Source organism: Kutzneria sp. CA-103260 (assembly GCF_018263855.1).
Taxonomy (GTDB): domain Bacteria; phylum Actinomycetota; class Actinomycetes; order Mycobacteriales; family Pseudonocardiaceae; genus Kutzneria.
The window spans coordinates 6,186,703-6,415,527 of sequence record NZ_CP073318.1 but is presented as its reverse complement, the minus strand read 5'-3'; the positions used below and the strand labels follow the sequence as shown (position 1 = coordinate 6,415,527).

Below are 228,825 nucleotides of genomic sequence, written 5' to 3'. Positions count from 1 at the left end.
GGAGCGCTTCGCCGAGCCGGAGCGGCTGGACATCGACCGGGCCACCAGCGGCCACATCGGCTTCGGCCACGGCCCGCACCAGTGCGCCGGCCAGCAGATCGCCCGACTGGAGCTGACCACCGCGCTGGCCACCCTGCCGCGCCGGGTGCCGACCCTGCGGCTGGCCACCTCGCTGGCCGAGATCCAGTTCAAGGCCGACACCACTGTCTACGGCCCCGCGGCGCTGCCCGTGGCCTGGGACGAGATCCGCCCGGCCTGACGTCCCGAACAAGCCCGGAAGGGGGCATTCCTGGCGTTCAACGCCAGGAATGCCCCCTTCTGAGCACCAAGAAAAGCTGGGAAGGGGGCTTTACCTGCATCCAACGCAGGAAAGCCCCCCTCCCGGCGCAAACGTCAGACCTTGGCGAAGGCGAGGGCCACGTTGTGGCCGCCGAAGCCGAACGAGTCGTTGATCGCGGCCTTGAGCTCCACCCGACGCGGCTCGCCGGCCACCACCTCGTGCAGCAGCGCCGGATCCGGCGTCTGCAGGTTCGCGGTCGGCGGGATGACGCCGTCGCGGATGGACAGCACGGTCGCGATGGCCTCCACCGCGCCGGACGCCCCCAGCAGGTGGCCCAACGACCCCTTCGGCGCGGTCAGCAGCGGATGGTCGCCGATCGCCCGGTGGATGGCGATCGACTCGATCGTGTCGCCGACCGGCGTCGAGGTGGCGTGGCAGTTCACGTGCCCGATGTCCTCGGCCGCCAGCTCCCCGCTGCGCATGGCCGCCTTGATGGCGCGCAGCTGGCCGTTGCCCTCCGGGTCGGGCCCGGTGATGTGGTACGCGTCGGAGCTGGTGCCGATGCCGGCCAGCCGGCCGTACACCTTGGCCCCGCGGGCCTTGGCGTGGTCGGCCCGCTCCAGCACCATGATGCCGGCGCCCTCGCCGAGCACGAACCCGTCCCGCTCCACGTCGAACGGCCGGGAGGCCTGCTCCGGCGCGCTGTTGCGGGTGGACATGGTCCGGGCCTGCGCGAAGCCGGCCATCGTGATGCCGGTGATGCACGCCTCGGCGCCGCCGGCCACCACCACGTCGGCCTCGCCGCTGCGGATCATCCGGTAGGCCCAGGCGATCGCCTCCGCGCCGGACGCGCAGGCCGACACCGGGGCGTGCACCCCGGCCCGGGCCTTGAGCGTCAGGCCGACGTGCGCGGCCGGGCCGTTGGGCATCAGCATCGGCACGGTCAGCGGCGACACCTTGCGCAGGCCCGCCGTCTCCAGCAGGTCGTCCTGCGCGAGCAGGGTCAGCGCGCCGCCGATGCCGGTGCCGATGATCACCGCGAGCCGCTCCGGGTCGACGGCGTCCTCGTCGAGGCCGGCGTCGGAGTAAGCCTGCCGGGACGCCACCATGGCGACCTGCTCGCTGCGGTCCAGCCGCCGGGCCTCAACCCTGGGCAGGATCTCGGTGGGCTGAACCTTGAGCTGCGCGGCGATCTGCACCGGCAGCTCGTACTTGTGCACCCAGTCCGCGTCCAGGGTCGATACCCCGCTGCGGCCGGCGAGCAGGCCGTCCCAGGTGGACGCGACGTCCCCGCCCAGTGGGGTCGTCGCGCCGACACCGGTGACGACGACGTCGACAGAGCTCACTTCGCCTCCGCTCTACTGCAGTTCGTTCCCGACAAGCTCAGGCGTTGCTGGCGATGTAGTTCACCGCGTCGCCGACCGTCTTCAGGTTGGCCAGCTCGTCGTCCGGGATCTTCACGCCGAACTTGTCCTCGGCCTGCACCGCGATCTCCACCATGGACAGCGAGTCGATGTCCAGGTCGTCGACGAAGGACTTCTCGACCGTCACGTCGTCGACGGCCACACCCGCGACCTCCTCGACGATCTCGGCCAGCCCGGTGCGGATCTCCTCGTTGTCCACCTTGTGGTTCCTTTCATCGTGATTCCCCGGCGGGGCGGGTCGCCGCACCGGAAAGCTGTGCCCGTCAGGGGCAGATGGCGACCTGGCCCGAGTAGGACAGGCCGGCGCCGAAGCCGACCAGCAGCATCACGTCGCCGCTGGAGATCCGGCCGTCGGCCCGCATGTGGTCGATGGCCATCGGGATCGAGGCGGACGAGGTGTTGCCGGAGTGCACGATGTCGTCGGCCACCACCATGTCGTCGCGGGCGCCCTTGGCCCGCAGCTTCTTGGCGATGTGCTCGACGATGCGCAGGTTGGCCTGGTGCGGCACCAGCACGTCGATGTCGGACAGCTTCACGCCGGCCGCCTCCACCGCGCGCTCGGCGATCGGCGCGATCTGGGTGGTGGCCCAGCGGAACACCGACTGGCCCTCCTGGAAGATGTGGCCGGCCGGGGTCAGGCCGATCATGTCCACCAGGTCGCCGGAGCTGCCCAGCACGGCCGGCGCGATCAGCGGCTCGTCGGCCGGCCCGACCACACAGGCTCCCGCGCCGTCGGCGAAGATGATGCAGTTGCCGCGGTCGGACCAGTCCACCCAGTCGGTGAACCGCTCGGCCCCGATCACCAAGACCTTGTTCGCGCTGCCGCCCCGGATCATGTCGCTGGCCACGGTCAGCGAGTACGGGAAGCCGGCGCACGCGGCGTTCAGGTCGAAGGCGGCCGGCGAGCTGACGCCGATCCGGTCCGCGGTCTGCGCGGCCGCGTTGGGGATGTTGCCCGGCATGGTGCAGGTCGCCACCAGCACGGTGTCGATCTCGCCGGCCGCCACGCCCGAGTCGGCCAGCGCGTTGGCGCCGGCGGCCACGGCCAGGTCGACCAGCGTCTGGTCCGGGTCGCACAACCGCCGCTCGACGATGCCGACCCGCTGCCGGATCCACTCGTCGTTGGTGTCCACGCCCATCGCCGCGATGTCGTCGTTGGTGACGACCCGGTTGCCCTGGGCGCTGCCGAAGCCCAACAGCCGGGTGCCGGCCGGGCCGGTGCGGCCGATCAGACTGGGACGCTCGCTCACTGCTGCACCGCCTCCACTGCCTTGTCCAGGTCCGCCGGGGTCTTGATCGCGATCGGCTTGGTCACGACGTCCTTGAGCTGCCGCTTGACCAGGCCGGTCAGCGCGCCGCCCGGGGCCAGTTCGATGGTGGTCGTCACGCCGGAGCGGGCCAGCGTGTCCATGCACAGGTCCCAGCGCACCGGCAGGGTCACCTGGGCGACCAGGCGGCCGAGCATCTCGGAGCCGCTGGTGACCACGGAGCCGTCCGCGTTGGACAGCAGCGGCCGGTTCGGGTCGGCGGTGGCCACGCCGGCCACCTTCTCCCGCAGCGTCTCCCGGGCCGGGTCCATGTAGTGGGTGTGGAAGGCGCCCGCCACCTTCAACATCACCACCTTGGTGCCGGCCGGCCGCTCGTCGGCCAGCTTCTGCAGCGCGGTCAACGAGCCGGCGGCGATGGTCTGGCCGGCGCCGTTGCGGTTGGCCGGGACCAGGCCGTACTCGTCCAGCCGGGCCAGCAGCTCGTCGGCCTCGCCGCCCATCACCGCGGCCATGCCGGTCGGCTCCAGGGCGCAGGCCTCGGCCATCGCGCGGCCGCGCACCGCGGCCAGCGCCACGGCGTCGTCCATGGACAGCACGCCGGCGATCGCCGACGCGGCCAGCTCGCCGATGGAGTGACCGGCCACCGGCGCGGCCGCCGGCACCGGCACCCGCCGCTGGAGCTCGCGGAAGGCCACCAGGGTCAGCGCCACGATCAGCGGCTGCGTGATGGCGGTGTCCTTGATCTCCTCGGCGTCCGCCGTGCTGCCCAGCCGGGCCAGGTCGAGGCCGGTGGTCTCGGACCAACCGGCCACGAGCTCCGCGACGCCGTCCAGTTCGAGCCATGGGGCGAGCATGCCGGGGGCCTGAGATCCCTGTCCGGGAGCGAGCAGCGCGATCACCAGATCACTGAACACGGTCGCGGCGGCGTCCCGGGATGTCGCCACCGACGAAGTCCGATGGTCAGCGTTGTAGGAACCCTCCAAAGGTTGCTAGAAAATGTCCAGTGAGCGGCCTGGAGGGTTGTCGAAGGCGTCGCATCCCAGCCCCTGAGGCGTCGCTCACTGTCACCACAGGCCGCGGGCCTTGGCCAGCCGGCCCACGGTCAGCGCCACCCGCAGCACCAGGGCGTCGCGCGGGTCGTTGGCGTTGCGGCCGGTGAGCTCCGTGACCCGCTTGAGCCGGTACCGGACCGTGTTCGGGTGCACGAACAGGTTGCGGGCGCACGCCTCCAGCACGCCGCCGGTCTCCAGGAACGCGTCCACTGTGGCCATCAGCCCGCCGGTGGCCTCCTCCAGCGGCCGGGCGATGCGCTCGATCAGCTGCCACTCCGCCTCCGGGTCGCCGGCCAGCGCCCGCTCCGGCAGCAGGTCCAGCGACCGCACCGGCCGCGGCGCGGTCGGCCAGCCGACCACCGCCCGCAGGCCGGACAGGGCGTCGGAGGCGCTGCGGTGCGCCTCGGCGATGCTGTCCACCGTCGGCCCGACGACCACCGGGCCGGGGCCGAACGCCTCGGCCATCTTGGCCAGCACCTCCTGGCCCCGGGCCTCGTCCTCGGAGCCGCCCAGCACCACCACCAGCCGTGATCCCTGCACGCTGAGCAGCACCGGCCGGTGGATCCGGGCGGCCCGGCTGCGCACGTCGAACACCACCCGGGTCGGCTCGGCCGACATCGGGTTGCCGACCAGGACCGTGGCCTCGGCCGCCTGCTGCCAGCCCAGCGCCGACGCCCGGGACAGCAGGGACTCCTCGGCGTCGCCACGGACGATGCCGTCCACGATCAACGCCTCCAGCCGGGCGTCCCACGCGCCACGGGCCTCGGCGGCCGCCGCATAGGAAGTGGCGGCGGCGAAGGCGATCTCCCGGCCGTAGCGCAGCACCGCCTCGGTCAGCTGGCCGCGCTCCTTCTCGTCGGCGGCGATGTCCGGCAGCATCTGCTCGAAGACCTCCAGCGCCACCCGGACCAGTTCCACGGTCTGGCGCAGGCTCACCCAGCGCGACATGTCCTTGGGGGCGGAGCGGAACGCCTCGGCGGTCAGCCGGATCGCCTGCTTGTTGTCGCGCAGCCACGACACGAAGCCGGCGACCCCGGACTGGGTGACCATCAGCACGCTGGCCCGCTGGTCGGCCGGCAGTCGCCGGAACCACGGCAGCCGCCGCTCCATCTCGCCGATCGTGCCGGTGGCCAGCCGGCCCGAGGCGTGCTCGAGCCGGCGCAACGTCTCCGTCGACAACGAGTCCCACGCCAGATCACCCATTGCCACAGCTTTGCACGCCACCCACCCGGTCGACTGAACAACCAGCTCGCGGACCGAAATCGCCCCTATGTTCGGGGTTGAAAGCCATGGAGGAGGTTGACTTGCGAAGACTGCTGCCCGTCGCGCTGAGCCTGCTCGCTGTCGTGTCGCTGGTGACTCCGGCGCAGGCGCAGCGGGTGGTCTGGGGCCCGTGCTCCGGCGCGCTCGCCGCACTCGAATGCGCCACGCTGTCCGTGCCGCTGGACTACGTGCACCCCGACCAGGGCACCATAGCCGTCATGGTGAGCCGGCGCCCGGCCGCCGATCCCGCGCACCGCAAGGGAGTGCTGCTGATCAACCCCGGCGGGCCCGGCGGCAGCGGGCTGTCCATGCCGCGCTACATCGCCGACCACACGCCGCTCGGCCAGTACTACGACCTCGTCGGCTTCGACCCCCGCGGTGTCGGCTCGTCCACCGCCCTGCGCTGCCTGACCCCGCGTGGTCTCGCCGGCCTGGAGTCCCGGCCCGCCGACGACCAGTTCGCGGCGTGGGCCGCCGACGCCCGCTCGACCGAGGACGCCTGCAAGCGCTCCGGCGGCGGCATCCGGCCGTTCATCGACACCCGGGACACCGCCCGGGACATGGACCAGATCCGCGACGCGCTGGGAGTCGCCAAGATCAACTACCTCGGCTACTCGTACGGCACCTATCTCGGGGCCGTCTACGGGAGTCTGTTCCCCGATCGGCTGAACCTGTCCGTGCTGGACTCGTCCGTGCACCCCGAGTGGATCTGGCGTCGGCAGTTCATGGAGCAGGCCGCCGCCTATCGGTCCGATGTGGACTCTTGGGCCGCGTGGGTCGGGGACCGCAACGGGGCCTTCGGCCTCGGCGTCGGGCGGGCCGCCGTGCTGGTCTCCGTCGAACAGTTGGCCAGCACCCTGGCCAAGTCCCCGGTCGGCAAGTTCACCCGCAGCACCCTCGACGGGGCCGTCGGCGAGGGCGCCCGCTACCGTCCACTGTGGTCGGACCTGGCCCAGGTGCTGGTGTCCCTGCGCAAGGGCGACCATGTCGCCGTCGGCGACGCCGTCGGCGCCGGCACCGCACTGGCCCAGCGGGGCCTGGACGCCTTGCAGTCCGGTGTTTTCGACACCGTCACCTGCGAGGCCGACTGGCCAACTGACGTGACCACCTACTACCAGGACATGCGCATCTATCGGGACGCCTTCCCGTACGGCTACGGTGTGCTGCGGGCGGCTCCGACCACCTGCACCTACCGCTCCTTCACTCCCGCCGAGCCGCCGGTTTCCCTGGCCCGCAGGGGCTATCCCGTCGGGGTTGTCGTGCAGGGAGAGGGCGACACCCAGACCGAGTACGCCGGCGGACCCGCCATGGCGCAACGCCTTCGGGACAATCTCATCACCGTCTCCGACGAGGGCGCCCACGGCCAGTACGGCACCAACCCCTGCGCCACCGAGAAGATCAACCGCTACTTCGTCGACGGCGTCCTGCCCGACAGCTCGTCGGTCTGCCCCGGCTCGCCCCGCCCCGACGTCCCCGCCGACACCCTGCCCGCCCGCTCCGCCACCCTCGGCCAGTCCGTGCACAACTACCTCTCCGCCCTAGCCCCGTTCTGATCGCGAGTCCCGCTCTCGGGCAACTGAACTACCGGTTCTGGGGGCGGGGTCTCGTCGTGGTGGGGTGGTTGCCGATAGCGCGAGTCCTGCTCACGTGTTACAGCGAGTCCCGCCCTCGGGCCATTTCCAGCGTGGTTGTGTGAAGTGGTGGGGCCCGAGGACGGGACTCGCCTGCCCGAGAGCGGGACTCGCGTTTCCAACTGGCGCCGGCGGGCCTGTGTCTTGTGTCGGCGGCGCTGGTCTTTCCTGGTGGTGGGCTCGGGGCGTTGACATGCCGGAGGCCGCCGGGCGCTTGGCGCCGGGCGGCCTCCGTCTCCCCGGTCCCCACCGGTGTGTCCACTGTGGATCAAAGTGGGGCCAGGCGCCACGCGGTTCCCCCTTTCGTGCCAACCGTGTCGAGTTGCTCCACGGTGGACGCTGCGAAACCATTCGGCAATGGGCGATCAACTCAGTCAGGGGCTGGGCGACGCGTGGGCGCTGATCACCACGTTCGTGCCCAAGCTGCTGGGCTTTCTCATCGTGCTGCTGGTCGGATGGCTGGTGGCCAAGGCGCTGTCCAAGGCGGTCGAGCTGCTGCTCGGCAAGGTCGGCTTCGGCCGGCTGGTCGAGCGGTCGGGGCTGGGCGGGCCGAAATCACCGGTGGACGCGGGCAAGCTGATCGTCCAACTGGTCTTCTACTTCGTCATGCTGATCGCGCTGAACTACGCGTTCGGCGTGTTCGGCACCGGCAACCCGGTCAGCGACCTGCTCAACCAGGTCATCGCGTACCTGCCACGGGTGGTGGTGGCGATCATCCTGGTGCTGATCGCCTCGGCGATCGCCCGGGTGGTGCGCACCCTGATCACGGGTGCGCTGGCCGGCCGGCAGTACGGACAGCTGCTCGGCACCGTCAGCTACGCCTTCCTGCTGGCGCTGGGTGTCATCGCGGCGCTGAACCAGTTGGGCATCGCGACCACGGTCACCGAGCCGGTGCTGATCTTCGCGTTGGCCACGGTCGGCGGCATCCTGGTGGTGGGTGTGGGTGGCGGCATGGTCCGCCCGATGCAGTCCCGCTGGGAGCAGTGGCTGACCCGGGCCCAGGCCGAGGCGGCCAGCCGTCCGGCCGACGGGTCGGCCCAGGACGCGCCGTGGGAACGCAACCAGCCGCCGGGGTCCGACACTCCCACGCCGGCGCAGGGCTTCCCCCGGCCCGACCCGGACCAGCAGTCGCGGCCCGAGTGACCTAAATCCCTCCGGAATAACCGGCCCCGGGGCTTATGTTCTCCAGTCAGGAGACGTGCGCTCCGGGGCTTGGTGAAATTCCAAACCGGCGGTACAGCCCGCGAACCGCAAGGCAGCGATGCCGAGCGGCCGACCTGGTGCGACTCCAGGGCCGACGGTGACAGTCCGGATGAGAGGCGCGCACACGTCCGCCATCGGCGTGCGCGCGAAACAGCCCCGGAACCGAGCCGGAGAAGGGGGCTGACCAGGGTGAACTGGTTGCTGGAGCACGGGCTGACGCTGCTGGGCGAGCACATCTCGTTCGCGGAGCTGTTGGGTCAGATCGGCGCGGTGGCCGTGGTGTTCCTGGCCCAGCGCCGCACCCTGTGGACATGGCCGGTGCAGATCGCCGCCGCGGTCCTGCTGTTCTCCGTCTACACCTCGGCCCACCTGGGCGGACTCGCGCTGCGGCAGGTCATCGTGTTCGCCATCTCGCTGTACGGCTGGTGGGCGTGGACCCGCCGCCGTGACGCCGAGTACGGCGTGCTGGTCCGCCGCTCCACCTGGCCCGAGCTGGGCGCCCTCGCCGCGGCGCTGGTCCTCGGCACCATCGGCATGGCGCTGCTGCTGCAGGCCACCAACGGGTCCTGGGCCCCGTGGCCGGACGCGGCGATCTTCATCGGCACCGCCGTCGCCTACGCCGCCCAGGGCCTGCGCCTGGTCGAGTTCTGGCTGGTCTGGCTGCTGGTGGACGCGATCGGCGTGCCGCTGCAGATCGCGTCCGGCCTGTACTTCAGCGCCAGCGTCTACATCGTGTTCACGGCCCTGGTGATCAAGGGCTGGCGGGACTGGACCCGCAGCGCCAAGGCCGCCGCGGCCTCACTCGCGCAGGCACCAGCCGGCAACGTCAGCGTGTGACGCGAACCACACGTTGTGCCCGGCGATGTACTCGACCAGCTGGCGCAGCGCCACGAACCGGGACCGGTGCCCGATCACGTGCGGGTGCATCGTGAGCTGGAACAGCCCGCCGTCGGCGTAGGCGGCGTCGAACTCGTCCCGCCAGGTGGTCAGCACCTGGCGGGGCGGCACGCTCGGCCGGGTCGGATCACGCGGGAAGAACGGCGCGTCGTCCCGGATCCACTCCACCGGGATCTCCACCAGCCCGGTCGGCTCGCCGTCGGCCACCACCTCGTACGGGTCGTCGTCGGCCATCAGTGACGAGTCGTAGCGCAGGCCCAGCTCCCGGATCACGGCCAGGGTGTCGGCGCTGAAGTCCCACGACGGGGTCCGCAGCCCGACCGGCCGCGTGCCGGCAAGTCGCTCCAACGTGTCGGCGGCCCGCAAAGCCAAGTCCCGTTCCACACCGGGCGGCAGGGCCGTGTTGCGCTCGTGGATCCAGCCGTGCAGGGCCACTTCGTGCCCCGCTCGAACGTACGCGTCGATGTCGGCCGGATGCAGCAGCGCGGACACCGCCGGCACGAAAAACGTCGCCGGGATCCCGTGCCGCGCCAGCAGGTTCAGGATTTTCGGCACGCCGACGCGGCTGCCGTACTCGCCCTGCGACAGCTGGCACGGGCTGAACTCCGCGTCCCGCAGGGGAATCGTCTCGTGGTCGGAGTCGAAGGACAGCGCCACGGCCGCCTGCCGCCCGTCCGGCCAGCTCGACGGCCGCAGGCTGCGGCCCGCGCGCACCCGGCCCGTTTCCCGCCGCCAGACCGTTTCCGGCCACTCCCAAGGTTGTCCGGTAACCATGTGCGACAGGTTAGCGCCGTTCACACCTTCGACTGACCACCCGTGGACAACCCGCCAACTTCGCCTAACGTCGAAGGGGAAGCGACCCGGGCGGAGGTGGAAACCGTGCTGTCACAGCAAGAACGTCTCACCTTCCTGTCCGGCGGCCTGGCCGCGCTGCGCGACGGGGCCGCGCCGACGTGGACGCAGCTGGGCCTGTCCCGGCCGAAACCGGGAATCTACGGGGAACTGGCGGCGGCGGTGCGAGAGATGCTCGCGGCCGACCGGATCACCGACTTCTTCTTCATGCACAAGGCGCCCGGCCTGCGGGTCCGGTTCGCCGCCGCGCCCGGCCTGGAGCCGTGGGTGCGGGCCGAGGCCAACCGGCTGGCCCGGCGCTGGCGCGAGCAGGGTCTGATCGACGGGATCGTGCCCGGCGTCTACGAACCCGAGGCGGTCCTGTTCGGCGGGCCGGCGGCGATGCCGCACGTGCACCGCCTGTTCACAGCTGATTCCGTGGCCTGGCTCGATCATCACGCGCGGCCGGAGCTGCCGGCGTGGCTGGTGTCGATGCGACAGCTGCGCTCGGTGTTCGGCGGGCTCGGCCTGTGCTGCCAGGCCTGGCCGCACGTGCGGGACACCTGCGGGCGGCGGGTGTCGCTCCGGGACGACTCGGTCGCCATTGCCTGCACCGAGCTGCGCGGTGTCTGGGAGACGACCCGGTCGACGGCCGCGCCGGCGGCGCGCAGCTGGCGGGTGGCGGTCGAGCGGGCCGGCGTCGACCCGGCCGAGGTTGCGGCGTACTACGTGGTCTTCCACTGGAACCGGGCCCGGCTGAGCTCGGCCCGGCAGGCCCTGATCACGGAAGCGCTGGCATGAGCGAGCTTGCGAGCGAATCATTCAACGCAGAGCGTCCGCGAACGCGAACACCGAGTGCGCTGCTGCGGGTGGCCGGGCTGCCGATACGCCTGTGGACCGCCGCCGGCAACCCGGATCTGGTCACCGACCTGCGGGAACTGCTGGCCGAGGAGGAGGCCTACGCCGCCTACGCCCGGTCGCTGGCCGACTGGGTCGGCGCGCTGATCCCGGCCGCCGAGGATCGGGCCGAGCTGCTGGTGCTGCGCCGCGACCTGCACAACGGTCGCCCGGTGTGCAGCGCGCTGCCGGAGCTGGCCCGGGCCACCGCCTGGTCGACGGCGCTCGGGCTGCGGCGGGCGGCGTTGGACGAGGACATCGAACGGGAGCGTGAGCGGCTACGAGGGCTGCCTTGGCGGCTGGTCGACGAGACCGTCGCGCGGGCCGTGCCGGAGCTGGTCGCCGACGTGGGCCGCCGGCTCGACGCCGGCGAGGACTGGGGTGGCAAGCGTTTGCGGCAACGGTCGGAGTACCTGCTGCGGATGATCGCCCGCGGCACGGCGAAGCCCACCCCGCGCGGCTGGCTGGCCCACGTCGGCCGGGTCGAGGTTGCCGAGACGGCGTCATGGCCGGTGGTCGGGGAGTGCTCGGCGCAGTGGGTCAGCAACGTCAACGCCGACCGAAGACAGGCGACCCTGGCCGACGGCACTATCACCATGAACGGGCTGACCTGGGTCGACGGCGACCGGCTGCGCTGCTGGTCCACGACCCGCGTGGTGGAGGTGCGGCGGACCCCGCTGCTGGACGCCATCCGCAACGTCCTGGCCGACGGCGTGCACGATGTCGACGAGCTCGTGCGCCGCCTGGCCCCCGATGCCGGGGACGTGCTGCGTGGCTTCCTCCAGCATCTGGTCGGGCTGGGCATCGTGCAGCTGTCCCGGCCGCCCCGGACGAGCTGGAACGTTCCCCTGGACGGCTTCGTCGATGTGTACCGGCGAGTTCAGGGCGCCCTGCCGGTCGACTTCGTGGCCCGGACCAGTGAGCTGGCGTTGCAGGCCCTGCGCCTGGCCGACGTCCTGCCCCGGCCGGTTGAGCACCCGATCTTGGCCACCGTCGGCTCCGCGCCGCGGCCGGTGACCGATCTGGTCGCCGAGTACCTGGCCGGCGAGCCGATGCCGGAGACCAACCGTCGAAGATCGCCGGACCTGCCGGAAGTCCTTACCCCGCAAGCGCTTGACCAGCTGGGCCTGCTGCCGGCCGCGCTGCCCGAGTGGCCGCTGGACTGCCTGGTCCGGCCCATGGCCAGGGGTGCCGTGTTGGAGGCGATCATGCCGGCCGGCGTGGTGGACGCCCGCTTCGCCGCCGCCTTGACCGAACTCGGCGGCGAACCGCCGCAAGTGAGTTCCTACCGGGACTTCTTGGCCCGTAGCGCGGCCGAAGAGGGGGCCAAGCCGGTCGAAATCCTCGTGCCACCACTGGACGACCGTGCCGCCAACGCCGTGCGAAGACCCTTCTATTGTCCATTGTGGACGGGCGATGCCGACGCGGCCGCCTATCTCCCGGCGGCCGGGCGTTATCTGTCGCTGGGACGGATCACCTTGCGGCGTGAGGGAAACCGGGTCATCGCTGAGGACGTGGGTGGCAATCTGCTGTGGCCCATGCACCACGCCACACGAACGCCCATCGGTCCGTGGGGTCTGGTCGTCACCCTGCTCACTGCCGCCGCTCCGCGCGGCCGGTCGATCTCTTTCGGCAACCGGATGGCCGCCTTCCCGGAGCGGGATCACTTGCCACGACTGGAGATCGCCGGCGGGCTGGTGCTGTCCGGGCGGCACTGGCGGATTCGACCGCCCTCGACTTTCCGGGAGCTGGCCGGGCTGGACCTGCCGCGCTTCGTGTTCGCCCGGGCCGGGGGCAGCAAGCCGCGACCGGTGGACCTGCACAGCCTGGCCGCGTCGCGGGAGCTGGCCCGGCTGGGCGATCCCGTTGTCCTGGAGGAGATGCTGCCGGACCCGGACCACCTGCCGTTGCGGGATCACCACGGCGAGCCGATCGCCGGGCAGCTGCTGCTGCGGCTGCCGCACCGCCGAGCCACCACCGCGGTCGCGGTGGGGAATCAGGAAGGGGACAGTGGATGGAATCCGTCTTGGCCGTCGACGAACTGGACCGTCTCATCGCGGAACTGGACTCCCGGATGACCGAGGTCGCCCCGGCGGGCCGCGCGCCGGACTCGGCGATCTGCTCGCTGGTCGGCTGTCAGATGAGTCGCTGGGACTGCTGACCCGGGCCGCGGGCTCGCCGGAACTGGGTCCGTGCGTGCTCGCGACACTGCTGGCCGGCTCGTCGGACCGCGCGGCGCAGGCCGCCGTGCGGTCCGCGGTGCCGGCCTGGCTGGATGCCGCCGTGCGGCCGATGCAGTGCGTCGGCCTGCACGGCGGCATGGCCGGCACCCTGTTCGGCCTCAGCCTGATCGCCGAGCTCCACCCGCCGGTTTCCCAGCTGTCGCACCGGGTTTCCGGCTGGCTGGGGGAGCGGCGGTTCGAGGAGTTCGACCTGATCTCCGGTGCGGCCGGCGCCTGCCTGGCCGGCTACCCGCAGCCGGTGTGGTTCGACGGCGAGGACACCGGCATGGCCCACGGTGCCGCCGGCGTGCTGGTCGTCTCGCCCCAGCCGGAACTGGTCGACTGGCTGCTGGAACAGTCCTTTGTGGACCAGCGCCGGCAGGGCTGGTGCTACGGGATGCCCGGCATCGCCTGGGCCCTGTGGACCGCCGGCGCGCGGGCCGAAGCCATGCGCTACCTGCGGATCCTGAGCCAGACCTTCGATCCCGAGGTGAACCTCTACGGCCGCGACGCCGACCGCCTCGGCATCTGCCACGGGGCCGCCGGCGTGATGCTCATCGCCGACGCCTTCGTGCACGCCGGTGTTGGCGCCGCCCGCGGCCTGCGCGACCAGATGTGGGCGTACCTGGTGGAACGCCTCGACGTGGTGCCGACGCTGGACGAGACCCTGCTCATGGGGGCCAGCGGCGTGCTGGCCGCGCTGCTCACTGTCGACGGGGCCGGCCGCCGCTGGCTGCGGTGCCTCGGCCTGCGCTAAGCCACGGTGGCGATCAGCTGCAGGGCGACCAAGCCGACCAACACGGCGGGGCCGCGCACCAGCTGGCGGATCAGGTTGACCGGCATGCTGCCGAACGGGCTGTCGAACGCCGGGCCGACGTAGGTCATGGGCGGCCGGGTGGCCATGGCGTAGACGACGACCACGGCCCCGGCGGCCGAGATGACGGTGGTTGTGGTCGGGGCGATGGGCAGCGCGAAAGTCGTTAGCGCGCACCACAACACGGCCCCGGCGGCCGGCAGCACGAGGTGGATGATCTTCAACGACGCGTCGGTGCCGCCGAGGGCCCGGCGCAGCGCGGCGGAGCCGCAGATGGTGCGCAGACCACCGGCGAACCGGTCGGCGGCGATGTACGCGGCGAGCAGTTGCACGGGGCCGACGGCGATGGGCGGCAGCGAGATCGCGGCGAAGAACGGCACCGGCAGCAGCGCCACCCACATGGCGACGGTGGCCGGATAGCGGCGTAGCCGGGCGAGGTCGGCGAGCACGAAGGCGACGGCGCGGCTGCCGCGCAGACGTACCGAGCGAACCCGACCGATCCGGCGGGCCCGGCGCAGCGCCAGCGCCGAGGTGAGCAGCGAGAAGTCCAGCCACGTCGAGGAAACGCTGGCAGCCAGCACAAGATCGGCACCGGCGCTCAGCGAGCCGCGATGCAGCTGCGACAGCGCCCGGTAGCCGATCACGAGGGCGATCACCACCAGCACGATCACCGCCCACGGCAGGCGGTCCAGCGGCACGGGCAGGTCCGGCACGTCCAGCTGCAACGCCACGACGCCGCCCATGAGCACCGCGACGCCCAGCAGCACGACCAGGGCGGCCTGGAATCGGCGCACCTCACGTGGGCTGGTCTGCGCGCCGGCGGTGAAGCAGACCAGGGCCAGCCCCAGTTCGAAGCCGATGATCCCGGTCGTCGGCAGGTTCACCAGCCACGGCGGGTAGACCGCCGTCAGCCCGCCGGCCAGCAGCGCCCCGGCCACGCTGGCGATGAGCAGCGTCCGCGCGAAGGTCGGCAGCAGCGCCGAGCGGCGGTCCACCGGACTGGCCAGGATCCACGCCTGCGTCGCCGAACCAGCCCAGATGGGTCCCACCGCCAGCAGCCCATGCCCGAACGCCGCCACGGCCGCCAGAGCGACCGCCACGGCCATCCACGACACCGACGCGGCAGTGTGCGGCGCCGGCGCGAGGGACAGCGCCGACGCGGACTGGGTCTTGATCACGGCCTCGGTCACCAGGCCGCCGGCCATGCCGATGTAGAGCGCGGTGTCGGACAGGTCGTAGATCCGACGGAAGATCGAGCGCGGATTGCGCCGCCGCCGCATGGCCCGCAGCTCGGCCCGGACCGCCCGGGCAGTGACGACAGTCACAGCCCGACCTCGATGTACAGGTCGGCGACCGCCTCGATCAGCTCCGGATCGTGCGACGCCATCAGCACCGACGATCCGGCGGCCTTCTCGGCGTTCAGCTTCGCCGCCAGCCAGGCCCGGCCCTCCACGTCCAGCCGCTGCTCCGGCTCGTCCAGCACCAGCAGGCTCCGCGGCCGCACGAAGCAGCTCGCCAGGGCGAGCCGCCGCCGTTGCCCGCTGGACAACGTCGCCGGCAGCTGGTCCCGCTGGTCGGTGATGCCCAGTTCGTCCAGCACCGCTTCGACCGCCGCTTCGGCGTCCGGCTGCCCGTGGGCCAGCGCGCACAGCGCCAGGTGCTCGCCGACCGAGAGGTCCGGGAAGAAGTCCACGTCGTCCAACACGCAGGCCATCGCCGCCCGGGTGTCCGGCGACGTCTCCAGCACCGGGAACCCGTTCAGCGTGATGCGGCCGGCGTCGGGCAGGTCCGTGCCGGCCACACAGCGCAGCAGCGTGGTCTTGCCCGAGCCGTTCGGCCCGATCACCGCGGCGCCCTCCCCAGGCGCCAGTTCGAAGCTCAGCTCGTGCAGCACCAGCAGCCCGCTGAAGCCCCGCGTCAGCCCGTCCACCCGCAACACCGCTCGGACCCCCCTAACACGAAAACGCCGAGGGAACCGTTACCGGTTCCCTCGGCGTTGGTCGCGCACCAGGTTAAGCGGCGCCGGAGTCCGTGGTCTGGGGACCCGCGGCCTGCGGGTCGTCCAGCTTGTACCGGCGGGTCGCCTCGACCACCTTGGCGTGGTCGATCTCGCCGCGGCGGGCCAGCGCGGTCAGCGCGGCCACCACGATCGACTGCGCGTCCACCAGGAAGTGGCGGCGAGCCGCCGGCCTGGTGTCGGAGAAGCCGAAGCCGTCCGTGCCCAGCGACACCATGTCGGACGGTACCCACGGGCGGATCAGGTCCGGCACCGCGCGCATGTAGTCCGACACCGCCACCACCGGGCCGGCTGCCTCGGACAGCACCTGCGTCACGTACGGCACGCGGGGCTCGGCCTCCGGGTGCAGCATGTTGTGCCGGTCCACCTCCACCGCGTCGCGGCGCAGCTCCGCCCATGACGTCGCCGACCACACGTCGGCCTGCACGCCCCACTCCTCGGCCAGCAGGGCCTGGGCCCGCATGGCGTCGGGCATGGTGACACCGGATACCAGGATCTGCGCCCGCGGGCCGGTGGCCCCGGGGGCCGTGGCGTAGCGGTACAGACCGCGCAGCAGGCCCTCGACGTCCAGGTTCTCCGGCTCGGCCGGCTGCTGCACCGGCTCGTTGTAGATCGTCAGGTAGTAGAAGACGTTCTCGGCGTTGTCGCCGTACATCCGCCGCAGGCCGTCCTTGACGATGTGGGAGATCTCGAACGCCCAGGCCGGGTCGTAGGACACCACCGCCGGGTTGGTCGCCGCCAGCAGCAGCGAGTGGCCGTCGGCGTGCTGCAGGCCCTCGCCGGTCAGCGTGGTGCGGCCCGCGGTGGCGCCCAGCACGAAGCCCCGGGCCATCTGGTCGGCGGCCGCCCACAGGCCGTCGCCGGTGCGCTGGAAGCCGAACATCGAGTAGAAGATGTAGACCGGGATCATCGGCTCGCCGTGGGTGGCGTACGAGGTGCCGACCGCGGTGAACGACGCCGTCGAGCCGGCCTCGTTGATGCCCTCGTGCAGGATCTGCCCGTGCTCGCTCTCCTTGTAGGCCAGCATCAGCTTGGCGTCCACGGAGGTGTAGAGCTGCCCGTGCGGGTTGTAGATCTTCTGCGACGGGAACATGGCGTCCATGCCGAAGGTCCGCGCCTCGTCCGGGATGATCGGCACGATCCGGCCGCCGATCTCCGGGTCCTTGATCAGGTCCTTGATCAGCCGGACGATGGCCATCGTGGTGGCCACCTCCTGCTTGCCCGAGCCCTTGCGGATCGTCTCGTAGACCTTGTCGCCCGGCAGCACCAGCGCGGTGGACTTGCCCCGCCGCTCCGGCACGAAGCCGCCCAGCTGGCGGCGGCGCTCGACGACGTACTGGATCTCCGGCGAGTCCGGCCCCGGGTGGTAGTACGGGGGCAGGTACGGGTCGCGCTCGAGGTCCGCGTCGCTGATCGGGATGCGCAGCTCGTCCCGGAAGAGCTTGAGGTCCTCCAGGGTCATCTTCTTCATCTGGTGCGTGGCGTTGCGGCCGGCGAAGTGCGGGCCCAGGCCGTAGCCCTTGATGGTCTTGGCCAGGATGACCGTCGGCTGGCCGTTGTGCTCGGTGGCCGCCTTGTACGCCGCGTACACCTTGCGGTAGTCGTGGCCGCCGCGCTTGAGGTTCCAGATGTCCTGGTCGCTCATCGGCGCGACCAGCTCCTTGGTGCGCGGGTCGCGGCCGAAGAAGTGCTCACGCACGTAGGCGCCGTCGTTGGCCTTGTACGTCTGGTAGTCGCCGTCCGGCGTGGTGTTCATCAGGTTGATCAGCGCGCCGTCGCGGTCGGCGTGCAGCAGCGAGTCCCACTCGCGGCCCCAGACCACCTTGATGACGTTCCAGCCGGCGCCCCGGAAGAACGCCTCCAGCTCCTGGATGATCTTGCCGTTGCCGCGGACCGGGCCGTCCAGCCGCTGCAGGTTGCAGTTGATCACGAAGGTGAGGTTGTCCAGGCCCTCGTTCGCGGCCACGTGGATCAGGCCGCGCGACTCCGCCTCGTCCATCTCGCCGTCGCCCAGGAACGCCCACACGTGCTGCTGGGACGTGTCCTTGATGCCGCGGTCGCGCAGGTAGCGGTTGAACCGCGCCTGGTAGATCGCGTTCATCGGGCCCAGGCCCATCGAGACCGTCGGGAACTCCCAGAAGTCCGGCATCAGCCGCGGGTGCGGGTACGACGGCAGACCGCCGCCCGGGCCGGCGTGCGAATACTCCTGGCGGAAGCCGTCCAGGTGCTCGGCCGACAGCCGGCCCTCCAGGAACGCGCGAGCGTACATGCCCGGCGAGGCGTGGCCCTGGAAGTACACCTGGTCGCCGCCGCCCGGGTGGTCCTTGCCGCGGAAGAACCAGTTGAAGCCGACCTCGTACAGCGTCGCCGAGGACGCGTACGTGGAGATGTGCCCGCCCACGCCGACGCCCGGACGCTGCGCGCGGTGCACCGTCATGGCCGCGTTCCAGCGGATCCACGCCCGGTAGCGGCGCTCCGTCTCCTCATCGCCGGGGAACCAGGGCTCCTGCTCGGTCGGGATGGTGTTCACGTAGTCCGTGCTGGTCAGCGACGGCACGCCCACCCGGCTCTCGCGGGCCCGCTCCAGCAGCCGCAGCATCAGGTACCGGGCGCGCTGCTGCCCGGCGCCCTTCAGCACGCCGTCGAAGGACTCAAGCCACTCCGCGGTCTCATCGGGGTCGATGTCCGGGAGGTGGGCGGCGAGGCCGTCGCGGATGACCCGGACCCGCTCCGGGGGGCTCGCACTGCCAGCGCCGTTGCTCTGCGGGGCCAAGGGGTCTCCTCGCCTGGTGTTGTCGACAGGTTCACGTCCATCCTCCCTCATTCGGCGCTCGCAGATCCCTACGACTCCGTGCTACCGGTCGGTAGCTCCCTCGCGCGCGCGTATAGGAGGTATGTAGAGCCTGCCTGATGCCCCGAACGGGTGGCAAAGCGGGGTCGAATCCCGAGCCCGTCTTCGGTGTGTCACGGTGTGGGTGGTTGCGCAGGTGGCCACCCTCAGTGTTCGCTGTGCGCGACCGGTGTTGAATACAGGTGTGGCGGCTGACCCCAGTCGCCCTACTGGCATAGCTTGGAGGAGTGGAAGCCGTGGTGGCCGCGGGAGACGCTGGCAAGGTCGGCGTCGCCGACAGGCTCGGGATCGAGCCGGACATGGTGGTCCAGGAGATCGGTTGGGACGAGGACGTCGACGACGACGTGCGCGCCGCGATCGAGGAACGGATCGGCAGTGACCTGCTCGACGAGGAGTCCGACGAGGTCGTCGACGTCGTGCTGCTGTGGTGGCGGGAGAGCGACGGCGACCTGGTCGACACGCTGATGGACGTGACCGGGCCGCTCGCCGAGGACGGCGTCATCTGGGTGCTCACCCCCAAGACGGGACGCCCCGGCTACGTCGAGCCCAGCGACATCGCCGAAGCGGTGCCCACCGCCGGCCTCGCCCAGACCCTCAACGCGAGCGTCGGCGAGGACTGGGCGGGCATCAAGCTCGTGTCGCCCAAGTCGGCCAAGACCAAGCGCTGAGACCTCCCACCCGGTGGCATAGGCTTGGCGGGTAACTGCCGAGCCCACCGGGAGGTAGCGCGAGCATGGCGCTGGAAGTCGGTACCCAGGCCCCTGACTTCACGCTCAAGGACGCCAACAGGGAAGACGTGACCCTGTCGTCGTTCCGCGGCGAGAAGAACGTGCTGCTGGTGTTCTACCCGTTCGCCTTCAGCGGCATCTGCACCGGCGAACTCTGCCAGGTGCGGGACGAACTGGCCGAGTACCAGAACGACGAGGTGCAGGTCATCGGAGTGTCCGTGGACACCCCGTTCAGCCTGAAGGCGTGGGCCGAGAAGGAGGGCTACTCCTTCCCGCTGCTCTCCGACTTCTGGCCGCACGGGGCCACCGCCCAGGCCTACGACGTGTTCAACGACAAGGCCGGCATGGCCCTGCGCGGCACGTACCTCATCGACAAGCAGGGCGTCATCCGCTTCGCCGAAGCCAACCAGCCCGGCGAAGCCCGCGACCAGGACCAGTGGAAGCGGGCCCTCAAGTCGCTCTGACGTGAGACCATGACACCCGGGCCGGCCAGAACCGGCCCGGGTGCCAGGGCGCATAGCTCAGCGGGAGAGCATCCGCCTTGTCGAGCGGGTGGTCACTAGACCGAAAGGTGACTTCCGCGCACGTCAGCCGCGCGTCCGGGCGTATGCAGTCGCAGCCGTGGCGCGAGTCGTGGCACAAGCACACGTGTCCCGCGTGGATCAGAGAGTGTGGGCACAGCAGGTTTCGAACCTGCGACCCCCGCTTTGTAAGAGCGGTGCTCTACCCCTGAGCTATGCGCCCCTGAACACGAGAGTGAACGATACACGAGGCCGCAGTCGAGGTTCGCGGCATCGCCCGCCATGAGCGATTCGCCACGCATGACGGTGTAGTCGATGCTGCGAAACGACTACGGGACAACGCGCTGGTCCCTGAAGCCAGCCGAATTTGTCAGTGGGGGTGGGGCCTGAGACTTGGACCCACCCCCACTGACGTCTACTCAGCTGATCTGCTGGTTCAGGGCAAGGACCTGGGCTGGGGCCAGGGAGTACGACCACGTCTGAACGTTGCTGAGCTTGCCGGAGAAGAAGCCGGTGTTGGTGGCGTTGCTGAGTCCCCGGCCGATGGCGAGCGGGCCGCTGGCGGTGAAGGGGGTGGTGTTATGGGCGGTGCCTTGGGCGGCGCCGTTGACGAACAGGGACAGGGTTCCGGTTGTGGCGTTGTAGGTGCCGACCAGATGCGTCCATGCGCCGGTGGTCGGGGCGAACTGGGAGACGGCCTTGATCTGCGTGGCGCCTGCCGTGTCCGTCGCGGACATGGTGAATGCCCACCGCTGTGCGGCGGCGTCGTACTTCAGTGTGAACGCGGAGTTCTGGCTGCCGTCCTGGCTGGCGATGACCGCGTCGTTGCTCGTGTTGGCGAGGTTGGCCCACGCCGACACGCTGAAGCTCTTGGTCGTGTTCAGCACCGGTCCGCCGGTTTCGACATAACCGGTCGAGCCGTCGAGTTGGAGCGTATTGCCGCGCGCTGGGTCGTCGGTCCAGGACGTCGATCCGTGCAGTGTGCCCGGGGACTGTCCAACGCCACTGTCCTGTTGGAACCAGGGCGTCTTGGTTGTCGGGGCGGTGTCACGTGCTGTCGTCGAGGCGGTCTCCGGTGCGCTGGCGCCGTCATTGAGCTGCCAGGTGTCGTGTGGTCCCAGGTATGCCGACGTTAGAGCGGCGTAGCCGGTGGCGAAGAGGTTGACGTGATCACTCATCGACGCGTTCGGGTCCAGCACCGTGCTGCCGGTGGCCGAGTCGGATTGGCCGATCACCGGATCGGGCGTGATGTAGAAGTACTGCGGATTTTTGCTGGGGAGTCCGGCGCCATTGCTGAGGAAGGCGTTCATGATCCCACGCTGCGTGTCCACGTCGGTGGTACAGGGGTCGTTGGTCGATCCCCCTCTGCCCGCGTAGCCGACGCAAGGAGTCAGCCCGATGGCGATGGTTGTGATCCCAGCGCTGTACAGGTAGCTCTCGAGTTGCGCGTACGCCGCGTCCACCTCGCTGGCGGTCTTGTGGTTGAGAATGTCTTGGAGTCCTTCGTACAGCACGACGGTCGTGACTCCTGGTTGGGCGAGAAGATCTCGATCGACCCGGGAGAGCGCGGAGGGGCCGCCGACCCTGCTGTCGGCTGAGGGCTGGGCGTAGTCGGTCGTCACCTCATTGGACTCGATGCCGGCGCTGACCGCGCCGTAGGGCGCGGGTGTGGTCGGTTCGGCGGCGGACAGGACGGCCGCGAGGTCGCTTTCGAGGTAGGGGTGAGTGCTGGGCGCGTCGATCAGGCCGTCGCCGAGGACCACGGTGGTGCCGACGTGATTGGTCGTGACGTCCAGCCCGGTGAGCAAGTTGGTGAAGGCGCCGTTGGTTCCATCGAACACCGCGCCGCTCGTCACCCCGGACTTGTCCCCAGCGCCGGGCGATGTCGTGTACTCCCATGCGTTGTTCGACCATGTGTGCTCGACGAGGTAGGGCACCGACACCGAGCTGGACAGGCTGAAGGACACGAGCACGTACTGGTTGGGACTGACAGCGAACTGTTTGGCATCGCTGTAGGCCATGCCACCCGCTGGGATCGTGAGCGACGGCGATGTGCCGAAGGCCAGGGGCACCAGATCCGCAGCGGCTGTGGCCGAACGTGTGCTGCCGGTGGAGCTCGTCGCGATCGTCGCGCTATTGATGGTCAACGGGCTCGTGCCGAGGGAGTTGTCGAGCTTGATGCGCACGGTGTTGCCCGCGAGCGAAGGCTTGAGCGCGATGCGGAACGTCTGGTTGGTGAAGTTCCCTCCCTGCTGGGTGTGCTGGCCTTCATTGGGGCTCCCCCAGGCCCCGGTCCACGAGGTGTCCTTGTCGATCGAGGTGGTGTTGCGGGTGGCCATCGCGAAGATGTGCATGGCCTGTCCGAAGGCGTCGTTGCTGACATCCGGCAGGGTCACGCTGGTGATCTGTCGGCCGGCTTCGCTGGGTGGCAGCGGAACAGCGAAGGCGTAGATCTTGGGGCTGTTCGTGGTGTTCTGGCCCGAGCGTGTGTTCTCACGCGGCAGCTTGACCGCGGCGAGCGCGTCGGGGCCGGTGATCCAGTCCGGCACGGGAAGCGAGTAAGCCGAGTTGCGTTGCGAGCCGCCGGATGTGTTCGCCGTGGTGATGACGCCTTGGGCGGCACATGTGCCCGGTGACTTGGGTCCCGTGAAGCAGTAGGAGCCGGCCACACTGATGTCGGACGGCACCCCCGGTGCTGCCAATGTCCCAGTGGCGGCGACTTGAACATCGTTGGCGGTCATCTTCGCGTTTGTCGCGGTGGCCAGAAACACCAGCGATGTCGTGCCGTAGGAAGGTATGCCGCTGGAGTACGTGACAGTTTGGTTGGCAGCAAGCAGGTTGTCCGGCTTGTCGCCGCCGAATTGCGGCAAGGTGAACGTGGCGCCGTCGACAGTGACCTTGCCCCCTGGCTGCCAGCCCGCGGCCTTCAGGTCATCGGCGGAGAAGCTGTTGGTGCCGTCCGCCTTGCCCAGGTTGGGGGCGGAGTTGGACGTGATCGCGATGTTCTGTGCGGGGTCGTTCGCCACGCACTGGTCGAACGTGCCGCACGACACGTTCGGGTTGCCAGCGGCCAGGAATTCGTACGACTGCGACTCGGAGACGTTGCCGGCGGCATCGGCCGCGTACGCGTACAGGTAGTGCGTGCCGGGTGCCATCGGGTTGACCGAGACGGTCGCGGTCGCATGGATCGAGGCGACCTCGGAAGGCGCTAGCGCCCTGGCGTAGGTCTGGATGTCGCTGACCGAGCCGTTGACGTAGTCGCCGGTGCTGTTGGCGGTCTTGGCGGCGCCGATGGTGAAGGGGCCGGTGCTGGCCCATGGTGTGGGATTGGTGGTTTTCCCGGCCTGTTGTCCGTCGACGTAGAGGGTCATGGAGTGGTCGTCAGCGTTGTAGACGCCGACGAGGTTGGTCCACGTGAGTGCGGGTGGGCTGCTGCTCTGTGCGGTGGCGTAGCTGGCCGGGTTGCCGGAGTCGCCGCTGGGGCTGATGAAGGCCCAGGCGTTGAGTTGCTTGTTGTATTGGAGGTAGAAGCTGGCGGCGTTGGTGCCGCCTTGGCTGGCGATGGTGGAGTAGTTGTCGGTGTTGTTGAGCTTGACCCAGGCCGACACCGAATACGAGCTCGTCGTGTTCAACGCGGGACGGCCTGTCGTGCCATAGCCGCCAGAGCCGTCTAGACCGAGGACCTTGCCGTGTACTGGATCTGTGCCCCAGGTCGTCCCGGCGGTCAAGGTGATTGGGCGCGCGGCTGTGGTGTCTGCGGCGGTGGTGCCGCTGCCCTCGGTCAACGTCCAGCGATCGGCGGGGCTGGCGGACGCGCCGCCGCTGAACGCCGACACGACGTTGCCTGACTGCGGTGCGGTGGTGTCGATGGTCTTGTCCAGTGTGTACACCAGCTTGGTTGCCGTTGAACTCGGGGTGCTCAGCGTGAACTGGCCGGTGTCACTTGCCTTACCGCCGCCGGCGAAACTGGTCTGGACATTGGCGATCGCCTTCACGTCGGCCTGCTGCAGCGCGTAGTTGTAGACCTGGACGTCGCTGATGGAGCCGTTGAGGTAGTTGCTGGTGCTGGTGGCGGTCTTGGCGGCGCCGATGGTGAAGGGGCCGGTGGCGTTCCACGGCGTGGGGTTGGTGGTCTTGCCGGCCTGTTGCCCGTTGACGTAGAGGGTCATGGAGTTGTTGTCGCCGGTGTTGAAGACGCCGACGAGGTTGGTCCATGTGTTGAGTGTGGGGGAGGTGGTGCTCTGGGCGGCGGGGTAGCTGGTGGGGTTGGTGGAGTCGCTGCTGGGGCTGATGAAGGCCCAGGTGTTGAGCGACTTGTTGTATTGGAGGTAGAAGCTGGCGGCGTTGGTGCCGCCTTGGCTGGCGATGGTGTAGAAGTCGTTGGTGCTGTTGAGCCTGACCCAGGCCGACACCGAATACGACCCCGCGGTGTTCACTGTCGCAGTGCTCGTTGATGCGCAGCCGCTGACGTTGTCCAACGAGAGCGTCGTCCCGCGCGTGGGGTCGACGGCCCAGCTTGCGCCACCGCTCAGCGTCGCGCCATGTGGTCCGGTTGAGCCGGCCGTGGTGCCGTTGCCGTCACTGAGGCGCCAGCGGTCGACCGGCGCGGTTGTGGCGACACCGCCGGCCTGCGTCACCAGGAATTTGCCGTCAGCAGAGGAAATCGTCGGCGCTATCGGCGCGACCGGCTCGGCGATGAAGTGGCAGGTCTGAGACCAGCCGCTCGTCGCCTCGCCGTCGGTCACCTGCGCCCGCCAGTCAACGACCTGCCCGTTGGACAGTCCGGAAAGGAATGATCCTGGCAGGGAGAACTGCGCGTTGGTGCCAGATCCGATGCCGTCTGCACCGGGACTGGGGTCGCCGGGAGATCCGCCGTCCAGCCAGTACTGGTAGAAGACCTGGAGCGGGTTGTTGTCCTTGTCCGTGGCCAGCACGTTGAGCGTGGGCGTGTTCTGGGGGAGGGACTTGCCCAGGTAGGAGTACGGGCCGTCGGTGGCGCAGGGGATGGTGGTCGACCCGGCCGCCAGGTACATGCTCGATGGGTTGGGAGTGTCGGGCGGGTTGTTGTACTTGATCTCCAGTGCCGCGTCCTTGTAGAACCGGCTGAAGGCGTTCTTGTTTCCGCTCGGCTCGTAGCTGTCCTCCTGCAGGGACACAGTCAGTTGGGGGTCGTGCGCGGCGGTGCTCGCTCGGAGTCGGCCGGTGGCGTCGAATGCGGCCATTACATCTTGGCTGCCGTTGGGATTGCAGGTGGGATTGTAGGCGGCGCCCGTGGTGGCCGATGAGATGCGGCCGTAGTCAGGTATGCGGGAGTTCCAGTTGGTGGACTGGCCGATGCCGCCGGTCCAGTGCATGTCCACGGTGTAGTGGGCTTGAGTGTTGCAGTCCGAGGAGAACATCTTTTTCGCGTACACCGTGGCGCTGTTGATGATCGCGCCCCAGGTGACGTCAGGCAGGCGCCACTGGTAGTACGCACGTTCGATGCCGATACAGCCCCACCAACCGTTGTAGCCGACGCCCAGCGCGCCCGAGTCGGCGCCGGCCTCCGGGTCAGTGGAGTCGAACAGAGACACACCGTTGCATGGATTGCCCGCCTTGGTCTCCTCGAAGTCGGGGGCGAACTCCGGTGCGGTACTCCAGTTGAACGTGGGGTCGATGTAGACCGGGAATGCCGTCGACTTTCCTTTGAGCATCCCATGGTCGGGCTCGAGGATCAGGCTGGACGGCGACGCCGTTGCCTTGACAGCGCTGATGTGCGCGCCCGCGCCGGCATGACCAGCGTCGGATGAGTCCTGCGCTCCATTGGGTTTGGGAGTTGCCGTCGCTGTTGACTTGGTCGAGTCCCACATGAGTGGCGTCGTTGCGGTCAGCGTGGCCGCGCCCTCGTCGCTGACCACCTGGACACCGCCGGCCATCGGGGTGATGTGTCCACCAGTGAGAGCGGTGGGCAACTGGATGTGTGCGAGAGCGGGATTCTTGGCGGCGTCAGCGGTTTTGACCACCAGCACGTCGGTGAAGCCGCCTGTGGCGGTCGCCGTGACCCGAAGGTCGACTCCGGGCAGGACATCGGGATAGGTCGCCGACGAGCCCGAGACAGCAGGCGTCGGCAGCGAGGTGGGCCACTTCACGGTGTAGGTGGTTGAGCCCGACGTTGTGGTGGCCAGCGGGCTGTTGCCGCCACCCGACAGGACCAGACTCCCGTATGCCGTTGCGGCGGGAGCCCATTCGCCCTGGGGAGTTCGGTGCAGTGCGGTGTCGATCGGTACCCACTTGCCGTGCTGCCGGGCCCGCTGGGGCTCGGTTGTCTCGGTGAGCTTGAGGGAACCGTCCGGCTGGGCTGTCACCTGTTGTGTCTCGGTGGTCAGGCTGTCCACCGGTACCGGCTTGTGGCTGGACCGCGCCTGGGCGACTTCGGACCGTGTGTCGGCCTTCGCTGGTGTGGATGCGCTGGGGGACTTGGAACTTGACTTCGAGGGCTTGCCGGGAGACGGAGGTGGCGCTGGTTTCCCGGTCGCGCCGACCACGTTCGGGGATGCCGTGTGTGGTTGCGGCGCCGAGACCGCGCTCGGCGCGCTGACCGTGCCGATGATCAGAAGGCCTGCTGTAGCAAGTGCCGCACCGATGCCTAGGCGCGTGGATCTGCCACCGAACATGGCGACGTACCTTCCCCCTGCGGCTGGGCCAAGGGCTCAGCCGTCCGAAGCCGCTCTCGGCTCTTCCGAGGCGACAGTCGAACGCTAAGGTGCGCACCCGGTCGCACGCAGCGACTGTTCGGGCGCTAGCTGCCGCCCCCGTTTGCTCCATAAAGCGCTGTTGATTGCGCTGATCGGGCGTATTCATCGCGGCAAAAACAACTAATCGCCCAAACAAGACTTTGTTGAACTTGGTGCATGGTGGCGGACAAACCTGGTTCACTGCGCCTGCTGGACGCGGGCCCGGAACGCCCTGGTCGCGCCTTCCTCAACAGTCCCTCGTGAATGTCCACAAAGGATGGTGATCTCGCATGGGTGAGTCCAGACCGACGCGATGGCGGCTACTGATCTCCGTTGGCGTTATGCTCGCTGCTGTGGCTGTCGCCGTGCCTGGGCGGTGGGAAGCGCCGGCCCATGCGGCATCCTCATCCGGCAGTACCTACGTGCCGGCACTCGCACCCACGCGGGTGCTCGACACGCGAGATCCGGGGCTGACACGACTTCCAGCGGATGGAACGCTAACCCTGCACGTCCCTAACGTGCCAACTGGTGCAACGGCTGTCGTGCTCAACGTGACGGCCGTAGACCCCGCTGTGGGTGGCTTCCTGACCGTCTATCCCGACGGCGCCTCTCGGCCGGCCACGTCCAACGTGGACTTCTCCCCGAACCAGACGACCGCGAACCTGGTGATGGTTCCGGCCACCAACGGCACGGTCGACATCTTCAGCGCACACAGCTCAGCTGACGTGGTGGTCGACTTCGAGGGATACTACGAGCCGGCCTCCGGCACCAGCGACACGTTCACGCCGCTGCAGATGCCCGATCGGATTCTGGACACCCGTGTCGCGATTGGCACTCAGGGGGTGAAGGCTCCATTGGGGCCGAACTCCCAACTGGTGCTCCAGGTCAGCAGTCCGTCGGCGGGGATTCCCGACGATGCTGCCGCGGTCGTGCTCAACCTCACCGCGACCGGCCCCACGGACGCCGGCTTCTTGACGGCCTACGCGACAGGAAGCTCGCGGCCGGGCACGTCGAACGTCAACTTCGGTGCCGGGCAGAGCGTTGCCAACCTGACCGTGGTACCGGTCAGCAGGGGCCAGATCACGATTTGGAACAAGGTAGGCAACACCGACGTCGTGGCTGACGTCTTCGGCTACTACACCGCGGGCACCGGCAGCACGTTCACCACGGTGAACCCGAAGCGTGTCCTCAATACCTTGGACGGCACCGGAGCCAACGGCGTCGTGGCTCCCGTGGGTGAGCAGCCCGTCGGCGTCCAGGTCGTCGATGGCGCTGGCATGCCGCCCAATGTCACCGCGGTGCTGCTGCACGTCGCTGTGACGAATCCGACGGTGGACAGCTTCCTGACGGCCTATGCCGATGGCGCCGCGCAGCCGAACACCTCGAACCTCAACTTCTCACCAGGGCAGACCATCTCCAACTCGGCGATCGTCCCGGTCGGTAGCGACGGGAAGATCGCCTTCTGGAATCACCATGGAACCGTCGACATCGTTGCCGACATCTCCGGGTACTTCACCGGGCCGCCATCCCCGTAACCGGGTCCGTTTTGTGTCGAAGTGCGCTGTTGGTGAGCATCGTGGGGTCGTTCGGTCGAGCGCCACTCGTCCTTTCAGTGTAAGTCGTCGGGTTTATCAGCGCCCGAACAGTCGCTGTGTGCGACCAGTCGTGTGAGGTTAGCGTTCAGTTTGCCGTCTCGGGTTGGCCGGGAGCGGGGGGAGGGGCTGTCCTGTGTGGACGGCCTCGGCATAGGGGGGTCGTGCAGTGCACGGGTTTCGTGCTGCTGTCAGACGTAGACCGATGCGTCACCTGCTGGTCGCAATCGCATCTGTGGCAGGGCTGGTCGCCGGCACCCTCACGGACGTGCCGCCGCCCGCGCTGGCCGCGACCCCGTCGTTCTCGGCACCACCGGCACCCAAGGACCAGTCGGTCCCGGTCCACCAAGTTGCCAGCCACTACACGCAGCCGAAGGCGATGCCGGCCTGGCAGCCCAGCAAGGTCACCTGGCCATCGGGCAGCTCCGACATGGCACTCGGTGCCGCCACCACAGCCAAATCCTCAGCCGTAGCCGGGGACTCACTGCCGGTGTCCTTCGGGCCGGCGAAGGCTGGCGGCGCATCGGCTAAAGCCGCCACGGCACCCGCCACCGCGCACGTCGCCGTGAAGCCCGCTCCGGCGGGGACCGCCGGTCTCGTGGTGTCGGTGCAGCGCACGGACCATTCACCTGGGGCCGTGACCACCAATGTCGCTGTGAACTACAACCAGTTCCGGGACGCGGGCGGCGCTGACTGGGCGGCGCGTCTGATGCTCGTGCAGCTACCCGAGTGCGCACTCACCACCCCCGACCTGCCCCAGTGCCGCACGCAGACACCGCTTGCGTCGACCAACAACGTGAAGACGACAACGGTGTCGGCCGACGTCGCCGTGCCGGCCGCCGACAAGTCCATGGTCCTAGAGGCCATGGCCGCGACCGGCGGTGGTGGTGGCGACTTCTCCGCGACGTCGCTGAAGCCCTCGGGCTCGTGGGAGGCCGGCGGCGCCTCGGACGCGTTCTCCTGGTCGTACCAGATGCAGACCCCCGCCGTTCCTGGCGGCCTGACGCCGAAGCTGGGCCTGAGCTACAACTCCCAGGCGGTGGACGGACTCTCCTCCTCGACCAACAACCAGGCGTCCTGGATCGGCGACGGCTGGTCGTACGAGCCAGGTTTCATCGAGCGGTCCTACCAGTCGTGCCACCAGAACCCCAAGGGCACCACGCAGACCTGGGACGAGTGCTGGTCGCCGAACAACACGCTGACGCTCTCACTGGGAGGTCAGACCACGACGCTCGTCCCCGACAACACCCAGAAGGACGTCTACCACTCGCAGGGTGACTCGAACGAGCGGGTCACGCATGTCCCGGCGCAGGGAGATGCGGGCGAGCGGTGGATCGTCGCCACCGCGGACGGCACTGTCTACTACTTCGGTCTCAACAAGCTCCCCGGCTGGACGGCGGGGGATGCGACCAAGTACCCGACCACCAACTCGGTGCTGAGCGTGCCCGTCTACGCGACTGCCGCGGATCAGCCCTGCTACAACGCGACGTTCGCCAACTCCTACTGCTCGCAGCCCTACCGGTGGAACCTGGACTACGTCGTCGACGCCCACTCCGACGCGCTGTCCTACTTCTACAGCGTCGAGCCGGGTTACTACGCACGTAACCTGGGGACCAAGGCCGACACCGTCTACGACCGCGCGAGCCGACTCACCAAGATCCTCTACGGCCAGCGCGACGGCCAGGTCTACTCTAGCCAGCCCGCGGCCGAGGTTGCGTTCAACTCGTCCGGTCGGTGCAAGTTGGCGCAGTGCGCCGATCCGTCCAATTCGGACAACATCACCACCCAGGACTGGCCCGACGTCCCCAAGGACCTGGACTGCAAGGCCAGCGTGGACTGCTCGGCTCAGGCGCCGACCTTCTACTCCACGTACATGCTGTCCTCGATCCAGACCCTCGCCCTGGTCGGCTCGACCGAGCAGCCGGTCGACCAGTGGTCGCTGTCGCACAGCTTCCCGGCGACGAACTCCGACACGACCCCGTCGCTCTGGCTCGACTCGATCAAACGCACCGGGCAGGACACCTCGAGCAGCGGCTCCACTTCGGCCATCGACCTGCCGCCTATCACCTTCGTGGGCACTGGGCTCCCGAACCGCGTCAACGCCAATAAGGATCGCCCGTCGATCACTCGGCAACGCCTGCAGAACATCGTGACCGAGACCGGCGAGAAGATCACGGTCAACTACAACACCGCCTGCGGCACACCGCCTGCCGACCCGGCGCACAACACGACCACGTGCTATCCGGCGTTCTGGACGCCGCCGGGTGCGACGGACCCGATCATTGACTGGTTCGCCAAGTACACCGTGCACTCGGTCGACTCGGACGACCCGACCGGCGGTGGCACCAACCATCAGTCCACGACCACCTACATTCCGGTGGGGGACGCGGCCTGGCACTACGACGACAACCCGCTCACCCCGACCACACCGGTTAACCAGAGGACCTGGAACCAGTGGCGTGGCTACCAGGGGATGATCGTCCAAACCGGCGGCGTCGTCGAGTCCGACCCGGTGATGAAGACGCAGTACACCTACTTCCAGGGCATGGACGGCGACACCCTGCCCGGCAACGCAACCCGTCCCAGTCACGTCTCGGACTCCCGCGGCGACCCGCCGGTCACGGACTCCGACCAGTTCTCCGGCATGACCTACGAGACCCAGGTCTTCAACGGCTCCGCGGTGGTCTCTGACACCGTCGCCGATCCATGGTCGTCCGCGCCAACGGCAACCCACGCCCTCACCGGACTTCCGCCACTACAGGCCTTCCAGACGGGGACCGCGGACACCAGGGTCTACACGCCTTTGGCCGACGGCACCGTCCGCAAGACGGAAACCGACTACACCCACGACCAGTACGGCCGGGTCACACAGTCCAACGACCACGGCGACCTGTCTACGACCAGCGACGACCTGTGCAGCACGACGACCTACGACGACAACACCTCGTCGAAGACGTTCATTCTCGACAAGGTGTCGGAGGTCAAGGTCCTCGCGATGAGCTGTGGGGCGCGGGACGCCACCCCCGACGACACCGTTACTGACACCCGCACGTTCTATGACGGCGCAACCGATCTCACCACACCGCCCTCTATTGGCGATGTGACACAGGCCCAGCAGCAAGTCACCTACAGCGGCGGCGTGCCGCAGTACAACACGACCACGACCACTGTGGACCAGTACGGGCGCACGCTGACGGTGACCGACGCCAACAACCACACGTCGAAGACGGACTACACCCCGGCGGCCGGTGCGGAGCCGACGTCGATCGTGGTGACCGACCCGAAGGCGCACAAGACGAAGACGACGCTCGACCCGCTGCGCGATCTGACGCTGAGCGCAACCGATCCCGCCGGCTACGTCACCAGCGCGACCTACGACGCGCTCGGCCGCCGGCTCGTCGTGAACAAGCCGGGAATTACCGCCGCCGTCAAGTACTCGTACACGGTGGCCAACAACGCGCCATCGGTCGTCACCACGCAGACGCTCAACGACGACGGCAGCTACCGCACGTCGGAGACCCTCTACGACTCGAAGTTGCGGGCCCGCGAAACGCAGACACAGACGCCGGACAATGGCCGCGTCATCAGCGACACCGTGTACAACACCAACGGGCTGGTGTCGGAAACCACCGACCCGTACTTCAACTCGGACCCGATTTCCCAGACCTACATGCAGGCGCAGGCGGACAAGGTCCCATCCGCGACGGGAATCTCCTATGACGGCGCCGGCAGGAAGATCGCCAGCGTCGCGAACCACCTTGCCGTCCAGACCTGGCAGACCACGTACGCCTACGGCGGAAACACGGTGACCACCACACCGCCCACCGGCGACGCCGCGACGACGGCGTTCACGGATGCGCGGGGCAACACCACCGACGTGTACCGATACCACGCCGGCGTCACCCCGGACCCGCTCACGGCCGCGCCGTCGGACTACGACCACACCCACTACACCTTCTACCCCAGTGGGAAAAACGCGAGCATCGTCGACCCGGCCGGCAACACCTGGTCCTACAAATACGACCTGGCCGGGCACCAGATCGTCATCCAGGACCCGGACGCCGGCACCACGGTCAACACCTACGACGGTGTCGGCCAGTTGAAGACCGTGACCGACGCCCGGGGCAAGCAGAGCACCATCGTCTACGACGAGGACGGCCGTAAGACGGCCACGTACGACACCACCAGCACGTCGACGCTGTCACAGACCAATAAGACTGCCGGGTGGACGTACGACTCGCCGAAGGTCGGCTACCCGACGTCGTCGACCTCGTACTCCGGCGGTGACGTCTACAGCACCACCGTCAGTGACTACGACAACCTCGGCAAGCCAGAGAGCGTGACAGCCACACTCGTCGGCGAGGGAACCACGCTGATTCCCTCGGACGGGCTGGAGACCGATTGGGGTTACACGCCGACCGGGAGCCTGAGCTCCACCATCGAGCCGAAGACGGCTGACATGCCGTCCGAGTTGGTGCGCAACCACTACGACACGTTCGGTGAAGCGATCGGGCTGGACTCCATCGGAGGCCTGTCGGCCATCTATGTCGGCGCAATCGGGTACTCCGAGCTGGGCCAGCCCAAGCAGTACACCTTGCCCACCAACGGCGGGCAGATCCAGGTCAACCTGGGCTACGACCCGCAGACCCAGGCTCTCAACGAGGTACAGACTTTCGCGTCGAAGACCTCGTCCGCACCGGTCGACGATCTCACCTACAGCTTCTCCAACAGCTCCGTGTCCCAGGGCGCCGGTCTCGTCGTTGGCACCACCGACAAGCAGAACGGTGGCGTGGTCACCGACCAGCAGTGCTTCGCCTACGACTACGCGAGCCGGCTGTCCGCCGCGTGGACGTCGCTGGATAGTTGTGCGTCGACTCCGAAGCCCGGTGCTTCTTCGACGGTTGGTGGTCCTAGTCCGTATTGGCAGTCGTGGACCTACGACGCGGCCGGCAACCGGGCGACGCAGGTTGACCATGACACGTCCGGCAACACCTCAGCGGACACCAGTACGACGTACAACTACCCAACGGCTGGCAGCGCCCAGTCGCACACGTTGACCAACACCACCGCGACGGGGCCGAAGGCCTCGACTCAGACTGCGTCTTACACCTATGACGAGGCTGGCAACACCAAGCAGATCACGGGCGGGGCGACGGGGGATCAGTCGCTGACGTGGACCGATCAGGGCAAGCTCGCGACCGACACCACCAGCAGTGGTGGCAGTTCGTACGTGTATGACGCCGACGGCAACCTGGTGGTGCGTCGTGATCCCGGCCAGACCACGTTGTTCGTCGGTGATCAGCAGATCGTGCTGAACAAGGCCACCAACACTGTCACCACGACGCGGTACTACACCATCAACGGCCAGACCATCGCATGCCGCGTCGGTGACGGGAACCAGCAGTACCTCGTTCCCGACCGGCAGGGCACCGACCAGCTCACCCTCGACGAGGATTCGCAGGCTCTCACTCGGCGTCAGTTCCTGCCCTTCGGGCAGACCCGCGGCACCGCGCCCAGTCTGTGGCCCAGCGGCCTGGGCTATGTCGGCGGCCTGCCCGATCCCGCTACGCAGTTGGAGAACCTGGGCGCTCGCGAGTACAACCCGGCCAACGGCCGCTTCCTCTCCGTCGACCCCGTGTTGGAGGCCGGGGACCCGAATCAGCTGAACGGCTACGACTACGCCGGCAACGATCCGGTCACCGGAAGCGACCCGTCTGGGTTGATGGGGTGCGATGGCGATGCCGAGAACTTTGGCAATGGCCATCACTGCAATGGTCCTGCCGGAGGTGATGGCGCGCCGTCTGCGGGCTCCGGTGGCGGTGGTGATGACGACACCTCTGTCTCGTCTTGTCCTGGCAGGCGAGCCTGCGGTGAGTTCCCCGAGAAGGTTCAGGCTGCTAAGGGGCGCGTCTACATAGCCGAGTCAAAGAAGCCTATCTGGACCCAGCTCAAGGATTACTTGTATGTTCCGGCACTTGTTCTCGGTGCTGTTGACTTAAAGCATTGCGTCGCCGATGGTGATGGTGCCGGCTGTGCCTGGACCTTAGTTAATGCTATACCTTTGCTGAAGCCTTTAAAGTTCTTGGAAGCCGCGATAGATGCTGCTCGGATTGCCGCTAATGCGGAGAGAGCGGCTCAAGCAGCTGCTGCGGCTGCTAAGGCTGCCCAAGCTGCTGCTGACGCCGCGAAGGCTGCTCAAGCCGCCGCCGATGCCGCAAAAGCTGCGGCTATGGCTGGCAATGCCGGAAAAGCGGGTGTGGTGGCTGATGATTCTGGCAAGGCCGCCCAAAGCGTGGCAGCTGAGAGTAAGGCGGCTTCTGGTGGGTCAGGTATCGACGCTACCGAGCTCACCTTGAGTAAGACCGTAGCTGACCACAGTTTCGAACTCAAGAAGAGTGGTGACTTTGCCAGGCCGTATAATGATTCGAGGTCGACAATCCAGGCTATTATGGATGCTGTGAAGCCTGTGGCCGATCCTGGAGGTGTTCCAGGTGCCCTGAGATGGGACGTTCCCGGCGGTCTCAATGGGCGTGCGGGCGTTTGGGAGCTCGTTGTCGATGTAGTAAACAAGAAAGTTCTTCACTTTCAGTTTAAGAACCCGAATAGATAAAAGGTGTGCTATGTCGATTAAAGTCTCAGTTCGAGACGGCGAAGCCCTTTCTGGCACACTGTACTATTCGCGTAGTGAGTACTCGTTTCGCTTTGAGGTGGACGATGTGTCGGGTCTGGCTGAAAAAGTGGGGCATCATGGTGTGGCCAGCTTGGCTGTTGGGACGCTTCAGATAGAGGTTGACATCGAGTCTATGTCCGCTCTCTATGTGTGGGGGCTGCATCCTGATGTGAAATGGCGGGAGGGGTCGGTAGCTCTTCGGGTTCCTGTTCGTGAAGGTAAGGTCGTTATTGATGTGGGCTCGATAATGTCTGCCGGGGTTGCGTTGGAAATTGCCGCCGTGAATGAGTGGGGTACCACGTTCGATTCCTTGACGGGGTGGGCTCGCGTTGCGCCTCACGGATTGGTTGAGGATGAGATTGTGCTGATTGCAACCGGTGTTGGCTTGGGGATTGTCAATCTTGAAATTGGCTCGGTTTGGTTGAATCCCTTGGTTGGAGATTAGTTGTGAGTACTTTTTGGTTTTTTGATGGGCGGATAGAGTATCTTGGGAAGTGTTAGACTTCTTGGATGGGGAACTTTCGATTCGAGAGGATGGCGATCGGTAGCGGTTCGGTCTACGGTTCCAAGCCGGGTTGAGGCTATGTAGATGGTGATCGCGACCGGGAAACTGGTCGCGAAAGTGGCCTGTGACTTGGAATATACGACGGTACTGTGGACAACTGGATCAACGTGTTCCAATGTGCTCGCCCTAACCGGGGTTGGAATATTACGATCTTGTCGCTTGTGTATTTTGTGGTGACGCTCTGCTTAAATTGCAATTTCTGGATTGTATTGAGCTTGAGGGAGATTGGTTGTGGCAATTCTGTGTGTGGTGGAATCGCCCTTGTCGAGATCGGCAGATCTAGGCTGTGTCAGAGCCGTCGGTGTGGCACGAGTCGTGGGGCGAGGCAGGGTGTATCGGTGTTGTTCTAGTTGCTCCTGAGGCGGGGCGTGTTGTTATAGTTGCAGGTAGAGGACGTGGATAGCGGAGAAATTCCGCCTTACAAGCGGAAGGTCGCAGGTTCGAAACCTGCTGCGCCCACCCACTCTGGGACACGTGTGCCCGCGGAGAGCGCGGGCCTTGTCGTGGGTCCTTCGTATCTGGGGGGCGACCCCCAGACCCCCGATGTGGGGGCTCCGCCCCCACGCCCCCGGGCGGGCTCGGCTGCGCCATCGCGTTAGGGCTCGGCTGCGCCATCGCGGTTGGGGGCTCGGCTGCGCCATTGCGGGCCGGGGTGCTTCCCTTGGCCCTTTGTTTTTCCTATGCCGAAGCGGTCAGCTCTGCTTGTTGTGCCAGGTCCAGGTGGTGCGGGTGTAGAGGGGGCGGAAGGAGGGGAGGGTGGCGCCGCCGAACATGTCTGCGTAGGGGCCGTGAATGAAGAGGCTGCCGGTGGCGACGAGGTGGTCGGAGGACCAGGCGGCGTAGGAGCGCCAGGCAGGGCGGCCGACGGTGGAGGCGGCCATGGGGATCAAGGTCTCGTCCATGCCGAAGGCGCTGATCATGGTGGTGGCCCAAGCGGTGGACCGGGCGGCGTCGACAGGGCCGATGCGCAGGGAACTGTCGGCTGGCGAGACGAGGACGTCGGAGACGGGACAGCCGAGTTTCACGTAGCGGGAGCCCTCGGTGAGGTTGAGCTCGGCGGCGATGGAGGGCCACGAGGAGGGCAGCTCGGACGGGGCGATCATGATGGAGCCGGCGGAGACGCCGGAGGAGCGGAAGAAGTCGCAGACGGCGGCGACGAGGTCGAGGGTGACGGGAGTGTCGCCGCCGAAGCCGCCGGCCCTGTTCAAGAAGCACGAAGAATCGGCGCGGACGGCCAGGGCCTGCACGGAGCCGGCGTTCAGGGTGCGGATTCCCAGGTGGGACAGCACGTCGGCGGGGGCGCCGCCGGCGAAGTCGGCGTAGGCGCCGATCTCGGCGCGTTCGGCCAGAACGGGGGACAGCTCCATGGGGACTGTCTAAACCGACGTCGGGCGGCCGGCAAGCGGAGCGACCTGAGGGGCGGGAATCTGGGGCCCGTTGGGACATGAGATGTCACAACTCGTGGGCTTGTCCGGTCTTGGCTGGCATGGACACATTGGACGATCTTCGCCGACATCTGCAGTGGGCGATCGAACTTGAGCACTCGACGATCCCGCCGTACCTGTGCGCGCTGTACTCGCTGGACGGGGACCGGAACCCGGAGGCGGCGCGGGTGATCGGGAGCGTGTTCGTCGAGGAGATGCTGCACCTGGCGCTGGCCGCGAACCTGCTGAACGCGGTGGGCGGCCGGCCGCGGCTGGACGCGAAGGAAATGCTGCCGGAGTACCCGTACCCGCTGCCGCACAGTGACGGATCGGTGCTGGTGCAGCTGGTGCCGTTCGGCCCGGAGGCGCTGGACCTGTTCCTGCACATCGAAAAGCCGGCGTCGGCGGAGGCGCCGCTGCAGGCGGACGGGTACCGGACGATCGGACAGTTCTACGCGGCCATCGAGGCGGGGATCCGCGGGCTGTGCGAGAAACTGGGGGAGGAACAGGTGTTCCGGGGCGACCCGGGGCGGCAGGTGGGCGAGATGCACTTCCACGGCGGCGGCGGGAAAGTCATGCCGGTCAACGATCTCAAGTCGGCGCTGGCGGCGTTGGCGGAGATCGTCGAGCAGGGAGAAGGGGCGGCCCGGACGGACGTGTGGGACGGCGACCGGGACGTCTTCCACCCGGAGCGCGCGGAAGTGGCGCACTACTACCGTTTCCAGGAACTCAAGCACGGCCGCCGCTACCAGGCCGGGGACACGCCGCAGTCGGGGCCGACGGGCGAGGTCATCGGCGTCGACTTCGACGGGGTGCTGCCGATGGGACGCAACCCGCGCGCCGAGGATCATCCAGTGGGCAGTCAGATCCGCTTGGCGCAGCACGAGTTCAACACGACCTACTGCGTGCTGCTGGCGATGCTGGAGGAGACCTTCAACGGCAACCCGGCGCAGATGGGACCGGCGGTGCGCCAGATGTACAAGCTCAAGGGGCAGGCCCAGGCCCTGATGAAGATGCCGACGGGGCAAGGGAGAACCACCGCCGGCCCGAGCTTCGAGTACGTGCCGCCGGAGCATCGGGCCTAGCTAGCCCAGCCGCGCCGGCAGTTCCTCGTGCCCGTTGGAGAGGAACGAACGCATGTGGGTCAGCTCCCCAGCCGGCACGGCCAGCGACAGATCGGGGAAGCGGGTGAACAGGGCCTCCAGGGCGATGGTGGCCTCCATACGGGCCAGCGGCGCGCCGAGGCAGTGGTGGATGCCGTGCCCGAACGAGATGTGCTGCTTGAGCTCACGGCCCAGATCGAAGTCGTCGGCGGTGCCGCCGAACACGGCGGGGTCGCGGCCGGCGGCGGCGTAGGCGGCGAGAATGGCGTCACCTTCGGGAATGACCACGTCGCCGAGGTCGATGTCCTCGACGGCGTAGCGCAGCGGCAGATAGGGCACAGGAGCTTGCCAGCGCAGGGTTTCCTCGACCACCTCGGACCAGGTGCGCTCACCGGAGCGGACCTGGGCCAGCTGTGCCGGATGCGTGAGCAGCGCGGTGATGGCCTGGTCGAGCAGGTTGACGGTGGTCTCGTGGCCGGCGGTCAGCAGCAGGATGAGGGTGTCGACGACCTCCGCGTCGGTCAGCCGCTCGTGACGATCCGAGGAAGCCTCGATTATGGCGGTGGTCAGGTCGTCGGCCGGATGGGCCCGCTTGTCGGCGGCCAGATCGGTGAAGATGCGGTACATCTGCTCGGCGCTGGCCTGCGCCTCCGCCGGACTCCGGGTGGTGTCGAACACGGAGTCGACGACGCGGCGCAGGTCGTCCCGGCGTTCCGTGGCCACGCCGAACAGTTGGCAGATCACGGCGACCGGCAGCGGATAGGCGAACCGGGCCCGCAGGTCTGCCACGGGACCGTGCGCGGCGAGATCGTCCAGCAACGAGGCGGTGATCTGCTCGATCCACGGCCGGAGCGCGGCGGTCCGCCGGGCGGTGAAGCCGCTGGCCACCAGCGACCGCAGCCGCTGGTGGTCCCGGCCGTAGGCGGTGAACATGTTCCGCACCGACACCCAGATCCGCAGCGGCCAGTCGGCGGCGATCTCGCCGGCCCGCCACGCGGCCCAGTGCAGCTCGGGATCCTTCGACACCCGACGGTCCAGCAGCAGCGACTTCAGCGTCTCCAGGTGCGGCACGGCCCAGACCCGCACGCCGCCGGGAAGTTCCACCGGCACGGCGGAACCGGCGTCCCGCAGCCGGGCGCCCTCGCCGGGGATGTCGGCGCCGTCGATGTCGAGGGAGTACATGCGGCCATGCTGCCCCGGAAAAACGCCGCCGTCATCGTCCGTGCGAATACGGTTTATCGTCCGAACGATCCGAGTCGGCGTCGCACGCGGTCACTGTCGGCGTCGCGGAACTGGGCCTGGTACAAGGCCAACGCCTCCCGCCACCGTGCTGAGGCCCGTGCGCGGTCGCCGAGGCCCAGGTGCCGTTCGGCCAATCGGTCGAGTGTGTCGGCCTCGTCGTGGGTGTTGCCGAGCTCCCGGTACAGCGCCAACGCCTGCTCATAGTGCCGCACCGCCGCCACGTCGGAGCCGAGGCGGCCGAGGTTGTCGAGTGTGTTGGCCTCTCCGTCCCGATTGCCCTGTTCACGGTGCAGTAGCAGCGCGGCCTCGCAGGCGAGACGGGCGTCGTCGAGCTTGCCGACCCGGGCGCTGATCAGGCCGATCTCGTTGAGGGCAGTGGCTTCCCACGCCGGCGCGGCTAGTTCCCGGTACAGCGCAAGGGCGTCGGTGGCGTGGCTGAGGGCCTGCTCGTCGTCGCCGGCCCGTGCCAAGGCGCGCGCCAGCGCGATGTGGGAATGGGCCCGCTCCGGCACGTCCTCGGCGAGTTCCAGTGATTGCCGGAGATGGAACAGCGCCCGGGCGTTCGAGCCGACCCGGGCGAAGGCCCGCCCGAGCAGCCGGTGGGTGCGCTGCCGCAGCCCGGGATCGCCGACCTGGTCGGCGGCGTCCAGCGCGAGCAGCCAGCAGTCCAGATTCACCGACAGATGCCCCTGTCGGCGATGGAAGGTCGTCAACGCCCAGGCCAGCCGCCACACCTCCAGATGCCAGCCGCGGCGGACCGCCAATTGCAGAGCGGCGAGCAGACAGGCGTGCTCGGCGGTGAACCATGCCAGTGCGGAGTCCTTGTCCGGCAACAGAAGAGGCTCAACCTCGATCGGCTGCCGATGCGGGTCGAGCAGGTGGTCGCCGCCGCAGGCGGTGCGGACACAGGAGTCGACCAGACGGCGCAGCGCCACGTCATCGGAGCCGGCCTGGTCGGCGGCGTACAGGGCGATCAGGTCGTGCAGCCGCCAGCGATCCGGCACGTCCTGGTGCAGCAGCGAAACCCGTTGCAGGGCGCGGAGAACGGATCGGGTCCGGGCCGGCGGCAGGCCGGTGAGGGCGGCCGCGGCGGCCAGGCCGATATCGGGGCCGGGGGCCAAACCCAGCAGCCCGAACACCTTCGCCTGCTCCGGTGGCAGCGCGACGTACGAGCGGGCCAGCACCGCGGGCAGGCTGGCGGCCGGGTCGGCGTCGTCGAGGGCGTCCAAACCGGACTCCCGCAACTCGTCGGCCAGCACCGCCAGCGGGAAGTCGGGCTGCGCCTCGGCCCGCCCGGCGACAATGCTCAGCGCCAGCGGGAAACCGCCACAGCGGGACAACAAGTCCTGCACCGCAACGGGTTCGGCCGAGCCGACCCGACCGGTCAGCAGTTCCCGGGACTCCTCCGCAGTGAGCACGTCCACGGCCAGCGCACGGGCCCCGTGCGCGGTGACCAGGCCGGGCAGCCGATCCCGGCTGGTGACCAGCACAGTGCACGTCGGCGTGCCGGGTAGCAGGGGCGCCACCTGCGCGGTGTCGACCGCGTTGTCCAGCACGATGAGCAAGCGTCGACCGGCGACCAGGCTCCGGTACAGCCCGACCTGCGCGTCGAAGCCGACCGGGATCCGCGCCGGCGCGACGCCGAAGGCGTCCAGGAAGCCCCGCACGGCCACCTGGGCGGCCATCGGCTCGCCGGCGGCGGCGAATCCCCTGAGGTCGACGAACAGCTGCCCGTCGGGATGGCGCTCGGCGTTGCGGTGGGCCCATTCCAGCGCCAGCTGGGTCTTGCCGATGCCGCCCGGCCCGTGCAGCACAGTCACCATTGTGGACGGTCGGTCCAGCGCCGCCAGCAGGGCCGACCGCCCGACGAAGCGGCCGACACCGGGCAGTTGGTGCGGTACCGGGAACTGGTCGGGCAGGGCGATCTCGCCGGCGAGCACCTGCCGGTGCAGCTGTTGCAACGCCGGACCGGGATCCGTGCCCAGCTCCTCGGCCAGCAGCCGGCGGATCCGGTCGTACTCCCGCAACGCCTCGGCCTGGCGGCCGTTGCGGCCCAGGGCGAGCATGAGTAGTCCGCTCAACCGTTCGTCCAGGGGATGCTCCGCAGCCAATGCCGCCAGCGCGGCCAGCACGCCAGCGTGTTCGCCACGTCGAAGCCGCACCTCGGCGAAGTCCAGCCGGGCCGCAAGGTGCTCGGTGGTCAGCAGGGTGCGCTGCTCGTCGAGCCAGTCGCTGGTCGTGCCGGCGAACGGTTCCCCGTCCCACTCGGCCAGCGCCCGGCTCAGCCGGTCGGCCATCGTGGCGTCGTCGCCGGCCGCCGTGGCCTCGGCCCGAAGCCGGCGAAAACGGTGCAAATCAACCGAATCGGCATCGGCGGTCAGCACGTAGCCGCCGGAACGCTGGGCCAGGCCGACGTTCTCGATGCCGGCCAGCACGGTCCGCAGCCGGGACATGTAGGTGTACAGCGTGTCGCGCGGACGGCCGGGGGCCTGCTCGCGCCACATCCGGTCCACCAGGGTGTCCAGCGGCACCACCCGGCCGACGTCCACCAGCAGCGCCGCGAGCAGGCAGCGTAGCCGCCGGTGCCCGATATCCACGGGCTGGTCGTCGCGCAGCACCCGGATCTCACCGAGCAGCCGGAACCGAACCGTCACCACCGGCAAGGTACGTGAAGGGTCCTTGCAAGCTCGATCCGGCACGCTCGTCGCGGACGGGAGGCGGCCCGTCCCGCTGCCCCAGGGAGTCGGGGCCCTGGGGCAGCGGCAGTCAACGCGCGCGCGATTCCCGTTATCCGGCCGCGGCAAACCACCGTCCACAACGGACGATGTGACCACCGTCGCAGTGCGAATTCGTTTCCGGTCGGCCCCAACGAATGTATGAAATAAACCCGCAACATTTGTGATCCGAATCACAAGCCACTGTGTTCTCCTTTCGAATTCGCTGCTACGTTCGGTCGAATGCTCGACAGCGATCAGGTGGCAATCGAACGGCCGTCCCCGGTGGACGGTCGTGAGCTGTGGCGTCTCGCCCGCGATTCGGCGGTGCTCGATCTCAACTCGTCGTACGCCTATCTGTTGTGGACGCGGGATTTCGCGGACACCTCGGCGGTGGCCCGCGGCGCGGCCGGCGCCGTCGGGTTCGTGTCGGGGTACCGGCGCCCGGATGGCCTGGACACGCTGATGGTGTGGCAGGTCGCGGTGGCCGAGTCGCACCGGGGGCGTGGCCTGGCCCGGGCGATGCTCGACGAACTCGTCGGTCGGGTGCGGCCCCGGTTCCTGGAAACGACCATCGCCCCGGCCAACGACGCCTCTATTCGCCTGTTCACCTCGCTGGCCCGGGCCCACGACGTCGAACTGGCGCGCTCCGCGCTGTTCACTCCCGAGCTTTTTCCGGACGAGCACGAGGCCGAGCAGCTGTACCGCATCGGACCGTGGCCGAACAATCCAAGGGACTCATCGTGAGCATCTTCGACACCCTCGAATCCGAGGTGCGCAGCTACTGCCGGTCCTGGCCGGTGGTGTTCGACCAGGCCGTCGGCAGCACGCTGAGCGACGAGCAGGGCCGGCAGTACCTCGACTTCTTCGCCGGCGCGGGAGCGCTCAACTACGGCCACAACAACCCGCTGCTCAAGCAGCCGCTGTTGGAGTACCTGGCGGCCGACCGGGTCGTGCACTCGCTGGACATGAACACCGTGGCCAAGCGCGAGTTCCTGGAGACCTTCGAGGAACTGGTGCTGCGGCCCCGGGACCTGGACTACCGGGTTCAGTTCCCCGGTCCGGCCGGCAACAACGCCGTCGAGGCCGCGCTGAAGCTGGCCCGCAAGGTGACCGGCCGTGAGGCGGTCGTCAACTTCACCAACGCCTTCCACGGCATGACCCTGGGCGCGCTGTCGGTCAGCGGCGGCTCGATGAAACGCGGCGGGGCCGGCATTCCGCTGGTGCACGCCACCCCGATGCCCTACGACAGCTACTTCGACGGCCAGTACCCGGACTTCCTGTACTTCGAGCGGCTGCTCGACGACAAAGGCAGCGGCCTGAACCGCCCGGCCGCGGTGATCGTGGAGACGGTGCAGGGCGAGGGCGGCATCAACACCGCCCGCTTCGAGTGGCTGGCCGGGCTGGCCGACCTGTGTCGCCGGCACGACATCCTGCTGATCGTCGACGACGTGCAGATGGGCTGCGGCCGAACAGGGCCGTTCTTCAGCTTCGAGGCCGCCGGCATCACGCCGGACATCGTGTGCCTGTCCAAGTCGATCGGCGGCTACGGCCTGCCCATGGCGCTCACGCTGATGCGCCCGGACCTGGACGTCTGGGAGCCCGGCGAGCACAACGGGACGTTCCGCGGGGTCAACCCGTCGTTCGTCACGGCGAAGGCGGCGCTGGAGCACTACTGGGCCGACGACTCGCTGGAGAAGGGCACGCTGGCCAAGGGCGAGCAGGTCGGCCGGGCTCTGCTGGAGCTGACCCAGACCGTGGACGGTGTGGAGGCTCGTGGCCGCGGGCTGGCCCGGGGACTGGCCTTCCAGCGCACCGAACTGGGCAATCAGGTGGCGGCGGCCGCGTTCGAGCGCGGGCTGCTGGTCGAGACGTCCGGGCCGGACAGCGAGGTGGCCAAGCTGATGCCGCCGCTGACCATCACCGACGACGAGCTGGCCCGGGGCCTGGACGTGTTCGCCGACGCGGTGCGGGCGGTGGCCGCGTGATCGTCCGCTCGCTGCACGACCTCGACGGCACCAACCGCGACGTCGTGACCCCGAACTGGCGCAGCAAGCGCATCATTCTGGCCGGCGACGGGGTCGGCTTCTCCATGCACGAGACCGTGCTGAAAGCCGGCACTGTCAACGACTTCTGGTACGCCAACCACGTCGAGGCGGTGCTGTGCGTCGAGGGTGAGGGCGAGCTGACCGACAAGGAGACCGGCGAGGTCTTCCAGCTCCGCCCGGGCACCCTCTACCTGCTCGACGGGCACGAGCGGCACCAGGTGCGGCCCCGCACCGACATCCGCACCGTGTGCGTGTTCAACCCGCCGGTCACCGGACGCGAGGTGCACGACGAGAACGGGGTGTATCCACTGATTCGCAGTGAGGAGCTGCCGACATGACAACCGCTGTCACCGACCGCTATCCGACCCGCGGCCGGGCGCCGGCCGGCCCGATCCCGCGGACCGAGCCGGTGGTCTGGACCGGGCCGGGCACCGGGCCCATTCCCGACGCGGTGGTGGATTCCTATGACAGCTCCGGCTTTCTGGCCATCGAGCGGCTGATCAGCCCGGCCGAGGTGCAGGCGCTGCGCCAGGAGCTGGCCCGGCTGTGCGCCGACGAGGCGGTGCGCCGGGACGAGCGGGCCGTGGTGGAGAAGGACTCGGCCGCCGTGCGCTCGATCTTCGAGGTGCACAAGATCAGCGAGCCGATCGCCGCGCTGGCCCGGGATCCGCGGATCCTGGGGCGGGTGCGGCAGATCCTCGGCTCCGAGGTCTACGTGCACCAGAGCCGGGTGAACCTGATGCCCGGCTTCACCGGCAAGGGCTTCTACTGGCACTCCGACTTCGAGACCTGGCATGCCGAGGACGGCATGCCGCTGATGCGGGCGGTGAGTGTGTCCATCGCGCTGACCGACAACTTCCCGTACAACGGCGGGCTGATGCTGATGCCCGGCTCGCACCGGACCTTCGTGCCCTGCCCGGGCGAGACGCCGGACGACAACTACCGGGAGTCCCTGCGGGAGCAGGAGATCGGTGTGCCGAGCCAGCAGGCGCTGACCGAACTGGCCACCACGCACGGCATCGAACAGTTCACCGGCCCGGCCGGGTCGGCGCTGATGTTCGACTCGAACTGCATGCACGGCTCCGGCAGCAACATCACGCCGTTCCCGCGGTCGAACGTCTTCCTGGTGTTCAACAGCGTGGACAACGCCCTGACCGACCCGTTCGGCGCGCCGCGGCCGCGGCCGGACTTCGTGGCCGGCCGGGACTTCACGCCGCTCGGCTGAGCTCCCCCTGTGCGCCAGCCGTGACCACGGTCACGGTTGGCGCACAGGTGCGCGGTGGTGCATAGTTGGTCTGAGACGACCGGTCATTTTCAATGAACGAAGGGGAGCTGGCCGTGAGCACGTATCGGGCGTACGAGGTGACCGGGAAGCGGGACTTCCGGCTGGTGGAACGGGAACTGGTGGACCCGGCGCCGGGTCAGGTGCGGATCCGGGTGGAGGCCAACGGCGTCTGCCACTCCGACGCGGTGACGGTCGAGGGCCAGCGGCCCGACCCGAGCGTGCCGGTGGTGCCGGGCCACGAGATCGTCGGCGTGATCGACGCGATCGGCGAGGGCGTGCGGATCTGGCAGGTCGGCGACCGCGTGGGCGTCGGCTTTCTCGGCGGGCACTGCGGGGTGTGCGAATTCTGCCGCCGCGGCGACTTCGTGAACTGCGCTGACCAGCCGTGGACCGGCATGTCGGTGGACGGCGGCTACGCGGAAGTGGCCTACGCCAAGGCCAGCGGCCTGGTCCGGGTGCCGGACGTGCTGCGCGCGGTGGACGCCGCCCCGCTGGTGTGCGCCGGCATCACCGTCTTCACGGCGATCCGCGAGATCAACGCCCGGCCCGGCGCGCTGGTGGCGGTCCAGGGCATCGGCGGCCTCGGGCACCTGGCCGTCCAGCAGGCCAACAAGCTCGGCTACGAGGTGGCGGCGATCGCCCGCGGCACCGACAAGGCGCAGCTGGCCGCCGAACTCGGCGCGCACCACTACATCGACAGCACCGTCAAGGACCCCGCGGCCGCGCTCAAGCGCCTCGGCGGCGCCGCCGGCATCGTGGCCACCGCGTCCAACGTGGCGTCGATGTCCCCGCTGGTGGCCGGCCTGGCCCCGCGCGGCCAGCTGCTGGTGGTCGGCGCGTCCGCCGATCCGCTGTCCGTGCAGGGTCTTGACCTGGTCTTCGGCACGCGCACGGTGAAGGGCAGCCTCACCGGCACGTCGATCGAGAACGAGGACAACCTGAAGTTCGCCGCCGCGCAGGGAATTCGGCCGATGGTCGAGGTGCTGCCGCTGGCCGAGGCCCCGAAGGCCTACGAGCACATGATGTCCGGCGCGGCCCGGTTCCGGGTGGTGCTGGACACCACCAGCTGATCGGCTCAGACCTGGCTCAGCACGAGGTCGGCCAGTGCGGACTGGCCGTCCTTGTTCAGGTGCAGCACGGCATCCGGCCCCTCCTGGCCGGGGGTCAGCGCGTCGAAGCCGCGGTAGAACGGAGTTCCGGCCTGGCACAGCGAATGTCCGGCGAAGGCGTCGACGAGGTGGGTGGAGTCGGCGGCGTACTCGCTGACGTACCCGGTGTCGGGCCCGGCCTGGGCGGTGGTGTCACGCAACGTTTTGTCCAGCTGGCTGGCCAGAACGTTGCCCTGGGCCCGTTCCTGCGGGCTGAACACGCCGGCGTCGCAGATCGGGTCGAGCTGGCCGTCGGCGTTCGGGCCGGCGGTGAGCTGGCTGCCGTAGCCCGTCAGCACGATCTTGGCGTGCGGGCTGCGGTCGTGGATGTCCCGGAACAGCTGGGCCAGGTTCTTGGCCATGTCCGGTAGTTCGGCCGTGATGGCCTGGGTCGGCGCGCCGGAGCAGTCGCCCTGGATGCACAGCCCGCCGTACGCGGCGTAGCCGATGTCGTTGGTGCCGATGGTCAGCAGCACGATAGCGGTGTCCACTTGCAACGCGTCCAGCTGCGGCGGCTGGCCCAGAAACTCCTGGTGCAGATCGGAAGTCGCCGCGCCACTGCACGCGACATTGGTGAACTGCACGCTGGTGCCCCGCGCCCGCAACCGGGCGACGACCTGCTCCGAGTAGGAGTTGGCGCTGCGCCAGCAATTGCCCTCAGTGCCGGCCTCGTAGTCGCCGGCGCCGGTGCCCGACGCGTACGAGTCACCCATGGCCACCACGTGCAGCGGACCGATGGAAGCGAAGGCCGCCGGGGCCGTGGCGACGGCAGCGAGCGTGGCCAGGGCGGCGACGAGAAGTCGTGTCAACTTCGCTCCCGTGCTCGTACGTGACTGCCGAGTGATCGTCACCGTACTCCCGGAAACCGGGCGGCACCGCCGAAACACGCGGAGTTCAGCCGCGGCGGGCACACCAGCCGGTTCGGCCCGCGCGCCGAACCGGCCAGTGAGGCCACGCCGACCACGCTCACCCGCCCGTTGGTCACCGCTGACACCGTGTTCACCTGCCGCACCAGGTGGGTCGGCGACCGCATGTCGGTGCGCGGGCAGACCATCAGCCCGATCTCCTTGGTGGCACTGGCGATGTGCGTGGCCGGTGCGACCGGGTCGGGTCGTTGGAACGCCGCCGGCAGCAGCGCCTGGTCGATGCCGGCCGCCTCGGCCGTTCGGCAGAACGTCACCGGATCGGTCTCGGCCGGCAGAATCCAGTGGAACCGCATGCGCATCGCCGCATGCTAGGTCGGCCGCGGCCGGCGCCGGTATGGCTTGTTCTCCCCAGGTGTCCGTGCCTTTGGAATACCTAGGTAATCGACGGCCGATTTGTTGCCGGTGGCACGCGTCGCTGCGATAATCAGCCGCCGTCGAGTGGATTCTCGTTGACCGCCACCAACAGGCCACATGATGTGCTCTCGTCATGCTAATCGCGGAGGAGCCATGGGCGAAGGGCCGATGTAATCGCTTGCAGGCCATACCTCGTCGGGGCGGCGGAGGGAGAATCGACAATGCTGGCACCGGCTCGGCTCAACGTCGTCCTCCAGCACCAGAACCGGCTGGTCAGGGAACTGATGGCGACGCACCTGACGAGGGAGCCCGGCGTCACGCTGGCCGGCACCGTGGCCTCGGCCCCCGAACTGGTCCAACTGTGCCGGCTGTGCCGGCCCGAGGTGGCGGTCTTCCAGGCTGACCCGCCGCGCTGGAGCAACGACCGGCTGGTGTCGCTGCTGCTGGAGCCGGGACGGCGGCTGCGGATGGTCGGCGTGCACGAGATGCTGCCGGCGGCCTACGTGATCCGGGCCTACGAGGCCGGCATCAGCGCGCTGGTGTCGTCCAACCGAGGCCTGGACGCGTTGGTCGAGGCGATCAAGGTGCCGTCGGCGGCGGTGGAGATCACCCGGCTGGACAAGGGAAGACGTCAGGCGCTGACCACTCGCGAGCTGGAGGTGCTGTACCTGATCAGCGCCGGCTACGCGCCCCGGCAGGTCGCCGCCGAGCTCGGCATCAGCCCGCACACCGTGGAACACCACAAGCAGCGCATCTTCGCCAAGTTGGACGTGCACAACCAGGCTCACGCGGCGGCAAGTGCCACCCGGCTGGGGCTGATGGCCTCGGTGATCGAACTGCCCCGGCAGGAACGCGGCCAGGATCTGCTTCGCGTGTGCGTGCTGACGCGCGACGAGGGCTGCCTGCTCGCCGACCGGGTGCGGCGAATCCTGACCGAGCACGACATCCCGGTCGTCGGCGCCGACGAGCCGGGGGTGGCCACGGTGTTGGTCGACCCGGAACCCGGGGACTGGCAAGCGCTTACCGGCGGCCGCTCGGCCCCGGTGGTGGTGGCCAGTCGGCAACTTCCCCTGCAACACGGGCTGGAGGTGCTGGCGGCGGGCATCACTGTGCTGCCCGCGGCCAGTGTCGACGGGATGATCGTGCCGGCGGTGCGGGCGGCCGGCCAGGGCTATCTGATGGTGCACGCGGTGAATTCCCGGGCCATGCTGGGCGTCGCACGTGGTGCGGACCGTACTTGGTGGCGGTGGCAGCTCTCGCTGACCCGGCGGGAACAGGAGATCATCGCCTCCATCGGCCGCGGTCACTCGGCCAAGCAGACCGCCCGCCTGCTCGGGATCTCCGTGCGTACCGTGGAAAACCTCCAGAGCAGCCTGTTCCGCAAGCTTGGCGTGCACAGCAAGGCGGCGGCGCTGGCCGCGGCCCAGGATCTGGGGCTGCTGGAGGAATCCGACGGTGTCAGCTAGTTCAGCTTGAACGAGGCCAGCTGGCAGTCGTGGTCGACCTTCTGCTGCTGTGCCTCGGTGAGCCGCTGCGTCACGCCGTCGTCGTAGGTCCAGCCGGAGCCGAACGGTTCGATCGCGTGCACCGCGACGCCGTGACTGGTCAGGCAGGTCATGTAGACGTGGTACTGGTCGAGGTAGTGCGGATTCTTCGACTGGTCCAACTCCGGCGGCTGCAACGGGAGTTTGTCGGTGCACTCCTTGACCGCGGCCAACGACTTCGGGCTGTTGTCGTTCATGTCCGGGCTGTTGCCGGAGGTGTCGGCCACGCCGGCGTGCTGATCGGTGCCGTCGCCGCGCAACATCACGTGCCCATGGTCCTTCAGGCAGGCGTCGTAGCCCCGCCACGCGGCGTCGACCTCGGCCTGGCTGCTGTCCATCCGCAGCTGTGGACGTTTCGAATCGTCCGAAGTGGACGGTGTGCTGGTGGCGGTGCCGTTGGCAGTGGTGAGCGAGGCGACCTGCGGCGCCTGGGCCTGGGCGCCGCAGGCGGCGAGCGTCAGGACCGCGAGCGCCGCACCGGCGAAGAGCGTGAACCTCATGCCGGCCACGATGGCAGGCGATTGTGAGGAACCTGTCAGCGAATTGTGCTGCCGCGGAAAGCCGTTCGGTACGCCGACGGCGTGGTCGCGGCCTCCCTGGCCAGGTGCAGCCGAAGGTTGGCCGCGGTGCCCAGGCCGCAGCGGCGGGCGATCTCGTCGATGCCGTGCTCGGTCGCCTCCAACAGCCGGCGGGCCTCCAGCAGCCGCTGCGCGGTGAGCCACCGCAACGGGGTCATGCCGGTCTCGGCCCGGAAGTGCCGGGCGAAAGTCCTTGGCGCGTAACCGGCATGGCGGGACAGGTCGTCCACGGTGATCGGCTCGGCCAGCCGTCGCACCGCCCAGGCGCAGGTGTCGGACAGCCGGTTGCCCTCGGGCAGCGGCCGGTCCACGAACTGGGCCTGGCCGCCGGAGCGGTGCGGGGCGACGACCATGCGGCGGGCGACCCGGGCCGCCCGCTCGGCCCCGTGATCGGCGCGGTAGACGTAGAGGCAGAGGTCGATGGCCGCCGCGATGCCGGCGCTGGTCAGCACCGGGCCCTCGTCGACGTACAGCACATCGGGGCGGACGTCGATCTTCGGGAACCGGGTGGCCAACTCGTCGGTGTGCTGCCAGTGCGTGGTGGCGGCGCGGCCGTCGAGCACGCCCGCCGCCGCGAGCGCGAACGCCCCCGTGCACACCGAGACCAGCCGGGCCGTGGTCGATCGGAGTGCCCGCAGCACCGGCTCGGGCGGGGCGTCCAGCGGGTAGAAGCCCGGCACGACAACGGTGTCCGCGCCGGCCAGGGCCTTGAGGCCGGCGGTCGCCTCGATGGCGAAGCCGGTGGTCGTCGGCACCGGGCCGGGCCGCTGGGCGCAGACCGTGAACTCGTAGCGGTCCCGCTCGGCGCGGTGGCCGAAGATCTGGGCCGGCACCGACAGGTCGAAGGCGACCAGGTCGGGCAGGGCCAGCGCGACGATCCGATGCATGGCAGGATCCTAGCGAACTGGGGCAGTCCTGCCACTCGTCGTCCGACCTGCTTTTGGTCAGGATCGGGGTATGGAAATCGGCTCGCTCGTCTTCGACGACATGGACCAGCTCGACTTCACCGGTCCGTTCGAGGTGCTGGTCCGCCTGCCCGGCGCGACCTACCGCAGCTACAGCCCGACCGGTGCGGCGGTGCGGGACGCCCGTGGCCTGACCATCGTGCCGGACGCGGCGATCGCCGACGCGCCCGCGCTGGACGTGCTGCACGTGCCCGGCGGCGGTGGCGTGGACGCGCTGATGGAAAATGAGGAAGTCCTGGCCTGGCTACGAAAGCAGTCCGGCGGCGTGGTGCTGTCGGTCTGCACTGGTGCGCTGCTGCTCGGCGCCGCCGGGCTGCTCAAGGGCCGCCGGGCGACCACGCACTGGGCTTCCGTGCACCTGCTCCCCGAGTTCGGGGCCACGGTCGTCGACGAGCGGGTCGTCGTCGACGGCGACTGGATCTTCGCCGCCGGCGTGACTTCCGGCATCGACGGCGTCCTGATGCTGGCCGCTCGTCTGCACGGAGACGAGGTGGCGCAACGGATCCAGCTCCATATGCAGTACGCGCCGCAGCCGCCGTTCAACGCCGGCACCCCGGCGACCGCTCCCGCCGCCGTGCTGGCGGCCGCGCGGGCCGATATGGCGGAGGTCACGCAGCGCCGGCTGGCGACGATCCGCCGGATAGTGTCGGAGCATGCTCACCCTTGACGATGTCCAGGACGCGGCCGCCCGGTTGAAGGGTGTCGCCTTCCGTACCCCGGTGGTGCGCTCCCGCACGTTGGACGGGCGGGCCGGCGCCGAGGTCTTCCTCAAGTGCGAGAATTTCCAGCGCGTCGGGGCGTTCAAGTTCCGCGGCGCCTACAACGCCGTGTCCCGGCTGACTCTTGAGCAGCTGAGCCGGGGTATCGCCGCGTACTCCTCGGGCAACCACGCCCAGGCCGTCGCACTGGCTGCCCGGGAGTTCAACAGCAGCGCGGTGATCCTGATGCCGGAGGACACCCCACAGTCCAAAGTGGACGCTACTCGCGGCTACGGCGCCGAGGTTGTCACCTACGACCGCTACACCGGCGACCGGGTGGCCATCGGCAACGCCCTGGCTTCGGACCGGGGGCTCACGCTGATTCCGCCGTACGAGCACCCGCACGTGATGGCCGGGCAGGGCACCGCCGCGCTGGAACTGGTCGAGGAGATCGGGCCTTTCGACACCCTCGTCGTGCCCATCGGCGGCGGCGGGCTCATCGCCGGCAGTGCCACCGCCGCCAAGGGCTTGGACCGGCGGATCCGCGTTGTCGGCGTGGAACCCGAGCACGGCAACGACACCAAGCTCTCGCTGGCCGCCGGCCACCGGGTCTCGATTCCCGTGCCCCGCACCATCGCCGACGGCCAGGCCGCCGACATCCCCGGCGAGCTCACCTTCTCCGTCAACCAGCGCCTGGTCGACGAGGTTGTTCTGGTCACCGACGACGAGATCCGCGATGCCATGCGCTTTGCCTTCGAGCGCCTGAAGATCGTGCTGGAGCCCAGCGGCGCCACCTCGCTGGCCGCCGTCCTCCAGGGTGGGCTGTCCGGCCGCGTCGGAGTGATCCTGTCCGGTGGCAACGTCAGCCCGGAGCGGTTCGCCGAGCTGGTGGGGTAGTTCCGTCCACAGTGGACTTCGATGGCCGGCACCCGACCGGGCGCGGTGGCCGGGTGCCGCCGGTTTCGACGCTACGCCGAACGGCTCGCCCCTGCACCCGAACGTCGACCGCCCGGCGCACCGGTTCTGCCTGATCAGCCGCCCTTTGTCGCACCTGAGTCACTCACATGGCCCCCGGGTCCCACGTGAGTGGCTCAGTTGCGTCCGGGCTGGTCATCTGAGCCACTCAGATGGGTTGCGGGGCGCAAGTGAGCTGCTCACGCACGCCGGCTACTGGCCCTAATTTATGAAATTTTCTGTCGCCGTATTGACATTCATCGGATGTTTGACCAGGGTGCGGGCTAAACCGGTTCGCTTCTGGAGGTCGATGATGACCGAGTTGGCTGGTCGTACCCGGCGGGACGCGCTGCGTCTCGGCGGCGCGTTGGGTGTGGCGGCGGCGATGACGGGGCTGAGGCCGTTCACGGCGCAGGCCGACCCGATCCGGCCGGCGGACGCCACGGTGGTGCCGGACGCCAGCGCGACGGCGTTGTGGTACCCCGCGCCGGCCGCCGAAGATCGGATCATCGAGCAGGGCCTGCCGGTCGGCAACGGCCGCCTCGGCGGCCTGGTCGGTGGTGATCCGGGCAGCGACTTCTTGTACCTCAACGACATCACGCTCTGGGCCGGCGACGTCAACGACGTCATCCAGGACGACGGACAGCTGAACTACGACTCCGTGCACTTCGGCACCTACAGCCAGTTGGCGAGAGTCGGCGTCGACGTGCCCACGCACGCCCTGGCCGGCGTGAAGGACTACCAGCGGCGCCTCGACCTCAGCAACGGCGTCGTGACCGCGAGCTACGTGTACAACGGCGTGCACTACCGGCGTGAGGTCTACACCAGCCACCCCGACGACGTGTTGGTCATCCGGCTGACCCAGTCCGGCGGCGGCAGCTACACCGGCTCGGTGTCGCTGGCCGGCACGCATGGTGAGACCACCGCCGGCGACTCGGGCGCGATCTCCTTCGCCGGCACCCTCGGCAACGGCCTCAAGTACGCCACCGTCGTCACGGCGAAAGCCAAGGGTGGCAACGTTTCCGTACAGGGCGCGAAGGTCGTCTTCACCGGTTGCGGCGAGGTGCTGATCGTCGTGTCCGGCGGCACCAACTACACCGCGAACCCCGAGACCGCCTTCAAGGACACTTCGGCCGACCCGCTGGCCGTCGCCCGGCAGAAGGCGTCGAAGGTCACTGATGTCGCTGGCGACGTCCTGCTGGCCACGCATGTCGCCGACTACCAGAAGCTGTACAACCGGATGACTGTCGACTTAGGACGGTCGTCGGCCGGGCAGCGGTCCATGGACACCTGGGCCCGGCTGTGGCAGCGGGCCGCCCCGCACGCCGAGCCCGACCCCGAGTTGGAGGCCTCGTACCTCCAGTTCGGACGGTACCTGGTGATCTGCGGCTCGCGGGACAGCCTGCCGCTGAACCTGCAGGGCCTGTGGGTGTCGAACAACAACCCGGACTGGTACTCCGACTACCACACCGACATCAACGTCCAGATGAACTACTGGCTGCCCGACCGGGCCGGCCTTTCCTCGTGCTTCAACGCTTTCGCCGACTACTGTGTGTCCCAGCTGTCCTCGTGGACCGCCACCACGCAGAAGGGCTTCAACGATCCCCGCAACCGTTTCCGCAACACCAGCGGCAAGATCGCCGGCTGGGCCGTCGCCTTCTCCACCAACCCCTACGGCGGCAGCGGCTGGTGGTGGCACCCGTCCGGCAACGCCTGGCTGTGCAACAACCTGTGGCAGCACTACGAGTTCACCCAGGACAAGGCGTACCTGACGAAGATATACCCGCTGCTCAAGGGGGCCGTGCAGTTCTGGGAGGCGCGGCTGATCGAGAAGGACGGCAAGCTCTACGACGACCACGACTGGTCGCCCGAGCAGGGGCCGCAGGACGGCATCGGCAACACGTACTCGCAAGAGCTGGCCTGGGACCTGTTCACCCACTACCAGGCGGCTTGTGACGTCCTCGGTCAGGATCAGGACTACGCCAGGACGATCACCGCCATGCGGGACAAGCTGTACCTGCCCGTGGTCAGCCCCACGACCGGGTGGCTGGAGGAGTGGATGTCGCCGGACAACCTCGGCGACACCAAGCACCGGCACCTGTCGCCGCTGATCGGTTTCTTCCCCGGTGATCGGATCCGGGTCGACAGCAGCCCCAAGGAGATCATCGACGGCGTCCGCAACCTGCTCACCGCCCGCGGCACGCAGAGCTTCGGCTGGGCCTGCGCGTGGCGGTCCGCGTGCTGGGCGCACCTTCGCGACGCCGACAAGGCGTACCAGCTGCTGCTCACCGTCATGACCCCGTCGGTCAACTTCGGCAACGGCAGCGCCGCCAACCTGTTCGACATGTACAGCTTCGGCGAGCGCACCATCTTCCAGATCGACGCCAACTTCGGCGCGCCCACCGCCATGCTGGAGATGATCGTCCAGTCCCGTCCCGGCCAGATCGACCTGCTGCCCGCCCTGCCGTCCGCGTGGTCCCGGTCCGGCCGCGTCACCGGCATCGGCGCCCGCGGTGGCTTCACCCTCGACCTGGAATGGCGTGACGGCAAGGTCACCGCCCTCACTCTGCACAGCGTCGGCGGCACCAAGACCCTGCTGAAGTCCGGCGCCTGGCAGCGCACCGTCACCCTCGCCGCCAACACCACCCAGAAGATCATCTGATTCCCGGCAGCCCCCGAGATTCCCGGCAGCCCCCGAATCGAGTCTAACGAACCAACCTGGCAGTGCCGGCCCCGTCGCTGGTCGGCCGGCACTGCCAGGTTCTCGTGGTTGGATTGGTCCGGGGGCTGCTCAGGTCAGGTCAGACCGCAGTCCGCGCAGGTCACGCAAGGCGGCCGCCGCCGTCCACGTGCAGGGTCGTGCCGGTGATGAACGGGTTGGTCAGGGCGGTGATGGCGGCCGCGGAGACATCCGAGGGGTGGCCGATGCGGCGGGCGGGGTTCTTGGCGGCGACGTCGGCGAAGAAGGCCTGCTTGTCGAGGTGGTCCCAGGAGCCGGAGTCGATGATGCCGGGGGAGAGGGCGTTGACCCGGATCGGCGCGAGTTCCACGGCCAGGGCCTCGGCGAGAGTGGCGACGGCGGCGTTGGTGGTGGCCATGACGGCCAGCCCGGGACTGGGCCGCCAGGCGGCGACGCCGGAGAACAGCAGGATGGAGCCGCCGGGGCGGATGTGGGGCGCGAAGTGCTTGGCCAGCAGGAGGGGGCCGATGACCTTGGCGTCGAAGGCGGTGTGCACGGCGTCGCGGTCCAGGCCAGACACGGGCCCGTTGGCGTGAGCGGCGGCGACGGACACGATGTGGTCGACCTCGCCCAGGTCCGAGGCGAGGCGGCGGATGGAGTCCTCGTCGGTCAGGTCAACCGCAGGGGTGGTGCTGCGTCCGGCGACGGTCACCTTCGCGCCCGAAGCGGTGAGGTCGGCGGCGAGTTGGGCGGCGATGCCGGAGCCGGCTCCGATGATCAGGATCTTCTGGTCGGTGAGGTTCATGCCTTCGACAACGCCACAGATCGCGACGCCAATCCCGTCGCGATCTGAATGTTTTCGAGGACAGCCATAGGATTGGCGAATGCCTACGCTTCGTGCCCTGGAATGCCTGGTCGCCGTGCTGGACGCCGGCTCGATCACGGAGGCGGCGGCCGCGCTGCACATGTCGCAGCCGGCGCTCTCGCACCAGTTGGCCGGACTGGAGAAGGAACTGGGCACCGCTGTGGTGGAGCGGCTGCCGCGAGGTGTCCGGGCCACCGTCGCGGGCCGGGCGATCGAGGCTGACGCCCGGGTCGCGCTGGCCGCCGCCGACCGTGTCGTCGCGACGGGTCGGGCGGTTGCCAATGGGGCTGCCGGGCAGCTGCGGATCGCTTGCGCGGAAAGCATGACCGCCGGTCTGCTCGCGCCGGTGCTGCGCCAGTGGCGACGGCGTCACCCCGACGTGCGGATCACTCTCACTGAGGCCGCCAGCGCGGATGTCCTTGTCCAGCAACTGGATTCCGGGCAGGCCGATCTGGCCGTCTGTCCACGGCCGAGCCGCTGGACCGGCCACAGTGGACTGATCGGCCACGAGGACGTCGTGGTTGTGCTGCCACAGGGACATCCGCTCGCCGAGCAGTCGGCGATCACCTTCGAGCAGTTGCGGGACGAGCCGATCGTGCACTACAGCCCGGAGAACGGACTGGCCGGCTGGCTGGATTCCGTGGCGGCGCAACAGGGTGTCCTTCTCGCGCTGACGATGCGCACTCGGCAGGCGGTCACTGCCGCCCAACTGGCCGCGGCCGGGGTGGGTGTCGCGATCGTGCCGCGGACGGCGATCGGTGGCCGGTTCGCCGGTGTGGTCGTGCCGATGGATCCGCCGCTCGTCCGTGACGTGGTCTGCCTGGTTGCCAACCCGGCCGATGCCCTGGCCCGCCGGTTCGAAGCCGCGGTCACGAGCCGTGGTGTCAGGGTGTCTTGACAGCGGATCGTGTCAGGCTAACCTGACAACCATGACCGAGCAGAACACGCCGGCCGAGTTGGCCGGCCAGATCACCAACAAGGACCCGGCGGTCGGATTGCGGGCCGTCGTGGCCCTGCGCCGGCTGCTGGAGGAACTGGAGCGCCTGCACGTGGACAGCGCTCGCGACCAGGGCTGGTCGTGGCAGGAGATCGCCACCGCGCTCGCGGTCAGCCGGCAGTCCGTGCACGAGAAGCACGCCAACCGCCGCAAAGCGGCCAACAAGGAGGCCTGAGATGTTCGAGAAGTTCACCGACCGTGCCAAGCGGGTGCTGGTGCTGGCCCAGGACGAGGCGATGGGGCAGGGGCACGACTTCATCGGCACCGAGCACGTGCTCGTCGGCCTGGCCGGTGTACGCGACACCGTCGCCGGGGAAGTGTTGCACGACAAGGGACTTACTTCCCAGTCGCTGCGCGAGGAGGTTGCCAGAGTGCTGACGGCCGAGGGTGTGCAGTCGACCGGGCCGCAGGCCGCCGTCGAGGCGCTGGCCAGCATCGGCATCGACGTCGAGGAGATCCGCCGCCGGGCCGACGAGACGTTCGGACCGGGCAGGTTCCACTTCCCCCGACCACCGTTCACGCCCCGGGCCAAGAAGGTCCTGGAGCACACCCTGCGGTCGTCGGTGGAGCTGGGCAGCGCCACCGTCGGCACCGAGCACATCCTGCTCGGCATCCTCTCTCTCGGCGAGGGCCATGCCGTCACCGTGCTGCGCAACCTCGACGTCGACGTCGATTCCCTGCGGCCCGCCGTGCTGGAGCGCCTCGGCCGTTGAACCGAACCGGGCTCCCGGCCGTCGTGGTGGGCGGACAGGGAGGAGTTGTTCCGGTGGGCGCAACCAAGACCAGCAATGCCGTCGCGGCGGCTCGCGGCGCCGCCAACGGCCGGCGGAACCTGATTCTCATCGCCGCGGTGGTGGTCATCGCCGCCGCCGTGCTCGGGGGCGTGGTCTACAGCCACGCCCTGGCCGACCAGCCGCAGGCCGGTGGGACCTACACCGCCACCTTGCAGTCCGACGGCACCGTCGTCGCCGGCAGTTCGACGGCCAAGGCCACGCTCGACGTGTACGAGGACTTCCTCTGCCCGTACTGCAAGCACAATCTGGAAGATCCCTACGGCAAGGCCATCACCCAGGCCATCGCCGCCGGCTCGTTGCGGGTCAACTACCACGTGCTCGATCTGCTGGACAACGAGACCACCCCGGCCGGGTACTCGCTGCGCGCCGGCAACGCCGCCCTCGCCGCCGCCAAGGCCGGCCGCTTCGCCGAGTTCCACGCCGCGCTGTACAACGCCCAGCCCACCGAGGGACAGGCCGGCTACACCAATGATCAACTGGTTGACATCGGCCGCAAGGCCGGCATCACCGGCCAGCAGTTCGCCGACCAGGTTCGCGGGGGCACCTTCGACACCGAGATCCGCTCCCAGACCGACAAGGCCCGGGACTCGGTGAACTTCAAGGGCACGCCCACGGTGCTGATGGGGGGCACTCAGGTGGACATCGCCAAGGCGGGCTGGCTGGCCCAGCTCACGGGCGCGGCCTGAGCAAGATCAACGCGCCGATCCTCACGTTGAACGTCAGGAATGACCCCTTCCTGACCATCGCCGACAAGATCAAGGCTCAATTCCTCTCGTTGGACGAGAGGAATGCCCCCTTCCAAGCGTCAAAGGCTTGACAGGTGGGGAGTTAGGGGGCTATGCGGGCGAGGTCTACGCGGGACTGGATGGCGAGTTTGCGGTAGATCTGGCGGAGGTGGAAGCCGACGGTGTGGGGGGAGACGAAGAGCTCGGCGGCGACCTGGCGGTTGGTGAGGCCGTGGGCCACCAACCGCGCCACCTTCTCCTCGGTGCCGGTGAGGCTGGCCCAGCCGGTGGAGGGCCGGGGAGCGCGGTGCCAGTGCCGGCGGCGGATGCCGAGGCGGCGCAGGCGACTGCGGACGCGGGCCGAATCCCATGCGGAGCCAAGGGAGTCGTAGCACTCCATGGCCTGATCGAAGGCGACGACGGCGGCGTCGCGGTCCTGGGTGCAGAGCACGGAACCCAGGTCTTCGGTGGCGGAGGCCTGGGCCCAGGGGTCGGAGTACTCGACGGCGGCGAGGGCCGAGGGGTCCCGCTGGTAGAGGGCCCGGGCATGGGGGCTGAGCCCGAGGTCGGCGGCGGCGGCGACCACCAACCGAGCGAAGATCTCGTCGCCGGCGGCCAGGGCAGTACGGACGCACCAGGCGGCGGCGGAGGGATCTTCCAAGAGGAGTTCACGCCGCCGAGCGGCATCGGTGCGGACCTCGGACAGCACGGCCAGGGCAGCCTCGGGACCACGGCAGGCGGCGGCGACCTGGGCGGTGACCCAGGTCCGCATGGCCGACGCCGGCAGCGTGTCGAAGAACTGGAGCCGTTCGGCGGCGGCGGCGACGTCCCCACGCCGCAACGCGCACAGCACGAGCACAGCCCGCAAATGGGGTTCGTACAAGGGCATCTGGGTGCCGGCGACGAGCCCGATGCCGGCCAGGGCCTCGGCCTCCGCCTCGGCGATGGCGCCGGCGGCGAAGGCCAGCCACGAGCGCAGCGCGGAAGGGATGCTGGCCAACACCTTGGTGGCGGCCAGGCTGTCCTCAATGGACTGAAGTGTTTCGGCGGCGTCGGGCAGACGGCGCAGGCGGATCTGCATCCACGCGAGGGTCCACCGTGGATCAAAATGCCACGGGGACTCCTGTGCGGCGGCCTTGCGCACGGTGGCCAGGGCGTCCTCGACCCGGCCGGAACTCCACATGGAGTCGGCCCGAGCGGTCAGGGACACGCCGTCCCAACCGGTGGCGACGGTGTGGCCGAGCAGGGAGAGCATGGGGCGGGGAACGGTGTCCAGGACCGCCCGCCATACCGGCTCCCGCCGGAACTCGAAGGCGTCGGCCAGGGACTCCACCAAACCGGCGTTCATGGCTTCCTGCAACGGCTTGAGCAACGTCGCCGGCGGCACGGCCAGCATGGCGGCCAGGTCGGCGGGACCGAACCGTCGGCCCAGCACAGCCGCCACCTGCACCACCTGCTGGGTGGCCGGGTCCAGCTGGCCCAACCGGACCCGCACCGCGGTCAGAAATCGTTGCGGCAGAAGAGCAAGGCGCAGGTGTGCGATGCCGGCCGTGACCAGCACGGCCCCGTCCTCGACCAGCCCTCGGACCAGTTCGGTGATAGCCCGTGGGCTGCCGCCCATGCACTCGCACAGCGACAGCAGGCCGGCGTCCGGGGTGGCGTCGAGCAGATCGGCGACCACCTCGGTGACAACGTTGTCGGGCAATGGGTCGAGTGGGGCCAGCCACTCCGTGCACGGGTCGGCGGCCATCTCGCCGAGCAGCAGGCCGTTGGGGGAGTCCAGGTGCTCGGCGCGCATGGCGAAGATCCACATGAGCGGCCGGTCGGCCATTCGGACCATCAGGTCGCGCAGCGCCGTCGCGGTCAGCGGATCGAGCCAGTGCAGGTTGTCCACGGCGACCAGCACAGGCCCGCGCCGCAGCTGGGCCACCAGGTGCCGCTCCAACGGCGCGGTGAGCCAGCTCGACGGGTTCGAGTGCGGGGCCAAGGCCACCGGCAGGCTCAGCGCGGTCACATCCGGCCCGTCCACGACGGTGAAACCGCGCTCGGCGGCCATGGTCGCGGCCTCCTGCAGCAGCCGGGTCTTGCCCGAGCCGACCGGCGCCGCCAGCAGCAGGGTCCGGCGCTCCCGGGCCGACAGGCCGGCGGCGATCCGGTCGAGTTGCCGGTCCCGGCCGCGCAGCGGTCGTCGGTCATTCGGTAGCGAACGTTCGAGTACCTGCGGCTGCATGATCTCCCCCGGCCAGCTCGACGAAAGAGAATGACTCGCGGGGGGCGACTTCGGTCGGTGAACGGTGGGAAAAAGTCCCCCGGGTGGCCAGTCAATCGACCACCCGGGGACGCTGTCAACTCACACTGGCAAATCACTAGAAATGCGGACGGGCGCGTATCCCGGGGCCCGGCCCATCATCCGATCGATGCCGCGTACAGGAACCAGGTGGAATGCGGCAGCCACTGCTCCAGCCACCGCCAGTCGGTGTTGGGGCCGGTGAACGCCGTGCCGGGATCCCACGCGATGCCACGGCCGTCGTCCGATTTGCCGGTGATGCCGTTGACGATGCCGCCCGCCGACCGCAGCCAGCGCCACGAGCCGACGGTCTGCCCGTCGGCGTACTCCAGGTAGAGCGGCTGGTCACGGCCGGTGCCCTCGAGCATGCAGACGTCGAACGGATTGGAGCCGACGATCCAGTTCAGCTGGTCCTGGGCGTACGCGCGGAGACCGGCGGCGAACGCACCGGTATAGAAGCCGGCGGCCAGCCGTGCCGCCGACGCCATCGAGGCCAGGCGGGCGTTCTCGCCCTGCCACCAGGCGTCATCGGTGCGCGGGGTGACGTTGTGCGGGAAGAAGTAGCCGCTGTAGCGCGTGCCCTTGTTGTCCTGCACCAGCTGCCGCGCGTAGCCGAACGGGTTGGGCACCTCGCCGGTCACGTTCAGCTCGAACTGGAGGGACCGCCGCACCACGTCGAGCACCTTGGTCTTCGTCGCCGCGTCGGCGACGTCCAGGTACGTCAGCAGGCTGACCACCGGCAGCCCGGCGTCGGACGGGTGGAAGAACGGTCGGTCGGCGTCGTCGGCGCGCCAGTAGTCGTGGTAGCCCTGCCAGGAAACCAGCCGCGCGCACAGGTTCGCCGCCCGCGTGTCGGCGGCCGTTCGATACGTGTCCTTCTTGGTGGCCTTGAACAACTCGGTTGCGGCCAGCAGCGCGTTGAAGTCGTCGAGAATGTTCTCCTTGCCGTCATTCAGGAGTTTCACGTTGTTGGCGACCAGATAAGCGAAAGCGTCCTCGGCCGCGGCCAGGTAATCGGCCGACGCGTAGTCGCCGGACACCGGATAGGTGCTGGACCGGGCCAGCGCGGCGATGGCCAGGCCGCCGCCCTCGCGGAAGTCGACCTGCCGGGTGCTCAGGCTGCGCTGGGTCGGGTCGGCGCCGAGGTCGTCGGCCTCGGGCTGGCCGACCGAGCTGTAGAAGGAGCCGCCCTTGACGTGCACGCGGGTCAGGTAGTCCGCGCCGAACAGGGCCTCGTCCAGCAGCCAGCCCTGGGCCGCGACGAGATCGGTGTTGCCGCGCTTGGCGATCTGGTCGTGCGCGGCGGCCAGGGCCCAGGCGGTGAGCGGGATGGACAGCGTGTTGAAGTACGACAGGTTGGACAGCTGGGTGAAGTGCTTGCCCCAGTCGGCGGCCGCGTCGTACCAGCCGCCGCTGGCGTCGAAGGTGCCGCCGGACTTCAACGGCAGCTTCCGGTCGGCCTTGTCGTACTGGCCGGAGCTGCGGGCATCCTTGAAGTAGTGCACGAGATGCGACATCGTGCGGCGCTCCAGGACGTTCGGCTCGATCCAGAACGGCTGCGAGCTGCCGCCGTCCACGGTGACCACGTACTGGCCGGTGCGAGTGAACGCGGTCAGGTCGGCGACCCAGTAGTAGCTGGGCACGGCCGGAACCTGGTCGGCGGCCCAGTCCTGGACCGGGCCCACGTACTTGGCCAGCCCCCGGGACACGGTCTGGCCGGTGGCGTTGTCGACCACCTGGTAGGCCCGGGGCCCGGCGGACGGCTTCGTCGCGGCGATCACCACGCGCTTGGCCGCGCCCGGCTCGAAGCCGACGTTGTTGGTGAGCACCAAGGGTTTCGAGCCGGCGGCCGGACTCGGCGCGGGAAGCGCGGCCGAGCCGGCGACGGCGGCGGTGCCGAGGAGGAAGCGGCGGCGGGTGGGTGACTGCTCCGAAGAGGAAGACATTATTTGTAAACCTCCTTAACTATTTGTCACCCTAGGTGCCGGCCTGGTGACGGTCAAGGAGGGAAGCGAGGAGGCGGGGAAAGGGACTGGGAGGGGAAGAGGGGGCGCGGGGTAAGCACGGTCGGCCCGTCCGTAGCGCAAGGGGACGGCACAGGCGGGGCTCAGCTGGCACACAGGTCGGCGGCGCACTGTGGAGGCCATGAACGCTCGGGAGCAGGGGATTCGCAGCGCGGCGGTGATCACGGCGGCGCTGGCGTTGGTGGGGGTCGGCGGGGCGGTGGCGGTGGCGGCGGTGGTGAGCCACTCGGACAGCGCCACGACGAGCAGCAGCACGTCTGGTGGCAGCACGTCGAGCCAGTTGTCCACGGGCACGGACCCGATGGCGAGAACGGGGGGATCGTGAACGCGGCGGAATGGTCCGTATGGAGCACGACGGCCCGTGTGGTCGTCACGGAGCCGGAGCGGCTGCCGACGGCGCGGGCGCTGGTGGAGACGATGCTGGCCGAGATCGACCAGGCCTGTAGTCGGTTCCGGTCGGATTCGGAGCTGATGGCAGCGGGTCGTAGTAGCGGCCCGGTGCAGGTCAGCCCGCTGTTGGCGACGCTGGTGGAGGTCGCGCTGCGAGCGGCCGAGGAGAGCGACGGGGCGGTCGATCCGACGGTCGGCAGTGCGCTCTGCACTCTCGGCTACGACCGCGACATCTCCACTGTGGACGTTGACGGGCTGGAAATTCCGCTGGCAGTCAAGCAATCCCCGGGTTGGAGCAGTGTCAAGCTGACCGGCAACACGCTGACCATCCCCGACGGTCTGGTGCTGGACCTTGGTGCCACGGCCAAGGCCTTCGCCGCCGATTGCAGTGCGCGGCTGGTGGCTGACGCCCTCGACACCGGCGTGCTGGTCAGCCTCGGCGGCGACATCGCGACGGCCGGCCCCGCGCCGGAGAAAGGCTGGCAGATCCTGGTGCGGGACCAGGAAGACGATCCCTCTTGCGTGGTCCGGATGCCGGCCGGTAAAGCGATCGCCACCTCCAGCACCCGCAGTCGGCAGTGGCGGCGCGGGGGCCGCGTGCTGCACCACATCCTCGATCCCCGGACCAGCTTGCCGGCGCCGAGAACTTGGCGCTGTGCAACGGTTGTCGCCGATCACTGTACCGACGCCAACACGCTGACCACGGCCGCGCTGGTGCTGGGTGAGGACGCGCTCGACATGCTGCGTGAGCACGACGTGCCGGCCCGGTTGGTGGCGGCCGACGGCACTGTCAGAACACTCGGCGGCTGGCCGTGATCTGGTACATCGCCCGCGGCGCGGGGGTGATGGCCCTGCTCATGCTCACGGTCTCGGTGGTGCTGGGAATCGCCACCAGGCAAGGAAAACCGCTGGCCGGGCTGCCCCGGTTCGCCATCGCCACCGTGCACCGCAACGCCTCGCTGATCGGCCTGGGCCTGGTCGTCGTGCACGTGCTGAGCCTGCTGTTCGACTCCTACGCCAAGCTCAACCCGGTCGACCTGGTCGTCCCGTTCGTCGGCTCCTACCGGCAGTTCTGGCTGGGCCTCGGCACGCTGGCGTTCGACCTGCTGCTCCTGGTGCTGATCACCAGCCTGAACCGGGCCCGGCTGGGGCTGCGGGCGTGGCGGGGAATCCACTGGCTCTCCTACGCCATCTGGCCAATCGCCCTCGCGCACGCCCTGGGCACCGGCACCGACGCCACGCAGCTGTGGATGGGTGTCCTCGCCGTCGGCTGCGCCACCGCCGTGGCCACCACCGTGACCTGGAGGTTCGTCACATGAGGCCGCTGCTCGACGCCGCCGCGCGATCAGAGGACGAGCACATCGCCCGCAACGGCCCGCTGCCCTGGCCGAGTATTCGCGGGGCGCTGATCGGGGCCGTGCAGGAGGCCGGGCTGACCGGCCGCGGCGGGGCCAACTTCCCGACCTGGCGCAAGCTGGCCCGTACCGCGGTCACCGACCACCCGGTGGTGATCGCCAACGCCGCCGAGGGAGAACCGGCCAGCCGCAAGGACAAAGTGCTGCTGGAGCACTGCCCGCACCTCGTGCTCGACGGCCTGCAACTGGCCGCCGACGCGGTCGGCGCGGACCGGGTCTACCTCTACGGACCGAAGGGAATTGTTGTTCCGAAACGGAAATCTGACCGGCATCCGATCGTTCACGTGACGGCCCCGGACGCTTTCACGGCGGGGGAGTCCTCGGCGGTGATGGCGGCGGTCGCCGGGCGACCGGCGAAACCGACCGACCGCGGCCGCGACGACATGTTGGTGCAGAACGTCGAGACCCTGGCCCGTATCGCCCAGATCGCCCGCTGCGGTCCGAGGTGGTTCCGCCAGCACGACACCTACCTGGCCACGATTTCCGGCGCGGTGCGACGACCAGGCGTCTACGAGGTCGCCAGAGGGGCCACCGTCCAACAGCTTCTGGACCTGGCCGGCGAAAGCGAGCCCGTCAAGGCGGTGCTGGTCGGCGGCTACCACGGAACCTGGCTGCGGCCGCACGACACCATCGCCGATCCCGGCGCCGGCGTGGCCATCGCCTTGCCCGCCAAGGAAAGTGGCCTGGCCAGGACGACCGAGATCGTCCGGTACCTGGCCGTGCAGAGTGTGAAACAGTGCGGGCCCTGCCGGTTCGGCCTGCCGGCGTTGGCCGAGGCGATGACCAGACATCAATGGCCGCAAGTCAACCAGCTCGTCGGGCTGGTCGACGGCCGAGGCGCCTGCCACCACCCGGACGGCACGGCCCGGCTGGTCCGCAGCGCGATGGCGGCATTCGAAGGGGAGTGGAGATGACCGAACTGCACATCGACTGGACGGCCTGCGACGCACGGGGAATGTGTGCGGAACTGCTGCCGGAACTGGTGTCCGCCGATCCCTGGGGCTATCCGCTCATCGCCGACAAGCGCGTTCCGGCCCAGCTCGAAGAACACGCGAGGCGGGCCGCACAATTGTGCCCCCGCCTCGCGATAAGCCTGCGAAAAGTCAGTCCACCAGCACCGGAAGCTCGTCCACACCGTACACAATGGACACCTGCCGGTAGGCCAGCTCCTCGGGGCTGACGGCCAGCCGCAGCTTCGGGAACCGCCGCACCAGCGCCGGATAGGCGATGCGCAGCTCCATCTTGGCCAGCTCGGCCCCGATGCAGCGGTGGATGCCGTGTCCGAAGGCCAGGTGCGAGGAGGAAGTCGGCCGGTCCGGGTCGAAGCCCTCCATGTTCGGGCCCAGCGCGGCGTCCCGGTTGGCCCCGGACAGCGACACGATCACCACGTCGCCGGCCTTGATCTCCTGGCCGCCCAACGTCATGTCCTTCTTGGCGAAGCGCGGGAACGCCACCTGCACCACGGTCAGCAGCCGCAGCAGTTCCTCGACGAAGGCGTTGACCGCCTCGTCGTCGGTGCGCAGCCGCTCGAACGCCTCCGGGTTCTGCAGCAGCACGATCGCGCCCAGCGCCAGCATCGACGTCGTGGTCTCGAAGCCGCCGGTGAGCAGGCCGTCGGCGATGCTGGCCAGCTCCTCGTCGTCGATGGTGTCGCCGTGCTCCTTGATGATCTGGCCCAGCAGGTCGTCGCCCGGGTTCTTGCGCTGCTTGGCCACCACGCCTCGCAGGTACACCAGCGACTCGCTGATCGCCCCCAGCGAGGCGCTGGCCCCGCCGAACAGGTCGAACCGGGCCGCGCCCAGGCGCTGGAAGTCCTCGCGGTCCTCGTAGTCCACGCCCAGCAGCTCGCAGATCGTCAGGCACGGGATCGGCAGCGCGAACGCCTGCATCAGGTCCACCGGGCCGTGCACGGCCTGCGCCTCGATGGTGTCCAGGGTGTCGGCCACGATGCGCTCGATGCGAGGCGTCAGGCGGCTCAGCCGGCGCACCGTGAATTCGGGGGTGAGCACCTTACGGAGCTTCGTGTGCAGCGGCGGGTCGGAGAAACCGAGGCCGCCTGGATTCTGGTCCGCGGTGATGCCGAAATTGCCGGCGAGATTGCTGAAGTCGTTGCTGAAGTCGGTCGCCGAGCCGAGCACGGCCCGGGCGTCGTCGTAACCGGTGACCAGCCAGGCCCGGAACCCGAGCGGCAGCTTCAGCCTGGTGACCGGCTCGGACTCGCGCAGCAGGCGCATGTCCCGCACCGGGTGCACACCCTCGCGCGCCAGCGGCATGAGCGCGGAATCGGGAATGAAAGGGATACGTGACAGATTGAATCCGTCCTGCCCCGTCTTCGCGATCTGCCTGCGCACGAACCACGAAGTAATGCGCGAAGCGAGCTTCATCATGAATTCAACATACCTCATGCCCAGGACCGGCCGTGCCGGCATTCGGCGAACCGACACACACCGGTCACCCGGGCGTCACGGCGTCGGCCGGGGCAGCGGCCGGCACGCCAGGTCGGGCCCGTTGCCCGGCCGGCGCGGGGGTAGCGCGCCCGTGCTCAGGTACGCCGAAATCTTGTTGTCGACGCAAGCATTGCCGCGTGGTGTGACGGCGTGCGAGGTGCCGCCGGGCTCGGCGATCAGCGAGGCCCCGGGGTAGCGCCGCCGCACTTCGAGGCTGCCGCTGAACGGCGTAGCCGCGTCCAGGGTCTCGTCGATCATCAGCACACCGCCGACGTGCCGCCCGTCCACCGGCACCGGCGGCCCGGCCTTGGCGTGCCAGAACAGGCAAGGGGCGTTGAACCACGCGTTGCCCCAGGCGAAGTACGGCGCCTGCGCGAACGTGCGCCAGGCGTCGGCCTGCCACTGCTGCCAGCTGGTGGGCCACTGCACATCGCTGCACTGCACGGCCAGGTACGCGGCGTAGCCGTTGTCGTCGCCCACGCCGGCGATCTGCGCGAACAGCGACTTCATGGTCTGCCAGTCGCCCTGGTTGACGAAGCGCGACAGCGCCTTGCCCAGCGTGAGCCAGCTCAACTGGTAGTACGACGCCTGCTGCACCACGTCCATCAGCTCGTCCGGCCCGACCACGCCGCCGGCCGGCGCCTGGGCGATGGTCAGCAACTGCCGGTTGAAAACCTTCTCGACAGCCGATTCAGTGCCACCGAGGTGATAGACGTCATTGTGTTCGGCCAACCAGCCGAACCAGAGCCGCAGGTTGCGGTCGAAGGCCAGATCCTGGTCCAGGTTGTCGCGGTAGAAGACGCCGCTCGGGTCCACTGTGCTGTCCAACACCATGCGCCGCACCCGTTGTGGGAACAGCGAGCTGTACACCTGCGCGAGGTAGGTGCCGTAGGAGAAGCCGTACAGGCTCGTCTGTTGCGCGCCGAGGGCATCCCGGATGCTGTCCATGTCCCGCGCGGTGTCGGCGGTCCGCATGTGCGGTAGCAGCTCGGGATCAGCCGCGGCACAGGCGTCGGCGTAGGTGTGGGCCCGGTTCAGCCAGGTCTGCGTCTGCACGTCGTTGAGCGGCAGGTAGCTGGGCCGGTCGAAATCCATGTAATCGTTCTGACAGGTGAGCTTCGGCACGCTTGCCCCGACTCCCCGCGGATCGAAGCCGATCCAGTCGTACGCGTCGCCGGCGTGGTTGGGCAGCTGGTTGCCGGTCGCGGCCAGATCCAGTCCGGAGCCGCCCGGGCCGCCGGGCTCGGTGATCAGCACGCCCTGGTACTGCGCGGCGGGAACCTTGTGCAGCACTCGGGAGAGTGCGATCTGGATCGTCGGCCCGTCGGGGTCGCCGTGGTCCAGCGGCACGGACAGCAGGCCGCACTGGGCGCCCGAGACGACGAGGATGAAGCTGTGGCACGGTCCCCAGGCGATCGTCGGGGCCGGCGCGGCCTCGGCCACGGGGGGCACGGAGATCGCGGCGAGGACTGCGGTCGCGGCGACGGCCAGGCGAGTTCCCTTCACCCTCGAACCGTAGGGGCGCAGCGACTGTTGCCGCGTCCGCTGAACGTCGCGAGCGCGTTGCCCGGTTCGGCGTCACGTGTCGGTGCCTGATCAGGTCCGGTTCCGTCCCCATCGGACGGTCCCGAGCATCGCTCGCCTCCACTGTGGATCTGCCGATCGGGTCAAGGGGGTTGAGCCGATCAAGGTTCCGAATTAGCCTCTGCGCACTCGATCGGTCAAGGGGGCACGGATGAGTGGAGACGGCCGAATGGCGGGACCCGGCAGCCGGCCGCCCTGGTACGTCTTCGTGTTGGCGGCGCTGGGAGTCCTGCTGGTGCTGACCGCGATCTTCGGCGTCGGCCCGCGCGCCTCGACGCTGTTCCCCTTCACGGAACCGGTCCCGCAGCCGTACCGCGGTTCGGACGCCCCGACTCCCGTGACCGCGCTCGGCGACCCCACCTCGGTGACCACCACCACGCCCTCGGACCATCAGACGGTCGCCGCGCCGCCGGCTGCCGGCAAGCTGACCCTCGTCGCCACCGGAACGGTCCCCGCCACGACCACCACCCCGGTCGCGCCGCCGCCGACCACTACGCCCGGGCGGTCCACCGTCACGGTCGTCTTCCCAGGTCCCGGCGGTGGCGGCTACTGCTGCCAGTCCGGCGGCAGCTGGGACGGCGGCGGGGGCGGCTACGGCGGGGGCGGCGGTGGTCGTCACCGTTGACACATGCTTTGGTACTCTCGGTGACCTCGGACGCCGAGGAGGCCTGTGATGCGAGTGCCCCGCCCGGCGTCCGCTGGGCGCGCGGTAGCCGCAGTCGCGTCGTCCATTGTGGACAGTGCGGTGAAACCGCAGTCGGGTTGGCGGCATGTCCCGGAGTGTCCACTATGGACTTCGGGATCCGGAACGGGCCCGACCCGGTGGACACCACCAGCGGCGGTCGCTGGCAAGCGCTTGCCTGGATGGCGCTTCGCTTGGCAGAGTTGCGATGTGTCACGCCCCGGGCCGACGGTGTCGATCCGAGGCCGTCGATGTCGGTTTTGGGTGGTCGGGGCGGATAGGTCACGCTCCGTCGCGAATCGACTTCATAACGTCTGTCGTCGGAGGTCCGCTGTGGACCGAACGGAAGTACGCTGCGCACGTGTCTTCGGTGGAGGGGCAGCCGGTTCCGGCTGACGAACAGGTGGTCGGCTCCGTGCTGCCCAGGGACCGAGACCTCGTCCGCTGGCTGGTCGTGGTCGGTGGCGGCTATCTCGCGGCCGGGGTGGTGCTGATCCTGGTCGCGGGTGAGGACGCCTTGCGAGTGCTGGGATACGTCATCGACGTGCCGATGGCGGTGCTGGCCGCCGCGGTGCTGGTCCGCGTCGGCCGATTACGCCAGTTGCAGCGGCGGACCCGGCTGCGGCCGGCTCTGCTGGCGCCGCAGCTGGCCGCAGGGATAGCGCTTGCCGGGGTCCCCGACGTCCGGGTCCGGGTCGGCTCCCGGTCTGTCGGCCGCTCCTACCGCGCCGGCCGGCACGGGGTGGTGCTGCTGAACGACACACTGCTGGACCGCGTGCCGATCGCCACCACCTTCGTCGTCGCCCACGAGCTCGCGCACCTGGCCCGGCACGAGACCCTGCGGGAGACCGTCGTCGCGGTGTACCTGCTCACCATCTCCGCGCTGTCGCTGTGGGTGCTGCCGTGGCAGATGGCCGCCGCCGTGGCGGCGTGCGCCGCCGCGCTGGCCGTGACCTACGCGTGGACGCGGGAGCTGGACTGCGATCGGATCGCCGCCCGTTGCGCCGGACAGCGCTCGGGAATCGCCGCGATGGACGCATTCGCCAAGTGGCGGACCCGCAATCCGCTGCTGCGCCTGTGGGGCGCGTTCGGGCAGCCGCCGTTGTCGTTGCGCCGCAACGCGGTGCTTGACCCGGAGCGGCTGACCGGCTGGTTCGGTCCCAAGGATTGACCTATCTCCTGGACGGCGTGCCCCGTCGATCCTGGTGAGCGCGTTCCCACGCTGCCACTGTTGACGAGCGGGCCGCCGTTGTTGAGGTGGGAGCAGCAACGGCGGCGCCGGCTGGTCATACTCGACGTATGTGGATGGTCTACGGCGCCAACGGCTACACCGGTCGGCTCATCGCACAGGTCGCGGGGCGGCGCGGCGAGCGCCCCGTGCTCGCCGGGCGGTCGGCCGAGAAGCTCGAGCCGCTCGCCCGTGAACTCGGGCTGGAACACCGGGCCGTCGGCCTGGACGACCAGGACCGGCTCTGCGAGGCCCTCGGCGACGTGGACGCGGTCGTGCACTGCGCCGGCCCGTTCTCCGAGACGTCCGAGCCGATGGTCGACGCCTGTCTGGCCACCGGCACCCACTACGTGGACATCACCGGCGAGATCGACGTCTTCGAACGGATCTTCGCCCGGGACGGGGAGGCCCGCCGCGCCGGCACGGTGCTGTTGCCCGGGGCCGGCTTCGACGTCGTGCCCACCGACGGCATCGCCGCCCGGCTGGCCCGGGAGCTGCCCGACGCCGTCGAACTGGAGCTGGCGTTCGTGGTCGGCGGCGGGATGAGCCCCGGCACCATGAAGACCACCGTCGAGGGCATCACCACCGGCGGCCGGGCCCGGGTCGACGGCTCACTGGTCACCGTGCCGGTCGGCCACCGCACCCGGGTCGTCGAGTTCCCCTCACGTCCCCGCCGGGTCGGCTCCGTGCCGTGGGGCGATCTCAGCACCGCCTTCCGCACCACCGGCATCCCCACCATCACCACCTACACCGTGGTGCCCGAGTTCGCCGGCGCCGCGCAGAACCTGCTGGCCCCGGTGTTCCGGTCGGCCGTCGCGCAGGAGATGGCCAAACGGTTCATCGGCCTGCTGCCCGGCCCCAGCGCGCGAACCCGCGACGGCAGCCGCTGCGAGGTCTGGGGTCAGGTCCGCAACGCCGCCGGCCGGCAGCTGTCCATGACCCTGACCGGCCCCAACGCCTACCAGCTCACTGCCGACTCCGCCGTCCGTGCCGTCACCAAGCTCATCGCCGGCGCGGCGGAACCAGGCTCCCACACCCCCGCGACCGCCTTCGGCCCCGACTTCATCGCCGAACTCGACGACGTGACGCTCTCGCCGATCGCCTAGACGCTCGGAAGGGGGCATTCCTAGCGTTCAACGCCAGGAATGCCCCTTCACTGCACAAAGGGCGCGGGGTCAGCGCGGCGCCAGGAGGCTGCTGGCCTCCTGGGCGGCGGTGCCGGCCTTGAGCAGGTGCTCCAGGTTGGCCGGCAGTTGCTCGCCGCGCTTGTGCACGGCCTGGGCGTACAGCCGGCCGGCGCGGTAGGAGGAGCGCACCAGCGGCCCGGCCATCACACCGGAGAAGCCCATCTTCTCGGCGTCGGCGGAGTGGGCGACGAACTCCTCCGGCTTGACCCACCGCTCGATCGGGTGGTGCCGCACGCTGGGCCGCAGGTACTGGGTGATGGTCACGATCTCGCAGCCGGCCTCGTGCAGGTCGTGCAGCGCCTCGGTGACCTCCTCGGGGGTCTCGCCCATGCCGAGGATGAGGTTGGACTTGGTGACCAGCCCGGCCTCACGGGCCTCGGTGATCACCTGCAGCGACCGCTCGTACCGGAAGGCCGGCCGGATCCGCTTGAAGATGCGGGGCACGGTCTCCAGGTTGTGGGCCAGCACCTCGGGCCGCGAGCCGAACACCTCGGCCAGCTGCTCGGGGTCGGCGTTGAAGTCGGGGATCAGCAGCTCGACGCCGGTGCCCGGGTTCATGGTGTGGATCTGGCGCACGGTCTCGGCGTACAGCCAGGCCCCGCCGTCGGCCAGGTCGTCACGGGCCACCCCGGTCACGGTCGAGTAGCGCAGGCCCATGGCCTGCACCGACTCGGCGACCTTGCGCGGCTCCTCGCGGTCGAACTCGGCCGGCTTGCCGGTGTCGATCTGGCAGAAGTCGCAGCGCCGGGTGCACTGGTCGCCGCCGATGAGGAAGGTCGCCTCGCGGTCCTCCCAGCACTCGTAGATGTTGGGACAGCCGGCTTCCTCGCACACCGTGTGCAGGCCCTCGCGGCGGACCAGCCCCTTGAGCTCCTGGTACTCGGGGCCCATCCGGGCCTTCGTCTTGATCCAGGACGGCTTCTTCTCGATGGGGGTCTGGCTGTTGCGCACCTCAAGGCGCAGCAACTTCCGACCCTCGGGGAGCACCTCTGTCACACGCCTACCTTACGCTTTTGCCCAGCGTGGCGGCCGTCACGCAGCCGCGGGCACCCGACCGCGCAGCAGCGCGGCGAACGCGCCGCCGACGCGCTCCAGCGTGTCGTTCGGCTCGTCGAACTCGGCCAGGCCGGCGGCCAGGGCCAGCATCCGGTGCTCGCGGGCGGTGGCATCGGCCAGCACACCGCCGGAGTTCTCGTCCAGCAGGCGGCGCAGCGCGGGGTTCTCGGCCACGGCCTGTCGCCACGCGGCGGACACGGCGTCGACCCGGTCGCCCTCGGTGTCCGACAGCGCCAGCCCGATGCGGGCGGTCAGCGCGCGGGTCCACTTGTGGTCGAGGGCCAGCAGCAGCTCGTCGGTGTCGGCGAACACGGCGGCGGCGTCGGGGACCCGGGTGAAGGTCTCCTCGATCGCGCCGGGGTGGGCCAGTACGGCGTCGATGACGTCCCGGCGACGGTAGTAGTCGTTCCAGCTCATCGTCGTACCTCCGGTCTTCGGCATACTCGCGGTATGTCCGACACGACGACCATACCACGGGTACGTACCGGCGGTATGTGGATAGAGTTGTGAGCGTGGCGACAGCGCGGTCGAGACGGCTCGAGTATTCGGAATCCACCAGGGACGCCCTGGTGGACAGCGCTGTGGAGCTGTTCACCAAGCGGGGGTACGCGGGCACCTCGCTGGACGAGGTGGCCAAGCGGGCCCGCGTCACCAAGGGCGCGCTCTACCACCACTTCAGCGGCAAGCAGGCGCTGTTCGAGGCGGCCTTCGACACCGTGGAGACCAAGGCGATGCGCCGCCTCGGCGAGATCGTCAGCAGCCCGGGCCACCCGTGGGAGACGGCCATGGCCGGCCTGCGGGCCTACGTGCGGGTCTGCCTGGACCCGGCGTTCCAGCGCATCGTGGTGCACGAGGGCCCGGTGGTGATGGGCTGGGCCCGCTGGCGGGAGGCCGAGGAGCACTTCAGCTACGGCCTGATCCGCGAGTCGGTGACGGCCCTGGTCGAGTCGGGCGAGATCGACGAGATGCCGGTCGAGGTGATGTCCCGGCTGCTCTACGGGGCGCTGTCGGCGGGCGCCAGCATGATCGCCGGCGCCGCCGACCCGCGCAAGGCCAGTGAGGAAGTGGCCTGGTCGATTACCCGAGTGGTCAGCGGACTGCGCCGACCGGCAGCAGCAGGTGCGGACGCGCCGGCGGAACCGGTCCCGCCGTCACGGCGTCGTCGCCGCTAGCCAGCAGCGCGGCCAACAGCGCGCCGGCGGCGGCGTTGGACCGCTCCGGGTGCGCCAGCATCAGCTCCCACAGCGGCGGCTCGCCCTGCAGCTCCACGAACCGCACCCCGGCCCGGCCACGGGCGGTGCTGCGCGGCAGCACCGCGATGGCCAGGCCGGCGGCCACCACGTCCAGCATGGTGTGCACGTCGTCGGCGTGGAACGCGACCTTGCCGCCGAACTCGTTGCCGCCGCCCGGGAAGTCGACCAGCGTCTCGGCCCGCAGCTCGCCGAGGCCGATGGCGTTGCGCTGGGCGAACCGGTGGTCGGGCCCGCAGGCCACCACCGGCCGTTCCGGCCGCACGGGCGTGACGGTCACCCCCTCGGCACCCAGAGCACCGTTGGGCAGCGCGGCGGCCATCCGGTTGGCCGGCATCAGCAGCAGGGCCAGGTCCAGCCTCCCATCCCGGACCTGGTCGAGCAGCCGGGACGAGCTGTCGTGGCCCAGCACGACCTCCACGTCCGGATGCGCCCGGTGGAACCGGCCGAGCGCGGCCATCAGGGCCCCGTGGTCCACGGCCCGGGCGAGCCCGACGATCACCCGGCCTCGCAGGCCGCCCTGCACGGCGGCCACGGCCTCCCGGGCGGCCGTCACCGTGCTCAGGGCCCGTCGGGCCTCCACCAGCAGCGCCCGGCCGGCGTCGGTCAGCCGGACCTGGCGCTTGTCCCGGACGAACAGCTGGGCCCCCAGCTCCCGTTCGAGCGTCTGGATCGAGGCGGACAGGCTGGACTGGGCGATGTGCAGCCTCCGGGCCGCCCTGGTGAAGTGGCATTCCTCCGCTACGGCGACGAAATGCGACAACTGGCGCAACTCCATGCTGATCACCTGTGTTCTTGGCGGTATTTGGCTGGCAACAGCACGCGGCGTCACCACAGACCTTAGGTCTGTGACCGGTCGGGGGGCAGTAGCTGATCGATTCATTCGCTGGGTGGCTAGGTTGGTGGCCGTGGACTTCCGGATCTTCACCGAGCCCCAGCAGGGGGCCACCTACGACGACCTGCTCCGGGTGGCCCGCGCCGCCGAGGACGCCGGTTACGACGCCTTCTTCCGTTCCGACCACTATCTGCGGATGGGCGACTCGGACGGGCTGCCCGGCCCGACCGACGCCTGGATCACGCTGGCCGGCCTGGCCCGCGAGACGTCCCGGCTGCGGCTGGGCACCCTGATGAGCCCGATCACCTTCCGCCACCCCGGCCCGTTGGCGATCTCCGTCGCGCAGGTCGACCAGATGTCCGGCGGCCGCGTCGAACTGGGCATCGGCAGCGGCTGGTACGAGGTCGAGCACACCGCCTACGGCATCCCGTTCCCGGAGATGGGCGAGCGCTTCGACCGGTACGAGGAGCAGGTCGAGATCATCACCGGCCTGTGGGGCACGCCCGCCGGCCAGACCTACTCCTTCGCCGGCAAGCACTACCAGGTCACCGACTCGCCGGCGCTGCCCAAGCCGGCGCAGAGCCCGCGCCCGCCGGTGCTGGTCGGCGGCTACGGCGTCAAGCGCACGCCCCGGCTGGCGGCCCGCTTCGCCGACGAGTTCAACATCGGCTTCTGCTCGATCGAGACCGCGGCGGCCCAGTTCGACCGGGTCAAGGCGGCGTGCGAGGCGATCGGCCGCGATCCGTCCTCGATCATCCTGTCGGTGGCCCAGCCGGTGGTCGTCGGCCGGGACGACGCCGAGGTGGCTCGGCGCGCCGCCGCCATCGGTCGCGACGTCGACGAGCTGAAGCAGAACGCCTTCACCGGCACGCCGGCCGAGGTGCTGGACCGCATCGGCGCCTGGCACGAGGGAGCCGGCACCAACCGGTTCTACCTCCAGTTGCTGGACCTGTCCGACCTGGACCACCTGGACCTCTTCGCGGCGGAGGTCGCCGCCAAGTGGACCAAGTGACCGTCCTGCTGCTGCACGGGCTCGGCGGCGACCACCGTGGCCTGCGGGAACTGGCCGACGCGCTCGACGGGGTCGACGTCGTCGTGCCGGACCTGCCGGGCTACGGCACGTCGCCGCCGCTGACCGTGCCGCACACCCTGGAGAACTACGCCGCCGAGATCGAGCGGCTGCGGCTGTCCTTGGGACTGGACCGGTTCGTGCTCGCCGGCCACTCGCTGGGGGCGTCCATCTCGCTGGTCTACGCCGCGAAGTACGGGGCCGCGCTGGACGGGTTGTGCCTGTTCAACCCGGTGTCCGAGGCGACCGGCCCCACCGCCTGGCTGGGCAAGCTGTACTACCGGATCGGCTCCTGGCTGCCCGCGCCGCTGGCGCGGATCTGGCTGTGCAGCAAGCCCGCCGTGTACCTGGCCGACGCGTTTGTCATCGTCACCAAGGACAAGGCGCGGCGGCGGTGGATCCTGGAGATGGACTACGAGAACTACCGCAACGCCAGCGTGCGGGCGATGACCGAGGCGTTCCTCAGCTACTTCGACACCGGCTTCGCCGCGCTGGCGGCGTCGGTCGACGTGCCGACCCTGGTCGTCACCGGCACCCGTGACGGCATCGCGCCGGTCGACGCCGTGACCACGCTGCGGCAGCGGATCCCCGACTCGGAACTGGTGATCGAACCCGGCGCCGGCCACCTGTTCCCCGCCGAGGACCCCACCCGCGCCGCCGAACTGTTGACCGCATTTCTCCGGCGAGTCCCGCTGTCAGGCAACCGAATGTCGAGTTGAGGTAGATCACCGCAGCTGGCCGGCGACGTCCGCGGCGGCCGTGAGGATCACCAGCAGGGGAATGACGGCCGTGGGCGGCACCTGGTAGCTGCCGCGGCTGTCCTGCTCCACCGCCTTGGCCGAGACCAGGGCCTTCAGGTGGTGGTAGAGCTGGCCGGTGGAGCGCAGCCCGGCCGCCTCCGACAAGGCGGGGGCGGGCTGCGCCCCGTTGGCGATCAGGTGCCGGACGATCGCCGTCCGCACCGGGTGGCCCAGCGCCGCGAGCAGATCGACCCGCGGGCCGTCGGGCAGCTGGAGCGTCGCGTCCACGCCGAACTTGATCTGCCAGGACAGGTCGCCGTTGAGATGGACGTCGCCCTGGTACCCGACAATGCCCGCCGCCAACGCCTCGGCTGTCGGCCGCTGGCCCTCCAGGGCGGCGACGCGGCGTTCGAGGTCGGCGATCCGTTCGGCGTAGTCAGACACTGATCAAGCATGCCCGAGTGCCTTCCCGACCCGCGCGAGCACCGCCGGGTCCCGCAGCATGCCCAGGCAGAACATGGCGAAGTCGCCCTCGTTCGCATGCAGCGCCTTGTAGTCGTCCGCGGTGAGATCCGACACCAGGACCACGCTGATGCCGATCGTGCCGTCGGCGCGGCGCAGTGAGAACGCCAGGGTGAGAATGCCCGGCAGCTCACCGCCCTTGTAGCCGATGCCCAGCTCACCGGGCTGCACGAGCGGGGCGAGCGCCAGCTCCAGGTAGCGCCGGCCGGGAATCCGTTCCGTGGCGATGGACCGATGCAGCGAGGCCAAGTCCACGGCGCTGGCGCGGTGTGTTGTCTTCGCCCACGCGAACGGGTCCACGATCGGGGGTTGGGACAGCTTCGCGAGCGCCGCCGCGTGGAACTCGGTATCGGTCAGAAACCGCCTGGCCAACTCGTCGTTCGTGCCCGGCCACCACAGGCGGAGCACCTGGCCGATCAGCGCCGGCACCTGGGCTTCCGGCCAGCCGCCGCGGGCCGCCGTCCGGCGCAGCGCCGGCACCCCGAGCAGGTCGTGCAGATAGTCGGCGGCCGAGTTGTCGCTCTGGATGATCATCGCCCGCACCACCCAGTCCAACGGCACCAGTTGGTCCGGGTCCGCGGCCCACGCCCCGTTGGCCGGAATCCCCAGCATCGCCAACGAGTTCGGGTGCGCATTGCCGTCCGTGCCGGGCAGGTAGTACGACTCCCAGTCGCGGATCTTGATCTGGCGCTGCGGGTTGATGCCGCTGCCGGCGAAGGCGGCGGCGTGGATCGCCTTGTAGGCGGACGCCATCGGCGACATTCGGCACTCCTGGTGCGCAATGCGCCCGTCGCGGCCGTCGTCGGCGAACACCTTGACGTTGTCGCGGTGCTTGGCCAGCCACTCGCCCCAGTCAGTGCCTTCAGCAGCAACAGCCCGGCCCGGCAGCAGCAGCGGCGCGGCCGCGACCGCCGCCGCGCCGGCCAACACGTGTCGTCTGGACAGCATGGAACCCCCTCTTCCGTTTTTCCGTAGTTACGGAATATCAGAGAAGAGAGGCGTCTGTCAGGAAGACAGGGAGAACGTCACCCCGGCGGCCGTCGGCTGGTTGCGCTCGATGTTGCGGACCGTGAGCGGCAGCGTGCCCTCGATCGCGGCCAGCACGGCCGCCTGGACCAGGGGCTGGACCTCGGCCACGGTCACGTCCCGGCCCAGCTCGGCCGACAGCGAGGTGACGCCGGCGTCGCGGATGCCGCACGGGATGATCTTGCCGAAGGCGTCCAGGTCGGCGTTGCAGTTGATCTCCAGGCCGTGCATGGTGACGCCGCGCTGCACCCGGATGCCGATGGCGGCGATCTTGCGCTCGGGGCGGTCGCCGTCGGCGGCCAGCCATACCCCGCTGCGGCCCTCGACCCGGCCGGTGGCCAGGCCGAACGCGTCGCAGACGTGGATCAGGGCCTGCTCGACGCGCCGCACGTAGTCGACGACGTCGACCGGGTCGGAAAGCTTGACGATCGGATAGCCGACCAGTTGCCCCGGACCGTGCCAGGTGATCTTGCCGCCACGGTCCACGTCGATCACCGGCGTGCCGTCCTGCGGCCGGTCCGCGGGCTCGGTGCGCTTGCCGGCGGTGTAGACCGACGGGTGCTCCAGCAGCAACAGGGTGTCCGGACCGACGCCGTCCGCGCGAGCGTTGAGCAGCTCGCGCTGGAGCTCCCACGCGTCGGCGTAGTCGATGGTGCCCAGCGGCCGCACCTGCACGGGATCGGCCGTGGCGCGGCAGGATGAGGTCGTCACGTACCGACTTTACGCCCGCGTCCCGACGACGTCCGCGAGCGCGGTGGCCAGGGTCTCGTGCTGGAACTCGAAACCGTGCGCCAGCAACGCCTTCGGGGTCGCCCGCTGGCCGATCAGGATGCCCTCGTCGGCGAACTCGCCCAGCACCGCCCGGATCGCGAAGCCCGGCACCGTCCACGGCGTCGGGCGGCCCAGCGCCTCGCCCAGCTCCCGGGTCAGCTGGGCGTTGGTCAGCTGCTCCGGCGCGCACAGGTTCACCGGACCCGAGATGTCGTCGTGCTCCAGCACGAAGCGGATCGCCGCCAGCTCGTCGTCCAGCGAGATCCACGGCCAGTACTGCCGGCCGTCGCCGAGCTTGCCGCCCAGCATGAACGACACCAGCGGCCGCAGCTTGCCCAGCAGGCCGCCGGACTCCGCGAGCACCAGGCCCGTGCGCAGGACCACCACCCGGGCGCCCGCGTCCCGCGCCGGCTGGGTCGCCGACTCCCACTCGTGCACCAGGTCGGCCAGGAAACCCTGGCCCTTCGGCCCCGACTCGTCGACGACCTTGTCGCCGGTGTCCCCGTAGAAGCCGACCGCCGACGCGTTCACCAGCACCGGCACCTTGTGCTCGGCGACCGCCGCCGCCAGCACCTCGGTCGGCTCGACCCGGGAGTCCAGCAGGGTCTGCTTGCGGGCCTGGCTCCAGCGCTTGTCGCCGATGCCCGCCCCGCACAGGTTCAGCACCGCGTCCACGCCGTCCAGCGTGCCGTCCTGGATCCGCCCCGCCGGCGGGTCCCAGGTCCGCTCGTCCCGGGCCGCCGCCGGCCGGCGCACCAGGCGCAGCACCTCGTGGCCGGCGTGCCGAAGCACCGGCAGCAGGGCGGAACCGATCAAGCCGGACGAGCCGGCCACCACCACGCGCATGCCTCGATCGTCCCCCGCCCACCCGTGAACCGCAGCACCGGGGTCCCCGCGAGTCCCGCTGTCAGGCAACTGAATGTCGAGTTCCGGAACTCGACACATGGCTGCCTGAGAGCGGGACTCGCGCGAAAAAGAGGGCTGCCCGGTGTGGGCGGCAGCCCTCCTTGGTGCGCTATTCGCCTCAGAGGCCGAGGTCGGCCTCGAAGGCGCCCTCCTCCAAGCGGTGCTTGATCGTGGTGAGGAAGCGGGCCGCGTCCGCGCCGTCCACCAGGCGGTGGTCGTAGGACAGGGCCAGGTACACCATGGACCGGATGGCGATGGTGTCGCCGCCGGCCTCGTCGGCCACCACGACCGGGCGCTTGACCACGGCGCCGGTGCCGAGCATGCCGACCTGCGGCTGGTTCAGGATCGGCGTGTCGAACAGGGCGCCCCGGCTGCCGGTGTTGGTCAGCGTGAAGGTGCCGCCGGCCAGCTCGTCCGGTTTGATCTTGTTGTTGCGGGTCCGCTCGGCCAGGTCGGCGATCTTGCGGGCCAGGCCGGCGATGTTGAGGTCACCGGCGTTGTGGATGACCGGCACCATCAGGCCGCGCGGCGAGTCCACGGCGATGCTCAGGTGCTCGGCGCCGTGGTAGGTGACCTCCATCGTCTGGTCGTTGATGGAGGCGTTGACCTGCGGGTGCTGCTTGAGCGCCTCGACCGCGGCCTTGGCGAAGAACGGCAGGAAGGACAGCTTCACGCCCTCCCGCGCCTCGAAGCCCCGCTTGGCGCGGTCGCGCAGCCGGGCGATCCGGGTGATGTCGACCTCGATCACGGTGGTGAGCTGGGCCGAGACCTGCAGCGACTCCACCATGCGCTTGGCGATGGTCTGCCGGATCCGGGTCATCTTCTGCGTGGTGCCCCGCAGCGCGGCCGCCTCGGGCGACGGCGCGGCGGACGCGGCGGCGGGGGCCGACGCGGCCGGGGCCGCGGGAGCGGCGGCCGGCGCCGGGGCGGGGGCCTTCTTGGCCTCCACGGCGGCCAGCACGTCCTGCTTGCGGATGCGGCCACCGACGCCGGTGCCCTGCAGCGAGTTCAGGTCGATGCCGTTCTCCGACGCCAGCTTGCGGACCAGCGGCGTCACGTACGGCGCGCCGTTGGCGTCCTCGGCGGACGCGGCCGGAGCCGGCGCGGCGGCGACCGGCGCGGGAGCCGGGGCAGCCGGGGCCGGGGTGGCAGCCACGGGGGCCGGGGCCGGCACGGCCGGAGCCGGGGCGGGAGCCGGAGCAACCGGCGCGGGAGCCGGAGCCGGAGCAGCGGCCGGAGCCGACGCGCCGTCGCCGATGACGGCCAGCTTGCCGCCGACCTCGACGGTGGCGTCCTCGCCGGCGCTGATCTCCAGCAGGGTGCCGGCGACCGGGGACGGGATCTCGGTGTCGACCTTGTCGGTGGACACCTCCAGCAGCGGCTCGTCCACGTCGACGTGGTCGCCGACCTGCTTGAGCCAGCGGGTGACCGTGCCCTCGGTGACGCTCTCGCCGAGCGCCGGCATGGTGATCTCGGTGCCCTGGGCCGGACCGGCCGACGGGGCCGGCGCCGGGGCGACGGCCGGAGCCGGCGCGGCCGGGGCCGCAGCCACCGGAGCCGGGGCCGGGGCCGGCGCGGCGGCGGGCTCGGGGGCCGGCGCCGGGGCGGGAGCCGACGCGCCGTCGCCGATCACGGCGAGCTCGGCGCCGACCTCGACGGTCTCGTCCTCCTTGACGACGATGCGCGTGAGCACACCGGCGGCCGGCGACGGGATCTCGGTGTCGACCTTGTCGGTGGAGACCTCCAGCAAGGGCTCGTCGACCTCGACACGCTCGCCCTCGTTCTTGAGCCAGCGGGTGACGGTGCCCTCCGTGACACTCTCGCCGAGTGCCGGCATCTGGACGGAGAAGGCCATGGGTTAGTGACTCCTCGTGCTCGTTGCTCGCGTGGCTGACTGGGTGCCGACGGGTCAGCCGTGCACGTGCAGCGGCTTGCCGGCCAGGGCGAGGAACGCCTCGCCGAGGGCTTCTGTCTGGGTGGGGTGCGCGTGGATCAGCGGGGCCACGTCCTCCGGGAACGCCTCCCAGTTGTAGACCAGCTGGGCCTCGCCGATGAGCTCGCCGACGCGCTCGCCGACGAGGGTGATGCCGACGACCGGGCCGTCCGGCGCCTTGACCAGCTTCACGCCGCCGCTGGTCTTGAGGATCTGGCTCTTGCCGTTGCCGGCCAGGCTGTACAGGTAGGTGGTCGCGGAGCCGTACTTCTCCTTGGCCGCGGCCTCGGTCAGGCCGACCGAGGCGACCTCGGGGTTGCAGTACGTCACGCGTGGGATGCCGGCCTCGTCGATGACCCGCGGGTTCTGGCCGGCGATGTCCTCGGCCACGAAGATGCCCTGCTGGAAGCCGCGGTGGGCCAGCTGCAGGCCGGGCACGATGTCGCCGACCGCGTACACGCCGGGCAGGCTGGTGCGCAGCCGCTCGTCGGTGATGACGAAGCCGCGCTCCATCCGGACGCCGGCCTCCTCGTAGCCGTGGCCGGCGGTGTTCGGGCCGCGGCCGACGGCCACCAGCAGCAGGTCGGCGTCCAGCACGTCGCCGTTCTCCAGGCTGACCGACACGCCGGAGTCGTTCTGCGTGGCGCCGGTGAACTTCACGCCCGTCTTGAACTTGATGCCGCGCTTGCGGAAGGCGCGTTCCAGCTGCTTGGAGGCCCACTCGTCCTCGGCCGGGACCAGCCGCGGCAGCGCCTCGACGATGGTCACGTCGGCGCCGAAGGAGTTCCATACGCTGGCGAACTCGACGCCGATGACGCCGCCGCCGAGCACGACGACCTTCTCCGGGATCCAGTCCAGGTTGAGGGCCTGGTCGCTGGTGATGACCCGGCCGGTGATCTCCAGGCCGGGCAGGCTGCGGGCGTAGGAACCGGTGGCCAGCACCACGTTCTTGCCGGTGTAGCGGTTGCCGTCGACGACGACCGTGTTCGGGCCCTGGAAGGTGCCGGCGCCTTCGACGAGCGTGACCTTGTTGGCCTTCACCAGGCCCTGCAGGCCCTTGTAGAGGCCGCTGATCACGCCGTCCTTGTAGGAGTTCACGCCCGGCATGTCGATGCCCTCGAGCGAGCTCTTCACACCGAACTTGTCGCCCTCGCGGGCCGCGTCGGCGACCTCCGCCGCGTGCAGCAGCGCCTTGGTCGGGATGCAGCCGCGGTGCAGGCAGGTGCCCCCCAGCTTGTCCTTCTCGACCAGGATGACGGACAGGCCGAGCTCGGCCGCGCGGAAGGCGCAGGCGTAGCCGCCCGAGCCGCCGCCCAGGATCACAAGGTCGGCGGAGGTGTCGGTCACGGGATCTCCTCGACTGGCAACAGTGGCAATTCGTGGTCTGCGGGTTGACGCGCGCGTGTACGCGCGCGTCAACAGTGGCCATCTTGTCACTTCGCCGTCGCGGCTGCCCTGACCGGGGCAGGGATCGAGGGGGTTTCACACTCTTCGACCCCCGCGGCTGGCACGATTGACTTGAGACGTCCGATATGGGAGGAGGCGCCGGTGGGCCTGTTCGATCGTTTCCGCAGGACGGGGCGTCCAGGCGTGACCCGGGGCGCGACCTCGCACGACACCTCCCACCTGGAGGCGTGGGCGGCGTCGCACCGGGGTGTGGAGGCCTTCGTGGAGCCCCGGACCACGGTGACGGAGACCACTGTGGTGTTGGTCGCTCACGACGGCGAGTGGACCCGTCGGCGCATCGGCGACGAGCAGGCGGCGTTCCGGCTCGGCCGCAAGCTCGGGCTGCCGGTCTACGAGGTGAGCAAGGTCGGCTACCCGAAGCGCATGCGCGAGTACACCGCCCGCCAGCGCACCCGGTCCCGCCGTCAGGCCACCGACTGAACGGTCACCGGGAAGTTCACCGAGTTGGCGACGAAGCACAGGTGATGGGCTCTGTCGTGCAGCTCGGCCAGTTTCTCGTGGCCACTGTGGACGGTCACCTCGGGTCGTAGCGTCACGCTCGTGAACCGCCCGCCGCCGTCGGCGCTCTCGGCCATCGTGCCCACCGCGCGGTCCCGATAGGACGTGACCACGATGCCCGCGTCCGTGGCCAGGTGCAGGAACCAGAGCATGTGACACTGGGACAGCGAAGCCACCAGCAGCTCCTCGGGGTTGTAGCGGTCCCGGTCGCCCCGGAACGCCGGGTCGGCCGAGCCCGGGATCACCGGCTTGCCCGTCCCCGCGACCTCGTGGGCCCGTGAGTACTCCCGATACCCGGTGGTCGCCCCGGTCCAGCTCACTTCGACCTCGTACCCGTGCTCACGCATACGCCTTGTATACGCGCAACCCGGTGTCGGTGGGGGCGTCCACGGAATAGATCAACGTCCAGCCTGGGGGGAAAACATGAGCGAGTTGCCGACGCTGTCCGCCGTCCGGATCGAGGCGGACCGGGTGGTGCTGCGTGAGTCTCGCGAGGCCGATCGGGAACGGCTCATCGAGCTCCGGACCGACCCCGAGGTCGGTGCCTACATCGGCGGTCCGAGTTCGCGCGAGGCTGTCGAGCAGCGCATCCACGAGATCGGCATGGCCAACCTGACCAACGCGCCGGGCCTGTTCTGCATCGCCGACAAGGCCACCGACGGCTTCGTCGGCACGATCCAGCTCACCCGGTCCGCCGCCGACGAGCCTGGTCATCTCACCGACAACGCCGAGGAGCTGGAACTGGGCTACCTGCTGCACCGCGACGCCTGGGGCGCCGGACTGGCCTTCGAGGCCGCCACCGCCGTCCTGCGCGCGGCCGCGGCCGAACTCCCCGACCAGCCCGTCATCCTGCGGACCCAGACCGCCAACATGCGCTCGCTGCGCCTCGCCGACCGGCTGGGCTTCCGGACGGTCCGGACCTTCGAGTGGTGCGACGCCGACCAGACCCTGTCCGCCGCCGACCTGCACTCGTTCAAGGCCTGACACACCGCTTGGAAGGGGCCTTTCCTGACGTTCAACGTCAGGAAAGGCCCCTTCATGGCAGCGGTCAGCCGTTGGCGGCGATGTCGGCCAGCACGGCGGCGATGGTGCGGACCGGCACGCCGGTGCCGCCCTTGGTGGTGTAGCCGAAGGGGCCGCCGGTGTTGTAGGCCGGGCCGGCCACGTCGATGTGGGCCCACGGCAGGCCGGCCGGCACGAAGTCCTTCAGGAACAGGGCCGCGGCGAGCATGCCGCCCCAGCGGTGGCCGGTGACGTTGGCCAGGTCGGCGAGCCGGGAGTCGAGGTCGGAGCGCAGCTCCTCGGGCATCGGCATGGCCCAGCTGCCCTCGCCGACGGCGTTGCCGAGCTCGGCGACCCGGTCCCGGAACTCGTCGGTGCCCAGCACGCCGGCGGTGCGCTTGCCCAGCGCGACCACGGCGGCGCCGGTCAGGGTGGCGGTGTCGATCAGGTAGTCGGGGTTCTCCTCGCCGGCCCGCACGATCGCGTCGGCCAGGATCAGCCGGCCCTCGGCGTCGGTGTTGAGCACCTCGACGGTCTTGCCGCCGTACATGGTCAGCACGTCGCCGGGACGGTAGGCGTCGCCGGAGGGCATGTTCTCGACCATCGGCACCTGGGCGACGACCTCCAGCGGGTACTTCAGCTTGGCCGCCAGCACGACGCTGGCCACCACGGCCGCCGCGCCGCCCATGTCGGAAGTCATCTCGTCCATGCCGGCCGCCGGCTTGATCGAGATGCCGCCGGTGTCGAACGTGACGCCCTTGCCGACCAGGGCGACCTTCTTGCGGGCCTTGGGGCCCTTGTAGGCCAGCCGCACCAGGCGGGGCTGGCGGGCCGAGCCGCCGCCGACGCCGAGGATGCCGCCGAAGCCGCCCTTGCGCAGCGCCTTCTCGTCCAGCACCTCGACCTCGATGCCGTTGGCGTTGGCCAGCTCGACGGCCCGCTCGGCGAAGCTGCCCGGGTACAGGTCGTTGGGCGGGGTGTTCACCAGGTCGCGAGTGATGATCACGGCCTCGGCGATGGCGGTGTGCGCCTTGAGCGCCGCCTTGTGCTCCTTGGCCGTGCCTTCGGCCGGGCTGACGAGCTCGACCTTGGCCAGGGTGGCCGCGGCGGCCTCGGACTTGTACTGCGTGAAGGTGTACGAACCGAGCAGGGTGCCCTCGACGGCCGCGCCGAGGTCCACGGCGGACAGCGTGCTGGCCGCCTTCTTGGCCTTGCCCAGGGCCCGCGCCGCCGCGCCGGCCGCGCGCCGCACCTGCTCGGTGCCCACGCCGTGCTCGCCGGGCTTGCCCAGGCCGACCGCGATCAGCAGCGGGGCCGCGAGCTTGCCGCCGGTGGGCGCCTTCACGATCTCCTCGGCCTTGCCGCTCGCGCCGAGCACACCGAGCAGCGCGGGCAGGCCACCGTCGAACGCCGCGGCGACGGCGTCCGATCCCGGGGCCAGCTCGAGGCCGTCGGGACCCTGGACTGTGCCGATGACGACAACGTCCACGGCCAGAGCGACCAGGTCGCTGTCGGTCAGTGCTAGCTTCGGCGCGGTCACTTTTGGCTCCTCGACATCCTGCAGCGGTGGACAACTTGAAAACCGATGCTAACTACCGTGCCGTGAGCGTCATTCGACAGGTGGCTGCCGATCACAGGGCGCGTCTGAGAAGGTGGGCAGCGTGACACGCACGCTACGCCGGCAGCTTCCGGCGTCCGACACCGTGTTGCTCGGTGTCGGCGGGATGCTCGGCGCCGGCGTGTTCGCGGCTTTCGGCCCCGCGTCCGGCGTCGCCGGCAGCTACGCGCTGGTCGGTGTCGTGCTGGCGGCGCTGCTCGCGGCGTGCAGTGCGTTCTCCACCGCCGACCAGGCGCGAGCCTTTCCCGGTGACGGCGCCGGTTACCGCTACACCACGCAACTGCTCGGGCCGTGGCCCGGCCGGATGGCCGGCAGCGCGTCCATCGCCGGCCGGCTGGCCGCCGCGGCCGCCATCGCCGGCACGTTCGGGGCGTACGTCACGCCGTCGCGTCCACTGCTCGGGGCGCTGGCCGTGCTGGCGATCTCGGTGGCCCTGGACGTGGTCGGCTTTCGGCTCAACCGCGGCCTGAACTGGGCGGTCGTGTCCATTGTGGTCGTGATGCTGGCGCTGGTCGTGGCCACGTGCGCGGCCGTGCCGCCGCCCCCGATCACCAACGCCCCCGACGCCGACCAGCCGCTCGGGCTGCTGACCTCGGCCGGCATCCTGGTGTTCGCGTTCCTCGGCTTCGAGCGGATCACCGCGCCCGGCCTCGACGAGCCGTCCTTCACCGCCCGCCGGCTGCACCTGGCCATCCCGGTGTCCCTGGTGCTCGTGCTCGGCGTCTACCTGGCTGTCGGCTACGCGGCGTTCCGCCAGCTCGGTCCGACCCGGCTGGCGCTGTCGCCGGCCCCGCTGCTGGACGCCGTGGTTTCGGCCGACGGCCAGTGGATCGTGCCCCTGGTCACGGCCGGAGCCGCCGTCGCGACTGTCGCCGCGCTGCTGGGCGTGCTGTCGGGGGCGCGTCGCACCGTGACCACGGTGGCCAAGGCCCGCGACCTGCCGGCGGCACTCACGAGTGACCGCGCGGCCGGCTGGATCGGCGGCCTGGTGATCGCCGTGATGCTGATCGCGGTGCCGCCGTCGACGGCGATCGGCTTCGCCGCCTGCGCGATGCTGGCCTACTACGCGTTCACCAACGCCTCCGCGCGGATCCTGCTCAAGGAGGACCGCACCTGGCCGATGCGCACCGCGTGCTTCGGGCTGGGACTGTCCGTTCTGTACGGCATGACCATGCCGCCGTTCCTGCTCGCTACAACGATCGGGGTCGTTCTGCTCGGCTCCGCAGGGATGTCTCTGTACCGTCGAACGGTGTGACGAACGTATCGGCGATCTGGGCTCCGGGCGCCACCGCGCTGCTGCGGTTCCGCCGTCTCGACGGCACTCTCGGCCAGGTCCATCCGCTGTCCGTGCTGTCCGACGACGGGCGGGCGCTGGTCGGCTGGCTGCCCGCCGACACGCCGATCGTCGGCACCCGGCTGATCGGCGGCAAGGACCCGCGCGACGTGCCGATCGAGCAGCGGTTCACCATCGAGCGGGAGCGGTACCCGCACGTCTGGCACACCTCGGCCAACCTGCGCCTGGTCGAGGAGGACCGGTGGTCGAGCGTGTGGTGGTTCTTCAGCCGGGACTGGGAGTTCCAGGGCTGGTACGTGAACCTGGAGATCCCGCTGGGCCGCACCGCGTCCACTGTGGACCGGGTCGATGGCGCGCTGGACGTGGCCGTCGCGCCGGACCGCAGCTGGGCCTGGAAGGACGAGGACGAGGCCGACGAGAGCGTGCGGGCCGGGCGGTTCTCGGCCGAGCACCTGCGACTGCTGCGGGCCGAGGGGGAGCGGGTCATCGCGCTGGCCGAGGCCGGCCGCTTCCCGTTCGACGGCACGTGGACCGACTTCCGCCCGGACCCCGACTGGCCTGCGCCGACGCTGCCGGACGGCGACTACTGATGGTTGGACGTCCGATCTTTGGGACTGCGATTTTCTGACCGGCGAGTAGGCGTTAGCCTTCTGACATGACGCCAGGCACCCACTTCAGCCATGTCCCGCACCCGTCGCCGGCGACCCCGGAGCAGGTAGCGCGGGTACTGGCTTCGCCGGGCTTCGGACAGCACTTCACCGACCACATGGTGACGATCAGCTGGAATTCGGAGCAGGGCTGGCACGACCCGGTCGTGCGGCCCTACCAGTCGCTGGAGCTCGATCCGGCGGCGATGGTGCTGCACTACGGTCAGGCGATCTTCGAGGGACTCAAGGCCTACCGCCAGCCCGACGGCTCGCTGAAGTCGTTCCGGCCCGAGGCCAACGCCGAGCGGTTCCGCTCCTCGGCGCGCCGGCTGGCCATGCCCGAGCTGCCCGACGACCTGTTCCTGGGGTCGATCGAGGAGCTGCTGCGGGTGGACGGCCGCTGGGTGCCCGAGCAGGCCGAGGAGTCCCTCTACCTGCGGCCGTTCATGATCTCCACGGAGAAGGGCCTCGGCGTCCGGCCGGCCAAGGAGTACCTGTACGCGCTCATCGCCTCGCCCGCCGGCTCCTACTTTGCCGGCGGCCTCAAGCCGGTGAGCGTGTGGCTGTGCACCGAGTTCGTGCGGGCCGCCCCCGGCGGCACCGGCGCGGCCAAGTGCGCCGGCAACTACGCGGCCTCGCTGCAGGCCCAGGCCCAGGCCGCCGCGGAAGGCTGCGACCAGGTCGTGTGGCTGGACGCCATGGAGCGGCACTGGGTCGAGGAGATGGGCGGCATGAACCTGTTCTTCGTGTTCGGCTCCGGGGCCGAGGCGAAGGTGGTCACGCCGGAGCTGTCCGGCTCGCTGCTGCCCGGCATCACCCGTGACTCCATCCTCCAGGTCGCCGCCGACCTCGGCCACCCGGTCGAGGAGCGGCGGGTGTCCACCGAGGAATGGGAGAAGAAGGTCGGGACCGGCGAGCTGACCGAGGTGTTCGCCTGCGGCACCGCCGCCGTGATCACCCCCGTCGGCCGGGTCAAGCACGCCGACGGCGAGTTCCTCGTCAACGGCGGCGAGGCCGGCCCGGTGACCATGAAGCTGCGCGAGGCCCTCACCGGCATCCAGCGCGGCGGGGCCGACACCCACGGCTGGATGCGCACCTTCGCCTGACCTCCAGTCGACGCCCCGTGGGACCATGTCCTTGGTCCCACGGGGTTTTCGTCTGTCAGGGGGAACACATGGCCTTGTTCGACGCCGAGTACCACGCCGATCCGTACCCGGAGCACCGGCGGCTGCGCGAGCAGGCGCCCGCGCACAGGGTGACCATGCCCGACGGGCAGACGGCGTGGATCGTGACCCGGGCCGTCGACGTGCAGCGGCTGTTCGGCGATGCCCGGATGTCCATGGACAAGGCCAATTCCCGGGACGCCTACGTCGGTTTCTCGCTGCCGCCGGAGCTGGACGCCAACCTGCTCAGCCAGGACGGCGACAACCACCAGCGGCTGCGGCGGATCGTGTCCAAGGCCTTCACCGCCCGGCGCGTCGAGCTGATGACCGAGGGCATCCAGGCCGTGGCGACCCGCCTGGTGGACCGGATCGAGGGCCCCGCCGTCGACCTCGTGCCCTCGTTCGCCGCCCAGCTGCCGCTGCACGTGATCTCCGACCTGATCGGCGTGCCCGCGCAGGACCGTCAGGCGTTCGGCTCGTGGATCACCGCCATGTTCGCGCCCACCCAGCCCAGCGACGTCGTCGAGGGCGTGGCCAACCTGCAGAAGTTCATGCTGGAGCTGGTCGGCCGCCGCCGCACCGAACCCGGCGACGACCTGCTGTCGGCGATCATCCAAGCTCGTGACGAGCAGGACCGGATGACCGAGAACGAGTTGGTGTCGCTGGCTTTCCTGCTCCTGCTGGCCGGTGTGGAGAACGTCGCCCACGTCATCGTCAACGGCGTGCTGGCCCTGGTCGAGGATCCCTCGCTGCGCGCACCCGCCCGGCTGCCCGAGGTCGTCGAGGAACTGCTCCGCCACGCGCCGCCGCTGCCGTTCGCCATCCGCCGCTTCCCGCTGGAGGACATCGATGTCGATGGCGTGACCATTCCCGCCGGCTCCACCGTCTACCTCGGCGTCATGTCCGCCAACCGCGACCCCTCCCGGTTCGCGTCCCCGGACTCCTTCGACCCTTCGCGGCCCGCCCAGCACTTCACCTTCGGCCACGGTCCGCACTACTGCCTCGGCGCCCCCTTGGCCCGCCTGGAAACCCGCATTGCCCTGGAGACCCTGTTCGACCGGCACCCCGACCTGCGCATCGCCGTCCCGGTCGGCGATCTCCCGTGGCGCAGCTCCTTCCGCTCCCACGCCCTGAAGTCCCTGCCGGTGAACCTCGCGAGTCCCGCTCTCGGGCAAGCGAATGTCGAGTTCGGGCACTAATCCACGATGGTGTCGACCAGGTCGCCAATGGCCGCCTCGCGGGTGCTGCCGGTGGGCCACAGGGCCTCGTAGCGGATGCGGACCGGTTCGCCGCGGAAGTGGACCGGGCGGGTGCGCGAAGGGTGCCGGAAGCGGGAGCGGGGCAGGACGGCGGCGCCGAGGCCGAGGCCGGCCCAGTCCTCGACGCTGCGGTAGCTGTCGGCCACGCCGGGGTACGGGGCGAGGGCGGCGCCGGCGCTGGTGAACAGGGCCCGGATGAAGGTGTTGAGGCCACAGGACTCGCCGACCATCACCAGCGACTGGTCGGCCAGCTCGGTCAGCTCGACCGGCCGGTCATCGTCCGGTGTGGACAGTGTGGATCCCGGGCGGTAGCGCAGTTCCTCGCTGTCGATCTCACATCGACGCAGCGACGGGTCGGTGGCCGTCACGGCGGGGACGAGGATGACGTCGAGCTCGCGGGCGAGGAGACCGGCCCGCAGGCCGGCCAGGTCATCCTCCCGGAGCACCAGGGCGGCGGGGCCGCGGCCGCGGGTGGCCTGGAAGGCGCGGCCGATCAGTTCGGGCCGGATCAGCGGTGAGACGCCCAGTCGCAGCGGTTGGGCGTCGGCCTCGGTGGCGGCGCGGGCTTCGCCCAGCAGCGAGCCGAGGGAGCCGAGCACGTCGTGCAGGTGCGGCATGATCCGCTTGGCCAGCGGCGTGAGGGCGACGCCGGTGGTGGACCGGACGAACAGGGCGCCGCCGAGAGTCCGTTCCAACGCCACGATGCCCCGCGAGAGCGACGGCTGGGTGACGCCCAGCGCGGCCGCCGCGGCCGAGAACGAGCCCAGGTCGGCCGCCGCTCGGACGTAGTGCAGCTGCGTGACCCTGACCGTGTCGCCATGCATGGCGGTTATGGCGGTCATGCTCCGATTCCCACTTCCGCGTCCCAAATCCGCACGTCAACATCGTAATCGGCGGGCAAGGGCCGGGACGGGCATGAACAACGGGAGTGGGATCGTGGAGGGTCACGAGGTGGTCGTGATCGGCGCCGGCATCGCCGGGCTGGCCGCGACCGCCGCGCTGGTCGATCGGGGTGTGGACGTGGTCTGCGTCGAGGCACGGGACCGGCCGGGCGGCCGGCTGCTGTCGGCCGGGCCGCTGGACCTGGGGGCGACCTGGTTCTGGCCGGGGGAGCGGCGGGTGCGGGACTTGGTGGAGCGCACCGGCATCGCCGTGTTCGACCAGCATCTGACCGGCGACGCCGTGTACGAGAGCCCCACCGCGGTGAACCGCGTGAAAGGGAACTCGATCGACGTGCCGGCCTTTCGCTACGTGGACGGTGCCGCGAGCCTCGCCACTGCGCTGGCGACCAAAGTGCCGCTGCGGTTCGGAGCCCCGGTCACAGCTGTCAGTGCCGACCCCGCGGGCCTGCGAGTCACCACGTCCGAGGCCGTGTTCCGCGCCCAGCACGTGATCATGGCCGTGCCACCTGCCCTGGCGGTGTCGTTCGCCGGCGACGCACTGTCGCCGGAGCTCATGCGCCTGGCCGCGAAGACGCCGGTGTGGATGGGCGCGGTCACCAAGGTCGTCGTCCGGTACGCCGAACCGTTCTGGCGTGAGCAGGGACTGGCCGGCGCGGCGATCAGCATGGTGGGCCCGCTGCGGGAGATCCACGACATGTCCGGTCCCGGCGGCAACCCGGCGGCGTTGTTCGGCTTCGCCGTTGGCGAGGTCTCGGCGCAGGCCGCCGTCGCGCAACTCGTGCGCCTGTACGGAAATCGCGCCGCATCGCCCGAGCAGGTGCACATTCAGGACTGGAGCCGGGAGCCGTGGACGTCCCCGCCGGACGTCCACGCTCGTGCCGACTACTCCTGGTTCGGGCATCCGCTCTACACCCGCCCGGCCGCGGACGGCCGTCTGCACTGGGCTTCCACCGAAACCGCGACCGCGTTCGCCGGCCACGTCGAAGGCGCACTGGCGGCCAGCGTTCGCGCCGTCGCCGCCACAACCGGAAACAGGTGACACATGTTCGATGTGACGGAGTTGCTCGTCGAGTACGACCGGGCCCGCGCCTACACCGACGAGCTCTGGCGGGACCTGCGGTCCGACGAGCTGTTGTGGCGGCCCAGCGAGGATTCCAGCGCCATCGGCTGGCATCTGGGGCATCAGGCCCATGTCGCCCACTTCATGGTGCGCAACCTCACCGCCGCTGAGCCCAGCCCCGACCCCGAGCTCGACGCCCTGATGGACTCCGCCACGCCCGAACGGTCCCGGGGCGTGCTGCCGGAGATCCGCCGGCTCGCCGACTTCCGGGCCACCGTCGCCGACCGCGTGCACGCCCGCATGCTCGACATCGCCGGCCACCGGGTCGGCGCCCCGGCCCAGCTCGACATCGTCGCTCGGCACCTGCTCACCACGCTGATCAACCACGAGTACCAGCACGACAAGTGGATCGGCGAGGTCCGCAGCCGCGACCTCGGCCACGCCCTGCCCGCCGACCCGGATTCCGACCGCGTCACCCTCGTCGACGGCTACCTCATGGTGTGCGAGGTCCCCGCGTGATCGACGTGCTCGCCTCGCCCGTGGCCCAATCCCTGCTCCACTCCCGCATTCCCGCCCGGCTCGGCTACCTCGACCCCGCCGGCGCTCCCCGTGTCGTTCCCGTCTGGTTTCACTGGGACGGAACGCACATCGTCCTCGGTACCTTTCCGCGCAGCTCGAAGCTCAAGGCGCTGCGCGACGGCTCCCTCGTCGCCGTCAGCATCGACTCGGAAACCTATCCGTACCAAGGGCTTCAGCTCCGCGGTCCGGTGACTCTGACCCCGACCGCCGGCCTCGTCCCGGAATACGTCACCGCCGCCCGCCGCTACCTCGACCCAGCCGAAGCCGACCAGTTCCTGTCCCGCCTTGGTGACCGTCCCATGGTCCGCATCACCCTGCATGTCCAGCACGCGCACCTGCTGGACATGCGGGCTTAGAAAGCGCAGACCACCAGCACGACTGTGGTGGCGAGTTCGCAGGCGGCGCCGAGGACGTCGCCGGTGATGCCGCCGAAGCGGCGGCGCACATGGGAAAGCAGGAGCAGCACGAGGGCGGTGGCGATCAACACGCCGATGGGGCCGAGCCAGGGCTTGCCGGGCACGGCGAACAATCCGGCGACCAGGGCCATGACCGTCCACAGTAGAGGGACAAGCAAAGGCTGGGAGCCGGAGACCAAGGCGCCCAGGCCCTCGGGGCGGGCGGCGGGGACGGAACGCCGGCAACACCAGGAGAAGGCGACTCGGCCGGAGAAGACGGCCAGCAGCACGGCGGGCCAGGGGAGGATGCCGAAGCAGACGGCCTGGAGGCCGAGGCCGACGATGAGCACGACGACGGCGAAGGGGCCGGCGCCGCCGGACTTCATGATCTCCAGGGCGCGGGCGGGAGGGCCGTAGCAGCCGAGGCCGTCGGCGGTGTCGGCGAGGCCGTCGAGGTGCATGCCCCGGGTGAGCAGGGCCAACAGACCGACGGTGAGCAGGCCGGCCAACATTCCAGGCGCACCCAGAAAGACGGTGCCCCAGGACAAAGCGGCGGCCAGGGCCCCGAGCAGCAGGCCGACGAGCGGGGCCAGGGCGATGGCACGGGCGGCGACTCGCCGGTCGACGGTGGACGGCCCGGGAACGGGCAGGACCGTCAGCCACGACACGGCGAGCCGAAGCCCGGACACGGTTACGACGGCGTGCTCGCGGTGTCCTCGGACCGCTCGGAAACGCCGGCGTCGCCGAAGGTGGCCATGTCGGTGAGGATCCGAGCGGCCATGGTGAGCAAGGGCAGCGCGGCGGCGGCGCCGGAGCCCTCGCCCAGGCGCATGTTGAGGTCGATGATGGGCGTCAAACCCAGGTGCCCCAGGACAAAGCCGTGGGCGGGCTCGACGGAGCGGTGCCCGGCGACCCACCAGTGCCGGGAGCCGGGAGCCAGGTCCTCGGCGACCATGGCGGCGGCTCCGACGACGAGGCCGTCGAGCACGACGGGGGTGCGCCGGACGGCGGCCTGCGCGAGGAATCCGGCCATGGCGGCGAGGTCGGCGCCGCCGGCGGTGCGCAGCAGGGCCACGGGATCGCCGGAGACCTTGCGGGCCCGGCGCAGCGCGTCCCGGATGGCGGCGGTCTTGCGCATCCAGGCGCTGTCGTCGATGCCGGTGCCGCGGCCGACGACGGCCACGGGCTCCTCGCCGGTCAGGGCGGCGACGATGACGGCGGCCGGGGTGGTGTTGCCGATGCCCATGTCGCCGGCGATGAGCAGGTCAGCCCCGCCGTCGACCTCCTCGTCGGCGATGGCCATGCCGGCGGCGACGGCCTGACGGGCCTCGTCCTCGGTGAGGGCGTCCTCACGGTCGATGGACCCGGAGGACCGCCGCACCTTGAACTTGCTGACCTGGTCGGGGGTGTCGGCGTCGACGGCCATGTCGACGACCCGCACGGTCGCCCCGGACACGCCGGACAGCACGTTGATCGCGGCCCCGCCGGTCATGAAGTTGGCGACCATCTGCCCCGTGACCTCGGGCGGATACGCGGACACGCCGCTGCGGGCCACGCCGTGGTCACCGGCGAACACCACGACCCGGGACCGGGTGAACGGCCGCGGCGGGCACTTGCCCTGACACGCGGCGATCCACACACCGAGCTCCTCCAGCCGGCCCAGCGACCCGGCGGGCTTGGTCAGCCGCTCGTGCCGGGCGGCCGCCTCCCGTCGCGCGGTCGGGTCCGGCGGATCCACGGCGGGGAACTCGATGCTCGTCACCACAAGATCCTTTCACTTCACCCGGAGCGGCAGGCCGGCCACGAGCAGCAGCACCTCGTCGCACGCCTGCGCGAGCCTCGCGTTCAGCGAGCCCAGCTCATCGCGGAACAGCCTGCCAGAGCGGGTCGCGGGCACCACGCCCAACCCGACCTCGGCCGACACCAGCACCAGCGGACCCTCGCGCCGCAGCACGGCGTCGACCAGCGCGTCACACCGCAGGCGGGCCTCGTCCAGCGGCCCCTCCCAGGCCCCGGTGTCGTCCAGCACGCCGGTGAGCCACGTCGCGAGATCGTCGACGAGCACCGTGCCGGGCACGTCGGACAGCACCGCCGGCAGGTCGGAGGTCTCGACCGTGGACCACGTCGACGGACGCCGGGCCACGTGCTTGGCGATCCGCTCCTGCCAGTCCTGATCGGACGGATCCCGGCGGGCGGTCGCGACATAGGTGACCGAGCCCGAGGCGAGACCTTCGGCATGCGCCGACTTGCCGGAGCGGGCGCCTCCGAGCACCAGAGTCCGTGACGTCACGGGCCGGACGTTACCGTCTGCGCATGGCGTTGCGATGGCACTACCAGGACGACGACGGCGTGGACGTGACCGGCCCGGACGTCACCTTCGACGACCAGACCGCCGCCGAGGACTGGCTCAGCGCCACCTGGACCGACCTCGCGGAGATCGACATCACCCAGGTCACGCTGCTCGACGGCGACGAGGTCGTCTACGGGCCGATGAGCCTCAAGCCCTAGCTCACGGGCTCTGGGTCAGCATCGGGTCAGTGCGGACGTGGCCCTCCAGGACCTTGTCGATCTGCTCCAGGATCGACGCGTCCAGCTTCACCCCGGCCGCCTTGACGTTCTCCGCGACCTGCTCGGGCCGGCTGGCGCCGATGATCGCCGAGGCCACGTTCGGGTTCTGCAGCACCCAGGCCACGGCCAGCTGGGCCAGCGACAGGTCGACCTCGGCGGCGATCGGCTTGAGCTGCTGGACCTTCTCCAGCACCTCGTCCAGCAGCAGCCGGGAGATGACGTTCTTGCCGCTGGCGTCGGTGGCCCGGGAGCCCTCGGGCACCGGCTGGCCGGGCAGGTACTTGCCGGTCAGCACGCCCTGGGCGATCGGCGAGAACACGATCTGGGAGATGCCCTCGCGCTCGCTGGTCGGCACGATCTGCGGCTCGATGACCCGGTGCAGCATGTTGTACTGCGGCTGGTTGGAGATGAAGGGCACCTTCAGCTCGCGGGCGATGGCCGCGCCGCGGGTGATCTGGTCGGCGGTCCACTCGGAGACGCCGATGTAGAGGGCCTTGCCCTGGCGCACGATGTCGGCGAAGGCCAGGAACGTCTCCTCCAGCGGCACAGTCCGGTCGAACCGGTGCGCCTGGTAGACGTCCACGTAGTCGGTGCCGAGCCGGCCCAGCGAGCCGTTGATCGACTCCAGGATGTGCTTGCGGCCCAGGCCGCGGTCGTTGGGGCCGCCGGGGCCGGTCGGCCAGAACACCTTGGTCAGGATCTCCAGGCTCTCTCGGCGCTGCCCCTTGAGCGCCTGGCCCAGGACCGACTCGGCCTTGGTGTTGGCGTACACGTCGGCCGTGTCGAAGGTGGTGATCCCCGCGTCGAGGGCGGCGTGCACGCACTTGACGGCCTGATCCTGCTCGATCTGGGAGCCGTGGGTGATCCAGTTGCCGTACGAGATCTCACTTACCGACAGGCCGCTGCGGCCCAGGCGTCGAAACTCCATGACCGGAGCCTAGACCTAGTTAGTTTGAACAGCTAATTAGCTCAGGCGTTCGTCACGCCTCGACGGCCTCGCCCGGGCGCACCCGCGGCCGCGGCACCCGCAGCTTGCGCACCTGGCTGGCCCGGGTGAACGTGTACCAGATCAGGCTGGCCGCCCCGATGGACTCCTTGGGGAACTTGGCCCGGGCCAGCCGGGTGGCCAGCCGGCCCAGCATGATCGCCTCGACCACCATGGCCAGCAGGAACACCAGGCAGGCCAGCATCACGTACTCCTGCACCGGCAGCGTCGGCACCGCGATCTGCAGGAAGTACGAGGCCAGCACCAGGATGGCCAGCGGCATGAACAGGCCCATGAGGTTGCGCCGGGAGTCGATCACGTCCCGCACGTACGCCTTGACCGGGCCGCGGTCCTTGGGCATGAGGTAGCGCTCGTCGCCGGACATCATCCGCTCGCGACGCTCGCGCTGCTCGGTGTTGCGCTCCTCGCGGGTCATCTTCGGGCGCAGCTCGCGGTTGCGCTTCATGGCCTCGCGCTGGGTGCGGGGCGGCGGCGGCACGGGGCCGCGGCGGTGCGCCTCGGCGTCCCGGCGCTTGGGAGTCACCTTGCCCTTGGGCGCAGTCTGCCCCTTCGCCATCTCCGCGGTGGGAGCGACGTCCACCGCTCCGTCCTCGGTGGCGGCGTCGTCGGCTGAGTTGCGGCGCAAGAACCTCACGTCACCAGGGTAAGCCAGACCACCAGAGGTAGCTTCAGCGCATGCGCGTACTCGTCGCACCTGACTGTTTCGGCGGCACGTTGACCGCACTTGAGGCCGCCGAGGCCATCGCCGCCGGCTGGCGGCGAACCGCGCCCGCCGATGAACTGCTGCTGCGTCCGCTGGCCGACGGCGGCCCCGGCTTCGTGGAGGTGCTGCACGGCGCGCTCGGCGGCGAGGTGCACGAGGCCCGGGTGACCGGTCCGCTCGGGCATCCGGTCACCGCCCGGTGGCTGGCCCACGACGGCACCGCCTACATCGAGTCGGCGCAGGCGTGCGGACTGCACCTGACCGACCGCCGCGACCCGGAGACGTCCACCACCTACGGCGTGGGCGAGCTGATCGCGGCGGCCCGTGAGGCCGGTCTCACCAAGGCGGTCGTGGGGCTCGGCGGCTCCGGCACCACCGACGGCGGCGCGGGGATGATCCGGGCCCTCGGCGGCCACGTGACCGATGACACAGGCAATCCGATCGGGTCCGGCGGGACGGATCTGGCCCGGGCCGAGGTGGTCGAGCTGCCGGCCGTCGGTATCACCCTCGTCGCAGCCTCCGACGTGGAGAACCCGCTGCTCGGACGGCACGGCGCGGCGCGCACCTTCGGCCCGCAGAAGGGCGCGGACCCGGCGGCCGTGGAGCGCCTGGAGGCGGGGCTCACGACGTGGGCGGAGGTGCTCAGGACCGCCGGCCAGGACGTCAGGGACAGCCCCGGAGCCGGTGCCGCCGGCGGTCTGGGAGCCGGGCTGCTGGCGCTGGGAGCCGAGTTCACGTCGGGATCGGCGCTGGTCAGGACGCTGACCCGGCTGGACGAGGCGCTGGACCAGGCCCGGCTGGCGATCACCGGCGAGGGCAGCTTCGACTGGCAGTCGCTGCGCGGGAAGCTGATCACCGCGGTCGCCGCCGGCGCGGCCGACCGGGGCATCGCGTGCCTGGTGCTGGCCGGCCAGGTCAGCGTGGGCCGGCGGGAGGCCGGGGCGGTCGGTGTCGAGCAGTCGTACGCGGTGGCCGAGCACGCCGGCTCGGTGGCCGCCGCGATGGCCGACCCGGCCGGCGCCCTGGCCGCGCTGGCGGCCGATGTCGCCGGCCAGTGGTCGCGGGCAAATGGCCGCTGACCTGTGTCACCATGGGAGTGGAATGAACGTCGACCCGTTCTGCGTTGCATGTCGTAGGACAGGAATACGCAGGACGTCGAGGGAGAGCCATGACCGTCCAGGACACCGCCTCGCAGGGCGCGCAGACCGAGGAGCAGACGCACGGCGTCGTGCTCACCGACAACGCCGCCAGCAAGGCCAAGGCGCTGCTTGACCAGGAAGGACGCGATGACATGCACCTGCGCATCGCCGTCCAGCCCGGTGGCTGTGCGGGTCTGCGCTACCAGCTGTTCTTCGACGAGCGCAGCCTCGACGGCGACCTACTCCGCGACTTCAACGGCCTCAAGGTGGCCGTGGACCGGATGAGCGCGCCGTACCTGCAGGGCGCCACCATCGACTTCGTGGACACGATCGAGAAGCAGGGCTTCACGATCGACAACCCGAACGCGGGCGGCTCGTGCGCCTGCGGCGACTCGTTCCACTGATCGTCGGTCTCGGGAAGGGCCGTCCCGCTGGGGCGGCCCTTCCGCCGTGTTCAGTAGTCGTCGAGACCGTTGACCTGGGCCACGCAGGCCTCGTCCACCCGCCATGGCGCGGCCGCGCGGGGCGCTGGCAGCGGGAGTACGCGCTGCTTGAGGGCACCGGGGATGTCGGCGCAGTCGTCGATGAGCTGATCAAGTGAAACTGGCTCTGGGGCGGTCACAACCCGACGGTAGTTCCCGGGATGCCGCGCCGGAATCCGTTACCAATCGGTAGTCTTTCGAACCCGGACCATGTCCACCCGACCGGGTGGCCCACCGTTGGAGATCGGGGAGACCCACAGTGCCCGTTGCTGTCATCGGCAGTATCGCCGCCGACCACCTGATGCACTTCCCGGGCAAGTTCACCGAGCAGCTGGTCGCCGAACGCCTGGACCGCGTGTCGCTGAGCTTCCTGGTCGACGACCTGGTGGTCCGCCGGGGCGGGGTCGGCGCGAACATCGCGTTCGGCATGGGCGTGCTGGGGCAGAAGCCGATCCTGGGCGGCGCCGTCGGCAAGGACTTCGACGACTACCGGGCGTGGCTGGAGCGGCACGGCGTGGACTGCCGGTCCGTGTACACCTCGGAGCTCAAGCACACCGCCCGGTTCATGTGCACCACCGACGACGACATGAACCAGATCGCCTCGTTCTACACCGGCGCGATGGCCGAGACCGGCATGGTCGAGATCGGCGCCATCGCCGACCGCGTCGGCCAGCTGGACCTGGTGCTGCTCAGCCCCACCGACCCGGGCGCGATGATCCAGCACGCCGACGAGTGCCGGCAGCGCGGCCTGCCGTTCGCGGTGGACCCCTCGCAGCAGCTGGCCCGGATGGACGGCGACCAGGTGCGCCGCTTCGTCGCCGGGGCCAAGTACCTGTTCAGCAACGACTACGAGTGGGGCCTGGTGCTCCAGAAGACCGGCTGGTCCGAGGACGACGTGCTGGCCCAGGTCGAGATGCGCGTCACCACCCTGGGCGAGAAGGGCGTGGAGATCGTCGGCCGCGAGGTCGGCTCGCTGCAGGTGCCGGCCGTGCCCGAGCTGGCCAAGGTCGACCCCACCGGCGTCGGCGACGGCTTCCGCGCCGGCTTCCTCGCCGCCGTCTGCGGCGGCCTCGGCCTGGAGCGCGCCGCCCAGCTCGGCGCCCTGGTGGCCGTGCATGTGCTGGAGGTCAACGGCCCGCAGGAGTGGACCTTCGACCGCGAGACAGCCCTGGGCCGCCTCTCCGACGCCTTCGGCCCCGAAGCCGCCACCGAGGTCGGCGCCCTCCTGACGGTCTGACACCCCCCGCGAGTCCCGCTCTCCGGCAACCGAATGTCGGTTTCCGGCACAACGCATGAAGGGCCCCTTCCTGACGTTCAACGTCAGGAAGGGGCCCTTCATGTGTTTGGGCCCGGTCAGAGGCGGACCGGGTACTGCGGCTCCGGGATGACCGGCTTGATCCGGCCCTCGGTGAAGATGCCGTGCCAGATCATGAAGATGAGCAGGGCCCAGATGCGGCGGCTGTGGTCCATGCCGCCGGTCCGGTGCTCCTCGATCATGGCCAGCACCGCCTGCTTGTCGATCAGGTGGTCGGTCTGGGACTGGCGCACGATGTCCAGCGCCCACGGGTGCATGTCCTCGCGCAGCCAGTGCCGGATCGGCACCGGGAAGCCCAGCTTGCGGCGGTTGATCACGTGCGCCGGGATGATGTCGGCGATGGCCCGCCGCAGCGCGTACTTGGTGGTCTCGCGGGTGATCTTCTGCTCCAGCGGCACCTGCGAGGCGATCTTGAACACCTCGTGGTCCAGGAACGGCACCCGCAGCTCCAGCGAGTTCGCCATGGTCACCTTGTCGGCCTTGACCAGGATGTCGCCGCGCAGCCAGGTGAACAGGTCCACGTGCTGCATCCGGCTCACCGGATCCCAGTCCACCGTCTCGCGGTAGGCCTTGGCGGTGGCGTCGGCGTGCGTGATCGACGGGTCGAAGGTCCGCAGCACCGAGCGCAGCTGGTCGTCGCGGAAGATGCGGGCGTTGCCGTAGTAGCGCTGCTCCAGGGTGAGCGCGCCGCGGCGCAGCAGGTCCTTGCCGCGCACGCCCTCGGGTATACGGGTGGAGACCCGGCCCATGGCCTTGCGCAGCGTGCCGGGCACCTTCTCGAACGCGGCCAGCGACAGCGGCTCGCGGTAGATCGTGTAGCCGCCGAACAGCTCGTCCGCGCCCTCGCCGGACAGCACCACCTTGACGTGCTGGCGGGCCTCGCGGGCGATGAACCACAGCGGCACCAGCGCCGGGTCGGCCACCGGGTCGTCGAGGTACCAGACGATCAGCGGGATGGCTTCCATCATCTCGGCCGGCGACACGGTACGGACCACGTGCTTCACGCCGATCGCGGCGGCCGACTCGGCGGCCACGTCCACCTCGGAGAAGCCGGCCCGCTCGAAGCCGGTGGTGAAGGCGACCAGGTCCGGGTTGTGCTCCTTGGCCAGGGCCGCGATCACGGTGGAGTCGATGCCGCCGGACAGGAACGAGCCGACGGTCACGTCGGCGCGCATGTGCTTGGCCACCGAGTCGCGCAGGGCGTCGGCGATGTCGGCGTACAGCTTGGTGGCGTCGGCCGGGCCGTGCATCACGCGCGGGCGGAACTTCGGGCTGAAGTAGCGCTCGATGGAGATCTCGCCGCCGGGGGCGAAGGTGAACGAGGTGCCGGACTCGATCCGCCGGATGTGCGTGTTCAGCGACTCCGGCTCGGGCACGTACTGCAGGATGAAGTAGTGCTGCAGGGCCCGGCGGTCCAGCTTGGGCTCGATGCCCAGGGTGTCGGCCAGGTCCAGGATGCTCTTCTTCTCGCTGGACATGGCGATGCCGCCGGGGCCGGCCGCGTAGTACAGCGGCTTGATGCCGAACGGGTCCCGGGCGCCGAAGATGATCTTCTTCTCGCTGTCCCAGATCATGAACGCGAACATGCCGCGCAGCCGGGGCACGGCCGCGGCGCCCCAGTAGTGGTACGCGGCGGCGATCACCTCGCTGTCGCCGTCGGTGTGGAACTGGGCGCCGTAGCGCTCGATCAGCTCGGCCCGCAGCTCGATGTAGTTGTAGATCTCGCCGTTGAAGGCCAGCGCGTACCGGTTCTCCTGCCCGGGCGGGCCCCACAGCAGCGGCTGGTGGGAGTGCTCCAGGTCGATGATGGCCAGCCGGTTGAAGCCGAACACCACCTCGCCGCCCTGCCAGGTGGCGGCCTCGTCCGGGCCACGGTGCCGCTGGCAGCGCAGGGCCCCGCCGACCGCCGGGCGCGCGGCGGCGGCCGCGTTCTCAGTGGGACAGATCAGTCCAAGCAGACCGCACACGTCCTAACCGCACCTCTCATCGAAACAGGGCACAACACACCGGGGGTCGCCGCCCAGTATGCCCATGGCGGGCCGACGGCCGAGCGGCAGGCGGGCCGCTCGCACCGGTAGACGCGGCGGCCCGGCCGGCCGTTGCGCGGCCGGTGCCGGATCGATCACCCCCGAGGGGTGGCGCTCTACCGACTGGGTTAGGCTCCGACCTGATTGACGGCGGGGTGCCGTCACCGCTGCTGAGCAGCGGCTGGTGTGGGGTCACGCCAGAGGCCCGTCACGAGGAGGCAGCGAGCAGTGCGCCTGATGGAGGGCTCCCGGAAAGCACGGGTGGCCAAACTCGCCGGGCTGGCCGGCCTGGTCGCGGTTGCCGCAAGCGGCTGTTCGACCGACGAGGTCCTGCGTTTCGGTTGGCCGGTCGGCATCACGCCGCAGGCCGACGCCATGCGCGACCTGTGGACCTGGTCCGTGGTCGCGGCCCTTGCCGTCGGCCTGGTCGTGGCGATCCTGATCCTGTGGCCGGTGGTCTTCCACCGCAAGCGGACCGAGGAACTGCCCAAGCAGCTCCAGTACAACCACCCGCTGGAGATCGTCTACACGGTCATCCCGGTGGTCATCGTCGCGGTGCTGTTCTACTTCACCGCCACCACCGAGAACTACGTCACGGACAAGAGCCACACCCCGGACGTCACGGTGGACGTGGTGGGCTTCCAGTGGAACTGGGAGTTCAAGTACGAGGGCTACAAGACGCCGGACGGCAACGTGGTGTCGACCGTCGGCACGAGCAGCGAGATCCCGCTGCTGGTCCTGCCGACCAACAAGTGGATCCAGTACAACCTGGTCTCCACCGACGTCATCCACTCGTTCTGGGTGCCCGCGTTCAACTTCAAGCGCGACGTGTTCCCGGCGCCGGACAAGAACAACCAGGACTCGTCCTTCCAGAACACCATCGACCAGACGGGCTCGTTCGTCGGCCACTGCGCCGAGCTGTGCGGCGCCTACCACTCGGCGATGAACTTCGAGGTCCGGGCGCTACCCAACGACCTGTTCCAGCAGTTCATGCAGCTGCGGGAGAAGGTCAACGCCAAGACCGGCAAGCCGTACACCACGTCCGAGGCGCTGTCGGAGATGAACTGCGGCGACCTGTGCGCGCCGCTGGCCACGACCACGCACCCGTTCAACACGGACCGCACGGCCCGGACCGGAAGCTGAGGAACCACCGATGAAGATTGAGTCCAGGATCTTCGAGGTCGTCGCCGGCTTCTGCTTCATCATGGCCGTCATCTACGGCCTGTGGGCCAAGGAGCCGGTCGGCATCGTCGCGCTGACCCTGACCGGCGGCCTGTGCCTGATCACCGGCACCTACTTCCGGTTCGTGGCCCGCCGCATCCCGGAGCGTCCCGAGGACGACACCGAGGCGGAGATCAGCGACGGCGCCGGCGAGCTGGGCTTCTTCAGCCCGGGCAGCTACTGGCCGTTCGGCATCGCCGTGGCCGCCGCCATCGGCGCCCTGTCGCTGGCCTTCTTCCAGGTGTGGATGATCGTCATCTTCGTGGTGCTGGTCCTGATCACCGTGGGCGGCCTGGTGTTCGAGTACCACACCAAGCCCAACCACGAGTGAGTTAGCTGAAGGTGTACTGAGCGAACGGCCCCGGGCATTCAGCCCGGGGCCGTTTTCGCGCAGGATTCCGGTGTGCCCTTACTAGACGACCGAGCCGCCACCCGGCGACTGCTGGACCGCTTCGGGTTCGGTCCGCGACCGGGGGAGCTGGACTCGCTGGCCGCGGGCGGGTTCGCGGCGGCCTGCCAGCAGGTGCTGGCCCAGACACCCGACACCACGCCGCTGCCGAACCTCGGCGCGGAACCTCCGGCCATCAGCAAGAAAGCCAGCGCCGCCGAGCGTAAGCAGCGCCAGAAGACGTTGCGCGGCCAGCAGGTCACGGCCGCGCAGTGGTGGCTGGACCGGATGGCCGGCACCGCCTCGCCGCTGCCGGAGCGGCTGACCTGGTTCTGGCACGGGCATTTCGCCACCAGCGTGCAGAAGGTGCGCAGCGCCCGCCTGATGCTGCACCAGAACCAGGCGCTGCGGGGCCTGGGCGGCGGCGGTTTTCCCGCGCTGGCCAAGGCGATGATCGTGGACCCGGCGATGCTGCTGTGGCTGGACGGCCAGCAGAACAAGGTCGGCGCGGCCAACGAGAACCTGGCCCGCGAGTTCATGGAGCTGTTCACGCTGGGCGTGGACCGCTACACCGAGAACGACGTGCGCGAAGCGGCCCGGGCGCTGACCGGCTGGACGGTGAACCGCGACGCCATGACCTCCTCGTTGGCCCCCAAACGACACGACAACGGCAGCAAGACCGTGTTGGGAATCACGGGAAATCTCGATGCCAACCAATTTGTCGACATCGTGCTGAATCGTCCGGACTCGCCGCGTTTCGTGGCGGGCCGGTTGTGGTTCCGGTTGGTCAGCGCCACGCCGCCGGCGGCGGACGTGCTGAACCGGCTGGTCGCGGGCTACGGTCCGCAGCAGTCCATCGGGGGGCTGCTGCGGGCTGTGCTCGCTGAACCGGCGTTCCGCGACCCGGCGACCACCCTGGTGAAGCAGCCGGTGGAGTGGGCCGCCGGCCTGATGCGGGCGCTGGGCGTGCAGCCGTCGAAGCTGCCGGTCACGCAGCTGGAGGCTGGCCTGCGAGGCCTGGGCCAGGTGCCGTTCGAGCCGCCCAGCGTGGGCGGCTGGCCGGCGGCGCAGGCCTGGCTGACGACCTCGGCCGGGCTGGCCCGGCTGCACTTGGCCCAGTTGGTCGCCGGGCACGCCGACGTGTCACACATCACGTCCGCGGCGGCCGCCGGCAAGGCCCTCGGCGTCGACACCTGGAGTCAGCGGACCACGACGGCGCTGGCCGGCCTGACAGGGGCGCAGCTGGTCGCGATGGCCGCCTGCGCACCGGAATACGTGGTGAGCCAATGAAAATCAGCCGACGGGGTTTCATCCTGGCCAGCGGCGTGGTCGGCGCGGGCGCGCTGGCCGTCGGGGCGACCCAGGTGAACTGGACCGACCTGATGACCGCCGCCGCCCAGGACCCGCTGCGCCCGGACGCCGGCGTGCTGGTCGTCTGCACGCTCTACGGCGGCAATGACGGCCTGAACACGGTGGTGCCGGCCGCGGACCCGGCGTACCAGAAGGCCCGGCCCGATCTGGCCTACCAGCCGCACGAGGTGCTGGATCTCGGCGAGGGCCTGGGCCTCAACCCGGGTATGACCGGCCTGAAGAAGCTCTGGGACGACAAGCGGTTGGCGGTCGTGCGCGGGGTGGGCTACCCCAAGCCCGACCACAGCCACTTCCGGTCGATGGCCATCTGGCAGACCGCGTCGCCCGACAGCCCACAGCCGACCGGGTGGCTGGGACGCTGGCTGGACGTGACCGGCGACGACCCGCTGCGGGCCGTCTCGATCGAGCCCGTGCTGCCGCCGCTGATGGCCGGCCAGCGAGCGGCCGGCGCGACGCTGCCGGTGACCGGGCTGAAGCTGCCGACCGGGGCTCTGGGCAAGTCGTTCTCCCTGATGGGACAGGCGGAATCGGGCGAATCACCCGATCAGGCGAGGGTTGCTCGGTCCATCACCGACCTGCACACCACCGCCACCAAGCTCGGCCCGGCCGTGAAACCCAGCTCCGACAACAAAGGCCAGCTCGCGGCCCAGTTGGACGTGGTCGCCGGGCTGGTCGAGGCGGGCGTCCCGACGCGGGCGTATTCCGTGTCACTGGGCGGTTTCGACACCCATGCCGATGAGAAGGGCACGCAGCAGCGGCTGCTCACCGAGCTCGACCAGGCGCTGTCGGCGTTCGCGGACCGGATGCAGCGCACCGACCGCGGCCGGCAGGTCGTGATGCTGGTGTACTCGGAGTTCGGCCGCCGGGTCGGGGCCAACGCGAGCGAGGGCACCGACCACGGCACCGCCGGGCCGGTCTTCGTGCTCGGTTCCCCGGTGCACGGCGGCTTCTACGGCGAGCAGCCCAGCCTGACCGACCTGGACAACGGGGACCTCAAGGAGCACACCGACTTCCGGGACGTCTACGCCACCATGCTCCGCGACGTGCTGGGCGAGGACCCCGGCAAGATCCTGGGCGGCCACGACACCACGGTCGGCGGCCTGCTCACCTGATCTCGGGGGTTGGCCGGCACCTCAGCCCCGGCCAACCCCCGCGAGTCCCGCTCTCAGACAAACGAAAAGCAGGTTTCGGCATTGTCCGAAACCTGCTTTTCAGTTGCCCCAGAGCGGGACTCGCGAGGTTAGGCGGCCGCCAGCTTCTGCGACAACGAGATCCAGCGGTCCAGGAGTTCCGCGGCGGCGCCGGAGTCGATGGCCTGGGCGGCGATGGACAGGCCGGCCAGCAGGTCGGCGTGCAGGTCGGAGCCAAGGCCGTTGAACACGGCCACCGCGCCGGCCGCGTTGATCAGCACCGCATCCCGCACCGGCCCGGTCCGCCCGGCCAGCAGCTCCCGCACCACCTGGGCGTTGTACGGCGCGTCGCCGCCGACCAGGTCGGCCGGCAGGGCCGGGGCGACCCCCAGCCGCGACGGGTCGATCCGGTCGGTCCGCACCGCGCCGTCCTGGGCGATCCAGACCGAGGTGGTGGTGGTCGTGGTGATCTCGTCCAGCCCGTCGTCCCCGCGCACCAGCAGCACGTGCGCGCCACGGGAGGCGAACACGCCGGCCATCACCGGGGCCATCGGCTCCCGCGCGCAGCCGACCAGGCCGTACTTGGGCTGTGCCGGGTTGGACAGCGGGCCCAGGATGTTGAACGCGGTCGGCACGGCCAGCTCACGCCGCGGCCCGGAGGTGAAGCGCAGCGCCGGGTGGTAGGCGGGCGCGAAGCAGAACCCGATGCCGACCTCGGCCACGCAGCGCTGCACCGCGTCCGGCGGCAGCTCGATGGCCACCCCGAGCTCCTCCAGCACGTCGCCGGTGCCGCACTTGGACGACGAGGCCCGGGCCCCGTGCTTGACCACGGGCACGCCGGCCGCGGCCGTGACGATCGCCGTCATGGTCGAGATGTTGACGGTGTGGGCCTGGTCACCACCGGTGCCGACGATGTCGATGGCCCGGCCGGCGACGTCGACCGTGCGGGCGTGCCGCAGCATCGAGTCGGCCATGCCGAGCACCTCGTCGGCCGTCTCGCCCTTGGCCCGCAGCGCGACCGCGAAACCGGCGATCTGGGCCGGGGTGGCCTCGCCGGTCATCACCTGGTCCATCGCCCAGCCGGTCTGCGCCGCCGTCAGGTCTTCCCCGGCGATCAGCGCGCCCAGCACGTCGGGCCAGGTCAGCGTGCTCACCTCGGCACGGGCGCACCGGACCGCAGCACCTCTGCGACGGTCTCGGCCGCGGCCAGCGGGTCCAGCGGATGCACGATGACGGCGTCCGCCTGCGACCAGGTGGCCAGCCATCGGTCGTCCTTGCGCCGCACCGCGATCACGATCGGCGGGCAGTTGGTGATCTCGTTCTTGAGCTGGCGGGACAGGCCCATGCCGCCGGTGGGCTGCGCCTCGCCGTCGAGAATGGCCAGGTCGATGGCGCCGCTGTCGACGTGGTAGAGCACGTCCGCCACGGTGCCGACCTCGACGTAGTCCACGCGGCCCAGGTCCGGCGCCGGCCGCCGGCCGACGGCGTTGACGATCGCCTCGCGGACCTCCGGCCGGTGGCTGAAGACCAGGACCTTCCACGTCTGCGTGCTCATACCGTGATGCTATCTGTGTCACACCTTCAGGTCTGCAAGCAGTCCCATCCCAACGCGTCCCCGCCCAGCCGCTGGGCCAGGCCGGCCATCCGGGACCGCTCCTGCGCGCAGCTCAGGGCGGTGATCACCTGGGCGCGAAGGGCGTGCAGGCGAACGGATTCACCCGTTTCGACCACCCGCAGCTCCCATCCGTCCTGGGCCAGCAGCTCGCGGGCCCGCGCCACCGCGGACGCCGGCAGCACCAGGTGATGGCGCAGCACCGCCTTCCGTTCGGGCCGCAGCCGGGGCGAACGGGCCAGCACGGCCGAGTCCGCCTCGGCCGGGTCGAAAGCCTCGGCCACCACCTTTAAATCAGGGTTGTCCAGGTCGAACGGCAATTCCGCGCGCCGACCGAACAGTGACGTCAATCGCTCGAACGCGCCCATCGCTCGTGATCTCCCGTTGCACCCCACCCGACCGGGCGGCCTGATCCACCGCAGGCAATAATGCGACCCGTGACAACGGCAGCTCCTCCCATCGCTCAGCGGGTCCACTCGCTGAATCGCCCGAACATGGTCAGCGTGGGCACCATCGTGTGGCTGTCCAGCGAGCTCATGTTCTTCGCCGGCCTCTTCGCGATGTACTTCACTGTGAAGGCCCAGAACGTCGGCGTCTGGCCGCCCGAGCCCACCCATCTGGACCTTGGGTACGCGCTGCCGTTCACGATCATTCTGGTGGCCTCGTCGATCACCTGTCAGATGGGCGTGTTCGCGGCCGAGCAGGGCGACGTGTTCGGCCTGCGCCGCTGGTACGTGCTCACCTTCGTGATGGGCCTGATCTTCGTGCTCGGCCAGGCCAACGAGTACCGCATGCTGGTCGAGGAGGGGACCACGATCCCCAACTCGGCCTTCGGCACGGTCTTCTTCCTTGCCACCGGCTTCCACGGGCTGCACGTGATCGGCGGCCTGATCGCCTTCATCTTCCTGCTTGTCAGGACGAGGTTGAGCAAGTTCACGCCGGCCCAGGCGACCTCGGCGATCGTGGTGTCGTACTACTGGCACTTCGTCGACATCGTGTGGATCGGCCTGTTCGCCGTCATCTACGTCATTCCCTGACCCAGCCCCGAACTGACAGCAAGGGTTGCCCACCATGACCACCAAGCCACCCGCCGACGCGGCGGGCACGCCCGCTCCGGCGGGTAAGCGGGGCCGCTCGCGTTCCAAGCTCAAGCGGCGGGTCTCCGGCCTGTTGGCGCTCGGCGTCGCGCTGCTCGGCGCGGGCGCGCTGTACGCCGTCGCCGTGCCGGCGCCGCAGACCGCTCAGGCCTCGGACACCAACGCGCTCGTCGAGCAGGGCCGGCAGCTGTTCAACAACAGCTGCGTCACCTGCCACGGCGCCAACCTGGAAGGCGTCAAGGACCGCGGGCCGAGCCTGATCGGCGTCGGCTCCGCCGCGTCCTACTTCCAGCTGTCCACCGGCCGCATGCCGCTGTCCGGCGGCCAGACGGCCGAGGCCGCGCGCAAGCCCCCGGTGTTCACGCCGCAGCAGATCGACGCGCTGGACGCGTTCATCCAGTCCCAGGGCGGCGGCAAGGAGAAGCCGACCGCCTCGGACGAGCAGCTGACCAGCGGCGACCCGTCGCGCGGCGGCGAGCTGTTCCGCCTCAACTGCGCCAACTGCCACAGCTTCACCGGTCGCGGCGGCGCGCTGTCCTCCGGCAAGTACGCGCCCGAGCTGGACGGCGTCACGCCGAGCCAGATCTACACGGCGATGCTGACCGGCCCGGAGAACATGCCGGTGTTCGGCGACCGCCAGCTCACGCCGGACGAGAAGAAGGACATCATCACGTACATCAAGTCCGTGACCGATGGCAACAACAACCCCGGCGGCAACGCGCTCGGTGGTCTCGGCCCGATCTCCGAGGGCCTCATCGGATGGATCGTGGGCATCGCCGCGCTGGTCGGCGTGACCCTGTGGATCGGAAGCAAGGCATGAGCGGCGAGCACGACGAGAAGCTGCCCACCGAGGCAGAACTGGACGGCATGAGCCGGGACGAGCTGGTCACGCTGGGCACCAAGCTGGACGGTGTCGAGCTGATCAGCTACGAGGACCCGTGGCCGGTCAAGGGCACCAAGGCCGAGAAGCGCGCCGAGCGCGCCGTGGCCTACTGGTTCCTGCTGGCCGCGGTGGCCGGCCTGGCCTTCATCGTGGCCTTCTTGTTCTGGCCGTGGGAGTACGCGGCCCCGAACACCGACGGCTACTTCCTGTACAGCCTGTACACCCCGGTCATCGGCATCACGCTCGGCCTGACCGTGGTCGGCCTCGGCGTCGGCGCGCTGAACTACACCAAGAAGTTCATCCCGCACGAGCTGGCCGTGCAGGACCGCCACGACGGCGGCTCGGCCAAGGTCGACCAGGAGACCATCCTGGCCGAGTTGGCCGACGCCGGTGTGCGCAGCACCATCACCCGCCGCTCCCTGGTCAAGCGGACCGCGGGCGCCGCGGCCGGCGTGATGGGGCTGGGCCTGGTCGTGCTGCCGCTGGGCGGCATGCTGAAGAACCCGTTCAAGGACACCAACTCCAAGGACTCGCTCTGGCACACCGGCTGGCAGGCGAGCTTCCCGGGCGAGAAGGTCTACCTGCGCCGCAACACCGGTGACGCCGGCGAGGTCGCGCTGATCCGGCCCGAGGACCTGGACGCGGGCGGCTTCGAGACGGTGTTCCCGTTCCGCGAATCGGAGCGGGGCAACGAGGAGGCGCTGTCCGCCGCGCTGCACCGCTCGGACAACCCGGTCATGCTGATCCGGCTGCGCCCGGACCAGAACGTGGTCAAGCGGTCCGGCCAGGAGAACTTCAACTTCGGCGACTACTACGCGTACTCGAAGATCTGCACCCACCTGGGCTGCCCGACCTCGCTGTACGAGCAGCAGACCGGTCGTCTGCTGTGCCCGTGCCACCAGTCGCAGTTCGACGTGTTCGAGTACGCGAAGCCGGTCTTCGGCCCGGCCGCCCGCGCGCTGCCGCAGCTTCCCATCGAGGTTGACGAGAGCGGATACTTCGTGGCGCGGAGCGACTTCATCGAGCCCATCGGCCCCGCGTTCTGGGAGCGTGACTCATGAGCGGCATCACCACGCCGACGAAGCCGGCGAACACGGCGACTCGCGTCGCTGGTGGCGCGGCGAAGTGGGCCGACGACCGGTACCACCTGGCCGCCGGCATGCGTCGCCAGCTGAACAAGGTCTTCCCGTCGCACTGGTCCTTCCTGCTCGGCGAGATCGCCCTGTACAGCTTCATCGTGCTGCTGCTGTCCGGCACGTACCTCGCGCTGTTCTTCGATCCCTCCATGCAGGAGGTCACCTACAACGGCGCGTTCGACAACCTGCGCGGCATCCAGATGTCGCGGGCCTTCGCCTCCACCCTGGACCTCTCGTTCGAGGTGCGCGGCGGCCTGTTCGTGCGGCAGATCCACCACTGGGCGGCGCTGCTGTTCATGTCGGCGATCGTCGCCCACATGTTCCGGATCTTCTTCACCGGCGCGTTCCGGCGCCCGCGTGAGGTGAACTGGGTCATCGGCGTCGTGCTGTTCATGATCGGCTCGCTCGAGGGCTTCTTCGGCTACTCGCTGCCCGACGACCTGCTGTCCGGCACCGGTCTGCGCGTGATGTTCGGCCTGATCGAGTCGATCCCGGTGCTGGGCACCTGGGTGGACTGGATCCTGTTCGGCGGCGAGTTCCCGGGCACGGTGATCCTGCCGCGCATCTACACGCTGCACATCCTGCTGCTGCCCGGCGTCATCCTGGCGCTGATCGCCGTGCACCTGGGTCTGGTGTGGTACCAGAAGCACACCCAGTTCCCCGGCCCGCGCCGGACCGAGCGCAACGTCGTCGGCGTGCGCATCATGCCGGTGTTCGCGGCCAAGGGCGGCGGCTTCTTCGCCCTCGTCGCCGGTCTGCTGGCGCTGATGAGCGGTCTGTTCCAGATCAACCCCATCTGGAACTTCGGTCCGTACAACCCGGCCCAGGTCTCCTCCGGCTCGCAGCCGGACTGGTACATGGGCTGGACCGACGGCCTGGTGCGTCTGTGGCCGGCGTGGGAGGCCTACATCCACCTCCCGTGGGGCCTGAACTTCACCATTCCGGCGCCGTTCCTGCCGTTCATGCTGGGTCTGCCCCTGCTCACCGGCATCGCTGCGGTCTACCCGTGGATCGAGCGCCGGATGACCAAGGACACCGCGCACCACAACCTGCTGCAGCGGCCGCGGGACGTGCCGGTGCGGACCAGCCTGGGCATGATGGCGATCACGTTCTTCATGGTCTGCCTGCTGTCCGGCGGCAACGACATCATCGCCGACAAGTTCGACATCTCGCTGAACGCGACGACGTGGATCGGCCGCATCGGCCTGCTGGTGCTGCCGCCGCTGGTGTACTACGTCACCTACCGGATCTGCATCGGTCTGCAGCGGGGCGACCGCGAGGTGCTGGAGCACGGCATCGAGACCGGCATCATCAAGCGGCTGCCGCACGGTGAGTTCATCGAGCTGCACCAGCCGCTGGGCCCGGTCGACGAGCACGGCCACCCGCACGCGCTGCCGTACCAGGGCGCTCCGGTGCCCAAGAAGATGAACAAGCTGGGCTCGGCCGGCGCCCCGGTGGCCGGCGGCTTCCTCTCGCCGGACCCGGCCGAGGAGGTCACCGCCCTGGCCAACGCCCGCGCCGAGGCGCACGCCGAGTCGGCGGCCGCCGAGGCCGAGTCGAAGCGGCAGAAGGAGCTGGCGGGCAAGCCCCAGCAGCCCGAAGCCTGACGGCTGTCATTTGTGTCATGAAGGGCCCCTTCCTCACGTTGAACGTGAGGAAGGGGCCCTTCATGACGTTGAAGGTGAGGTCAGGGCTCGGACTGGGCGGCGAGGGCGTCGCCGATCGGGGTGCGGTGATAGAGCACCGACCGGCCGGACCGGATCCGGTCCAGCAGGCCGGCCCGCCGCAGCACGGTGAGGTGGTCACCGACTGCCCCGACGGCCAGTCCCAGGCTGTGGGCCAGGTGGGTGGTGCTGGCCGGCGTGTCGAGGGCCAGCAGCAGTTGCGCCCGGGACCGGCCCAGCAGCGCCCCCAACGCCCCCGGCTCCGCGACAGCTGGGCTCTCCCACAGGGCGGCGACGCCACGGGCGGGATAGACGATGGCCTTGGGCCAGGGGTCGTCGTGGTAGGCGGCGACGCGCGGCCACACGAACACTGACGGGATCAGCAGCAGACCCTCGCCGCGCAGGTCGACGGTCCCGTCGGCCATGTGCAGCACGTCGATGCCGTGGTCCCGCCAGCGCACCTTGGGATGCAGGCCGTCGAGCGCGGCCAGCCAGCCGCCTCGGCCGAGCAGGCCGGCCCGGTGCACCACGTCCCGCTCACAGATGGCGCGCAGCTGTGGCCAGTCCGGGGCGAGCAGCTCGTGCCATGCCTGTTCCAGCACGTCGGCAAGACGGGCCACGACGTCCGGGGCGTCGAGCACCGCACGGGCCTGGTCGTCGGCCACGGGCTCCAGGCCGGCGATCTCCTCTCGGACCCGCTCGACCGCGGTGGCCCGAACAGTGTCCAGGTCGTCTTCGACGGTCTGGGCCAGGCCTTGCGGCGGTGGGGCGAGGAAGGTGGCGCCTCGGCCGGGCTTGTGCAGGGCCAGCACCGCACGGAAGGCGGGATCTTGTCGCAGCCTGCGGTACGAAGGCGTGATTCGGTGCAGCCACGGCACGGGCAGCCGGCGCGGGGGCAGACCGACCACCGACCGGAGCAGGCTGTCCAGCTCGAACAGCGGCGACAGCGCGAACCGGCTTCGGGCCAGGTCCTCGCTGCCGACGAGGTAGCGGAGCACGCCGCGACCTTACGTCCGTGCACGTAACTTTGGCTCGGCGGCACCGCCGGGTCGCAGGCTCGGCCTATGACCTACGCCGGTGTGCTGGCCAACACTGCGTTCCGGGTGCTGTTCACCACCCGCACCCTCGCCGTCACCGCGGATACCGTGCGGATCGTCGCGCTGTCGGTCCTGGTGTTCGCGGTGACCGGCTCGCCGCTGCTGGCCGCGGTGGCGTACGGGATCTCGTTTCTGCCGCAGCTCATCGGCGGCAGCCTCCTCGGCGCGGTGGCCGACCTGCTGCCACCTCGCCAGCTGATCGCCCTCGGCTACGGGGTGGAGTTCGGCAGCGGGCTGCTGTTGGGGCTGGTTGATCTGCCGATCTGGCTGAGCATGACGCTGGTCGCCGCCGTGTCGACGGTGACGCCGCTGGTGAACGGGGCAGTCGGCCGGGTGGTGGCCGATGTGCTCGACGGCGAGAGCTACGTGCTCGGCCGCTCGCTGCTCAACCTGGCGTCGTCAGCGGCGCAACTGGTCGGCATGGCCGGGGCCGGCGCTGCCGTCGCCGTGCTCGGCGCGCAGCACGCCATGCTGGTCACCGCTGGACTGCACCTGGTTGCCGCCGCCTGGGTGTGGCTTCGGCTGCCTGACCTGCGCGTTTCGCCGGGGGAGCGCGGTGCGCTGACCGCCTTGCGACGCAGCTTGACCGGAAATCGGGAGCTGCTGCGGGACCGCACGATCCGGGCGCTGATTCTGGCCCAGTGGCTGCCGCCGGCCTGCGTGACCGCGGCGGAGAGCCTGATCGTGCCCTACGTCGCCGCCCGCGGCCTGCCGACCCAGACCGGTGGCCTGCTGCTGGCCTGCCTGCCGGTCGGGATGATGATCGGCAGCCTGGTGATCGGCCGGGTCGTCGGGCCCGAGCAGCGGCGACGGCTGATGGTGCCGATGATGGCGGTGGTCGGCCTGCCGCTGCTCGGCTTCGCGGTCGCCGACCTGCCGGTGGAGGTGTGCGGGGCGCTGCTGGTGCTCGCCGGCGTCGGCTTCGCCTATGGGCTGCCGATCCAGCAGCGGTTCCGCGACGTCGTGCCGACGGCCGGCCGTGGCCAGGCGTTCGGGCTGCTGTCCACCGGCCTGATGACCGCGCAGGGCATCAGCCCCGCGGTGGCCGGCGCGCTGGCCGGGGTGGTGCCGGTGTCACACGTGATCGCCCTGTGCGGCGTCGGTGCCGTGCTGACCGCGCTGGTGTTCCGGCTGCGCGCCGTCGACGTGGCGTTTCAGTCCAGGCCGGCGGAGAAGGAGTCCTCGGCGTCGCGGCGGGAGTAGGACCGGAAGGCGATGTGGGTGTCGGTGTTGAGCACGCCCGGCACCTTGCTGATCCGGCCCGGCACCAGTTCGGCCAGGTCCTCGTGCTGGGCCACCTTGACGTGCGCGATCAGGTCGACGTCGCCGGCGCAGGAGTAGACCTCCTGGACGCCGTCGATGTCGGCGATCGCCTGGGCGGCCTCCGGGATGGACTCGGCGGTGGCCTGGATCAACACGATCGCCGTGATCACGACGGGACCTCCTGTAATGGTTCGACGTCCTGCCGATCGTAGGGCAAGGATGGTGGGGCACAGCGATTTCGAGGGGGAGCTTGATGCGCGTTCTGGTGTCCGGGGCCAGCATCGCCGGCCCGGCGGTCGCCTACTGGCTGAGCCGGCACGGCTTCGCGGTCACCGTTGTCGAGCAGGCGCCGGCGCTGCGGCCCGGTGGGCAGGCCATCGACGTCCGCGGCGTCGCGCTGGAGGTCGTCGAGCGGATGGGCCTGATGCCGCGGGTGCAGGCCGTGAAGACGCGGATGCGCGGCATGACGATGTACGACCGAGAGGGCACGGAGGAGTGGTCGTCCACGGAGATGACCATGTCCGCCGGCCGGTTGGACAGTCCGGACGTCGAACTGCTGCGTGAAGACCTCTGCGCCTTTCTCCACGAAGCGACCCGCGACCAGGTCGACTACGTCTTCGGCGACAGCGTCACCGCGGTCGAGCCGGACGGCCGGGTCGAGTTCGAGCGGGGCCGGCCGGCGGTCTACGACCTGGTCATCGGGGCCGACGGCCTGCACTCGACGGTCCGGCGGCTGGTCTTCGGACCGGAGCGGGACTTCCTGCACTCGCTGCGGGCTCGGCTGGCCATCTTCAGCGCGCCGAACTTCCTGGGCCTGGACAACTGGCAGGTCTGGCAGCGCGACGGCCTACGCGGCTACTGCGTGTACCCGGTGCGGGACAACGCCGAGGTGCGGGTCATCGGCGGCTTCGAGGCCGGCCCGGAGGAGCACCTGGAGCGGGTGGACGCCGGCGGGTTGAAGCAGTTGGTCGCCGACCGGTTCGCCGGGTTCGGCGGGCACACCGCGGAGATGCTGACCGCCATGTGGTCGGCCGACGACCTGTACAGCGACGTCATGGCCCAGGTCCGGATGCCGGCGTGGACCTCAGGTCGGGTCGCCCTGGTCGGCGACGCCGCCTGCTGCCCGTCGCCGATCACCGGCCAGGGGACCAGCCTCGCCCTCGTCGGGGCCTACGTGCTCGGGACCGAGCTGGGCCGCTCCGGCGGCGACCCAGGTCCCGCCTTCGCGGCGTATGAGCGACGAATGCGGCCCTTCGTCGACGCCAACCAGGCCCTCGCCCGCCCCGACCGGCAGCCCGACGACAGCGCCCTCGACCTCGCCAAGAATGCGATCACGCTATGAACTGGACTGTCCGCCCAGCCGTCGCCGGCGACGCCGAAGAACTCGTCCGCCTCCGGGTTGTCATGTTCGAGGCCATGGGCCGGGACGTCGCCAACACCGACTGGGAACGCCCGTGCGTGGAGCTGTTCCGGCGTGAGCTCGGCGGCCCCGGCCTGATCGCCGCCGTCGTCGACGCCCCGGGCGGTGGCCTGGCCAGCTGCGCCGCCGCCTTCATTCGTCTGGACATGCCGCGGCCCGGCGACCTCGGGACGTCCATGGCGCACCTGCACAACGTCTGCACCGACCCGGCCTGGCGGCGGCGGGGTCTGGCCAGGCTCGTTGTCACCGCCCTGGTCGACCGGCTGGACGACCTCGGCCTGGTCAAGTGCGATCTGCATGCCACCGAGGAGGGGCGTGGGCTGTACGAGAGCCTCGGCTTCCAGCCGCGGACGGGCGGGCTGGAAATGGTGCGCAAGCTCAAGTTCTGAGCCGTGGGACGGACCCGTCGGGGATCGTGCGGTCTCAGTTCAGCCCCGCGTAGGTCTCCCGACCCGCTACCGCCCGATCCACCCAGGCCCGCCACCCCGCGGCCGACTTCGCCGGCTCGGACCAGGGCGTGTCGCAGTAGACCAGCCGCGTGCCGGGTCGGTTGAGCCAGCGCAGCACCACCCCCGTCTCCTCGGCCGGGGCGCCGTGCAGCGGGCCGTCGCCGGGAATGACCGTCTCGGCCGCGGCGACGAGGGCGTCGACCACGGGCATGGGCCGGACGCCGCGGCGGGCCACGCCGGCCGACGCCAGGCGGCCGTGGCGGACCACGGAGAACTCCCAGCCGCCGCTGCCGTCGGGGCGGGCGGCGACCAGCTCGGGCAGGGCGGCCAGCGCGGCCAGCCGCTGGGCGCGGTCGACCGCCCGGACCAGGTCGGCGAGGCGGTCGCGGCGGACGGCCGCCTCCTCGAACCGTTCGGCCAGGGCCAGCTCCTCCAGCTGGGCGGCCAGCCGGTCGAACGGCGCGAGGTCCCGGCCGGCGATGAGGTCCCGGACCGTCGCCGGGGCCAGCCCGTAGTCGTCGACGTCCTGCCGGCCGGCACAGGGGGCTCGACAGCGGCCCAACTCCGCCAGCGCACATGGCGTGCCGTTGGCGCCTTTCGCTGGTATCCGCTGGCTACAGGTCCGCAGACCGGTGGCGTCGCTCAACGCCGTGGCAGCGGTGTCGGCCGATCCCCGTGACCGGAACGGCCCCAGGGCACCGTCGCGTGGCCGGCGCACCACCGACAGCCGAGGGAACGCCTCGTCGGTCAGGGTCACCCACCAGCCGCCCTGCTGGTTGCGGGACCGCCGGTTGTACTGCGGTTTGTGCGCCGTCAACAGGCGCAGCTCCCGGACCTCCGCCTCCAGTGAATGGGCGCACACCACCGAATCCACCCGGATCGCCAGCGCCACCATCTCCCGGATGCGGCCCCGGCTCTCGCTGCCCGTGAAGTACTGCCGCACCCGTCGCCGCAGGTTGGAAGCCGTGCCGACGTACAGCACCTCCTCCGACGGGCCGCGGAACAGGTACACCCCCGGCTCCGACGGCAGATGCTGCGCCAGCGTGCGCTTACGGCGCTGCGCCGGCGTCACGTCCGGGAGGTAGTCGAACAGCTCCTCCAGCGACTGCACCCCCATCGGGCCCAGCCGTTCCAACAGGCCGTGCAGCACGTCCACCGTCGCCTTGGCGTCGTCCAGCGCACGGTGGTTCGGCGTCGTGTCCGTGCTGAACAGTTCGGCCAACGCCGACAGCCGGCAGCTCGGCGCCTCCTCCCTGGTCAGCACCCGCCGCGCCAGCCGCACCGTGCACAACACCGCCGGCTTCGGCCACGCATAGCCGTGCCGCGTGCACGCCGCCTTCAGGAAGCCCGTGTCGAACCCCGAGTTGTGCGCCACCAGCACCGCCCCCGCCGCGAACTCCAGGAACGCCGGCAGCACCTCTTCTATCGGCGGTGCTGTGTACACCATCGCCTCGGTGATGCCGGTCAGCCGCACGATCTCCGGCGGGATGCCCCGGCGCGGGTTCACCAGCGTGCCGAACTCGCCCAGCACCTCCCCGCCCCGCACCTTCACCGCCCCGATCTCGGTGATCCCGTCCTCGCCGGCCCGGCCCCCGGTGGTCTCCAGGTCGACCACGACGAACGTGGTCTCCCGCAGCGGCGTGCCCAGCTCGTCGAACGTCAACTGGCCGAGATCGTCAGCAGTGGCAGTCATGGTGATCGGGATCGTGCCAGCACCCCCTGACAGTTTTGATGCCGCGCGTTCCGCGCGGGGCTCGGCCCCTTTGGGCCTCGCGCTCTCCTGTGTCGGCGACGAAGGGGGGCGGATGCCGGCAAATGGGTGACCTGGGGTGTTGTTGCCGGCGCAACGGATCGTGTGGGGCGATTCCCTGTCAGCCGGGTGGGGCGGCACCTACTAGCCTGTGAGGGTGTCCGCGTCAGCCGAAGCCGATGAGCCGGGTCAGGGGCCCGAGCTGTCCGCCGTGGACGGTGGCGATGATCAGTCCACTGTGGACTGGTCGGCGTTGCCGGACCCGGTGCGGGGCCGGCTGGCCGAGATCAGCGCGGACGCGGTGGGCGTGCTGGCCCGGGTGGACATCCCGCAGCAGGTGAAGGCGGTGGCGCGGTTCGCGCCGGCCAAACGGGCCCGGCTGGGCGGGGCGGCGCTGATCGCGGGCCTGCGTGACGTGCCGGCGTTCCGCACGGCGGTGGTGGAGTGGTGCCGCGAGCACCGGCCGGCGGCCCTGGACGCGACGGCGCCGGACCCGGTGGCGGCGGCTGCCGCGGCGGTGCTGCTGGGCGAGCCGACGGCGGTGCACTTCGTGGAGCTGGTGGCCAGACGGGTCGGCGAGGCGCAGCTGCGCGCGGAGCGGGACGCGGCGGTGACCAAGGCCCAGCGCGCGGAGGTGGAGCTGCGCCGGGCGCAGGACGAGTTGGACGCGAGTCAGGGCGCGGAGGCCAAGGTCCTCCAGGAGCGGGACGCGGAGTTGGAGCGGCTGCGCAAGCGGTTGCGGGAACAGGGCGTGAAGCTGCGTGAGGCCCGGGACCGGGCGGACAGCGCGATGGCCGAGGCGGAGAAGGTCCGCACGGAGGCGTTGGCCGAGGTCAAGGCCATGACCGCGGAGCGGGACCGGGAACGCGAGCGGGCCGAGACGGAGCGGGCCAAGGCCCGCCGCGCGGAGAACGACGCGGAGATCGCCCGCCAGTCGGCCCGCGAGGCCCGCCAGGCCGACGAGGTCCGGCTGGCGCTGTTGGTGGACACCCTGGACGGCGCGGTCACCGGCCTGCGCCGCGAACTGGCGATCGGCGGCGGCACGGGCCCGCGCCCGGCGGACATGGTGCGCGGCGCGACGGCGGCGCAGGGCACGGTGGGCCGGGTCGAGGACCCGGCGGCGCTGGACCGGCTGCTGGCCCTGCCGACGGTGCACATGGTCGTGGACGGCTACAACGTGACCAAGACCGGCTACCCGGAGCTGCCGCTGTCCGACCAACGGGACCGGCTGGTGCACCAGATGGCGGTGCTGGCGGCCAGAACCGGGGCCGAGGTCACGGTGGTGTTCGACGGCGCGGGCGTGGTGGCGGTGCCGTCGGCGGCCCCGCGTGGCGTGCGTGTCCTGTTCTCCGACCCGGGCGTGCTCGCCGACGACGTGATCAGGGCCCTGGTGACGGCCGAGCCCGAGGGACGCCCTGTGGTTGTTGTCACGTCCGACCGCGCGGTGGCGGACTCGGTGCGCCGCCGCGGCGCGCATCCGGTGCCCTCGGCGGTGCTGCTGGCCCGACTCGTCCGAGTGTGAAGAGTTAAACCCCCTCGACCTGCCGATTCGGTGAGTGGATCTCGGTTCGCGCCGAACGGGATTCACGCCAGGTCAACGTGGACGGCGGGGAGTACCCGGTGTGATGCTCCGAACGAGTGAGCACGACCGCTCATCGGTCGCCATCGTCACGGCGGGTGGACGGACCGAACCTCCCCTCGTAACCTACCCGAGACCTTGCGGCGGCCAGCCGGCCGACCAGACCGGCGACGCGGGGTCACCGTCCGTGTCGACCTGTCGGGGGATCGACCGCGTGTCGGGATCTACCTCGAAGGAGACACCACCGACGTGGCGTCGAACCGACTCAAGCACGTGGTGCGGGGTGCCATCGCCCTCACGGCCGTGGCCACCGTCGTCGGCCTGAACCCCGGGTCCGCCGTCGCCGATCCACCGTCCAACCTCCAGGACGCGAAGTCCCAGCTGGATGCGGCCGCTGAGGTCGCGGAGAAGGCCCAGGAAGCCTATATGGCGGCCCAGGACGACTTGAAGGCCAAGCAGGCCGACGTCGCCAAGGCCACCGCCGACATCCAGACGTTCACCCAGCAGGCCAAGGACGCGCAGGTCAAGGAGGACCAGTACCGCGGGCAGGTCGACCAGCTCGCGTCGGCCGCCTACACCGGCGTCCAGTTCACCCAGCTGTCCGCGCTGCTGACCGGCAAGTCGGCCCAGGACTTCCTGGACCAGTCCAGCGAGCTCCAGTTCCTGGCCCAGCAGAACGCGGCCGTGATGGACGGCTACGACAACGCGATCAAGACGGCCAACAGCTCGAAGGCCAAGGCCGCCGACGCGCAGCAGAAGTCGCAGGCCGCGGCGGACGCGGCCCAGAAGATCCTGGCCGACCTGGACCAGAAGAAGAAGGACGCGGACACCGCCAAGGAGAAGGCCCAGTCGGCCTTCAACCAGCTCGACGCGAAGGCCAAGGGCCTGCTCGCGGGGGCCGGCGACATGGGCGTGTTCCTGGGCCCGCCCGGCGCGGCCGGCGTCGCGATGGACGCGGCGGTCGGCGAGCGCGGCGTGCCCTACGTCTGGGGTGGCACCACGCCGGCCGGCTTCGACTGCTCCGGCCTGATGCTGTGGTCCTACGCCAAGGCCGGCGTCACCCTGCCGCGTTCGGCGGCCGCGCAGTACACCGTCGGCAAGGCCGTCTCGATGAACGCGCTCCAGCCGGGCGACCTGATCTTCTACAGCAGCGGCGGCGCCTCGGCCATCCACCACGTCTCGATGTACGTCGGCGACGGCAAGGTGGTGCACGCCCCGACCGAGGGCGAGGTCGTCAAGATCGTGCCGATCGGCAACTCGGGCTCGGACATCTTCGGCGCGAAGCGCATCGTGGGCTGATAACGGACGAGCTGGGCCAACGGGCACGAGGCCGGCACCCGCGTGGGGTGCCGGCCTCGCGCATTCACCCGGTCGGTACCCTGCGGGACGTGGTGGCCAACAAACTCAGACATGCGGTTCGTGGTGCGGTGGCCCTCTCGGCCGTGACCGCGGTGGTGAGCCTCAACCCCGGCGCGGCGGTCGCAGACCCCACCCCCAGCAACGCGCAGGACGCCCAGAAGCAGGTCGAGCAGCAGACCGCGCAGGCCGACCAGATCGGGCAGCAGTACCTCGCGGCCAAGGACGACCTGGCGGCCAAGCAGGCCGATCTGGCCAAGGCCAACGCCGACATCCAGACGTACGGCAAGCAGCTGGCCGACGCCCAGGCCAAGGAGGAGCAGTTCCGCGGCCAGGTCGACCAGGTCGCGGCGGCCGCCTTCGACGGTGCGCAGTTCACCCAGCTCTCCGCCCTACTGACCGGCAAGTCCGCGCAGGACTTCCTGGACCAGTCCAGCGCGTTGCAGATGCTGGCCTCGCAGAACGCCTCCGTGCTCGACACCTATGACAGCGCGGTCAAGCAGGCCTCGGACGCCAAGGCCAAGGCCACCGACGCGCAGAAGAAGGCCCAGGACGCGTCCGACGCGGCGCAGAAGATCCTGGCCGACCTGCAGACCAAGAAGGACGCCGCGGACAAGGCCGTCGCCGACGCCAAGGCCGCCGTGGCCAAGCTCAGCGCCTCCGCCAAGGCCGCCCTCGGCGCGGCCGGCGACATGGGCACGTTCATCGGCCCGGCCGGCGCGGCCGGCGCGGCCATGGACGCGGCTCTAAGCCAGCGTGGCGTGATGTACCAGTGGGGTGGCGAGAGCGAGGGCGTCGGCTTCGACTGCTCCGGCCTCATGCAGTGGTCCTGGCGCCAGGCCGGTGTCAGCATCCCGCGCTCGGCCGCGGCCCAGTACACCGTCGGCGTGTCGGTGGCCCGCAGCGCGCTCCAGGCCGGTGACCTGGTGTTCTTCGGCAGCACGGCGTCGAACATCTACCACGTCGGCATGATGGTCAGCCCGACCCAGATGGTGCACGCTCCGACGCAAGGCGAGCCGGTGAAGGTCGTGTCGCTGTCGGTCATGTCGGACTACTTCGGCGCCAAGCGCCTGGCCGGCTGAGGCCTGACTGAGGTCTAGTCTCAAGCCGTGACCGGAGCGGCCCGGTTCAGGGCATGGCTGGTCGCGGCGATCGCCGTGACGCTGCTCGGTGGCGTGGTCCTGCTCGTCGGGCAGCCCACCACCGGGCCGGGTCCGGCCGCCCAGCATTCCATCGGCGGGCCGACCGGGCTGGCCGACCGGGCCGCGACCGGCCAGGGCGCGCCGACGCCACCCGAGACGCGGCTCACCGAGATACAGACTCTCTTGCGGGACCGGGCGACCGCGGTGCTGCACCGGGATCGCGCGGCCTTCCTGGCCACGGTCGACCCGTCCGCGTCCCAGCAGTTCCGGGACGCGCAGACGGCGATGTTCGACAACCTCGCCAACGTGCCGCTGTCGGTCTGGTCGTACGACGTCGATCCGACCGACGTCACCGCCGTGCCCGCGAAGGCGTTCCCGGCCGATGAGCTGTGGGCCCCGGGCGTGCAGTTGGACTACGCGCTGGACGCGGTGGACCGGGATCCGACGAGCAAGCCGATGGGCTACCTGTTCGCCCGGCACGGCGCGAAGTGGTACCTCGCCTCGGACACGCTGACCACGCGGCAGACCTGGCGCGGGCCGTGGGACTTCGGCCCCGTGACGGCGCTGCGCACCACGTCCGGGCTGGTGCTGGCCCATCCCGACAACAACGACCTCGCCACCAGGATCTCCCGCGAGCTGGACTCCGACGTGGCCGCCGTGAACGCCGTGTGGGACCAGCCATGGCCGCACGAGGTCGCGGTGCTGGTGCCGGACTCCGAGGACGAGCTGAAGGCGTTCGTGGGCCCCGAGTTCGCGGTCGACTCCATCGCGGCGGTGGCCGTCGCCGACCGGGTCGACAACAGCAGCCACACCGCCGTCGGGCAGCGGGTGGTGCTCAATCCCGACAACGCCGACAAGATGCCGGTGGCGTCGCTGCGGGTGGTGCTGCGGCACGAGATGACCCACATCGCCGCCCGCGGCTACACCGTGGACGGCACGGCGATGTGGATGCTGGAGGGCTTCGCCAACTACGTCGGCTACCGGGACAGCGGCATCCCGCTGTCGCTGGGCGCGGCCGACGTGGCCGACCTGGTCAAGGACGGCACGCCGCCGACCGACCTGCCGGCCAACGGCGACTTCGCGGCCAGCGGCGAGAAGATCAACCTGGCCTACGACGAGGCGTGGACGCTGACCTCGTTCATCGCCGACACCTTCGGCCAGCACGCGCTGGTCACGCTCTACCTGCGGATCGCCGGCGGGCCCCCGGGAGCCGACGTGGACGTGGCGCTGCACGACGTGCTGGGCGTGGACAAGGCCGGGCTGGTCGCCGGCTGGCAGGACTACCTGCGCCGGAACATCTGATCTTGTCCGATCTTGTCGGGCCGGCCGGGTAACGTGGCCCGGTGCGCAGGACGCTGTTGGTGACCAACGACTTCCCGCCGCGCCCGGGTGGCATCCAGTACTACCTGCACGCGCTGGCCGGTCTGCTCGGCGGCGACCTCGTGGTGTACGCCCCGGCGTGGCCGGGCAGCGACGCGTTCGACGCCCGGCAGCCGTTCCCGGTGGTGCGCCACCCCGATCCGCTGCTGCTGCCCTCGCCCGACACGCACCGGCGGGTGGCCGGCGTGCTGCGGTCCGAGCGCTGCGACGCCGTGTGGTTCGGTGCGGCCGCACCGCTGGGGCTGATGGGGCCGCACCTGTCGGTCGATCGGATCGTCGCCAGCACGCACGGGCACGAGGTCGGCTGGTCCATGGTGCCCGGGGCGCGGCAGGCGCTGCGCCGCATCGGCGACACCGCCGACGTGGTCACCTTCGTCAGCCGCTACACCCGCGCCCGCATCGCCGGTGCCCTCGGCCCCCGCGCCGCCCTGGAGCACCTGGCCGCCGGCGTCGACATCACCGTGTTCAAGCCCGACCCGGCCGCCCGGGAGTTCATCCGCGCCCGGCACGGCCTGTCCGACCGGCCGGTGATCCTCTGCGTGTCCCGTCTGGTGCGGCGCAAGGGTCAGGACGACCTGATCCGGGCCATGCCCAAGATCCGCGAACGGGTCCCGGACGCCACGCTCGTGCTGGTCGGCGACGGCCCCGACGGCAGCAGGCTGAGCACCCTGGCCGACGCCGTCGGCAAGAGCATCGTGTTCGTCGGCGAGGTCCACGCCGAGGAGCTGCCGGCCTACTACGCCGCCGGCGACGTCTTCGCCATGCCGTGCCGAACCCTGGGCCGCGGGCTCGACGTCGAAGGCCTCGGCCTGGTCTACCTGGAGGCCGCCGCCACCGGCCTGCCCGTCGTCGCCGGCCCCGCCGGCGGCGCGCCCGAAGCCGTCCGTGAGGGCGTCACCGGCCACGTCGCCTCCCGTGACGAGCTGGCCCACACCCTCGCCGACCTGCTGCTCAACCGCGATCTGGCGGCCAAGATGGGCGCCGCCGGCCGTGAGTGGATGGCCACCTCCTGGCGCTGGGACGACAGGGCCACCAAGCTCGCCGCCCTCATCGACGGCCGTCGTCCCCCAACTCCCTGAGCCGCTGCTCGACCAGTTCGACCTTGGCCGTCCGGTGCTGCGACCGGTAGAGCGCGAGCGCCTCCCGCCAGAACCGTCGACACTCCGCGGGGGCGCCGAGATCCCGATGGACGTCGCCGATGTTGAGCAGGGTGTCCGCCCCCTGATAGCGGTTGCCGATGTCGCGAAAGATGGTCAGCGCCTGGCCGAAGTAGTCCAGTGCCTGGTGACTGTCGCCGAGCCGGTGCGCGATGAAGCCGAGGCTGTCGAGCGTCGCCGCCATGCCGTCCAGGTCGTTGCCCTTCTGCTGAAGATCGAGGGCCGCCAGACAGTCCGCTCGGGCGCCCGCCAGGTCGCCGGTGAGGGCTCGGCACCACCCCACCGCGTTCAGGGCCCGGCTCCCACGGAACGTGTCGCCGAGTTTCGCGAAGATCTCGTAGTGGCGCACGGCGTGCCACAACGCGGTGTTGTGGTCGCCCTCGTGGTCGTACACCACGCTCAGGCCCTGGTGGACTCGTGATTGCTCGGCGAGGTCGCCGGTCTGTTCGGCCAGGTCGAGTGCCTGTCGCAGATGGCGCAGCGCGCTGGCCGTCTCGCCGGCCTCCGCGTGGATGTTCGCCAGGCCGAGCAGGCGGTGCGCCGTGATCACCAGCGGCTTCCGGGCCAGGTGTTCGGCCGCGGTGAGGGCCAGCTGCCACGATGCGCGCTCCTCCTGGAGCAGCCCGAGGCGGTAGTGCACGTCCTTGCGGCACCAGGCCATCAGCCAGACGTGCTCGTGCCAGCCGACCTCCGCGGACATCTCCTGGGCCGCGCGCATGTTGTGCTGCTCGGTGGCGAACCAGGCCAGCGCCGAGCTCGCGTCCGCGATCGGCAACGGACGGCAGCCGTCGAGGGGATCCGTGTAGTCGGCCTGCGGCGGAGCCAGGTCCAGCAACGCCATGCAGCCGCGCAGAGTCTGCATGTAGAAGTCGACCAGCCGGTGCACCGCGGTCGACGTGTCGACGCCGGCGGCCTGCTCGGCGGCGTAGCGGCGGACCAGGTCGTGCATGCGGTAGCGGTCTCCCGACCGTTGCACGAGGTGAGCCCGGTCCAGCTCGTCCAGTTCGGCGGTGTCGCGACCGGTGAGGTTTCGCGCCGCGGCCAGGCTGATGTCCGGCCCGGGCGCGACCCCGAGCAGCCGGAACACCTCCGCCGCCGACGGCGAGAGAGCCCGGTACGAGCACTCGAACACGGCCCGCAGGTTCACGCCGAGCTCGCCGCCGTCGAGCGCGTCCAACGGGGTGCTGGCCCGCAGCTGCCGGGCCGTCTCGGCGAGCGGGGTGGCGGGTTCGGCCAACGCCCGCGCGGCCACGATGCCCAACGCCAGGGGCAGGCCGCCGCAGCAGTCGACCAGCTCGGCCACCGCGTCCGGCTCGGCTTCGACCCGGTTGGCGCCCAGCCAGGCGACGAGCAGCTGCCGAGCCTCGTCCGGGGCCAGGCCGTCCAGACTCAGCAGCGTCGCACCATGGCTGACGACCAGCGTCGCCAGCCGGTTCCGACTGGTGATCACCGTCGTGCAGCTGGTGCCGCCGGGCAGCAGCGGGATCACCTGGTCGCTGTCGCGGGCGTTGTCCAACACGACCAGCAGCCGCTTGTCGGCCACCATGCTCCGGAACAACCCGCTCTGGGCGTCCAACCCGCGGGGAATCGCGCCGGCGTCGACGCCGAGGGCGATGAGGAAGGACCGCAGCGCCACCGATGGGTCCATCGGCGGGCCGGCCGGATCGAAGCCGCGCAGGTTCACGTACAGCTGCCCGTCGGGGAAGCTGTGCCCGTGGCGGTGCGCCCAGTGCAATGCCAGATACGTCTTGCCGACGCCACCCACGCCGCCGATCGCGGAGATGACAAACGCGCCGCCCTCGCCGAGTTCGGCCAGTTCACGGACGCGTCCGGTGAAACGGCGCGGCGCGGCCGGCAGCTGGCGGGGGACCGGCGCCGCTGACGACAGCGACAGCGCCGGGTCGTCGGTCAGGATCTGCCGGTGCAGGCGCTGAATCTCGGCGCCGAGGTCCGTGCCGAGGTCCTCGGCGAGGCGGTGGCGCAGCCGCGCGTACCGCTCCAACGCCTCAGCCGCCCGACCGCTGCGATACAGCGCCAGCATGAGCTGGCCGGCCAATCCTTCGTGCAGTGGGTACTCGGCGACGGCTCCCACCAGTTCGGCGCTCAGCTCGACGTGTCGACCCTCGGCGAGGTCCGACTCGACCCGGCGGGTCAACACCTGCAGCCGAAGTTCTTCGAGCGCGGGCCCCTCCTGCCGGTGCAGGGAGTCCGAGGGGATGTCGACCAGTGCCGGCCCGCGCCACAGCGCCCAGGCCTCCCGCACGCCGTCCGGCCGGGTCAGCAGTTCCCGCACGCGCAGCAGGTCGAATTGCGCGGGCTCGACCTTGATCACGTAGCCGGCGGGTGCGGTGACGATCGTGTCGGCGGAGCCGAGCAGATTCCGCAACCGCATCACGTAGGCGCGGACGGTGCCTCGCGCGCCGCTCGGCGGGCTCCCGTCCCACAGGTGTTCGGCGATCGTGTCCAGGGTGACGGGATGGTTGGCCTTGAGCAGCAGTGTCGCCAGCAGGACCCGGTGCTTGGCCGCGGACACCGTCACCTCACGGCCGTCGACCAGGACCTGCAACGGGCCCAGCAACCGGTACTGGGGACTTCCTGCCAGCATGCGTGCAGCCTAGGGGGCGTGACCGACCACTTGTCCGGATCGGTGGCGACAGTGATACGTGAGCGGCCTGGTGAAGGCTGGAGCGAGTGCTGGTCTGGGGCAGGACCGGCGCAGGTGGCGCGAGCCGGTGACGCGTGGGGAAGCGCGCATCGAGCTGCGACTCTGGGGGTCGGGTGGCCCGCGAGTCTGACTCGCGGGCCACCCGTCACAGTCGCTACTTGGCGTAGATCCGCGCGATGTCCTCGGCGTAGGTCTTGGCCACCACGTTGCGGCGCAGCTTCAGGCTGGGCGTCATCTCGCCGCCGGCCTCGGTGAAGTCCACCGGCAGGATGCGGTACTTGCGGATCGACTCGGCCTTGGACACCGCCTTGTTGGCCTCGTCCACCGCGGCCTGGATCTCCCGGTTCAGGTCCGGGTCGTCGATCATGCCGGCCACCGTCGCGTCGGTCGGCTTGTTGTTGTTGGCCAGCCAGTCCGGGAAGAACTCGGGGTCGATGGTGATCAGCACGCCGATGAACGGCTGCTTGTCGCCGACCACCATGCACTGGCTGATCAGCGGGTGCACCCGCAGCCGGTCCTCCAGCACCGCCGGCGAGACGTTCTTGCCGCCGGCCGTGACGATGATCTCCTTCTTCCGGCCGGTGATCCGCAGGAAGCCCTCGCTGTCCAGCTCGCCGATGTCGCCGGTGTGGAACCAGCCGTCGGTCAGCGCCTGGCCGGTGGCCTCCGGGTTGTGCCAGTAGCCCTGGAACACGATTGGGCCCTTGATCAGGATCTCGCCGTCGTCGGCGATCCGGACCGCGGTGCCGGCCACCGGCCGGCCGACCGTGCCGACCTTGTAGGCGGCGCGGGTGTTCACGCAGGCCGCCGCGCTGGTCTCGGTCAGGCCGTAGCCCTCCAGCACCGGCACGCCGATGCCGCGGAAGAAGTGGGCCAGCCGCTCGCCCAGCGGCGCGCCGCCGGAGACCGCCGCGTCGCAGCGGCCGCCCAGCGCCGAGCGCAGCCGGCTGAAGACCAGGCGGTCGAACACCGCGTGCTTGATCCGCAGGCCCAGGCCGGGGCCGCCGTTGTCCAGGGCCTGGCTGTAGGCCACCGCCGTCTGCTCGGCGGCGTCGAAGATGCGGCCCTTTCCCTCGGCGTGGGCGCGCTGCTTGGCCGTGTTGTAGACCTTCTCGAACACGCGCGGCACCGCCAGCACGAAGTCCGGGCGGAACGAGGCCAGGTCCGGGACCAGGTTGCGGACGTCCGGGGTGTGGCCGAGGGTGACGCGGGCGTAGATCGAGGACAGCGCGATGACCCGGGCCAGCACGTGCGCCAGCGGCAGGAACAGCAGCACCGAGTGGCCCGGCTGCATCAGCTCCGGGAACGCCGCCATCGCCGAGCGCAGCTCCGAGAGCAAGTTGCTGTGCGTGAGCTCGCAGCCCTTCGGCCGGCCCGTGGTGCCCGAGGTGTAGATCAGCGTGGCCGTGTCCGAGGCCTTCACGCCCTTGCGGGCCGCGCGCAGCTGGTCGTCGGTGATGTCGCGGCCCTTGGCCACCAACTCGTCCACCGCGTCGTGACCAGAGTCACTGTCGATCTGCCAGACGTTGCCCAGCTCCGGCAGCCTGGCCGTGACCCCGTCCAGCGCCGCCCGGTGGGCCGTCGTCTCGACGATCGCCGCCTTCGCGGCCGAGTCGGACAGGATCCACTCCACCTGGTCCGGCGAGGACGTCTCGTAGATCGGCACCGAGACCAGGCCGGCCGACCAGATCGCGAAGTCCAGCAGCGACCACTCGTAGCGGGTCTTCGACATCAGGCCGATCCGGTCGCCGGGCTGCAGACCGGCCGCGACCAGGCCTTTCGCCACCGCGGCGACCTCGTCCGCGAACTGCCGGGTGGTCACGTCCACCCAGGTGCCGTCCACCCGCCGCCGGAGCCCGATCGCCGTCGCGAAGCGCTCGGCGTTCGCCTGCACCATGTCGGTGAGGTTCTCGTCGTCGGCCACCGCGGCGGTGGCGGGGACGCTGAACTCGCGCACGATCAACCTCCGGAACTCCGTTGTTACTGGCGAGGAACTTACTGTGCCGTTTGGTGTCAACACCAGCCCAGTGGCACGCTGCCCGCCATGCCCGCGGTTGACGTTGTCGACGAGACCTTCCTCGTTGTCCCCCCGGCGGCCCTCGCCGCCGTCTTCTCCGACCGCGCCAACTGGCCCCGCTTCTGGCCTGACCTGCGCCTTTCAGTCTACGTCGACCGTGGTGACGCCGGCATCCGCTGGACCGTGCAGGGGGCGCTGACCGGCACCATGGAGGTCTGGCTGGAGCCCGTCCTGGACGGCACCCTGCTGCACTACTTCCTCCGCGCCGACCCACCCGCCCCCTTCCGCCGCCCCAAGGACCAGCTCGCCGCCATCCGCTCCCGCCAGGTGGCCGCCAAGTCCGTCGCCCTGGACCTCAAGCTGCTGCTGGAGGCCGGCCGCGCGCCTGGTATCGCCCCCTGAGGTCTGCCGCCGCGTGCCGCACGTGAGTGGCTCATTTGGCTCGGGCCGGCAAGCCCCGTTCTACGTGAGTGGCTCATTTGAGACCAGCACTCAACTGCACCACTCACATGGCTCCGAGCATGACCCTGGGGAGGCACATAAGTGGCTCATATAGGTCCAGGGGCCAAGTGAGCCACTCACATGGTTTCGGGCAGCGCTCCGGAGTCATATGAGCCACTCAGGTGGGGCACGGCAGTCAAATGATCCGTTCCACGAGTCTCATCCGCCGCACGGCCAAGCCACGATCCCCGCGCCTAACCACAACCCCCGCCTAACCACAACCCCCGCCTAACCACAACCCCCGCCTAACCACAACCCCCGCCTAACCACAACCCCCGCCCAACCCGGGGGCCGGCCCCGCTGCCAGCCTATCGGCGCTCGGGCCTGGATGATCTTCAATGGGGCGGCCTGTGGACGGCGCCGGAGTTGTCCACAATGCGGAGACGAGGGGTTGACCCCGTTGTCAGGCCGTAGGGTTGTGCTGTGCGGGTTCACGTGGTGTCAGACGTCCATGGCAATGCCGAGGCCCTGGCCCGCGCCGCTGTCGGCGCGGACGCCCTGGTGGTGCTGGGCGACCTGCTCGACTTCGTCGACTACCACGACCACGGGTCGGGGATCATGGGCGCGGTCTTCGGAGCGGACAAGGTGGCGGAGTTCGCCCGGTACCGCCGGGGCCCGCGTACGCCGGAGTCGATCGCGTTCGTCCGGGGCATGTGGCGGGACCTGGGCACGGACGCGGCGGGAGTGGTCCGGGAAGCGATCCGGGACCAGTACAAGAAGCTGTTCACGGCGATGACGGTGCCGACCTACGCCACCCCGGGCAACGTGGACGCGCCCGAGCTGTGGCCGGAGTTCGCGAACGACGGTGTCCACATCCTGGACGGGGAGACGGCGGAGATCGGCGGCCTGAAGGCGGCGTTCGTGGGCGGGGCGCTGCTGCCGGACGACGCGGTGCTGCGCAACAACGGGGTGTGGCGGCCGTATCTGCGGTACGAGCGGGACATGAAGGCGGCGACGGACAGGCTGCCGGACGATGTGGACATCCTGTGCTCGCACGTGCCGCCGGCAGCCCCGGAACTGACCTACGACGTGGTGGCCCGCCGACCGGAGATGGGCTCGACCAGCCTGCTGGAGCTGATCCACCGGGCCGGTCCCCGCTGGTCGCTGTTCGGTCACGTGCACCAGCCGCTGGCCCGCCGGATGCGGATCGGCCGCACGGAGTGCGTGAACGTCGGCCACTTCCAGCGGACGGGCACGCCGTACGTGCTGCGGTTCTGAGTGCGGGTAACCTGCGCGCATGGCCGACGAGTCCACCCAGTCCATCGTGATCGACGCCGAGCCGGCGCGGATCCTGGATGTGATCGCGGATTTCGCCGCGTACCCGCAATGGGCGAACGCGATGAAGACGACCGAGGTGCTGTCCACCGGCGCCGACGGCCGCGCCGAGCAGGTGCGCTTCCAGCTGGACCAGGGCGTGATCAAGGACGAGTACACGCTCGAGTACACATGGGCGGCCAACTCGGTCAGCTGGCGCCTGGTCAAGGGCCAGATGCAGAAGTCGCAGCGCGGCAGCTACGTGCTGGAGCCGGGCGGGGGCGGCACCAAGGTCACCTACACGCTCTCGGTCGAGCTGGGCATCCCGATGATCGGCATGCTGCGCCGCAAGGCGGAGAAGGTGGTCATGGACACCGCGCTCAAGGAGCTCAAGCGCCGCGTCGAGGGCCTGAGCTGAGCGTGCGGGTACTGCTGTTCACCGGCAAGGGTGGGGTCGGCAAGACCACCCTTGCCGCGGCCACGGCCGCCGCGACGGTGGCGGCCGGCCGCAAGGCGCTGGTGGTGTCCACTGATCCGGCGCACTCGCTGGCCGACGCGTTCGGCGCCGAACTGGGCCCGCGACCGTCCGAACTGGACACGGGCCTGTACGGCGCGCAGATCGACACCCGGCGGCTGGTGGACGGTGCCTGGGAGGACATGCGCGGCCACCTGCGCACGCTGCTGGCCGGCGCGGGCATTGACGAGCTGGCGGCCGAGGAGCTGACCGCGCTGCCGGGCGTCGAGGAGCTGCTGGCGCTGGCCGAGGTGCACCGCCTGGCCACCACCGGCCCGTGGGACGCGGTGATCGTCGACTGTGGACCGACGGCCGAGACGCTGCGTCTGCTTGCGCTGCCGGAGGCGGTCGGCAACTACCTGGAGCGCCTGTTCCCGACGCACCGGCGCGTGGTCCGCGGCCTGCTCGCCGGGGTTGCCGGCAGCGCGGCGCCGGCCCGCTGGGACGCCGCGGCGGACGCGATCGGTCGGCTGGCCGAGCACCTGGAGGCGGTGCGCTCGCTGCTCGTGGACCAGGAGCGGACCAGCGTCCGCCTGGTGCTCACGCCGGAACGAGTCGTCGCCGCCGAGACCCGCCGCACGCTGACTGCCCTTGCCCTGCAAGGGATTCGCGTTGACGGCCTGGTCGCCAACCGGCTGCTGCCGGACGCTGCTGCCGGCCGGGGCGCGGCGGCGAGCTGGCTGCGCACGAGGCGAGCCGAGCAGGACACGGTGCTGGCCGAGCTGCGGGCGGCCGAGGTGCCGGTGCAGACGGTCGGCTACCGCGCGTGCGAGCCGGTGGGCGTGCCGGCGCTGCTGGAGCTGGCCCAGGAACTCTATCCCGAGGGCGACCCGCTGGCCGTGTCGACGACAACGGCCGAGCCGCTGCTGTCGGTGACCGCCTCGAACGTCGGCTACCAGCTCCGGGTGTCGTTCCCGCTGGACGTCGACGCGGACCTGGACCTGGCCCGGGTGGACGACGAACTGGCGATCACCGTGGACGGCCGGCGGCGGCTGGTGGCGCTGCCGGCGGCGCTGCGCCGGTGCGAGGTGACCGGGGCCGAGATCGTCGACGGCGGGCTGCTCGTCGACTTCGAACCGGATCCAAGGTTGTGGATGCGGTGAGCGGACAGGACAGGATCGCCGAGGAGCTGCGGCTGCTGATCGACGCCGTGGCCGAGAAGGCCGAGCCGTGGCTGGCGCGGATCGCCGCGGACGGCACCGAGCACGACCCCACCACCTGCGACTGGTGCCCGGTGTGCGCGGTCGCGGCCGTGGTCAGGGGTGAGCGTTCGGAGATGGCGGCCAAGGCTGCCGAGCACGCCGCCGGCCTGCTGGCCGTGCTGCGCATGGCGTTGCAGCAGCAGCGCCCCGAGCCGGCCCCGGCCGATGAGCCGCAGGCGCCGCCGCGGGTGCAGAAGATCACCGTTCGCCGGCGTGGGCAGGACCCTTGCTGACCGTCGGCATCGACGTCGGCGGGACCAGTGTTCGGGCGGGCGTCGTGGATTCCCGTGGTGCCGTGCTCGACACCACCCGCGCGCCCACGCCCGCCGGCGGCGCGCCGCTGGAGGACGCGATCGCCTGTGCCGTCGAGGAACTGAGCGCCCGCCACAAGATCAGCGCGGTCGGCCTGGCGGTCGCCGGCTTCGTCACCGAGGACCGGATGTCGGTGCGGTTCGCGCCGCACCTGGCCTGGCGGGACTCGCCGGTGGCCAAGGCGATGACCCAGCGGCTGGGGCTGCCGGTCGTGCTGGAGCACGACGCGAACGCGGCAGCCCTGGCCGAGCACCGGTTCGGGGCGGCCCGCGGCGCGAAGGTCGCGGTCATGGTCGCCCTCGGCACCGGCATTGGCGGCGCGCTGCTGATCGACGGCGAGGTCTTCCGCGGCGCCTACGGCGTCGCCCCGGAGCTGGGCCACCTGCGGGTGGTGCCCAACGGCCGGCCCTGCCCGTGCGGCAAGAAGGGCTGCTGGGAGCGGTATTGCAGTGGCACGGCGCTGACCGCCACCGCCATCGAGCTGATGGCCAGGCACCCTGGCGCGTCGACCGTGCTGGCCCGGGAGGCCGCCGGTGACGAGCGGCGGGTGACCGGCCGGAAGGTCGCCGGGGCGGCCCGCGACGGCGACCCCATCGCCCAGCGGGCGCTGGCCGACCTGGCCAAGTGGCTGGGGGAGGGGCTGGCGCTGGTCGCCGACGTCTACGACCCGGAGGTGGTGGTCATCGGCGGCGGCGTGTCCGAGTCGGCCCCGTTATTCCTCGACGACGCCCGCGAGCACTACGCCGCCGTGGTCACCGGCTCCGGCTACCGCCCGCTGGCCCGCATCCGCACCGCCCAGCTCGGCGACGACGCCGGCATCGTCGGCGCGGCCGCCATGGCCCGGGAGATGATCGCCAAGCGGTGATGCCCGGAAACACCCGGAAAACCCGGGCACTTCCGGACACACCTCTAGGCGGCGTTCAGGGCGCGGAGGAACCAGTCCACCGCCGGCGAGACGTCCACCGGCGGGGCCCAGCCGTTGATCACGGCCAGCAGCCGCAGGTACCGGTCGCGGCGCGGGTCGTTGGCGTCGGCCAGCCGAGCCAGCCGATCCGGCTCCGATCCGGCGGTCACCTCCGCAACGATCCGGCCGGCCTCGGCCGACGCCGGGTCGACTCCCGCCGCGGCAGCGGGTCCCGCTTTGTCTCGCACCAGCGCTACCAAGTCCCGCCTTGGCGGCGTCGCCCAGACGTAGTCGTCGGCCAGGCGTCGCATCCGCGCCCGGAAGTCGGTGTCCTGGACCAGATCCAGCAGTTCCGACCAGGCCGCCAGCTGCTCGGCGGTGGGGTTCGCCGGCAGCTCTGGCGTCAGCGATCGCCGGATCCCGGGGTCGTCCAGCCCGGGGTCGTTCAGCACGGTGTGCAGGAAGTCGTCGATCAGCTGACGGTGGGCGTGCACCAGAGTCATCCCCTCGGGTAGACGACCGTGCTCCGCCACCGCGAGCAGCACCGCCCGGTGCAGGCCCAGCAGCCGGATCCGGGCCGCCAACGCCTCCGCGTGGGCCGCCGCCACCTCGGCCAGCGTCGCCTCGTGGTCCAGCACCCGCCGGATCGTGGCCAGGTCCAGGCCGAGCTCGCGTAGCGTGCGCACGAGATCGAGCCTCGCCACGGCGTCGGGACCGTAGCGGCGATGGCCCGCCGAGGTGCGCTCGGCGGCCACGAGCCCGCGGTCCGAGTAGAACCGGATCGCCTTGACCGACAGGCCGGTGAGCCGAGCCAGCTCGCCGATGGAATGGAGCACCTTCACCACTCCAGCCAACAGTCTCCCCTCAGGGGAGACGCAAGGCCTGTCCACTGCGTGAAAGGACGTTTTCGCGCGTTCAACGTCAGGAAAGCCCCCTTCCTGACGTTGGGGGCTTGACGTTTGGGGTCAGAGCTGGGCGCCGGAGCCGTCGTCGGATCCGGGCGGGGGGCCGTGCCGCATGCGCAGCAGCAGCCAGCCGACGCCGCTGGTCAACGCGATGATCGCCAGCGGGGTGGCGACCTGGGACCCCAGGCCGATGAGGGCCGGGACCGCCAGCAGGCCGACGCCGATCACGATCAGCACCACCGCCAGCACGGTCAGCGGACGCGGCCGGGGGAACGGCGGCGGGTCGGGCGGGACGTAGTGCTCCTCGTCCGAGGCGGCGGCCCAGTCCCATTCCTTGTCGCTGGTGCGCCAGCCGGCGGGCGGCGGCGCGGCCGCGGCGGGAGGCTGCGGCGGCTCGATGGGCCGCGTCTCCTCGGCGGCGGTGGTGTCCTGTCTGGCCGCGGGCTGGTCGGAGGGCCAGCGCATGCCCACGCCGTCCCGCTCCAGGCCCGCGACGATCTCGGCGAACGCCGCGTCGACGTCCTCCGGCCCATCGGCATTGCCTCGCCCAGTCAAACCCGGCCTCCACACACGTGGTCCCCCCATCCTCGCACGAGAGCGCCGGATCGCGTCGTCTCCTCGATCACTATCTGCCCGGGTGGTCGAGCCGGGCGTTGCTCGTTGTGCCGAGCGGCCGCCGCTCCGTAGGCTGATCCGCTCAGGATGCGGCATGAGGAGGCGCACGCCGAGGTGCTGTACTGGCTGATGAAGTACGTCCTGCTGGGCCCGCTGCTGCGTCTGTTCTTCCGGCCGAGGATCGAGGGGCTGGAGAACATCCCGGAGACCGGCGGCGCGATGCTGGCCAGCAACCATCTCGCGGTGTCGGACTCGTTCTTCCTGCCGCTGATGGTGCCGCGCCGCGTCACCTTCCCGGCCAAGAGCGAGTACTTCACCCAGAAGGGCCTCAAGGGCACGCTCAAACGCCTGTTCTTCACCGGCGTCGGCCAGGTGCCGATCGACCGCTCCGGCGCGGCCGCCGCCCAGGGCGCGCTGGACACGCTGGTCCGGCTGCTGCGCGACGGCCAGCTGGTGGGCATCTACCCGGAGGGCACGCGCTCCCCGGACGGCCGGCTGTACAAGGGCAAGACCGGCATGGCCCGGATGGCCCTGGAGGCCCGGGTGCCGATCATCCCGGTGGCCATGTTCGGCACCGACAAGGCCAATCCGATCGGCTCCAAGATGTGGTACCCGCACCCGATCCGGATCAAGATCGGCAAGCCGCTGGACTTCTCCCGCTACTACGGCCTGGACGGCGACCGGTTCATCGAGCGGTCCATCACCGACGAGGTGATGTACGACCTGATGGAGCTGTCCGGCCAGGAGTACGTGGACATCTACGCGGCCAAGCTCAAGGACGCCAAGCCGGCCGCCGCTCCCGCCCCGCGCGCCCCGCTGGAGCCGGCGCCGGCCGGCCGGGTGCCCAGCTAGGGACCGGTGCCGGGCCCTTCGGGCAAACCGCCTACCCTGCACGGCGTGCGGTTTTTCTATGACTGTGAGTTCATCGAGGACGGCCACACCATCGACCTGGTGTCGATCGGCGTGGTCGACGAGGAAGGCCGCGAGTTCTACGCCGTGTCCACCGAGTTCGACCCGGAGCGGGCCGGCCAGTGGGTCCGCCAGAACGTGCTGCCCAAGCTGCCGCCGCCGGCCAGCCCGGTGTGGATGAGCCGGGGCCGGATGCGCCAGGAGCTGCTGAACTTCGTCAGCCCCAACGGTGAGAACGCCGAGCTGTGGGCCTGGTTCGCCGCCTACGACCACGTGGCGCTGGCCCAGCTGTGGGGGGCCATGCCGGACCTGCCCCGCGAGCTGCCCCGGTTCACCCGCGACCTGCGCCAGCGCTGGGACGACCTGGGCCGGCCGCGGCTGCCGCAGCCGCCCTCGGACGCCCACGACGCGCTGGCCGACGCCCGGCACAACCTGGCCCGCTGGAAGGCGATGGAGGCCGAGCGGCTGCGCCGCGGGCACGTCGTGCGCTGATTTGCCGGGGGTGCCTTGCTGCACCGATACAGGGCATGACACGCTCTCGTAACACGAGGGTCGCCAGTGACGCCGGCCACATCTTTTGGGAACTGTTGAGAGAGGCAAGCAGATGCGCATCGGTGTGCTGACCGGCGGTGGCGACTGCCCGGGTCTGAACGCGGTGATCAGGGCTGTGGTCCGCAAGGGCATCGAGGCCCACGGCTGGGAGGTCGTCGGCTTCCGCAACGGCTGGCGCGGCCCGATGGAGGGTCTGACCAAGCAGCTCGGCCTGGACGAGGTCGAGGAGATCCTCACCCGCGGCGGCACGATTCTCGGCTCCTCGCGCACCAACCCTTACAAGGAGGAGGGTGGCGTCGAGAAGATCCGCGAGGTGCTGGCCCAGCACAAGATCGACGCGCTGGTGGCGATCGGCGGCGAGGACACGCTGGGCGTGGCCAAGCGGCTGACCGACGACGGCATCCCGGTGGTCGGCGTGCCCAAGACGATCGACAACGACCTGGGCGCCACCGACTACACCTTCGGCTTCGACACCGCGGTGCACATCGCCACCGAGGCCCTGGACCGGCTGCGCACCACCGCCGAGTCGCACCACCGCGCCCTGGTCGTCGAGGTCATGGGCCGGCACGCAGGCTGGATCGCCCTGCACGCCGGCCTGGCCGGCGGCGCGAACGTGATCCTGGTGCCGGAGAAGCCGTTCTCCGTGGAGAAGGTCGTCGAGTGGACGCAGCGTCGCTTCGAGCGCCAGTACGCGCCGATCATCGTGGTGGCCGAGGGTGCGATGCCCGAGGGCGGCGCCGAGCTGCTGCACAACGGTGAGAAGGACGCCTTCGGCCACGTCCGCCTGGGCGGCGTCGGCCAGTGGCTGGCCGAGGAGATCGCCGAGCGTACCGGCAAGGAGTCCCGCGCGGTCGTGCTGGGCCACGTGCAGCGCGGCGGCACCCCGACCGCGTACGACCGCGTCCTGGCGACCCGGTTCGGCCTGCACGCGGTGGACGCGGTGCACGCCGGCGACTTCGGCGTGATGGTGGCCCTGCGCGGCACCGACATCGTCCGGGTGAAGCTGTCCGAGGCGACCGCCGAGCTCAAGACGGTTCCGGACGAGCGCCTGGAAGAGGCCGAAGTCTTCTTCGGCTGAGCTCGCGAAGCCGAACGTCCAGCGCTTCGGCTGATAGCTAAAACTGCTGACAGCTTAATTCGATTGCCCGGGTCGCAAGACCCGGGCATTCTTGTGTCCATGGCGAGCAACGGATTCTCCCGAGTGCTCGGCCGATGGGAGGCCTGCGCACCGTCCCGGTGACGCGGCCCTGGTCGGTCGGGTCACGTGACGTGCATGGCAGTGCCGGCAGGAGCGCCGGCCGCAGCGGTGACGGCCGCGCCCTCATGCCCTACGGCGCTGTCCCACGAGACCCGACCGATTCCATTCACTCCTATTCCCGCCTGTGGTCCAACGGACACGACACCGGTCTACGAAGCCGGTAATGCAGGTTCGATTCCTGCCGGGCGGACATGTGTCCACATCCGCTGAAAGGGGGAACGACGATGACGCTTTTCACCTGGGGCACGCGGTTCCTCCGCGGCGAGCCCACTCCCAAGCCGTGGCCGGTCAACAAGTGAACCTGTAGCCGGCCCCGGAGTCTCGACTCCGGGGCCGGTGTCGGTGGGTGCTGCTCTAATGGAGGGGTGTCCACCCCAGCAGCCCAGCACCGCATCCTGGTCGTCGACGACGAGCACAACATCGTCAACCTGCTGACGACGGCGCTGAAGTTCGTCGGCTTCGACGTGGTGTCGGCGACCAACGGCCGGCAGGCGCTGGAGCAGGCGGCCGCTACCCGGCCGGACGTGATCGTGCTCGACGTGATGCTGCCCGACCTGGACGGCTTCGGCGTGTGCACCCGGCTGCGCGAGGCCGGCATCGACGCGCCGGTGCTGTTCCTGACCGCGCGGGACGCCAGCGAGGACAAGGTGCACGGCCTGACCCTGGGCGGCGACGACTACGTGACCAAGCCGTTCGACCTGGACGAGCTGGTGGCCCGGGTGAACGTGCTGCTCAAGCGGGGCCGCACCGAGCGGGCCCCGAGCAACCGGCTGCGGGTCGGGCACGTCGAGCTGGACCAGGACACCCACGAGGTGTGGCGCAACGGGGAGCTGGTGCGGCTGTCGGCCACCGAGTTCCAGCTGCTGCGCTACCTGATGACCAACGCGGGCCGGGTGCTGTCCCGGGCCCAGATCCTCGACCAGGTGTGGAACTACGACTTCCAGGGCGACTCCAGCATCGTCGAGACCTACGTCTACTACCTGCGGCGCAAGCTCGACGACCAGGACAACCCGCTGATCCACACCGTTCGCGGCGTCGGCTACCTGCTGCGGGCCTCCACCGTGTCGGCGGGCGGCCGATGACCCGACTGCTGCACTGGCTGCGCCTGCGCTCGCTGCGGTCCCGGCTGCTGGCCGGGGTGCTCGCGGTGACCGCGGCCGGCCTGCTGACCTCCGACGTGGTCGGCGCCTTCGCGCTGAGCAACTACCTGCTCAAACGCACCGACACGCAGGTCGCCGACGCGCTGGGCTCCACCCGGACCAAGGTCCGGCCCAACGGCACCGTCCCGATCGGCCAGTCCAACGACGATCTGTGCGCGATCACCGTGCTGGATCCGAACGGGCGCGTGCTGCACCAGTACGGCGCGTCCAGCGGCCTGCCGATCCCGCCGCTGAGCAGCCTGCAGTCGATGACCAACCAGCACAGCCCGGTCACCATCAGCGGCACCGACGACTTCCGGATCATGGTCGGGACCCTGCCGGACGGCCGCTACCTGATGGTGTCGCAGTCGCTGCGGCTGTCCGCGGCCACGATCTACCAGCTGGTGGCCATCGAGGCCGTGGTGACGGTGCTGGCCCTGGCCCTGGCCGCGGTGCTGGCGCTGCGGGTGAGCCGGTTCGTGCTGCGCCCGTTGGACCGGATGACCGACACCGCCGAGCTGATCGCCGACGGCGAGATGTCGCACCGGGTGCGGGCGGACGACTCGCCGACCGAGGTGGCCCGGCTGGGCACCTCGCTGAACCAGATGCTGGGGCGGCTGGAGCACTCCTTCGCCCAGCGGCAGGCCGCCGAGGAGGGCCTGCGGCAGTTCGTCGCCGACGCCAGCCACGAGCTGCGCACCCCGCTCACCTCGATCACCGGCTACGCCCAGCTGGTCCGGCACGGCGCGCTGGCCGACCCGGACGCCCTGGCCGACGCGATGCGCCGGGTGGAGGACGAGGCCAAGCGGATGGCCGCCCTGGTCGACGAGCTGCTCCTGCTGGCCCGGCTGGACCAGGGCCGGCCGCTGGAGTCCAGCCCGGTCGACCTGGTGGCGCTGGCCGAGGCCGCGGTCGGCGACGCCCGGGCCGCCGACTGCGCCCGCACCGTTCGCCTGTCCGTCGCCGACACAGAGCCGGACGGTGCGGGCGAGCACCTGGTCCGTGGCGACCGGGCCCGGCTCCACCAGGTGCTGGCCAACCTGCTGGGCAACGTGCGGGCCCACACCCCGCCGGGCACGGCGGCCGAGGTGCGGATCAGCCGGGACGGCGAGCACGAGGTGATCGACGTCATCGACGAGGGGCCGGGCATTTCCGCTGAGCAGCGGGACAAGGTGTTCGAAAGGTTCTTCCGCGGTGACGCGTCGCGGACCCGCACGGCCGGGCTGGCCGACGGCAGCGGGCTGGGGCTGAGCATCGTGGCCGCGATCGCCGCCGCCCATGGCGGTCACGCCGGCGTGCAGCCGAGCGAACACGGCGCGTGGCTGCGAGTCACGCTCCCGGCCACGGTGGCCAATTCTGTGCCCGATCGGGCGCTGACCAGGCAGGAAGTTCCCAGCGGACTCTAAGCCGACATCAACATCTTTCCGAGTCTGATGGGTTTCTCTTGTGGGTAGCGTGACTTGCGCCAGCCGCCGCAGGGGGAGCACCGCCATGTCCACCGAGTCGTCTACCGGCACGCCCGGACGGGTTCGCCCGCTCCGGCTGCTGGTGGCACTCGCGCTGTCCCTGGTGGTGATCTCGGCCAGCAACTACCTGCTGACGGTGATCGGCACCGCGATCTTCTCCGCGCCCGACGACTTCTGCGCGTTCCAGCTGCGGTACTCGGTGCCGATGACGCTGGAATGGGTCGCCCTGGCCACGATCGTGTGGGGTGTGCTCGTGCACTACACGACCCGGCCGGCGTGGTGGTTCTACCAGGTCACGCGGGTGTTCGTGGTGGTGGCGTGGGCGGCCAGCCTGTTCACCCTGGCGACCTGGCGGTCGGTGCTGGGTGTGGTGACCCTGGACATCATGGTGGTGGTCGGCGCGACCGTGACCTATCTGGCCCTGACCAGGATCGCGCCGACCAACCAGTTGGCTACTGCCTGAGCATCTCGGCGACGAGGAAGGCCAGCTCCAGCGACTGCTGCGTGTTCAGCCGCGGGTCGCAGGCCGTCTCGTAGCGGCCGGCCAGGTCGTCGTCGGAGATCTCCTGGGCGCCGCCCAGGCACTCGGTGACGTCTTCGCCGGTGAGCTCGATGTGGATGCCGCCGGGGTGGGTGCCCAGCTGGCGGTGCACCTCGAAGAAGCCCTGCACCTCGTCGACGATGCGGTCGAAGTGGCGGGTCTTGTAGCCGGTGGTCGACTCGTGGGTGTTGCCGTGCATCGGGTCGCACTGCCAGACCACCAGGTGGCCGGAGGCGGTGACCTTCTCCACGATGGCCGGCAGCACGTCGCGGACCTTGTGGTTGCCCATCCGGGAGATCAGGGTCAGCCGGCCCGGCACGTTGTTCGGGTCGAGGCGTTCCACGTACTCCACGGCCATCTCGGGCGTGGTGGTGGGGCCGATCTTCAGGCCGATCGGGTTGGCGATCAGCTCGGCCAGCGCGATGTGCGCGCCGTCGAGCTGGCGGGTGCGCTCGCCGACCCACAGGAAGTGCGAGGACAGGTCGTACAGCTTGGTGTGCTCGCCGTCGTGGTCCAGGTCCAGCCGCAGCATGGCCCGCTCGTAGTCCAGCAGCAGGGCCTCGTGGCTGGCGAAGATCTCCACGGTGTGCAGCGAGGTGTCGGTCACCCCGCAGGCCGACATGAAGCGCAGGCCGCGGTCGATCTCGCTGGCCAGCTTCTCGTAGCGCTCGCCGGCCCGGGAGGTGCGGACGAAGTCCTTGTTCCAGTCGTGGACCTTGGTCAGGTCGGCCATGCCGGTCGCGGTGGAGGCGCGCAGCAGGTTCATCGCGGCGCTGGCGTTGGCGTACGCGCGGATCATGCGCGACGGGTCCGGCACGCGGGCCTCGGGTGTGGCGACCAGGGAGTTGACGATGTCGCCGCGGTAGACCGGCAGGCCGAGGGAGTCCACGCCCTGGGAGCGGGGCTTGGCGTACTGGCCGGCGATGCGGGCGACCTTGACCACCGGCAGGCTCGCGCCGTAGGTGAGCACGACGGCCATCTGCAGCAGGGTGCGGACGTTGGCGCGGATGTGGGGCTCGGTGTTGCTGGCGAATGTCTCCGCGCAGTCGCCGCCCTGCAGCAGGAAGGCCTCGCCGCGGGCAACCTCGGCCAGCCGGCCGCGTAGCAGGTCGACCTCGGCCGGCACGGTGATCGGCGGCACGCTCTCCAGCACTGTGCGGGCCATCTTGGTCTGTTCGGCGTCGGGCCACTCGGGCTGCTGTGCGGCCGGGCGGGCCAGTGCCTCGTCGAGTTTCGTGCGCAGCGTCGGGGGCAGCGGCGGCAACTCGGGCAGAGTGTCCACCGGCACGTCCACGGTCCAGTTCACGGGCTCAAGGGTACGGGGTGGCCTTTGTTGATCGGTGCCGATCCGGGCTTCTTGGTGACCAGCGACGCTCGATCGTGGGCGAGGATGTGGCGATGACCTCAACACCCGTCACCGCCCTGAGCGCCCACGACGCGCTCGCCCTGCTCCGGACGGCCGTCGACAACGTGCGGCGTGACTATCCGGTGCACTGGACCCACGTCATCGACGGTGACAACGATCTGGTGCCGCAGCGGGCGGTGCACCCCGCGTTCGCCGGCTCCTTCGACTGGCACTCGTGCGTGCACCAGACCTGGCTCATCGTCCGGTTACGGCGGCTGCTGCCGTCGCTGCCGATCGATGGCGGCGAGGTGCTCGACCAGCTGCTGACGCCGGAGAACTGCCAGGTCGAGGCCGACTTCTTCGCCTCCGACCGGGGCCGCAGCTGGGAGCGTCCGTACGGCTGGGCGTGGCTGCTCACCCTGGACGCCGAGCTGCGCCTGGCCGGTTTCCCCTGGGCCGACGCCCTGCGGCCGCTGGCCTCGACGCTGCGCCGGCGGTGGCTGGAGTGGATCCGTGCCACCCGGCTGCCGATCCGGGTCGGCGCCCACCAGAACACCGCCTACGCCGCCGGTCTGGTGTTGAACGCCGCCCGGGCCGTCGGGGACGAGGAGTTGGCGGCCAGCTGCGTCGACGCCGCCCGTCGTTGGTACCTCGGCGACGTGGCCTACGGCGCGTACGAGCCGGACGCCTACGACTTCCTCTCGCCGGCTCTGGTTGAGGCCGACCTCATGCGCCGAGCTCTGCCGGCGGCCGAGTTCTCGTCCTGGTTCGATGCTTTCCTGCCCGATCTCGACGCCCCGCGCTGGGCTTCGCTGCGTGCGCCCGTCGTGGTCGACGACCCCACCGATCCGTTCCAGTCGCACCTGGCCGGGCTGGCCCTGAGCCGTTCGTGGTGCTGGCGCGACCTGGCGCCCGCGCTGCCTTCCCGGTTCGCTTCGTTGGCCCTGGCCGCGGCGGCCGAGCACCGCACCGCCGGCTGGAGCTACGTCTTCGGCAACGGCTACGGGGCCGAGCACTGGCTGGGCAGCTTCGCCGCCTACCTCGACCTCGGCGCCCTTGACTCCGGGCCGAATCAGAACTAAACAGAACCATCCGGGTGGGAAAGCGGGTGGATTCGGGTGTACGCACGGGAGCGTCAGCAGCGCATCGCCGCGCTGGCCCGCTCCGCCGGCAAGGTCGACGTCGTGGGCCTGGCCGCCGACCTCGGCGTGACCCCCGAGACCATCCGCCGCGACCTCACCACCCTTGAGGAGCACGGCCTGCTTCGGCGGGTGCACGGCGGGGCCATTCCGGCCGAGCGCTGGGGTCTCGAACCCCAGCTGGCCGCCCGCGAGACCGTCATGACCGCCGAGAAGGAACGCATCGCCCGTGCCGCGTTGGAGCACCTCCCGCCAGAGGGCTCCATCCTCATCGAGTCCGGCTCCACTCCGGCCAAGCTCGCCTCGTTGCTCCCGCACGACCGGGCCCTTACCGTCATCACCCCCGCGCTTCCGGTTGCCCTCGCCCTGGCCGCCCACCCTCTGCTGACGGTCCTGACCCTCGGCGGCCGCGTCCGCTCCACCACCCTCGCCGAGGTCGACTCCTGGGCCGCCGCCCGCCTCCGCGACGTCTACGCCGACGTGGCGTTCCTTGGCACCAACGGCCTTTCCGTGGGGCGTGGCCTCACCACTCCTGACCATGCTGAGGCCGAGCTCAAGAGTCTGATGGTTCGGGCCGCCCGCAAGACGGTGTTGCTGGCCGACCACAGCAAGGTCGGCACCGTCTGCCTGCACCGGTACGCCGAGTTGTCGGATGTCGACCTGCTCATCACCGACGACGGCCTGGCCCCGGAACTGGCAGCCGAGATCGAGGCGGCGGGGCCGGCGGTGGTGCGAGCATGAACATCCCCCGCCACTCCCAAGGGGGGCGACCCCGGACCCAGTCTACCAGCGCCGATGTCATGTTGATCTTGTTTGGCCGTCGCTTGTGGACAACTCGGCGGTTGTGGATGGCGGTGGCCGCGTGATCGTCACCCTCACGCCCAATCCCGCCATTGACCGGACCGTCGCCATTCCTGCCTTGATCCGGGGCGAGGTGCTGCGCGCGTCGGCCCCGATGGTGGAGGCCAGCGGCAAGGGCGTGAATGTGGCGAAGGCGCTGCTTGGCAACGGTCGTGCAGCGAAGGCGGTCTTGGTGGCGGACCGGGCGCTGCGGGAGTTGCTGACCGAGGCGGGGGTGCCGTTCGAGGCGGTCGACGGGGCGGTGCGCACGAACGTGAGCCTGCTCGAACCGGACGGCACGGTGACCAAGGTCAATGAGCCGGGGGCGGAACTGTCCGAAGAGGACCGTAGCCGGCTGGTGGGGATGGCCCTGGCGGCCGGGGGAGAGCTGATCGCGGCGAGCGGGAGCCTGCCGCCGGGCGTGCCGAGCGACTTCTATGCGGAGCTGGTGGACCGGGCGTCGGTGCCGGTGGCGGTGGACACCTCGGGCCCGGCCCTGAAGGCGGTCGTGGCCGCGCGGCCGATGGTGGTGAAGCCCAACCTGGACGAGTTGGCCGAGCTGGTCGGTCGGCGGCCGCAAACGCTTGCGGGCGTGGTGGAAGCGGCTGATGCGGTCCGGGCTGAGGGGGCTCGCGCCGTGCTGGTGAGCCTGGGTGCCGACGGGGCGCTGCTGGTGGACGAGAGCGGCCCGACCCACGGCGAGTCCGTTGTGGACCGTCCACGCAACACGGTCGGCGCGGGCGATGCGCTGCTGGCCGGCTTTCTCGCCGGCGGCCTGGCCGAGGCCCTGGCCTACGCGTCGGCGGCGGTCCGGCACCTCGGCACGCACGCCCCGCCGGTGACGGCCGCGGACCGGGCGTCGGTCCGCCTGCACGAGCACGTCGATGGCAACCGACGGCTGGGATGAAGGAGGAATTGGATGCGCACAGTCGTGGTAGGGGACCACTTCATCCCCGCCGAGTACTACGTGAAGGCGCTGCGCGAGGTGTGCGGCCCGGACTTCGGACCGGTCACGCCGGTGGACTGGGCCGGCGACAAGAAGGCGCAGCACACTGCCCAGCAACGCATGGAGTGGGACGGGCCGGAGGCGGTGCCGGCGCCGCAGGAGATCATCGACGCGGTGGCTGACGCGGAAGTGCTGGCGTTGCACTTCGCACCGGTGCCGAAGGCGGTCCTGGACGCGGCTCCCGCACTGAAGGCGGTCGTGGTGGCGCGAGCCGGTCTGGAGAACGTGGACCGGGCGGCGGCCAAGGAACGCGGCATCGAGGTGTTCGGGGTGGCCGGCCGCAACGCGAGCGCGGTGGCGGAGCTGGCGATCGGCCTGATGCTGTCGGAGGCCCGCGACATCGCCCGGGCCGACGCGTCGATCAAGACCGGCGGCTGGCGCAAGGAGTTCCCGTCGCCGGGGCAGGAGATCGGATCGTCCACGGTCGGCCTGGTCGGCTTCGGGCATGTCGGCCGGCACCTGGCCGGCAAGCTCCGGGGCTTTGCGCCGCGGCTGCTCGTGCACGATCCCTTCGTGTACGACGAGGAGCTGGCGGAGTTCGGAGCCGAACGGGCCGAGCTGCGGGAGGTCTTTGCGGAGTCGGACTTCCTCAGCCTCCAGGCCCGGGTCACGCCGGAGAACGAGCGGTTCATCGGGGCGGAGCTGCTGGGGCTGATGAAGCCGACGGCCTACTTCCTCAACGTCGGCCGCAGCCGGCTGCTCGACTACGACGAGCTGTACCGGGTGCTGGCCGAGGGCCGCATCGCGGGCGCGGCGCTCGACGTGTACGACGAGGAGCCGCTGCCGGCGGACTCGCCGTGGCGCAAGCTCGACAACGTCACCCTGACCCCGCACTACGCCGGTGACACGCTGGCTACCAACCGGACCTCGGCGCGTCTGGTAGCCGAGCGGATCGCCTCGCTGTGACCGGCTATCTGCTGGGCGTCGACGCTGGTCAGACGGCCACCAAGGCGGTGCTGTTCGACCTCGCCGGCCGGCCGGTCGCGGTCGGCTCGACCCGGTGTCCCACCGTGAATCCCCATCCGCGCTGGGTCGAGCGGGACATGGACGACGTGTGGACGGCCGCCGCCGACGCTATCCGTCAGTGCACTGTTGACGCGCCGGGCGAGATCCTGGCCGTCGGCGTGGTCGGCCACAACGACGGCATGTACGCCGTGGACGCCGCCGGGCGGCCGGTGCGGCCGGGCATCACGGCGATGGATTCCCGGGCCTACCAAGAGGTCGAGCGCTGGCGGCCGGTGTTCGACGAGGTGCTGGCGCTGACCGGCCAGGTGCCGTTCGAGGCCTCACCGGCCGCGTTGTCCGCGCACCTGCTGCGGCACGAACCGGCGGTCATGGACTCCGCGCGGTGGCTGCTGTTCTGCAAGGACTGGCTGCGGCTCCGGCTGACCGGCGAGGTCGCGACCGACCGCACCGAGGCCAGCGCCTCGTTCTGTGCCGTGCGGACGGGGGAGTACAGCGACCGTGCCCTGGAGTTGTTGGGGCTCAGCGGTTTGCGGGACAAGCTGCCGCCGATTCGGGGCTGTGCCGAGGTTGTCGGCACCGTGACGGCCGAAGCCGCCGAACGGACCGGCCTGGCCGTCGGCACTCCCGTCGTCGGCGGCGCGCACGACGTCGACGGTGCTGCCATCGGTGATGGCGTGCTGCACGCCGGCCAGCTTTCCTTGGTGGCTGGCACTTTCAGCATCAACCAGGTTATCTCCGACGCGGTGTCGACCGACCCCCGGTGGCAGGCCCGGGGTTTCCTCACGCCCGGCCGCTGGCTCAACATGTCCACCTCGCCGGCGTCGGCCACCAATCTGGACTGGCTGCTGCGCACTGTCACCGGCCCCATCCCGCACGACGAGATCGACGCCGAAATCCTTGCTGTGTCAGGTGATCCATCCGACGTCGTGTTCCATCCCTTCCTCTACGGCTCCCCGCACGGCCCCGGTGCATCGGCCTCTTTCCTCGGTCTGCGGGGCTGGCACTCCCGCGGCCATCTGCTCCGCGCCTTGTACGAGGGCGTGGTGTGCAACCACCGCACTCACGTGGAAGCGTTGCGGGAGGCGTTCCCGATGGGTTCCGTGGCCAGGCTTTCCGGCGGTGGCGCGAGAAGTTCCGTGTGGCCCCAGATGTTCGCCGACGGCCTGGGGGTCGACATCGAGATCACCGACACCGCCGAAGCCGGTGCCCGTGGCGCCGCCGTCCTCGCCGGTCTTGGCATCGGTATCTGGCCCGACCTGTCCGCCGCCGTCGCCGACACCGTCCGCGTCGACCGGCGCTTCGCCAAGGACCCCGTTGGCGTGCAACGCTTCGACGACATCTACGGCCGCTACCTCGACCTCGTTCACGCGCTCGAATCCTGACGTTCGTGTGGCGTGAGCCCGGCGTCTTCCCACCGGCTCACCGGCCGGCGCTAACGTCGGCCGGTGCGAAACCGGGGGGTTTGGGCGTTGTCGGCCGTGTTCCTGCTGGGAGCAGCCGGTTGCGGCTCTTCGATGGAGGTCATGCGGTCGCCGTCACAGGACGAGGTGGGTCAGCAGGCCGCGCCGCTCTCGCCGACAGCGACGGCGACGCACGCAGCACCCACTACCACCGTGGTGGTGCGGCATCCGCCCACCACGGGAGCGGCGGGGCAGGCGTGCCCGTACCTGACGCCCGAGACGGTGGGCCGAGCGCTCGGCGGTCGCCTGCTGGCGGGTTTGGCAGAACCGCAGCAGCAGTCATCGGCTCCAGGCAATGTCCACGGCTACACCTGCGGCTTCTACAATCCCGACCACGTCGACTGGATGGCCGCGCTGTCGGTGACGTTCCAGGACGTCGCGCCGAACACCGCCCTCACGGACCTGAAGGTCTGCCCGCCGAAGGAGACACCCGCCACCGGGGTGGGGGACATCGCCTCCTACTGCGTGATCTCGGAAACCAACATGGCGATCTTCGGCGCGGAGAAGATCGCGCACAACCAGATGATCGACGTGGAGGTCGAGACGACCCTGCCCGGCGCCAGCCGGGAGGCGTTGGGCTCCCTGGTCAAACAGGTGCTCGACGCGCAGTAGCCGGCTAGCCCAGCTGTTGCAGGCCGATCACCGACAGCAGGCGCAGCGCCTCCTGGGCCGGGGTGCCGGCCTCGGCGGTGAACAGCACGACCTCCTGATCACGTTCGGGCACCGCGAGAATGTCGCAGTTCAGGGTGATCGGCCCGAGCTGGGGGTGGTCGACGGTCTTGACCAGGTGCTGGTGGCCGGAGATCGCGGGGCTGGGCCACCGGGCGGCGAACTCGGGGCTGTGGCGCAGGAGTTCGCGGACGAGGTCCTGGGTGGCGCGGTCGTCGGGGTAGCGGGCGGCGGCGGCCCGCAGGTGGCCGACGGCGAACGCGCCGAAGTCGATGCCGCCGGAGATGCCGTAGTGGCGGCGGGGGTCGTCGGGATGCAGGAAGTAGCGGCGGATCAGGTTGCGTTCCCGGCGCGGCGTGGCCGAGAAGTCGTCCAGCAGGGCGGCGGCCAGTGGGTTCCAGGCCAGCACGTCGTACTTGGCGTCCAGCACGATGGCGGCGGTGTCGGGCATGCGCTCGATGAGGTCGAGGATCCGGTCCGGCACGTCGGCCGAGGGCCCGGTCGGCTTGATCGGCTCGTCGCAGAGGGTGTGCAGGTGGGCCCGCTCGACGTCGTTGAGACGCAGCGCCCGCCCGAGCGCGACCAGCACCCGCCGCGACGGATGCGGACCCCGGGCCTGCTCCAGCCGTGTGTAGTACTGCGTGGAGATGTGCGCCAGCTGGGCCACCTCCTCGCGGCGCAGGCCGGGCGTGCGGCGGGGGCCGTCGGCCGGCAGGCCCACGGTGGCGGGGGTCAGCAGTTCCCGGTGCAGCCTCAGGAACCGGCCCAGCTCACGCTTGTCCACACCTTGATGATGGTCCTCATCGCGCCGGTCAGCCAGGTACCGCCAGGGCCTGCCACGGGGCTCCCCGGCCGGCGCACGGTGAAGCCATGACCGAGAAAATGCTGGCAGACAAGATCGCGCTCGTCACCGGGGCCAGCCGGGGTATCGGGGCCGCGGCGGCCCGGCTGTTCGCCCGCGAGGGGGCGACGGTGGTGCTCGCCGCCCGCACCGAGAGCGCGTTGAAGGAACTGGCCGAGGACATTCCCGGCGCGTCCTATGTGGTCACCGACCTCGGTGACGTGGCGAGCATCGACAACGCCGTGGCCACCGTCGTCGAGCGGCACGGGCGGCTCGACATCGCCTTCAACAACGGCGCGGTGTCGGTGCCGCCGCACCCGATCGCCGACTTCCCCGAGGACGACTTCGACCTGATCATGCGAGTCAATCTCAAGGGCGTCTTCTACGCCGTGTCGGCCGAGGTGAAGGCTATGACCGAGGGCGGGGCGATCGTCAACAACAGCAGCGTGGGCAGCCTGATCGGCAACCCGGCGCTGCCGGCCTACGGCGCGGCCAAGCGAGCGGTCAACAGCATCACCGAGTCGGCCGCGGTGACCTATGGGCCGACCGGGATCCGGGTCAACGCCATCGCCCCGGGCCTGACGCTGACCGACATGGCCGAGGACTGGGACCGGTTCGACCCCGGCGTGCTCGACCGGATCGTCGCCGGCACGCCGCTGGGCCGAGGGGCCGCGCCGGAGGAGATCGCCGAGGCGGCGGCCTGGCTGCTCAGCGACCGCGCGTCGTACGTGACGGGCGTGGTGCTGCCGGTCACCGGCGGCACAGCGGTGTAGAACCCGGCCTGCGATCTAGTGCGGCGGTGTGATCGGCGCGTTCGCCCGGCAGTCGACCACCTCCGCGCGGGCCGTGGAGTAGGTGATGTCGCCGACGGTAGCGACGGGCGAACGCAGAGCGCATGAGTGGTTCCACCCGCACAGCTCTCCGACAGGTTCCCCGGAGGGAGCTCTGACCTGGCGCGGCAAGACTCGGGCCCGTGACCGCGATCCCGACCGCCGCCCGCGTCCGAGGGCTGACCACCGCCCAGTGGCTGCTGGCCCTGCTCGGCCTCAACGCCATGTGGGTGACCGACCTGCTGGTGATGGACGGCGGCCTGGACGACAACCTGCTCACCGTGTTCGGCCGGGCCACCGGCCTGTACGGGGCGCTGCTGCTGGTGTTCCAGCTGTTCCTGATCGCCCGCGTGCCCTGGCTGGAACGAGGCCTGGGCATGGACCAGATGACCCGCTGGCACCGCTGGACCGGCTTCTGGGTGCTGTGGCTGCTGCTGGCCCACGTCGTGTTCATCACGCTGGGCTACGCCGCCGCCGACGGCAGCCCGCTGCTCGACGAGTTCGGCACGCTGGTGTTCGACACCGACGACGTGCTGAAGGCGACGGCGGCGATGGTCCTGCTCGTGGTGGTGGCGGTGACCTCGGCCCGGGCCGCCCGGCGCATGATGCGTTACGAGACCTGGCATTTCGTCCACCTGTACGCCTATCTGGCGGTGATTCTCGGCTTCCTGCACCAGGTCACGGTCGGCCGCGACTTCGTGGGCTCGCCGCTCGCCACGGCCTACTGGTGGACGCTGTACGGCGCGTCACTGGCCGCCATCCTGCTGGCCCGGGTGCTGATTCCGTTGTGGCGCAACGCAAGGCACCAGCTGCGGGTGCACTCGGTGGTGCCCGAGTCGCCGACCGTGGTGTCGGTGTACATCACCGGCCGGCGTCTGCCCGAGCTGCCGGCGAGGGCCGGCCAGTTCTTCCTGTGGCGGTTCCTGACCCGGGACCGGTGGTGGGAGGCGCATCCGTACTCGCTGTCGGCGATGCCGGACGGCCGCAGCCTGCGGATCACGGTCAAGGCCCTGGGCGACGGCAGCGCCTGGCTGCGCACGATCCGGCCCGGCACCAGGGTTTTCGCCGAAGGACCGTACGGATCGTTCACGTCCGCCAAGCGCGGGAGCCGGGGCGCGCTGCTGATCGGCGGCGGCGTCGGCATCACGCCGATCCGGGCGCTGATGGAGGAGCTGCGCGGGGACATCGTCGCCGTGTACCGCGCGAACCAGTGGGAGGACACGGTGTTGGCGACCGAGCTGCGGCAGCTGGCCCAGCGCGCCCGGGCCCAGCTGCACATGGTCGTCGGCCCGGTCGACGACCGGCTGCTCAGCGCCGGGCACCTGGCTGCGCTGGTGCCGGACATCCGGCAGCGGGACGTGTTCGTGTGCGGGCCGCCCGGCATGACCGAAGCCGTCCTGGCCACCCTGCGGGCCCTGGACGTGCCCGCCGACCAGTGCCACGCCGAGCGCTTCGCGTTCGCCTCCTGAGAATTCGTCTGCTGAGAAAGGGATTCCCTCATGCGCCGAGCCGTTGTCGCCCTGGTGCTCACCGCCGCCGGCCTGGTGCCGCTGCTGCGGTACCACCCGAGCACCCCGACGGCCGCCGCCGTCACCCCGGCCGCCAACACCCCCAGCGCCGCCGCCCCGAGCTCATCGGCCCCGAGTTCGTCGGCCCCAAGCTCCTCCGGGCAACCCACGTCCGGCACGAGAACCGTGACCGGCTCCGAGGTGCAGACCGAGTTCGGCCCGTACCAGGTGCAGGCCACGTTCAACGGCCACACCATCACCGACGTGCAGCTGGTCGAGACGCCGTCGGACCGGCGCAGCCAGTTCATCGCCGAGTCCGCCGCCCCCACGTTGCGCCAGGAGGCGTTGCAGGCGCAGAGCGCCAAGATCGACACCGTCTCCGGGGCCACCGCCACCAGCGAGGCCTACGCCCAGTCCCTCCAGGCCGCCATCGACGCCGCCGCCTAAAACCGGTCGACACAGCCCATACGCTCGGTTGATGTGAGCGACTACGTCCTGCGATTCCCGGTCGAGAACCGGATCACGGTGGCGCACAACGACGTTGTCGTCGGGCACGCCGAGGTTCTCTGGTGGCGTGAGCGGGACGGCACCTGGGTGTACCTGCATGTCGGCAACGTGGATCCCGAGCACCGGGGCCGGGGTGTCGGCTCACGGTTGCTGGCCTGGGCCGAGAGCCGCATCCGCGAACTCGTGGCGCACCACGGAACCGCGGGGACCGCCGTGTTCGGCGCGAACGCCGCGGCCTCTGAGCCGGAGTCGACGGCATTGCTGCTCGACGCCGGCTACCGGCGGGTGTTCAGCCAGTTGGAGATGGAACGGGACCTCCGTGAACTGCCCGATTCGACGCTGCCGCCCGGCACCCGACTCGGTCCCGTCGATCCGAAGGACTACCGCGACGCCTGGCGGATGGTCGTCGATTCCTATGCGGGCGTGGACTTCACTCAGGAATGGACCTTCGAGAGCTTCCTCGACTGCGCCGACCCGACCTGCTGGCGTGCCATCTGGGAAGGCGAGGAGCTGGCCGGCGTCGCCCTGTGCTTCCCTCGCGGAACCTTCGGCGAGGTCGAGGAACTCAGCGTGCGGGCCGAATCCCGCCGCCGAGGCCTGGGCCGTGCCGTGCTCCTCGACGGCCTGCGCTGCCTCCGCGAGCACGGCGCGGCAACCGTCCGGCTGCACACCGGATCGGCCAATCCACACGGGTCCTACGACCTCTACAGGAGCGTGGGATTCCGCCAGTACGACGAATCCGTCCGCTACCGCAAGCCGGTCTAGGCCAGCGCCCGCCGTTCCGCCGCGGTGAACGGCGGCTCCAGCAGCGGCGGAGCGGTCGGCCCGAGCAGGGTCGCCAACGCCGCCCGGGGCGAGAACACGCGGCTGGCCGGGGACGTCAGCGTGTAGACGTCCAACTGGAGCGCGAACAGGTCCGGCCGGCGGCGGGCCACCCGCCCCATCCGGTCGGCGTACGCGTACAGCAGCCGGGACTTCAGATCCGGCTTCTCGCCGGCCAGCACCTGCTGGCTTCGGATGTCCTGCCCGACGGCCAGCTGCCACGCGTCGAGGCCGCCGCTGGTCACCGAGGCCTGGATGATCCGGGCCGTGCCGGCCGCGTTCCCGTGTCGCCGCAGGCCGTTGCGGATCGACAGCGCGTTGCGGGCGGCCACGGTCATGCCGTGCCCGTAGATCGGGTTGAAGGCGCTGACGGCGTCGCCGACCACGACAAAACCCTCGGGCCACGGGCGAATCGTGTCGTAGCGCCGCCGCCGGTTGTCGGCCGTGCGATGCCCGGCGACCGGGCCCAGCGGCTCGGCCCCGGCCATCAGGTCGGCCAGCAGAGGATGGCTCAGGTTCCGGGCGAACGCCAGGAAGCCGTCCTCGTCGGTCGGCGGCTCGCCACCGGGCAGCCCGGCCACGGTGACCATCCACCGACCCTGCTCGATCGGCATCAGCACACCGCCGCGCGAGTACGGGTCGTCGATCCCGCCGATGCCGATCACCGGGAACTCCTCGACGGCGCCCGGCGGCGACTGGAATGTCCGGCTGGCGTAGGCGATCCCGACCCCGAACCGCTCTTCCGGCACCGCCGGCAGCCCCAGTTCGGCCAGCCAGCCGGGCGTGCCCGACGAGCGGCCCGTGGCGTCCACCACGAAGTCAGCGGCCAGCTCCCGCGTGCTCCGGGTCTCCCGGTCCCGTGCCAGCGCGCCGGTCACCTTGTCCGCGCCGCCGGTCAGGCCGATCACGTCCGTGCCCTCGACGTACTCGATGGTGCCGGGAATCCGTTGGCGCACAACGAAGTCCAGCAGCGGCCGGCTGGCCGAGACGAAGAGCTGGTTGCTGGGGTAGCGGTGGTTCCAGACGCCGAACGCGTACGAGAGGTACCGGCGCGGCACGTCGATCCGATGCCCACCGGCCGCGACCAGCGCGTCGATCGTGCCCGGCAGCAGGTCGTCGATGGCCCTGGCCCCGGCCGACATCAGGTTGTGCAGGTGCCGGCCCTGTGGCACCCCCTTGCGTGGCTCGGGACCGGCCGGCAGCCGGTCCCGTTCCACGACGGTCACAGTGTCGCAGTGCTCGGCGAGGGCGGCGGCCGCCAGCGTGCCGGCCAGGCCGCCGCCCAGTACGAGTCCCTTCACAGGACCCGAAGGTACCGCCTACTTCTCCGACTTCGGGAGCGTTAGCCCGAAGTCGTCGTCGACCACGCCGTTGGTGGCCGGCTTCTCGGTCGACTTGGCCACCTGCATGGTGTCCATCAGCTGGCGGGCCATGCCGAAGCCGGCGCCGCCCAGCGACAGGGCCTTGGTGAACAGCTCGGTGACGCCCTCGGCGCCGTTGAGCACCACCATGTTGTCGACGTTGGAGAACGCCTGCGCGCCGGCGGCCACGATGGCCGGCCAGTTCTCGGCGAGCTCCTGCGCGACCACGGCTTCCTGGTTCTCGGCCAGCGCCGCCGCGCGGGCCTTGATCGCCTCGGCCTCGGCCAGGCCCTTGGCCCGGGCGGCTTCCGCCTCGGCCAGACCCTGGGCCTTGGCCGCCGAGGCCTCGGCCTCACCGGTGGCCTTGGTGGCGGCCGCCTCGGCCTCACCGCGGGCCTTGGTCGCCTCAGCCTCGGCCGACGCCGCGGCCTTCACCCGGGTGGCGTCGGCCGCCGCCCGCAGCTCGGTCTCCTTGGCCTGCGCCTGGGCGCGGGCGATCTGCGCGTCGCGGTCGGCGTCGGCCAGCGTCCGGGTCTCGTACGCCTTGGCGTCGGCCGGCTTGCGGACCTGCGACTGCAGGCGCTGCTCGGAGAGGTCGGCCTCCAGCTGGGCGGCCTTGGTCTCCTGCACGACGACCTCCTGGCGGGCGGTCGCCTCGGCCAGCGGGCCGGCCTGCTTGGTGCGGGCCGACGCCTGGTCGATCTCGGCCTGGAACGCCGACTGCTTGATCTGGCTGTCCCGCCAGGCCGACGCCTTGTTGGCCGCGGCGACCTGCTCGGCCTCGGTGGCCTCCTGGTCCCGCTGGGCCTCGGCGATGCGGGCCTGCGCGGCGACCGCGGCGGCGTGCGGCTTGCCCAGGTTGGCGATGTAGCCGGAGGCGTCGTCGATTTCCTGGATCTGCAGCGAGTCGACCACCAGGCCCAGCTTGCTCATCTCGTTCGCGGACGAGCTGCGCACCTCGGCGGTGAGCCGCTCGCGGTCCCGGATCAGCTCCTCGACGGTCAGCGCGCCGATGATCGAGCGCAGGTGGCCGGCGAACACGCTGTGGATCCTGGTGTCCATGGCGTTCTGCTGGTCCAGGAAGCGGCGCGCGGCGTTGGCGATGGACACGAAGTCGTCGCCGACCTTGTAGATCACCGCACCCTGCACCCGGACCGGGATGCCCTGCTTGGTGACGCAGGAGACCACGATCTCGGCCGACCGCGTGTCCAGCGACAGCCGGCGCGCGGTCTGGAAGCCGGGCATGACCAGCGTGCCCTTGCCCGTGACGATCTTGAACCCGAGGCTGTCCTCGCCGACCTGGACCTTCTTGGCGCCCAGGCCGGAGATGATCATCGCCTCGTTGGGCTCCGCCACCCGCCACAGCACCCGCAGGATGATGAACAACACGATCAGAGCGACGACAACGCCGCCAACGATGACCACTATGCCTGCGTTCATCTCTTTCAAACGCCCCCTCTGGTGCATGAGGCGCGCCGGTGCGCCCCACGCCCTCTGTCGTGGATGCCGACCAGACTTCCCGGCGCACCTTGGAGCCCTGACGCTATTCCTCGGTTCCCCTCCCGTACATGTCACTTGACACACACTTAGGCATCGATCGGGGAGCGGCTGTTCTTGTTGCCTGCCAACGGCAATAGCAAGGCCCACCCTTCACTCGAACGGGTGGGCCTGAACTCGACATTCGGTTGCCTGAGAGCGGGACTCGCGGTGTTCCTAGGCGGGGGGTCGGGGGAGCAGGGGGCGCCAGCGTTCCACGTAGACGGTGCGCGGGGGCTCGAAGTCGACGACGAGCACCTGCGCTCCCGGCTCGATCACCTCGTCCGGCTCGATCGGGTGCGCGTAGAACGCCTCCGACCCGCCGCGGACGGCGATCATCACCTCCCCGACGAGTCCCGGCCCGATGCGGCCGGTGACCCGTCCCCGCGTCCCGATCATCAGCCGAGTCTAGCTAGGGGAACACCTGCACGGTGATCTTCGTGCCGGGCTTGACCCGGGTGCCCGGCGGCGTGTCCTGGCTGAACACCTTGCCGTGCTTGCTGCCGAAGAAACCCTGCACGTCGATGTTGAGGCCCAGCCCCTTCAGGGTGTTGGTGGCGTCCTCCGCGCTCATGCCGCTGAGGTCCGGCACCACCACGGCGTTGGACACGACCACCGTGACCTGCTTGTTGCCGTCGCTGGCGACCGAGGAGCCGGCGTCCGGGCTGGTGCTGATCACCTTGCCCTTGTCCACCTGGTCGCTGAACTGGGCCGGGCCGTCGACCGGCTGGAAACCGGCCTGCTGCAGGACCTGGAAGGCCTGGTCGTGGGGCAGGCCGACGACCGAGGGCACCTTCTTGGGCGCGGCGCCCTTGCTCAGCACGACCACGACGGCCGAGTTGAGCGGGACCTGCGTGCCCGGGGCCGGCAGCGTGGTGAGCACCTTGCCGGCCGGCACCGTGTCGCTGAAGTTGTCCTTGCTCTGGTCCTGCAACGCCTGCAGGCCCTCGTCGGTGATCAGCTTCTGGGCGGCCGCGAAGTCCGTGCCGGGCTGCACGTTGGGCACCGTCGGCTTGCCCTTGGACACGCTCAGCGTCACCGATGAGCCCCGCTGCACCTGCTGCTGCTCACCCGGCGCCACGTCCACGACCAGGCCCGGCGCCACGTCGTTGCTGCCCACCTGCTTGATCGTGAACTGCAGGTTGGCGTCCCGGATCTTCTGCTCGGCGGCCTGCTCCTGGAGCCCCTTCACGGTCGGCACCAGCGACCACTGGCCGGTGCCCAGCCACCACGCCGCGGTGGCCACGGCCGCCGCCAGCACCACGATCACCGACATCCAGATGATGAACGCCCGCCGGCTCTTGGTCCGCTGCTGCTGGTACCGGTCCGCCGGCGACTGGTCCCGGATCGGCGCGTGCCGGGCCGTGACCGCGTTGGCGTCCAGATCGGCCCGGGACATGGCCCGGGTGCCCATCGGACCCATCGACTGCTGGCCCAGCGGCGGGGGCGGCGGCGCCATCAGCGTCGGCGCCGGCGTGGCCGCCGTGATCGGGCTGAACTTCTCGGTCGGCGGGCCGTCGTCGCGGACCCGGATCGTGGAGTCCGGCTGCGGGCTGGCCGCCACCATCGGCACCGGGGTCGGGGTGATGCCCAGGCCCAGGGCGGTGCGCTGGGCCTCGGCCAGGAACGCGTCGGCGTCCAGCGGGCGCAGCGCCGGGTCCCGGCGGGTCGCCCGCAGCACCAGGTCGTCCAGGGCCGGCGGGATGCTGCCGGTGGCCGCCTCGCTCGGCGGCGGCACGTCGTCGTTCACGTGCCGGTAGGCCACCGAGATCGGGTTGTCGCCGCTGTACGGCGGCTGGCCCGTCAACATCTCGTACAGCAGGATGCCGGCCGAGTACACGTCGCTGCGCGGGTCCGAGGCCCCGGTGGCCACCTGCTCGGGCGACAGGTAGGCCACCGTGCCCAGGATCATGTCGTCGCTGGTCGTGTTGGCGCTGGCCATGGCCCGGACCAGGCCGAAGTCGGCGACCTTGATCGCGCCGCCGCGACCGATCAGCACGTTCTCCGGCTTCACGTCCCGGTGCACCAGGCCGGCCCGGTGCGCGGCGCCCAGCGCCGACAGCACACCCTCCAGCACGGCCAGGGCCAGCGCCGGCGTCAGCGCGCCGCGCTCGCGCAGCAGGTCACGTAGGGTTCCGCCGTCCACCAGCTCCATCACCAGGAACACGTGGTCGCCTTCCGGCGAGCGGTCCACGCCCTGGTCGTAGACGCCGACAACACCGGGGTGGTGCAGCTGCGCAGCGGTGCGGGCCTCCCGGACGAACCGGTCGATGAACGACTGGTCGTCGGAGAACCTCGGATCCATCACCTTGATGGCCACCGGCCGTTCCAGGCGGGTGTCGACACCCCGGTAGACCGTGGACATCCCGCCGCGCGCCAGCAGGGTGTTGACCCGGTACCGCTGCTCCAGCAGCCCCCCGATCAGGTTCGCGCTCTGGGTTCCCACGGCACACGATGGTAGGCGAGGGAGCAGACGGTTCTCGTAAGGAGGCGAAATCGGACTCGGCAGTCGGGGTGTCGCTGTGGCATCGTGACCGCCGTGAGTGCCATTCCCGTCGCTGCCGACGTGCTCAGCCCTGACCTGGAAGTCCTGCCCCTCCCCGACGTCGCCGAGCGGCTCGACGTGCCCATCACGCGGGTGCACCAGATGCTGCGGGACGGCCAGCTGCTGGCCTGCCGCCGCCAGGGCATCCTGATCGTGCCGGCCCTGTTCCTGACCGACGACGCCATCGTGAAGGGCCTGTCCGGCACCATCACGGTGCTCAAGGACTCCGGCTACCGCGAGGACGAGATCCTCACCTGGCTGTTCACCGCCGACGACACCCTGCCCGGCACGCCCATCGAGGCCCTGCGCGGCGACCGCGGCCGCGAGGTGAAGCGCCGCGCCCAGGCCAGCGCGTTCTGACCCGCCCCGCTTATACCCCCACCCGCCCCACCGGGCAAGCATTTGACGCTTGGAAAGGACCATTCCTCTCGTCCAACGTGAGGAATGGTCCTTTCACAACGTTGGGGTGCCCCGGCCGGGTGATCGGGATCGCTCGAAGGGGTTGGCGGGGTTGAAGGGGACGGGGCCGTGGGGGTGGGGTGGCCGGCACACCCCCTCCGAGAGGACCCCATTCCCATGTCACGGATGGCCCGTACCGCCGGCATCGCCGCCGCCCTGCTCACCGCGACGGCGGCCCCGCTGCTGACCGCGGCGCCGGCGCAGGCGGCGGCCCAGGACTGCATGCAGTACCTGGTCGACCACCACGACCCGATGACCCAACAGGCGGTGACCGGCTGCGCGTTCGGGGCGGTGCTGGCCAAGGCGACGTGCGTCAGCCAGATGACGACCAACGGCGTGCCGGCCGCGGACGCGAAGCAGGCCTGCAAGCTGGCGGGCGAGCCCAGCCAGAGCTAGCCCAGCTAGAGCCAGCCCAGCCAGAGCCAGCCCGGGCTAGCGGGCGGCCAGTGCCCGGACCAGCCCCGGCAGCGCGACGGCGAGCCGGCGGCTGGTGGGCACGACGGCCCGGCGGCCGAACACGTCGTAGTCGACGACGGCGAGCTGGTCGAGGATGCCCTGGTACAGGGTGAAGGCCACGGACACGCAGGGCCGCGCCGAGGGCTCCAGCAGCCGGATGCCCGGCGCGGCCCGGCGGTAGACGGCCCGCGTACGGGCGGCCAGATGGGCCAGGGCGGCCCGAACCCGGCGGTCCCGGCCGCCGGACAGCCGGCACCACTCCAGCAGCGCCCGGTCGACGCCGAAGGCGGCCAACTCGTCGGCGGGCAGGTAGACCCGCCCGCGGTCCAGGTCCTCGGCGACGTCGCGCAGGAAGTTGGTCAGCTGGAAGGCCTCGCCCAGGGCGGCGGCGTAGGGCTCGGCCCCCTCGGCCACGACCCCGAGCACCGGCAGCATCTGCAGGCCGATGACCTCGGCCGAGCCCCGCGTGTAGGTCCGCAGCTCGGCGTACGAGGCGTACTCGCGGTGGTCCAGGTCCATCCGCATGGACGCCAGGAACTCGTCGAACAAGCCGGGGTCGATGCCGTACCGGGCGACGGTGTCGGCCAGGGCGGCCAGCACGGGATGCTCGGGGGCGCCGGCCAGGGCGGCCTTCAGCTCCCGCTCCAGGGCGTCGAGCTCGTCGGCGGGCGACGAGCCGGGGTTGTCCACCACCTCGTCGGCCAGCCGGGCGAAGCCGTACAGGGCGTGCACGGCCGGCCGACGGTTGGCCGGCAGCAGCAGGGTGGCCAGGTAGAACGTCTTGCCGTGCTGGGCGTTGAGCCGTCGGCACTGGGCGTAGGCCGCCTCCAGGCTCACGAGTGGTGTCCTAGCGCCTTCTCCGGGACGTCCTTGATGGTGCGCAGCGACAGGTTGAGCGGGTCGGGCTTGAGCAGCGACACGGCGGCCAGCACGGACACGCCGAGGATGATGAACAGGTAGCCCCAGTCGTACAGCGCCGTGCCGCCGGACGGGTAGGTGATCAGCAGCAGCCACACCGAGCCGCAGGCGGCCAGGGTGAGGCTGGCGGTGCCCCACGCGAAGCCGGCGGCCAGCACCAGCGCCCAGCTGAAGTACCAGGGCAGCGTGACCGGGGACAGCAGGGCGAACGCGGCCATGCAGATCGCGGCCCGGCGGATGGCGTCGTTGCCGCCGTCGCGGGCCAGCCACCACTGCTTGACCAGGATGTACACCAGCAGCAGCGAGCCCAGCGTCCTGGTCACGGTGACGAACGGCTGCATGTCGCCGAAGCCGACGAACCAGTTCAGCACGGTGTACACGGCCTGCCCGAGCCCGGACGGCAGGGACAGCCAGTTGATCACGATGGAGGACCCGCTCAGCGCCGGGATCCAGCCCAGGTCCACGCCGGCCAGCAGGGTGCACAGCACGAACACGCCGCCGAAGATGCCGATCGCCGGGCCGGCCGCCTTGACGAACCGGTAGCTGCGGGTGCCGTACGGGATGTGCGCCATCCAGATCCACACCACGAACGGCATGGCGAAGGCGGCGGTGGCCTTCACCGAGAAGGCCAGGGCCAGCAGCACGACGCCGGCCACGTGCTTGCGGTCCAGCACGAACACCACGCCGACGGCCATCAGGCCGATCATCAGCATGTCGTTGTGGGCCCCGCCGATCAGGTGCACCACCAGCAGCGGGTTGGCCCCGACCAGCCACAGCGCCACTGAGGAGTCGCCGCCGAGCTTGGCGCACAGCCGCGGCAGCGCCCACCACAGCAGGGCGAAGCCGACCGCCAGCACCAGCCGCATCAGCAGCACGCCGCTGATCAGGCTGACCAGGCCGTCGCCGGTGATGGCGACGATGCCCTTGGCCAGCAGCACGAACAGCGGCCCGTAGGGGGAGGGGGTGTTCTGCCAGACGATGCTGACGTTGTCCGAGAGCGCGCTGGGCAGCGCCGACGGGCCGACGCCGTAGGGGTCCAGGCCGTGCAGGGCCAGGTCGCCCTGGGCGAGGTAGCTGTAGACGTCCTTGCTGAACAGCGGCGGCGCGAGCATCAGCGGCGCGATCCACAGCACGATCACCCGGATCATGTACGCGTGGTTCACGCGGCCGGCCCGGGCGTGCCGGCCGAGCCGGATCCAGGCCCAGATGGCCAGGGCCAGGCCCATGTAGAGGAGCCAGGTGGCCAGCAGTTGGCCGTGGCCGTAGCGGATCCAGTTGAACGCGCCGTTGGCCAGCAGCGGGTCGTGGATCAGGGTGGCGCCCGCGCCCATGCCGCCGACGGCGATGAGCAGCATGCCGGCCAGGCCGAGCAGCGCGGTCCGGATCGGGAACGGCCATTCGCGCGCCGGTTCGACCGGCGTCGGGGCGGTGGCCGTCGGCGTCGGGCGCGTAGGGCCGAGCGGCACCGGTGCAGGGTCGGCGCTGGAGCGGGGAAGGGAAGGAGTCGCGGGCATCGCGTCGTCCATCGTCCCACAACCGGCGACCGGGTGAGCGCGCAGCGGCCCCCACGTCACAGGGAGTTCACCGCACGTCCTGGCCGAGTATCAGGTTACCTGATATTGTCGGCGGCGCAGGTCACCTGACGCCGGGTCCGGAGGACAGCCGTGAAGTCGTTGATGCAGGACGTCCCGCTCACGCTCGACGTGGTGCTCCGCCGCTGCCTGGAGACCGGGAAGAACGTCGAGGTCGTGGCGGTGACGCCGGCCGGTGTGATCCGCACGACCTGGGGTGGGATCGGCCGCCGGGCGACCGCCCTGGCCGGCGTGCTGGACGTCCTCGGCGTGGCCCCGGGTGGCCGAGTCGCCACCTTCGCCTGGAACACGCACCGTCACGTCGAACTGTTCCTGGGCGTGCCGTGCGCGGGCCGTGTCGTGCACGGCGTCAACGTGCGGCTGACCGAGGAGGAAATCCTTTACCAGTTGCGCAACGCCGGGGACGAGGTGCTGTTCGTCGACGCCTCGCTCACCGGGCGGCTGGCCGAGTTCGCAGAACAGTTGCCGGTGCGGGAAGTCGTCGTGCTGGACGACGGCGCTCCCGTTCACGAGATGTTCGCCGAGGCGCGCCGGTACGAGGATCTGCTGGCCGCAGTGCCGGATGAGCCGCCGGTGCGGCGTGCCCTTCCCGACGACGCCGCCTGGATCTGTTACACGAGTGGAACCACGGGTCTGCCCAAGGGTGTGGTGTCCTCACATCTCGCGTGCGTCCTGCACTCGATGTCCTCCATGACAGTCGATTCGCACGCCGTGTCGCGTGAGGACACTCTGCTGACCGTCACGCCGCTGTTCCACGTCAACGCGTGGGGCCTGGCCTACACCGCCGCCCTGGCCAACACGAAGCTCGTGCTGCCCGGCCGGGACGCCAGCGGCGGCGCGCTGGCGGCGCTGATCGAGGCCGAGCGGGTGACCGTCGGCGCGGCGGTGCCGACGGTGTGGGTCGACCTGCTCGGCCCGGCCTCCACGCCGTACGACATGACCTCGCTGCGGCGCGTGCTGTGCGGCGGCGCGCCCGCGACCCGGTCCCTGCTGGACGAGGTGGCCCGCCGTGGCCTCGTCTTCCACAAGGGCTGGGGCATGACCGAGATGCTGCCCAGCGGCACCATGCAGGTCCAGCCGCCGGACTTGGACCTGGACAGCCCGGCCGGCGCCCTGACCAGGGTCGGCAAGCCGTCCGCGGGTGTGCGGGTGCGGCTGGTCGGCCCGGACGGCGAGGTGCTGCTGTGGGACGGGCAGAGCAGCGGCGAGCTGGAGGCCAGCGGCCCGTGGGTGATCAGGGCCTACCTGGACCCGGACGACGACTCCAACGACAGCCGGTTCCACGACGGCTGGCTGCGCACCGGCGACCTGGCGGTGATCCACCCGGACGGCGTGGTGGAGATCGTCGACCGGGTCAAGGACGTGATCAAGTCTGGCGGCGAGTGGATCAGCTCGCTGGCCCTGGAGCAGGCGTTGGCCGCCCACCCCGAGGTCGCCCAGTGCGCGGTGGTGGCCGTGCCGCACGACAAGTGGGGCGAGCGGCCGGCGGCGGCCGTGGTCGCGGCTGACGGCTCCGCGCCGTGCGTCGAGGCGCTGGCCGCGTTCCTGGCCGGACGGGTGCCGAAGTGGTGGCTGCCGGAGCTGATCGTGGTGGTGGACGAGCTGCCGCTGACCACGGTCGGCAAGTACGACAAGAAGGCCCTGCGGGCCCGGCTCAGCTCTCCGAGCCGGAGTTGAGCATGCGCACGCAGCTGCGCAGCAGCAGCGGCAGCCGGTCGCGGTCGCCGACGGACAGCTCGGCCAGCATGCGGGCCTCGATCTCGCTGATCAGCGGCTCGCATTTGGCCAGCACGTCCAGGCCGGCCGGGGTCAGTTCGGTGCGCATGATCCGGCCGTGCGCCGGGTCGGCCTCGCGGCGGATCAGCCCGGCCCTGGTCAGCGCGGCGATGACCTCGCTCATCGACTGCGGGGTGGTCATGGCCCGCCGGGCCAGTTGCGCGTTGGACAGGCCGGTCTGCCGCTGCAACACCGACAGCGCCGTGTACTGCGGCACGGTCAGGCCGTGCGGGCGCACGGCGTCCTCGATGAGCAGCCGCAGTGCCCGGTCCAGCCGGCCGACCAGATAGCTCAGCCGCGGCTCCGGCGCTTGCTGGGGTGAAGCGGACACGACACGAGACGTTACCCCGCCGAATTTGATCAATGGAGACAGTGATGGGCGAGTGGAAGACCGTGCGCGTCGACGTGGTCGACGGCATCGGCTGGGTCGAGCTGAACCGGCCGGACAAGCGCAACGCGATGAGCCCCACGCTCAACGCCGAGATGATCGACGTCCTGCACACGCTGGAGGCCGACCGCTCGTGCGGGGTCGTGGTCATCACCGGCGCCGGCGAGGCGTGGTCGGCCGGCATGGACCTCAAGGAGTACTTCCGCGAGGTCGACGAGTCCGGCGACGAGGCGCTCCAGGCCCGGGTCCGCCGCGACTCCTTCGAATGGCACTGGCGGCTGCTGCGCACCTACGCCAAGCCCACCATCGCCATGGTCAACGGCTGGTGCTTCGGCGGCGCGTTCGTCCCGCTGATCGGCTGCGACCTGGCCATCGCCGCCGACGAGGCCCAGTTCGGGCTGTCCGAGATCAACTGGGGCATCCCGCCCGGCGGCCTGGTCTCCAAGGCCCTGGCCGACACCGTGGGCTCCCGGGAGGCGCTGTTCTACATCATGACCGGCCGGCTGTTCGACGGTCAGCAGGCCGCGCGCATGGGCCTGGTCAACCAGAGCGTGCCGCTGGCCCAGCTGCGCGCCGAGGTGGAGAAGCTGGCCAAGGAGCTGCTGGACAAGAACCCCGTGGTGCTGCGCGCGGCCAAGATCGGCTTCCGCAACGCCCGCAACATGGACACCGACGGCGCCCTGGACTACCTGTACGCCAAGCTGGAGCAGTCCCAGTTCCTGGACAAGACCCAGGGCCGGCAGGAGGGCCTGCACCAGTTCCTGGACGAGAAGACCATCCGCCCGGGATTGCAGGCCTATAGCCGTTCGTGAGCCGGAGCGCTCTGACTTCCCTCCGGGGCGGTCCAGTTGCGCAGCAGCTGGATCCGCTCCGCGGTCGGTGAGCCCGGCTCGACGTTGTAGACACACAGCGTCTGGTCGGGGTCGCCGGGCAGGATCAGCGACTCGTACTGGAAGACCAGGTCGCCGACCAGCGGGTGCCGGTAGGTCTTGGCCCCGTGGGTGCGTTGCAGCACCTTGTGGTCGTGCCACCAGCCGGAGAACTCCGGGCAGTGCACCGTCAGCTCGCCGATCAGGTCGGCCAGCTGCTTGTCGTTGGGGTGGCGGCTGGCGTCCAGGCGCAGCATCGCCACCGTTTCCGAGGCGTAGCGCTCCCATTCGTCGCTACGCGAGCGTGACTCGGGATCCAGCAGCAGGTAGCGGGCCAGGTTGCGCTTGCCCGGCGGCAGCGCCTCGAAGTCGGTCATCACGGCGCGGCCGAGGGCGTTGGAGGCCAGGATGTCGGTGCGGCGGCCGAGCACGAAGGCCGGCACGTGGTCCAGGGTCTGCATCATCAGGTAGAGGCCCGGCCGCACCCGCTGCGGGCCGCTCGGGGCGCTGCGGCGGGTCCCGCCCGGCTTGGTCAGCAGGTTGGTCAGGTGCTCGCGTTCGGTCACGTCCAGCCGCAGCGCCTGGCCGACGGCGTCGATGATCTCCGGCGACGGGTTGCCGGCCCGGCCCTGCTCCAGCCGCGTGTAGTACTCGATGCTGATGCCGGCCAGCCGGGCCACCTCGTCCCGGCGCAGGCCCGGCACCCGGCGCGGCCGGTTGTCGGCCGGCACCCCGGCGGCCTCCGGGCTGATCCGGGCCCGGCGGGTGCGCAGGAAGTCGGCGATCTCGGCGCTGCGGTCCATGCCTGCCAGTGTGGCCCAGCCATGGGCTGCCGAGGGTGGCCCTGCGCGTACTAGTTATGCCGTTGCCAGTCATGCCCAAACCAGTCGACACAGGGAGTGGTTGTCGTTCCTCGCCGGTGGTGGTCTTGAGGCATCCCACCGAGACGAAGGAAAACCGAGATGTCCAAGGCTCTTGAAGGTCGCGTCGCTGTTGTCACCGGTGCGTCGAGCGGCATCGGGGAGGCCGCCGCCGAGCACCTCGCCGAGCTGGGCGCGACCGTGGTCGCCGTGGCCCGCCGGGCCGACCGCCTGAGCGACCTGATCACCCGCATCGAGAAGAACGGCGGCCGGGCCCTGGCGCTGGCCGCCGACGTGTCCGACGCCGCCTCCGTGCAGGCCGCCGCCGACCGCGTCCAGGCCGAGTTCGGCGGGGCCGACCTGCTGTTCAACAACGCCGGCGTGATGCTGCCGGCCCCGGTCGACGAGCAGCGCGCCGACCTGTGGCAGCGGGAGATCGACACCAACGTCACCGGCCTGATGAACGTCATCGGCGCGTTCATCCCCCAGCTGGTCGCCGCCGGCGCCGCCAAGGGGATCGCCGACCTGGTCAACACGTCCTCGATCGGCGCGCAGAACATCTACCCCAACTTCGCCGTCTACGCCGGCACCAAGGCGTTCGTCACGCACTCCTCCCGCCAGATGCGGGCCGAGCTCGGCAGCAAGAACGTCCGCGTGTCGGTGGTCGAGCCCGGCCTGGTCCGCACCGAGCTCCAGGACCACGTCACCGACGCCGCCTCCAACGAGTGGCTGGACGGCGTCAAGGACAGCCTGGAGTGGCTGGTGGCCGAGGACATCGCCCGCACCGTCGGCTTCATCGCTTCCCTGCCGCCGCGGGTCAACATCCAGCAGGTCACCGTCATGCCGACGGCGCAGGCGAGCTGACCCGCTCTTCTGCTGGGAAGGGGCCTTTCCTGACGTTCAACGTCAGGAAAGGCCCCTTCATGACGTCAGAATTCGCCGTGGCGGCCGGCTCCGGCGGCGAAGCGGGCCGCGCCGGCCAAGGTGTCCGCGGCCAGGGAATCCTTGCCGTAGCGCAGTTCCATCGCCAGGGCGTCCACTTCGGACAGTTCGTGCTGGTCCCGGGCCGACAGCCGGTCGTTGCGCATGCACGTCTGCGGGAACGCGGCGATCTGCTCGGCCAGGGCCACGGCGGCGGCCAGGGCCTGGCCGGCGGGCACGACGCGGTTGGCCAGGCCGATCGAGAGGGCCTCGGCGGCGTCGACCGGGCGGCCGGTCAGGATGAGGTCCAAGGCCCGGCTCTCGCCGATCAGCCGGGGCAGCCGCACGGTGCCGCCGTCGATCAGCGGCACGCCCCAGCGCCGGCAGAACACCCCGAACACGGCGGTCTCGTCGGCGACCCGGAGGTCGCACCACAGCGCCAGCTCCAGGCCGCCGGCGACGGCGTGGCCGCTGACGGCGGCGATGACCGGCTTGCCCAGGCGCATCCGGGTCGGGCCCATGGGGCCGTCGCCGTGGTCGGAGACGACGTTGCCGCGCTCGGTGCCGATGGCCTTGAGGTCGGCGCCGGCGCAGAACGTGCCGCCGGCCCCGGTCAGCACGGCGACGGCGACGGCCGGGTCGGCGTCGAAGGCGCGGAAGGCGTCGGCCAGCGCGGCGGCGGTGGGACCGTCCACCGCATTACGCGCGGACGGCCGGTCGATGGACACAATCATGACCGGTCCGCGGGTTTCCACTAGAACTTCCTCAGCCATGCCGGCCAGGTTCCCATGAAATTGCATGGCGACAGGAAATGATCTCGGCATGCGTGCTCGACGGTGGTTGCTGACCCTTGCCGGAGTTGTCGTTCTCGTGATAGCGGCGTTCGTCGCGAAGGACGTTGCCGGGCCGGCAACTCCCACCGCCAACGGGTCCTCGACGGCTCAGGTCCAGTTGGCCGAGCTGCCGATCGGAGCATGGCACCCGATGGCCGGCTATTCGCGCGATCGGTTCAAGCACTGGGTCACACAGGGTAACGGGTGCGACACCCGGGAGGTGGTCATCGAGCGGGACGGCAAGGACGTGCGCAAGGACGCCTCCTGCCGGGCGACCAGCGGCAAGTGGGTCAGCCCGTACGACAACAAGCAGGTCAGCAAGGCCGGCGACCTGGACATCGACCACATGGTGCCGCTGGCCGACGCCTGGCGGACCGGCGCCGACAAGTGGACCGACGAGCGGCGCTCCCAGTTCGCCAACGACCTGACCGCGCCCCAGCTGCTGGCCGTCTCGGCGGCCAGCAACCGCGGCAAGGGAGATCAGGACCCGGCCTCCTGGAAGCCCTCCAACCAGGCCTTCTGGTGCACGTACGCGACCAACTGGGTGATCGTGAAGCACACCTACCAGCTGTTCGTGACCCAGGCCGAGCACGACGCGCTGGTCTCGATGCTGGCAACGTGCCCGAGTTGACACCTTTGCGCGGTCTGACCTGCGATCACGCCTGCGTACGCTACGGTCATGCCAGACCCGACGGAGTGACCCCGACCCGGGAACGACGACACGCCCGCCTGCGCTGGGCGACGTCGTCCGGCCCATGGTCGATCATGGTCCGGACGGGCGTGTCCGCGGACGAAGAAGGTGCACGAGGGATGAAACGGATTCTCATCATCGCGGCCGTGGCGCTGGTGCTGTTCGCGCTGATCGCCCAGCCGGCGGCGTCCGCCAACTGGGTGAAGGAGGTCGTCGGGGGCCTCGGTTACGGAGCGCAGGCGATCATCACGTTCGTGCGCCAACTCATCCCGTCATGACACCTGGCTGGCCGATTGCGCAAAGTAGTCAGCGCAGGCACAGTTCCACCGACCGGGTGCATTAACCCCGATCACGCCCTGGTAACGGGAATCGGGTCTAGCGGTGCTCCGGCGGAACGCAATACGGTTCGCAGGCGTTGGGTGATCATCAGCCATGAGGAGGCACGGATGGTCGAAGACTCCGGGGTCGACGAGCTCGTCAGGCAGTGGACTGCCGAGCGGTCGCAGGACGCCGAGCTCCAAGAGGTGAATCGGATCAAGTCCCAGTGGCTGGCCGAGACGCCGACCGTTCCGCGCCAGCGGCCCGGGATTCCCGCGCAGCGGGGTGGCCGGGGCAGTTCGCGGGGCTTGTTCGAGGTGGACGCCGTCGATCCGGCCTACCTGGCGGCGATGCGCAAGCGGCTGCCCGGCGTGCCGGACGAGCTGCTCACCGAGGTCGCCACCTGCTGGCAGTTGGCGGGCGCCGTCGAGGAGGCCGAAGCCTGGTGGGACGCCGGCATCAGCCCACTCGACCAGCGTGCGCTGGACTACCGTGCGGCCGGCCTGGCGCCGTCCGACCTGGCGCGTCGTCTGGGCCCGCTTACTGTGCTGGAGCACCTGCGTCGGGGCAGTGCGGCAGCGTGGTGCGTGGCTCGGCTGAATCGCCAGCAGCGTCCCTGAATCGGGCGAACCGGCGGTGATTCGCCGCCGGTAGCCAGTGGTTTTGTGGCTACTTGTGAGTAGCCTGTGGTGATGGCGATCCAGCAGTCCGAGCCGACGACACCGTCGTCCGCTCGCCCACCGAGGGTGGTGTTCCGGCTGCTGGTTGTCCTTGTGGTGCTCGCGGTGGCGGGCGCGGCGCTGTGGCTGGTCCAGCGGGCCAGCACGCCGACTCCCCATCCCGTGGCCCAGGACTTCCCCGCGCTGCACGTCAAACCCGCGCCGGTGCAGGTAGGTGCGGCGGCTCCGGCCGCCGACGCCGCCCAACCCTCGGCGCAGGCCGCCGCGGCCGGGCGGGAGGAGACCGCCGAGGCCTGGCTGACCCGCGTGTCCGCGGCCACCGGCATCCCGGCCCGCGCGCTGCGCGCGTACGCCAACGCCGACCTGACCCTGGCCAAGGTGCAGCCGTCCTGCCATCTGCCGTGGACGATGCTGGCCGGCATCGGCCGTATCGAGTCCGACCACGGCCGCTTCGGTGGGGCCACGCTGCTCCCCAACGGCGACGAGTCGAAGCCGATCATCGGCGTGCCGCTGGACGGCTCGGGCGTGGCCAACATCTCCGACACCGACGGCGGCGCCCTGGACGGCGACCCGGTGCACGACCGCGCCGTCGGCCCCATGCAGTTCATCCCGTCCACCTGGCGGAACTGGGCCTCCGACGGCAACGGCGACGGGGTGGCCAACCCGCAGAACATCGACGACGCCACCGTCACCGCCGGGCGCTACCTGTGCGCCGGAGGCCGGGACCTGGCCACCGCGGCCGGGTGGTGGGCGGCCGTGCTGTCCTACAACAACTCGGTGGAATACGGGCAGAAGGTCTTCAGCGTGGCCGACGCCGCGGCCAAGGCCAGTGCGGGCCACTGACCCGTCGGTGTTACCGTCGTCAACGTGGTTCTTCGCGGACTGCTAGCCCCCCGCTGGCTGCTGGTGCACCTGGTGGCCCTCGCGGCCATGCTGGCTTGCTTCCGGCTCGGTGTGTGGCAGTGGGACCGGTCGCAGGAGTCGTCCGGCACCCTGCAGAACCTCGGCTACGCCCTGCAGTGGCCGCTGTTCGGCCTGTTCATCCCGTTCATGTACTGGCGGATGTGGCAGCTGGACAAGGAGCGTCGCGCGTCTGAGCAGACCGCCGAGGCGGCGGCCGAGACCGTGGTCGAGGAGGCTCCCGTGCTCGCGGCCAAGCCCCGCCGGTCGCCGACCGAGTGGCGCACCGCGGCCGCCGAGCCGGTGGACGACGCGATGGCGCAGTACAACAGCTACCTCGCGGCGCTGAGCGCGAGAGACGGAGAGTAAGTCGATGAAGGGCTCCCTCGCCCGGTTCCGGTTCATGGCCTACCTGACCGGTGTCGGACTGCTCGTGCTGACCGTCGGCGTGATCCTGAAGTACGCCTCGGACGCGCCGACCCTGGTCGCCATCGTCGGCCCGATCCACGGCTTCTTCTACATGGTCTACCTGGCGTTCGCCTTCGACCTGTCGCTGAAGAGCAAGTGGCAGCCGCTGTACACGTTGGGTGTGCTGCTGGCCGGTACCATCCCGTTCCTGTCCTTCGTGGCCGAGCGCAAGGTCACCCACCGCGTGCAGGCGCAGCTGGCCGAGAACGAGACGACCTCCCCGGTGGCCTGACGGCACTGCGTGACGCGGTGGTAACGCGGCGGACCTAGACTCCGCCGATGACCCGCTCCGCGCACCCTGTCGACCAGCGGCTTCCCGCCGGTCAGTTGCTCACGTTCGGCCTGCAGCACGTGCTCGCCATGTACGCCGGCGCGGTGGCCGTGCCGCTCATCGTCGGCGGCGCGATGCATCTGTCCACTGCGGACATCGGCTACCTGGTCAACGCCGACCTGTTGGTGTCCGGGGTGGCGACCCTGTTGCAGTGCCTGGGAGTCTGGGTGTTCGGGGCCCGGCTGCCGATCATGCAGGGCTGCACGTTCGCGGCCGTGACGCCGATGGTGATGATCGGCACCACCGGCGGCGGGCTGCCGGCCGGCTACGGCGCGATCATCGTGTCCGGGTTGATGGTGGTGCTGATCGCGCCGTACTTCGCCAAACTGACCCGGTTCTTCCCGCCGGTGGTGACCGGCACGATCATCCTGGTGATCGGCGTGTCCCTGCTGCCGGTCGCGGTCGGCTGGGCCGCCGGCGGCACCGGCGCGCCCGGCTTCGGCAAGCCGCTGAACCTGGCCGTCGCCTTCGGTGTGTTGGTGCTTGTTGTTCTGGTGCACCGTTTTGTGCCCGGCCTGCTCGGCCGGATCGCCGTCCTGGTCGGCATCGTGGTCGGCACCCTGGTGGCGATTCCGTTGGGGCTGGCCGATTTCTCGCATGTGGGCGGTTCGCCGCTGGTCGAGGTCAGCACGCCGTTCCACTTCGGACTGCCGACCTTCGAGCCGGGCGCGATCGTGGCGTTCGTGATCGTGATGCTGGTGACCATGACCGAGACCAGCGGCAGTGTGCTGGCCGTCGGGGAGATCGTGGACCGGCCGGTGGACACCGTGACGCTGACCCGGGCGCTACGCGCGGACGGCTTGTCCAGTCTGCTCGGCGGCGTGTTCAACACCTTCCCGTACACCGCGTTCGGGCAGAACGTCGGGCTCGTCGCGCTGACCCGGGTGCGCAGCCGGTACGTGGTGGCCACCGCCGGCGGCATTCTCGTGCTGCTGGGGCTGTTCCCGGTGCTGGGCGAGATCGTCGCCTCGGTGCCGATGCCCGTGCTGGGCGGGGCCGGCATCGTCATGTTCGGTTCGGTGGCCGCCGGCGGCGTGCGGATGCTTCGGACTGTGTCGTTCGAGGGCGGCTCCAACCTCATGGTGGTGGCCGTGGCCCTGGGCATCGGCCTGGTCCCGGTGGCCGCGCCCACCGTGTACGCCCAGTTCCCGGGCTGGTTCCAGACCATCATGAACTCCGGCATCAGCGCCGGCAGCATCGCCGCCGTGTTGCTCAACCTGCTCTTCAACGGTGTGAGGGTGAACACTCAACCTTCTGACTCGAAATAGTTGAGCGTTCAGCCTCGTTGGACCGGGCATGACCTCAGCGACCCTTGATGTCCTCGAGCTCGAGCGCTCCGCCCAGGAGCTGCTGTTCCACGAGGCCCGCACCGCCAACACCTTCTCCGACGAGCCCGTCTCCGACGAGCAGCTGCGGGCCATCTACGACCTGGTCAAGTGGGCCCCGACCAGCATGAACATCCAGCCCCTGCGGGTCACCTTCGTGCGCTCCGACGAGGCTCGGGCGCGGCTGCTGCCCTTCATGGCCGAGGGCAACCGGCCCAAGACCGCCACCGCCCCCGTGGTCGCCATCCTGTCCGCCGACAGCGACTTCCACGAGCACCTGCACCGGACCTTCCCGCACGTGCCCAACGCCAAGGACCGCTTCCCCGAGCTGTCCCAGCGCGAGCAGATGGCCCGCTTCAACGCCCTGCTCCAGGTCGGCTACTTCATCCTGGGCGTGCGCGCCGCCGGCTTCGCCGCCGGCCCCATGACCGGCTTCGACGCCGCCGGCGTGCGCCAGGAGTTCTTCGCCGACGGCACCCAGGAGCCCCTGGTCGTGGTCAACATCGGCAAGCCCGGCCCCGAGGCCTGGTTCCCCCGCCTGCCTCGCCTCGAGTTCGACGAGGCCGCCGAGGTCATCTGAGTCGTCCCATCGGGCGAGCGACCCGATGCCGGGAAGGGGGCTTTCCTCGCGTTCAACGCAGGGAAAGCCCCCTTCCCGGCATCGAGGGGTCAGAGCCGGATCGGCACGCGGACGATCCAGCGGTCGAGTGCTCACGCATGCGTTCCTGCTGGCAGGCGGGGTGGCGTGGCCGACACGGGTTTTGTCGTGGGGGACCCCGTGTGGTTGACTGGCGGTAGTCGTTGGTTTTGTGTTCGTGTTCATTCACGCGCTCGCGAAACAGTGTCGCGGGCGTACGAATTCCTCCAGGAAGAGCTCCCCGCCGCATGCGGCTTGGTCCGTGGCAGCCGCGGCGGACCGGAAGACACCTGTAGAGGAGAAAAACATGGCGCAGGGCACCGTGAAGTGGTTCAACTCGGAGAAGGGCTTCGGCTTCATCTCCCCGGACGGCGGCGGCGCCGACCTGTTCGTGCACTACTCGGAGATCCAGGGCAACGGCTTCAAGTCGCTGGAGGAGAACCAGCGCGTGCAGTTCGAGGTCGGCCAGGGCCAGAAGGGCCCGCAGGCCCAGGCGGTCAGCGCCGTCTGAGCACGACGCCCGTGAATCCGCGCCCGGTGGCAGTTGCCGCCGGGCGCGGATCCGTTTCCGGGCTAGTTGAGCTCGGTTGGCGCGGCGTAGGCGGCGAGGCGGTCGGCCAGCTGCTGCCGGTTCTGCCGGTGGTGGGCCTGCGGCGAGGGCTGGCTCGGGACCTCGGCCAGCGTGTCGGAGACGAAGCGCGAGACCACCCACGGCGGCGGCGCGGGATCGTCACCGCCGAGGCGGGAGACGACGATGGGCGACTCGGCCGGAGCGGTCTCCACCAGCACGGCCCAGCCGTCACGCTCGCTCCACACCAGCATCAGGTCCCGTGGCCCCTTGACGGTCAGCCCGATGTACGCGGTGGCGGTGTCGCTGACCTCGCACGACGTGCCGGCGGCGGGCTCGCCGACGGCGTTGGCCACGGCCCGTAGATAGCCGGTCAGACCGAGGGTGAGCGCCCTCGTGACGTCCTCCCGCCCCTCGTCGTCGACCAGACCGAGCATCTCCAGCAGGGTGCCGCGATCAGCCTCGTCGAGGCAGTGGCCGGCGACGGTGCGGGCGGCCAGCGCCTGCTGGGTGCGTAACGTCTGCTGCGCGTCCGCGTGGACTTTGGACATCCGGGCGGTGTCACCGTTGGGCACGCGATCCGACGACATGTCGGCGCTCCCGTCTCCGGCCGGAATCACGCGGCCGGTCGGATCGCCGGGACCGACGCCGGCTCGAACGCCGGCGTGCGAGGTACCCCCGACCAGGCCACCGTACCGCAGGGGCGGCTCACCGACCCTGGCCCGCGACCGGGAACGGCCAGGGATTGGGCTGGCAGACCTTGCCATCGTGCGGGATCACGATGCCCTGCGGGTTCTGGGTGGTGAGCTCGGCGAGGTCGTTGTTGGCGGTGCTCAACGTCTGCTGCATCATCACCGGGGCCAGGCCGCCGTTGTCGGCGCAGGGCTGGTGGTTGCCGCCGAAGAAATGGCCGACCTCGTGGTTCACCGCGTACTGCTGGTACAGCAGCATGTTGCCCTGGAAGGCCACGGCGCCGCGTTCCCAGCGGGCGTCGTTGAGGTAGACGGCGTCGCCGAGGCGGCAGGACGTGTCGTACGGGATGTCGAAGCCACAGACCTGGGGGCTGCGGGCGGTCTGCTGGGACGCCAGCCGGATGTGCAGATCGGGCTTGCCGGCGTCGACGCGCTTGAGGGCGATCTGCCCGCCGCCGATCCAGCTCTTGGGGTTGGACAGGGTGGCCTGCACGGTGGCGGCGAAGTCGTTGTCCCCGCCGACCGGCTGGAAACCGTCCTCGACCTCGATGGTGTACGTCGTGAGCTTGCCCTTGCCGACCTGCGGCGAGGCGCCGGGCACGACGTGGAAGGTGCCCTTGCCGGCGGCCGGCAGCGGGCCGCCGTCGGGCAGTTCGGCCGAGGCCAGCTGCTTGGCGAACTTCGCGCCGGGCGGGGCCTCGCCGATGGAGACGGGCGCGGAGGTGCCGGCGGCCGGGGTGGGCGTCGGCTCGGGCTCGGCCGGCGGCTCCTTGACGATCCGGAACGCGGTGATCGCGGTCAGGGCTATGACCAGCGGAAACACGTACACCAGCCAGCCGGTGCCGGGCTTGCGGCGGCTCGGGCGAGGCGGCTCGCTCGGCGCGGCCAAAGGCTGCGCCGCCCGCCGCGTGTGTTGCCGGGCCGCCCGTAGTCGTCCACTCGCCGTCATTCGTCCCACGGTGATGACTACGCGCGAGTAGGCCGACGGGTTTGCTCAGATGTTGACCAATTCCAGATCCCGGCCGGTGGTGCGCGGCCCGAGCAGGCCCACGTCCAGCGCCACGCCGACCATGGCCGCGGCGACCACGGCGAACAGCACCGCCGAGTTGGTCGCGTGCAGCAGCGGCACCAGCACGAACGGCATGGCCGCGCTGGACAACCGGGACAGCGAGTAGGTGGCGCCGGCCGCGGTGGAGCGCAGCCCGGTGGGGAAGATCTCCGCCTGGTAGACGTGGAAGGCGTTGCTGAACACGTTGCTCACGGCCGTGTACAGGAAGCCGAAGGTCAGGATCAGCGCCTCGGACGAGGCGAAGCCGAAGGCCAGCCCGCACACCGCCATACCGAGGCCGGACACGATCACCAGGTGCTTGCGCTCGACCCGCTCGATGATCGGCAGCGACAGCGCAGCCCCGACCGGGTAGCCGACGAATGTGATGCCGCTGAACAGCAGCGACTGCACGATCGGATAGCCCTTGGCCGCCAGCACGATCGGCACCAGCGTGCCGAAGCCGTAGTAGCCGAACGTCTGGAGCAGGTGGAACACCGACATCATGATCGTCCGCCGGCGGTAGGGCGGCCGCAGCAGCGAGCCGACCGAGCCGGTGGTGTTCGGCGTCTCGTCGGCCACCGGCTCCGGCAGGTCGCCGCCGGCCTCGGCCTCGAACCGGGCGACGATCCGCTCGGCCTCCTCGTGCCGGCCCACCGACTCCAGCCAGCGCGGCGACTCGGGCAGGCCGGTCCGCAGCAGGAACACGATCACCGCGCCGGCCGCGCCGATCACGAACAGCCAGCGCCACGCCTCCGGGCCGGTCGGCACCAGCCAGGCGGCCAGGAAGCCCACCGTCGGCACGCCGACGAACGACAGCGTGTACGCGATGCCGGTGTAGAGGCCGCGCTTGCGCGGCGGCAGCAGGTCGCCGAGATAGGTGTCCGACACCGCCGGCTCCGCGCCGACGCCCACACCGGCGAAGAACCGGCTCACCATCAGCGTCCACGGCCCGATGCTGGCCGCCCCGAGCAGCGAGAACAGCGAGTACACGCCCAGGCTGACCAGGAACGCCCGCCGCCGCCCGATCCGGTCGGCCAGCCGGCCGAGCAGGATCGCCCCCACGAACATGCCCACGAACGTCGAGGCCAGCACCGCCGGCAGGATCGCCTTGTCCAGATGGAACTGCGCGACCAGCACGGTGGACAGCGTGCCGGCCAGGAAGATCTCATAGATGTCGAAGAACAGGCCCAGGCCGATGGCCACCGTGGCCAGCCGGTGCGACCGCGTGATGGGCAAACGGTTCATTCTCGCTGCTACGGACACCCCGGGGAACTTAGCGGAGCGGTGATCAGAGTGCCGGTGGGGTCCGGTTGCGCCTGGCCCTGTCCGGAGTCTCACGGCCTGGAGACGGCTTGGCGGTGATCCACTGGCGGGCCGTTCAGCGGGGCCGAGGACAGCGAAGAGCGCATGGCGCGGCCGGTGCGGTGTTAAACGATCAATTGTGAGGGGTATCCCCTGTAGGTGCTTGTGTCCAAGGGCATGCCCGCAAGGTCGTTGAGGGCCAGAAGTGTCCCGGTTGGACGAGCCTGAGGAGGCTGCGGATGCATGCCCATCTGGACTGTGACGAGCTTGGTTCTGCTGTCGCCCATCGACCGGCCTCGCACGAAGAGCTGCGAGACACGGCCAAGGAGTTGCGTGCGGAGAGCGCCGTGCTGCTTGCCAGGAGTGCCGCGCTGCGGGCCAGGAGTGCGGCACTGGTGGCCAGGAGTGGTGAGCGGCACTCCGATGGGCGTTGAGGAGCCGTCGGGAATGGCCAGAGGTTCGGGCACGCCGTCGTCGGCGGCGCGCGGCGGGCCGTGCCCGGAAGGGTCGCCCGGCCCGTCGCTCCGCGGGAGGTGCGCCGGTGATTGCGCAGGGACACCCCGAGGGAACTCAGCGGAGCAGGGCTCGCAGCGCGTCGGCGGTGCCGGTGGACTCCAGCTCTTCGGCCAGTTCCTTGGCCAGGGCGTCGCGGTCGCCGGCCAGGCGGGCCTCGTTCACGAACACGCCGGGGCCGGGCACGGTGGCGCCGAGCTCGACGAGCACGGGGCGAAGGTGGAGGTCGACGGCCAGGGCGTGCTTGTCGGACGCGGCGACCTGGAGCGGCAGCGCGACGACGCCCTTGAGCCAGCCGGCGGGGGCCTGGTCGAGCACGGCCTTGAGCAGGCCGGTGTAGGTGGCCTTGTAGGTGGGGGAGGCGACGACGAGGACCTTGGCCGCGGCCAGTGACTCCAGGGCGGCCTTGACCGCGGTGGCGCCGGGGGCGAACACCTCCTGGGCCAGCTCGGCCGCGTCGACGACGGGGCCGGCCGTGGCGTCGCCGAGCACGAGGTGCACGGCGTCGCGCAGCGCGACGGCGGCGCCGAGGGTGCGGGAAGCGGGACGGGGATTGCCGACGAGCACGCCGCTGGTGATGGACATGCCCCCGAGCATCCTCACCGAGCCCGGCGGCCCGCAACCGTTCCCATCATCTGGCCACGAAGGGGCAGCGGGTGACCGGGCCGGCCGCCGTCATGTGATGTCATCGGGCCGTGAGCCGTGCCGTGGAGGACATCAACCGCCGGATGCTGCGGGCCCGGGACGCCATGGACCGGAACTACGCGCAGCCGCTGGACGTGGCGGCGCTGGCCCGGATCGCGCACGTGTCGCCGGCCCACTTCAGCCGGACCTTCCGGGCGACGTTCGGGGAGACGCCGCACCGCTATCTCCAGCGGCGGCGGGTGGAACGGGCGATGTTCCTGCTGCGGTCCGGCGACCGCAGCGTCACGGACATCTGCCTGGAGGTGGGCTTCACCAGCCTGGGCACGTTCAGCCGCACCTTCCGGGACATCGTCGGCGAGACGCCGTCGGACTACCGGGCCCGCGGGCCGCTGGCGGCGGTGCCGACCTGCTTCGCGATGTCGTGGATGCGACCCCACGGGTGAAGACAGCAGTTTTGGATAAGCGCCGGCCCGGCCGCCGGCACTAGCGTCTGCGGCATGTTCACCGGAATCAAGATTTCCCAGATCTTCGTGCTCGACCAGGACGAGGCGCTCGACTTCTACGTCGGCAAGCTCGGCCTGGAGGTCAACACCGACGCCGATCTCGGCTTCATGCGGTGGCTGACGGTCAACGTCCCGGGGGAGAAGGACCGGGAGATCCTGCTGGAGAAGCCGGGCGCGCCCCGCATGGACGAGGCCACCGCCGACCAGGTGCGGGAACTGCTGACCAAGGGCGCGATGGCCGGCACCCTGTTCTTCACCACCGACGACTGCCAGAAGACGTACGAGACGCTGCTGGCCAAGGGCGTCGAGTTCACCGACCAGCCGACCAAGCGCGACTACGGCATCGACTGCGGCCTGCGCGACCCGTTCGGCAACGCGATCCGCTTCAGCCAGGCCCTCTGACGCTCGTGGGGGATATCCCTGCCCGACGTCGCGGCCGGACCGGCGGAACCGGTGGGCTCGTTACGCTCGCCACGGCAGGCGATGCGAAGAAAGACGTCCGCGCGGACGGATCGCGGCCGACTGGGTAGGCAGTGGCAGCGGGCCGCCACCCGCTGGTGTTGCCGTCCCGACGTGGGCCGGGTGGGATGTGCAGGGCATCCTGCCCGGCTCGGCCGCCGAAAATCGCCGGGCGTCAACCGCTCGCCCCGTGCCAGGATGCTCTTCATGTCTGGGCGTGCCTTGAGTTTCGGAGCGGTGGCGGAGACCTACGAGCGGTTCCGGCCCGGTTATCCCGACAGCCTCGCCGACCTGGTGCTGGCCTACGCGGGCCGGCCGGTGCGGACAGCCCTGGAGATCGGCGCGGGCACGGGCAAGGCCACGCGGCTGTTCGCACAGCGGGGAATCGCGGTCACCGCGACTGATCCCGACGAAGCCATGTTGGCGGAGCTGCGCAAGCAATTGCCGACCGTCGAGACCGTGCACGCCGCCTTCGAGGACCTGCCGCCGGGCGGTGGCTACGGGCTGGTCTACGCGGCAGCCTCATTGCACTGGACTAATCCGGACAACCGGTGGCCGCGCGTGGCCGCGATGCTGGAACCCGGCGGCGTGTTCGCCTCGGTCGGCGGCCGAACCCTGTTGGCCGACCCGGCGCTGCTGGCGGCCGTGAACGCGGCCCGAGCTCCGTTCCTGGACAGCGACGAGATTCCCTCGCCGGACGGAACGCCGCCGGAGCAGGCCATGCAGTGGCCAGGCACCGAGCTCCAGCAGTCCGACCTGTTCGAGGACGTTCAGCAGTCCGTGGTGGAACGCCGCTCGATGATGAGTGCGCACGACTACGTCGGCCTGCTGTCCACCATCTCGGCCTATCTCGAACTGCCGGCCGCGACGCGGGAACAGGTGTACAGCCGGATCCTCGACGTCCTGCCCGAGATGGTCGAGGTCAACGCCGACCTCGTCGCCCACCTCGCCCGTCGCGTGCCGTAGCGCGCCGGCCCCGAGTGTTGGGAAGGGGGCTTTCCTGGCGTTCAACGTCATGAAGGGCCCCTTCCTGACGTTGAACGTGCGGAAGGGGCCCTTCATGACATGGAGGTCAGGCGGCCGGCTTCCAGTTCAGGATGCCGGTGTAGGCCTTCTCGATGCCGGCGTTGGCCACGATGCTCGCCGGCACGCCGCTCGCGCCGGTGATGGCGTGGTTGTTCTTCAGCACGACCTTCTTCGAGTTCGAGTCGCCGGACCCGTTCTGCCAGTAGTTGTTCTCGATGTCCAGCGGGTCGTAGTTGCCGTCGTTGGCGGTGTAGTCCACGTGCTTGCTGCCCCAGGCGTTGGCCGCGCCGGTGCTGTACACGCCGTTGCCGGTGATGGTGATGTAGCTGGCCCCGTTGTCGGTGTAGATCACGTGGCCCTTGCCGGTCTGGTCGTGGAACAGGTTGCCGGTGATGTGCTCGCCGCCGGCCAGCGAGGAGCCGGTGATGCCGTTGGTGTAGATGGCCGCCCCGTCGTTGAGTAGCTGCATGTGGTCGAAGATCAGGTTGTTGGCCAGCGTGTTGTTGTTGGAGTAGTTCGGCTGCGCCGGCAGCTTCACCTTGTCCGGCCAGCCGCCCCAGCCGATGGAGATGCCGGTGTAGGGCACGTGGTCGATCTGGTTGTGCGAGACCGTGGCGTGCTCGACGTAGCCGATGTCGATGCCGATGCCGCCGACGAACTCCGAGGCCACGTTGTACACGTGGTTGTCGACGATCTGGTCGTTGCTGGTGCGCTGCGCGGCGGTCGGCGTGACCACGTCGACGCCGCCCAGGGCCAGGCCGTTGCCGGAGATGTCGGTGAACACGCTGCCCTTGACCAGGTCGTTCTGCGAGCCGGTGCCCAGATCCAGCCCGGTGCCGCCGAGATGCGTGAACGAGTCGTCGGTGAACTGCACGTTCTGGTCGCCGGTGAGGGTCACCGCCGCGCCCTGCTTGGTCCACGCCCCGTACGGGCAGGTGCCGCCGGGCACGAACTTGCACAGGCCCTGCTGGTCCCAGCCGTGCGCGCCGGTCAGCGTGTAGTTGGCCTGTATCTCGGAGAAGCCCTCGGATGTGTTGGGTTGCAACCAGGTCGCGTAGGAGAACTGGATGCCGTTGAACACCACGTTGTGCACGCCGTCGCCGGTCACCAGGTGCTCCAGCTGCGGCGCGGTGACCGTTGCGGTGGCGAGGTTCTCGCCGCTGCGCGGGATGTAGTAGACGGTGTGCTTGGCCCGGTCGAGGTACCACTCGCCGGGGGAGTCGAGCAGCTCGTAGGCGTTCTCCACCAGCGTCGGCGACTCGGTGATCGCCTGCCGGCCAACGAGTTCGTACGTGCGGCCGGAACCGTCGGTGCGCATCACGCGCTTCTCCGAGTTGTTCCAGCACGGCTGGGCCATCGTGATGGTCTTGCCGGACATCGAGCCGATCGGGCAGCGGGGCTCGGTCCACGCGCCGAGCCCGCCCCGGTACACGAACTCGATGTCACTCGGGTTGCGCCAACCGGCCATCGTGGACGCCGAAGCGGTGTAGCCGGTGGCCGTCCGGGTCAGCGTGACGGGCAGTTGCCCACTCGCCCGCTGAGCCCGGACGCCGTTCACGTCCAGCTGACGGGTGTCCAGAGTGGACGGTGCAGGCGCCGACCAGATGTTCTTGCCGGCGTCCGACTTCGTCCATCCCGTGATCCCGATGCCGCCACTGAGCACCGGATGGGCCCCGGTCGCCGCGGTCCACACCACGTTGTGCCCGCCCGTCCCACTGTCGTTGGCGCCCAACGACAACGTGGACGACAGCGGGTACACGCCGTCGGCCAGGCTCACGGTGATGTCCCCGGTCTGGCCGGCGACCAGGCCCCGCACGACCTGCTGGGCCCGGCCCACGGTCTTGAGCGGGGCCGAGGCGCTGGTGCCCGGGTTGGCATCCGATCCGGTCGGCGACACGTAGACCGTGGTCGCCGCGTCGGCGTGCCCGATGCCCGCCATGCTCACCGTGAGCAGGGCAGCCAGCAGCACGCCACCGCGCAGTGGCTTCATCGTTGAGAACTCCTGTCAGGCGGTCACTTGAGCGGCGGGTCGAGGGAGGTCACGCCGGGCCGGACGGGCCACAGGTCGCCCAGGGCCGGCACCGGGGTCTTGGCGATCGCCGCGCCGGCGGCCTTGTCGTGGGCCTGGTCGGCGGCCGCGTGGAAGATGTCCACGGCGATCGACTGGTCGAACACGTTGATCTGCTGGTACGGCCAGGCGCTCTGGCCCTTCTCCGCGGCCGGGATCAGGAAGTCGACCGCCTTGAGGATGTTGCCGCCGCTGGGGCTGGTGTAGTGCCACAGGTCGATGCCCAGGTTCTGGCCGATCTCGGCCAGCCGGCCCAGCGCCACCAGGTTGAAGTTGGAGTAGTGCCACGACATCGTGCGGGTCAGCTCCAGCGGCTGGCTGCCGTCGGGCTTGATCTGCTTGTCGATGCGGTTCAGCTTCACCGACTCGACAATGCTCTTGGCCAGCTTGGTGTTGCCGATGTAGGCGGCCATCGCGGCGTTCTGCTGGTCGATGAAGCTGCCGTGGTTGTTGGTGGCGGCCAGCTCCAGCTTGGCCTGCGGGCTGGTCTGCATCCAGTCCAGGAACTTGGTGAACCAGGCCTTCAGGCCGGTCGAGTCCTTGCCGCTCCAGCCGGGCGCGCCCGACTCCAGCACGGTGATCGCGTCCAGCACCTGGGTCAGGCTCTGCGAGGAGTCGATGATGCCGGTGCCGGAGATCTTGGTGCTGCACGGGATGATCTGGGCGAAGTTCAGGTTCGGGTTCATCGCCGTGGCCGGGTTCAGGAACCAGGTGCGGATGTCCAGCTCGGCGCGGGCGGCGTAGCGCGCGTCGCCGGTGTAGTACCAGGCCAGCGCCAGGTCCCGGATCGCGTCCCAGGCCACCATCCGGTAGGTGTGGTCGGTGATCGCGTCGGCCTCGGGATTGCGCTGGCCGTCCTTGTTGACGTACGGGCAGCCCATCGGGTTGTCCGGCGTCTTGGGCCCGGCCCACCAGTAGGGGGCCTGGCTCATGTAGTCGTGCTTGTCGCCGCTGGGCGGGGTCTGGGGCTTGTCCATCACCGACCACGGACCGGCCGTCAGGTCCGCGTCGGCGGTCTTGACGAGCAGGTTGTACGCGGTGCGGGTCGCCTGGGACGCGGTGCCCGTCACCAGCCGCACCTTGGTCGCGGCCAGGGCATGGCCGTCCATCACCACGGTGTGCGGGGGTTTCACTGAGGCCGCGTCGTGGCACAACGGGGCCAGGACCAGGCCCACCGTTGTCACCAGCGCCGCACCGAGCTGACCGATCACCTATGCACGTCCTCACGAGGAACGAGCCGCGCTCGTGTGGAACGAGCACGGCGTGGCGGTGGCGCGCGGCAGTGACTTTCTACGCGGGTGCACGGCCCCCGGTCAACAGTCCTCCGATGTATCCGGTTCGTCCCTGGGCCGCATGGTCGACGTGACCGATGGTCATGATCGGCCGCTCGGCGGTGCGTCGGGCCGCTGGGGCGGCCGATGTTCATATCGGTGGTTATGACAACGATGTCATCGCGAAAGGGTGAACTTGATGGCCTTAACCCCGACGCTGGCGTTGGCCGCGCTGGCGACCCTGCTCATTCCGCTCGGGCCGATCCCCTCTGCATCGGCGGCCCCGGCACAGCCCTCGCTAGTGGCCGACCCTGCCTCGATCGTCAACCCGTTCATCGGCACCAGCAACGCCGCCGATGACTTCCCGGGCGCGGACTCGCCGTTCGGCATGGTCCAGTGGAGCCCGGACACGCCCAGCCGGCCCGACGGCGGCGGCTACGAATACAACGACTCCTCGATCACCGGCTTCAGCCTCACCCACATCGCCGGTCCCGGCTGCGGGGCCATGGGCGATGTGCCCTTCCTGCCCACCACCGGCGCCGTCAACGGCGGCGCGACAGCGGCGTTCTCGCACGCCAACGAACAGGCCGACGCCGGCTACTACAAGGTCAAGCTCAACTCCGGCATCACCACCGAGCTGACCACGACCACCAGATCCGGCATGGGCCGCTTCACCTTCCCGGCGACCAAGCAGGCCAACCTGCTGATCAAGCTGGCCGGCAGCCAGAACTCGGTCAGCAACACCACCGTGACGGCGGTCAGCAACACCGAGGTCGTCGGATCGGTCACCACCGGCCATTTCTGTGGCGCTTCCGCGACGTACACGGTGTACTTCGCCGCCAAGTTCGACCATCCGTTCACGGTGAACGGCACCTTCAGTTCCGCCTCGGGGCCGGCGCCGAACACCACCCGCCCGGGCGCCCCGGCCCAGCCGCAGACCGCCACCCCGCAGCTGACCGGGCCCTCCGGCGAGTACCTGACCTTCGACACCACCGCCAACCAGGTCCTGCAGGCCAAGGTCGGCGTCTCGTACGTGTCGACGGCCAACGCCCAGGGCAACCGGGACACCGAGAACCCCAACTGGGACTTCGACTCGGTGCACCAGGCCGCGCACTCGGCGTGGAACACCATGCTGGGGCGAATAGCCATCGCCGGCGGCACCACCACCCAGCAGCAGACCTTCTACACGGCCCTGTATCACGCGCTGTTGCACCCGAACGTCTTCTCCGATTCGAACGGGCAGTACATCGGATTCGACAACAAGGTGCACTCGGTGACCGGCGGGCACGCGCAATACGCCAACTTCTCCGGCTGGGACATATATCGGGCCCAGGCCCAGCTGTCGGCGATGGTCGCCCCGGATATCGTCAGCGACATCGCCCAGTCCATGGTCAACGACTACGCGCAGAGCGGGATGCTGCCCAAGTGGGCGTTGAACAACGGTGAAACGTACGTGATGGTCGGCGACCCCGGCACGGCCATTCTCGCCGACTACTACGCTTTCGGCGCCCGTAATTTCGACACCTCGGCCGCGCTGGCCGCCATGGTGCACGAGGCGTCCACGCAGGGCAACATCCGCCCTGGTCAGAACTACCTCACGACGCCGGGCTACCTGCCGGCCGACGGCCAGTGGAACTGCTGCAACTTCTACGGCCCGGTGTCCACGCAGCTGGAGTACAACACCGCCGACTTCGCCCTGTCGGCGTTCGCCGGGGCGCTCGGCGACACCGCCAACCAGACCAAGTTCGCCAACCGGGCCCAGGAATGGGTGAACCTGTTCAACACCTCCAGCAAGTTCATGCAGCCTCGGCAGGCCGACGGTTCCTGGACCGGCGGATTCAGCGCCACCAGCGGCGACAATTTCGTCGAGGGCACCTCGTGGCAGTACACCGGCATGGTGCCGTTCAACATTCACGGCCTGGCCACCGCGTTCGGCGGTAACGCGGCGTACCAGTCGTATCTGAACAGCGTGCTGTCCGGATTCAACGGGGCCGGTGGCAGCAAGTCGGACCTGGGCAACGAGCCCAGCATCGAACTGCCCTGGGAGTACGACTACGTCGGTCAGCCGTACCGGACGCAGCAGGTGATTCGGCAGGTCCAGGACCAGATCTGGACCGACAAGCCGAACGGCCTGGCCGGCAACGACGACCTGGGCACCATGAGCGCCTGGTACGTGTGGTCGGCGCTGGGCATGTTCCCGGAGACCCCGGGCACCGCCGACCTGGCCCTGGGCAGCCCGATGTTCACCCAGACCGTGATCACGCTGCCCGGCGGGCACACGCTGACCGTGAACGCCCCGCAGGCCGCCGACAACGCGCCGTACGTGCAGTCGTTGTCCCTCAATGGATCCACGTGGAACAACGCGTTCCTGTCACCGTCAATCGTCAACACCGGTGGGACGCTTGACTACGTGCTCGGCACCACCGCCAACACCTCGTGGGCCACGTCCTCCGCGCCGCCGTCCTACCCCGGCACCGGTGCTCCCTACGTGAAGACCGGCCCCATCACGTCCGGCATCGCCGGCAAGTGCGCCGACGACAACCACAGCGGCCTCGGCAACAACACCGCGATCCAGCTCTACGACTGCAACAGCAGCAACGCCCAGCGCTTCGCCGCGCCCGGCGACGGCAGCCTCCAGGTCATGGGCAAGTGCGTGGACGTGACCAGCTCTGGCACCGCCAACGGCGTGAAGGTGCAGCTCTACGACTGCAACGGCTCCGGCGCCCAGCAGTGGAAGGTCCAGGGCGCCGGCCTGGTCAACCCCCAGTCCGGCCGCTGCCTGGACGACCCCAACAGCACCACCACCAACGGCACCCAACTCCAGATCTACGACTGCAACAACTCCAACGCCCAGGCCTGGGCGTTGCCCTAGTTCATCTGGCCGGGGGTCGTTCAAGTGAATGGCCCTCGGCCGCCAACATGAGAAAGTGCTCGGCCCCGCCGCTGCCTGGAGTGTCCGCCGGATTTTTTGAGGGCCGCCACTCGACGTGCCCCGCCACTCGGCACGTGCGGCCCTCGAAAAATCCGGCCAGCGAAGGCAGCGGGTCCGAGGGGCCGAGCCCCGACGCGGAACGCGGCGGCAAAGACACGGTTGTGCTCTGTACGGGCTATCAAGGACAGCTCGGCGATAGAGTGGCTTCGTGGATGGTGTCGGCGCGCTGGTGATCGGCTTGCTGTCTGGACTGCACAGCGCGTTCGGATGGCAGGTCTGCAACGGCGACTGGGTGCTGACGACGGTGATCACCGGCGGCTTCTTCGCGCTGGCCCCGATCGCCGCGGCGATGGTGGTCGCCCTCATCCGCAAGGTCACCGGCAACAACTACAACCCGGTGATGGTGATGCTGTTCACCGGCATCGGCGTGGTCGGCAACCTGTTGTTGCCGTTCTCGGCGTTCTCCGGGGCGGCCTACGCGCTGCGCGACGCCCCGCAGCAGCTGGTCGGCGCGGCCAGCCTGACCTACAAGTTCTGCTATGTGCTGGCCCCCCAGAACCGGCTGCTCGGGGACACGCCGCTGGGGGCCGAGGCGATCAGCGGCGGGGTGATCGGCCCGGAGCGGTGGCTGTCCATCGCCGCCCTGGTCGTGGTGCCGGTGTTCGTGCTGTTCTGGATCACCAAGCAGGCCAAGAACGCCTTCCGCGGCGGGGCCCGCTGGCCGGCCCGGCTGTTCTACGCCCCGTACATCATCCTGGTGTTCTCCACCCTGAGCCTGCCGGTCGGCGTGGTCGGGCTGCTCTGGCTGGGCTTCCTGCCGGTCAGCGCGGTCGGCGTGCTGGCCGTGAAGATGCTCGGCACGCCCAGCGACGCCGTGCTGCACCCCAATCCCAAGCACGCCTCCGCCGCGGACGAGCCCGGGGCCAAGGCGCTGGGGGAGCACCGGCCGGCGCCGCCCTCGCTGCCGCCGGCCAAGCCCCAGACGCAGGCGGCCATGCCCCGGCAGAACCCGCCGACCAAGATGTACACCCAGGCCCAGCCCCAACCGCAGCCCCAGCCGCAGCGCCCACCGGTGCAGCCGCGGCCGCAGACCCAGTTCCAGCCACAGCCCCGGCCGCTGCCGCCGTCCACCCGCGTGCAGCCGCCGCCGTCGGCCGCCGCCGGTGGCCTGGCCATGACTCCCGGCCCGCTGCCGTGGGCCACCACGCCCGCGCCGGACCCGGACAAGACCGTCTACAACCCGCTGGACGCGCCCACCAAGTTCGACAGCACCGGCGACTCCTTCGGCGGCCGGTTCCGCCGCATCCGCCAGCTCGGGGCCGGCGGCTTCGGCAAGGTGTGGCTGGCCATGGACGGCAACCTGAACCGCCAGGTCGCCATCAAGATCGCCCACACCTCCGACGCCGACACCCAGGAGCGCATGTACCGGGAGGCCCGGGCGCTGGCCGCGGTCCGCCACGAGAACTGCGTGCACGTCTACGACATCCTCGAGGAGCAGGACGGCATCGCCATCGTGATGGAGTACGTCGAGGGCATGTCGCTGGCGCAGACCATGCAGCGCAACGGCTTACTCGACGACGTGGCCGCCGCCCGCCTCTGGTCCACCCTCGCCGGGGCCCTCGGCGCCGCCCACGAGAAGTCCGTGCTGCACCGGGACCTCAAGCCATCCAACGTGATCATCGACCCCGAGGGCCTGCCGCACCTGATCGACTTCGGCCTGGCGAGGCGGCGGGGCGACTCCACCCTCACCGCCACCGGCATGATGATGGGCACCCCCGACTACCTGGCCCCCGAGGTCGCCCGCGGCGAGACCGCCAGCCCCGCCTCCGACGCCTGGCAGCTCGCCGCCACCGTCAGCTACGCCCTCACCGGCCACCCGCCCCGCGGCACCCGCGAGAACCCCATGGCCGCCCTGCTCGCCGGGGCCAACGCCGAGCCCAACACCAATCTGCCCGAGCGTTCCGTGCACCGGCGGCTGCTGATGGCCTCCCTCGACAAGGACCCCGGCCGCCGCCCCACCCTGGGCCGCGTCCAGCAGCAGCTCGACGGCTGGCTCGCCAACTCCGGCGTCGCCCAGAAGGGCCCCGTCACCACAGTGACCCGCCGGATCTAGCCCTGTTCGGCGCTGCTCAGCGCGGCGACCATGCCGTGGGGCGCGTCGTCGCCGAACATGATCGGGTAGATGTCGTCGTCGTCCGCCTCGACGGCGGCGGCGCGGGCGAACATGCCCTGTTCGTACCGGGTGAGCGCGGCTTCGACGTCGTCAGGATGGGCGGCGATGGCCTGGCCGAGTTCGGCCCCGTCCTGCATGGCCAGGTTGGCACCCTCGCCGTTCGGCGGCCGGAGGTGGGCGGCGTCGCCGAGCAGGGTCACTCCCGGCGCTCGATCCCAGCGGTGCCCGGCCGGCAGCGTGAAGATGCGGCGCAGCACCGGCGGCGTGTCGCTGTCGCTGATCAGGGCGGTGAGCTCTGGGGCCCAGCCGTCGAACTCCTCGGCGACTCGTTCGGTCATGGTGGCGGCGTCGACTTCGACTTCGGCTTTGGCTTTGGCGAGCCAGTCCTGAGGTTTCATCAACTGGGCGTAGCTGTGCAGGGTCCCGCCGCGTTCGCGGTGGGCAAGGAATCCCTTGCCTGGAGCCAGCGCGTACAGAGCTCCAGCGCCGACCGCCTTCGCGGCGGCGGGATGGCGGTTGTCGCTGTCGAACAGGAACGTCTCGACGACCGCGACGCCGAAGTACTCGGGGGTGGCGTCCGACAGCAACGGACGAACCTTCGACCACGCGCCGTCCGCGCCCACGAGCACGCTCGTCATGATGGTTATGCCGTCGGCGAAGCTCACCTCGTGGCGGCCCTCGCCGAGCGCCCGCACGCCGGTCGCCTTCCGTCCCCAGTGGACAGTGCCGTCGGGCAGCGAATCGAGCAGCAGCTGCCGTAACTCGCCGCGTGGCACCTCGGGACGTTCGCCCGTGCCGTCGTCGGGTCGGTCCAGCAGCACGGTTCCCTGCTGGTCCATGATCCGATATGCCTCTCGGCCGGCCAGGACGAGCTCGCGGAACCCTTCGGTCAGGCCGGCCGCTTCCAGCGCCGGCTGGCCGTTCCAGGGGTGGATGTCGAGCAGGCCGCCCTGGCGGCGGGCGGCCGGCGAGGGGTCCGCCTCGTGGACCGTGACCGGGATGCCGTGCACGTGCAGGACTCTGGCCAGCACCAGGCCGCCGAGACCGGCTCCGATGATCGTGATCGTCATGGGTCTCCTCCGTTTGGATCGCCGCTCCAATCACGCTAGCACGGCTTTGGATCGCCGATCCAAACATGGCAGAATGAGGCCCGTGGCCAAGAAGACCCAGCGACGTGCCGACGGCCTGTCCCGGGAGGTGATCATCAGGACCGCTGTCGACCTGCTCGACAGCGGCGGCGAGAACGCCCTGACCCTGCGCACGCTCACCACTCGCCTCAGCACCGGCTACGGCGCGATCTACCACCACGTCGCCGACAAGGGCGACCTGCTCGCCGCCGCCACCGACGACGTCCTCTCGCGCGTCATGGCCGGCGTCATCACCGACGCCGAGCCTCGGGATTCCTTGCGCGCCATCGCCCTTGGCCTGTTCGACGCCATCGACGCCCACCCCTGGGGCGGCGCCCAACTCGCCCGCGAGCCCTGGCTTCCCGCCCTGCTCCAGGTCTACGAACGCGTCGGCCGACTCCTCGACACCCTCGGCGTTCCCGAGCCCTCCCTCTTCGACGCCGCCGGCGCCCTGCTCAACTACGTCCTCGGCGTCGCCGGCCAGAACGCCACCAACACCCGCACCCCCGCCTCCCGATCCGCCGCCCTCAGCGCCGTCGCCGCCCGCTGGTCACAGCTCGACCCCGCCCAGTTCCCCTTCATGCACAAGGCTGCCACCCAGGTTCGCGACCACGACGACCGCGCCCAGTTCCTCGCCGGCATCGACATCTTTCTCGCCGGCATCGCCACGTTGGGCTGACCATTTAGGGACTCCGTCACCGAGTGGCGAGAAAGAATCCCAACGCCGTCACCGACGGTCCGTCCGGCATCTGTCCGGCGACCATCAGCTTCGCGACCTCCGCCACCGGAACCCACTCCACCCGGTCCGCCTCCGCCACCTCCGGCTCGCCCACCAGCACCGCACCCCTTGCGAGGAACACCCGGTACACCTGGGAGCTGATCCCCGACATCGGCGTGTACGTCATCAGCGGCTCCACCGTCGCCACGCGATACCCCGACTCCTCCAACACCTCCCGCCGCGCCGCCTCCGCCGGCTCCTCGCCGTCATCCGTCCAGCCCGCGGGAATCTCCCAGCCCCACCGCTCCGTGGCGAACCACGGCGAGGCGTAGACCCGCCGTGTGCCGTGCGTGATCCACCGGGATGAGCCAGCCACTACTCAACTCCCTCCGCCGGTCAATCGGCCGGTTGGAACTTGTCTCGATCACTCACGACGTCGTGCCTTGAGCTCCGCCACGGCCGCCTCCCGGTCGGACCAAGCGCCGCGCGCTGCGGCGCAGCTCGTCCCTGAACCTACGGAATCCACGGTGCAGTGCGCTATGCGGTGATCCAACAACTCCTGGGGCGACGAGGACCGCCATCGCAGGATGGAAGGGAGGGCGGGTGGGGCCGAGAAAGCACACAGGCCCGACCCGCCCTTGAGCCTGCGCCGTCAGAAGCGAGCGATGGGGTTGACGGCGATGCCGGTGAGGCCGTGGATGTGGGGCGAGGCGATGGTGGGCATGAAGGTGTGGCGACGGAGCTCTGCGCACAGGGCGGAGCCGGTGTGGGACATCATCCGCTGCACGGGAGAGACGTCCACGGTGGTGGGCGCGAACGGACTGCTGATCATGGGGTTAGGGGTGATCGGCTGGGCCAGCGACGCCCACCGACCGGTCCGCACCTCGGCGGCGGCCCGGGCCCGCACGTCGTCGGTGATGAGGTTGAGGGTGCCGAGTTCGTCGTCGGCTCCCCAGCGGCCCCAGTTGTCGGGCAGGTCGGGGGCGGTCGCGTCAGCCATGTGGTGGGAACCCTTCTCGTCGCGGCGATGCGCAATGCTATGGGGCGGGTGATCCCGGGCGTCGGCGGAACTACGTAGTCGGCAACAGATCGGTGAGCAGGCGCTCCAGGATGGCGATGCCATGTTCGGTGAGCACGGACTCGGGATGGAACTGGGTGGAGGCGAAGCCGCGAGAGCGGAGGGCGTGGATCTCGCCGCTCGAAGGATCGGCGGCGATCTCGACCCCGGGGACGGAGCCAACGGCGATGAAGGTGCTGTAGAAGCCGACTCGCTCGTGCTGGCCGAACAGGTCGATGGAACGCTGCATGCCCTGGTACGGCTGGGGTTTGCGGATGAGCTCCAGGCCCAGCAGCGAGGAGAGGACCTGGTGGCCGAGACAGATGGCCAGCAGGGGAGTGCCGGATTCCAGGACATCGCGGACGATCCCGCGCAGGGCGGCGATCTTGGGGGAGGTGTGTTGACGGGGGTCGCCGGGGCCGGGACCGGCGATGACGAGGTCGTAGCCGGAGAGCACCGGCTGGGAGTCGTGGCGAACGATGGTGACAGCGAAACCGAGAGCCTGAAGGAGATGGGAGAGCATGGCGGTGAAGGTGTCCTCGCCGTCGACGACCAGGACCCGCTTGCCGGCGAACGGGCCGGCGGCGAGTTCCCGGGGCTCCAGCCAGAAGCGGGCCAGGCGGTCGTTGCGGGACGCCAGAGCGGCGAGAACCTGGACGTCGTCGGCGAAAGACTCGGCGGCAGAGTCCGGAGTGGACTGTCCGTGCAGGGCGGCGAGGATGCCGGCGGCCTTGGCGTGGGTCTCGGCGATCTCGTTCTCGGGCACGGAATCGCGCACGAGGGTGGCGCCGACGGAGACCTGAAGGTGGCCGTCAGTGGAGATATCGGCCGTGCGGATGAGGATGGGGGCGTCCAAAGAGGACCCGTGGGGCCCGATGAGGGCCAGCACGCCGGCGTAGTAGCCCCGGCCCCGCTGCTCGTAGCGGGCGATGACCCGGCAGGCGTTCTCCAGCGGGCTGCCGGTGACAGTGGGGGCGAACATGGTCTCCCGCAGCACATCCCGAACATCCACAGTGGTCTGACCGGCCAGCAGGTACTCGGTGTGGGTGAGCCGGGACATCTCCTTCAGGTACGGCCCGAGCACCCGCCCGCCCCGGGCTGCGACCCGGGCCATCATCTTCAGCTCCTCGTCGACGACCATGTACAGCTCGTCGGTCTCCTTGCCGTCGGCCAGGAAGGCCAGCAGCTCCGACCGGTCGGCGACGCCGGAGGGATGCCGGTAGGTGCCGCTGATGGGGTTCATCATGGCGATGCCGTCGTCGACCGACACGTGCCGCTCGGGGGTGGCGCCGACGAAGGTGCGCGAGCTGGTGTGCACCAGGAAGGTCCAGTAGGCCCCCTTCTCGGCGAGTAGCAGGCGGCGGAAGACCGCGAGGGCAGTCGCCGGCGTGTAGGCGGGAATCGTTGCGGTGTAAGTGCGTTTGATGACGAAGTTGGCCCCGGCGCCCTGGCCGATCTCCTCGGTGAGCACCTTGCGCACGATCTCGCCGTAGGCGGCGTCGTCGACGTCGAAGCCGGCGTCGGCGAGTTCGAACGGAACGTCGGGGACGCGGGCCAGTACCTCGTCCATGGTGCAGGTTTCCCGCTCGCGGACGAGCAGGGCCAGCAGCGGAGCGCCGTCGTCGACGCACTCGAAGCCCCGCTCGGCGATCTGTCGGTACGGCACGATGGCCAGGACTTCGTTGTCGGACAAGGGAATCTCCGACAACGACGGCACTTCGACGACGTCGCCGACGAGCACGTCGACGGCGTCGGGGGAGCGGCGAAGCAGGGCGTAGGCCGAGGCAGAGGTGATCCGGTCCAGCAGCACGGTCGGTGGTCCTTTCACGGGAAAGGCCGTCGCAACCGAAGCGGGCAAACAAAAGGCCGCCTCGGATGAGACGGCCGCGGGGTGCGCGCAGGAGGTGGGCCGTCTAGGAGACGGGCCACCAGTTCATGTTCTGACGCGCGTGCACGCCACCACCGTACTACAGCCAGCCGCGCCGGCGGAAGGACCACCACAGCGCGACCGAGGCCACGATGATCACCAGCGTCGACACCCAGAAGCCCCAGTCGGTGTTGATGCCGGGATAGGTGATGTTCTGCCCGTAGTAGCCGGTGATCAGGGTGGGCACCGCGATGATCGCGGCCCAGCTGGTCACCTTCTTCATGATCACGTTGAGCTGGTTGCTCTGCACGGTCAGCTCGGTCTCCCGCAGCGTCGCGGCCAGGTCCCGCAGGGACTCGATCCGGCCGGTCGACTTGAGCACGTGGTCCTGCACGTCCCCGAAGTACGGCCGCATGGTGCGGTCCACCAGGTGGGAACCGTGCCGCTGCACGCCTTCCAGCACCTCTCGCATCGGCCCGGCCACCTTGCGCAGCGCCATCAGGCTGCGCCGCAGCCGGTACGACCGCCGTTGCAGCGGCTGCAGGTCGACCTGCTCGGCGAACAGCGCCTCCTCCACCTGCTCGATGCGCTCGTCGAGCAGTTGCACGGCGTCGATGTGGCTGTCCACGATGAAGTCCAGCACGCCGTGCAGCAGGAAAGCGACGCCGCTCTTGGCCAGGTCGGCGTTTGTCTCCCAGCGCTGGACCACCTGGTCGATGTCGAAGTTCGGGTCCTTGCGCACGGTGACCAGCGCGGCGGGCGTGATGAACACCGAGATCTCGCTGGTGCGCAGCCGCTCGGTCTCGGGGTCGACGGCGGCGAAGTAGGCCGACAGGAACAGGTGTGACTCGTAGTGGTCCAGCTTGGGCCGCTGGTGCTCGTGCACCGCGTCCTCCACGGCCAGCCGGTGCAGCCCCAGCTCCTCGCTGATGGTGGCCAGGTCCGCTTCGTCCGGTTCACACATGTCCAGCCACATCGCCACCCCTGGTTCGGCCAGGTGGTCGGAGATCTCCGCGGGGTTGAAGTCCTCCGCGGCCAGGACGCCGTTACGGTAGAGCCGGGTGCGAGCCATGCCCGCCAGGCTAACGGCCCGCTCCGCCGCTCTGCCGACGTATGGGAAAGGACCAGGCGCGTGCCCACAGAACCACTGCTGCCCACGACCGAACGCGCGTTGCTGCAGCGCGTCGCCACCGAGCAGGCCACCAAGCGCGCGCCGTCACTGGCGGCGGCGGTGGTGCGGGACGGCGGAATGGTGTGGAGCGGCGGCCGCGGCCGGGTCGGCGGCGAGGCGCCGGGCGTGGACACGCAGTACCGCATCGGCTCCATCACCAAGACCTTCGTGGCCGCGCTGGTGATGCGCCTGCGCGACGAGGGCAAGGTCGAGCTGAACGCCCCGTACGGCAAGTACGTGCCAGGCACCGCCTTCGGCGACGTGACCGTGGCTCAGCTGCTGGCCCACGCGGCCGGCCTCACCGCCGAGTCCCCGGGCCAGTGGTGGGAGCGCACGCCCGGCGTCGAGTGGCCGGAGCTGTCCGACCGGGTCACCGAGGGCGAGATCAAGTACCGGCCCGGCCGCAAGTTCCACTACACCAACCTCGGCTACGGCGCCCTCGGCGAGCTGGTGGCCCGGCTGCGTGGCGTGAGCTGGATGGACGCCGTGCGCACGGAGTTGCTGGAGCCGCTGGGCATGACCCGGACGACGCCGATGCCGCAGGCGCCGCACGCGGAGGGCTTCGCCGTGCACCCGTGGGCGGACGTGCTGCTGCCCGAGCCGGCGCACGACGCGATCGCCATGGCCCCGGCCGGCCAGCTGTGGTCCACGCTCACCGACCTGTCCCGCTGGGCCCGGTTCGTCGGCGGCGACACCGGCGACGTGCTGCACCCGGACACCGTCGCGGAGATGCGGGAACCGGCCGTCGTCGAGGACGCCGACCAGTGGACCAGCGGCTACGGCCTGGGTTTCCAGCTGATGCGCAACCGCAACCGCCGGCTGGCCGGGCACACCGGCTCGATGCCCGGCTTCGTGGCGACGGTGTGGACGGACCCGGCGACCGGCACGGCCGGCATCGCGATGGCCAACTCCACCTCCGGGGTGGACGTGCCGGGCCTGTGCGCGGACCTGATCGACATCGTCTCCACGCTGGAGCCGCGCCTGCCGGCCGAGTGGCGCCCGCTGCCCGCGGTGGACCAGGAGCTACTGGCCCTGACCGGCACCTGGTACTGGGGCCCGGCGCCGCGGTCGCTGCGGCTGATGCACGACGGCTGGATCAGCCTCACGCCGATCGCCTCGGGCGGGCGCGGATCGCGGTTCCGGCCCACCGGCAAGGACACCTGGATCGGCCTGGACGGCTACTACGCGGGCGAGACGCTGCGCATCGTGCGCCGGGCCGACGGCTCGATCAGCCACCTGGACGTGTGCACCTTCGTCTTCAGCCGGGAGCCCTACGACGTCACGGCCGAGATTCCCGGTGGAGTTGACCCGAACGGGTGGCGCGCCCTGTAGGCTCCCGGTCCGTTCGGTTCGAGAAAACAGGGGTGGAGAAACGTGTTGTTGATCTGGGGTTTCCGCAGATACGTGCAGCAGCTGCTGATGACCATGCTGGTCTGCGGCAACTGCCGAAACCCGGCGGCCCACGCGCTGCGCAAGTTCACCACCAAGTTCACGCTGTTCTTCATCCCGCTGTTCCCGGTCAGCAGCCGCCACCAGCTCCAGTGCACCTACTGCGGCTACGCCAGCGAGCTGGCCAAGGAGCAGGCACAGGCCCTGGTCGCGCAGCACGCCGCCGCGCAGCAGCCGGCCCCGCAGCAGCTCCCGCAGAACCTGGGCTGACGGCTTTTTCGTCGTCATGAAGGCCCCTTCCGCACGCTCAACGTGAGGAAGGGGCCCTTCATGACGGAAGATCAGTGCACGTACTTGGCGATGATCTTGGTCATCACCTGGTCCAGGTCCTTGAGCCGGCTGACGTCCGGCTTGGCGTCCTGGCTGCTGCCGCGGGCCGGGGTGGCCTTGATGATGCCGGCGATCATGCCGGGCTGGTTGATGTCGTTGTGCGGCGACACGTAGACGCTGTACTCGTCGTAGGCCGGCTCGCCGGGCTTGGCGGTCTTCACGGTGTCGTTGAACGTCTTGGCCTGCTTGCCCGACACGGTGGTGGTCTGGATGTTGGAGTACAGCGACGGATCGGACCCGTAGCGCACCGGCGAGTAGACCGTGGCCACGTCGATGGTGATGGTCAGCGCGTGCGTCGGCTCCACGAAGAAGCAGTGCTGGCCCCACACCACGGCGTGGTAGCTGTCGCCGAACACTTCCTTGACGGCGTCGGTCGCGATGGCGCAGCCGATCGAGGGCTGGGCGTCGGAGGCGCGGAACCAGTCGTTGAACGAGGCCGGCAGCGCGAACGGTTGGTACGGCACGCAATTGCCGTCGTGCACGGAGAAGTCGAGGCAGCCGCCGACGCCGTCGTTGTCCGGCTCGTTGGGGCGGTAGAGCAGCGGCCGCTGCGGCTTGCCGCCGCTCGGCGCGGGACCGGCCAGTGCCTGCTGGATCTTCACCGCCAGCGCCTTGGCCGAGTCGCAGTCCTTCAGCTGCACCGAGACGACGGTGGTGTTGCTCAACTTCTCCGGTGAGCCCGAGGGGCCAAGGCCCCACGACACGTCGCAGAAGTTGCCTCCGTCGTAGACGTTGGCGGTCTTGTCCCCGACCTGCTGGGGTTTGCGGTTCGCGCCCGTCAGCGGATCCGAGTCGTACTTCAGGTCCACCCGGCCCAGGTCCGTCGAGGAGTCCTTGCTGTCCTCCCGCTTGGCCGAACAGCCGTCCAGCGGCGCGAGCGCGTCCCCGTGATCCAGCTTGACCTTCTTCGGGTCCAGATCGCCCAGCGCCTTGGTCAGCAGCGAGCAGCCGTCCCAGTTGGCCAGCGGCCGCGACGCCGCCACGGTCACGGCGTCCGGGTTGCCCAGCTTGGCCACCACGGTGGTGGCGGCGGCCTTGGCCTGGTCACAGGAATTGGTCTTGGACTGGTAGCCGGGCTCGGCCCGCACCTGCACCGCCATGGCGAAGCTGACCGGGATGTCGACCTGACACGAGGAATGCCCGGACAGAGTGAGGTCATGGAGATAGGCCTTGGCGCCGCCGATGGTCAGCGGCGCCTCCTGGTAGGCGGCACCGAAGCTCCAGTCGTCGCCGACGATGACTTCGACGTTGTCGTTGAACGTCCGGTCCACCGTGAACGAGCACGAGTGCGGGGCGATCGGCGTCTGTTTCGCGTTACCGGGCAGGCCGGCGGCGGCCATGCCCGGACCGTCCAGCAGCGCGCACGCGTCGAGCTGGCGCATGGCGGTGAACACCGCGTTGCCGTCACGGTCCGGCGGCGGCTTCGCCGCGCTGCCCTGCGCCCCCAACACCGATGACGCCTGCCCCGTGACCGTCGTGGCGCAGCCGCCCAGCGTCAACGACAACAGTGCCAATGCCGCCAGCGTCAATCCCACTGGGCAGGCGGCAATCCCCCTTGTCCAAGCCATGGTCCGGACCCTAACACCGGATCTGTCCTATGTGGCCGGTTCGGGGAATCGCACCACCGGAAGGAGGACGGCTCAGGGCCCGTATTTGGCGATGATCTTGGCCATCACCTGGTCCAGGTCGTGCAGCCGGGAGACGTCGAGGGGGTCTCCGAACCCGCCGCCGCGGGGGATGGTGGCCTGGGCTTCAGCGGCGATCATGCCGTTGCGGGTGAGGTCGTTGAACGGCGAGACGTAGACGTCGTACTCGTGATAGGTGGGCTGGCCGGGCTTGGCGCCCTTGATGCTGTCGGTGAACGTCTTGGCCTGCTTGCCGGACACGGTGGTGGTCCGCACGTTGGCGTAGAGGTCGGGGCGGTTCCCGTAGTCGCCGGGCTTGTACACCGTGCTGACGTCGAAGCTGAGCAGCAGTGCGTGGGTCGGCTCGACGTAGTAGCAGAAGTCCCCGGACAGCACGGGTTTGAAGGCGTCGCCGTAGACCTGGTGGACGGCGTCCACGGAGATGGCGCACGCGATGGAGGTCTGGGTGTTGGCGGCGGCGAACCACTGCGAGAACGACCGGGGCAGCGTGATCGGCTGGTACGGCCGGCAGGAGCCGTCGTGGGACTGGAAGTCCACGCAGGCGCCGACGGCCTCAGTGTCCGGGTCGTTGGCCCCGTACACCAGCGGCCGCTGCGGCTTGTCGTTCGAGGGCGTGGGGCCGGCCAGTGCCTGCTGCACCTTCACGGCCAATGCGGTCGCCGCGTCGCAGCCCTTCAGTCGCACGGACACCACGGCGGTGTTGTGGGACTGGTCCGAACCGGAAGGCCCGACGGCCCAGGCCACATCGCAGGTCGAGCCGAGATCGTCGACATTGGCGGTCTTGTCGCCGACCTGGCGGGGCGTGCGGTTCAGCCCGGACAGCGGATCCGAGGTGTACTGCATGTCGAGCGTGGCCTTCGGCGTCCGCGGGGTCGCGTCCACGACACTGCACGTGTCGAACGGCGTTTCGACCACGTCCTGCTGCACCTTGGCCTTGGGGTCGAGCCCGCCGAGGGCCTTGTCGAGCAGCGAGCAGCCGTCCCAGCCGGCCAGCGGCCGGGACGCGGGCACGGCCACCGCGTCCGGGTTGCCCAGCTTGGCCACCACGGTCGCGGCGGCCGCCTTGACCGGATCGCAGGACTTGGTGTCGCTGGCCAGGTACACCGCACTGGTGAAGCTGACCGGGATGTCCAGTTGGCACCCGGCCTCGCCGGTGGCCCAGTACGCCTTCGCGCCGCCGATGCTGATCGGGTTCAAGGTCCACCGGCGGCTGAAGGGCGAGTCGAGGCCGACGGCCACCTTGAGTGTGGCATGGGACTTCGGGTCCAGCACGAAGCCGCACGCGTGCGGGCCGAGCGGCACCGGCTGCGCGCCGTCGAACAACGCGCACGCGTCCAGTCTCCGCAGCCCGGCCAGCACGGCGTTGTTGTCGCGGTCCGCCGGATGCTGAATGCCGGCCTGGGCGCCGAGCTGCGGTTCCGCCTGTCCGGCGATGCCGGCGCAGCCGCCCAACATCATCACGGCCGCCGCGGCGGCCACCCCCCTGATCCAGGACATGGCCCCGAACCCTAACAGCGGGCTTGTGTCCTATGTGGCCGGTTCCAGGAACTGGGCGACCAGATCGGGCACGACGTCGTCGGCGAAGGCCAGCGCCTGGCTGATGCCGGCGTCGGTCACGTGGTAGCCGCCCCGCCCGGCGGCGGTGGTCGCGACCAGCGTGGCCAGCCCGGCCCGGCGCTGGAAGTACGAGGCGTGCACCCGCCAGCCGATGATGCCGTCGCTGCGCAGCGCCACGGTTTCCCGCACCAGCGAACCGGATCGGGTGACCAGGTAGCCGTGGGTCAGCGTGTGCCCGAGGCTGCGGTAGCGGTCGTAGCCCAGCCACGCCGAGAACGGCGTCAGCACCAGGAACACGATCGTCACCCAGAACGGGAGGATGTCCAGCAGGGAGCCGGTCCACGCGATGGCCGCCAGCACCAGCACCGAGAGCACGGCCCGGGTGAGCCGGCGACGCAGCGCGGCCCTGGGGTGCGGGGTGAGAGCCGCGGTGGTCGGGTCGGTCGGCTCGCGCAAAGCCTTGGCCGCCACCAGATGCGCCTCGGCCAGCGGGGCCGCCGGCAGCAGCAGGCCACCGGCGCGCTCGTCGCCGCGACCGGTGCGCAGGCCGCTGACCACGGCGGTAGCGCGCCCGCCGTGCACCAGGCGCAGCGGCAGCGTCTCCTTCACCTCGACGCCGCGCAGCCGGGCCTCCTCGATCGACACCGACCGGGTGTTGAGCAGGCCGTGCCGGATGTGCAGGGTGCCGTTGCGCTGCTCCCGGGTCACCGAGAAGTTCCAGTACGACAGGATGTAGCCGAGCACCGAGGTGATGGTGGCGATCACCAGCAGCGCCACCGCGACGCCGGGGATCAGCAGCCACAACGAGGACGTGCCGGCCAGGCTGAGCGCGTCGTGCAGGATCGCGATGTCGTCCGGCCGCAGGTTGAGCTCGTTGGCGAAGTGCCAGAGCGCGCCGAACGCCGCCGCGACGACGGCGATGCCGGACAGCGTGAACGGGGCGTACCAGGTCCAGCGGCGGTCCACCCGGACCAGCTCGGTCTCGGTGGGGGCCGGGCCCGCGGCCCCAGCGTCCACATCGGACTGTCCAACCGGGACGGCCGCGGTCTTGGTGAGCAGCAGGGTGCGCAGCCGCTCGGCCTCGACCTTGGTGATGGCGTCCAGGATCAGCTCGTCGTCCTTGCCCTTGTCGTGACGACCCGTGCCGATCTTCAGCGCGCTCAGCCCGGCCAGCCGGTGCTGCCACTCCGAGGTGATGTCCACGGTGCGGATCCGGTCCCGCGGCACCGCCCTGGTCTTCCGGTTGAGCAGACCCGAGCGCAGCTCGACCTGCTCGTCGGTGATCCGGTAGCGGGCGGTGGCCCAGTGCGTGATGCCCCGCGCGATCAGCAGCCCCACGCCGATCAGGCTCAGCCAGCGCCACCAGGTGTGGGTGCTGGTGCCGGCCACGAACACCACGATCAGCGGCACCGCGGCGCCGACGATCTCCTTGAGCGGCTTGATGAGCACCATCCAGCCGTTGAGCCGCAGCCACTCCGGCGGCTCGTTCAGCGGCGGCGCCGGGGCGACGTCCAGCGGGTACTCGCTCACTGCCGCACCTCGCTGGCGCTCGATGTCCATGTTCGCCCTGTGTTGAATGATTCGCTCGCAAGCTCGCTCATGTCGCGTCACCCTTGCTGGCCGCGGTGGCGGTGGTCAGGTCGTCCACCAGCTGCCGGGCGACGTCCAGGTCGAGGCCGTGGATGTGCAGTGGGCCGGCCGCCGACGCGGTGGTCACGGTGACCTTGGCCAGGCCGAACAGCTGCTCGAACGGACCGCGCTCGGTGTCCACGGTCTGGATCCGGCTCAGCGGCGCGACCCGCCACTCCTGGTCGAACCAGCCGGACTGGGTGTAGACGGCGGTCGGCGTGACCTCCCAGCGATGCACCCGGTAGCGCCAGCTCGGCATCACGGCCAGGTGGACCAGCGCCACCACGGCGGTCACCACGATCACCACGACCAGCCAGGCGCCCGGCGGGTTGGCGGGCAGCACCAGCCCCGCCACCTCGATGGCCAGCAGCACGATCCACCCCGGCAGCGCGCGCACCGTCCAGTATGGAATGGCCTTTCGGCTGATCCGGTGCTGTGGGGCCCGCAGCCGCACGCCCGTCGTCTCACTCACGTCCACGAGCAAACCATGCCTCACCGACAAGCCGTGCACCCGGGACAGATGTCACGGACGCCCCGTGACGGACCGCTTGCCGAGGGGCTCTGCTACAAACGGAGTAATCCGCCGCCGAAGGGACCACATGTCGCACTCCACGGAGACCGTCACCGTCGACGACGGCGACGCCGGCTATCACAAGGGCCTGAAGAGCCGTCAGGTGCAGATGATCGCCATGGGCGGGGCCATCGGCACGGGCCTGTTCCTCGGCGCGAGCGGCCGGCTGGTCACCGCCGGTCCGTCGCTGGCCATCGTCTACGCGATCGCCGGCGTGTTCGCGTTCTTCGTGGTGCGGGCCATGGGCGAGCTGGTGATGCACCGGCCCAGCTCCGGCTCCTTCGTGTCCTACTCGCGGGAGTTCCTCGGCGAGAAGTCGGCGTTCTTCGTCGGCTGGATGTACTTCCTGAACTGGGCCTGCAGTGGCGTCGCCGACGTCACCGCGGCGGCCAAGTACGTGCAGTTCTTCTGGCCGGACGTGCCGCAGTGGATCCCGGCGCTGGGCGCGCTGGTGCTGGTGCTCGCGGTGAACATGGTGTCGGTGACCCTGTTCGGGGAGCTGGAGTTCTGGTTCGCCGCGATCAAGGTGCTGGCCCTGGTCGGCTTCATGGTGACGGCCATCGTGGTGCTGGTCTCCCGCACCCCGGTCGACGGCCACGTGACCGGGCCGCAGCTGATCACCGAGAACGGCGGCTTCTTCCCGCACGGCCTGCTGCCGGCGGTGCTGATCCTGCAGGGCGTGGTGTTCGCGTACGCGGCGATCGAGATGGTGGGCGTGGCTGCCGGCGAGACCGCCGAGCCGCGCAAGGTGATCCCCAAGGCAGTCAACTCGGTCGGCTGGCGCATCGCCATCTTCTACGTGGGCTCGGTGCTGCTGCTGGTGATGCTCATGCCGTCCAGCTCGTACAACAAGGACGTCAGCCCGTTCGTCACCTTCCTGTCCTCGCTGGGCGTGCCCGGGGCCGCCGGCATCATGGACATCGTCGTGCTGACCGCGGCGCTGTCCAGCGTCAACTCGGGCCTGTACTCGACCGGGCGAATCCTGCGGTCGCTGTCCGCGTCCGGCTCCGCGCCGAAGTTCCTGGGCGTGATGAGCCGCGGCGGCGTGCCGTACGGGGGAGTGCTGCTGACCGCCTGCGTGTATGTGCTGGGCGTGGTGCTCAACCTGGTGGTGCCGGGGGAGTCGTTCGAGATCGCGCTGAACTTCTCGGCGCTGGGCATCCTCAGCATGTGGTCGATGATCATGATCTGCAACCTGGCGCTGCAGCGGAAGGCCCGGCGCGGGGAGATCGAGCGACCCTCCTACCGGCTGCCGTGGGCCCCGGCCACCAACTACCTGACCCTGGGCTTCCTGGTGATCGTGCTGGCCCTGAGCTACTTCGACGTGCCGGCCGGCCGGATCATGATCTACGCGATCCCCGGCGTGGTGCTGCTGCTGGTGCTCGGCTGGTTCGCCGTCCGCAAACGCGTCCGCGAGGTCGCCGTCGAACACGGTCGGTGACCACCTCGCTGGTTGGAAGGGGGCATTCCTGGCGTTCAACGCCAGGAATGCCCCCTTCCCGGCATCAAGGGGTCACTGAGCGTCGGCGGTGGTGAGGGGGGAGGGGACGTCGGTGAGCCAGCGGCCCCGGGACATCACGCCGACCACGTTCAGGCCCTCGTCCAGCACCACCAGGTCGGCCCGCTTGCCGACCTCCAGGGAGCCGACGAGGTCGTCGATGCCCAGCACCCGGGCCGGCGTGGTGGCCGCGGCGACGGCCGCCTGCTCCAGCGGGATGCCGTTCACGAGGACCGCTCGGCGGAAGGCGGCGTCCATGGTCAGGGTGGAGCCGGCGATGGAGCCGTTGTCGGCCAGCCGGGCGACGCCGTCGGTCACCTGCACGGCCAGCGGGCCCAGCTCGTAGCGGCCGTCGCCGGCGCCGGCGGCGCTCATCGCGTCGGTGATCAGCGAGACCCGGGAGTGGCCGGCGGCCTGGAAGGCCAACTCCACGGCGGCGTCGTGCAGGTGGTGGCCGTCGTTGACCAGCTCCACGGCCACGGTCTCGGACTCCAGCATGGCGGCGATCGGCCCGGGCTCGCGGTGGTGCAGGCCCCGCATGGCGTTGAACAGGTGGGTGGCCACGGTGACGCCGGCGTTGATGGCCTCGCGGGCCTGCTCGTAGCTGGAGTCGGTGTGGCCGAGGGCGGCGATCACGCCGTTGTCGGTCAGCTGCCGCACCGCGCGCAGGCCGCCGGTGAGCTCGGTCGCCAGCGTCACCATCTTCACGGCCCCGTGACCGCGCTTGAGCAGCCGGCCGACGACCTGCTCCTCGGGTTCGCGCAGCAGCGCCGGATCGTGCGCGCCGCAGCGGGCCTTGCTGATGAACGGGCCCTCCAGGTGGATCCCGGCCAGCAGCCCGTCCTGCACCAGTCCGGACAGCGCCTCCACGGCCCGTTCCAGCTCGGGCAGCGCCATCGTCACGGTGCTGGCGATGGAGGTGGTGGTGCCGTGGCCGCGGTGGAACTCCACCACGCGGCGCGCCTGCTCGAGGTCCGCGCCGAAGGACGCGCCGCCGCCGCCGTGCACGTGGATGTCCACGAAGCCCGGCACCACCACGTATCCGGTGAGGTCGACGACCTTGATGTCGGGGTGCGGACCGCCGTTGGCGCCGGAACCCAGCTCGGTGATCCATTCGCCGTCGACGGCGAGGCGCCCGTCGTCGACGACTCCCCCCGGCAACACGAGCCGGGCGTGGCGCAGCAGGTACACGGTGCCTCCTGGGACTAGGCGTCAGGGTCCGACTGCCGCCACGGCAGCTTGGCGGTATTGGTATAGACCTTATCGGAAGCGACGCCGTGCACACGAGCACTATGCGCAACGGCATGTCATCCGGGACCGACCAGTCGCAGCGTGGCCTCCCGGTAGCCGATCAGCGCGGTCGACCGGGTCCGCTCCAGCGTCACCGCCCCGGCCAGGCCGATCTCCGGGCCGGTCAGCGCCGAGCACAGCCCGGTCACGGTGGCCCGGTCCCGGCAGGCCAGCTGCCAGTGCCGGCCCCGGCCCCACAGCGAGCGCAGCGGCGAGGGCGCGCCCCGGTTGTGCGCGCGGGCCAACGTCGAGCCCACGTGCCAGCGCCCGTCCGGCTCGTCGGTGCCCAACCGCACCAGCACCGCGGCCAACAGCTGCTCGGCGTCCACGTGCATCGGCGGCACCGATCGCAGCGCCATGTCCTCCTCGGCCAGGATCTCCCAGCTACGGCTGGCGATCTCCCACGCGATCGGCACCTGCGGATGCACCGCCGCGCCCTCGGATTCGACGGCTTCGATGCGCAGCAGCGTGCGGGTCGGCACGTGCCGCAATCGGAACCACAGCCCGTCCGGATGCGCGTTCAGCGGCCGCAGGCCGGGCAAACCCTGGCGCCGCACCGGATCCGGATGCACCAGCGCGGCCGAGGCCAGCAGGTGCGGAATGGGCGTGAGCACCACCAGCGCGTGCTGCTCGGGGGAATAGGTGATGCGGCCGGCCACCGACCAATCGAGTTGCCACCGGGTCAACTGGTTCTCGCCGCCGGTGTCGGTGTTGCACGCCAGCAGGGCCAGCAGGGCGCGGAACCGTCGCTGGCTCGCGGAGCACAAATCGAGTCCGTGGCCCGCCAGGTCACCGACCGCGACGCTGGCCCGGCTCAACGGCTCACCGGTGTATGCGGACCGCTGGGCCGAGACGGACACCCACCCGGACAAGACGCACCTCCCCGAAACTTCTCACGACAAGTGGTGTGATCCGCCAGGGTCCGGAGCGGCGTGATGGGCGAGTGCCGGCGACAATGCGCGGTGAAATCGGCCATTCAGGGTCAACTTTGCACCGGTGGAATTAGTGCCGCAACCCATCAGGACGAAGATCACTTTGATGCCTGCGGCAGCGGCGGCACCTGCTCCGATCCGGTGACCACCCCGTTCGCGAGCTCCGTGAGCCGGAGGTTGCGCCGCCTGGCGTACTCGCGAAGTGCGCCGAATGCGCCGTCGACCGAGCTGCCGTGCCGTTCGGCCAGGACGCCTTTGGCTTGTTCGATCACTATTCGGCTGTTGAACGCGGTCTGGAGCTGCGTGGCCAGTGTTTGCGCCTGCGTCAGCTCGCCGAGTCTGCGCACGCCGGCGGCGGCCGCCTGGGCCATCGCCTCGATGATTCGGTTGTCCTCGTCCGACAGCGTTCCGCGCTCGGACCGCAGCACTGTCAAGGCCCCGATCGTGGTTTCCCGGACCCGTAACGGCACCGCGGTCAGCGAGCCGAAGCCGGCCGCCCTGGCTTCGGCGAGAAAACGGTTCCATCGGTTGTTTCGCTGGTCGGTGTCGGGCACCACGATCGCCGTTCCGGTGCGGTGGCACTCCATGCTCGGCCCGTCGCCGCGCAGCAGTGGCCACAATGGCGAGGCGGCGAGCCGATCGGGCCCGGAGTGCCCGATGTGGGCCTGGCCGCGAAGATCGACGAGAACCGCGCCGACTGCGGGCACAAGCAACGTTTCCCGCGCGCGGGTGGCCAGGAATCGCGCGAACTCGGCGTGGTCGAAGTCGTCGACGAGGGTATCGGCGATGCGGGCGAACGTTTCCGCCAGCCGCGCCGGGGAGATCGCGCTCATCGTTGAACCGTACCCGTGTCGCGTCGGGACGCCGCAGGTTATCAGGCCGAATGGGTTGCGGTTGTTCCGGTCGGACCAGAGCCCACTCTACCTTTCGGCGGCTGCCTCCCCGATTATGCCGGTGAACAGGGCTCGGGCGGTACCCGATTGGACGCCGTGGTCTCCCTGTGCGGCGCAGTCATTCAGTTTTATCCTTGGTCGGGGTCACGGCGAGAATTAGACGCGGAGGATGGGATGAATTCAGTGGGCGGAGTCGCCTGATGCGCGAGGGGGAACCGCGCAACTTCGTCCAGCCATGCCTGCTGTTGTTGCTCGACGAGCGGCCCGACCACGGCTACGAGCTCATCGAGCGGCTGCGTCTGTTGTGCGGCGTGGACAACGACGCCAGCGGCATCTATCGGGCCCTGCGCAACCTGGAGCGGGCCGGGCTGGTCTGTTCCAGTTGGACCACCGCCACGCCGGGACCGGCCCGGCGGATGTACCACCTGACCGCCAACGGCGCCGCGGTGCTGGCCGAGTCCGCCGCCGCGCTCACCCGCACCCGCGCGTCCATCGACGCGTTCCTGCACCGGTACGCGCGCCGGGCCGAGAACTCCCGGGGCGCCGCGGTCTATCGCTTCCAGCGCTGAGAGTTCGTTCAGCGCTGGGAGTTCGTTGACTCTTGACGGTGAATCCCTTGGCGTCGAGCCACTTGGCTTAGGCCGGATGGCGGCCTGGCCGCCACCGCGCGCCGATGCGGATGTCCACTGTGGAGTCAACCCGGATGGCCCAACCGTGAGCCGATCGGTGCCCTTTGGTGACTGAACACGCACCGTGAGTGGTTGTCTTCCCCTGATGGGCCAACAGTTTCCCAAATCACCCTGGGACCGACCACACTAGACGGATCGGCCTGGCCTGCGTGTTCACCAAGATCGGCTGGTCGGCGGCAGTGGTTCGCCCGATGTGACGACAAGAGCACCCATTCGGGGCGGATACGATTTTCAGGCGCTGTCTTGTCTTGTGATCGGGGAGTCGTTCTGGTGTACGCCCGTAGTGTGATGACCGACACCTGTGCGCGGGTCGCGCCGGGAGCGGTCCCGCGCGTCCGCAGAGCACCGGCGCGCCCGCTCGGCCGCACCCTTGCCGAGCTGGACCACATGCACGTGGTCGAACGTCTCGAATTCCTCAGGGACGTGCAGTCCGAGTGGGTCGGGCGGCTGGGCGTCGACCCAGCTCGATGGCGCAACATCGAAGGTGTGCTCGAATTCTTCCGGGACGGCGAACTCGCGCACCCGGGCAGCTGGATGTCCATTGTGGACGCGTCCATTCTGGAGGGTCTGGAGCGCGGCACCGCCATCGCGCTCGGCCTGTCCGACGACACCTTCGGCAACCCCGGCTCGACCGAATGGGCTAGCTACTTACGGCGACTCGGCGACGGCGAGCTGGACCGGCGCAGCGTGCACGACGCGGCGTGGAGCCGGGCCGAGCAGGCCGCCACCGAACACGGCGTGGCCCTGGCCCGCACCCTCGGCGTCGCGCCGTCGGCCGCCGAGTGGCGGTTCTACCAGTTCTCCCAGGTGTACCGCTGGGCCATGCGCAACGAGCCGACCGCGCTGCTGGCGCTGGCCGGCCCGGTGGTCAACCCGCGCATCCGCGAGCTGCGGGTGCCGTTCCTGACCTGGTTCACCGACGTCGCCACGCCCGTGCCGGCCTACCGGGGCTGCGCCTTCGCGTGGGCGCTGTCCCGGCTCAACCCGGTCGGCGGCGCCTTCTCCGCGCTGGGGCTGCTGCTGGCCTACCTGCCCAGCCTGTTCGACGATTTCCTGGTCGACACCGGGCGACGAGAGCGCTGACAGCGCGCTGTCGGTGGCCTGACAGCGGGCCCCGGCAGATTGTCGGCCATGGACACCGAGATCCTCATCGTCGGGGCCGGCCCGACCGGCCTGACCCTCGCGGTTGACCTCGCCCGCCGCGGCGTGGCGCACCGCGTCGTCGACCACGACCCCGGCGACTTCGCCGGCTCCCGCGGCAAGGGCATCCAGCCCCGCACCCTCGAGGTGTTCGCCGACCTCGGCGTGATCGACGCCGCCTTCGCCCACGGCGGGCCGTATCCGCCCATGCGGGGATACCAGGACGGCGAGGTCGCCTGGGAGCGTGTGATGGCCCCGACCATGCCGGCGCGTCCCGACGTGCCGTACCCGAATCCGCTGATGCTGCCGCAGTGGCGCACGACCGCGATCCTGCGGGACCGGCTGGCCGAACTCGGCGGTCGCGTCGAAACCGGCGTCGAATTCCAGGGTTTCAGCCAGGACGACGACGGCGTCACCGCCGTGCTCGACGGCCGGTCGGTGCGGGCCCGGTATCTGGTCGGCGCGGACGGCGGCCGCAGCGGCGTGCGCAAGGCCACCGGTGTCGAATTCGTCGGCGAGACCTATGAGCAGCACCGGATCCAGATCGCCGACGTGAGGATCGACGGGCTGGACCGGGACCACTGGCACATGTGGACCAACGCCGAGGGGCCGGTGCTGGCGCTGTGCCCGATGGCCGGCACCGACACCTTCCAGCTCACCACCACCCGGTATGACGAGACCGATCTGGCTTCGCTGGTTCGGGAGGTCAGCGGCTGCACGCTCACCGATGTCGGGTGGTCCAGCCAGTGGCGGGCCAACGTGCGGATGGTCGACCGCTACCGGGTCGGCCGCGTGTTCCTGGCCGGCGACGCCGCCCACGTGCACACTCCGGCCGGCGGGCAGGGCCTCAACACCGGCGTGCAGGACGCGTACAACCTCGGTTGGAAGCTGGCTCTCGGGTCGGAGGAACTGCTCGACAGCTACGAGGACGAGCGGCTGCCCATCGCCGCCGGCGTGCTCGGCATCAGCAACAAGCTGTTCAACCGCGGCATCGGACGCAGCGAAGATGCCATGGACCGCAGCGATCCCGTGCTCCGGCAGCTCGGTCTGCACTACCGCGACTCCAAGCTCTCCGTCGACACCCGGGCGGTTGCGGGTTCCCTCCGCGCCGGCGACCGCGCCCCCGACGGCCTCGCCGGCACCCAGCGCATCCACGATGCCTTGCGCGGTCCGCAGTTCAGCGTCCTGACGTTCGGTGGCGCCGACTACCCCGGTGGCGTCGCGGTCACCGATGCCCCCGCGTACGACATCGACCACGGCTACGCCGTCGTGCGCCCGGACGGCTACCTCGGCATGATCGCCACCGACCCCGCCGATGTCCGGCAGTACCTGGACCGCTTCTAGCCCCCCGCATTTTCGGCTCTTCGTACTGATGTGTGGGTGGGTATGCCCAGGTAGCAGAAGGGCACGCCGGTGCAGCGTCTAGGTTTCTGAGCTGTCGAGGAACAGAAACTGCATAGACGGAGAACGACGTGCCCTCTACCAGGGTATGGGGTCGGCTGCTGGGCTTGCCCACCGCGGTCGTGGAGACAGTCGCGTTCGACGAGCACGAGCAGGTGTTCGTCGCTTCGGTCCGAGCCCGCAGGCGTGATCGTGGCCGATGCGGGATCTGCCAGCGCCGCTGCCCCGGGTACGACACCGGGCAGGGACGACGCCGATGGCGGGCGCTGGACCTGGGGACCGTGCGCGCGGTCGTGGAAGCCGACGCGCCCCGGGTGGCCTGTGCCGAGCATGGCGTCGTGGTCGCCGCGGTGCCCTGGGCCCGTCACGGCGCCGGACACACCCGGGCCTTCGACGACACCGTGGCCTGGCTGGCCACCACCTGCTCGAAGACCACGGTGCGGCAGCTGATGCGGATCGCCTGGCCCACCGTCGGCTCGATCATCACCCGGGTCCGGGCCGACATCGACGCCGAGGTGGACCGGCTGGCGGGGTTGCGTCGGATCGGGATCGACGAGATCAGTTACAAGAAAGGCCACAAGTACCTCACCATCGTTGTCGATCACGACACCGGGCGGCTGGTCTGGGCCGCGCCCGGCAACGACAAACAGACATTGACCCAGTTCTTCACGCTGCTGGGGCCCGCGCGCTGCGCGCAGATCACCCATGTGTCCGCGGACGCCGCGGCCTGGATCGCCCGCGTGGTCGAACAGCGCTGCCCGACCGCGATCCGCTGCGCCGACCCGTTCCACGTGGTCAAGTGGGCCACTGACGCGTTGGACGCGGTGCGGCGCCAAGCGTGGAACGCCCTGCGTCGCAGTCCGGGTGGCAGTGGTCGGGATCGCCGGGGCCGCGCCGCGTCGGCCGGGGCGGCGCGAGGGCTCAAACGAGCACGGTGGGCGCTGTGGAAGAACCCGGAGAACCTCACCGACAAGCAGCAGGTCACGCTGGACTGGATCGCCAAGGCCGACCCCCGGCTCTATCGGGCCTACCTGCTCAAAGAGGGGCTCCGGTACGTCTTCGCGGTCGGCGGCCAGGACGGCAAGCATGCCTTGCGGCGGTGGCTGTCCTGGGTCGCGCGGTGCCGGATACCGGAGTTCGTCAAGCTCGGGCGGACCGTCCGGGCCGAACTCGCCGCCATCCACGCCAGCCTCGATCACGGGCTGTCCAACGCACTGGTCGAGTCCACCAACACCAAGATCCGGCTGCTCACCCGGATGGCCTTCGGCTTCAAACGCCCCGAAGCTCTGATCTCGCTGGCACTGCTCGCTCTGGGTGGTTACCGACCGACCCTGCCAGGCCGGTAACCACCCACACATCCCTACCAAGAGCCGCATTTTCGCCACATGTGGCCCACATTCGACTCCAGAGGCCACATGTGGACCACATGTGGCATTGCTTGGGGCTGGTGGGGTGGCATCGGGGCCGGCCGTCAGCCTCGCAGCTCGGCCGCCTTGGCCCGGAGCGCTGCCGCCTGCTCGTGCTCGCCGCCGTCCTCGAACCACGCCGCCTGGGCCTCCAGCACCACGGCCCGGGCCGGCGCGTCCTTGGTTCGCATCGCCAGCTTGACGGCGATCTCGTGCTGGCGGCCGGAATCCTCACGCTGGCCCAGGGCGGCCAGCGTGAGGGCGTAGTTCATCCGCAGCAGCGCCTGGAACTGCGTGGGGGCGTCGGCATGGTCGATGGCCAGGGCGGAGCGGTGCCAGGAAAGGGCTTCCGGGAGCCGGCCGTCGAGGCGGGCGAGCTCGGCGAGGGCGTTGCGGATCCGGGCCAGGGACACGGGATCGTCGGCCGGGGTGGACTGCTCGGCCCGTTCCAGCAGCACGCGGGCGCCGGCGGTGTCGCCGGTGCGGGCCTGGAGCTGGGCGGACTGGACCTGGAGCAGCGTGGGCACATGGACGCCCATCCCCAGCGCCTCGGTGACGGCGGCCAGGGCGGCCTCGTTGTCGCCGCGGCTGGCCTGGGAGATGGACAGGAACGTCAGCGCGTAGGTGAGCCCGACCTGGTCGCCGAGCTCGCGGAAACTCGTTGCGGCGGCGGCGAAGTGACGCTCGGCGCGGGGGATGCCGCCGTCGCTGAGCTCGGAGGCGACGTAGCCGTGCAGCAGTTCGCCGGCGGCCCGCCGCCACGGGTCGGCGGACTCGCTCAGCCGGGCCGCGATGCCGCCGATCCGCCGGCTGTTGTCGCCGCTGCGCACGACGACCAGGGCCAGCGTCGCCGGGCCGTCCTCCAGGGCCAGCCGGTCCAGCAGCTCCTCGGTGGGCTGCCGCAGCAGCCGTGCCTCGTCGGTGTCGACGGTTTCGGCCCAGTGCAAGGGATCCTGCAACTGGGCCAGCACCAGCCACAGCCAGAGCCGGGCGGTGAACATCCGCGGCGACATCGCCAGGTCCAGGTTGGCCCGCTCGGCGGTGAGCCGCGTCAGCCAGGTCGCCTGCTCCGGCCCGCGCAGCAGCGGCTCGGCCCGCTCGACCAGGGCGGTGTAGTACTCGGCGTGGCGCTGCCGGGTCTCGTCACCGTCCAGTTTGGACGAAGCGTATTCACGGATCGTCTCCAGCAGGCGGTAGCGCTCTTCGGCCGCCGCCACCAGCGACTTGTCCACGAGGGACGTCAGCTGGTCCAGGGTGCCCGAGGTGACCTGCTCGATCGCCTCCAGGGTGGCCCCGCCGGCGAACACCGACAGTCGGCTGAGCAGGGTGCGCTCGGCCTCGTCGAGCAGGTCCCAGCTCCAGTCGATCACCGCCCGCAGCGTGCGGTGCCGCTGCGGGGCGGCCCGGGTTCCCTTGTCCAGCAGGCCGATCCGGTCGCCGAGCCGTTCGGTGAGCTGGGCCGGCGTCAGCGAGCGGAGCCGGGCCGCGGCCAGCTCGATGGCCAGCGGCAGGCCGTCCAACGCCCGGCAGATGTCCACGATGGACTCGTCAGGCCGGAAGCCGGGGCTGACGGCGCGGGCCCGTTCGGTGAACAGAGCGACGGCCTGGCGGTCGGGCAGCGGCCGCAGCGGGCACAGCGTCTCGCCAGTGATGCTCAGCGGCTCCCGGCTGGTGGCCAGGATCTTCAGCCGCGGGCACCGGGTCAGCAGATCGGCCGCGAAGTCGGCGGCCGCGTCGATCACGTGCTCGCAGTTGTCCAGCACCAGCAGGGAATTCCGGGCCGCCAGGTAGTCACGGGGATGGTCGGCGGTGCTCAACGCCTCCCGGGTGGCCGCAATGACGTCCACTGTGGACGTGAGGTCGACAAGCCAGACACCGTCGGGGAAATCGGGCAGCAACCGTTCCGCCGCCTCGACCGCCAGACGGGTCTTGCCCGTCCCGCCGGTGCCGGTCAGCGTCACCAGCCGCGCCCCGGCCACCGCCCGCGTCACCTGCTCCAGTTCCAGATCCCGGCCGACAAAGCTGGTCAGCCGGGCCGGCAGGTTGGTTCGGGTCGACGTCGTGCGCAGGGCCGCCAGATGCGCCTCCTGCAGCGCCGGCCCGGGATCCACCCCCAGCTGATCGGCCAACAGCTTGCGCACCCGGTCGTACACCGCGAGCGCATCGGCCTGGCGGCCCTTGGCCGTCAGCGCCCGCATCAGCCGCGCGTGCAGGCCCTCGCGCAGCGGCTGTGCCGCGGCCAGCTCCTCGACCTCGGCGATCACGTCCCGCCCGGCCGCGATGTCCGCGTCGATCCGGGCCTCGATCGCCGTGGCCCGCAACTCCGTCAGCCGCGCGACCGGCGCCCGGGCGAACTCCGCGTCACCGGCGTCGGCGAACGGGCTGCCCCGCCACAGATCCAGCGCTTCCCGCGGTCGGCCCTCGGCGACGGCCCGCTCGAACTCCGCCGCGTCCAACACTGTCGGCGGCACTTCCAGGCGATAGCCCGTCGGATGCGAGCCGACGGCCGCCCGCCCGATCGCCCGACGCAGCCGTGCCACCAGCGACTGCAACGCCGCCCCCGGCTCAGCCGGTGCCGACTCCGGCCACAAGTCGGCGATCAGCCGGTCGGTCGTGACGATGCGCCCCGCGTCCACGGCCAGCCGCACCAGCAACAGGCGCAGCATCGGCCCGCCGACCTCGACCCGCTCACCGCCGGCCCCGCGAACCTCCAGCTCACCGAGCACCCCCACAACCACCCGCGAGTCCCGCTCTCGGTCAACCATGTGTCGAGTTCCGAAACTCGACATTCAGTTGCCTGAGAGCGGGACTCGCGGGGGTGAGGGCGGCGGCTTCGGCGCGCATGCCGAGGATGATCGTGGCGACGGAGGCGGCGAAGGTCTCGCCACTGCTGGGGTGGCCGTCGGGGAACCACGGCTCCATCGCCGCGCCGGCCGACGGGTCCCCGGCCGGCGCGGTCTGCTCCTGGAGCACGTAGCCGGTCACGTAGCTGGAGACGATGTCGCCCCAGCGGGCGGCGACGGGCATCGGGATGCCCTGGCGGAGATATCGCTCCAGGCTCTCGGCCAGCTGTTCGGTGCCCGACTGATTGACGGTGACGTGCGCGGCGACCAGCCGGGCTCCGTCGCGGTGGGCGAGCATGGCGGCCCGCAGCCGGTGCGCGTACTCGGTCAGGTCGTCGGCCCAATCACCGCCCTCGCGGCCGTCGTCGGCGAAGACCGGCCGCAGCACCAGCTCGGTGACCGCGGCCAGCAGCTCCTGCTTGCTCTTGACGTGCCAGTACAGGGCGCCGCGCTGCACGCCGAGCCGGTCGGTCAGCGCCCGCGTGGTGAAGGCGTCCAGCCCCACCTCGTCCAGCAGCTCCAGCGCGGCCTCGACCACCTGTTCCCGTCGCAGCGGCATGCACGTCCCCTTCTCACCCCTTGACGGAAGCAGTCTACCCACCGTAGCTTGAGCGGCGCTCAATTGAGCGCCGCTCAAGACGCATTTAGGGGGAGTGACGATGCGAGTGCTGTGCACAGCCGTGCCCGGAAGTGGTCTTTTCCTGCCGACGGTGCCGCTGGCCTGGGCTTTGCGGGCCGCCGGCCACGAGGTGCTGCTGCTCAACAACGGCGCCGGGGCCCGCGCGGCCGCCGGGGCCGGCCTGCCGGTGGTGGACCCGCTGCCGGAGCGCGACCTGTGGGCCGAGTTCATGGCCGCGGTCGCCGGCATGATCAAGGACGGCAACGCCACGCCCGAGCGGGGCGGCTTCGGTTGGTTCGGTGAGCAGATGATCGACGGCATGCTGCCGGTGGCCCGGGCGTTCCGGCCGGACCTGGTGATCACCACCGCCGAGCAGGGCGCGGGCCGGCTGATCGCCGCCGAGCTCGGCGTGCCGCTGGTCGAGCAGGGCATCCGGCTGGGCTGGGCCGGCCTCGACGACCACGTGGTCGAGGCGCGCCGGGACATCGCCGACTACCTCGAGCCGACCAGGGGGCGGCTCGGGCTGCCGGATGCCCCGATCGACCCGGTGGCGACCGTCGACGTCCGCCCGCCGAGCATGGGCGGTGTCGCCACCGACACCCAGTTCCTCATGCGGTACGTGCCGTACAACGAGTCCCGCGTGGTGCCGGGCTGGGTGACGCTGCCGTCCAGCCGGCCCCGGGTCTGCGTCACCCTGGGCAGCGTGCTGCCGGCCCTGGGCGGTGTCGGCGCGCTGCGCGGCATCCTGGCCAATCTGTCCACAATGGACATCGAGGTCCTGTTGGCCGCGGGCGACATCGACGTCGCGGAGCTGGGGGAGCTTCCGGCCAACGTGCGGCCGCTGGGCTGGATGCCGCTGAACGCCCTGATGCCGACGTGCGACGCGATCGTGCACCACGGTGGATCGGCCACGGTGATGACACCGCTGGCCTACGGTGTGCCGCAGGTCGCACTGCCGAAGTTCGCCGACCAGCCGCTCAACGCCCAGCTGATGGCCGACCGCGGCGTCGGCCTCACCGTCACCGAGCCGGAGCAGGTCGCCGAGGCGCTGTCCCAGGTCCTGGGACAGGACAAGTTCCGCGACACCGCCGCCGACGTGCGCGACGAGATCGCCTGGCAGCCCAGCCCGGCCGAGGTGGTCGGCAGGCTGGCGAAACTGGGGTAGCCGTCGCTAGGCTCGGCGGGCCGATGGTTCGCCGGGCCGGCCAGGTCCGTCGAGGCAACAGGGAACCCGGTGCGAATCCGGGACTGCCCCGCAGCGGTGAGCGGGAACGACCGCCGTCAGAAGCACTGGACCGCCAGGTCTGGGAAGCGACGGCCAGTAGGTCCGAGAGATCGGGTGCCCGCGAGTCCGAATACCTGCCACCGGTGCGCGGGCCGCCGGTCCGCGCGTGATCCGGGGCCTCTCGGGTGGGCTCGCGCGGATGCGGTTGTCCTCGCGCGCCCTTCGACGCCCACGTGCTCGCGAGGGAGAGAGCAGTGGACACCACCTTCACCACCACGGTCCTGGGCTATCCGCGGATCGGCCCGCGCCGGGAGCTCAAGCGCGCGGTCGAGTCGTACTGGGCCGGGCGCATCGACGTCGACGAGCTCCAGCGCGTCGCGGCCGACCTGCGCCGGGACACCTGGGCGCAGCTGGCCGAGTCGCTGGACTCGGTGCCGAGTAACACGTTCTCGTTCTACGACCAGGTGCTGGACGCCGCCGTGCTGTTCGACGCCGTGCCGCAGCGGTTCCGCGACCTCGGTCTGTCCGATGTGGACACATACTTCGCGATGGCCCGCGGCCGGGACGGCGCGGCGGCGATGGAACTGACCAAGTGGTTCGACAGCAACTACCACTACCTGGTGCCGGAACTGGCGCCGGACACCAGGTTCCGGCTGGCCGGCGACAAGCCGGTGGCCGAGTTCACCGAGGCGCTGCGCCAGGGCGTGCCGACTCGGCCGGTGCTGCTCGGCCCGGTCACGTTCCTCAAGCTGGCCAAGCCTTTCCTGCCGGAACTGCTGGACGGCCTGCTCGACTGCTACGCCGAGCTGCTGGGCCGGCTGGCCGACGCCGGCGCCGAATGGGTGCAGCTGGACGAGCCGGCCGGCGTCCCGGACCTGCTCCAACGCGTATACCAGCGGCTGGGCGGATTGACCAAGCGGCCCAAGCTGTTGGTCACCGGCGAGGTGCTGCCGGCGCTGGCCGACGCGCCGGTCGAAGGGCTGGGCGTCGACTTCGTCACCAGTCCCGAGCTGGCCGACCGGATCCCGGGCTTGCTCGGCCTGCGGGACAAACTGCTGGTCGCCGGTGTTGTCGACGGCCGCAACGTGTGGCGCACCGACCTGCGCAAGGCGGCGGCGCTGGGCGCGTCGCTGCTCGGCTCGGTCGGCTCACTGGCCGTGTCCTCCTCGTCCTCGCTGCTGCACGTCCCGTACGACCTGGACGCGGAAATCGCGCTGCCGCAAGAGGTTCGCGACCGACTGGCGTTTGCCAAGCAGAAGGTCGCCGAGATCAAGACCCTCGGTGAGGCGCTGCGCGACGGCGTCCCGCTGCCGGCGGCGGCCCAGGTCACCCCGCTACGTAACGAAAAGACGCGCGAGCGGCTGTCCGCGCTGCGGCCCGAAGATCGCAGCCGGGCCGACTACGACACCCGCGCCGCCGCCCAGCAGCAGCGTCTCGGCCTGCCGGCGCTGGCCACCACCACGATCGGCTCGTTCCCACAGACCGGCGACATCCGCAAGGCTCGCGCCCAGGTTCGGGCCGGTTCGCTCACCGAGGCGCAGTACGACGAGCGGATGCGGGCCGAGATCGAGCGGGTGATCCGGCTCCAGGAGGAGATCGGCCTCGACGTTCTCGTGCACGGCGAGCCCGAGCGCAACGACATGGTGCAGTACTTCGCCGAGAACCTGGACGGCTTCGCCACCACCGAACTCGGCTGGGTGCAGTCCTACGGCTCGCGCTGCGTGCGGCCGCCGATCCTGCACGGCGACGTCAGCCGGCCGCGGCCGATGACCGTGGCCTGGAGCGAGTACGCCCAGTCGCTGACCGACAAGCCGGTCAAGGGCATGCTCACCGGCCCGGTGACCATCCTGGCCTGGTCCTTCGTCCGCGACGACCAGCCGCTCGGCCAGACCGCCGACCAGGTGGCGCTGGCGCTGCGGGACGAGATCGCCGACCTGGAGGCCGCCGGCATCGGCGTGGTCCAGGTGGACGAGCCGGCGCTGCGGGAAACCTTGCCGTTGCGGGAAGAAGACCGGCCGGCCTACCTGAGGTGGGCTGTCGACTCCTTCCGACTGGCCACCGCCGGCGCCGCCGTCAGCACGCAGATCCACACCCACCTGTGCTACTCGGAGTTCGGCGACGTGATCACCGCGATCGACGGCCTCGACGCCGACGTGACGACAATCGAGGCTGCCCGTTCCAAGATGGAGGTGCTGGAAGACTTGCGCGCCATCGGTTTCCGCCGCGGCGTCGGGCCGGGCGTGTACGACATCCACTCGCCGCTGGTGCCGGACGAGGAGCAGGTCGTCGGGCTGTTGAAGGCCGCCCTGGATGCGGTGCCTCGGGAACGGTTGTGGGTCAACCCGGACTGCGGCCTGAAGACCCGTGGCTATGGAGAGGTTGACCCGTCGCTGCGGGCGCTGGTCGGCGCGGCTCGGGTGCTGCGTTGACATAGCTGGGCCGAGGTGACGGCACGGGTGGGTGCCAACGGCGCTCACCCGTGCCACACTCGATGGTGTGGGGGAGGACACGCTCGATTCGGCCGACGCGTGGCGGTTGGCCTCGGCGCTGGTGGCCCTGGTCGAGCACAGTCCGGACGCCGAGTGGTTCGGGGTGTCCGGCCCCGGACGCGGCCACCAGGACGTGATCGAGATGCTGGCCGCCGCCGAGCGGCTGGGCACCTATCAGCTCGGCTCGGTCGACTACAACACCGTCGCCGTCGGCCCGGACGACGTCACCGAAGCGGTGCAGCTCGGCCTGGTGGCCACGACCGCCCCGGACGGCGCACCCGTCGTGCTGTCGCTGCGTGGCCCCGGCGAACGCCACCCGATGCCCAACTGCTCGATGCAGATCCTTGCCGCGCAACGGGAATCGGCCACCGCCGTGCGGGATCGGGTGGACGAGCTGATGCGGCGGCACAACGCCTTCCGGGGCGCGGTGCTGCAACTGGACCTGAACGAGCACCGCGGCAACGAGCTCATTTCCTTCATGGTCCGACCGGAGCTGACCGCCGATCAGGTGGTTTTGCCCGATGGCGTGCTGGAGACCGTGGAACGGCACGTGGTCCGCAGCCGTGCGCACAACGACCGGCTCATCGCGCACGGCCAACACCTCAAACGCGGCGTGCTGCTGTACGGGCCGCCGGGCACCGGCAAGACCCACACCGTGCGCTATCTGCTGTCGCGGCTGACCGACGCCACGGTGGTCGTGCTGTCCGGCCGGGCCCTGCGGCTGCTGCCGGCCGCGGCGGCGATGGTGCGCCGGCAGCAGCCGTCGGTGCTGGTGATCGAGGACGTCGACCTGATCGCTCAGGACCGCTCCATCGGGCCGGCCGGCAGCGGTCCGCTGCTGTTCGAGCTGCTGAACCGGATCGACGGGGTCGACTCCGACGCGGACGTCACCTTCGTGCTCACCACCAACCGGGTCGACGTGCTGGAGCAGGCCCTGGCCGACCGGCCCGGCCGCATCGACCTGGCGGTGGAGATCCCCAAGCCCGGGCCCCGCGAACGTTTGCGGCTGCTGCATCTCTACGCCGCCGGCGTCGAGCTCGACCTGCCCGACCCGACCGCGCTGGTCGAGGCCCTGGACGGCGTCACCGCGTCGTTCGTACGCGAACTGATCCGGCGGGCCGTGCTGGACCAGATCCACAACGATCGCATCGTGCTGACCGAGGCCGTGCTGCGCTCGACCCTGGGGGAGTTGGCCTCGCAGCGGCACGAACTCACCAGCCGCATCCTCGGGCGGGCGTGATCGGGCTACGCTGGCCCCGTGACCGGCTATTACACGCTGCGCGAGACCGAGAAGGCCGTCGGCGAGCGCCTCGGCGGCCTGGAGATCGACGTCGAGGCCATGATGGCGCTGTCCAACCTGCACCGGACGGCGCTGGTGGTGCGCAACCACTTCGAGCAGTCCGTGCTGCGCGACGTGGACCTGTCGTGGACCGGTTTCGTGGTGCTGTGGGTGGTGTGGATCTGGGGCGACATCGAAACCCGCCACGTCGCCGAGGAGAGCGGCATCTCCAAGGGCACGCTCACCGGCGTCGCCCGCACCCTGGCCAACCGGGGGCTGCTCACCCGCACCACGCCCGCCGACGACCGGCGGCTGAGCGTGCTGTCCCTGACCGACCGGGGCAAGGCGCTGATGACCGAGCTGTTCCCGCGGTTCAACGCCGAGGAGGTGTACAGCCTGGAAGGGCTGTCCCAGCGGCGGATCGCCGAGCTGACGCGGGTGCTGCGGCACATGCTCAACCACTTCGAGCAGACCTCGACGGGCCGGCAGGCCGAGGTGCGCCAGGAAGTCCAGGCCAGCACCCTGCCCAACCTCGCCACCGGCTGACCCTCCGTAGCCGTATCTGAGTGTGGAAGGGGCCTTTCCTCTCACTTAACGAGAGGAAAGGTCCCTTCCTGACATCAGCGATGGCGCTGCGTCACCGGCGGGGCGGGCGGATGCCGCGGAACTCCCAGTCGCCGCCGAGCGCCGTCGACAGCACCTCCTCGGATTCCGTCGGCTGCGCGCCCACGTCGGCGCGGATGGCGGTCGGCCCGCTGACGATGTGGTTGCGCAGCACACCGAGCCCCTCGACCTCGACCTCCACGACGTCTCCCGGTTGCACCGGCCGGGAGTTGGCTGGGGTCCCCGACAACAGGACGTCGCCTGGGAACAGGGTGATGGTCCGCGCGATGTCGGCGACGAGGTAGTGCATGTCCCACTGCATCTCGTCGGTGCTGCCTTGCTGCTTGACCTCCCCGTTGACCCGGGTGGTCAGCGTCTTGCCGCGGAAGTCCCAGTCGGTGACGAGCCCGGGACCCAAGGGACACAAGGTGTCCGAGCCCTTCACCCGCAGCATCGAGCCGGCGTCGGTGTCCCGGAAGTCGTGCAGGCCGTAGTCGTTGGCCACGGTGTAGCCGCGGATGTAGTCACCGGCCTCAGCGGGCGCGATGTTGCGGCAGGTGCGGCCGATGACGATGGCGACCTCGCCCTCGTAGTTCAGCCACTGGCAGCCCTCGGGCCGCACCACCGCGCCGTCGTGAGCGTTCAGGGCCGACGTCGGCTTGTGGAAGTACGTCGGCGCGGGCGGGAGCTTGGTCTGGAACTCCTCGACCCGGCTGCGGTGGTTCAGGTGCACCGCGACGATCTTCGACGGCTGGCACGGCGGCAGGTGTACCGCGTCGTTCACATCGACTGTCCGCCCGTCCGGGGCGATCAGCCTCTCGTCCACCCGGGTCACCTCGACGGCCGCGCCGTCGAGCAGGATCCTGCGGTACTCGGTCACGTCCATCCCTTCGCCGGCCGGTCGAACCAGATGTGCACCTGGCCGGTGCCGATCGCGTTCTCGTACTCGCTGAACAGCCGCCCCGGGGCCCGCCAGGCCCGCTCGCCGAGCGCCCCGGCCAGCATCAGGTAGTGCCCGAAACCGGCCTCGGGCCTGAACTCCTCGAACTCCGGCATGGTGTCCAGCACGCTGGCGTGGTCGCCGCGGCGCAACCAGTCGATGCGCACGAGGTCCGCCTTCGCGGCCTCCGGGGTGCGGATGTGCTCCATGCCGCTGGCCTCGTGCCGACGAAGCTCGCGCAGCGGCCAGAACCGGTGGCTGAGCGCGCCCGAGGCGATCAGCAGCACCTTGCGGTCGCAGTCGGCTATGCCGGCGGCCAGCGCCCGGCCCAGCCGCAGGTTGTCCTCGACGTCGGCGGTCTGGCAGACGCCGATGGACACCCAGCGCTTGTCCGGCACGCCCAGATACCGCCACAGGTTCACGGTGGCGTAGTGGATCGGCAGGTGCTGGTCGTCGATCGGGGTGATCCACGTGCCGTGTTTCTCGCCGTGTACGGCGACGGCGTTGGCCAGCTCCGGGTCGCCCGGGAAGTCGTACGGGATACGGCACATCCCGCGCGGCAGCTCCTCGGACGTGAACAGCCCGGCCCGGCGGCTGTGGGCCGTGACGACGAACTCCACGGTGGTGGCCCAGTGCGAGTCCAACACCACCACCGTGTCGTAGTCGAGCCGCTCGAACACCTCTTCGCGGAGCCGCCGCAGGCCGGCGACGAGAGTCGTGTCCCGGCCGTTGTTCAGCTCCCGGCGCTCGCGCGCCGGCAACATGATCGTCGGCACGTGCGAGAGCAGACCCGCTCCGACGACTTCACCCATGCGGCCACCCCGTGACTGTGTTCCTGATGTCGCAGTAGAAATCGAAGCTCCAGTGGCCGCCCTCGCGGCCGATGCCGGACTCGCGGCTGCCGCCGAACGGCGCCCGTAGGTCCCGCACGAAGAAGCAGTTCACCCACACCGTGCCGGCGACCAGCTCGTCGCTGACCCGCCGGGCCCGGTCGGCGTCACCGGTCACCAGGGTCGCGGCCAGGCCGTAACGGGTGTCGTTGGCCATCGTGACGGCCTCGTCCTCGGTGCGGAAGGTCTGGATCGTCAGCACCGGGCCGAACACCTCCTCGGTGAGGATCTCGCTGCCCGGTTGGATGTCGGCCAGCAGCGTCGGCCGATAGTAGAGGCCGCCGAGCTCGGTGTTGGGGCCGCCGCCGAGCAGCACCCGTGCGCCGTCGGCCCGGGCCCGCTGCACGAAGGCGTCGACGCGCTCCAGCTGCCGGCGGTGGATCAGCGGGCCGATGTCCGTGCCGGGGTCGCGGGGATCGCCCTGGCGCAGGGCGTCGGCCCTGGTCAGGAAGCCGGCGATGAACTCGGCCGCGACCGACTCCTCGACCAGCAGCCGCACCCCGGCCAGGCACACCTGGCCCGAGTTGTCGTACTGCTCAACGGCCAACTGAACCGCCAGGTCCAGGTCGGCGTCGGCGAACACGATCAACGGCGACTTGCCACCCAGCTCCAGGGAGGCCGGCACCAGGTTGGCCGCGGCGGCCTGGGCGATGGCCCGCCCGGTCGGCACCGAGCCGGTGAAGCTGATCCGGCGCAGCTTCGGGCTGTTCACCAGGTGCTGGCCGGTCTCCACGCCGTAGCCCTGGACCACGTTGAACACGCCGTCGGGCAGGCCGGCCTCGGCGGTGATGTCCGCGAGCAGCGAGGCGGTCAGCGGCGACCACTCTGCCGGTTTGAGCACCACGGTGTTGCCGGCGGCCAGCGCCGGGGCGATCTTCCAGCTGGCCAGCATCAGCGGCGCGTTCCAGGGCGTGATCAGCGCGCAGACGCCGGCCGGGTCCCAGCTGACGTGGTTGGTGTGGCCGCGGGTGTCGAAGTCGGGGTGGCGGACCTCGTCGACCAGCCAGTCGGCGAAGAACCGGAAGTTGTGCACCACTCGGGGCATCACGCCGCGCACGTGGGAGCGCAGCAGCGCGCCGTTGTCGTCCGTCTCGACCGCGGCCAGTTCGTCGAGGCGCTTCTCCACGCCGTCGGCGATCTTGTGCAGCTGCTCGGCGCGCTGCTCGCGGGTGGTCCTGCGCCAGTGCTTGAAGGCCTTCTCGGCGGCGTCGACGGCGAGGTCGACCTCGTACGGACAGGCCCGGGAGACGTGCGCGAGCACCGAGCCGTCGATGGGGGAGATGTCGTCGAAACGCACCGGCGACGTGACTCGCCGGCCGTCGATCCAGTGGTCGACCATGCCGTCTCCGATTATCGTTTGTATCCAAACGGTACCGACGTCGAGTGGCCCGGTCAACGCCTTGTTGGCCGCTGGGGGCGGCGCTATGGTTCGGAGTCAAACGACGGAGGGTGGGACGATGGCAGCGCAGGCCGACCGCGTCGTGGCAGAGCTGACCGCCAAGGGAGTCGACGTGGTGCGCGTCGTCTTCCCCGACCTGATGGGCACCGAGCGCTCCAAGGAACTGCTGGTCGAGCAGCTGCCCGCCGCCGTCGACCGGGGCGTCGCGTTCTGCCGGGCCGTCTACCACACCAGCCCGCTCGGCGACACCGTGCCGGTGCCGGGTGGCCTGGACGCCGGGCTGCCGGACATCGACATCGTGCCGGACCTGGACACCCTGGCCGTGGTGCCGTGGGAGCCGGGCGTGGCCACCTGCATCGGCGACCAGCGCGGCGGCGGCGAGTCGCCGCGGGCCGTGCTCGGCCGGATCGTCGCCGGGCTGGCCGAGTCCGGGCTGCGGCCAGTGGTCGGCCCGGAGATGGAGTACTACCTGTGCGTGCCGGCCGGGGCCGGTTTCACGCCGTACTCGCCCGAGCCCGGCAACGTCTACGTCAGCGGCACCCGCGGCGACCCCGAGCTGCACCTGATCCGCACCATCCGGCGGCTGCGCGACTTCGGGCTCGGTGTGCTCGGCGGCAACCACGAGTACTTCCCGGGCCAGTTTGAGATCAACCTCGCGCACTCCGGGGCGCTGGACGCCGCCGACCGGGCCTTCCGGTTCAAGGCCGCGGTCAAGGACCTGGCCCGCCGCGACGGCCAGCTCGCCACCTTCATGGCCAAGCCGTTCAACGAACACGGCGCGTCCGGCTTCCACGTGCACGTGTCGCTGGCCGACGCGGCCGGCTCCAACCTCGGTGCCGACGAGTCCAGCCCGCACGGCATGAGCCCGCTGCTGCGGCACGCCCTGGCCGGCGTGCTCCGGCACGCGCCGGCGCTGACCGCCCTGACCAACCCGACCATCAACTCCTACAAGCGTTTCGGCCCCGACACGCTCGCGCCGTGGCTGATCGACTGGGGTCTGGACAACCGCAGCGCCATGGTCCGCGTCCCGCCCGACCGCGGTGCCGGCACCCGCATCGAGGTGCGGCTGCCCGACGCGTCGGCCAATCCCTATCTCGTCAACGCCGGCGTGCTGGCGGCCATGCGGCTGGGCATCGAGGACGGTTCGGAGCCGCCCGAGCCGTTGGAGGGCTACGGCTACGACGCCGCGCGCACCGCCGTGCTGCCGATGTCGCTGACCGCCGCGCTGGCCGCGCTCGACGGCGATTCGGAGCTTCAGTCCTTGCTGGGCAAGGACTTCGTGACCTCGTACAGCGCGCTCAAGCGGGCCGAGATCGCCCGGTTCGAGCAGTGGGTGACCGATTGGGAGTTTCGCGAGTATGCCTACCACATCTGAGCAGTTGCGGCCGTGGCTGGAGCGGGTGTTGGCCAACCACGAGTCGTGGGCCGCCGAGTTCGGCGCGTTCGCCCAGCACGACTCGCTGGCGGTCAAGGACGGCGACGTGGCCGCCGCCCTCGACGAGCTGGCTCTGCGGCTGCGGGACAACTATCCGTTCTTCCATCCCCGCTACGCCGGGCAGATGCTCAAGCCGCCGCACCCGGTGGCGATCGCCGGCTACGCCGCCGCGATGCTCATCAACCCCAACAACCACGCCCTGGACGGCGGTCCGGCCACGGCCAAGCTGGAACGGGAGGTCGTCCGCCAGCTGGCCGGGATGTTCGGCTATGACGAGCACCTCGGGCACCTGACCTCCAACGGCACCATTGCCAACCTCGAAGCCCTCTACGTGGCAAGGGAAATCCATCCCTCGCGGGGGATCGCGTACAGCGCGGAGAGCCACTACACGCATTCCCGGATGTGCAAGCTGATCGGCGTCACCGGACACGCCGTCCCCGTCGACGGCGCCGGCAAGATGGACCTGGACGCCCTGGAGTCCTTGCTGCGCACCGGAAAGATCGGCACCGTCGTCGTCACCGCCGGCACCACCGGGCTCGGTGTCGTCGATCCCGTGCACGAGGTTGTCGCGCTGCGCTCACGCTACGACTTCCGGATCCACGTCGATGCCGCCTACGGCGGGTTCTTCAGTCTCATCGCCGGCACCGAGGGCATCGATCCCTTGCCGTGGCAGGCGATCCGGCAGTGCGACTCCGTTGTGGTCGATCCGCACAAGCACGGCCTCCAGCCCTACGGCTGCGGCGCCGTCCTGTTCGCCGACCCGTCCGTCGGCCGCTTCTACGTGCACGATTCGCCTTATACCTACTTCACTTCCGACGAGCTGCACCTCGGCGAGATCAGCCTCGAGTGCTCCCGCCCCGGCGCCGCCGCCGCGGCCCTGTGGCTCACCCTCAAGATGCTGCCGCTCCGGGCCGACGGTCTCGGCGCCGTCCTCGCCGCCGGCCGCCGCGCCGCCGTCCGCTGGCACTCGCTCATCGAGCAGTCCGATCGACTCGTTCCGTTTCAGCGGCCAGAACTCGACATCGTCACCTATTTCCCGGCCGAGCCCACGCTTTCCGCCATCGACGCCGGCTCCGAACGCATGATGCGGGACGGCATGTCGGCCGCCGAGGACCCGGTTTTCCTCAGCGTGCTCCGCGCCAACGCCGAGGCCTTCGCCCGCCGGGGCATCGCCGCCGTCGCCGACATCGACGGCGCCCGCGTCGTGCGCAGCGTGCTGATGAAGCCCGAGTCCGAGGACTATCTGGGTAGGCTGCACGAGAGGGTTGTCGCGCTGGCCGGATAGGAGTCGCCTGGTGGACGTCGTCATCGTCGGTGGTGGGCACAACGGCCTCGTGGCCGCCGCATACCTGGCTCGGGCCGGCAAGTCCGTCCTGGTCCTTGAACGCCTCGACTCCGTCGGCGGCGCCGCCGTCTCCTCCCAGCCCTTCCCCGGCGTCGACGTCCGCCTCTCGCGCTACTCGTACCTGGTCAGTCTCTTGCCTCGCAAGATAATCACCGACCTCGACCTGCCCATTACCCTGCTGCGCCGCCGGATGTCCTCCTACACCCCCGTCGGCTCTCGGGGCCTGCTCATCGACACCGAGGACCCCGCCCGCACTTCCCGGTCCTTTGTGGACCCCGCTGACTTTGCCGCCTGGCAACGCTTCTACGTCATGACCACACGCGTAGCCGAACGGGTCTTCCCCACCCTTACGGAACCCCTGCCCAACAAGGCTTCCCTACGAGCTGTGGTCGACGACGACGAGGCCTGGCAGTCCTTGTTCGAGGAGCCCATCAGTTCCGTCATCGAACGCAACTTCCGCGACGACACCGTTCGCGGCGTCGTCCTCACCGACGCCCTTATCGGCACCTTCGCCTCCGCCGACGATCCTTCCCTTCTGCAGAACCGGTGCTTCCTCTACCACGTCATCGGCAACGGCACCGGCTCTTGGGACGTCCCCGTCGGTGGCATGGGCTCCGTTACCGCTGCCCTCTCCCATGCCGCCCTCTCCGCCGGCGCCCAGATCCTCACCGGCGCCACCGTCACCTCCATCACCCCCGACGGCGAAGTCTCTTACACCACCGGCGATTCCTCCCACACCGTGCGCGGCTCCCATGTCCTCGTCAACGCTTCCCCCGCCGAGCTCGCCCATCTCCTCGGCTCCGTCCCCCCACCCCCTGCCGAGGGCGCCCAGCTCAAAGTCAACATGGTCCTCCGCCGCCTGCCCCGCCTCCTCGACTCCACCGTGGACCCCCGGGACGCCTTCGGCGGCACCTTCCACGTCAACGAGTCCTATTCCCAGCTGGCCAAGGCTTTCGCCGAGGCCTCCGCCGGCCAGATCCCGTCCCTACCGCCGTGTGAGATCTACTGCCACTCGCTGACCGACCCCTCCATCATCGGCTCCGGCCCCGGTGAGCTCGGCCTCCACACCCTCACCCTCTTCGGGCTCCACATGCCCGCCCGCCTCTTCACCGCCGACAACCCCGCTGCCCGCTCCCAGGCCCTCTCCGCCACCCTCGCCTCCCTCAACCAGGTCCTGGCCGAGCCCATCGAGTCGTGCCTGCTGCTCGACCCTTCCGGCCACCCGTGCCTGGAGGCCAAAACCCCCGTCGATCTCGAAGACTCCCTCCGCCTCCCCGGCGGCCACATCTTCCACCGGGACCTCTCCTGGCCCTACTCCGACGATTCCCACGGCTCCTGGGGCGTCGAAACCCCCCACCCCCGCATCCTCCTCTGCGGCGCCGGCGCCCTCCGCGGCGGCGGCGTCAGCGGCATCCCCGGCCACAACGCCGCCATGAAAATCCTCACCGCCGAGCGGTGATCCAGCTAACCTGGCCAGCTGACCCAAAACTCCGTGAGGGGGAGCGAGTTGGACTGGCCGAAGGTCGTCGACGCTATTGAGGTAACCACCGGCACCCCCGACCGCAACGCAGCCCTGGTGTTG

General features: G+C 70.3%; 208 protein-coding genes, 3 tRNA genes and 2 riboswitches (2 of these 213 cut by a window edge). Of the genes, 125 read left to right on the top strand and 86 right to left on the bottom strand.

Going from position 1 to position 228,825, the window contains the following annotated elements; genetic code table 11:
• On the top strand, positions 1-259 hold the final stretch of the coding sequence (locus tag JJ691_RS28100) for a cytochrome P450 (protein ID WP_211762622.1). 971 nt of this gene lie to the left of the window's left edge; 259 of the gene's 1,230 nt are visible here — the last part of the coding sequence; the start codon falls outside the window, past its left edge; it ends in the stop codon at positions 257-259.
• Positions 260-393: 134 nt separating this feature from the next.
• On the opposite strand, the gene JJ691_RS28095 is transcribed toward JJ691_RS28100, so the two are convergent.
• The 5 genes from JJ691_RS28095 to JJ691_RS28075 form a co-directional block, all read right to left on the bottom strand.
• Positions 394-1,626 (bottom strand): beta-ketoacyl-[acyl-carrier-protein] synthase family protein, encoded by a 1,233-nt coding sequence (locus JJ691_RS28095; protein ID WP_211762621.1) that lies wholly within the window; start codon positions 1,624-1,626, stop codon positions 394-396.
• A gap of 37 nt (positions 1,627-1,663) precedes the next feature.
• The gene (locus JJ691_RS28090; RefSeq protein ID WP_211762620.1) at positions 1,664-1,903 is read right to left on the bottom strand and encodes an acyl carrier protein; all 240 of its coding nucleotides are present in this window, start codon (positions 1,901-1,903) and stop codon (positions 1,664-1,666) included.
• Positions 1,904-1,967: 64 nt separating this feature from the next.
• The gene (locus JJ691_RS28085; RefSeq protein ID WP_211762619.1) at positions 1,968-2,954 is read right to left on the bottom strand and encodes a beta-ketoacyl-ACP synthase III; all 987 of its coding nucleotides are present in this window, start codon (positions 2,952-2,954) and stop codon (positions 1,968-1,970) included.
• Positions 2,951-3,886 carry an ACP S-malonyltransferase gene (locus JJ691_RS28080; RefSeq protein ID WP_305875444.1) on the bottom strand — a complete coding sequence of 312 codons (936 nt, stop codon included), beginning with the start codon at positions 3,884-3,886 and terminating at the stop codon, positions 2,951-2,953. The genes JJ691_RS28085 and JJ691_RS28080 overlap by 4 nt, the downstream gene beginning before the upstream one ends.
• Before the next feature lie 150 nt (positions 3,887-4,036).
• Positions 4,037-5,227 carry a PucR family transcriptional regulator gene (locus tag JJ691_RS28075; protein WP_211762618.1) on the bottom strand — a complete coding sequence of 397 codons (1,191 nt, stop codon included), beginning with the start codon at positions 5,225-5,227 and terminating at the stop codon, positions 4,037-4,039.
• Between the two features lie 86 nt (positions 5,228-5,313).
• Here JJ691_RS28075 and JJ691_RS28070 point away from each other — a divergent pair, with 86 nt between their 5' ends.
• From JJ691_RS28070 to pnuC, 3 genes are all read left to right on the top strand, one after another.
• On the top strand, positions 5,314-6,840 hold the full coding sequence (locus JJ691_RS28070; RefSeq protein ID WP_211762617.1) for an alpha/beta fold hydrolase: 1,527 nt from the start codon (positions 5,314-5,316) through the stop codon (positions 6,838-6,840).
• A 435-nt stretch (positions 6,841-7,275) separates the two neighbouring features.
• Positions 7,276-8,061, top strand: a complete 786-nt coding sequence (locus JJ691_RS28065; protein ID WP_211762616.1) for a mechanosensitive ion channel family protein — start codon at positions 7,276-7,278, stop codon at positions 8,059-8,061.
• 54 nt (positions 8,062-8,115) lie between these two features.
• Positions 8,116-8,246, top strand: a riboswitch (FMN riboswitch).
• Positions 8,247-8,310: 64 nt separating this feature from the next.
• Entirely contained in the window at positions 8,311-8,958 is a 648-nt protein-coding gene (gene pnuC, locus JJ691_RS28060) for a nicotinamide riboside transporter PnuC (RefSeq protein WP_211762615.1), read from the top strand.
• Here the strand turns inward: pnuC and JJ691_RS28055 are convergent.
• Positions 8,920-9,792: a polysaccharide deacetylase family protein gene (locus tag JJ691_RS28055; protein ID WP_211762614.1), complete on the bottom strand. Its 873-nt coding sequence runs from the start codon at positions 9,790-9,792 to the stop codon at positions 8,920-8,922. The two genes, pnuC and JJ691_RS28055, sit on opposite strands and share 39 nt — an antisense overlap.
• Positions 9,793-9,897: 105 nt before the next feature.
• On the opposite strand from JJ691_RS28055, the gene JJ691_RS28050 reads away from it, so the two are divergent.
• The 3 genes from JJ691_RS28050 (at position 9,898) to JJ691_RS28040 (ending at position 13,725) form a co-directional block, all read left to right on the top strand.
• Complete coding sequence (locus tag JJ691_RS28050; RefSeq protein ID WP_211762613.1) at positions 9,898-10,650, top strand: thiopeptide-type bacteriocin biosynthesis protein; 753 nt, start codon at positions 9,898-9,900, stop codon at positions 10,648-10,650.
• Complete coding sequence (locus JJ691_RS28045) at positions 10,647-12,824, top strand: lantibiotic dehydratase (RefSeq protein ID WP_211762612.1); 2,178 nt, start codon at positions 10,647-10,649, stop codon at positions 12,822-12,824. Before JJ691_RS28050 ends, JJ691_RS28045 begins: the two co-directional genes overlap by 4 nt.
• Before the next feature lie 118 nt (positions 12,825-12,942).
• A complete protein-coding gene (locus JJ691_RS28040; protein WP_211762611.1) occupies positions 12,943-13,725 on the top strand; it encodes a lanthionine synthetase LanC family protein in 783 nt (260 codons plus the stop codon).
• Here JJ691_RS28040 and JJ691_RS28035 read toward each other — a convergent pair.
• The 3 genes from JJ691_RS28035 to aceE all read right to left on the bottom strand — a co-directional run bounded on the left by JJ691_RS28035 (position 13,722) and on the right by aceE (position 18,572).
• Positions 13,722-15,107: a DUF6297 family protein gene (locus JJ691_RS28035; RefSeq protein ID WP_211762610.1), complete on the bottom strand. Its 1,386-nt coding sequence runs from the start codon at positions 15,105-15,107 to the stop codon at positions 13,722-13,724. The two genes, JJ691_RS28040 and JJ691_RS28035, sit on opposite strands and share 4 nt — an antisense overlap.
• Positions 15,104-15,712 carry an ABC transporter ATP-binding protein gene (locus JJ691_RS28030; protein ID WP_211762609.1) on the bottom strand — a complete coding sequence of 203 codons (609 nt, stop codon included), beginning with the start codon at positions 15,710-15,712 and terminating at the stop codon, positions 15,104-15,106. Before JJ691_RS28030 ends, JJ691_RS28035 begins: the two co-directional genes overlap by 4 nt.
• A gap of 82 nt (positions 15,713-15,794) precedes the next feature.
• Positions 15,795-18,572, bottom strand: coding sequence for a pyruvate dehydrogenase (acetyl-transferring), homodimeric type (gene aceE / locus JJ691_RS28025; RefSeq protein ID WP_211762608.1), 2,778 nt, complete (start codon positions 18,570-18,572; stop codon positions 15,795-15,797).
• A gap of 314 nt (positions 18,573-18,886) precedes the next feature.
• Between aceE and JJ691_RS28020 the strand changes: the two genes are divergently transcribed.
• Together JJ691_RS28020 and JJ691_RS28015 are read left to right on the top strand one after the other, a co-directional pair.
• Positions 18,887-19,318 carry a DUF3052 domain-containing protein gene (locus JJ691_RS28020; protein ID WP_211771767.1) on the top strand — a complete coding sequence of 144 codons (432 nt, stop codon included), beginning with the start codon at positions 18,887-18,889 and terminating at the stop codon, positions 19,316-19,318.
• Positions 19,319-19,383: 65 nt separating this feature from the next.
• Positions 19,384-19,842 carry a peroxiredoxin gene (locus tag JJ691_RS28015; protein ID WP_211762607.1) on the top strand — a complete coding sequence of 153 codons (459 nt, stop codon included), beginning with the start codon at positions 19,384-19,386 and terminating at the stop codon, positions 19,840-19,842.
• 208 nt (positions 19,843-20,050) lie between these two features.
• On the opposite strand, the gene JJ691_RS28010 is transcribed toward JJ691_RS28015, so the two are convergent.
• Positions 20,051-20,122: transfer RNA gene (locus JJ691_RS28010), tRNA-Val, on the bottom strand.
• 196 nt (positions 20,123-20,318) lie between these two features.
• Entirely contained in the window at positions 20,319-26,552 is a 6,234-nt protein-coding gene (locus JJ691_RS28005) for a LamG-like jellyroll fold domain-containing protein (RefSeq protein WP_211762606.1), read from the bottom strand.
• 602 nt (positions 26,553-27,154) lie between these two features.
• On the opposite strand from JJ691_RS28005, the gene JJ691_RS28000 reads away from it, so the two are divergent.
• The 4 genes from JJ691_RS28000 to JJ691_RS27985 all read left to right on the top strand — a co-directional run bounded on the left by JJ691_RS28000 (position 27,155) and on the right by JJ691_RS27985 (position 35,898).
• On the top strand, positions 27,155-28,147 hold the full coding sequence (locus JJ691_RS28000; protein WP_211762605.1) for a hypothetical protein: 993 nt from the start codon (positions 27,155-27,157) through the stop codon (positions 28,145-28,147).
• Between the two features lie 262 nt (positions 28,148-28,409).
• On the top strand, positions 28,410-34,814 hold the full coding sequence (locus JJ691_RS27995) for an RHS repeat domain-containing protein (RefSeq protein ID WP_211762604.1): 6,405 nt from the start codon (positions 28,410-28,412) through the stop codon (positions 34,812-34,814).
• Positions 34,815-34,824: 10 nt separating this feature from the next.
• Entirely contained in the window at positions 34,825-35,319 is a 495-nt protein-coding gene (locus JJ691_RS27990; protein WP_211762603.1) for a hypothetical protein, read from the top strand.
• Between the two features lie 484 nt (positions 35,320-35,803).
• A tRNA-Val gene (locus tag JJ691_RS27985) sits at positions 35,804-35,898 on the top strand.
• 233 nt (positions 35,899-36,131) lie between these two features.
• Here JJ691_RS27985 and JJ691_RS27980 read toward each other — a convergent pair.
• Positions 36,132-36,806: a hypothetical protein gene (locus tag JJ691_RS27980; RefSeq protein ID WP_211762602.1), complete on the bottom strand. Its 675-nt coding sequence runs from the start codon at positions 36,804-36,806 to the stop codon at positions 36,132-36,134.
• 119 nt (positions 36,807-36,925) lie between these two features.
• On the opposite strand from JJ691_RS27980, the gene JJ691_RS27975 reads away from it, so the two are divergent.
• Positions 36,926-37,948, top strand: coding sequence for a ferritin-like domain-containing protein (locus JJ691_RS27975; protein ID WP_211762601.1), 1,023 nt, complete (start codon positions 36,926-36,928; stop codon positions 37,946-37,948).
• On the opposite strand, the gene JJ691_RS27970 is transcribed toward JJ691_RS27975, so the two are convergent.
• Together JJ691_RS27970 and JJ691_RS27965 are read right to left on the bottom strand one after the other, a co-directional pair.
• On the bottom strand, positions 37,949-39,148 hold the full coding sequence (locus JJ691_RS27970; RefSeq protein ID WP_211762600.1) for a cytochrome P450 family protein: 1,200 nt from the start codon (positions 39,146-39,148) through the stop codon (positions 37,949-37,951).
• Positions 39,149-39,201: 53 nt separating this feature from the next.
• Positions 39,202-41,862, bottom strand: a complete 2,661-nt coding sequence (locus JJ691_RS27965) for an AfsR/SARP family transcriptional regulator (protein WP_211762599.1) — start codon at positions 41,860-41,862, stop codon at positions 39,202-39,204.
• 303 nt (positions 41,863-42,165) lie between these two features.
• Here JJ691_RS27965 and ectA point away from each other — a divergent pair, with 303 nt between their 5' ends.
• The 5 genes from ectA to JJ691_RS27940 all read left to right on the top strand — a co-directional run bounded on the left by ectA (position 42,166) and on the right by JJ691_RS27940 (position 46,325).
• Positions 42,166-42,669, top strand: coding sequence for a diaminobutyrate acetyltransferase (gene ectA, locus JJ691_RS27960; RefSeq protein ID WP_211762598.1), 504 nt, complete (start codon positions 42,166-42,168; stop codon positions 42,667-42,669).
• A complete protein-coding gene (gene ectB / locus JJ691_RS27955; protein WP_211762597.1) occupies positions 42,666-43,910 on the top strand; it encodes a diaminobutyrate--2-oxoglutarate transaminase in 1,245 nt (414 codons plus the stop codon). Before ectA ends, ectB begins: the two co-directional genes overlap by 4 nt.
• Positions 43,907-44,308, top strand: coding sequence for an ectoine synthase (locus JJ691_RS27950; RefSeq protein WP_211762596.1), 402 nt, complete (start codon positions 43,907-43,909; stop codon positions 44,306-44,308). The genes ectB and JJ691_RS27950 overlap by 4 nt, the downstream gene beginning before the upstream one ends.
• Positions 44,305-45,195 carry an ectoine hydroxylase gene (thpD, locus tag JJ691_RS27945; protein WP_211762595.1) on the top strand — a complete coding sequence of 297 codons (891 nt, stop codon included), beginning with the start codon at positions 44,305-44,307 and terminating at the stop codon, positions 45,193-45,195. The genes JJ691_RS27950 and thpD overlap by 4 nt, the downstream gene beginning before the upstream one ends.
• 113 nt (positions 45,196-45,308) lie before the next feature.
• Entirely contained in the window at positions 45,309-46,325 is a 1,017-nt protein-coding gene (locus tag JJ691_RS27940; protein WP_249227060.1) for an alcohol dehydrogenase, read from the top strand.
• A 5-nt stretch (positions 46,326-46,330) separates the two neighbouring features.
• On the opposite strand, the gene JJ691_RS27935 is transcribed toward JJ691_RS27940, so the two are convergent.
• Together JJ691_RS27935 and JJ691_RS27930 are read right to left on the bottom strand one after the other, a co-directional pair.
• The gene (locus JJ691_RS27935) at positions 46,331-47,212 is read right to left on the bottom strand and encodes an SGNH/GDSL hydrolase family protein (RefSeq protein WP_211762593.1); all 882 of its coding nucleotides are present in this window, start codon (positions 47,210-47,212) and stop codon (positions 46,331-46,333) included.
• A gap of 38 nt (positions 47,213-47,250) precedes the next feature.
• Positions 47,251-47,628 (bottom strand): LLM class flavin-dependent oxidoreductase, encoded by a 378-nt coding sequence (locus tag JJ691_RS27930; protein ID WP_211762592.1) that lies wholly within the window; start codon positions 47,626-47,628, stop codon positions 47,251-47,253.
• A 276-nt stretch (positions 47,629-47,904) separates the two neighbouring features.
• On the opposite strand from JJ691_RS27930, the gene JJ691_RS27925 reads away from it, so the two are divergent.
• The gene (locus JJ691_RS27925; RefSeq protein WP_211762591.1) at positions 47,905-49,149 is read left to right on the top strand and encodes a helix-turn-helix domain-containing protein; all 1,245 of its coding nucleotides are present in this window, start codon (positions 47,905-47,907) and stop codon (positions 49,147-49,149) included.
• Here JJ691_RS27925 and JJ691_RS27920 read toward each other — a convergent pair.
• Entirely contained in the window at positions 49,146-49,727 is a 582-nt protein-coding gene (locus tag JJ691_RS27920; RefSeq protein ID WP_211762590.1) for a hypothetical protein, read from the bottom strand. The genes JJ691_RS27925 and JJ691_RS27920 overlap by 4 nt on opposite strands.
• Before the next feature lie 35 nt (positions 49,728-49,762).
• Positions 49,763-50,692 carry a GlxA family transcriptional regulator gene (locus tag JJ691_RS27915; RefSeq protein ID WP_211762589.1) on the bottom strand — a complete coding sequence of 310 codons (930 nt, stop codon included), beginning with the start codon at positions 50,690-50,692 and terminating at the stop codon, positions 49,763-49,765.
• A gap of 70 nt (positions 50,693-50,762) precedes the next feature.
• Here JJ691_RS27915 and JJ691_RS27910 point away from each other — a divergent pair, with 70 nt between their 5' ends.
• The 3 genes from JJ691_RS27910 to JJ691_RS27900 all read left to right on the top strand — a co-directional run bounded on the left by JJ691_RS27910 (position 50,763) and on the right by JJ691_RS27900 (position 55,084).
• Positions 50,763-51,437, top strand: a complete 675-nt coding sequence (locus JJ691_RS27910) for a DJ-1/PfpI family protein (protein WP_211762588.1) — start codon at positions 50,763-50,765, stop codon at positions 51,435-51,437.
• On the top strand, positions 51,424-52,365 hold the full coding sequence (locus tag JJ691_RS27905) for a pyridoxal-phosphate dependent enzyme (protein ID WP_211762587.1): 942 nt from the start codon (positions 51,424-51,426) through the stop codon (positions 52,363-52,365). Before JJ691_RS27910 ends, JJ691_RS27905 begins: the two co-directional genes overlap by 14 nt.
• A gap of 370 nt (positions 52,366-52,735) precedes the next feature.
• On the top strand, positions 52,736-55,084 hold the full coding sequence (locus JJ691_RS27900) for a glycoside hydrolase family 95 protein (RefSeq protein WP_211762586.1): 2,349 nt from the start codon (positions 52,736-52,738) through the stop codon (positions 55,082-55,084).
• A gap of 160 nt (positions 55,085-55,244) precedes the next feature.
• Here JJ691_RS27900 and JJ691_RS27895 read toward each other — a convergent pair whose 3' ends face one another.
• The gene (locus JJ691_RS27895; protein WP_211762585.1) at positions 55,245-55,907 is read right to left on the bottom strand and encodes an SDR family oxidoreductase; all 663 of its coding nucleotides are present in this window, start codon (positions 55,905-55,907) and stop codon (positions 55,245-55,247) included.
• A gap of 79 nt (positions 55,908-55,986) precedes the next feature.
• On the opposite strand from JJ691_RS27895, the gene JJ691_RS27890 reads away from it, so the two are divergent.
• From JJ691_RS27890 to JJ691_RS27875, 4 genes are read left to right on the top strand one after another with little or no spacing between them, the layout of a single operon-like run.
• A complete protein-coding gene (locus JJ691_RS27890) occupies positions 55,987-56,865 on the top strand; it encodes a LysR family transcriptional regulator (protein ID WP_211762584.1) in 879 nt (292 codons plus the stop codon).
• Between the two features lie 31 nt (positions 56,866-56,896).
• The gene (locus JJ691_RS27885; protein WP_211762583.1) at positions 56,897-57,139 is read left to right on the top strand and encodes a helix-turn-helix domain-containing protein; all 243 of its coding nucleotides are present in this window, start codon (positions 56,897-56,899) and stop codon (positions 57,137-57,139) included.
• Position 57,140: 1 nt separating this feature from the next.
• Positions 57,141-57,677, top strand: coding sequence for a Clp protease N-terminal domain-containing protein (locus JJ691_RS27880; protein WP_211762582.1), 537 nt, complete (start codon positions 57,141-57,143; stop codon positions 57,675-57,677).
• Between the two features lie 53 nt (positions 57,678-57,730).
• Positions 57,731-58,444: a DsbA family protein gene (locus tag JJ691_RS27875; RefSeq protein WP_211762581.1), complete on the top strand. Its 714-nt coding sequence runs from the start codon at positions 57,731-57,733 to the stop codon at positions 58,442-58,444.
• Positions 58,445-58,586: 142 nt separating this feature from the next.
• Here JJ691_RS27875 and JJ691_RS27870 read toward each other — a convergent pair whose 3' ends face one another.
• The gene (locus JJ691_RS27870) at positions 58,587-60,713 is read right to left on the bottom strand and encodes a helix-turn-helix transcriptional regulator (RefSeq protein ID WP_211762580.1); all 2,127 of its coding nucleotides are present in this window, start codon (positions 60,711-60,713) and stop codon (positions 58,587-58,589) included.
• Between the two features lie 176 nt (positions 60,714-60,889).
• On the bottom strand, positions 60,890-62,716 hold the full coding sequence (locus JJ691_RS27865) for a glycoside hydrolase family 9 protein (RefSeq protein ID WP_211762579.1): 1,827 nt from the start codon (positions 62,714-62,716) through the stop codon (positions 60,890-60,892).
• A gap of 199 nt (positions 62,717-62,915) precedes the next feature.
• Between JJ691_RS27865 and JJ691_RS27860 the strand changes: the two genes are divergently transcribed.
• The 5 genes from JJ691_RS27860 to JJ691_RS27840 are packed head-to-tail and all read left to right on the top strand — an operon-like array spanning position 62,916 to position 65,779.
• Positions 62,916-63,119 (top strand): hypothetical protein, encoded by a 204-nt coding sequence (locus JJ691_RS27860; protein WP_211762578.1) that lies wholly within the window; start codon positions 62,916-62,918, stop codon positions 63,117-63,119.
• Complete coding sequence (locus tag JJ691_RS27855; protein WP_249227059.1) at positions 63,116-64,000, top strand: FAD:protein FMN transferase; 885 nt, start codon at positions 63,116-63,118, stop codon at positions 63,998-64,000. The genes JJ691_RS27860 and JJ691_RS27855 overlap by 4 nt, the downstream gene beginning before the upstream one ends.
• Positions 63,997-64,503, top strand: coding sequence for a ferric reductase-like transmembrane domain-containing protein (locus JJ691_RS27850; RefSeq protein ID WP_211762577.1), 507 nt, complete (start codon positions 63,997-63,999; stop codon positions 64,501-64,503). Before JJ691_RS27855 ends, JJ691_RS27850 begins: the two co-directional genes overlap by 4 nt.
• Entirely contained in the window at positions 64,500-65,513 is a 1,014-nt protein-coding gene (locus tag JJ691_RS27845) for an NADH-ubiquinone oxidoreductase-F iron-sulfur binding region domain-containing protein (RefSeq protein WP_211762576.1), read from the top strand. Before JJ691_RS27850 ends, JJ691_RS27845 begins: the two co-directional genes overlap by 4 nt.
• On the top strand, positions 65,510-65,779 hold the full coding sequence (locus JJ691_RS27840; protein WP_211762575.1) for a ferredoxin: 270 nt from the start codon (positions 65,510-65,512) through the stop codon (positions 65,777-65,779). The genes JJ691_RS27845 and JJ691_RS27840 overlap by 4 nt, the downstream gene beginning before the upstream one ends.
• Here JJ691_RS27840 and JJ691_RS27835 read toward each other — a convergent pair.
• Positions 65,703-66,986: a cytochrome P450 gene (locus JJ691_RS27835; protein WP_211762574.1), complete on the bottom strand. Its 1,284-nt coding sequence runs from the start codon at positions 66,984-66,986 to the stop codon at positions 65,703-65,705. The genes JJ691_RS27840 and JJ691_RS27835 overlap by 77 nt on opposite strands.
• 75 nt (positions 66,987-67,061) lie before the next feature.
• The gene (locus JJ691_RS27830) at positions 67,062-68,552 is read right to left on the bottom strand and encodes an alpha/beta fold hydrolase (protein ID WP_249227058.1); all 1,491 of its coding nucleotides are present in this window, start codon (positions 68,550-68,552) and stop codon (positions 67,062-67,064) included.
• A 247-nt stretch (positions 68,553-68,799) separates the two neighbouring features.
• Here JJ691_RS27830 and JJ691_RS27825 point away from each other — a divergent pair, with 247 nt between their 5' ends.
• The 3 genes from JJ691_RS27825 to JJ691_RS27815 all read left to right on the top strand — a co-directional run bounded on the left by JJ691_RS27825 (position 68,800) and on the right by JJ691_RS27815 (position 71,646).
• Positions 68,800-69,255 (top strand): hypothetical protein, encoded by a 456-nt coding sequence (locus JJ691_RS27825; RefSeq protein WP_211762573.1) that lies wholly within the window; start codon positions 68,800-68,802, stop codon positions 69,253-69,255.
• A gap of 418 nt (positions 69,256-69,673) precedes the next feature.
• Positions 69,674-70,483, top strand: a complete 810-nt coding sequence (locus JJ691_RS27820) for a M48 family metalloprotease (RefSeq protein WP_211762572.1) — start codon at positions 69,674-69,676, stop codon at positions 70,481-70,483.
• A gap of 128 nt (positions 70,484-70,611) precedes the next feature.
• On the top strand, positions 70,612-71,646 hold the full coding sequence (locus tag JJ691_RS27815; RefSeq protein ID WP_211762571.1) for a saccharopine dehydrogenase family protein: 1,035 nt from the start codon (positions 70,612-70,614) through the stop codon (positions 71,644-71,646).
• Between the two features lie 69 nt (positions 71,647-71,715).
• Here JJ691_RS27815 and lipA read toward each other — a convergent pair whose 3' ends face one another.
• Together lipA and JJ691_RS27805 are read right to left on the bottom strand one after the other, a co-directional pair.
• On the bottom strand, positions 71,716-72,714 hold the full coding sequence (gene lipA, locus JJ691_RS27810; RefSeq protein WP_211771764.1) for a lipoyl synthase: 999 nt from the start codon (positions 72,712-72,714) through the stop codon (positions 71,716-71,718).
• Positions 72,715-72,759: 45 nt separating this feature from the next.
• Positions 72,760-73,200, bottom strand: a complete 441-nt coding sequence (locus JJ691_RS27805; protein WP_211762570.1) for a hypothetical protein — start codon at positions 73,198-73,200, stop codon at positions 72,760-72,762.
• Between the two features lie 149 nt (positions 73,201-73,349).
• Between JJ691_RS27805 and JJ691_RS27800 the strand changes: the two genes are divergently transcribed.
• On the top strand, positions 73,350-73,955 hold the full coding sequence (locus JJ691_RS27800; RefSeq protein ID WP_249228282.1) for a TetR/AcrR family transcriptional regulator: 606 nt from the start codon (positions 73,350-73,352) through the stop codon (positions 73,953-73,955).
• On the opposite strand, the gene JJ691_RS27795 is transcribed toward JJ691_RS27800, so the two are convergent.
• Positions 73,873-74,811, bottom strand: a complete 939-nt coding sequence (locus JJ691_RS27795; protein ID WP_211762568.1) for a LysR family transcriptional regulator — start codon at positions 74,809-74,811, stop codon at positions 73,873-73,875. The genes JJ691_RS27800 and JJ691_RS27795 overlap by 83 nt on opposite strands.
• A 130-nt stretch (positions 74,812-74,941) precedes the next feature.
• Between JJ691_RS27795 and JJ691_RS27790 the strand changes: the two genes are divergently transcribed.
• The gene (locus tag JJ691_RS27790) at positions 74,942-75,880 is read left to right on the top strand and encodes an LLM class F420-dependent oxidoreductase (protein ID WP_211771763.1); all 939 of its coding nucleotides are present in this window, start codon (positions 74,942-74,944) and stop codon (positions 75,878-75,880) included.
• Entirely contained in the window at positions 75,868-76,656 is a 789-nt protein-coding gene (locus tag JJ691_RS27785) for an alpha/beta fold hydrolase (protein ID WP_211762567.1), read from the top strand. The genes JJ691_RS27790 and JJ691_RS27785 overlap by 13 nt, the downstream gene beginning before the upstream one ends.
• Positions 76,657-76,662: 6 nt before the next feature.
• Here the strand turns inward: JJ691_RS27785 and JJ691_RS27780 are convergent, their stop codons facing one another.
• The 6 genes from JJ691_RS27780 to lpdA all read right to left on the bottom strand — a co-directional run bounded on the left by JJ691_RS27780 (position 76,663) and on the right by lpdA (position 83,182).
• Positions 76,663-77,121, bottom strand: a complete 459-nt coding sequence (locus JJ691_RS27780) for a winged helix-turn-helix domain-containing protein (protein ID WP_211762566.1) — start codon at positions 77,119-77,121, stop codon at positions 76,663-76,665.
• A gap of 3 nt (positions 77,122-77,124) precedes the next feature.
• Complete coding sequence (locus JJ691_RS27775; RefSeq protein ID WP_211762565.1) at positions 77,125-78,147, bottom strand: serine hydrolase; 1,023 nt, start codon at positions 78,145-78,147, stop codon at positions 77,125-77,127.
• Between the two features lie 57 nt (positions 78,148-78,204).
• Entirely contained in the window at positions 78,205-78,936 is a 732-nt protein-coding gene (lipB, locus tag JJ691_RS27770; protein ID WP_211762564.1) for a lipoyl(octanoyl) transferase LipB, read from the bottom strand.
• A 9-nt stretch (positions 78,937-78,945) separates the two neighbouring features.
• A complete protein-coding gene (locus JJ691_RS27765; protein WP_211762563.1) occupies positions 78,946-79,842 on the bottom strand; it encodes a TIGR01777 family oxidoreductase in 897 nt (298 codons plus the stop codon).
• A gap of 178 nt (positions 79,843-80,020) precedes the next feature.
• Positions 80,021-81,757, bottom strand: coding sequence for a 2-oxoglutarate dehydrogenase, E2 component, dihydrolipoamide succinyltransferase (sucB, locus tag JJ691_RS27760; protein ID WP_211762562.1), 1,737 nt, complete (start codon positions 81,755-81,757; stop codon positions 80,021-80,023).
• Between the two features lie 54 nt (positions 81,758-81,811).
• Complete coding sequence (gene lpdA / locus JJ691_RS27755) at positions 81,812-83,182, bottom strand: dihydrolipoyl dehydrogenase (RefSeq protein ID WP_211762561.1); 1,371 nt, start codon at positions 83,180-83,182, stop codon at positions 81,812-81,814.
• 201 nt (positions 83,183-83,383) lie between these two features.
• Between lpdA and JJ691_RS27750 the strand changes: the two genes are divergently transcribed.
• Positions 83,384-83,722 carry an oxidoreductase gene (locus JJ691_RS27750; RefSeq protein WP_211762560.1) on the top strand — a complete coding sequence of 113 codons (339 nt, stop codon included), beginning with the start codon at positions 83,384-83,386 and terminating at the stop codon, positions 83,720-83,722.
• Here JJ691_RS27750 and JJ691_RS27745 read toward each other — a convergent pair.
• Positions 83,707-84,147 carry an OsmC family protein gene (locus JJ691_RS27745; RefSeq protein ID WP_211762559.1) on the bottom strand — a complete coding sequence of 147 codons (441 nt, stop codon included), beginning with the start codon at positions 84,145-84,147 and terminating at the stop codon, positions 83,707-83,709. The genes JJ691_RS27750 and JJ691_RS27745 overlap by 16 nt on opposite strands.
• A gap of 76 nt (positions 84,148-84,223) precedes the next feature.
• Here JJ691_RS27745 and JJ691_RS27740 point away from each other — a divergent pair, with 76 nt between their 5' ends.
• The gene (locus tag JJ691_RS27740) at positions 84,224-84,784 is read left to right on the top strand and encodes a GNAT family N-acetyltransferase (protein ID WP_211762558.1); all 561 of its coding nucleotides are present in this window, start codon (positions 84,224-84,226) and stop codon (positions 84,782-84,784) included.
• 64 nt (positions 84,785-84,848) lie between these two features.
• On the opposite strand, the gene JJ691_RS27735 is transcribed toward JJ691_RS27740, so the two are convergent.
• Complete coding sequence (locus JJ691_RS27735) at positions 84,849-86,342, bottom strand: leucyl aminopeptidase (protein ID WP_211762557.1); 1,494 nt, start codon at positions 86,340-86,342, stop codon at positions 84,849-84,851.
• Positions 86,343-86,463: 121 nt separating this feature from the next.
• Here JJ691_RS27735 and JJ691_RS27730 point away from each other — a divergent pair, with 121 nt between their 5' ends.
• From JJ691_RS27730 to JJ691_RS27715, 4 genes are all read left to right on the top strand, one after another.
• Positions 86,464-87,675 (top strand): APC family permease, encoded by a 1,212-nt coding sequence (locus tag JJ691_RS27730; protein WP_211762556.1) that lies wholly within the window; start codon positions 86,464-86,466, stop codon positions 87,673-87,675.
• Entirely contained in the window at positions 87,672-88,304 is a 633-nt protein-coding gene (locus JJ691_RS27725) for a DUF402 domain-containing protein (RefSeq protein ID WP_249227057.1), read from the top strand. Before JJ691_RS27730 ends, JJ691_RS27725 begins: the two co-directional genes overlap by 4 nt.
• A 65-nt stretch (positions 88,305-88,369) precedes the next feature.
• The gene (locus tag JJ691_RS27720; RefSeq protein ID WP_211762555.1) at positions 88,370-89,467 is read left to right on the top strand and encodes a branched-chain amino acid aminotransferase; all 1,098 of its coding nucleotides are present in this window, start codon (positions 88,370-88,372) and stop codon (positions 89,465-89,467) included.
• A 68-nt stretch (positions 89,468-89,535) separates the two neighbouring features.
• Complete coding sequence (locus JJ691_RS27715) at positions 89,536-90,723, top strand: cytochrome P450 family protein (RefSeq protein WP_211762554.1); 1,188 nt, start codon at positions 89,536-89,538, stop codon at positions 90,721-90,723.
• On the opposite strand, the gene JJ691_RS27710 is transcribed toward JJ691_RS27715, so the two are convergent.
• On the bottom strand, positions 90,720-91,625 hold the full coding sequence (locus tag JJ691_RS27710) for a LysR family transcriptional regulator (protein ID WP_211762553.1): 906 nt from the start codon (positions 91,623-91,625) through the stop codon (positions 90,720-90,722). The two genes, JJ691_RS27715 and JJ691_RS27710, sit on opposite strands and share 4 nt — an antisense overlap.
• Before the next feature lie 94 nt (positions 91,626-91,719).
• On the opposite strand from JJ691_RS27710, the gene JJ691_RS27705 reads away from it, so the two are divergent.
• From JJ691_RS27705 to JJ691_RS27695, 3 genes are read left to right on the top strand one after another with little or no spacing between them, the layout of a single operon-like run.
• Positions 91,720-92,724, top strand: a complete 1,005-nt coding sequence (locus JJ691_RS27705; RefSeq protein WP_211762552.1) for a flavin monoamine oxidase family protein — start codon at positions 91,720-91,722, stop codon at positions 92,722-92,724.
• A gap of 3 nt (positions 92,725-92,727) precedes the next feature.
• A complete protein-coding gene (locus JJ691_RS27700) occupies positions 92,728-93,264 on the top strand; it encodes a DinB family protein (protein WP_211762551.1) in 537 nt (178 codons plus the stop codon).
• Positions 93,261-93,680: a pyridoxamine 5'-phosphate oxidase family protein gene (locus JJ691_RS27695; RefSeq protein ID WP_211762550.1), complete on the top strand. Its 420-nt coding sequence runs from the start codon at positions 93,261-93,263 to the stop codon at positions 93,678-93,680. Before JJ691_RS27700 ends, JJ691_RS27695 begins: the two co-directional genes overlap by 4 nt.
• Here JJ691_RS27695 and JJ691_RS27690 read toward each other — a convergent pair.
• From JJ691_RS27690 to JJ691_RS27680, 3 genes are read right to left on the bottom strand one after another with little or no spacing between them, the layout of a single operon-like run.
• Positions 93,677-94,408 (bottom strand): adenosylcobinamide-GDP ribazoletransferase, encoded by a 732-nt coding sequence (locus tag JJ691_RS27690; RefSeq protein ID WP_211762549.1) that lies wholly within the window; start codon positions 94,406-94,408, stop codon positions 93,677-93,679. The two genes, JJ691_RS27695 and JJ691_RS27690, sit on opposite strands and share 4 nt — an antisense overlap.
• Positions 94,409-94,410: 2 nt before the next feature.
• A complete protein-coding gene (cobT, locus tag JJ691_RS27685; RefSeq protein ID WP_249227056.1) occupies positions 94,411-95,481 on the bottom strand; it encodes a nicotinate-nucleotide--dimethylbenzimidazole phosphoribosyltransferase in 1,071 nt (356 codons plus the stop codon).
• A gap of 12 nt (positions 95,482-95,493) precedes the next feature.
• Positions 95,494-96,009, bottom strand: coding sequence for a bifunctional adenosylcobinamide kinase/adenosylcobinamide-phosphate guanylyltransferase (locus JJ691_RS27680; RefSeq protein WP_211762547.1), 516 nt, complete (start codon positions 96,007-96,009; stop codon positions 95,494-95,496).
• A gap of 23 nt (positions 96,010-96,032) precedes the next feature.
• Here JJ691_RS27680 and JJ691_RS27675 point away from each other — a divergent pair, with 23 nt between their 5' ends.
• Positions 96,033-96,227 (top strand): hypothetical protein, encoded by a 195-nt coding sequence (locus JJ691_RS27675; RefSeq protein ID WP_211762546.1) that lies wholly within the window; start codon positions 96,033-96,035, stop codon positions 96,225-96,227.
• A 1-nt stretch (position 96,228) separates the two neighbouring features.
• Here JJ691_RS27675 and JJ691_RS27670 read toward each other — a convergent pair whose 3' ends face one another.
• Together JJ691_RS27670 and JJ691_RS27665 are read right to left on the bottom strand one after the other, a co-directional pair.
• Positions 96,229-97,215, bottom strand: coding sequence for an aldo/keto reductase family protein (locus JJ691_RS27670; protein WP_211762545.1), 987 nt, complete (start codon positions 97,213-97,215; stop codon positions 96,229-96,231).
• A 52-nt stretch (positions 97,216-97,267) separates the two neighbouring features.
• Positions 97,268-97,927, bottom strand: a complete 660-nt coding sequence (locus tag JJ691_RS27665; RefSeq protein ID WP_211762544.1) for a DUF3043 domain-containing protein — start codon at positions 97,925-97,927, stop codon at positions 97,268-97,270.
• Positions 97,928-97,968: 41 nt separating this feature from the next.
• Here JJ691_RS27665 and JJ691_RS27660 point away from each other — a divergent pair, with 41 nt between their 5' ends.
• The gene (locus JJ691_RS27660; protein ID WP_211762543.1) at positions 97,969-99,075 is read left to right on the top strand and encodes a glycerate kinase family protein; all 1,107 of its coding nucleotides are present in this window, start codon (positions 97,969-97,971) and stop codon (positions 99,073-99,075) included.
• Between the two features lie 89 nt (positions 99,076-99,164).
• Entirely contained in the window at positions 99,165-99,539 is a 375-nt protein-coding gene (locus tag JJ691_RS27655; RefSeq protein WP_211762542.1) for a HesB/IscA family protein, read from the top strand.
• A 50-nt stretch (positions 99,540-99,589) separates the two neighbouring features.
• Here JJ691_RS27655 and JJ691_RS27650 read toward each other — a convergent pair whose 3' ends face one another.
• The gene (locus JJ691_RS27650) at positions 99,590-99,757 is read right to left on the bottom strand and encodes a hypothetical protein (protein WP_211762541.1); all 168 of its coding nucleotides are present in this window, start codon (positions 99,755-99,757) and stop codon (positions 99,590-99,592) included.
• Between the two features lie 161 nt (positions 99,758-99,918).
• On the opposite strand from JJ691_RS27650, the gene JJ691_RS27645 reads away from it, so the two are divergent.
• A complete protein-coding gene (locus JJ691_RS27645) occupies positions 99,919-100,854 on the top strand; it encodes a carbohydrate kinase family protein (RefSeq protein ID WP_211771761.1) in 936 nt (311 codons plus the stop codon).
• A 116-nt stretch (positions 100,855-100,970) separates the two neighbouring features.
• Here JJ691_RS27645 and asnB read toward each other — a convergent pair whose 3' ends face one another.
• Positions 100,971-102,899 (bottom strand): asparagine synthase (glutamine-hydrolyzing), encoded by a 1,929-nt coding sequence (asnB, locus tag JJ691_RS27640; RefSeq protein WP_211762540.1) that lies wholly within the window; start codon positions 102,897-102,899, stop codon positions 100,971-100,973.
• A gap of 297 nt (positions 102,900-103,196) precedes the next feature.
• Between asnB and ctaC the strand changes: the two genes are divergently transcribed.
• From ctaC to JJ691_RS27620, 4 genes are all read left to right on the top strand, one after another.
• On the top strand, positions 103,197-104,102 hold the full coding sequence (gene ctaC / locus JJ691_RS27635; RefSeq protein ID WP_211771760.1) for an aa3-type cytochrome oxidase subunit II: 906 nt from the start codon (positions 103,197-103,199) through the stop codon (positions 104,100-104,102).
• A 10-nt stretch (positions 104,103-104,112) separates the two neighbouring features.
• Positions 104,113-104,511: a cytochrome c oxidase subunit 4 gene (locus tag JJ691_RS27630; protein ID WP_211762539.1), complete on the top strand. Its 399-nt coding sequence runs from the start codon at positions 104,113-104,115 to the stop codon at positions 104,509-104,511.
• Positions 104,512-104,583: 72 nt separating this feature from the next.
• The gene (locus tag JJ691_RS27625; RefSeq protein ID WP_211762538.1) at positions 104,584-105,858 is read left to right on the top strand and encodes a DUF1800 domain-containing protein; all 1,275 of its coding nucleotides are present in this window, start codon (positions 104,584-104,586) and stop codon (positions 105,856-105,858) included.
• Positions 105,855-107,051 (top strand): DUF1501 domain-containing protein, encoded by a 1,197-nt coding sequence (locus JJ691_RS27620; protein ID WP_211762537.1) that lies wholly within the window; start codon positions 105,855-105,857, stop codon positions 107,049-107,051. Before JJ691_RS27625 ends, JJ691_RS27620 begins: the two co-directional genes overlap by 4 nt.
• Positions 107,052-107,179: 128 nt before the next feature.
• On the opposite strand, the gene trpD is transcribed toward JJ691_RS27620, so the two are convergent.
• From trpD to JJ691_RS27605, 3 genes are read right to left on the bottom strand one after another with little or no spacing between them, the layout of a single operon-like run.
• Complete coding sequence (gene trpD, locus JJ691_RS27615) at positions 107,180-108,223, bottom strand: anthranilate phosphoribosyltransferase (protein ID WP_211762536.1); 1,044 nt, start codon at positions 108,221-108,223, stop codon at positions 107,180-107,182.
• On the bottom strand, positions 108,220-108,624 hold the full coding sequence (locus JJ691_RS27610; protein WP_211762535.1) for a hypothetical protein: 405 nt from the start codon (positions 108,622-108,624) through the stop codon (positions 108,220-108,222). The genes trpD and JJ691_RS27610 overlap by 4 nt, the downstream gene beginning before the upstream one ends.
• A 26-nt stretch (positions 108,625-108,650) precedes the next feature.
• Complete coding sequence (locus JJ691_RS27605; protein WP_211762534.1) at positions 108,651-109,049, bottom strand: hypothetical protein; 399 nt, start codon at positions 109,047-109,049, stop codon at positions 108,651-108,653.
• A gap of 60 nt (positions 109,050-109,109) precedes the next feature.
• Here JJ691_RS27605 and ctaE point away from each other — a divergent pair, with 60 nt between their 5' ends.
• Genes ctaE through qcrB form a run of 4 tightly spaced genes read left to right on the top strand, consistent with a single transcriptional unit; the run spans position 109,110 to position 113,404 of the window.
• Positions 109,110-109,718 carry an aa3-type cytochrome oxidase subunit III gene (gene ctaE, locus JJ691_RS27600; RefSeq protein ID WP_211762533.1) on the top strand — a complete coding sequence of 203 codons (609 nt, stop codon included), beginning with the start codon at positions 109,110-109,112 and terminating at the stop codon, positions 109,716-109,718.
• 34 nt (positions 109,719-109,752) lie between these two features.
• Positions 109,753-110,598, top strand: coding sequence for a cytochrome bc1 complex diheme cytochrome c subunit (qcrC, locus tag JJ691_RS27595; RefSeq protein ID WP_211762532.1), 846 nt, complete (start codon positions 109,753-109,755; stop codon positions 110,596-110,598).
• On the top strand, positions 110,595-111,722 hold the full coding sequence (qcrA, locus tag JJ691_RS27590; protein ID WP_211762531.1) for a cytochrome bc1 complex Rieske iron-sulfur subunit: 1,128 nt from the start codon (positions 110,595-110,597) through the stop codon (positions 111,720-111,722). The genes qcrC and qcrA overlap by 4 nt, the downstream gene beginning before the upstream one ends.
• On the top strand, positions 111,719-113,404 hold the full coding sequence (gene qcrB / locus JJ691_RS27585) for a cytochrome bc1 complex cytochrome b subunit (protein ID WP_211762530.1): 1,686 nt from the start codon (positions 111,719-111,721) through the stop codon (positions 113,402-113,404). Before qcrA ends, qcrB begins: the two co-directional genes overlap by 4 nt.
• An 80-nt stretch (positions 113,405-113,484) precedes the next feature.
• Here qcrB and JJ691_RS27580 read toward each other — a convergent pair whose 3' ends face one another.
• Entirely contained in the window at positions 113,485-114,459 is a 975-nt protein-coding gene (locus JJ691_RS27580; protein WP_211762529.1) for an ArsR/SmtB family transcription factor, read from the bottom strand.
• Between the two features lie 66 nt (positions 114,460-114,525).
• Here JJ691_RS27580 and JJ691_RS27575 point away from each other — a divergent pair, with 66 nt between their 5' ends.
• Positions 114,526-115,761 (top strand): MFS transporter, encoded by a 1,236-nt coding sequence (locus JJ691_RS27575; protein ID WP_211762528.1) that lies wholly within the window; start codon positions 114,526-114,528, stop codon positions 115,759-115,761.
• On the opposite strand, the gene JJ691_RS27570 is transcribed toward JJ691_RS27575, so the two are convergent.
• On the bottom strand, positions 115,713-115,991 hold the full coding sequence (locus JJ691_RS27570; RefSeq protein ID WP_211762527.1) for an Lrp/AsnC family transcriptional regulator: 279 nt from the start codon (positions 115,989-115,991) through the stop codon (positions 115,713-115,715). The two genes, JJ691_RS27575 and JJ691_RS27570, sit on opposite strands and share 49 nt — an antisense overlap.
• 83 nt (positions 115,992-116,074) lie before the next feature.
• Here JJ691_RS27570 and JJ691_RS27565 point away from each other — a divergent pair, with 83 nt between their 5' ends.
• Both JJ691_RS27565 and JJ691_RS27560 read left to right on the top strand, forming a co-directional pair.
• Complete coding sequence (locus tag JJ691_RS27565) at positions 116,075-117,163, top strand: FAD-dependent monooxygenase (protein WP_249227055.1); 1,089 nt, start codon at positions 116,075-116,077, stop codon at positions 117,161-117,163.
• Positions 117,160-117,630 (top strand): GNAT family N-acetyltransferase, encoded by a 471-nt coding sequence (locus tag JJ691_RS27560; RefSeq protein WP_211762525.1) that lies wholly within the window; start codon positions 117,160-117,162, stop codon positions 117,628-117,630. The genes JJ691_RS27565 and JJ691_RS27560 overlap by 4 nt, the downstream gene beginning before the upstream one ends.
• Positions 117,631-117,664: 34 nt before the next feature.
• Here the strand turns inward: JJ691_RS27560 and JJ691_RS27555 are convergent, their stop codons facing one another.
• Positions 117,665-119,383 (bottom strand): DEDD exonuclease domain-containing protein, encoded by a 1,719-nt coding sequence (locus JJ691_RS27555; protein WP_211762524.1) that lies wholly within the window; start codon positions 119,381-119,383, stop codon positions 117,665-117,667.
• Positions 119,384-119,597: 214 nt separating this feature from the next.
• Between JJ691_RS27555 and JJ691_RS27550 the strand changes: the two genes are divergently transcribed.
• The 5 genes from JJ691_RS27550 (at position 119,598) to JJ691_RS27530 (ending at position 125,976) form a co-directional block, all read left to right on the top strand.
• Entirely contained in the window at positions 119,598-120,962 is a 1,365-nt protein-coding gene (locus JJ691_RS27550) for an NYN domain-containing protein (protein ID WP_442912453.1), read from the top strand.
• 306 nt (positions 120,963-121,268) lie between these two features.
• A complete protein-coding gene (locus tag JJ691_RS27545; protein ID WP_211762523.1) occupies positions 121,269-122,318 on the top strand; it encodes an NlpC/P60 family protein in 1,050 nt (349 codons plus the stop codon).
• Positions 122,319-122,407: 89 nt separating this feature from the next.
• A complete protein-coding gene (locus JJ691_RS27540) occupies positions 122,408-123,457 on the top strand; it encodes a C40 family peptidase (protein WP_211762522.1) in 1,050 nt (349 codons plus the stop codon).
• Positions 123,458-123,484: 27 nt separating this feature from the next.
• Positions 123,485-124,819 carry a hypothetical protein gene (locus JJ691_RS27535; protein WP_211762521.1) on the top strand — a complete coding sequence of 445 codons (1,335 nt, stop codon included), beginning with the start codon at positions 123,485-123,487 and terminating at the stop codon, positions 124,817-124,819.
• A gap of 41 nt (positions 124,820-124,860) precedes the next feature.
• The gene (locus JJ691_RS27530) at positions 124,861-125,976 is read left to right on the top strand and encodes a glycosyltransferase family 4 protein (protein ID WP_211762520.1); all 1,116 of its coding nucleotides are present in this window, start codon (positions 124,861-124,863) and stop codon (positions 125,974-125,976) included.
• Here the strand turns inward: JJ691_RS27530 and JJ691_RS27525 are convergent.
• Both JJ691_RS27525 and JJ691_RS27520 read right to left on the bottom strand, forming a co-directional pair.
• Positions 125,945-128,659 carry an AfsR/SARP family transcriptional regulator gene (locus JJ691_RS27525; protein WP_211762519.1) on the bottom strand — a complete coding sequence of 905 codons (2,715 nt, stop codon included), beginning with the start codon at positions 128,657-128,659 and terminating at the stop codon, positions 125,945-125,947. The two genes, JJ691_RS27530 and JJ691_RS27525, sit on opposite strands and share 32 nt — an antisense overlap.
• 214 nt (positions 128,660-128,873) lie before the next feature.
• Positions 128,874-130,676 carry an AMP-dependent synthetase/ligase gene (locus JJ691_RS27520; RefSeq protein ID WP_211762518.1) on the bottom strand — a complete coding sequence of 601 codons (1,803 nt, stop codon included), beginning with the start codon at positions 130,674-130,676 and terminating at the stop codon, positions 128,874-128,876.
• Positions 130,677-130,763: 87 nt separating this feature from the next.
• On the opposite strand from JJ691_RS27520, the gene JJ691_RS27515 reads away from it, so the two are divergent.
• From JJ691_RS27515 to JJ691_RS27490, 6 genes are all read left to right on the top strand, one after another.
• Positions 130,764-131,138, top strand: coding sequence for a polyketide cyclase / dehydrase and lipid transport (locus tag JJ691_RS27515; protein WP_211762517.1), 375 nt, complete (start codon positions 130,764-130,766; stop codon positions 131,136-131,138).
• 522 nt (positions 131,139-131,660) lie between these two features.
• The gene (locus tag JJ691_RS27510) at positions 131,661-132,455 is read left to right on the top strand and encodes a metallophosphoesterase family protein (RefSeq protein ID WP_211762516.1); all 795 of its coding nucleotides are present in this window, start codon (positions 131,661-131,663) and stop codon (positions 132,453-132,455) included.
• A 19-nt stretch (positions 132,456-132,474) separates the two neighbouring features.
• Entirely contained in the window at positions 132,475-132,909 is a 435-nt protein-coding gene (locus JJ691_RS27505) for an SRPBCC family protein (protein WP_211762515.1), read from the top strand.
• A 2-nt stretch (positions 132,910-132,911) separates the two neighbouring features.
• Positions 132,912-134,108 carry an ArsA family ATPase gene (locus tag JJ691_RS27500; protein WP_211762514.1) on the top strand — a complete coding sequence of 399 codons (1,197 nt, stop codon included), beginning with the start codon at positions 132,912-132,914 and terminating at the stop codon, positions 134,106-134,108.
• The gene (locus JJ691_RS27495) at positions 134,105-134,440 is read left to right on the top strand and encodes a hypothetical protein (protein ID WP_211762513.1); all 336 of its coding nucleotides are present in this window, start codon (positions 134,105-134,107) and stop codon (positions 134,438-134,440) included. The genes JJ691_RS27500 and JJ691_RS27495 overlap by 4 nt, the downstream gene beginning before the upstream one ends.
• Before the next feature lie 8 nt (positions 134,441-134,448).
• Positions 134,449-135,384: an ROK family glucokinase gene (locus tag JJ691_RS27490; RefSeq protein ID WP_442912784.1), complete on the top strand. Its 936-nt coding sequence runs from the start codon at positions 134,449-134,451 to the stop codon at positions 135,382-135,384.
• Positions 135,385-135,428: 44 nt separating this feature from the next.
• Here the strand turns inward: JJ691_RS27490 and JJ691_RS27485 are convergent, their stop codons facing one another.
• Positions 135,429-136,265, bottom strand: coding sequence for a MerR family transcriptional regulator (locus JJ691_RS27485; protein WP_306291318.1), 837 nt, complete (start codon positions 136,263-136,265; stop codon positions 135,429-135,431).
• 123 nt (positions 136,266-136,388) lie between these two features.
• Entirely contained in the window at positions 136,389-136,883 is a 495-nt protein-coding gene (locus tag JJ691_RS27480) for a DUF308 domain-containing protein (protein WP_249227054.1), read from the bottom strand.
• Positions 136,884-137,057: 174 nt separating this feature from the next.
• Between JJ691_RS27480 and JJ691_RS27475 the strand changes: the two genes are divergently transcribed.
• The 7 genes from JJ691_RS27475 (at position 137,058) to JJ691_RS27445 (ending at position 142,730) form a co-directional block, all read left to right on the top strand.
• Positions 137,058-137,795, top strand: coding sequence for a lysophospholipid acyltransferase family protein (locus tag JJ691_RS27475; protein WP_211771757.1), 738 nt, complete (start codon positions 137,058-137,060; stop codon positions 137,793-137,795).
• A 45-nt stretch (positions 137,796-137,840) separates the two neighbouring features.
• The gene (locus tag JJ691_RS27470; protein ID WP_211762510.1) at positions 137,841-138,344 is read left to right on the top strand and encodes a polyadenylate-specific 3'-exoribonuclease AS; all 504 of its coding nucleotides are present in this window, start codon (positions 137,841-137,843) and stop codon (positions 138,342-138,344) included.
• A 112-nt stretch (positions 138,345-138,456) separates the two neighbouring features.
• Complete coding sequence (locus JJ691_RS27465) at positions 138,457-139,482, top strand: 6-phosphofructokinase (protein ID WP_211762509.1); 1,026 nt, start codon at positions 138,457-138,459, stop codon at positions 139,480-139,482.
• Positions 139,483-139,780: 298 nt separating this feature from the next.
• A tRNA-Arg gene (locus JJ691_RS27460) sits at positions 139,781-139,852 on the top strand.
• 175 nt (positions 139,853-140,027) lie between these two features.
• Complete coding sequence (locus JJ691_RS27455) at positions 140,028-140,744, top strand: response regulator transcription factor (protein ID WP_211762508.1); 717 nt, start codon at positions 140,028-140,030, stop codon at positions 140,742-140,744.
• Entirely contained in the window at positions 140,741-142,207 is a 1,467-nt protein-coding gene (locus JJ691_RS27450) for a sensor histidine kinase (RefSeq protein ID WP_211762507.1), read from the top strand. The genes JJ691_RS27455 and JJ691_RS27450 overlap by 4 nt, the downstream gene beginning before the upstream one ends.
• 85 nt (positions 142,208-142,292) lie before the next feature.
• Positions 142,293-142,730 carry a hypothetical protein gene (locus tag JJ691_RS27445; protein ID WP_211762506.1) on the top strand — a complete coding sequence of 146 codons (438 nt, stop codon included), beginning with the start codon at positions 142,293-142,295 and terminating at the stop codon, positions 142,728-142,730.
• Here JJ691_RS27445 and JJ691_RS27440 read toward each other — a convergent pair.
• A complete protein-coding gene (locus tag JJ691_RS27440) occupies positions 142,720-144,114 on the bottom strand; it encodes a class II 3-deoxy-7-phosphoheptulonate synthase (protein WP_211762505.1) in 1,395 nt (464 codons plus the stop codon). The two genes, JJ691_RS27445 and JJ691_RS27440, sit on opposite strands and share 11 nt — an antisense overlap.
• 92 nt (positions 144,115-144,206) lie before the next feature.
• On the opposite strand from JJ691_RS27440, the gene JJ691_RS27435 reads away from it, so the two are divergent.
• From JJ691_RS27435 to JJ691_RS27410, 6 genes are all read left to right on the top strand, one after another.
• A complete protein-coding gene (locus JJ691_RS27435) occupies positions 144,207-145,235 on the top strand; it encodes a DUF2891 domain-containing protein (protein WP_211762504.1) in 1,029 nt (342 codons plus the stop codon).
• Positions 145,236-145,271: 36 nt separating this feature from the next.
• Positions 145,272-146,033, top strand: coding sequence for a DeoR/GlpR family DNA-binding transcription regulator (locus tag JJ691_RS27430; protein WP_211762503.1), 762 nt, complete (start codon positions 145,272-145,274; stop codon positions 146,031-146,033).
• A 121-nt stretch (positions 146,034-146,154) separates the two neighbouring features.
• Positions 146,155-147,039 carry a 1-phosphofructokinase family hexose kinase gene (locus JJ691_RS27425; RefSeq protein ID WP_211762502.1) on the top strand — a complete coding sequence of 295 codons (885 nt, stop codon included), beginning with the start codon at positions 146,155-146,157 and terminating at the stop codon, positions 147,037-147,039.
• Between the two features lie 12 nt (positions 147,040-147,051).
• The gene (locus JJ691_RS27420; RefSeq protein ID WP_211762501.1) at positions 147,052-148,044 is read left to right on the top strand and encodes a 2-hydroxyacid dehydrogenase; all 993 of its coding nucleotides are present in this window, start codon (positions 147,052-147,054) and stop codon (positions 148,042-148,044) included.
• A complete protein-coding gene (locus JJ691_RS27415; protein WP_211762500.1) occupies positions 148,041-149,486 on the top strand; it encodes an FGGY-family carbohydrate kinase in 1,446 nt (481 codons plus the stop codon). The genes JJ691_RS27420 and JJ691_RS27415 overlap by 4 nt, the downstream gene beginning before the upstream one ends.
• An 87-nt stretch (positions 149,487-149,573) precedes the next feature.
• Positions 149,574-150,176, top strand: a complete 603-nt coding sequence (locus JJ691_RS27410; protein ID WP_211762499.1) for a hypothetical protein — start codon at positions 149,574-149,576, stop codon at positions 150,174-150,176.
• A gap of 4 nt (positions 150,177-150,180) precedes the next feature.
• Here JJ691_RS27410 and JJ691_RS27405 read toward each other — a convergent pair whose 3' ends face one another.
• A complete protein-coding gene (locus JJ691_RS27405) occupies positions 150,181-151,017 on the bottom strand; it encodes a helix-turn-helix transcriptional regulator (protein WP_211762498.1) in 837 nt (278 codons plus the stop codon).
• 86 nt (positions 151,018-151,103) lie between these two features.
• Between JJ691_RS27405 and JJ691_RS27400 the strand changes: the two genes are divergently transcribed.
• From JJ691_RS27400 to JJ691_RS27385, 4 genes are all read left to right on the top strand, one after another.
• Positions 151,104-151,847 carry an SDR family NAD(P)-dependent oxidoreductase gene (locus JJ691_RS27400; protein WP_211762497.1) on the top strand — a complete coding sequence of 248 codons (744 nt, stop codon included), beginning with the start codon at positions 151,104-151,106 and terminating at the stop codon, positions 151,845-151,847.
• Between the two features lie 200 nt (positions 151,848-152,047).
• On the top strand, positions 152,048-153,373 hold the full coding sequence (locus JJ691_RS27395; RefSeq protein ID WP_249227053.1) for a ferredoxin reductase family protein: 1,326 nt from the start codon (positions 152,048-152,050) through the stop codon (positions 153,371-153,373).
• Between the two features lie 30 nt (positions 153,374-153,403).
• On the top strand, positions 153,404-153,859 hold the full coding sequence (locus JJ691_RS27390; RefSeq protein WP_211762496.1) for an FMN-binding protein: 456 nt from the start codon (positions 153,404-153,406) through the stop codon (positions 153,857-153,859).
• A gap of 33 nt (positions 153,860-153,892) precedes the next feature.
• Positions 153,893-154,684, top strand: coding sequence for a GNAT family N-acetyltransferase (locus JJ691_RS27385; protein ID WP_211762495.1), 792 nt, complete (start codon positions 153,893-153,895; stop codon positions 154,682-154,684).
• Here JJ691_RS27385 and JJ691_RS27380 read toward each other — a convergent pair.
• From JJ691_RS27380 to pknB, 4 genes are all read right to left on the bottom strand, one after another.
• Positions 154,681-156,042, bottom strand: a complete 1,362-nt coding sequence (locus JJ691_RS27380) for an FAD-dependent monooxygenase (protein ID WP_211762494.1) — start codon at positions 156,040-156,042, stop codon at positions 154,681-154,683. The genes JJ691_RS27385 and JJ691_RS27380 overlap by 4 nt on opposite strands.
• An 18-nt stretch (positions 156,043-156,060) precedes the next feature.
• Positions 156,061-157,542 (bottom strand): SPFH domain-containing protein, encoded by a 1,482-nt coding sequence (locus JJ691_RS27375; RefSeq protein ID WP_211762493.1) that lies wholly within the window; start codon positions 157,540-157,542, stop codon positions 156,061-156,063.
• A 273-nt stretch (positions 157,543-157,815) separates the two neighbouring features.
• Positions 157,816-158,037 carry a hypothetical protein gene (locus JJ691_RS27370; RefSeq protein WP_211762492.1) on the bottom strand — a complete coding sequence of 74 codons (222 nt, stop codon included), beginning with the start codon at positions 158,035-158,037 and terminating at the stop codon, positions 157,816-157,818.
• A 13-nt stretch (positions 158,038-158,050) separates the two neighbouring features.
• Positions 158,051-160,084 carry a Stk1 family PASTA domain-containing Ser/Thr kinase gene (gene pknB / locus JJ691_RS27365; protein ID WP_256449308.1) on the bottom strand — a complete coding sequence of 678 codons (2,034 nt, stop codon included), beginning with the start codon at positions 160,082-160,084 and terminating at the stop codon, positions 158,051-158,053.
• A gap of 93 nt (positions 160,085-160,177) precedes the next feature.
• Here pknB and JJ691_RS27360 point away from each other — a divergent pair, with 93 nt between their 5' ends.
• Together JJ691_RS27360 and JJ691_RS27355 are read left to right on the top strand one after the other, a co-directional pair.
• The gene (locus JJ691_RS27360) at positions 160,178-160,543 is read left to right on the top strand and encodes an Rv2175c family DNA-binding protein (protein WP_249227052.1); all 366 of its coding nucleotides are present in this window, start codon (positions 160,178-160,180) and stop codon (positions 160,541-160,543) included.
• Between the two features lie 225 nt (positions 160,544-160,768).
• Entirely contained in the window at positions 160,769-161,038 is a 270-nt protein-coding gene (locus JJ691_RS27355; protein ID WP_211762491.1) for a hypothetical protein, read from the top strand.
• 36 nt (positions 161,039-161,074) lie between these two features.
• Here the strand turns inward: JJ691_RS27355 and JJ691_RS52495 are convergent, their stop codons facing one another.
• Positions 161,075-161,935: a phytoene/squalene synthase family protein gene (locus JJ691_RS52495; RefSeq protein ID WP_249227051.1), complete on the bottom strand. Its 861-nt coding sequence runs from the start codon at positions 161,933-161,935 to the stop codon at positions 161,075-161,077.
• Positions 161,932-163,530, bottom strand: coding sequence for a polyprenol phosphomannose-dependent alpha 1,6 mannosyltransferase MptB (mptB, locus tag JJ691_RS52490; protein ID WP_249227050.1), 1,599 nt, complete (start codon positions 163,528-163,530; stop codon positions 161,932-161,934). The genes JJ691_RS52495 and mptB overlap by 4 nt, the downstream gene beginning before the upstream one ends.
• 150 nt (positions 163,531-163,680) lie before the next feature.
• Here mptB and JJ691_RS27345 point away from each other — a divergent pair, with 150 nt between their 5' ends.
• Positions 163,681-165,285 carry a long-chain-fatty-acid--CoA ligase gene (locus tag JJ691_RS27345; protein ID WP_211762490.1) on the top strand — a complete coding sequence of 535 codons (1,605 nt, stop codon included), beginning with the start codon at positions 163,681-163,683 and terminating at the stop codon, positions 165,283-165,285.
• Here JJ691_RS27345 and JJ691_RS27340 read toward each other — a convergent pair.
• Positions 165,263-165,715, bottom strand: a complete 453-nt coding sequence (locus tag JJ691_RS27340) for a MarR family winged helix-turn-helix transcriptional regulator (protein WP_211762489.1) — start codon at positions 165,713-165,715, stop codon at positions 165,263-165,265. The genes JJ691_RS27345 and JJ691_RS27340 overlap by 23 nt on opposite strands.
• A gap of 44 nt (positions 165,716-165,759) precedes the next feature.
• On the opposite strand from JJ691_RS27340, the gene JJ691_RS27335 reads away from it, so the two are divergent.
• Complete coding sequence (locus JJ691_RS27335) at positions 165,760-166,584, top strand: p-hydroxycinnamoyl CoA hydratase/lyase (RefSeq protein ID WP_249227049.1); 825 nt, start codon at positions 165,760-165,762, stop codon at positions 166,582-166,584.
• Here the strand turns inward: JJ691_RS27335 and JJ691_RS27330 are convergent.
• Positions 166,569-167,444 (bottom strand): helix-turn-helix transcriptional regulator, encoded by an 876-nt coding sequence (locus JJ691_RS27330; RefSeq protein WP_211762487.1) that lies wholly within the window; start codon positions 167,442-167,444, stop codon positions 166,569-166,571. The genes JJ691_RS27335 and JJ691_RS27330 overlap by 16 nt on opposite strands.
• A 159-nt stretch (positions 167,445-167,603) precedes the next feature.
• Between JJ691_RS27330 and JJ691_RS27325 the strand changes: the two genes are divergently transcribed.
• On the top strand, positions 167,604-168,365 hold the full coding sequence (locus tag JJ691_RS27325; RefSeq protein WP_211762486.1) for an SDR family oxidoreductase: 762 nt from the start codon (positions 167,604-167,606) through the stop codon (positions 168,363-168,365).
• Positions 168,366-168,430: 65 nt separating this feature from the next.
• Here the strand turns inward: JJ691_RS27325 and JJ691_RS27320 are convergent, their stop codons facing one another.
• Entirely contained in the window at positions 168,431-169,195 is a 765-nt protein-coding gene (locus JJ691_RS27320; RefSeq protein ID WP_211762485.1) for a crotonase/enoyl-CoA hydratase family protein, read from the bottom strand.
• Positions 169,196-169,244: 49 nt separating this feature from the next.
• Here JJ691_RS27320 and JJ691_RS27315 point away from each other — a divergent pair, with 49 nt between their 5' ends.
• The 9 genes from JJ691_RS27315 (at position 169,245) to JJ691_RS27275 (ending at position 175,116) form a co-directional block, all read left to right on the top strand.
• The gene (locus JJ691_RS27315) at positions 169,245-169,886 is read left to right on the top strand and encodes an HNH endonuclease family protein (protein ID WP_211762484.1); all 642 of its coding nucleotides are present in this window, start codon (positions 169,245-169,247) and stop codon (positions 169,884-169,886) included.
• 179 nt (positions 169,887-170,065) lie between these two features.
• Entirely contained in the window at positions 170,066-170,224 is a 159-nt protein-coding gene (locus JJ691_RS27310) for a hypothetical protein (RefSeq protein WP_249227048.1), read from the top strand.
• Between the two features lie 168 nt (positions 170,225-170,392).
• Positions 170,393-170,884 carry a helix-turn-helix transcriptional regulator gene (locus JJ691_RS27305; RefSeq protein WP_211762483.1) on the top strand — a complete coding sequence of 164 codons (492 nt, stop codon included), beginning with the start codon at positions 170,393-170,395 and terminating at the stop codon, positions 170,882-170,884.
• 72 nt (positions 170,885-170,956) lie between these two features.
• Positions 170,957-171,787 (top strand): lytic transglycosylase domain-containing protein, encoded by an 831-nt coding sequence (locus tag JJ691_RS27300; RefSeq protein ID WP_211762482.1) that lies wholly within the window; start codon positions 170,957-170,959, stop codon positions 171,785-171,787.
• 24 nt (positions 171,788-171,811) lie between these two features.
• Positions 171,812-172,213 carry a hypothetical protein gene (locus tag JJ691_RS27295; RefSeq protein WP_249227047.1) on the top strand — a complete coding sequence of 134 codons (402 nt, stop codon included), beginning with the start codon at positions 171,812-171,814 and terminating at the stop codon, positions 172,211-172,213.
• Between the two features lie 4 nt (positions 172,214-172,217).
• A complete protein-coding gene (locus JJ691_RS27290; RefSeq protein ID WP_211762481.1) occupies positions 172,218-172,544 on the top strand; it encodes a DUF3817 domain-containing protein in 327 nt (108 codons plus the stop codon).
• A 47-nt stretch (positions 172,545-172,591) separates the two neighbouring features.
• Complete coding sequence (locus tag JJ691_RS27285; RefSeq protein ID WP_211762480.1) at positions 172,592-173,911, top strand: nucleobase:cation symporter-2 family protein; 1,320 nt, start codon at positions 172,592-172,594, stop codon at positions 173,909-173,911.
• Between the two features lie 28 nt (positions 173,912-173,939).
• On the top strand, positions 173,940-174,548 hold the full coding sequence (locus JJ691_RS27280; RefSeq protein ID WP_211762479.1) for a malonic semialdehyde reductase: 609 nt from the start codon (positions 173,940-173,942) through the stop codon (positions 174,546-174,548).
• A gap of 364 nt (positions 174,549-174,912) precedes the next feature.
• The gene (locus JJ691_RS27275) at positions 174,913-175,116 is read left to right on the top strand and encodes a cold-shock protein (protein WP_211762478.1); all 204 of its coding nucleotides are present in this window, start codon (positions 174,913-174,915) and stop codon (positions 175,114-175,116) included.
• A 62-nt stretch (positions 175,117-175,178) separates the two neighbouring features.
• Here the strand turns inward: JJ691_RS27275 and JJ691_RS27270 are convergent, their stop codons facing one another.
• From JJ691_RS27270 to JJ691_RS27255, 4 genes are all read right to left on the bottom strand, one after another.
• The gene (locus tag JJ691_RS27270) at positions 175,179-175,763 is read right to left on the bottom strand and encodes a DUF6292 family protein (RefSeq protein WP_211762477.1); all 585 of its coding nucleotides are present in this window, start codon (positions 175,761-175,763) and stop codon (positions 175,179-175,181) included.
• Between the two features lie 118 nt (positions 175,764-175,881).
• A complete protein-coding gene (locus JJ691_RS27265; RefSeq protein ID WP_211762476.1) occupies positions 175,882-176,814 on the bottom strand; it encodes a DUF3152 domain-containing protein in 933 nt (310 codons plus the stop codon).
• 45 nt (positions 176,815-176,859) lie between these two features.
• Positions 176,860-178,158 carry an MFS transporter gene (locus JJ691_RS27260; RefSeq protein WP_211762475.1) on the bottom strand — a complete coding sequence of 433 codons (1,299 nt, stop codon included), beginning with the start codon at positions 178,156-178,158 and terminating at the stop codon, positions 176,860-176,862.
• A gap of 627 nt (positions 178,159-178,785) precedes the next feature.
• Positions 178,786-179,313, bottom strand: coding sequence for an NADPH-dependent FMN reductase (locus tag JJ691_RS27255; protein ID WP_211762474.1), 528 nt, complete (start codon positions 179,311-179,313; stop codon positions 178,786-178,788).
• A 143-nt stretch (positions 179,314-179,456) separates the two neighbouring features.
• On the opposite strand from JJ691_RS27255, the gene JJ691_RS27250 reads away from it, so the two are divergent.
• The 3 genes from JJ691_RS27250 to JJ691_RS27240 all read left to right on the top strand — a co-directional run bounded on the left by JJ691_RS27250 (position 179,457) and on the right by JJ691_RS27240 (position 181,301).
• Positions 179,457-179,816, top strand: coding sequence for a helix-turn-helix domain-containing protein (locus JJ691_RS27250; RefSeq protein WP_211771750.1), 360 nt, complete (start codon positions 179,457-179,459; stop codon positions 179,814-179,816).
• 54 nt (positions 179,817-179,870) lie between these two features.
• Positions 179,871-180,278 (top strand): VOC family protein, encoded by a 408-nt coding sequence (locus tag JJ691_RS27245; protein ID WP_211762473.1) that lies wholly within the window; start codon positions 179,871-179,873, stop codon positions 180,276-180,278.
• Between the two features lie 264 nt (positions 180,279-180,542).
• Complete coding sequence (locus JJ691_RS27240) at positions 180,543-181,301, top strand: class I SAM-dependent methyltransferase (protein WP_249227046.1); 759 nt, start codon at positions 180,543-180,545, stop codon at positions 181,299-181,301.
• 106 nt (positions 181,302-181,407) lie between these two features.
• Here JJ691_RS27240 and JJ691_RS27235 read toward each other — a convergent pair whose 3' ends face one another.
• Both JJ691_RS27235 and JJ691_RS27230 read right to left on the bottom strand, forming a co-directional pair.
• The gene (locus tag JJ691_RS27235) at positions 181,408-183,351 is read right to left on the bottom strand and encodes a right-handed parallel beta-helix repeat-containing protein (protein WP_211762471.1); all 1,944 of its coding nucleotides are present in this window, start codon (positions 183,349-183,351) and stop codon (positions 181,408-181,410) included.
• A gap of 23 nt (positions 183,352-183,374) precedes the next feature.
• On the bottom strand, positions 183,375-184,640 hold the full coding sequence (locus JJ691_RS27230; protein ID WP_249227045.1) for an alginate lyase family protein: 1,266 nt from the start codon (positions 184,638-184,640) through the stop codon (positions 183,375-183,377).
• Between the two features lie 259 nt (positions 184,641-184,899).
• Here JJ691_RS27230 and JJ691_RS27225 point away from each other — a divergent pair, with 259 nt between their 5' ends.
• A complete protein-coding gene (locus JJ691_RS27225; protein ID WP_211762470.1) occupies positions 184,900-187,572 on the top strand; it encodes a lectin in 2,673 nt (890 codons plus the stop codon).
• Positions 187,573-187,840: 268 nt separating this feature from the next.
• Positions 187,841-189,745: a serine/threonine-protein kinase gene (locus tag JJ691_RS27220; RefSeq protein WP_249227044.1), complete on the top strand. Its 1,905-nt coding sequence runs from the start codon at positions 187,841-187,843 to the stop codon at positions 189,743-189,745.
• Here JJ691_RS27220 and JJ691_RS27215 read toward each other — a convergent pair.
• Positions 189,742-190,875, bottom strand: coding sequence for an FAD-dependent oxidoreductase (locus JJ691_RS27215; protein ID WP_211762469.1), 1,134 nt, complete (start codon positions 190,873-190,875; stop codon positions 189,742-189,744). The genes JJ691_RS27220 and JJ691_RS27215 overlap by 4 nt on opposite strands.
• A gap of 82 nt (positions 190,876-190,957) precedes the next feature.
• On the opposite strand from JJ691_RS27215, the gene JJ691_RS27210 reads away from it, so the two are divergent.
• A complete protein-coding gene (locus JJ691_RS27210) occupies positions 190,958-191,611 on the top strand; it encodes a TetR/AcrR family transcriptional regulator (RefSeq protein ID WP_211762468.1) in 654 nt (217 codons plus the stop codon).
• 16 nt (positions 191,612-191,627) lie between these two features.
• On the opposite strand, the gene JJ691_RS27205 is transcribed toward JJ691_RS27210, so the two are convergent.
• From JJ691_RS27205 to JJ691_RS27190, 4 genes are all read right to left on the bottom strand, one after another.
• Positions 191,628-192,026, bottom strand: a complete 399-nt coding sequence (locus JJ691_RS27205) for an NUDIX domain-containing protein (protein WP_211762467.1) — start codon at positions 192,024-192,026, stop codon at positions 191,628-191,630.
• Between the two features lie 276 nt (positions 192,027-192,302).
• Positions 192,303-192,650 (bottom strand): hypothetical protein, encoded by a 348-nt coding sequence (locus JJ691_RS53420; protein WP_249227043.1) that lies wholly within the window; start codon positions 192,648-192,650, stop codon positions 192,303-192,305.
• A 70-nt stretch (positions 192,651-192,720) separates the two neighbouring features.
• Positions 192,721-194,535 (bottom strand): anthranilate synthase family protein, encoded by a 1,815-nt coding sequence (locus JJ691_RS27195; RefSeq protein WP_249227042.1) that lies wholly within the window; start codon positions 194,533-194,535, stop codon positions 192,721-192,723.
• 139 nt (positions 194,536-194,674) lie between these two features.
• Positions 194,675-195,646, bottom strand: a complete 972-nt coding sequence (locus tag JJ691_RS27190) for a magnesium transporter CorA family protein (protein ID WP_211762466.1) — start codon at positions 195,644-195,646, stop codon at positions 194,675-194,677.
• A 75-nt stretch (positions 195,647-195,721) separates the two neighbouring features.
• On the opposite strand from JJ691_RS27190, the gene JJ691_RS27185 reads away from it, so the two are divergent.
• Together JJ691_RS27185 and JJ691_RS27180 are read left to right on the top strand one after the other, a co-directional pair.
• The gene (locus JJ691_RS27185) at positions 195,722-197,077 is read left to right on the top strand and encodes a serine hydrolase domain-containing protein (RefSeq protein ID WP_211771746.1); all 1,356 of its coding nucleotides are present in this window, start codon (positions 195,722-195,724) and stop codon (positions 197,075-197,077) included.
• Positions 197,078-197,119: 42 nt separating this feature from the next.
• Positions 197,120-197,404, top strand: a complete 285-nt coding sequence (locus tag JJ691_RS27180; RefSeq protein WP_249227041.1) for a zinc-ribbon domain-containing protein — start codon at positions 197,120-197,122, stop codon at positions 197,402-197,404.
• A 71-nt stretch (positions 197,405-197,475) separates the two neighbouring features.
• On the opposite strand, the gene JJ691_RS27175 is transcribed toward JJ691_RS27180, so the two are convergent.
• From JJ691_RS27175 to JJ691_RS27160, 4 genes are all read right to left on the bottom strand, one after another.
• A complete protein-coding gene (locus tag JJ691_RS27175; RefSeq protein ID WP_211762465.1) occupies positions 197,476-199,092 on the bottom strand; it encodes a DUF3558 family protein in 1,617 nt (538 codons plus the stop codon).
• A gap of 72 nt (positions 199,093-199,164) precedes the next feature.
• Positions 199,165-200,667, bottom strand: coding sequence for a hypothetical protein (locus JJ691_RS27170; RefSeq protein WP_211762464.1), 1,503 nt, complete (start codon positions 200,665-200,667; stop codon positions 199,165-199,167).
• A gap of 30 nt (positions 200,668-200,697) precedes the next feature.
• Positions 200,698-202,257 carry a PH domain-containing protein gene (locus JJ691_RS27165; protein ID WP_306291317.1) on the bottom strand — a complete coding sequence of 520 codons (1,560 nt, stop codon included), beginning with the start codon at positions 202,255-202,257 and terminating at the stop codon, positions 200,698-200,700.
• A 67-nt stretch (positions 202,258-202,324) separates the two neighbouring features.
• Positions 202,325-202,828, bottom strand: a complete 504-nt coding sequence (locus JJ691_RS27160; RefSeq protein WP_249227040.1) for a PH domain-containing protein — start codon at positions 202,826-202,828, stop codon at positions 202,325-202,327.
• Positions 202,829-202,955: 127 nt separating this feature from the next.
• On the opposite strand from JJ691_RS27160, the gene JJ691_RS27155 reads away from it, so the two are divergent.
• Positions 202,956-204,368, top strand: a complete 1,413-nt coding sequence (locus JJ691_RS27155; RefSeq protein WP_211762462.1) for an amino acid permease — start codon at positions 202,956-202,958, stop codon at positions 204,366-204,368.
• 72 nt (positions 204,369-204,440) lie between these two features.
• Here JJ691_RS27155 and nagA read toward each other — a convergent pair whose 3' ends face one another.
• The 3 genes from nagA to JJ691_RS27140 all read right to left on the bottom strand — a co-directional run bounded on the left by nagA (position 204,441) and on the right by JJ691_RS27140 (position 207,480).
• Positions 204,441-205,616 carry an N-acetylglucosamine-6-phosphate deacetylase gene (gene nagA / locus JJ691_RS27150; RefSeq protein ID WP_306291316.1) on the bottom strand — a complete coding sequence of 392 codons (1,176 nt, stop codon included), beginning with the start codon at positions 205,614-205,616 and terminating at the stop codon, positions 204,441-204,443.
• A 116-nt stretch (positions 205,617-205,732) separates the two neighbouring features.
• Complete coding sequence (locus tag JJ691_RS27145) at positions 205,733-206,587, bottom strand: hypothetical protein (protein ID WP_211762461.1); 855 nt, start codon at positions 206,585-206,587, stop codon at positions 205,733-205,735.
• Positions 206,588-206,745: 158 nt separating this feature from the next.
• The gene (locus tag JJ691_RS27140) at positions 206,746-207,480 is read right to left on the bottom strand and encodes a GAF and ANTAR domain-containing protein (protein WP_211762460.1); all 735 of its coding nucleotides are present in this window, start codon (positions 207,478-207,480) and stop codon (positions 206,746-206,748) included.
• Between the two features lie 260 nt (positions 207,481-207,740).
• On the opposite strand from JJ691_RS27140, the gene JJ691_RS27135 reads away from it, so the two are divergent.
• The 4 genes from JJ691_RS27135 to JJ691_RS27120 all read left to right on the top strand — a co-directional run bounded on the left by JJ691_RS27135 (position 207,741) and on the right by JJ691_RS27120 (position 212,116).
• Entirely contained in the window at positions 207,741-208,109 is a 369-nt protein-coding gene (locus JJ691_RS27135) for a PadR family transcriptional regulator (RefSeq protein WP_184859814.1), read from the top strand.
• A gap of 390 nt (positions 208,110-208,499) precedes the next feature.
• On the top strand, positions 208,500-209,312 hold the full coding sequence (locus JJ691_RS27130) for a hypothetical protein (protein ID WP_211762459.1): 813 nt from the start codon (positions 208,500-208,502) through the stop codon (positions 209,310-209,312).
• 48 nt (positions 209,313-209,360) lie between these two features.
• Positions 209,361-210,713, top strand: a complete 1,353-nt coding sequence (locus JJ691_RS27125) for an FAD-dependent monooxygenase (RefSeq protein WP_211762458.1) — start codon at positions 209,361-209,363, stop codon at positions 210,711-210,713.
• Between the two features lie 128 nt (positions 210,714-210,841).
• Complete coding sequence (locus JJ691_RS27120; protein WP_211762192.1) at positions 210,842-212,116, top strand: ISL3 family transposase; 1,275 nt, start codon at positions 210,842-210,844, stop codon at positions 212,114-212,116.
• A 125-nt stretch (positions 212,117-212,241) separates the two neighbouring features.
• Here JJ691_RS27120 and JJ691_RS27115 read toward each other — a convergent pair whose 3' ends face one another.
• Positions 212,242-214,941 carry a BTAD domain-containing putative transcriptional regulator gene (locus JJ691_RS27115; RefSeq protein WP_211762457.1) on the bottom strand — a complete coding sequence of 900 codons (2,700 nt, stop codon included), beginning with the start codon at positions 214,939-214,941 and terminating at the stop codon, positions 212,242-212,244.
• Positions 214,934-215,578: a TetR/AcrR family transcriptional regulator C-terminal domain-containing protein gene (locus JJ691_RS27110; RefSeq protein WP_211762456.1), complete on the bottom strand. Its 645-nt coding sequence runs from the start codon at positions 215,576-215,578 to the stop codon at positions 214,934-214,936. Before JJ691_RS27110 ends, JJ691_RS27115 begins: the two co-directional genes overlap by 8 nt.
• A gap of 100 nt (positions 215,579-215,678) precedes the next feature.
• Here JJ691_RS27110 and JJ691_RS27105 point away from each other — a divergent pair, with 100 nt between their 5' ends.
• The 4 genes from JJ691_RS27105 (at position 215,679) to JJ691_RS27090 (ending at position 221,177) form a co-directional block, all read left to right on the top strand.
• On the top strand, positions 215,679-216,803 hold the full coding sequence (locus JJ691_RS27105) for a nucleotide disphospho-sugar-binding domain-containing protein (protein WP_211762455.1): 1,125 nt from the start codon (positions 215,679-215,681) through the stop codon (positions 216,801-216,803).
• 7 nt (positions 216,804-216,810) lie between these two features.
• A riboswitch (cobalamin riboswitch) is annotated at positions 216,811-217,019 on the top strand.
• A gap of 98 nt (positions 217,020-217,117) precedes the next feature.
• Positions 217,118-219,292 carry a 5-methyltetrahydropteroyltriglutamate--homocysteine S-methyltransferase gene (gene metE / locus JJ691_RS27100; protein ID WP_211762454.1) on the top strand — a complete coding sequence of 725 codons (2,175 nt, stop codon included), beginning with the start codon at positions 217,118-217,120 and terminating at the stop codon, positions 219,290-219,292.
• 67 nt (positions 219,293-219,359) lie between these two features.
• A complete protein-coding gene (locus tag JJ691_RS27095) occupies positions 219,360-220,592 on the top strand; it encodes an AAA family ATPase (protein WP_249227039.1) in 1,233 nt (410 codons plus the stop codon).
• Between the two features lie 18 nt (positions 220,593-220,610).
• Entirely contained in the window at positions 220,611-221,177 is a 567-nt protein-coding gene (locus JJ691_RS27090) for a MarR family winged helix-turn-helix transcriptional regulator (RefSeq protein WP_211762453.1), read from the top strand.
• Positions 221,178-221,268: 91 nt separating this feature from the next.
• Here the strand turns inward: JJ691_RS27090 and JJ691_RS27085 are convergent, their stop codons facing one another.
• The 3 genes from JJ691_RS27085 to JJ691_RS27075 are packed head-to-tail and all read right to left on the bottom strand — an operon-like array spanning position 221,269 to position 224,403.
• Complete coding sequence (locus tag JJ691_RS27085; protein ID WP_249227038.1) at positions 221,269-222,114, bottom strand: fumarylacetoacetate hydrolase family protein; 846 nt, start codon at positions 222,112-222,114, stop codon at positions 221,269-221,271.
• Positions 222,111-222,986 (bottom strand): catechol 1,2-dioxygenase, encoded by an 876-nt coding sequence (locus JJ691_RS27080; RefSeq protein WP_211762451.1) that lies wholly within the window; start codon positions 222,984-222,986, stop codon positions 222,111-222,113. Before JJ691_RS27080 ends, JJ691_RS27085 begins: the two co-directional genes overlap by 4 nt.
• Positions 222,979-224,403 carry an aldehyde dehydrogenase gene (locus JJ691_RS27075; RefSeq protein ID WP_211762450.1) on the bottom strand — a complete coding sequence of 475 codons (1,425 nt, stop codon included), beginning with the start codon at positions 224,401-224,403 and terminating at the stop codon, positions 222,979-222,981. The genes JJ691_RS27080 and JJ691_RS27075 overlap by 8 nt, the downstream gene beginning before the upstream one ends.
• A 118-nt stretch (positions 224,404-224,521) precedes the next feature.
• Here JJ691_RS27075 and JJ691_RS27070 point away from each other — a divergent pair, with 118 nt between their 5' ends.
• The 4 genes in view from JJ691_RS27070 to JJ691_RS27055 are tightly spaced (at most 48 nt apart) and all read left to right on the top strand, a layout consistent with a single transcriptional unit that may run on beyond the window.
• Positions 224,522-225,838 carry a glutamine synthetase family protein gene (locus JJ691_RS27070; protein WP_211762449.1) on the top strand — a complete coding sequence of 439 codons (1,317 nt, stop codon included), beginning with the start codon at positions 224,522-224,524 and terminating at the stop codon, positions 225,836-225,838.
• Complete coding sequence (locus JJ691_RS27065; protein ID WP_211762448.1) at positions 225,822-227,183, top strand: pyridoxal phosphate-dependent decarboxylase family protein; 1,362 nt, start codon at positions 225,822-225,824, stop codon at positions 227,181-227,183. The genes JJ691_RS27070 and JJ691_RS27065 overlap by 17 nt, the downstream gene beginning before the upstream one ends.
• A 10-nt stretch (positions 227,184-227,193) precedes the next feature.
• Positions 227,194-228,702, top strand: a complete 1,509-nt coding sequence (locus JJ691_RS27060) for a phytoene desaturase family protein (RefSeq protein ID WP_249227037.1) — start codon at positions 227,194-227,196, stop codon at positions 228,700-228,702.
• A gap of 48 nt (positions 228,703-228,750) precedes the next feature.
• A protein-coding gene (locus JJ691_RS27055) for a YDG/SRA domain-containing protein (protein WP_211762447.1) crosses the window boundary here: on the top strand, positions 228,751-228,825 show its start. It continues 1,143 nt past the right edge of the window; only the first 75 of its 1,218 coding nucleotides appear in the window; the start codon lies at positions 228,751-228,753; its stop codon lies beyond the right edge, outside the window.

Bases quoted from the DNA above. Each gene is read 5' to 3' on its own strand.
- JJ691_RS27260 (WP_211762475.1), bottom strand. From the start codon at position 178,158: ATGAACCGTTTGCCCATCACGCGGTCGCACCGGCTGGCCACGGTGGCC.
- JJ691_RS27135 (WP_184859814.1), top strand. From the start codon at position 207,741: ATGCGCGAGGGGGAACCGCGCAACTTCGTCCAGCCATGCCTGCTGTTG.
- JJ691_RS27330 (WP_211762487.1), bottom strand. From the start codon at position 167,444: ATGGACCGCAGCGCCGAGATCGCCGACTTCCTGCGCACCCGCCGGGCC.
- JJ691_RS27890 (WP_211762584.1), top strand. From the start codon at position 55,987: ATGCCTACGCTTCGTGCCCTGGAATGCCTGGTCGCCGTGCTGGACGCC.
- JJ691_RS27525 (WP_211762519.1), bottom strand. From the start codon at position 128,659: ATGCTGGCAGGAAGTCCCCAGTACCGGTTGCTGGGCCCGTTGCAGGTC.
- JJ691_RS27450 (WP_211762507.1), top strand. From the start codon at position 140,741: ATGACCCGACTGCTGCACTGGCTGCGCCTGCGCTCGCTGCGGTCCCGG.
- JJ691_RS27370 (WP_211762492.1), bottom strand. From the start codon at position 158,037: ATGATCGGGACGCGGGGACGGGTCACCGGCCGCATCGGGCCGGGACTC.
- ctaE (WP_211762533.1), top strand. From the start codon at position 109,110: ATGCGACCCGTGACAACGGCAGCTCCTCCCATCGCTCAGCGGGTCCAC.
- JJ691_RS27745 (WP_211762559.1), bottom strand. From the start codon at position 84,147: ATGCGTGAGCACGGGTACGAGGTCGAAGTGAGCTGGACCGGGGCGACC.
- JJ691_RS28070 (WP_211762617.1), top strand. From the start codon at position 5,314: ATGGAGGAGGTTGACTTGCGAAGACTGCTGCCCGTCGCGCTGAGCCTG.
- JJ691_RS27240 (WP_249227046.1), top strand. From the start codon at position 180,543: ATGTCTGGGCGTGCCTTGAGTTTCGGAGCGGTGGCGGAGACCTACGAG.
- JJ691_RS27270 (WP_211762477.1), bottom strand. From the start codon at position 175,763: ATGTCGTCGGATCGCGTGCCCAACGGTGACACCGCCCGGATGTCCAAA.
- JJ691_RS27300 (WP_211762482.1), top strand. From the start codon at position 170,957: ATGGCGATCCAGCAGTCCGAGCCGACGACACCGTCGTCCGCTCGCCCA.
- JJ691_RS27420 (WP_211762501.1), top strand. From the start codon at position 147,052: ATGCGCACAGTCGTGGTAGGGGACCACTTCATCCCCGCCGAGTACTAC.
- ectA (WP_211762598.1), top strand. From the start codon at position 42,166: ATGCTCGACAGCGATCAGGTGGCAATCGAACGGCCGTCCCCGGTGGAC.
- JJ691_RS27250 (WP_211771750.1), top strand. From the start codon at position 179,457: ATGCTGCGGGCCCGGGACGCCATGGACCGGAACTACGCGCAGCCGCTG.
- JJ691_RS27910 (WP_211762588.1), top strand. From the start codon at position 50,763: ATGGAAATCGGCTCGCTCGTCTTCGACGACATGGACCAGCTCGACTTC.
- JJ691_RS27505 (WP_211762515.1), top strand. From the start codon at position 132,475: ATGGCCGACGAGTCCACCCAGTCCATCGTGATCGACGCCGAGCCGGCG.
- JJ691_RS27915 (WP_211762589.1), bottom strand. From the start codon at position 50,692: ATGCATCGGATCGTCGCGCTGGCCCTGCCCGACCTGGTCGCCTTCGAC.
- JJ691_RS27310 (WP_249227048.1), top strand. From the start codon at position 170,066: ATGAAACGGATTCTCATCATCGCGGCCGTGGCGCTGGTGCTGTTCGCG.
- JJ691_RS27400 (WP_211762497.1), top strand. From the start codon at position 151,104: ATGACCGAGAAAATGCTGGCAGACAAGATCGCGCTCGTCACCGGGGCC.
- JJ691_RS27675 (WP_211762546.1), top strand. From the start codon at position 96,033: ATGGCGTTGCGATGGCACTACCAGGACGACGACGGCGTGGACGTGACC.
- JJ691_RS27715 (WP_211762554.1), top strand. From the start codon at position 89,536: ATGGCCTTGTTCGACGCCGAGTACCACGCCGATCCGTACCCGGAGCAC.
- JJ691_RS27515 (WP_211762517.1), top strand. From the start codon at position 130,764: ATGCCCGCGGTTGACGTTGTCGACGAGACCTTCCTCGTTGTCCCCCCG.
- JJ691_RS27885 (WP_211762583.1), top strand. From the start codon at position 56,897: ATGACCGAGCAGAACACGCCGGCCGAGTTGGCCGGCCAGATCACCAAC.
- JJ691_RS27110 (WP_211762456.1), bottom strand. From the start codon at position 215,578: ATGCCGCTGCGACGGGAACAGGTGGTCGAGGCCGCGCTGGAGCTGCTG.
- JJ691_RS27275 (WP_211762478.1), top strand. From the start codon at position 174,913: ATGGCGCAGGGCACCGTGAAGTGGTTCAACTCGGAGAAGGGCTTCGGC.
- JJ691_RS27280 (WP_211762479.1), top strand. From the start codon at position 173,940: ATGACCTCAGCGACCCTTGATGTCCTCGAGCTCGAGCGCTCCGCCCAG.
- JJ691_RS27995 (WP_211762604.1), top strand. From the start codon at position 28,410: ATGCGTCACCTGCTGGTCGCAATCGCATCTGTGGCAGGGCTGGTCGCC.
- JJ691_RS27740 (WP_211762558.1), top strand. From the start codon at position 84,224: ATGAGCGAGTTGCCGACGCTGTCCGCCGTCCGGATCGAGGCGGACCGG.
- thpD (WP_211762595.1), top strand. From the start codon at position 44,305: ATGACAACCGCTGTCACCGACCGCTATCCGACCCGCGGCCGGGCGCCG.
- JJ691_RS27900 (WP_211762586.1), top strand. From the start codon at position 52,736: ATGACCGAGTTGGCTGGTCGTACCCGGCGGGACGCGCTGCGTCTCGGC.
- JJ691_RS28055 (WP_211762614.1), bottom strand. From the start codon at position 9,792: ATGGTTACCGGACAACCTTGGGAGTGGCCGGAAACGGTCTGGCGGCGG.
- JJ691_RS27845 (WP_211762576.1), top strand. From the start codon at position 64,500: ATGAGGCCGCTGCTCGACGCCGCCGCGCGATCAGAGGACGAGCACATC.
- JJ691_RS27925 (WP_211762591.1), top strand. From the start codon at position 47,905: ATGCTGGCACCGGCTCGGCTCAACGTCGTCCTCCAGCACCAGAACCGG.
- JJ691_RS27815 (WP_211762571.1), top strand. From the start codon at position 70,612: ATGTGGATGGTCTACGGCGCCAACGGCTACACCGGTCGGCTCATCGCA.
- JJ691_RS27920 (WP_211762590.1), bottom strand. From the start codon at position 49,727: ATGAGGTTCACGCTCTTCGCCGGTGCGGCGCTCGCGGTCCTGACGCTC.
- ctaC (WP_211771760.1), top strand. From the start codon at position 103,197: ATGGAGGGCTCCCGGAAAGCACGGGTGGCCAAACTCGCCGGGCTGGCC.
- JJ691_RS27215 (WP_211762469.1), bottom strand. From the start codon at position 190,875: ATGACGATCACGATCATCGGAGCCGGTCTCGGCGGCCTGGTGCTGGCC.
- JJ691_RS27670 (WP_211762545.1), bottom strand. From the start codon at position 97,215: ATGGAGTTTCGACGCCTGGGCCGCAGCGGCCTGTCGGTAAGTGAGATC.
- JJ691_RS27805 (WP_211762570.1), bottom strand. From the start codon at position 73,200: ATGAGCTGGAACGACTACTACCGTCGCCGGGACGTCATCGACGCCGTA.
- JJ691_RS28045 (WP_211762612.1), top strand. From the start codon at position 10,647: ATGAGCGAGCTTGCGAGCGAATCATTCAACGCAGAGCGTCCGCGAACG.
- qcrA (WP_211762531.1), top strand. From the start codon at position 110,595: ATGAGCGGCGAGCACGACGAGAAGCTGCCCACCGAGGCAGAACTGGAC.
- JJ691_RS27555 (WP_211762524.1), bottom strand. From the start codon at position 119,383: ATGACTGCCACTGCTGACGATCTCGGCCAGTTGACGTTCGACGAGCTG.
- JJ691_RS27375 (WP_211762493.1), bottom strand. From the start codon at position 157,542: ATGAACGCAGGCATAGTGGTCATCGTTGGCGGCGTTGTCGTCGCTCTG.
- JJ691_RS27660 (WP_211762543.1), top strand. From the start codon at position 97,969: ATGCGCGTACTCGTCGCACCTGACTGTTTCGGCGGCACGTTGACCGCA.
- JJ691_RS27565 (WP_249227055.1), top strand. From the start codon at position 116,075: ATGCGCGTTCTGGTGTCCGGGGCCAGCATCGCCGGCCCGGCGGTCGCC.
- JJ691_RS28065 (WP_211762616.1), top strand. From the start codon at position 7,276: ATGGGCGATCAACTCAGTCAGGGGCTGGGCGACGCGTGGGCGCTGATC.
- JJ691_RS27655 (WP_211762542.1), top strand. From the start codon at position 99,165: ATGACCGTCCAGGACACCGCCTCGCAGGGCGCGCAGACCGAGGAGCAG.
- JJ691_RS27080 (WP_211762451.1), bottom strand. From the start codon at position 222,986: ATGGGTGAAGTCGTCGGAGCGGGTCTGCTCTCGCACGTGCCGACGATC.
- JJ691_RS27190 (WP_211762466.1), bottom strand. From the start codon at position 195,646: ATGGCTCGCACCCGGCTCTACCGTAACGGCGTCCTGGCCGCGGAGGAC.
- JJ691_RS27075 (WP_211762450.1), bottom strand. From the start codon at position 224,403: ATGGTCGACCACTGGATCGACGGCCGGCGAGTCACGTCGCCGGTGCGT.
- JJ691_RS27865 (WP_211762579.1), bottom strand. From the start codon at position 62,716: ATGTCTTCCTCTTCGGAGCAGTCACCCACCCGCCGCCGCTTCCTCCTC.
- JJ691_RS27840 (WP_211762575.1), top strand. From the start codon at position 65,510: ATGACCGAACTGCACATCGACTGGACGGCCTGCGACGCACGGGGAATG.
- JJ691_RS27320 (WP_211762485.1), bottom strand. From the start codon at position 169,195: ATGGCTGAGGAAGTTCTAGTGGAAACCCGCGGACCGGTCATGATTGTG.
- JJ691_RS27980 (WP_211762602.1), bottom strand. From the start codon at position 36,806: ATGGAGCTGTCCCCCGTTCTGGCCGAACGCGCCGAGATCGGCGCCTAC.
- JJ691_RS28015 (WP_211762607.1), top strand. From the start codon at position 19,384: ATGGCGCTGGAAGTCGGTACCCAGGCCCCTGACTTCACGCTCAAGGAC.
- JJ691_RS28075 (WP_211762618.1), bottom strand. From the start codon at position 5,227: ATGGGTGATCTGGCGTGGGACTCGTTGTCGACGGAGACGTTGCGCCGG.
- JJ691_RS27140 (WP_211762460.1), bottom strand. From the start codon at position 207,480: ATGAGCGCGATCTCCCCGGCGCGGCTGGCGGAAACGTTCGCCCGCATC.
- JJ691_RS27335 (WP_249227049.1), top strand. From the start codon at position 165,760: ATGGGCGAGTGGAAGACCGTGCGCGTCGACGTGGTCGACGGCATCGGC.
- JJ691_RS27620 (WP_211762537.1), top strand. From the start codon at position 105,855: ATGAAAATCAGCCGACGGGGTTTCATCCTGGCCAGCGGCGTGGTCGGC.
- JJ691_RS27630 (WP_211762539.1), top strand. From the start codon at position 104,113: ATGAAGATTGAGTCCAGGATCTTCGAGGTCGTCGCCGGCTTCTGCTTC.
- JJ691_RS27895 (WP_211762585.1), bottom strand. From the start codon at position 55,907: ATGAACCTCACCGACCAGAAGATCCTGATCATCGGAGCCGGCTCCGGC.
- JJ691_RS27445 (WP_211762506.1), top strand. From the start codon at position 142,293: ATGTCCACCGAGTCGTCTACCGGCACGCCCGGACGGGTTCGCCCGCTC.
- JJ691_RS27245 (WP_211762473.1), top strand. From the start codon at position 179,871: ATGTTCACCGGAATCAAGATTTCCCAGATCTTCGTGCTCGACCAGGAC.
- JJ691_RS27315 (WP_211762484.1), top strand. From the start codon at position 169,245: ATGCGTGCTCGACGGTGGTTGCTGACCCTTGCCGGAGTTGTCGTTCTC.
- qcrC (WP_211762532.1), top strand. From the start codon at position 109,753: ATGACCACCAAGCCACCCGCCGACGCGGCGGGCACGCCCGCTCCGGCG.
- JJ691_RS27930 (WP_211762592.1), bottom strand. From the start codon at position 47,628: ATGCGCATGCGGTTCCACTGGATTCTGCCGGCCGAGACCGATCCGGTG.
- JJ691_RS27255 (WP_211762474.1), bottom strand. From the start codon at position 179,313: ATGTCCATCACCAGCGGCGTGCTCGTCGGCAATCCCCGTCCCGCTTCC.
- JJ691_RS27835 (WP_211762574.1), bottom strand. From the start codon at position 66,986: ATGATGAAGCTCGCTTCGCGCATTACTTCGTGGTTCGTGCGCAGGCAG.
- JJ691_RS27355 (WP_211762491.1), top strand. From the start codon at position 160,769: ATGGCCCGTACCGCCGGCATCGCCGCCGCCCTGCTCACCGCGACGGCG.
- JJ691_RS27575 (WP_211762528.1), top strand. From the start codon at position 114,526: ATGACCTACGCCGGTGTGCTGGCCAACACTGCGTTCCGGGTGCTGTTC.
- JJ691_RS27305 (WP_211762483.1), top strand. From the start codon at position 170,393: ATGGTCGAAGACTCCGGGGTCGACGAGCTCGTCAGGCAGTGGACTGCC.
- JJ691_RS27115 (WP_211762457.1), bottom strand. From the start codon at position 214,941: ATGGTTGACCGAGAGCGGGACTCGCGGGTGGTTGTGGGGGTGCTCGGT.
- JJ691_RS27105 (WP_211762455.1), top strand. From the start codon at position 215,679: ATGCGAGTGCTGTGCACAGCCGTGCCCGGAAGTGGTCTTTTCCTGCCG.
- JJ691_RS27225 (WP_211762470.1), top strand. From the start codon at position 184,900: ATGGCCTTAACCCCGACGCTGGCGTTGGCCGCGCTGGCGACCCTGCTC.
- mptB (WP_249227050.1), bottom strand. From the start codon at position 163,530: ATGCCCGCGACTCCTTCCCTTCCCCGCTCCAGCGCCGACCCTGCACCG.
- JJ691_RS27870 (WP_211762580.1), bottom strand. From the start codon at position 60,713: ATGCAGCCGCAGGTACTCGAACGTTCGCTACCGAATGACCGACGACCG.
- JJ691_RS27465 (WP_211762509.1), top strand. From the start codon at position 138,457: ATGCGCATCGGTGTGCTGACCGGCGGTGGCGACTGCCCGGGTCTGAAC.
- JJ691_RS27285 (WP_211762480.1), top strand. From the start codon at position 172,592: ATGACCCGCTCCGCGCACCCTGTCGACCAGCGGCTTCCCGCCGGTCAG.
- JJ691_RS27125 (WP_211762458.1), top strand. From the start codon at position 209,361: ATGGACACCGAGATCCTCATCGTCGGGGCCGGCCCGACCGGCCTGACC.
- JJ691_RS27290 (WP_211762481.1), top strand. From the start codon at position 172,218: ATGAAGGGCTCCCTCGCCCGGTTCCGGTTCATGGCCTACCTGACCGGT.
- JJ691_RS27155 (WP_211762462.1), top strand. From the start codon at position 202,956: ATGTCGCACTCCACGGAGACCGTCACCGTCGACGACGGCGACGCCGGC.
- JJ691_RS27390 (WP_211762496.1), top strand. From the start codon at position 153,404: ATGCGCCGAGCCGTTGTCGCCCTGGTGCTCACCGCCGCCGGCCTGGTG.
- JJ691_RS27170 (WP_211762464.1), bottom strand. From the start codon at position 200,667: ATGTCCTGGATCAGGGGGGTGGCCGCCGCGGCGGCCGTGATGATGTTG.
- JJ691_RS27710 (WP_211762553.1), bottom strand. From the start codon at position 91,625: ATGACCGCCATAACCGCCATGCATGGCGACACGGTCAGGGTCACGCAG.
- JJ691_RS27775 (WP_211762565.1), bottom strand. From the start codon at position 78,147: ATGCTGTCCAGACGACACGTGTTGGCCGGCGCGGCGGCGGTCGCGGCC.
- JJ691_RS27990 (WP_211762603.1), top strand. From the start codon at position 34,825: ATGTCGATTAAAGTCTCAGTTCGAGACGGCGAAGCCCTTTCTGGCACA.
- JJ691_RS27605 (WP_211762534.1), bottom strand. From the start codon at position 109,049: ATGGGCGCGTTCGAGCGATTGACGTCACTGTTCGGTCGGCGCGCGGAA.
- JJ691_RS27070 (WP_211762449.1), top strand. From the start codon at position 224,522: ATGGCAGCGCAGGCCGACCGCGTCGTGGCAGAGCTGACCGCCAAGGGA.
- JJ691_RS27720 (WP_211762555.1), top strand. From the start codon at position 88,370: ATGACGCCAGGCACCCACTTCAGCCATGTCCCGCACCCGTCGCCGGCG.
- JJ691_RS27065 (WP_211762448.1), top strand. From the start codon at position 225,822: ATGCCTACCACATCTGAGCAGTTGCGGCCGTGGCTGGAGCGGGTGTTG.
- JJ691_RS27265 (WP_211762476.1), bottom strand. From the start codon at position 176,814: ATGACGGCGAGTGGACGACTACGGGCGGCCCGGCAACACACGCGGCGG.
- JJ691_RS28005 (WP_211762606.1), bottom strand. From the start codon at position 26,552: ATGTTCGGTGGCAGATCCACGCGCCTAGGCATCGGTGCGGCACTTGCT.
- JJ691_RS27970 (WP_211762600.1), bottom strand. From the start codon at position 39,148: ATGTACTCCCTCGACATCGACGGCGCCGACATCCCCGGCGAGGGCGCC.
- JJ691_RS27560 (WP_211762525.1), top strand. From the start codon at position 117,160: ATGAACTGGACTGTCCGCCCAGCCGTCGCCGGCGACGCCGAAGAACTC.
- JJ691_RS27795 (WP_211762568.1), bottom strand. From the start codon at position 74,811: ATGGAGTTGCGCCAGTTGTCGCATTTCGTCGCCGTAGCGGAGGAATGC.
- JJ691_RS27860 (WP_211762578.1), top strand. From the start codon at position 62,916: ATGAACGCTCGGGAGCAGGGGATTCGCAGCGCGGCGGTGATCACGGCG.
- JJ691_RS27765 (WP_211762563.1), bottom strand. From the start codon at position 79,842: ATGCGCGTGGTGGTGGCCGGCTCGTCCGGCTTGATCGGTTCCGCCCTG.
- JJ691_RS27325 (WP_211762486.1), top strand. From the start codon at position 167,604: ATGTCCAAGGCTCTTGAAGGTCGCGTCGCTGTTGTCACCGGTGCGTCG.
- JJ691_RS27880 (WP_211762582.1), top strand. From the start codon at position 57,141: ATGTTCGAGAAGTTCACCGACCGTGCCAAGCGGGTGCTGGTGCTGGCC.
- JJ691_RS27645 (WP_211771761.1), top strand. From the start codon at position 99,919: ATGCACTTCCCGGGCAAGTTCACCGAGCAGCTGGTCGCCGAACGCCTG.
- JJ691_RS27435 (WP_211762504.1), top strand. From the start codon at position 144,207: ATGACCTCAACACCCGTCACCGCCCTGAGCGCCCACGACGCGCTCGCC.
- JJ691_RS27700 (WP_211762551.1), top strand. From the start codon at position 92,728: ATGTTCGATGTGACGGAGTTGCTCGTCGAGTACGACCGGGCCCGCGCC.
- JJ691_RS27175 (WP_211762465.1), bottom strand. From the start codon at position 199,092: ATGGCTTGGACAAGGGGGATTGCCGCCTGCCCAGTGGGATTGACGCTG.
- JJ691_RS27905 (WP_211762587.1), top strand. From the start codon at position 51,424: ATGCTCACCCTTGACGATGTCCAGGACGCGGCCGCCCGGTTGAAGGGT.
- sucB (WP_211762562.1), bottom strand. From the start codon at position 81,757: ATGGCCTTCTCCGTCCAGATGCCGGCACTCGGCGAGAGTGTCACGGAG.
- qcrB (WP_211762530.1), top strand. From the start codon at position 111,719: ATGAGCGGCATCACCACGCCGACGAAGCCGGCGAACACGGCGACTCGC.
- JJ691_RS27610 (WP_211762535.1), bottom strand. From the start codon at position 108,624: ATGAGCACGCAGACGTGGAAGGTCCTGGTCTTCAGCCACCGGCCGGAG.
- JJ691_RS27975 (WP_211762601.1), top strand. From the start codon at position 36,926: ATGGACACATTGGACGATCTTCGCCGACATCTGCAGTGGGCGATCGAA.
- JJ691_RS53420 (WP_249227043.1), bottom strand. From the start codon at position 192,650: ATGGCTGACGCGACCGCCCCCGACCTGCCCGACAACTGGGGCCGCTGG.
- JJ691_RS27235 (WP_211762471.1), bottom strand. From the start codon at position 183,351: ATGAAGCCACTGCGCGGTGGCGTGCTGCTGGCTGCCCTGCTCACGGTG.
- JJ691_RS27825 (WP_211762573.1), top strand. From the start codon at position 68,800: ATGGCGGGACCCGGCAGCCGGCCGCCCTGGTACGTCTTCGTGTTGGCG.